The organism is Polynucleobacter sp. MWH-HuK1 (assembly GCF_018881815.1).
Classification (GTDB): domain Bacteria; phylum Pseudomonadota; class Gammaproteobacteria; order Burkholderiales; family Burkholderiaceae; genus Polynucleobacter.
The window spans coordinates 1,950,232-2,150,721 of sequence record NZ_JACVPP010000001.1 but is presented as its reverse complement, the minus strand read 5'-3'; the positions used below and the strand labels follow the sequence as shown (position 1 = coordinate 2,150,721).

Sequence of the window (200,490 nt, the reverse complement as noted above, 5' to 3'; positions counted from 1 at the left end):
CATTGAAAATCTCGAATTTATCGGTGCTGGTAACTTTATTGGTGTAGGCAACACCCTCAACAACACCATCACCTCAGGTGCAGGTAATGACACCTTGGATGGTGGCTCTGGTAACGACACTTTAATTGGAGGCGCTGGTAACGACACCTACATCATGACCTTAGGTGCTGGCGGCAGTGATCGCTTTATCGATTCAGTAGGCACTAGCACAGTCAAAGTCGATACAAGTGCACTCACAGGCAATAGCTATACCTTTACTGAACGTGGCACAGGTGCTGATACCAATATCTATACCCGCACTTATGCCGATGGCTTTGGTAAAACTTTATTGGATACCCAAACTTTAGTGGGTAACTTTGGCGCTGCTGGTACCCAAGTACAGCTTGGTATTAATAATTACACTACTAATGGTAATAACGGTAGCTTTGCAGGGTATGAGACCTATACCGTAGTAGCAGGCAATAGCGTGAGCGCTACTAGTGCCCAGTACACCCAAAATAATATGTTGGTTGGCAGTGCGGCTGGCGACTCACTCACTGGCGGCGCTGGCAATGATTGGCTAGAAGCCGGTTCTGGTTCAGATACCCTTTTCTCAAGCGGTGGCTATGACCGCCTTAATGGGGGCCTTGGTTCGGATACTGTTAACTATAGCGCATTTGATAATTTAAGCGCTGGCGTTAAAGGCATTATGGTCAAGGCGGTTGATTTAGTTAGTGCCGCCACCTTAAATGATTACATCGTCTTTAAGGGTCAAAACTACGATAACTTCTCTAGTGGTAATGTCACTAGCTTATTAGCAAGCCGTAGCGTTGATTACTTGCAATCCGTTGAAGTGATTGAGGGTACCGCCCAGTCTGACTTATTTATTGGCGGCACTTCAAGTGATTGGTTTGAAGGCCGTGGCGGCCTAGACACCTTCTTTGGCGGTAATAGCGCTGAACGTGGTACCGACTGGGTTGATTACAACAGCTCTGTCTTTACGATGGGCATTACCGCTAACTTGGGTGCTAGCACTGGAACGACCAATTTGACATTGGGCGGCATTAATCTAGGTTCACAAACGAACACTATCACTGGTATTGTCAACACCCAAATGGGTCCTGATACCTTGTACAACATCGAAGGTATTGTGGGTACTAAGTTTGCCGATACCTTAATCGGCTCTACTTCGGGTAACTTCTTGCGCGGAGGCTTAGGCGCCGATACTTTAATTGGTATTGGTAATGGTTTGCCAGGCCACTTAGTGGATCGCACAGTTGATTGGGCAGACTATCAAGATGCTACGACTAGCGTGATCGCGCGACTATCTACTGGAGTAGATGCCAACATCGCTTTAAACACCACTTATATTGGCGCAACCAATATAAGTGGTATGTCTTATGGTACTGCCTCTAACAGCGGTGGTAATGACATCCTCATTGGTATGCAAGGGGTCCGCGGTGGATCTGGTGCCGACACCCTCATTGGTGGTAGTGGTAATGATTGGTTCTCGGGCGGCCTTGGTAATGATATTTTGATTGGTGGTATTGATGGTAGCGATACCGCATCTTATAAGTGGGCTAGCGCTGGTGTCACCGTTAACCTGGGTGTAGGTGTATATACCTCATCGGTTGCTAACTATGGTAGCGGCTTAGATTTAAATGGTTGGAGCTGGGGTACATCTGCTGGCGCCGATGGTATAGATACCCTGATTGGTATCGATCGCTTAGTGGGCTCACGCTTTAACGACGTTCTAACAGGCAATGCTGGTGAGAACGTCTTAAGAGGTTTAGATGGCAACGATACTTTAGATGGCGGCCTTGGTAGCGACTGGGTTACTTACGGCGAAGCCATGATTACCAACAATGAGGTTACCGGTAGTCTGACTGGTGTGACGGTTGATCTGTCTATCAAAGATGCCAATGGCTATAGCAGCGTAACAGTAGCTGATGGTAATGAGTTGCTTGCTAACGCAGGTACTGACAAACTTAAAAATATTGAGAACATTACCGGCACTTTATATAACGACACCCTTATTGGTGATCTAGGCACTAATACCTTGCAAGGTAATGGTGGTAACGACACTTTAATGGGCGGCGCTGGCAGCGATACAGCAGACTTTAGATTGCACAGCTCTGGCATTACGGTTGTCTTAAACGACTCTGGTATTAATAACGATAACGTGCAAAACGGTAGCGCTACTGGTGTTGGTGGCAATGCCTCACTTTTTTCGATTGAGAACATCCGTGGCTCTGAGTATGACGATACGATTACGGGGAACTCTGGCGGCAACACGATTGACGGTGGTGCTGGTAGCGATAAATTAGATGGTGGTGCTGGTATTGATACCTTGTCTTATCGCTCTGCCTTAGGCGGTGTGAGTGTAGACCTGGGTGGTGGCACTACTTGGCAGACGGCTACTGGCGCAGCCGGTAGTGATACCGTCCGTGGCTTTGAGAACTTGATTGGTTCAAGCTTTAATGACACCTTAACTGCCTATAGTGGTGGCAGCTCGATTGATGCCGGAGCAGGTAATGACACGATCTATGGCGCAGCAGGTGATGACATCTTGCGCGGTGGTGCTGGCAACGATCTGATCAGCGGTGGTGCTGGTACGGATAGGGCCCTGTTTAGTGGTTTGTATACGAGTTATGGTTTTATCATTAACACTGCTGACACATCCGGTGCCCTTAAAGGCATTACTTTAACTGGTGCTGATGGTATTGATATCGTGCGCGATTCAGTTGAATACATTGCCTTTGATAACACTAGCGGTGTAGTGATGGACGTCAAACAGAGTATTCAATACGGCACAGCAATTTTTGTTAGTGATGGTATTGGTAATGTTGGTAGTTCCAGCCTCACCATCACTGGCTCCGCCACTAACGACATCCTCACAGGTTCTAGTGTGGCTAACCAAACCCTTTTGGGCTTAGCTGGTAATGATGTGCTTGATGGTGCAGGTGGTACTTTAGTTGGTACTGCTGGTGGCGATACTCTCATTGGTGGTTTGGGTAACGACACCTATGTTGTGTACTCTTATGCCGATAAAGTGATTGAAGCTGCATCAGCAGGTACCGATACTGTGCAGGCACGCGTGAGCTATATCTTGCCAAGCAATGTTGAGAACTTGTCGATGACTTACTTTAATCCAAGTCTCACTTATTTGGGTCTGGGTAATAACCTGGCAAACTCCTTAACAGGCGCTGCTGGTGCCGATAAGTTGTATGGCCGTGATGGTAACGACATCTTAAGTGGCTTATCAGGTGATGATTATCTGTCTGGCGGCAATGGCGATGACACCTTGTTTGGCGGCGATGGTGATGATGCACTCTATGGTAATGCTGGTACGGATATCTTGTCAGGCGGCCTTGGTAACGACATCTTAGATGCTGGTTCTGGTTCAAACGAAACCGTTGCTGGTGGTTTGGGTGATGATATTTATATCGTAAATAACGCCCTCTTTAATACCAACTCGAAGATGATCGAAAACCTCAATGAAGGTAACGATACAGTCATTACTTCCAATGCGTCCTTTATTTTGGCCGATAACATCGAGTCCTTAGCTTTTGTAGGCATCATTGGTGGTAATGGTACGGGTAATGCGCTCGCTAATACGATCGTGGGCAACACTGGCAGCAATACTTTAGATGGTGGCGCTGGTAATGACACCTTGTATGGTGATACCGCTAATACCAGCTTGTTCGATGGCATGGCTGGTGGTACTAATGACTACCTCATTGGTGGTGCTGGCGATGATGTATTGTGGGGTCAGTCTGGAGACGACACGCTCGATGGTGGCACCGGTAACGATACGATGCGCGGCGGTACCGGTAACGATACCTACTATGTCGACTCTACTAGCGACACGGTTTTAGACGCAAGCAATTTAGCTGCTGGCTCAAATGGTGGCCTCATTAATACGGGTGGTGTTGATTGGATCTTAGCCACGGCCACGGTCGATATGAGCAATACCGCACGCTATCAGTATGTAGAGCATGTCCGCTTACTCGATACGGCACCAGCCTTTACGATGAGCGGTGATGATTATTACAGCACAGGCTATTTAGGTGTTATCGGCACTGAAGTGAATAACATCTTGACTGGTAATCAGTACGATAACTGGTTAAGCGGTGTGGATGGTGATGACACTGTAAGTGGCGGCGCTGGTAATGATGTCATGACTGGCGGCAGAGGCAATGACACACTCGATGGCGGCATTGGTGATTTTGATATTGCACTGTATGGCACTAGTAGCATCCAAGAGACCATCGAAAAAAATGATGGTCGTTATGGTTATGACCTAGTGGCTACCCTCAATAATCACAATGCCGATGGCGTGAAGATTAATCTAGATGCTACTGACTTCCGTTTTGATGCCAATAATGTCATCAGAGCCAATAGTGCAACCGGTAGTGTCGCTGTACTCTCTGGGGTTGATCGCCTTGTCAATGCTGAAGGTGCAATCGGTACGAACTTTAACGATACGATCGTGGGTACAGCTGGTAATAACTGGTTATCCGGTGGCCGTGGTAACGATACCTTAGTGGGCGGCGGCGGTTTTGATGTGCTCGACTTAGGTGGTAATAGCGCTTATGGATTGACTGTCGATCTAGGTGCGATGGTGCTAGCCAATGGCGCTACGGTGAACTTAAACTGGGCTGCTTACCAAACTCAGGCTACTGCACTAGTGATTAATTTAGCTAATTTAAGTACCTATAACAATGCCTATTACACTGGGGCTTATCATAACTTGGCAACCTTTACTGCCAATGGCGGCAATGGTTTAGGTACCTTAACCGCTTGGGGTTTTGAAAGTATTGGCTTGTCAGACAATATCGATACCTTGTATGGCACTACCGGCAATGACACTGTTTATGGGCTAAATGGCAATGACATTATGTTTGGTGGTGACGGCAATGATCTGCTATTTGGTAATAGCCAAACTACTGGATTAGTGGCAGGTACCGATGCGCAAAACGATCACGATACGTTGTATGGCGGTTATGGCAACGACGTTCTTTATGCTGGCGCCAGCGCTAGTACACTTTTAGGTGAAGCGGGTAATGATAGCTTAATCGGTGCTTACGGTGCTGACACTTTACTCGGTGGCGATGGCGATGATTACATGAACGGCGCTCAAAACAATGACGTGCTTAATGGTGGTACCGGTAATGATCAGATCTATGGCGATCAAGGTAATGACATCCTGATCGGCGGCGGCGGTACTGATAAACTCTTTGGCGGTCTAGGTGACGATGAGTATCTGTTTACTGGTACAGAAACAATTAATGAGTTAGTCAATCAAGGTATCGATAAGGTATTAGTCACAACAACCGGTTACGCCCTGAGTGCGAATGTGGAATACGCGGCATTAGCCAATATGCCAGGCGCCACACCAAACCTCATGTCTTTACCTAGCTTTTTAACTGGTAATGAGCTCAATAACGTATTGCTAGGTAACACCGGTGATAACACCTTAAGTGGTGGTGCTGGTAATGACACCATTGCTGGCTATGGAGGCGATGACACGATTACTGGTGGCCTAGGTAACGATCTGTTTGCACTCACACTAGATCCAACCCATAGCATTGATCCTTCAGATCTCAACAGCTTTGGCGGCACGATCACCGACTTTAATCGTGCGGGTGAGAATGATCGCTTCCTCTTGAACTTCTTAGCAGGCGGCGATGGTGGCATCAATGGCAATCTAGGCTTCCACTACCAGCTCAACGTGGGTTATGGTGCTAGCTTTATTAATGGCTCAACCGTCAGCAGTAATCAAGTACCAGAAGCGATGATCACCTACGATCCAGGCTCAGGTTTATTGCAAATTGCGTTCCAGCATTACCAAGAAGGCGAAGGACAAAATCCCGGCTTTTGGACTTACGCAGGCGATAACGGCAATACCAATCTGTCGTTTATCGTCAATGGAGCTAATGATGCAACACCAGCAGTTAACATCAATGCAGCAAGCTTCTTGATTGATACAGACCTCGATCTAACGCATCCAATGCAAAGTGATACTGCTTACTGGGGTACGCATCAGGTGTGATGGTTACTTAAGGTGTCTTTGGGCACCTTAAGTAGTTCTCGTTAAGAAGATTTTTAATAATGCCGAGATACGAAAAACTCAATAAAAATAAAGATATTTAAGTATTCATGACAACAACCTATGGCTCCTCTAATGATTTGATTGTCATTAGCATTCCAGGAAATTATGCAATTGACGGAGGTGCGGGTAACGACACGATTGATTTAAGCGCGATTACTAGCTCTATTAATCTTAATTTAGAGTATGCCAATTATCCGTGGACGATAACTTTTGATGGATATCAAGTAGCCGTCCAAAATATAGAAAACGTTATTACAGGATCTGGTAATGATTGGTTGGCTGGTACATCGGGGGTAAATACATTAAGCGGCGGCGCTGGTAATGATGTGTTTGCGGCAGCAATTGGGTCTGATTCATTGCTTGGTGGCGATGGCGATGATAGCTTCTCTGGTTCAGCTACGCTTTCAGGGGTGCTCACTTCTCCGGCTAATGTTTACATTGATGGTGGTGCTGGTGTTGATTCGATTGACTACAGTAGTACTGGTACTAAGCTGCAAATCAACTTAGCCACTAACTCTGCCCGATATTTGAATGACGCATTAACTGTTGTTCAAACCGATACTTTGTTGAATATTGAAAACATCAAAGGTGGTTCTAATGTAGATACCATTATCGGTAATTCATTGGCAAATACCATCAGCGGTGGAAATGGTAACGACACTTTAACTGGTGGTCTTGGAAATGATACTTTCTACTACCAAACTTTTTACACTCCCAATATTGGTATTGATCGAATTACAGATTTTTCTAATGGCGATGCAATTGCTGTAGAGGCTACTAATCTTACGATTGTTAACAATCGCAATCAGTCTGCATTGTTGGCGGGAGAGGTATATGTAGTTAATGGAGCAACAACTAGCTCTATTTATATAGGGACTGATTCGTCCATTGGTTATGATATTCAAATAGATCTTGCAGGGTCTTTTACTAACTCTAGTTTTAAGACTCAAGGAAATCAAATACTATTCTCGGATCTCAATGGTGCCAACACTGCACCAACTTTTGCAGTTGGTAATGGCTTTAAATCCAGTGGACTGGTTGTCACCGGAAGGCTGCAAAGTGTAGTTCAAAGTGATGGAAAAATTATCGTCGTTGGCTCAATTAATGATAATTTTTATATCGGCCGATACACTGCTGAAGGATCACCTGATCTTACATTTAATGGCACCAGTGCAAAGATTATTGATTTTGGCGGCATTGACATTGCAAATGATGTTGTCTTGCAGGCAGATGGAAAAATTGTAGTAGCAGGTTCATCGGGAACTAACTTTGCAGTTGCAAGATTAAATACAAATGGCACCTTAGATACAACATTTAATACCGTCGGATACAAAACAATTGATTTTATTGGTACTGACTACGCTTATGGCGTTGCAATACAGCGCGATGGTGCAATTGACATAGTTGGTCGATCTCAGTCTAGTTTTGCAGTTGCAAGATTAACTAGTGCTGGCGCCCTTGATAATACATTTTCAACTGATGGATTACTGAAAACTGTAGTAAGTGGGTCTTATAACAATCAGGCTAATGCTATTGCCGTTCAGTCCGATGGAAAGTTGGTGGTTGCAGGAGTTGCATACTCCGATACAACAAGTTCTGATATTTTTGGAATTGTCCGATACAACGCTGATGGTACCTTAGATCCTTCTTTTTCCTCAGATGGGGTTGATACCCAAACCTTTGGCAATAAAATTTATGGCATATCGATACAAATCGATGGAAAAATCTTAGTTGCAGGCAGTACGAGTGGCTCTAGCGGCGCATCACTGGTTCGATATAACCCAGATGGCAGTTTAGATACAAGCTTTAATGGTAGCGGAAAGTTATCTCTACCATCAGGCTCTAAATTTAATTCATTTGGCGGCATGGAGCAGCAGCCAGATGGAAAGATTCTGATTGTAGGAAGCTCAACGAGTGGTCTTGAAACTGTTGACTTTACAGTTGCGCGAATTAACCCTAATGGCACTCTAGATACTTCATTTTCTGGCGATGGTTATGTAAGGCTAGATAATAGGAGTGGTACTGATGTAGCATACAGCGTTGTAACTCAACCCGATGGCAAAATTGTCATCGTTGGGACATCTCCAAACTCACAGCTTTCTTTTGCGAGATTAAATATTGATGGCAGTACAGATGTTACTTTTGGTTCGCCTGATTCATTAAGTTACGCGCCTACTTATGTTGAGGGCAATAACCCTCAATTTATAAGCCCACAACCACCAGCATCTAACCCCTATATCAGTATTTATGATGCTCAACTAAATGTAACAAGCTATAACGGCGCATCTATTTCGCTTACGCGACATGGGGCTAGTAACGCCGAAGACCATTTTTACTTTTATGACCGTGGTAGCTCGATTGATTTGGTTAGTGGAACGCGCATAGTTCTTGGCGGCACAACAGAGGTTGGCGTGGTCACCACAAGCGGCGCTGGCTCTGCAACAATTACTTTTAATGCAAACGCAGCAAACGATTTCGTTAATCAAGTATTACAGAGCTTGCAATACAGCAATACTAGCAATGCCCCTCCTGCTAGTGTACAGATTGATCTTGTATTTAATGATGGAAATACTGGTGCACAAGGTACCGGCGGTGCAATGAGCGCCACAGGTACTGTGAATATGAATATCACCCCTGTAAATGACAATCCAATTATTACCTCGGCTTCATCTTTTTCTGTAGAAGAAAATTCTACAAATACATCTTTTTATATAAACGCTATAGATCCTGACGGCGGAGCAATCAGTAGTTGGCAGGTATTAAATTTTGATGGCGGCGCGCTTCCATCGGCGTTTTCTTTTGATCCTGTAACCCATATTTTATCAGTTGTATCACCGCTAGATTATGAGGCGATACCAACATATCAGTTGCGCGTAGTAGTAGGTGACTCAACTGTGTTTGGTACCACTACTACCCAAACTTTAGCTGTTAACGTTGATAACGTAAATGATGCGCCAACATTTGGTGTTGGAGATGGAATCGTACCTTTTGTTGGGGAGCAAATCTCTGCCCAAGCTCTTGATATAGCGCTTGATGCTAGTGGAAAGATTATTATCGTTGGTAATGGGGGTCTATCTGGAGCTATGTATCCAGACATGTGGGGTGCTCGCTATAACCTTGATGGAACCCTGGATACTTCATTCTCTTCTGATGGTTGGTTAACAACCACAATTACTGCGTCGCCAACTAATTATCAAAATAGTGTTGCTTGGGGTGTTGCCGTAGATGCTTTTGGGAAAATTATTTTAGGCGGTAGTGCTTATAGATCTATTGATTCAACTGTATCTGATTTTGCTGTTGTTCGTTATAACGCTGATGGATCGCTGGATACAAGTTTTTCTTCTGATGGTTGGGCTACCACTGCAATAGGTAGCGGTAGAGACTATGCGTACGATCTTGCTATTCAGTCTGATGGAAAAATTGTTCTTGCTGGCGAGAGTTTTAATGGAACCACAAGTGATTTTGCGCTTGTACGGTTTAACTCAGACGGTAGTTTGGATAATTCATTTTCTTATGACGGAAAAGCTGGCAGTGATTTTGGCTCAAAACAGGAAATTGGCCAAGCCCTTGCTATTCAGTCTGATGGAAAAATATTGGTGGCTGGTTATGCCTATCAGCTTGGCGGAAATTCAGCCAATCAAATTGTCCGTTATAACGCAGATGGAAGTATTGACGCTACTTTTTCTGGCGATGGAATAAGTTCAGATTCAATTAATTCTGGTAGTGAATATTTTTATAGCGTTGCTATTCAGGCGGATGGCAAGATATTGGCAGGAGGGTCAAGTAATAACGACTACTCTTTGATTCGTTACAACAGTAATGGCTCTCTTGATACTAGCTTTTCAACCGATGGAAAGTTAACTACAGATATTGGGGGGTCTGATCAGGTTCGTAAAATTCTAGTTCAATCCGATGGAAAAATTATTGCTGTTGGTACAGCATATGGTTCCAGTAGAGCCATAGGGTTGGTTCGTTATAACGCAGATGGTTCATTAGATGGTTCATTTGGGTCAAATGGCATTGTCACTACTAGAGTTTCTAGTAGTGAATCAGGCATGGCAGCGGTTTTACAATCCGACGGAAAAATTCTGGTTACTGGGGGAGGCGTCACTGTTCGTTATAACACCAATGGCGTATTGGATTCTTCCTTTGATTCAAACAATATTCTCAATGGTAGACCGGTATACCATGAAAATTCTTTGCCTGTAGTTTTGGATGCTGATGTCAATATTTCTGATGATGACCTTAATCGACTTGGATATAACAACGCCACCTTAACAATTATTCGTCATAGCGGCGTAAATTCAGACGATTATTTCACTAGTAACTTTAATGCCGGACCTGGCAATTCAACATTAAGTCCATTTTCGCCAAATGCTCCGTTGGTAGTGGATGGCATTGTGATAGGCAATGTCGCAACAAATACCGGCATTTTGTCTTTGGTTTTCAATGCAAATGCTACTCAAGCGCTTGTTAATTCTGCACTTCATCAAATTACCTACAGTAATTTAAGTGACACACCTCCATCTAGTGTTCAATTAGATTGGACTTTTAGTGATGGCAATGGCGGTCTTCAGGGATCTGGTGGTGTCTTGTCTACCACTGGAAGTATGTTAGTAAGCATCGTTTCTGATGCCGAAGCATCGGGGGCACTATTGCTAAATGGTGTTTTTGAAGAGGGCGCCACAATTACCTCTGTTATCTCTGGTTTAACTGATCCAGACGGGTCCATTGCTCAATATGCATATACATGGCAGGAATATAGTGGTGGGCAATGGAATACTCTCTCTAGTGGTTCATCACAGCTTAATATTCCATCCGATCAGAGTTATGTTGGCAAGAATGTTCGACTAGTTGCTCAAACAACTGATGTTTATGGTGGAACGACTCAGTTCATCAGCGCTAATTACATAGTCGCAAACGTTAATGATTTACCTACTGGCGGAATTGCCATTCCTAGTACGCCATTTAAAGATTCAACAATTATGGCAACGGTTGATCCCATCGGCGATCAAGATGGATTGGGCTCGATTACTTATCAGTGGCAGGCGGGAACCTATCTTAACGGACAGGTTGACCCTATGGGTTGGATCAATATTTCTGGTGCTAACAGTACTTCCTATTTAGTAACATCTGGGGTTATAGGTCAGCCGCTAAGACTAATTGCTAGTTATACAGATGGATATGGGCATTTAGAGACAGTCCAGTCAAATATTTCAAACGCAGTTGTTTCCCAAAATATGATTATGGGTAGCGATCTGGGTGAGCTTTTGAGCGGAACGATTGCTCCAGATTATATTGATGCAAAAGATGGTAATGATACTGTTTATGGATTTTCCGGAAATGACATTCTGTTTGGTGGATTTGGCAATGATACCCTCGATGGTGGCGCTGATAATGACACTTTAGATGGTGGCGTTGGTAATGACACACTCTATGGTGGCTCTGGTAATGACACCTTAATCGGCGGAGCTGGTTTAGGTGTTGATGTACTTGATGGCGGCATTGGCAATGATAATCTTCAGCTAGGCTCTGATGGTGGCACCGCATTAGGCGGAGATGGTGATGACACTATTACTGGCAAAGGCTTATTGGATGGTGGCGCTGGTAATGACGTAATCCGTCAGCAAACTAGAGATGAAAGCTTAGCCCTCGCAAGTAATAATGTCATTCTTGGTGGTGATGGCAACGACCAAATTCAAGTAACAGAATTTTTTGCGACTGTAGATGCTGGTGCGGGCGATGACATCATCACTATCCATGAAAATAATGGAACTGCAGCAGACTCTACTGCTGGTTTTAATATTCAGGGCGGCACTGGATATGACCAGCTAGTGATTGATGGCTATGCTGGTGGCGCTTGGGGTAACTGGACTTTACCTGCAACTTTTGGTGGTGTTGAGCGAATTACCTTTAAAAATACACAAGCCCTCAATACGCAATTTGGCTTTGTTGTGGCGGACTCTAATATTGCCGCTGGCCAAACTTTAGTTATCGATACTTTAAATTGGGATATAAATTTAAGTCATTCAGATAGCGACTGGGTTGGACTTAAGATAGATGCATCTCGCGAGACCAATGGCTATCTCAATATCACAGGGACTACAAAAGCCGATTATTTAATAGGTGGTGCATTAGCAGATACTTTCCAGTCAGGCGATGGCAACGATACCCTAATTGGTGGTGCAGGCAATGACACGCTTGATGGCGGAGCTGGCGATGATACTTTAACTGGTGGTGCGGGCAATGACACCTTATATGGTGGTGATGGTACAGATACCGCTATTTATGCGGGCAACTCTTCTGCCTACACTTGGACTAGGTTAATTGATAGTGCAAACCAGAGTTATGTGTCTGTTATTAATAATCAGACGCAAGAACAAGATGTGCTCTATTCTATTCGGTATCTAAAGTTTGATAATCAGCAGGTGACCTTGCGTGAGGCGGGTGTAATGTTGCAGGGTACTAGTATTGCTGATTCTTTAGTTGGAACTGATGCTGGTGATGATGTTCTCTTTGGCAATGCCGGCAATGACACTTTATTTGGCTTGGCTGGAGATGATACCCTCGATGGTGGCGCTGATAATGACACTTTAGATGGTGGCGTTGGTAATGACACACTCTATGGTGGCTCTGGTAATGACACCTTAATCGGCGGAGCTGGTTTAGGTGTTGATGTACTTGATGGCGGCATTGGCAATGATAATCTTCAGCTAGGCTCTGATGGTGGCACCGCATTAGGCGGAGATGGTGATGACACTATTACTGGCAAAGGCTTATTGGATGGCGGCGCTGGTAATGACACGATTACGCAAACCTGGATTGACTCCAACTATAGAGATGCCACTACAAGCATCTTAGGCGGGGATGGCAATGACTCATTAAATATTTGGGAGTTCTTTGCAACTGTAGATGCTGGTGCGGGCGATGATGTCATCACAATGGTTGGTCATGGCACCGGTGTTTTTGGAGAGGCAAACCTCAATATTCAAGGTGGTTTAGGCTATGACCGATTAATTATTAATAATTTTGTCGGTGGCGGCTCCGGAAATGATTGGGTGCTACCTGCTACATTTGGCGGCATTGAGAGAGTTACTTTTGTTAATAGTACCGCATGGAATACCCAATTAGGTTTTGTATTGGCAGACTCTAATATTGCCACTAGCCAAACGTTAGTCATTGATGTAAGTGATTGGAATAATAGCTATGATTTTTCTAGCGGTCTTAAAGTTGATGCATCCCGCGAGACCAATGGCTACCTCAATATCTCTGGTACCGTATCCAAAGACTATTTAATAGGTGGTGCATTAGCAGATACTTTCCAGTCAGGCGATGGCAACGATACCCTAATTGGTGGTGCAGGCAATGACACGCTTGATGGCGGAGCTGGCGATGATACTTTAACTGGTGGTCTTGGCGATGATGTCTACTTTATAAATACCTCGAGTGACTATTTGATTGAAGGCGCTAACCAAGGTATTGATACAGTCTATTCAAGCGTTACTTATAGACTGCAAAGTAATTTTGAGAATCTAGTTGCCAATTCATCGACCGGTCTTGTTCTTGTCGGTAATTCGCTAACCAATATTATTACTGGCGGAGTAGGAAATGACATTTTAGACGGTGATCTGGGGATTGATGCTCTAATCGGTGGGGCGGGCAATGATACCTATTTTGTAGATAATTCTGCTGATGCCATATTCGAAAATAATGGCGAAGGTATTGATTTGGTTTTCTCTAATGTTTCTTATTCTTTAGGAAGCAATATAGAAAATTTAACAGCCAATAATGCTGCATTATCAGTTCGTTTGGTTGGTAATGAATTGAGCAATACGATTACTGGTGGTTCTGGAAACGATACTTTGGATGGTGGTATCGGTATTGACACTATGATTGGTGGTATGGGTAATGATACCTTCTACATTGATAATACTGACGATGTAGCAATAGAGAGCAGCTCTGCCGGTAACGATTTTGTTTATTCAAGTGTGTCATATAAATTAGGAGCTAATCTAGAGGGAATTACTGGTTATGGGAACGCTGATCTAAGTCTTGCGGGAAATCTTGGTAATAACATTATTACTGGCGCTGCTGGTAATGATACTCTGCGCGGTGATTTGGGCAACGATACCTTAGATGGTGGTGCGGGTGCCGACTTTGCCGTATTTGCTGGTACTCGCGATAACTATTCGATTGTCATTGGCCTTAATGATCTAACGCTTGTAGGGCCCGATGGCACTGATATTGTTAAGTCATCAATTGAAACAATTGCTTTTGACATGTCTCCACAGATTCAAATTGATGTGGGCTTGAGTATTTCAAGAAGGCAAATTATTACAACAATTTTAGGTGGTGATAGCGGTGGAACTATTTCTGGTACGTCAGGATCCGATGCTATCAGGGGTGGTATAGGTAGTGACTCGATTTTTGGGCTTGCTGGTGATGATGTGCTTTATGGCTCTGCTGGGGATGATTATCTATTTGGCGGTCTTGGTAATGACACCATGGATGGAGGCTCTGGCAATGACACCATTTATGCTGATGATGCTGGCGATGTTGTCTTGGGTGGTGGAGGTATCGATACTGTTATTACTACTAGCTTGGTTTATTCCCTCGGAGATTCTGCCCGTGTATCTGGCGTTGAAAACCTTACCTATGGTGGAGTGGCTAATGTTACTTTCACGGGCAGTGCTGATATCAATATTATTACTGCGGGTCAGGGTAACGACATACTGACCGCCGTTAGTGCAAATGGGCTTGATGGTGATACTCTTTTTGCTGGCGCTGGCGATGACACATTAATAGGTTCTGCTGGTAATGATGTTTTTCATGGCGGTGCCGGTACTGATGAAGTGGTGATTAATTCGCCAGTCGCCGATTTGGGATCTTGGAGTTATCAGTATTCTGTAGATGCCATTACTGTGGCCTCTTCTAGCGGTAGTGACATTATCTTTAATGATGTTGAATACATTAAATTTAGTGATGGAAAAATTCTTTCCGTACCAACTTCTCTTCTAAATAGTCAGGCTGTATTTGTACAGCAGGGTACTGACGCCCCTGAAACAATGAGGGGCACTACCGGAATCGATGTGATCGCTGGTAATGGCGGCAATGATGTTATTTATGGACTTGGTGGCAACGATACAATAGATGGTGGATCGGGTAACGATACGATAGATGGCGCTGATGGTAATGATTCTCTCGCTGGCGGACTTGGCAACGATACGATAGATGGTGGATCGGGTCTCAATAGTATTTTTGGCGGTGCAGGTGATGACGTTATTACGATTCACTCAAGCTCTGATCAGATTGATGGTGGCGATGGAATAGATGGTGTTCTTTTGGCAAGTGATTGGCCAACAGGATTGGCATCTTTAAATTACAGCCTTTATGGCGGCAATAATCAAAATATTGAAAACGTTACCTATCTTGGTGCTAGTGACTTCTTTATTACCGGAAATGCATTCAATAATATTTTAGTTGGTGGCTCCGGTAGTGACACTTTACGTGGTGGTGCGGGCAACGACACTTTAGATGGTAGTAGTGGAAGTGATTTTGCGGTCTTTTCAGGTGCGCGTAACGATTATCAAATTACGATTGGTTCTAGTGCGCTAACTTTAGTAGGCCCCGATGGAATAGATATCGTTCGATCTTCTGTTGAGACCATACTGTTTGATGGTTCGCCATTAACTCAAATCGATGTTGGTTTAAGCATTGCAAAGAACCAGGTTATTACAACAATTTTAGGTACATCTGACGGCGAAATGATTACCGGATCCTTGGGTTCTGATGCTATTCGGGCTGGTAATGGTGATGATACGGTAAGTGGGCTTGCTGGTGATGATGTTTTATATGGTGATGCAGGCAATGACACACTTATCGGAGGCAAAGGCTCAGACACCATTGATGGTGGATCTGGTGAAGACATAGTTTTCTATTTGGCACCTGGGTTAAATTCTAATCAGCAAGACCCTAATGTTGTTGGCGATAGTCTTAATGGAATTAATTTAACTACAGAAATTTCCTCGGGAAATCTAATTGTCACTGGTGGTGGCGTTACCGATCGTCTCTCTAATATAGAAATCATTGTTGCTACCAATGCAGCTGATAATTTAGATGGATCACAAAACGTTTCTGGCATTGGTCTAATTGGCTTGGGGGGTGATGATGTCATCAAAGGTGGTTCAGGTAGTGATGTATTGCAAGGTGGTACTGGTAATGACACTTTAATTGGTGGTACTGGCGCCGATACCATGCTAGGTGGACCTGGCAACGATATTTATTATGTTGATAATGTGGGAGATATCGTAAAAGAGAGTCCAACGCATGTAGATTACAGCAATGGTAATGCTCCTGTATTTGACCCAACTTGGTATGCCGCAGATCCAGGCTCATTGAGTTTAATCAGTGATCCATTGGATCCTAATGCAGGATTAAATTTACAGCTTATTGGTGGAGGAATTGATGCGATTCGAACCACCTTAAATAGTTATGCATTAAGTCCCATTTCTATTAATACGGCGACAGGGACGGTTGGAGAGGGCATTGAAAATCTCGAATTTATCGGTGCTGGTAACTTTATTGGTGTAGGCAACACCCTCAACAACACCATCACCTCAGGTGCAGGTAATGACACCTTGGATGGTGGCTCTGGTAACGACACTTTAATTGGAGGCGCTGGTAACGACACCTACATCATGACCTTAGGTGCTGGCGGCAGTGATCGCTTTATCGATTCAGTAGGCACTAGCACAGTCAAAGTCGATACAAGTGCACTCACAGGCAATAGCTATACCTTTACTGAACGTGGCACAGGTGCTGATACCAATATCTATACCCGCACTTATGCCGATGGCTTTGGTAAAACTTTATTGGATACCCAAACTTTAGTGGGTAACTTTGGCGCTGCTGGTACCCAAGTACAGCTTGGTATTAATAATTACACTACTAATGGTAATAACGGTAGCTTTGCAGGGTATGAGACCTATACCGTAGTAGCAGGCAATAGCGTGAGCGCTACTAGTGCCCAGTACACCCAAAATAATATGTTGGTTGGCAGTGCGGCTGGCGACTCACTCACTGGCGGCGCTGGCAATGATTGGCTAGAAGCCGGTTCTGGTTCAGATACCCTTTTCTCAAGCGGTGGCTATGACCGCCTTAATGGGGGCCTTGGTTCGGATACTGTTAACTATAGCGCATTTGATAATTTAAGCGCTGGCGTTAAAGGCATTATGGTCAAGGCGGTTGATTTAGTTAGTGCCGCCACCTTAAATGATTACATCGTCTTTAAGGGTCAAAACTACGATAACTTCTCTAGTGGTAATGTCACTAGCTTATTAGCAAGCCGTAGCGTTGATTACTTGCAATCCGTTGAAGTGATTGAGGGTACCGCCCAGTCTGACTTATTTATTGGCGGCACTTCAAGTGATTGGTTTGAAGGCCGTGGCGGCCTAGACACCTTCTTTGGCGGTAATAGCGCTGAACGTGGTACCGACTGGGTTGATTACAACAGCTCTGTCTTTACGATGGGCATTACCGCTAACTTGGGTGCTAGCACTGGAACGACCAATTTGACATTGGGCGGCATTAATCTAGGTTCACAAACGAACACTATCACTGGTATTGTCAACACCCAAATGGGTCCTGATACCTTGTACAACATCGAAGGTATTGTGGGTACTAAGTTTGCCGATACCTTAATCGGCTCTACTTCGGGTAACTTCTTGCGCGGAGGCTTAGGCGCCGATACTTTAATTGGTATTGGTAATGGTTTGCCAGGCCACTTAGTGGATCGCACAGTTGATTGGGCAGACTATCAAGATGCTACGACTAGCGTGATCGCGCGACTATCTACTGGAGTAGATGCCAACATCGCTTTAAACACCACTTATATTGGCGCAACCAATATAAGTGGTATGTCTTATGGTACTGCCTCTAACAGCGGTGGTAATGACATCCTCATTGGTATGCAAGGGGTCCGCGGTGGATCTGGTGCCGACACCCTCATTGGTGGTAGTGGTAATGATTGGTTCTCGGGCGGCCTTGGTAATGATATTTTGATTGGTGGTATTGATGGTAGCGATACCGCATCTTATAAGTGGGCTAGCGCTGGTGTCACCGTTAACCTGGGTGTAGGTGTATATACCTCATCGGTTGCTAACTATGGTAGCGGCTTAGATTTAAATGGTTGGAGCTGGGGTACATCTGCTGGCGCCGATGGTATAGATACCCTGATTGGTATCGATCGCTTAGTGGGCTCACGCTTTAACGACGTTCTAACAGGCAATGCTGGTGAGAACGTCTTAAGAGGTTTAGATGGCAACGATACTTTAGATGGCGGCCTTGGTAGCGACTGGGTTACTTACGGCGAAGCCATGATTACCAACAATGAGGTTACCGGTAGTCTGACTGGTGTGACGGTTGATCTGTCTATCAAAGATGCCAATGGCTATAGCAGCGTAACAGTAGCTGATGGTAATGAGTTGCTTGCTAACGCAGGTACTGACAAACTTAAAAATATTGAGAACATTACCGGCACTTTATATAACGACACCCTTATTGGTGATCTAGGCACTAATACCTTGCAAGGTAATGGTGGTAACGACACTTTAATGGGCGGCGCTGGCAGCGATACAGCAGACTTTAGATTGCACAGCTCTGGCATTACGGTTGTCTTAAACGACTCTGGTATTAATAACGATAACGTGCAAAACGGTAGCGCTACTGGTGTTGGTGGCAATGCCTCACTTTTTTCGATTGAGAACATCCGTGGCTCTGAGTATGACGATACGATTACGGGGAACTCTGGCGGCAACACGATTGACGGTGGTGCTGGTAGCGATAAATTAGATGGTGGTGCTGGTATTGATACCTTGTCTTATCGCTCTGCCTTAGGCGGTGTGAGTGTAGACCTGGGTGGTGGCACTACTTGGCAGACGGCTACTGGCGCAGCCGGTAGTGATACCGTCCGTGGCTTTGAGAACTTGATTGGTTCAAGCTTTAATGACACCTTAACTGCCTATAGTGGTGGCAGCTCGATTGATGCCGGAGCAGGTAATGACACGATCTATGGCGCAGCAGGTGATGACATCTTGCGCGGTGGTGCTGGCAACGATCTGATCAGCGGTGGTGCTGGTACGGATAGGGCCCTGTTTAGTGGTTTGTATACGAGTTATAACTACGTAGTAAATAGTGTTAGCTCCTCTGGAATGAATGCCGGTATTACGATTAGCGGCGCCGATGGTCTAGACATCATCTTGGCAGGAACCGAATTTATTCAGTTTGATGGATCTCCTAATACTGAAATCGATGTTGTCCAAAGTATTAAATATGGAACTATTGTTCTTACGCAGGGTAATCTTAATCAAGATTCCAGCCTCACCATCACTGGCTCCGCCACTAACGACATCCTCACAGGTTCTAGTGTGGCTAACCAAACCCTTTTGGGCTTAGCTGGTAATGATGTGCTTGATGGTGCAGGTGGTACTTTAGTTGGTACTGCTGGTGGCGATACTCTCATTGGTGGTTTGGGTAACGACACCTATGTTGTGTACTCTTATGCCGATAAAGTGATTGAAGCTGCATCAGCAGGTACCGATACTGTGCAGGCACGCGTGAGCTATATCTTGCCAAGCAATGTTGAGAACTTGTCGATGACTTACTTTAATCCAAGTCTCACTTATTTGGGTCTGGGTAATAACCTGGCAAACTCCTTAACAGGCGCTGCTGGTGCCGATAAGTTGTATGGCCGTGATGGTAACGACATCTTAAGTGGCTTATCAGGTGATGATTATCTGTCTGGCGGCAATGGCGATGACACCTTGTTTGGCGGCGATGGTGATGATGCACTCTATGGTAATGCTGGTACGGATATCTTGTCAGGCGGCCTTGGTAACGACATCTTAGATGCTGGTTCTGGTTCAAACGAAACCGTTGCTGGTGGTTTGGGTGATGATATTTATATCGTAAATAACGCCCTCTTTAATACCAACTCGAAGATGATCGAAAACCTCAATGAAGGTAACGATACAGTCATTACTTCCAATGCGTCCTTTATTTTGGCCGATAACATCGAGTCCTTAGCTTTTGTAGGCATCATTGGTGGTAATGGTACGGGTAATGCGCTCGCTAATACGATCGTGGGCAACACTGGCAGCAATACTTTAGATGGTGGCGCTGGTAATGACACCTTGTATGGTGATACCGCTAATACCAGCTTGTTCGATGGCATGGCTGGTGGTACTAATGACTACCTCATTGGTGGTGCTGGCGATGATGTATTGTGGGGTCAGTCTGGAGACGACACGCTCGATGGTGGCACCGGTAACGATACGATGCGCGGCGGTACCGGTAACGATACCTACTATGTCGACTCTACTAGCGACACGGTTTTAGACGCAAGCAATTTAGCTGCTGGCTCAAATGGTGGCCTCATTAATACGGGTGGTGTTGATTGGATCTTAGCCACGGCCACGGTCGATATGAGCAATACCGCACGCTATCAGTATGTAGAGCATGTCCGCTTACTCGATACGGCACCAGCCTTTACGATGAGCGGTGATGATTATTACAGCACAGGCTATTTAGGTGTTATCGGCACTGAAGTGAATAACATCTTGACTGGTAATCAGTACGATAACTGGTTAAGCGGTGTGGATGGTGATGACACTGTAAGTGGCGGCGCTGGTAATGATGTCATGACTGGCGGCAGAGGCAATGACACACTCGATGGCGGCATTGGTGATTTTGATATTGCACTGTATGGCACTAGTAGCATCCAAGAGACCATCGAAAAAAATGATGGTCGTTATGGTTATGACCTAGTGGCTACCCTCAATAATCACAATGCCGATGGCGTGAAGATTAATCTAGATGCTACTGACTTCCGTTTTGATGCCAATAATGTCATCAGAGCCAATAGTGCAACCGGTAGTGTCGCTGTACTCTCTGGGGTTGATCGCCTTGTCAATGCTGAAGGTGCAATCGGTACGAACTTTAACGATACGATCGTGGGTACAGCTGGTAATAACTGGTTATCCGGTGGCCGTGGTAACGATACCTTAGTGGGCGGCGGCGGTTTTGATGTGCTCGACTTAGGTGGTAATAGCGCTTATGGATTGACTGTCGATCTAGGTGCGATGGTGCTAGCCAATGGCGCTACGGTGAACTTAAACTGGGCTGCTTACCAAACTCAGGCTACTGCACTAGTGATTAATTTAGCTAATTTAAGTACCTATAACAATGCCTATTACACTGGGGCTTATCATAACTTGGCAACCTTTACTGCCAATGGCGGCAATGGTTTAGGTACCTTAACCGCTTGGGGTTTTGAAAGTATTGGCTTGTCAGACAATATCGATACCTTGTATGGCACTACCGGCAATGACACTGTTTATGGGCTAAATGGCAATGACATTATGTTTGGTGGTGACGGCAATGATCTGCTATTTGGTAATAGCCAAACTACTGGATTAGTGGCAGGTACCGATGCGCAAAACGATCACGATACGTTGTATGGCGGTTATGGCAACGACGTTCTTTATGCTGGCGCCAGCGCTAGTACACTTTTAGGTGAAGCGGGTAATGATAGCTTAATCGGTGCTTACGGTGCTGACACTTTACTCGGTGGCGATGGCGATGATTACATGAACGGCGCTCAAAACAATGACGTGCTTAATGGTGGTACCGGTAATGATCAGATCTATGGCGATCAAGGTAATGACATCCTGATCGGCGGCGGCGGTACTGATAAACTCTTTGGCGGTCTAGGTGACGATGAGTATCTGTTTACTGGTACAGAAACAATTAATGAGTTAGTCAATCAAGGTATCGATAAGGTATTAGTCACAACAACCGGTTACGCCCTGAGTGCGAATGTGGAATACGCGGCATTAGCCAATATGCCAGGCGCCACACCAAACCTCATGTCTTTACCTAGCTTTTTAACTGGTAATGAGCTCAATAACGTATTGCTAGGTAACACCGGTGATAACACCTTAAGTGGTGGTGCTGGTAATGACACCATTGCTGGCTATGGAGGCGATGACACGATTACTGGTGGCCTAGGTAACGATCTGTTTGCACTCACACTAGATCCAACCCATAGCATTGATCCTTCAGATCTCAACAGCTTTGGCGGCACGATCACCGACTTTAATCGTGCGGGTGAGAATGATCGCTTCCTCTTGAACTTCTTAGCAGGCGGCGATGGTGGCATCAATGGCAATCTAGGCTTCCACTACCAGCTCAACGTGGGTTATGGTGCTAGCTTTATTAATGGCTCAACCGTCAGCAGTAATCAAGTACCAGAAGCGATGATCACCTACGATCCAGGCTCAGGTTTATTGCAAATTGCGTTCCAGCATTACCAAGAAGGCGAAGGACAAAATCCCGGCTTTTGGACTTACGCAGGCGATAACGGCAATACCAATCTGTCGTTTATCGTCAATGGAGCTAATGATGCAACACCAGCAGTTAACATCAATGCAGCAAGCTTCTTGATTGATACAGACCTCGATCTAACGCATCCAATGCAAAGTGATACTGCTTACTGGGGTCCTAACCAGGGTCAGCAAGCGTAATGCCAACCTCTCTTAGTAAAGCTGAGAGAGGTTTATTAAGGTACTAAGCTTAAGAAGAGATACTCAAAGAAGATGATTAGGTGGACTATGCCCTGTAGCAAGGTAGTTCTACCGATTGCAAGCGTTAGGGCACCAATAAAGAATGACAAATACATCAGCGTCATATTGAGTTCGCTAATACCTAGGCTAAGTGGCAAATTAAAGATAATCGCAATCGCGGCAACAGTCGGAATGGTTAATCCAATACTTGCTAATGCTGAACCTAGAGCTAAATTTAGACTGCTTTGTAAGCGATTGGCTTTGGCAGCTCTTACGGCTGCAAAGCCTTCGGGCAGTAAAACTAATAATGCAATTGCAATACCAACAATAGTTTTTGGAGCGCCAGCTGCTGCAACACCTCTTTCAATAGCTGGGCTCAATAGTTCTGCAAGACCTACAACAGTAATCAGTGATAGGATTAATAAAACTGCACTAACAGCAGTCTTCAGATTGCTAGGTTTGATTGCATGCACATTGCTGTCGGTTGTTTTATCTTCTGTTTTCGGCAAGTAATAGTCGCGATGGCTCACCGTTTGAAAAAATATAAATGCAATATAGAGTGCAAATGAAGCAATGCCTGCAAAAGCTAGTTGGCTCTTTGTAAAGTCAGGACCAGGCGTGCTGATGGTTACTGTAGGCATTACCAAAATAAAAGTTGCCAAAGCAGTGAGTACTGCTAGTGCTGAATTTGTACCTTCATTGCGAAAAGTCATTTCATGATGGGTTAGGCCACCCATAAATATGCAGAGACCAATGACGCCGTTAATAACAATCATGACCGTTGCAAAGACGGCATCCCTTGCAATGAACTGCGATCCTTCATGACCCGTCAGCATCATCGAGATAATGAGTGACACTTCAATAATTGTCACGCTAATAGAGAGCACCAATGTGCCATAAGGTTCGCCAGTTTTGTGAGCAATTACCTCGGCATGATGAACTGCAGCAAGAACTGCGCTAATCAAGGTGATACTCATCAGGGCAATAAACCAAGTTTGGCTCAATAAGGCAGTCATAGATACAATCTAGAAAATAAGGTTAAGCTACAGGGAGAAGACGCCCCAAAAACTATTGATTACTGAGAGTTTAAAGCCATCCATGAAAGCCATTATCCTATTTGGACACGGAGCAAGAGATAGCCGTTGGCGCGAGCCTTTTGATCGCTTGGTAGGGTTGTGGCGTGAGCAACATTCCAGTACCCCTGTTGAACTCGCTTTTTTAGAAATGATGCAGCCTTCTCTGGAGGAGGCGGTCGCCGCTTTGGTTGCCCAAAACATCAATGAAATTATTGTGGTGCCAGTGTTCTTTGGACAGGGTGGTCATTTGCGGAATGATTTCCCCACGTTGCTAGAGTCCTGTCAAAAACAGTACACCGGGGTCAAATTAAGCGCTACGCCGGCTGTTGGCGAGGACTTGGCTGTTTTGCAAGCTATCGTTGATTTTGGCGCCAGAGCTCTCTAAGTTTTCACTGGTTTGACTTTTATTTCTTAAAGCTTCGCCAATCATGATGAGGGTTGGCGAACTACTATCAAACCAGGCATCTGCTTTGCCTGCTGCCAATTCTGCCAAAGTGCTAATCCATTGGCGCTCTTGTGGCGTGCTTACTGCTTCCAAGACATGAACAGGAGTGTCTGCACTGTGCTTGCTTAAGCCTTGAGAATTTTGCTTAATCAATTTCATCGCAATACGGGCAGCATCTTTACGACCCATGTAGTACACCAGGGTGTCTGCATTTGGATTGATTATTGGGGAAGTGGGGTTTGCTTCGAGCACATTCTCATTGCCTTGCGCAAGCGTTACAAAGGCAACGCTGCGTGATATTCCACGTAGCGTTAATGATTGCTGAATGCTGGCTGCACCTGCTAATGCTGCGGTAATGCCTGGAACAACAGAAACTTCTATACCTGCAGCTTTGAGAGTCTGAATTTCTTCATCGGTCCGTCCAAAGAGCATTGGATCTCCGCCTTTGAGGCGAACAATGATTTGATGCTTATGAGCAGCATCCACTAATCGTTTATTGATAAATTGCTGTGCAGAAGAAAGCTTGCCGCAACGTTTACCAACGGCCACCGTAATTGCTTGTGGGCAGAGTTTTAATATGGCTGGATCAACCAAGGCATCGTAGAACACGATATCTGCTCGCTCCAGTAACTTGGCACCGCGCACAGTAATGAGATCTACTGCACCAGGGCCGGCGCCTACTAAATACACTTTACCCAGTGTGTTGCTAGCGTGATTATTTAAAGCGGTAGTCATAGATTTTATTGTTTAAGCGCTTAAGGTTGCGCGCTTATCGCGCCAGCTATTTTGAGTAGTCACAGAGTACAAATTAAATTGCTTGAGCGCTACGTCTAATTTTTGGTCAGGACGTAATGCAAAACTATCAAAGCCTACGCGCGCACCCTGTAGTACTTGATCGATCAACACATCACCAATTGCACGAATCTCGCCTTGCCATGTAAAGCGACTACGCAGTAGAGCTGCAGTACTAAAGCTTCTGCCATCTCTAAAAATAGGAAAGTGCGCTGCTACTAAAGGCCAAATAGCTTTACCTGCTTCAATGACGTCCACATGCTTCAGGATGTCATCATCGCTTGCAAACCAAACCCCGATCTGACCATTTTTTGCTTTAGCAATGACATCTGCTTCAAGGTGATGTGTGATCCACCAGGTAAATGGCACAAGAACCTTATGGGCGCCATGCTCTATGTCAGGCAGACCACCTTCATCTTGGCTGCCACTCCAGATTTGCCACTCATTTTCGACTAGAGTGGGTTTACCACCTTTGGGAAAGTGCACAATTTCTTGATGGGAGGCGATATTTAATTGACTCATGCTGCGCCCCCTTCAGCTACCTTCTCAACCTTTTCTTTTTTCTTCGCATTTTTGTAGGCTGCTTCTTTGAATGGAGCAACACCTAAGCGACGATAGGTATCAATAAAAGATTCATGCTCGCTACGTTCTGCAACATACGTGTTGATGATATTCGTCATCACGTCGGGTATCTCGTCAGCATAGAAAGATGGGCCGATGACTTTACCAGTAGCGGCATCATTGCCTTGCTCGCCACCTAATGTGATTTGGTACCACTCTTCACCGTCTTTATCTACACCCAGTACGCCAATATTGCCTACGTGGTGGTGTCCACAAGAGTTAATACAGCCAGAAATATTAAGGCTGATGTCACCTAAGTCAAATAGGTAATCCAGATCATCAAAGCGTTCCTGAATAGCCTTAGCTATTGGGAGAGATTTGGCATTCGCAAGTGAGCAGAAGTCGCCACCAGGACAAGCGATGATGTCAGTGAGTAAGCCAACGTTGGGCAGAGCAACTTTTTGTTTCTTAGCTTCTTGCCAGAGCTCATATAACTTCCCTTGCTCGACATCAGCAAGCACTAAGTTTTGTTCGTGAGTCGCACGCAACTCACCAAAGCTATATTGATCAGCTAAATCAGCGATTGAATACATCTGCGCTGTGGTTGCATCACCAGGGGCAACTGTGCCATGTGGCTTTAGTGACAAAATTACACTTGCATAACCAGCTACTTGGTGCGGTTTGACGTTGCGTTCCAGCCATCGTGTAAAAGCAGTTTTATCAGCCTCGCTAGCTGTATTAATGACTTGCTGATTCGTTAATGCTGGCAATGTTTTGTATGCAGGTTTTGTGAAATGCTTGGCAACACGATCCCACTCGGCTTGAGTAAAATTGTCATCCCCATTTTTAATGTGACTCCATTCACCTTCTACCTGACGAGCAAACTCCTCTGGTCCTAAAGCCTTCACCAAAATCTTAATGCGAGCCTTGTAAAGGTTATCTCTTCTACCAAAGCGGTTATAAACGCGCAGCAACGCAGTAAGGTAGCTTGGCAGCACATTCCAAGGAAGACCTAGTTTGATGAGCGACCCTAAAATAGGGGTGCGTCCCATGCCACCACCAGCATAGATATCAGCAGTCAATTGACCGGCAGCATTATTCTTGAGTTCAATGCCCACATCATGACAAAGCAATACAGTGCGATCTTCTTTAGCACCATTTACTGCGAATTTAAATTTACGCGGTAAGTGTGCAAACTCAGGATGCAGAGTTGACCATTGACGTAGTAGTTCGCAGATGGGGCGAGTATCGACATATTCATCGCCAGCAACACCAGCGAAGGCATCACTTGTAATATTCCGAATGCAGTTACCCGAAGTTTGGATGGCATGCATTTCTACTTTGGCAAGCTCGGCCAAAATATCTGGAGTGTCTTCAAGAGTTACCCAGTTGTACTGAATATTTTGGCGTGTAGTGAAGTGACCATAACCACGGTCATACTTTTCAGAGATGAGCGCCAGAGTGCGAAGCTGTTTTGAACTAAATAGACCGTAAGGAATCGCAACACGCAACATATAAGCGTGACGTTGGTGGTACAGGCCGTTCTGCAAACGTAGAGGGCGAAACTCCTCTTCAGCTAGGCTGCCATCAAGACGTCTAGCAACTTGGTCGCGGAATTGGGCAACCCGTTGATCTACTAGGGTCTGGTCAATAGCATCGTATTTATACATAAGGAGGCTATTGTCATATTTGCTAGATATTTCCACAAATAATTAAAAATTGATTCTATATACCTATATCAATATATAAATACTCTAGGCCAGAATTGCCATAGATGCCCGCTGCAAGGATTCTTTTGGAGAAAAAAGTAATAAATATTCCATTTTACAGATTCTGTTATACAGAATATCATTGGGAATGATCCGCTCATTTTCTTGTGAACTTACGAAAGATTTATTTGAAAGTAGGGCTACGAGAAAGTTTGTGAATATAGAGAGGGTAGCGCGACGAAAGTTATTGCAATTGCATGCTGCTTGCTTAATAGATTTGAGGGTGCCTCCAGGCAACATGTTGGAAGCTTTAAGTGGAAATCGCAAAAGACGGCATAGTATTCGAATTAACGCTCAGTGGCGCATTTGTTTTGATTAGTGTGAAGACGGTGCTTACGATGTAGAAATTGTGGACTACCACTGAGGAGATGGTGATGACAAAATTACTTGATGAAATTCATCCTGGTGAAATACTGTTGGAAGACTTTATGAAGCCGATGGGCATTACTGCTCGCCAATTAGCTGCTGATATCGATGTTTCGCCCAGTCGAATTAGTGAGATTGTGAACGGTGCTCGTCCCATTACCGCCGATACTGCCTTGCGACTTGGTCTGTTCTTTTCAATGGAGCCTAGATTTTGGTTAAACCTGCAGGCCGATTACGATATGCGTGTTGCAAGAAGAACACTGCAGAAAGAAATAGAGCCAAGAATTCGGGTTTTTAAAATAGCCGCCTAGTTAGTAAATACGACAAACTAAAAAGCCCCGGAATATCGGGACTTTTGATTTAAATCTTTTGATCAATAAGTAGGCTATCTGCTTACAACCCGTTTTCGCGATAGTGCTTATAAAGGTTGGCAATCGAGGTAAACCCAAGAACGACGATCAGAACCGCAAATAGATATTCAATGGTGAGGTATGTATAAACGCCCAGTTGCACCAGGACTGCAGCAACAACGAAAGCAGCAATCGATCCAAATGCAACTAGCTTAAAGTTGGGTACGAAAGCGCCTAAGGTGATGGCGATAAAGACAATGTAGAGGTCTGAAACGAGCAGATCAGCTGTTACAAAGATGCTATTGGTAAGTTCGGGGTTGGTGATTTTTCCCAAAACAGCAATGACTAAGATGGAGGCCAAGATCGCAAAGTTGAGCTTTGCTTTGAGAAGAATGGTCTTAAATTGATCGCCCATGGTGTTATGAGGCGCTGCCGTTAAATACGAGGCTGATGCCAATCCACAAAATAATAAAAGCAATCAAAATAGTTGAACCAATTTTCTTGAGGAAATACTCTAGACTATCCATGTACGCCTCATCGCCTCTGCCGAAGTAATGATCAAAGCGCTTCCAATAAAGTCGACCCACGACTAGCGGAAGAAGCATCGCGACGATGCCTAAAATAACGGTTAAGGTGTTATCCATACTGAAACTTTCTTTGCTAACAATCTCAAAGGATTGGCTGTAAAGGCTAAAGAATACCCGTTTTTGTTTTTCGTCCAGCCCAGTGACACTTTGGGGCTCATCAATCGTCATTATTAAGGGCTAAAAGGCGTTTGTTGATAAAGTAGAGGCTACTTTTCAACTACTTCATTCGAAAGCACCCATATGACCGAACTATCAACCGACCAGATTCAGGAGCTCCGCACAAAAGTATTGGGTGCGGCTGCCAAAGTTCCAGGCGCCTTAATTGGTCTTGGAATTTTATTTATCGTTCTGGGCATGATCGGTATTGCAGGTCAAACCTTATTCTCATTTATCTCGGTTAATGTTTTAGGTATTTTCTTATTTGCAGGTGGATTACTTCAGGGTGCACATGCCCTAAAATCAAGGGGCTGGAAAAGTGTAGGTGTGCAATTGGTTTTGGCAGCTCTCTACATTGCCGCAGCTATTTTCACTTGGGCTTTCCCAATTCCTGCACTGGAAGCAATAACTTTGTGGCTGGCCGCAATCTTCTTTGTAACAGGTGCTTTGCGTTTGATCTCAGCATTCCAACACCGTCACTTCCGTGAATGGTTCTGGATGGTACTGTCATCAGCAATTTCCATCTTGATGGGCGTATTGATCATGAATGGCTACCCAGAATCTAGCCTCTGGCTTCCTGGTATGTTGATTGCGATCGAGTTATTGTTACAAGGTTGGTCATTGTTGTTTATGGGTCTAGCAGCACGCTCACTGATTAAATAACTCAGTAATTAGATTTGGAAAGTACAGCAAAGAGTCTTCATCATGGCAATGAAAAAAACCGATCTCTATAAGAATTTAGCTTTGAAAACGGCGCAGGGAATGAAAAACGCCACCAAGACTCCTAAGTTGGGCGCGGATGAGAGGGCAAAATCGAAAAAGGAATTAGCAAATGCCAATCCCTTGCTGGCATCTTTGATGGGTAAAACCAAATCTAAATAATAGTTGTAACTAATACTTGAAACAGACAGGACCACTTTTTCTTATTGATTTCCTCAAGGTCTTTGCGGCCCTGTTAATCATTCTGCATCACCTCTCAAGTTATGGGCAAATTGCAGAAGACGCCCGACGAGTTCTGCCAGGTCTAATGACTTGGCTATTTGAGTATGGGCGCTATGCAGTGCAGATCTTTTTGGTGATGGCTGGTTATTTGGCTTCTCAATCCTTGAGTCGTTATGCCAATCTCAAATTTAGCGCCAATAGTTTGCTCAAGTTGATTCTGAATCGCTATCTGCGTTTATTTGCGCCGTATGCTGTTGCACTAATTTTTACAATTGTGTGCGCATATATTGCACGCTTTTGGGTCAATGACGAATTCGTTGGTGAATCTGAAACGCTCTCGCAATTTCTGGCGCACCTCTTTTTTATTCAAGGCATCTTAGGCTTGGATTCTATTTCTGCCGGTGCTTGGTATGTGGCTATTGATTGGCAGCTGTATTCAGTATTGGCAGTCTTATTTATTTCTTTCCCGAGCTACCAGGCATTGATCTGGTTAATTAGCGTTCTAGCCGTTAGTTCTTTACTGTTCTTCAATCGCTCGGCTGACTATGAAGCCTATTTCATTTATTTCATTGGATCGTATGGTCTGGGGGTGCTAGCTTACTTAGCTAGCCGTTTTCAAGATATAAGTATTCAGCGTTTGGCAAAGTTCGCATTGATTTTGATTGGTTTAATTATTGCCGGCGCTTCATTTCAACAAGTTTGGCTCAGAAATTTCCTCGCTTGGTTTGTGGCCCTAGCCTTGTATTTATGGGGCGATATTCAATATCCGAAAGCCATTTCTCAGAAAGGTTTGGCAAAGCTTATTGCCTGGGGGAGTCAGCGCTCTTACTCAGCTTTCTTGATTCACTTTGCATTTATATTACTAGCAAATACGATCTATATTGCCTTTGACATGTATACCTATGAAAGTGGCGCATTGGCCATTGCTTTGATGCTCTTGGTTGTATCAACCAGTGTGATTGCTGCTAATTATGTTTATCGCTGGATAGAGGTTCCAGCACTCGCTTTAAAAATATAAGAGTAGGTTCTGGTAGAAAAAGTTGCTTTACAGTCGCTTCTCCAGGCGGTATTTACAAAATAATTTTTAAGTGTATAGTAATAGCACGACTCACCTTATAACCGCCCAGTGACCCTGAGCGCTTTTGAGGCAACAAGCCACCTTCGGGTGGCTTTGTCTTTTTTAGGATGGCAAAAATATCAAAACTATTGTCTATATTGATGGTTACAACCTCTACTATGGCCTATTGAGAAAATCAAAATTAAAGTGGCTGGATGTAGTGCAGCTATTTGAGGTGCATGTTTTAGATAAAAAAGTTGAGTTAGTTGAGGTGCGCTATTACACGGCTCCCGTTTTGGGAAGAATGTCAGATGACCCGGGATCCACTCAAAGGCAGCGTCAATATCTTCAAGCACTCAGAAATTTACATCCACAACGTTTGGTGATAATCGAGGGAAAAATTCAAGCATCCAAGCCTTATTTAAGATTGGCAAAATCAATCCCTGAGTTACCTGAATTACAGATAGTGCAAGTTCTCGACTTTAATGAAAAGAAAACGGATGTGAACTTGGCATCAGACTTGATTACTGGTGCTTGGACTGGCTCCTATGAACAAGCTGTCATTTGTAGCAATGATTCTGATCTAGAGGGCGCTTTAGCAGCTATTAAAAGCCATCATCCAGGGCTCAGAATAGGAATTGTTGCGCCAATCTCCGGAGAAAGTCATCGACATATTTCCGGCGACTTAACTCAATATGCGGATTGGCAAAAAGTCTTGAGCGTAGCTCACATTGCGCGATCTCAGCTGCCAGATAAAATTCTTAATTCAAAGCTACAAAAACCTGCTGCTTGGTACTAGCGCTCTTAAAGACCCATATCCTTAAGGACGCGGAAGATCTCGCGATAAGCCTTGGGCGGTTTGTTTTGTTCTTTTTCTTTGCGTGCATTCCGAATCAAGGTGCGCATATTCTGAATATCCATATCCGGATGTTGCTCAATCATTTTAGTGAATGCATCGTCATTCGCAATCAGTCTATCGCGATAGCTTTCTAGAAAATGTAATTTTGCAGTTTCTGCTTTGCTAATGCCTTGAATTGCATCTAAACGTTTTTGAATAGCGTCTAACTCATCTTCATCCAGAAAGCGCATCAGTTTGCCAAGATATTGCTTATGGCGACGAATCGCTTCAAAACTTTTAATCTTATTGGTTTCTGCAATAGCAGTCTTGATGGCCTCATCCAAAGGAATTGTTTTCAAAGCATCGCTACTGAGGGCTGCTAAAACCTCGGCCAGCTTCTGGCGCTCAGTCATTTGGCGCTTTAACTCTGACTTACTTGGTCCTTCATCGGCGTTAACCACCTTGGGAGTGCGATTCTTCTCATTAATATGCATATCGCTATTTTAGACGGGTATTGAGGTTGAACTAATCTTTGGATATTTTCTGTTTCAATAGTTTTAAATCACTGCTAGAAAATAACTGGCTTCTTCCAATGATGGATGATGGTTTCAATTTCCCCGCCTGAACATATCTTCGTAGGGTTGGAAGGGAGATTTCCAAAAATTCTGCTGCCTCTTCGGCAGAAAAGCTTGCATTTTTAAGATGTCCAAAGACTTGCTCATGCGTATAGTCGGTCTCTTGGAATGCTTTTATAGCAATTAAAGAGAAAAATTTAATCCGTTCTTTTGATGGCATTTTTTGTATTTGCACAAACAGATCCTCTGCAGTCATGTATTGAGACATATAGGCCTTACTTTCTGTATTGAAATGGCTAATTCATCATTGAAATCGAATGGACTTTTTTAATTGAGTATAAAAATTTTCATGGGGTCCGATTTGACAAAATTCAATCCAGGTAATTTCTATAGCTTCTGCAAAACAATCAAATTGATAAGCCATTAAGTATTCCTGGGTATTAAAGCGAAACTTGTAAACAAAAATTTCATTGAGATCGCCTAACTTTTGCTACCCAATCCTAGGGTTATCGCAAACTTCTGCAACCTTGGTTTCAATTGTTAACTGCAGCGGTTTTGAGGCCTTTTTAACAAATTGGGCAAAGGCTTTTTTATAGGTTGTTCTCATGATCTAATATTAGATCAAAAATGATTATATAACAAATCAACAAAAGTACTATTAAATACCCGATTTTTTGTATTGGTAAATAATGGAGCTGAGACAAATACACTTAAATCAAAGATGACTCAAACAAACACTTACGACTACATCATCATTGGGGCAGGCAGTGCAGGCTGTATGTTAGCTAAGCGCTTAACCGAAAACCCCAATAAGAAAGTCTTGCTGATTGAGGCTGGCAAGAACGACAACTACATTTGGATTCATATTCCAGTTGGTTATTTGTATTGCATTGATAACCCAAGAGCAGATTGGCGTTTCAAGACTGCTGCTGAAAATGGCTTAAACGGTAGATCTTTGTTATATCCCCGTGGTCGTGTTCTGGGGGGCTGCTCATCTATTAACGGCATGATCTATATGCGCGGGCAAGCAGGTGATTACGATTCTTGGGTGCAAGCAACAGGTGATGATTCTTGGTCTTGGGAAAATGCTCTGCGTCGCTACAAATCATTTGAGGATTACCACGGCCTTGCCAATCAATGGCATAGCAAAGGCGGTGAGTGGACAGTGTCCAAACAGCGCTTGCGTTGGCCCATCATGGATCGCTTTAAGGATGCCGCTGTACAGGCTGGTATTCCAGCTTCGGATGACTTCAATCGTGGCGATAACTTTGGCGTAGGCTACTTCGATGTGAGTCAACGCGCTGGTTGGCGCTTAAATACTTCAAAGGCATTCTTAAGAGATGCTGCTAAGCGTAGCAACCTCACGATCATTACCGAAGCATTAGTAAATAAACTGAAGATTGATCCCGCAACTAAAAATTGTTATGGTGTTGAGTACATCAAGAGTGGTCAAACTTGTGAGGCCTTATGTGCCATTGAGCAGGGCGGTGAAGTGCTGCTGAGTGGCGGCGCTATTGGCAGCGTGCAAATATTAGAGCGCTCAGGTATTGGATCTGCAGCACACCTTAATCAATTGGGTATCCCGGTTATCGCCGATCTTCCGGGTGTGGGTGAGAATCTGCAAGACCATTTGCAGCTTCGCATGGTTTACAAAGTAAGTGGCATTAAGACCCTTAATACCAAGGCTAATTCATTGCTTGGCAAACTGCTAATTGGCCTGGAGTATGTACTTAAGCGCTCTGGGCCAATGTCGATGGCGCCATCGCAGCTCGGTGCATTTGCATATAGCTCACCTGAGCAAAAGAGTGCGAATGTGGAATATCACGTTCAACCCTTGTCCTTAGAAAAGTTTGGTGAAGACTTGCATTCTTTCAATGCATTTACTGCAAGTGTTTGCAATCTGCGTCCCACTTCACGCGGTAGCGTGCACATTAATTCAATTGATCCAGAAGCGCCACCAGTGATTAGCCCTAATTACCTATCAACTGATGAAGATCGTAAGGTGGCAGCAGAATCTTTGCGCTTAACTCGCAAGATTGTTGAACAGTCCGCTCTGAAGCCATATGCCCCAGAAGAATATAAGCCCGGTATTCAGTATCAAACGGATGGGGAGTTGGTCAAGGCGGCAGGTGACATTGGCACTACGATCTTTCATCCAGTGGGAACGTGCAAGATGGGGCGCGCAGATGACCGGATGGCCGTACTTGACTCTCAACTACGTGTGCGAGGTATTCATCATCTGCGCGTAGTGGATGCTTCAGCGATGCCGACAATTACCTCGGGTAACACTGCTGCACCAACCATGATGATTGCAGAACGTGTAGCAGAATTACTTACGCGTGAATAATATTCCGCAAAAAAGCTACTCATTGCCAGTGAGCCATTTATTGTTGGCACTGGCTATTGTTGCGGTGTGGGGGACTAACTTTGTAGTGATTAAGTTATCCCTCAATTCTTTTCCACCTTTCTTATTTGCTGCACTTCGCTACACGTTTGCTTTTCTGCCTTTGGCGCTTTTCTTTCCTATACCCAAGGTCTCATGGATCAATCTCTGTATTTATGGAGTTGCAGTGGGAGTGGGGCAGTTCGGAATTCTGTACTTTGCGATTGATGGCCGTATCTCCCCTGGCCTAGCTTCCTTGGTTATTCAGACACAGGTTTTTTTCACCATTGGCTTTGCAATGTTCTTTGCCAAAGAGCGTTTGCACACCTATCAAGTCATGGCCCTTCTGGTAGCAGTGGTTGGTTTAGTGGTTATTGCACTGCACACTGATGCCAACACCACTTTCCTCGGGCTTGCCTTGGTCGTATTTGCCGGACTCTCTTGGGGGGTGGCTAATACGGTTAGCCGTAGGGCAGGCTCGATCAATATGCTGTCTTATGTAGTTTGGGCTAGTGGATTTGCTATTCCACCCTTATTTGCCATGTCCTATCTATTTGAGGGTGGTTGGAGTCACATGAGTAATTCATTGGTCTCAGCACCAGTTGGGGCTTGGACCGGTGTTTTATGGCAATCTTGGGCTAACACCTTGTTTGGCTATGCGGCTTGGGCATGGCTACTCTCTAAGCATCCTGCAGCGGTTGTAGCACCTGCACCCTTATTAGTGCCCATCTTTGGTATGGGGGCTGCTGCTTATTTCCTAGCGGAACCATTGCCCCCATGGAAGATAGAGGCAGCGGGGTTAGTGATCGCTGGCTTAATGGTGAATTTATTCTGGCCAAGCATTGAACTTAAACTCAAGCGGCATTTTTCTTAAGAGTTTCTTCCCCTGGAGGCTAATGTAAAACCCTAATAGATGCCCCTTTTTTTGCCATTGTATTAACAGTAAGATAATCGTTCGTTTGTGTTTTACCAATAAAAAAGTATTTTATTCATTAGCAATTTTTAGTCATGGAGACTTTATGAACATTCGTCGTCACATTTTTGCAGTAGCTGCTACTGCCATGTTTGCAACTGGCGCCTACGCTGCCGATATTAAGCTTGGTCTTTCTGGTCCATTTACTGGCGGCTCTGCCTCTATGGGTGTGAGTATGCGTGACGGTGTTCGTCTTGCCGTTAAAGAAATCAACGCTGCTGGTGGTATCAACGGCAACAAAATCGTTTTGGTTGAGCGCGACGATGAAGCAAAAAATGAGCGTGGCGTGCAAATCGCACAAGAGTTGATCAACAACGAAAAAGTAGTTGCTACTTTGGGTTACATCAATACTGGCGTTGCATTGGCTTCACAACGCTTCTATCAAGATGCGAAGATTCCAGTAATGAACAACGTTGCTACTGGTTCTATCTTAACTAAGCAATTCCCTAACGCACCAGAGAACTATATTTTCCGTAATGCTGCTCCTGACAATATTCAAGCTCCATTGATCGCTAAAGAGGCGGTTGAGAAGCGTGGCTTGAAGAAAGTTGCGATTTTGGCTGACTCCACAAACTACGGTCAGTTGGGTCGTGAAGACTTAGAGAAGGCATTGAAGGGTTATGGCGTTACTCCAGTAGCGGTTGAGAAATTCAACATTGGTGATGTTGATATGACTTCACAAATCTTGAAAGCTAAAAATGCTGGTGCGGAAGTAATTTTGACTTACGCAATTGGACCTGAGTTGGCGCAAATTGCTAACGGTATGGCGAAGTTGGGTTGGAAAAAACCAATGATCGGTTCATGGACATTGTCTATGGCAAGCTTTATTGATACTGCTGGTAAGAATGGTAACGGCGCAACAATGCCACAAACTTACATTCAGACTCCATCCACAACTCCTAAGCGTAAGGCTTTCCAAGAAGCATACTTAAAAGAGTTCAAACCAAAGAACAACAACATTGCATCTCCAGTTTCTGCGGCACAAGGATATGACTCTGTTTACCTCTTGGCAGCCGCTATCAAGCAAGCAAACAGCACAGAAGGACCAAAGATTGTTGCAGCATTGCAGGATCTAAAGACCCCTGTTGATGGTGTTGTTATTACTTACAACAAGCCATTCTCCGCAACTGATCACGACGCTATCAAGATGAAAGACGTAGTCATGGGTGTGGTTGAAAACGGCCGCGTTGAGTTCTTGAATGCTGAGGACGCAACCCCTAAGAAGAAGTAACTCAACTTAGCAAAGCAGGCAAAATAATTTTATTTTGCACTGCAGCAATTGTTAAAACAAAGCGCCGCCCAAAAAGCGGCGTTTTGCTTACAATGTCGGATTCGTTAATAAAACAGTTTTAAGTATCTTTTAGGCCAACAATAATGGACATGCTTGCACAAATCCTCTCAAGCGGTATCGCTGTGGGGATGATCTATGCGGTTATCGCTTTCGGTTTCCAGCTCACTTTTGCCACATCAGGCACTTTGAACTTCGGTCAAGGTGAAGCGCTGATGTTAGGTGCTCTCGTAGGTTTAACCTGTGTGGACACTTTTGGCATGAACTACTGGGTCATGATTCCAGTCGTTTGCTTATTCGGAATGATTCAAGGTAGCTTCGTTGAGTTAATCGGCGTGCGTCCTGCGATCAAAATTAAATCCGAGTTTGGTTGGATTATGTCCACTATCGCTCTCGGTATTATTTTCAAGAACGTGGCAGAAAACATTTGGGGTCGCGATGCATTGCCATTTCCAGCCCCGTTGCCAATGGAGCCAATGAGTTTCTTGGGCGCAAGTATTTTGCCAATGGAAATTTTAGTGGTTGTTGGCGCATTGGTCATGATGTTGTTAGTAGAATTTTTTAACCGTAAAACAATTTACGGCAAGGCGGTTGTGGCAACAGCAAACGACCGTGACGCTGCTGGCTTGATGGGTATTAACACCAGCGTTGTGATTACTTTCTCTTATGCGCTTTCTTCTTTGACTGCAGCATTTGCTGGTGTATTGATTGCACCATTGACGCTGACTGGCGCAACCATGGGCGGTGCATTGGGCTTGAAGGCATTCGCAGTGGCAATTATTGGCGGCTTATCTAGCGGCATGGGCATTATTGTGGGCGGTCTGATCTTGGGTATTGTCGAAACAGCTACCGGATTTTATGTCTCTACTGGTTATAAAGATGTTCCAGGTTTGATTTTGTTATTGCTTGTATTGGCATTCAAACCATCTGGTCTATTCGGTAAATCTGCAATTAAGAAAGTTTAATGATGAAGAAGTCTCTAATACCGCTATTAATTGCGATTGCGGCACTCATTTGTTTGCCGTTGTTTATTCATAACCCTTATTACATTCACTTAGTTGAAACCATTCTGATCTATACCATCTTGTTGTATGGCTTAGATATCGTGGTGGGTTATGTTGGTCAGGTTTCCTTGGGTCATGCAGCTCTGTTTGGTATCGGCTCATACACTGCTGGTGTTTTGTACTTCCATTTCGGTTGGACAATTTGGGGAACCTTACCCGCATCCATCATCGTGACCTCTATCTTCGGCGGGATCTTGGCATTGCCAGCTCTGAAGGTAATTGGACCGTATTTGGCGATGGTGACCTTGGCATTCGGAACCATTGCACAGATTCTCATTAATGAGATGACTTGGTTGACTGAAGGCCCATTGGGTATCAAGATTCCTAAGCCTGATTTAATGGGCGTGCCAATGACCAAGGCAGAGTACTTCTGGATGGTTGGCATTATCTTGATCATTTCAATGATTGTTGTAGACCGTTTTGTGAAGTCACAAATTGGCCGTGCTTTTGAAGCCTTGCGTGATAGTCCGATTGCCTGTGACTGTATGGGTGTATCTGTGTATCGCTTTAAGGTAATCGCATTTGTGATTAGCGCTGCTTTCGCAGGTTTGGCTGGTTGCTTGTATGCATACTCCGAGCAATACATTTCACCAAATACTTACAACAACGAACTTGCTGTTTTGTTCTTGCTCGGCATCATTATGGGTGGACGCAAGTCTCGCCTTGGTGCTTTGATTGGTGCAGCCATCATTGTGTTGTTGCCGAAACTCTTGGACGATATCAACTTGTTCCGTATCGTTGCCTCGGTCATTGCCCTTGTGGTAATGGTTGGCGCTGGTATGGCTCTGTCTAAGAAGACGACTACTTTGCGTCGCGTTGCAGTACCTATCGCGGGCGTAGTAGGCTTAGCAGCATTCTCATTCTGGCTCAACACAATTTCCGACTGGCGTTTGAGTATTTTCGGCTTCATGATTTTGTTGGTGGTGTACTACTTGCAAAACGGTATCGTTGGTTTTGCAAAGAGCTTCTATCAATCGATCGTTGGCAAAGCAAAAACCACACGTGGTGGTGATGCTGAAGTGGTTGATGACTCTATTAGCTTCATTAGTAACGTGTCCAGCGCAAACGCTGGCGCAGAGCTGTTGAAGGTTGACTCTGTATTGATGCAGTTCGGCGGCCTGAAAGCCCTGAATAATGTTGATTTGAGCATCAAGCGCGGCACTATTCATGGCTTGATCGGTCCTAACGGTTCCGGTAAGAGCACCATGATGAACGTGTTGACAGGTATTTATATACCTACAGCCGGTAACGTTTTGTACGCTGGCGAAAGCGTTGTTGGTAAGACATCTTCCGACATTGCCTTGTCTGGTATTGCACGTACCTTCCAAAACGTTCAGCTTTTTGGTGAAATGACTGCGATCCAAAACATTTTGGTTGGCTTGCATCACACCTTCAAGTCAAACATGGTCGAAATCGCTTTGAATCTGCCACGCTACAAGCGTGAAGAAGCTGAAGCCCATGCTCGTGCAATGGCGCTCCTCAAGTTCGTTGGTTTGGATGACTTGGCTAACGAAGAAGCGCGTAACTTGCCATATGGTAAACAGCGTTTGCTCGAGATTGCCCGTGCCTTGGCATTGGACCCTGAGTTACTCCTGTTGGATGAGCCAGCAGCAGGCTTGACAGCTCCTGACATTAAAGAACTCTTGCGCATTATTCGTAAGATCCGCGATAGCGGTATTACCTTCATCCTGATTGAGCATCACATGGATGTGGTGATGTCAGTTTGCGATACCGTTTCTGTATTGGACTTCGGTCAAAAGATTGCAGAAGGTAAACCAGCTGAAGTTCAGGCAGACGAGAAGGTGATTCATGCCTACTTGGGTACTTAAATCACTAGAACATATTAAATCGGTAAATACCATGTTATCTATTAAGAATCTTGAAGCAGGCTACGGCAAAGTCAAAGTCCTCCACGGCATCAATATTGATGTTCCAAAAGGACAGGTGATAACTTTGATTGGCTCAAACGGCGCCGGCAAAACAACAACTATGCGTGCCATCACTGGCATGATCAAACCAACGGCTGGTGAAGTCACTCTGGGCGGTGAAAAAATTGATGGTTACGACTCTCATAAAATCGCCCGCTTAGGTTTGGCTCATAGCCCTGAAGGTCGTCGTGTGTTTACGACGATGTCAGTTACCGACAATTTATTGTTGGGCGCATTTCCACGCTTTACTGGGAGCCGTCCAAAAGGCGACATCAAGAATGATTTGGAAAAGTCTCTCGAAATGTTCCCTCGCTTGAAAGAGCGTCGCAACCAATTGGCTGGAACCCTATCTGGTGGTGAGCAACAAATGTTAGCTATGGCTCGTGCAGTGATGCTCAATCCAGAGATTATTCTCTTGGATGAACCATCTATGGGTTTGGCACCAATTTTGGTTGAGGAAGTATTTAAGATCATCTCTAACTTGAAGTCGCAAGGCGTGACCATGTTGTTGGTTGAGCAGTTTGCTGCTGCAGCCTTGAATGTGGCTGACTACGGTTATGTGCTTGAGAATGGCAAGATCGCTACTCACGGACCCGCTGCTAAGCTCAAGGACGATCCTGCTGTGAAAGCAGCTTACTTGGGTGGTGCTGGTGGCCACTAAGTAGCTAGTTAGATACCCAAACTGCCTCCAATAAAAAAGCCCTTAGCAATAAGGGTTTTTTCTTTTTAGCTGGCTATTAGCTTTACTGCTTCCCATATCAGTAGGGCGCGATAGCCCATATAAATACCAACTAAGGTAAATCCGAAAAGAAAGAGTTTTGGAATCAATGCGCCTTCAGCTACCAATTCACTATTGAGAAGGCCAATCGCTACGGCAAAAAAGAAGAGCGCCCCTAGTCCGAGGATGATCCAATTTTCATTACTGCTGACTTGTTGGGTTTGGTTGCTATAGGCGAGAACTTGAAGAGCTTCACCTTTTTGGTATCCAGCTACTGTAATTTGATCGCCATCAGCAATCTGCATCGGTGATGAAAACTTGGCTTCAATTGGCTTATCACCCAAATTAAATTTAGAGATAAAAAAGCGCTTGTAGTAGACGGAGGAATGATCGTGAGTAGGTTTTTCTGGATTCACGTATTCGAGCAATTCATTATTGAGATTGCTGACGATCCCAGAGATGGAGCTAATTGAGCTAGATAGCAAGGAAATTGGTTTATTTATCGACATCAGTGGAACTCCCAGGAGACCGATTGCTAGTATATAAAGAAGAAATTTGAGAAGTTTTCTCATAAGGCGTTAATGCCCTTGATGGTAAGACTGATCGCAACACCAAAAGTAAGTATGGCAAAGATTTGTTGCAGCCTTGGGCCACTCAATTTTTTACCTAGCGCGCGACCAACCAGAAGGCCGCATAAAGCCCCCAATGAAAAAGGCGCCGCAAGTGATAAATCTAAATTTCCTGAGACGGCTGAAAAGACTACACCACCGCTAGAGATAATGGCGAGTACACCTAGTGAGGTAGCAACAATCGATTGCACTGGAAGGTCGGTATAGCGTTTCAAGGCCGGAACAATTACAAAGCCACCGCCAACACCCAGTAGTCCTGACAAGAAGCCCGCCCAACTTCCGGAGAGCATTAGGGATCTTGCGCAGGGGATATTCCAATTCAATTTTCCGACTTCTGGATTCAGTAGGCATGGGGGTGGCTTGCGATTTCTCTTGGGGAGTTGAAGAATTTCTCTTCTAGCTTGAAGTAGTAAGCGGGTTGAAACAAAAAACAATGTGCCACTAAAAAGAATGAGTAGTGGGGCATTAGGCACTCTTTGCGCCACCCAAAGACCTAGTGGCGAGAGGAGGAGTCCAAATATGGCCATAAAGCCCGCAGCCTTGTAGCGCAAAATTTTATTCTTCAATCCAAGTAGTGCGCCTACGCCTGCAGAGAGTGCAATAGCAGAAAGAGAGACAGGTGCTGCTTCAGCTACAGGTAGATGCAAAACAAAAACCAGCAGAGGCACAGATAAGATGCCGCCTCCTGCACCGGTAAGCCCCATTAATAAGCCAACGATAAGGCCTAAGGCGGGGCTGATGAAGATTGAGTAGTCCATTGCAATTAATTTTATATTAAGATAATATATAAATATATATATCAATTACTCTTTTTGAGGTGTAATTAGGATATTTTTAGGAAGCTCTGCTATGAACCCAAAACCAAGCGCTGACGTTAAGGCATTCTTTGACCCAGAAACCTGGACTTTTACCTATGTGGTCTATGCGGGTAAAAAAAGCCCTTGCGTAGTCATAGACTCCGTATTGAACTACGATCCAAAGTCAGGCAGAACCGCTACAAAGTCTGCTGATGAAGTCATTAGCTTTATTCAGGGTGAGCAATTGCAGCTCACTTGGATACTAGAAACCCATGCACATGCTGATCACCTAACTGCAGCACCATATATTCAGAGTAAATTAGGTGGCAAGATTGTGATTGGCAACCACATTGCTAATGTGCAAAACGTATTTAAGGGCGTCTTTAATCTCGACGAGCAATTTGCTATTGATGGATCCCAGTTCGACTACTTATTAAAAGATGGCGAGTCTTTGCAATTTGGCAATCTCTCTTTAAAGGCCTTATACGTGCCTGGACATACACCTGCTTGCATGGCTTATGAAATTGGGGATGCACTATTTGTTGGGGATACCCTCTTCATGCCAGATGTGGGTACAGCGCGTTGCGACTTTCCGGGTGGAAGTGCTCAGACTTTATATCGGTCTATTCAGAGGGTATTGGCTTACCCTGATGAGACAAAGTTATATATGTGTCATGACTATCCGCCTACTGATCGTCCTGAAGCTTATTGCACAACGGTCGGCGAGCAGAAAAAGTCCAATATCCACGTTCACAATGGAATAACTGAGGAACAATTTGTGCAAATGCGCACTAAGCGAGATGCGACTCTCGCTATGCCTACTTTGATATTGCCATCCATTCAGGTCAATATTCGAGCGGGCCATTTTCCAGGGCCGGAAGCTAATGGAAAGTCCTATTTAAAAATCCCTTTAAACGCTCTCTAATATGACTATTACTAAATCCGAGCTCAAGAAAATGCAGGCATCTGCTGCTGACGCCTGTAAGTTAATGAAAGTCTTGTCTAATAGTGACCGCATGATGCTCTTATGTGAAATCGGTCAAAGCGAAAAATGTGTTAGCGAGTTAGAGGCTGCTTTGGATCTACATCAGCCGACTCTATCACAGCAATTAACCGTGCTTCGCAAAGAAAGATTAGTAAAGACGCGTAGAGAGGGTAAGCAAATTTACTATTCTCTAGCTAGTGAAGTGGCTGTTGCGGTCATGAGTCTGCTCTATAAGCACTATTGCAAAAAGTAGATCTTTAACTGCGTTGATTGGCGCTGTGCAGTTTTTGAAATGCATGCAATAGAAAAATAGCAAAGAAAAGTAAGCCAGTCATCCAGTGGGCATCAACTGTGATGTCACGAATCTCTTCGGGGCCGTAGTACAGCAGGGCGCTAGTAATGAGAAGTACAGCTAAGAAGCTTAATTGACTAAAGCCGCTCCAGTGCTTCCTGTTGGATTTATAGCCCGCCTTGATGTGGAAGGGTAGTACAGAGCCAAGGGCTAGAGTTGCCAGCATGGCAGCGATACCATGGGCGGCCAGGATGTTATGTGTTCCTAGGATAGATCGTTGAATTTGTAATTGATGCCCTAGTAGATACATGAGACCCGTGATAGAGCACATCATCATCCCGATAATCACAAACTTTCTTTGCCAGTTCGGCATTTTCCCGAGGCGGCTCATGCGGCAATTCTCAGGGCTCGCGCTGAAAAGCGGGCAAAGCATGGATGGTTTTCATTGTTTGATAAGGCTAGAACTTTGGTGAGGGCGTCTGCATAGACGCACTCTTTAGCAAGCACTGAGAAAGAACCCAAAACCTCAGCATGCACTTCAGAAAGTTTCTTGGCCAAAGGGTTAATGATGTGACTCATCTGTTGATCTCTTTTTGCGAAGTAAAGACTACTTGTTGCAATGGCGCCATCTTTCAAGGAACCAATCTCAATCAGATTTTCAGGAAGCCCTGGATCGCGGATCTGAATTGGCAGTGCAGTTTTACCAAATACCCGTAGGTCACCACCAGCATTTACGGATCCCGATGTAATTCCCTCGGAGATTAAGACTCGTACTGCCATATCAACCGCAAAGCCCTTGGCAATTCCACCAAGATCTAAGCAGACCGGGCGACTTGATTTAATCAGGTCGGGAGCCAAAAACTGAATATCCTCAATACCGCCAAGATCATGGTTTGTGAACGTGATGTGTTGCGGCAATAAGTCTGCAGCAACAAGGCGATGACCAATACCGCAATTGAATAGGCCATCTGATGCTAAATAAACTTCTTTGGCAATCTTGATTACTTGGGCTGTCCACGGATGAATCTCAACAGCTTCTTTATGAGCAAGTTGATTGATGAGGCTGAGCTCAGTCTCAGGATGATGAAATCCCATGAGGTTTTGGACTTTTTGAATTGCATTAAAGGCATTTTCGATCGCCTCCAATCCATCTCCATTCTCTCGAATAGAGATTTCTACAAAGGTCCCCAGTAAAGGTTTGCAACGAATCATTTTGCTTTGATAGTTTGTATTTGGGTGCTTGGCGCAGAGATGTTCTTGAGAGCTAACTCATATAAAACGGCAATTCGCTTCACACCATCAGTGAGGTGCTTACAAGAGAGGGTGGCTCCCCCAATATTTTGAATGTCCTGATTGAGCTTAATAGGGTCATTCGCCGTCTTGCCAATAAATTGCTTGCGCCATTGCGCCTCCGCCACTTCATAGCCATAAGACTCTACATACTCCAGTATTTCAATACCGGAGATGCTGCCATTGGCATTAATGGCAATCGCATAAGTAATCATCTCGTGCTTGCCAACCACTTCATCAATGACTAGCCAACTGCCATCGGATGTTCTCCAGATGCGATCTCCTTGAAAGGGGTGGCGAATACTTGATGCCAGACGCATCCTTTCTTGCAGATCATCGGTAATGATCATGGGTGTTTTTGTGAGCACTTTATTAGGCAGAAGAATTTTCTGCGCCTGCTCTACAGAGGTATAAATTTTTGCATGGGCAATGAGAGGTGCGCCCATCATTGCTACACCAATTAAAGCCAGTGGGTTAAGTTTCCAAATCATAGGTTCATTTATGCGGTGAGTAATTCGTTTGCTTCGTTACAAAGCGCCAGGATTTCTGGGTTGATGCCTTGAAGAGTGGATAGTTTTTCAAACATCATTAGCGCTCTTTGTTTGGCTGTTTGACATTGTGTAGCTTGAAATTTGACCAAGTGAGTGAGTGCTGCAACTAATAGATTTTGGATTTCCATAAGTCCTTTCATTTAATTAAGGGGGAAGCCAACTTTGACAATGAATTCATTTACAGAGTGGCTATCCCAAACGCGTGCGTTTGAGCATTCCGCTTCACCGCCACCCATACAGGTGCCACCTGCAAGTTGATAGCGCCATGCACCTGTTACCCACCAATCTTTTGCTGCATAGTGCAGATTGGGACCAACAAATGTTGCTCTTTGTACTTGGTTGCGTAAATTCAACTCGGAATAGTCGTTATGAAAGCGTGCTTCAACTCCAGCTGACCATTTAGGGGCGAAGCGGTAGCTAGCGCCAACCAGGAAGTCCAACATCGATTCAGGTACATTGCCGTTTTCAATAAACTTTAGGCGTTCATTGGCGACTACGACGTTGCCTGCCAAAATTAATCGATCATCAATAAAGTTTGATTGGAGTAAAAGCCTTGCTTCTAATTCATCTTTATTTCTACCCCATGTAGGTTCAAGATAAAGGCCTACGCCGACAGGTGAAGTTACTGGATTGGTGATGCGATAAATTGCCTCAAGAGATCCGCCCTCAATACCACTTTTTTTATAGGCTGTAGCAGGGTCATGTGAAGAAGGTACGCCATAACCGCCCGTACAGGTTGGGGAATCGCCGCATGCCTCTGGATTGGTGTAATTTTGATTGGCGCTGGTGTAGTAGGAGTTGATATAGCCTGCTACTTGTAAATCATTGGTGAGGCCGTACTCTAATTCCGTTCTGGCGGTCCATGCATCGTATGTGCCCGATGCCTGTTGTTTATTCAGTTGCAGTCGCTGCTCAAACTCCAACTTTCCTTTGGGCTGTAAATCTAAGGTGTAAATCCACCCGAAAGCGCCCTCGCCAGCATGAGCAAAAGAAAAATGAAGGGTCGCAAGAAGAAAGATGCTGAAAGCAAGAAGTCTATTAATGGTCAATTTCATGGTTATTTGAGGTTGATAGTTAAAAATCTAAATGAGAACGGTTCTCAATATAACACTAAATGAGAATGATTCTCAAATAAATGAATGACCATAGCCTCAAAGATGGCGAACTCTATGAGCTCATTCTTGTTTGCTTGTAAGATTTCCATAGATGAATGCCGAATCCTTGGAAAAACTGGTTTTAATGAAGATGCCTTTTGGAAAGTACGCAGGGCGTGCTTTGGCAGACTTGCCAGGGAATTATTTGGCTTGGTTTGCGCGCGAAGGTTTTCCTAAGGGCGAGTTAGGCCAATTGCTAGAGTTAATGCACACCTTGGATCACAATGGTTTACGTGGACTGTTGGCGCCAATCCAGCGGACCCATGGCATTGCGGCTAAATCTAAATTACTTTGAGCGAATAATGAGGGTGACTCGATTGCGTTCGTAGCTTACCGTTGCGGACTCTGGTGGACTGCTTTGCATCAAAGTTACTTTGAGATTGGTTTGAGATTCAATTTGCGAGACGATTTGTTTTGCGAGACTTTCATTGCGGTCGTATTGAACTTGAATGCTCTCTACCTTACCCGCCTTGATGCTATCAATAATTCCATTGAGCTTGTTTGATGAGTACGCATCAAAAAATACTGGATACCAGCCACCAATGATTAGCCTCAGACCCTGTGTTTTCAATGGTTCTGGGGTTATGGCATCCGGCTTAACTGCATCATTAATTCCAGGCAATTGAAAATCAATCCCCGTTTTTTGTACTAACTCTTTATAACTGATTGGGGGAGTCATATTGGCTTCGTTGGTGTTTTCAATCCAATAAGCCCATGCAGTATTTTTGCTGGGGTCATAAACTAGCTTGAAGAGATGGCTCGGAATTGTCACGCGACTTTTACCAATGCTGCCGCTATTGCCGGTGGAGCCGGTAAAAACATAAATATCTCCAGCCGCTCTTTTAACGTAGGCTCGTGTAGGTTCCTCTACATTTTTCGCCCAGATGCCCTGATTATTTTGTCTTGCCTGCGGCATCATATTTGCCAATGAGAAAGATTGAGCCATCGAACGCTCGTTACTCATATCGCCCGCGGGCGCGTTGTGGCCGCGGTCATAGCCACTACTACGGTAATCTGAGAGTAAGGCTCGTTCAGAGAAGGGTAATCTGGCTTCTTCATAAAACTGATTATTTCTGCGCGGATGTGGCGTGGAAAATTGTTCCTTGTTGAGTTTCTCTACCGTGTAGATGGGTTTTTTATCCTGGGGGGAGTAATAAATCGCAAAGCTGTCGAAGCAGAGGTCACGTCCAACTTGGGGGCTGACTGGTATTTGTTGGCCAGGAAAAAGATCCCTGCAGTTCTCAAAGGCTGCAAAAGTATTTAGTGAGATCGAGAGTGCTACAAGGGCTAGCAGGCTGCGCAGAAACTTCATGGGTTCTAAGTGTAGGACTTCTGCGTAAGACGAGACCAACTTTTAACAAGAACTAGCCCCATGGTTAATAAGAAAACAGGGTATTGATGACGATTTTTCTGTTTTAAGTGGCCGCTTATCTCTGCATCAACCTAGGTTGAGAGGGTAATGCAGGAAGTCCCCTTGGCCTACTACCCGTAGAAATTTAGAGGCTTAAAAACACTAGATGTATGGTTTTTGAGCTTCCATTTTTTAGGAAAATCGCAAAAAAGTCAGGTTTTAGGTATTTTTTTATAGAGTGAAATTAGCGTCTCCTAACTTTTATAAGTTATTGATTTAATTAACTTATATATGGATATAAGGGTATATACGCGGAAACTCTCGGATTTATAGATCAATAAGTTATGGTTTATTACTTTTATATTCTTGACTTGATATAAGAATCTTCTTAGGATGAGCCATGTTTTTAAGATATTGCAATGCAACATTAAACGGCAGTTTAGTTTTTTGAGGTCTTGCAAACAATGAATGAGTAAATGTTTATCTAACAATTTGAGCGAAATCCAGAATCCGCAGCCAAGCATGTTGGTTGCTAAAGATCTGCTAGCGCATGCCATGGCTCCAGTCTATCGAGTCATTAATGGCTTACTCGTTGTGACTGTATTTATGGTGGTGGGTCTTTGGCTTTCAGGTAACGGCACTAATGCTGGCGCTTTCGACCTAGCGCGCATTCTGGTTCCGGATGAAGCCCGTCACATGGTTTGGAGCAATGGTTTTGAGATGCTCAACCAGCACAAGGACACCAGCGAGATTGCCGCTGCTCCAGCTTCAGATACTGAAATCGCAGAAGTAATCTATAGCAGATCCAAATTGCCAGCCACTAAAGGTTTGGCAAGCGCCAAGCAACAAACGGTTGCCTTGTTAATGCCTTCTGTAGCGCAAATGCAGGTGAAATCGATCTCTCATTTGTCTGATCGCATTCCAACCTCTAAGATTGATCCTCAAGCTTTAGATAGCAACCTCATGGGTTCCCTGCAGAACCAACGGGCAGTGGCGGATTTCTTTGAAAAGAAATACAACCTCGATCGCTCGAAGATTGAAGAGTATGTTTCTAACACCATCTTGATCGCTAAAGAAGTCAATATTGACCCAGTTCTTTTGTTGGCTGTGATTTCTGTGGAGTCCAACTTTAATCCAAATACTAAGAGTCACGCAGGCGCCGAAGGTTTGATGCAAGTGATGACTTCAGTGCATAAAGATAAGTATGCAATTTTTGGTGGCACCTCTGAGGCCGTTAAGCCTGAGGTCAACATCCGTGTTGGCGCTTATATCCTGAAGTATCTGATTGCTACAGCGGGTTCATTGCGCAATGGCTTGAAATACTACGTTGGCGCTGCCAATGCCGAGGATGATGGTGGTTACGCTGACAAGGTTATGGCGGAAAGAAACCGCCTCATTAGCTTGTGCCAGAACCGCTCAACAAATCGCTTAACCTTGAATGGTAAAGACATTCGTTCTTAAGATTTCAGAAGTTCAGAACTGCAAAAGATAAAAGCCACCCTCGGGTGGCTTTTGTTTTGCTGCCTACTAAGATCTCTTAGTTAATGCCGTGTAATTCCACATCAAATACTAGGGTCGCATTTGGAGGAATAACGCCGCCAGCACCGCGTGGTCCATAGCCCATTTCAGAAGGAATGATCAGGGTGCGTTTGCCACCAATTTTCATACCTACTACACCTTCATCCCAGCCCTTAATTACATGGCCAGCGCCCAATGGAAAGCTAAATAATTGACCGCGATCTAATGAGCTATCAAACTTTTGACCCTTGTGGTCAGCAGCCTTTTCGTCATATAGCCAGCCGGTGTAATGAACATCTACATGATTACCCACTACAGCTTCTTTTCCTTCACCAACAACAGTGTCGATTTTTTTGAGTTCACTCATGATGTTTTCCTATTTCACGCAAATTGACTGCCTAGTATATTCTGGGCTTTATAAATTCTGATGGAACGCTAACTTTAGTTAAAACGTATGACAAATTATTGGGCAAACTCCGCATATAAGACTCTGGTAATCAGTCCTGATCGCCAGTTGTTGGTTACAGACGACTTTTTGCGTACGTATATGGCCAGGCCTGAGCTCGCGCTAGTGCCAGAATCTTGCCCTGTTGAGCGGGCCTTACATCAGCGTCTGATAGATAACCCTCGGGCTGAAGTGGTTGAGGCGGATATTGCAGCTATGGCCGACGAGGACATTCAGGAGAATTATCGTGTCTGGTTGCGCTACCGGGCGCGCTTACTATCAGCCAGCTCTTTAGAGGCCTTTTATATGAGCCTCTTTAAAGGCGAGGGGGTAGATGTACCACCTCTATTTATATCTTTACTAGCTCAAATTTTTATCAGACATATTTTGGGCGATGAAGCTCATCCACTAGAGGTGCGTATGGGAGAGCTCTTTTTCAGAAATCAGAAAATTACTGTTATTGAAGATGGCATCGTGATGGGCGCTGATGAAGAAGTGGTCGCTCGCAATGCCCGGGCTGGGGATACGGGCAACATCATGGACTTGCTAAAGGGTAAGTCGATGACCATGAGATCGGCTGATCTAGATGTGCTCCACGAAGATAATGCCGATGAGTATTGGTCCCGTAATGAAGATTTCGATTTGGCAGTGCAACTCAATTTTGGGCACGAGCCTATTAATCGTTTTTGCCGTGTTTTAGAAAAATGGGTTAAGCACTTTTTGGGTGCCAGTGTTCGCATAACACCTATGCAGCAAATTAGTGATCCTAAATGGTCATGGCACGTGGGCTTGGATGCGGCTGCAACTGAAATTCTGAATAAGCTCTACAACAAAGAGTTGGTTGAGGCAGATGAGCTGCAAAAAGTCATTTGTTTATTCCGGCTGGACTTTATTGACGAGGCTGCGGTAGCAAAGGCTCAAGCAGGTAAGCCGGTCTATATGGCTATTGCCATGAATGATCAGCATCAACTCAAGTTAAAGCCGCAAAATCTACTGTTTAATTTGCCGCTGGCAAAAGCTTCCTAAGCTGTGGTCTGAAACTTTTTACGTTTCTGAGCCAGCCAGTAAAGCGCAAGACCAGTAATTACAACGGGAATCAACGATCCCCAATTCAGAATGCTCCACCCATGAGAAGTGACGAGGGCACCTGAGCCAAAAGAGGTGAAAGCCATGGTGCCAAAGACAAAGAAGTTAATTGCTGCCTGTGCTTTATCTCGTTCGTTAGGTTGGTAGGCGGTCATTGCCAAAGATGTGGCGCCGGTAAATAAAAAGTTCCAGCCGACACCCAGTAAAAATAATGCAATAAAGAATTGATGCAGGTCCGTTCCAGTAAGCGCAATGGCGATGCAGATGAAGTTCAGTAGCACTCCGACCCCCATGATCTTTAAAGTCCCAAATCTTTGAATGAGAGAGCCCGTAAAAAATCCAGGGGCAAACATGCCGATCACATGCCATTCCAAAACTAGAGCGGTATCCGAGAAAGGCAGACCGCATATCTGCATTGCCAATGGAGTGGCAGCCATCAGTAGGTTCATGACCCCATAACCTAAGGCGGCACCAATAATGGCAACCACAAATACGGGCTGACGAAGAATTACGCTTAAGGAGCGCCCATCAGAGAGTGAGTGTTGAGTTTTTAACTCTTGGGGAAAGTGAATGAACTGCATAACAAAAATACCAATGAAGCCTGCGATCGAGAGGGTGAGGTAGGCGCCCAGAAAAGCAGTATCAAAGAGGTCCCGTGTCCATGAGGCAAGATTGGGTCCGATGACGGCACCAAGAATGCCACCAGCAAGCACCCAGGAAACCGCCTTGTCGCGTTGCTTTAGATCTGTTAATTCTGCAGCAGCAAAGCGATAAAGCTGACCATTGGCACTGTAGTAACCAGCAATAAAAGTACCTATGACCAAAAGCCAAAAGTTTGTGGTCACAGCAGCGTAAGCGCATAAAAGAGCGGATAGCATGGCTACCAGTAAACCTAACTGAAAGGAAATCTTACGTCCAAAGTAGTTCTGGGATTTGGCTACGATGGAGGTGGAGAAGGCGCCCCCAACTACATAACCCATAACTGGTAGGGTGGCCATCCAACTTACCGGGGCCAGACTTAATCCTACTAGCCCATTAATGGCGATAAAAGTGACGTTATTGGTTAGAAATAGCCCCTGACAAATGATCAGCAGCACCAGGTTTCTATTGAGTAAGGGGTGTTTGCTGGTCATGGCTTGCAGTTTACGGTGAATTTGGCTTATTGGTTGGCTTGGTGGATTCCCTTAAATTGGCCTTTATCGACCATTTTCAGGGGCAAAACCATCATTTTTACCAAGTCCAATGATTTAAAATGGAAGACTCGCCTCATTGGCAATAAGTGCGCTAAAAGCGACTTGCAAAATGGGGATTTGAGCGCGACAGGGTAAAAACCTGACTCTGTAATTTTTTCAAAATTGAGGAAACATTCATGGCTTCAGAGAAATCAAAGATTATTTATACGCTGACAGATGAAGCGCCACTTTTGGCGACTTGCGCATTTCTGCCAATTATTCGTACTTTTACGGCACCTGCTGGCGTAGAGATTGTGAAGAGTGACATTTCTGTTGCTGCACGTATCTTGGCTGAATTTTCTGATTGCCTGACGCCTGAGCAACAAGTTCCTGATAACTTGGGCGCGCTCGGCAAAATGACTTTGTTGCCTGACACGAACATCATTAAGTTGCCAAACATCAGTGCTTCAGTTCCTCAGTTACTTGCAGCCATTAAAGAGTTGCAATCCAAGGGTTACAAGATCCCTAACTTCCCTGAGGATCCAAAAACAGATGAAGAGAAGGCTATCCGCACTCGCTATTCCAAATGCTTGGGTAGTTCTGTTAACCCGGTATTGCGCGAAGGTAACTCAGACCGCCGTGCGCCACCCGCTGTAAAGCGCTACGCACGTAAAAACCCTCATTCCATGGGTGAATGGAGTCAAGCATCACGCACACACGTATCTCATATGCATGGCGGTGACTTCTACTCTAGTGAGAAGTCTATGACTATGACTAAAGCTTGCGATGTGAGGATGGACTTGGTGACCAAGAGCGGCAAAACTATTGTCCTTAAGCCAAAAGTCTCTTTATTAGCTGGCGAAATTATCGACAGCATGTACATGAGCAAAAAAGCATTGTGTGAGTTCTACGAAAAAGAGATCGAAGACGCTTACAAGACCGGCATGATGTTGTCCTTGCACGTTAAGGCCACCATGATGAAGGTTTCACATCCGATCGTATTCGGTCACGCTGTGAAGATTTTCTACAAAGACGCCTTCGCTAAGCACGCTAAGTTGTTTGAAGAGTTGGGTGTGAATGCTAATAACGGTATGAGTAGCTTGTACGAGAAGATCAAAACTTTACCAGAGTCAAAGCGCGAAGAAATCATTCAAGATTTGCATGCTTGCCACGAACATCGTCCAGCATTAGCAATGGTTGACTCTGCCAAAGGGATTACTAACCTCCATTCCCCAAGCGATGTGATTGTGGATGCTTCTATGCCTGCCATGATTCGTGTTGGCGGCAAGATGTGGGGCGCGGATGGTCGTTTGCATGACACCAAAGCAGTTATCCCAGAAAGTACTTTCGCCCGTATCTATCAAGAAATGATTAATTTCTGTAAAACGCACGGTAACTTTGATCCAAAAACTATGGGTACTGTTCCAAACGTGGGTTTGATGGCTCAGCAAGCTGAGGAGTATGGTTCACACGACAAGACTTTTGAAATTCCAGAAGCTGGTGTAGCACGTATCGTTGCTGATGATGGTACTGTATTGCTCGAGCAAAATGTGGAAGAAGGCGATATCTGGCGTATGTGTCAGGTTAAAGATGCCCCAATTCGTGACTGGGTCAAATTGGCTGTTAATCGCGCACGTCTTTCTAATACGCCAGCAGTATTCTGGCTTGATGAGTACCGCCCACATGAAGCTGAGTTGATCAAGAAAGTGAATACTTACCTGAAGGACTATGACCTTACAGGCGTAGACATTCAGATCATGTCCCAGACTCGTGCAATGCGTTACACCTTAGAGCGCGTGATTCGCGGCAAGGACACCATTTCTGTAACAGGTAACATTTTGCGTGACTACCTCACTGACTTGTTCCCAATTATGGAATTGGGTACCAGCGCTAAGATGTTGTCTATCGTGCCTTTGATGGCTGGTGGCGGCTTGTTTGAAACTGGTGCAGGCGGTTCCGCTCCAAAGCATGTTCAGCAGTTGGTAGAGGAAAACCACTTACGTTGGGATTCACTTGGTGAGTTCTTGGCTTTAGCGGTATCTCTTGAGGATATCGGCGATAAGACAGGCAACAACAAAGTGAAAATCTTGGCACGTACTTTGGATGAAGCCACTGGCAAATTGTTGGACAACAACAAGTCACCTTCACCACGCACTGGTGAGTTAGATAACCGCGGTAGCCAGTTCTACTTGGCAATGTACTGGGCTGAAGCTTTGGCTGCTCAAACCGAAGACAAGGAATTGCAGGCTTTCTTTGCACCTTTGGCTAAGTCATTAATTGAGAATGAGCAGAAGATTGCAGACGAGCTTAAGGCCGTTCAGGGTAAGCCAGCGGATATTGGCGGCTATTATGTTGCGGATCCTGAGAAGTGCAAAGCTGTAATGCGTCCAAGCCCAACTTTCAATGCAGCCCTCAAGGCAGCAAGAAGTTAATAGGTAGAAGCGCTAAGTATCTATTTTTAAATATTAGTCTTAAAATTTAAAGGCAAACCTATGGGTTTGCCTTTTTATTTAGAAATTTTATTTACTCGTTTAAGTGATGCCAAAACCAAAAGACCTGGTTGAGTTGAGTTATCTGAGCGAAGCAGTCTCGGATATGTCTTTTCTTGGTTTAATGCGTTTATTAGAGTCGGCACGTGCTTTTAATCAGACAAATGGCATTACTGGAATTCTGCTGTACGACAACCAGCAGTTTGGTCAAATTATTGAAGGTGAGCGCGCGAACATTATGAAGGTATGGAAGCGCATTCAGGAAGACAAGCGCCATCATCGAATTGAGCTTTTAGAGATCCGTGAAATTTCAGAGCGTAGTTATCCAGACTGGTTGCTGCGCTTTTATGGTGGTGAAACACTCACTCGCGACTATCCAGCACTTGCTGAGATGGTCGGCGGCATGGATAAATACAGCCTTGCCTTAATGAATAAAATGCGCGCTAGTCTGGCTTAAGCAAGAATTACTTATCGGTAGCAAAATAGAAGCATTACATTCCCAAGGGGTGCAGCATGCGTTTTATCGATAAGACTATTCTTGCGAGTGACATTACTCCGCAAACTGTTTTTGAAAACCGCAGAAATCTCATTAAGACTGCGGCTGCTGGCGGTTTTGGTATCGCCTTGGTCCCTTGGTTTTCAAGGCAGGCACTTGCAGTATCCCCGGAGAAGCTGGCAGCAACGCTGAATCCAGCATTTGCCGACAAAGAAGGCCTCACTCCATATAAGTATGTCACTGGCTATAACAACTTTTATGAATTTGGCACTGACAAGGAAGATCCTGCAGCTCATGCTGGAAGTTTGCAAACTCGCCCTTGGACTATTTCCATAGAAGGATTGGTAAAAAAGCCTGTTACTTTAGATATTGATGCACTACTCAAGTTAGCGCCCATCGAGGAGCGTATTTATCGGATGCGCTGCGTCGAGGGTTGGTCGATGGTCATTCCTTGGAACGGCTACTCGCTTTCTAAGCTGATCAATAAGGTGGATCCCCTGGGGTCAGCCAAGTATGTCGAGTTTGTTTCATTGGCCGATCGCAAACAAATGCCAGGAGTTAAAAGCAACATTATTGATTGGCCCTATCGTGAAGGCTTGCGCATAGATGAAGCTATGAATCCCCTCACGCTACTCACCCTAGGTTTATATGGAGAGGTTCTACCTAAACAGAATGGCGCTCCGGTACGCATTGTGGTGCCCTGGAAGTATGGCTTTAAAAGCGCCAAGTCAATCGTAAAAATTCGTTTTACTGAAGAGATGCCTAAGACTAGCTGGAGTCAGTTTGATGCCAGAGAATACGGCTTCTACTCCAACGTCAATCCTCAATTAGATCACCCGCGCTGGAGTCAGGCAATGGAGCGTCGTATTGGTGATCCCAAAGGAATGTTTGCGCCTAAGATTAAAACCCAAATGTTTAATGGTTATGGTGATCAGGTGGCCAGCATGTATACCGGTATGGATCTGAAGAAGTACTATTAGTAATGAACAAAATTTATCTGGCATTATTTGGTGCTTATATATTCTTAGCCAGCTTCTCTGCTTATAGTCAAACGTCTGATGTAGCGGTTAAGACAATTCCCTCTCTGGATGTGCCGCGCTATTTAGGTACTTGGTATGAGATTGCTAAATACCCAAACTGGTTTCAGAAAAAGTGCGCGAGCAACACCAAAGCGGTTTATTCAGCTAGGAGTGACGGTACTCTTAAGGTCTTGAATAGTTGCAAAACTGCTGAAGGTGAAATTTCTGAGGCAGAGGGTACTGCGCGTCAAATCGGGACAAAAGACTCACCTAAATTAGAGGTACGTTTTGCTCCAGCCTGGCTTTCATTTATTCCATTAGTGTGGGGCGATTATTGGGTGATTGATCTAGACCCCCAGTATCAAGTGGCAGTAGTCAGTGATCCACGCCGTGAATACCTTTGGATTCTGTCGAGGACACCGCAATTGGATAAAAAAGTCTATGACGAAACATTGCAGCGCATACGGGATCAGCAGTTTGATGTCCGTAAGCTAGAGTTAACGGTTCAGGCTACCCCTTTAAAGAATTAAATTATGACGGCGCATTTATTGCCACCTGGCATTGAAGTTTTTGAAAGAGGGTGGCTCTCGGCAAATAATATTTTTCACTATGGCCAGGATGATGTCTCCTTGGTCGACTCAGGTTATTGCACCCACCAAAAAATGACTTTGGATTTGGTGAGTGGCGCGATTAAAAAATATGGCTTGAGTACATTGAATAAGTTGGTGAATACACATCTTCACTCAGATCACTGCGGTGGCAATGCAGCTTTGGCAGAAGCATTTCATTGCGAGGTGTATATTCCAGCGGCTGAAGAGGTGGCAGTTAAAAATTGGGATAGCACTTTATTAAGTTATGACAATTTGGGGCAAGAGTGCCCACAGTTTTCCCACCATCATGTTTTGGTTCCTGGCGAGGAAATTCAATTGGGAAGATATCTTTGGAAGATATTGGCTGCGCCAGGTCATGATCCCCATTCCATCATGCTGTATCAAGCCGATCATCGGATTTTGATTTCAGCTGATGCCCTATGGGAAGAGGGCTTCGGGGTGATCTTTCCTGAACTCTGGGGTGAAGCTGGGTTTGAGGAAGTAGCGCAAACTTTAGATCTGATTGAAACCTTGCCACTCGATTTGGTAATCCCGGGTCATGGTGCTCCGTTCTCAGATATTCCCAAGTCTCTGGCCACGGCACGATCAAGGTTAGATTATTTAGCATCCGACCCGGATCGTAACGCCCGTCATGGCGCTAAAGTCTTACTCAAATATCGTCTACTAGAGTGGCGTAGTCGCGAAATCCAACAAGTCAATGATTGGATTGCTAATACGCCAGCGCTGATCAGTGCAGCAAAACTACTCAATATGAGTATGGATGAATTTACTCAGTGGCTCCCCAAGTCTTTGGTTAAATCGGGCGCGGCAAGATTAGAAGGCGATACATTAGTGAATATTGCTTGATTCGGCATCTTAAAAAGTAAGTGCTATTTTTCCGTACGCCATCCAGTTATAGAGTTGGTAGGTTTGGACTACTTGTTTTGCACCACCAATAGCAAATAAAAGATTTTTATTGATTCGTTGAGTAAACATGGCATCAATCGGTATAAACCAGCCACCACCTGCTGCGTTGTAGACGGCCCCGTTTTCGTCCCAAAAACGAATTTGGGTGCTAGGCCCCAAGTTCAGACCTACTGTTGGATATAGCTCAAGCCGGCTTGCCAAGGGTGGCGGGTTCATACCAGAGGGCGCCTTTGCGTTAAAACCAATCATATAGCGCGCTAATGGAGAGATGTCTGACAAAAGTTGTTGTCCACTGCCAGCAGGTTTGAATGAAGTGCTTACTTGAGGACCTGCGAGCCATTGACCAGTGTTGCCAAGCGGCGCCAGTACTCGTGCGCCGATATTGCCAAGCCAACCAGCTTTGCCACCCCATATCGTCACCATGATGTTGTCCGCCGAATAACTCCCAGGTGATTGCTCTGGTAGTTGAGGGCCGTAAGCAGCTGTATAAGCAGTGTCAAGTCTTAGTGTACCATACCAATCGCCGATATTTAACGGATTGTAGTAACGTAGCTTCAAGGTGTCAGAGTAATTTTGCGAGCCGTCGTATTCATGGTAGCCCCAGAACTCTAAGGTGCGGTCTTGCGATCTCTCTTGAGATGTATTGACGAGACCCAGAATCGGTGTAGACGTTTGCTCGGCGGCACAAACTAAAACAGCAGAAGTGCAAAACAATAAAAAAGTCAGAACGCGCAGAAATTTCATGGGGGTCTGCTTAAATCCTAAGGCTTCCAGCGATAAAATTTAGGGAAGACGCGCATTACCACTGGGCCATTAAAGTCCCAGGATTTACAGGTACCCAAGTAGAGAGGTGGCTTTTCTCCAGTGGGGTCAAAAAATGCTCCTGGGATGGATTGGTAGGCTGCAGTGGCAAGGCTAGTGAGGAGTTCGCGTAAATGAGTGCAGCCCTTAATGCCACCAAGATGAGTATCTATCGTCTTGCGCCAACCTTTACCTATCTGAGCTCCAATGAGTGAATCCATTGGTGGAATGACAGCTGTGCACTCTGCGTGTGGATGACCATCCATCACTGCTTCAATATCTTGGATCACGAATTCTTTATCAAGTGTGACGCGTATCCACATATCATGAAATGCCTCGCCAGGCTGCCAGACTTTTGCGCTGGTTTGAAAGGGATTGGTTTTGAAATCCTTGAGATGTCCCTCAATATCCCATAAGCCATCCTCTCTTGCATATCCTTGGAAAGTAATTTCGCGGGTGTGTAATAAGGAGCGAGGTTTTGGGCTAGATAACATGGGAAATTACTTTAAGTGATGGCGTGAATGCCTAATGATAATGAATTAAAAAATGAACGACGGACTCAAGAAAGCTCTGCCCTGTAGTATCCTTTGCAGCATATGACAAAACCTATTTCTCTCGAAAAAATTCTCTTTAGCCAAGGTTTTGGTACTCGTCGCTACTGTAGTGATTTGGTGCATGCCGAACTCGTGAGAGTGAATGGCGTATTGGCTGAAGACCCAGAGGAAAGAATTTCTACCGAGAATCTTATTCTCAATGTAGAGGGTAAGGATTGGGAATATCACGAGAAAGCTTACCTAGCATTTAATAAGCCGGCAAATTATGAATGCTCGCATAAAACAACGCATCACCCCAGTGTTTATGGCTTGCTACCAGCACCTTTTGTTGAACGAGGCTTGCAGTGCGTAGGGCGCTTAGACTATGACACTACTGGCCTACTGTTAATCTCTGATGACGGTCAATTTATCCACAAGATGACTATTCCCAAGAAAAATATTGGAAAGGTGTATCAAATCACAACACCCGAGCCCATCACCCAGAAGCAAATCGAGCACTTATTGAATGGGGTTATTCTAGATGATGATCCAAAGCCTTGTTTTGCGACTGCATGTAAACAAATCTCTGAGCATGTTTTAGTAATGACGATTGTTGAGGGGCGCTATCACCAGGTAAAGCGCATGATGGCAGCAGTTGGTAATCATGTTTCCCAGTTGCATCGCACTGAAATCGGCGCCTACCAGATGCCTTCTGATCTGGCAGAGGGGGAATGGCGTTGGCTATACCCAGAAGACTTAAAACAACTTTCACAAAGTGTTGTTAATTGATAAAAAATGGGGGTTTATATTGATAGTTGACGGCTTGAATCTAGAAACGGAAATTCCCCTTTGGACCCTAGAGGGGCGTGGTAAGGTAATCGAGCGTCAGTTTACCTTTACAAACTTTAATCAAGCGTTTGAATTTATGACTCTGTGTGCTGAGTACGCAGAGAAAATTGATCATCACCCCGATTGGTCAAATTCCTGGAATAAAGTATCTGTATCACTGTCAACCCACTCTGCCGGCGCCTTAACTAAACTAGATATTCAGATGGCAAAAGCAATGGATACTTTTGCCTCTCAAGTAAGCTCTAAAAATTAGTGCTCGTCGCCTTCGTGTTCTTCCTCGTTCATGCTCATGAGGATGGTTGCTAACAAGCCATAGACTACTTCGGTGGAGATCATGCCATCTTCATCGAGATCATCAATTAAGTCATTTAGACGATCCTCAGTGGGCTCGTTGAGCAAGGTCATTGCACACTCACACCCATATTCAAAGTCTTCATCGTTCTGGGCTTGGTTTTCTTCGGTCATATTTATCCTTAATTGAACCCTCAGGATAGCAAATTACAGACTAAATCGATAGGTCTAAATAGTTCATCATTGTTTCGACTGTCATTGCTTTAGCTTAGCTTGGTTTAAAGTGCTATTTATGAAGTTATTAAAACCAGCCATTTTCATTTTCTGCTTGGTGCCGCTGGTCCGCCTGGTTTGGCTTGGTGTTGATGGCGATTTAGGCGCTAATCCCATTGAATTCATTACGCGCTCAACTGGTACCTGGGCGCTTGTATTTTTTTGTGCTACGTTAGCAATGACACCTTTGCGATTAATAACGGGCTGGACTGTTTGGATTAAATTGCGTCGAATGCTTGGCCTATTTTGTTTCTTTTATGCCTGTATTCACTTTTCCATCTGGTTTTGGTTGGATCAGAATTTAGATATTCAATCGATGTGGGGTGATGTCGTAAAGCGCCCTTTTATTACGATGGGTTTTCTGACATTGGTGCTACTGACTCCTTTAGCTATTACATCAAATCAGTGGTCGGTACGTCATCTAGGAAAGCGCTGGTCTGTATTGCACAAGCTGGTCTACATCGTTGCATTTACTGCAATAGCCCACTATTGGTGGCATAAGGCTGGTAAAAATGATTTAGATATTGTCTCAATCTACGGAGCAGTTCTTTTGGCATTGCTTGTTTGTCGCTTACCAACGGTAAAGAGCTTATTGCAAAGACTCAGAAATTAAGCGATTTACAAGCTTAGAACTCAGTTGTATAACGAATGGCAAGGCGCCGTGTTTCTACAAAGCCATTTTTGATTTCTGTATCACGTCCGTATTGCAGACTAATTCTTCCAAAAGGGTAGTAGGCTAACGCGCTCAATAAAAAACGTTGAGTATTGATGACATTATTTTGATAGGTATTGCCAATCGTCGTTGCGCCACCAGCTACATAAAAGTAAGCGGCACCTAGCGTATAAGTTTGATTGATTTTGTAAATTGGGCCTAACTGAGTGGTGGTTAAGGGTTTCTGGTTTAAGGAGATATTACTTGCGGATAAGCAGGCTGCAGCACATTGGCTATTACCTCCAAACCACATGGTATCGACAGCGACCATGCCATCTAAATTCCCAGTAATAGGTTGCTGATAGCCCATCTGAATATCAGACCGATAGCGGTTCTCACCTAAATTAAAAGCTTGTTGACTGTTGTAGCTGCCTGTTGGCGCTGATAGGTAGCCGGCTACGCCAAAGTATCTCCTTTTTTCTCTATCGGCATATGGCCAAATGGCCGTTGCAAAAGTGAGGTCACCAATGCCGGTGCTCGCAGGAGATGATGCTAGCGATCCAGCTGGCTTCATAGTGCCGTAAGGTAGTTGAAGATAGGAGATGGCAGGTAAGTTGGTAATGGAGTAGCTAGTGCTTAGACGAGCAATCGCTGTTTGAATGCCAATATCAGGGCTACCAAATGGTCTGCTAGAAACGGCTGAGCCATTTCTGTAATAGGTACCACCTTCTGCATTGACGTAACTGATCATCGCATGGTTTTTGCCTGGCAGTGGTGCAACAATGTCATTCGGTTGCAAATCAATTGCCAAACAAATGTATGCAGGCATTAATAAGATGCTTGCGATGCTGTGGTGCAAATTCATCGAAGCATTGTAATTAATATAAAAACAAGATGCATGCAGTTACCATACAATGGGCTTTATGAATACATGCGCCCTTAGGCTAGTACCTTGCCTGCTTTTGATGAGTATTTCGGCCTGTACTCAAGCGCCCCCTCTGCCACCTGGGTCCACAACGAACTCCCCCTATACCCCTCAGCAAATTAAAGAGTTCAATAGTCAGGCACTATCTCCGGTGGAGGGCCCGTTTGGTCCAGTGGATCCAAGGGTAGAAGATCTTAGCCTATCTAAAGAACGTGCTTTGGATGCAAAACTCTATAACCAGCCCAAGGGCGAAGAGGAGGCTGAGGCATTAGAGATGCAATCAGCTGATCCATTTCAGGCAACCAAACCCGTTTTAACTTTTTAAGCAAATATAAGCTCGGGAATTGATTCTAATTGAAGCAATGCTCGCGCCTCTTCTTGCGTGGCATTGAGCCACGCATTAAAAAATTCTGGTCGCAGTGGAACCACGGTACGTTTTTCATCTTCGGGCTTATGCATGCGTTTCATTACTGGATGATTGCTTGCTTCAATAGTGAGCATGGAGAATGAGACGATAAGCTCTCCAGTTTCTGGTTCTGTCCAGGTGTCCCAGATTGAAGCAATCGCCATCGGCTCTTGATTGGCTTGTTTAATAGTGGTGCGTACTGCTTTGCCAGATTCATAGCAAGGCTCATAAAAAGCATCTGCTAAAGCTAACGCGTAATGCCGCTTTATCCATGCGTTCTTATACGATGGTTTCTCAGCTACAGTCTCAGCCCTGGCGTTATATGTTTTTCTTCCAAAAGTTTCCTCTCTGGCCCAAGATGGCAATAGGCCAAAGCGAGCCATGCCAGCTGCAGTGCGTCCAGTGTTGTGACTTTTGAGGATGATCGGTCCTGGGTGAGTTGGAAACACATCGTGCGCAGGAGGCGCCGGCAAATCTAGGTCAAAGTGGGTTTTTACCCAATCTGTATTGACCGTAGTGAGGTATTGAACACACATGTTGCTATTTTACTGTGGCTTATTGAGATTGAGCTCATGCCAGCTGGTAGTATTGAGGCTAAATTTTAGAAAGATCTCCCGCTTATGAAACCTTTTTCCTCTGCATTTAATCCAATGGTGGTGCGCTTTATTGCTGCTGGCATCTTAGCTAGTGCTTTTGTTGGTAGCTCGTTTGCACAGCAGAGTGGTTTACCAATCAATGTTGCAGCCTCTGTTAATGGCGCCCTAATTACTAATGACATGGTTGAGCAAGGAATCAGGGCTGCTATTTCTCAGGGTCAAAAAGAATCACCTCAGTTACGTAGCGCAGTGATTGAGAAGTTTGTTGAAGTGTTGCTGCTTTCTCAGCAGGCAGAAAAAGATGGTTTGGCTAATTCAGAAAAGGCCAATACACAGTTAGCGATGATTCGCCAAAATTATTTAGCTGATCTTGAATTATCTACTTATATGGCTCAAAACCCAATTACAGATGCAGACCTGCAGGCTGAATACAACCGAGAGATTGCATCCTTAGGTTCTCAAGGGATGATTTCGGAATACAAAGTCAGTGACATTGCCGTGGCCACTGAAGCTGATGCTCAGGCTGCTTTGGCGCGTATCAAAAAGGGCGAGTCATTTGATAAGGTTGCTAAGAGTGTTTCCTTGGCTCCTAACAAGGTTCAAGGTGGAGCAGTGGGCTGGATTCAGCCTGGTCAGGTTGCCCCTCAGCTGGCATCTGTACTTATCACGCTTTCCAAAGGACAAGTCTCGCCTGCGCCAATCCAGATGCAGCAAGGTTGGTACTTGATCAAATTGGAAGATAAAAAGTCGAGCAAGCCGCCTTCATTTGAGCAAGCAAAGCCAGCTATTCGTGCTGGCATGACGCAAAGAAAGCAGTTTGAGTTTTTAAGTCAGCTCGCAAAAGATGCAAAGATTATTGTTCAGCAATAAGAATTTATGCTGAAGAAAAAAGGACCCCGCAGGGTCCTTTTTATTTGCGCTCCAAGGTAATGAAGCTAAAGGTGATGTCACCTTCGGATCCGGGGGTGCGCTCCACCTCTTTCCATGAAGATGGATTAGGGACTTCGAAGAAAGTGTCTCCACCTGCAATATCTAAATCAATTTCAGTGATGTAAAGACGATCGGCCTTATCAAATGCTTGGGTAAAGAGTTGTTCGCCACCAATAACAAAGACTCGGGGAAACTCAGCCAAGCTATTTAATGCCTCATCAAGCGATCCGACTAGTTCTCCACCGATTATTGGGTAGTTTGCATTGCGGCTCACCACGATATTGCGACGACCAGGAAGTGGGCGACCAATCGATTCCCAGGTCTTACGACCCATAATGACCGGGTGACCCATCGTGATACGTTTGAAGAATTGCAAATCAGCAGAGATCTTCCAGGGCATTTGATTATCGCGACCAATCACGTGATTACGTGAGCGAGCAACAATCATGGAGATGGCAGGTTGAGTCATATGCTTAATTCTTAAATAGCTACAGGAGCCTTAATATGGGGATGAGATTCGTAACCTACGATTTCAAAGTCTTCAAACTCGTAATCAAATATCGAATCAGGTTTGCGCAAAATATTGAGTTTTGGTAATGGAAAGAAATCTCTAGATAACTGAAGCTCTACCTGCTCTAAATGGTTGCTATATAGATGACAATCGCCACCCGTCCAAATAAAGTCACCCACTTCTAAGTTGCATTGTTGCGCCATCATATGAGTGAGTAAAGCATAGCTAGCAATATTGAATGGCACACCTAAGAAAATATCAGCACTGCGTTGGTAGAGTTGGCATGACAGCTTGCCATCGGCTACATAAAATTGAAAGAAGGCATGGCAGGGCGCCAAAGCCATGCGGGGAATATCAGCAACGTTCCATGCGGAAACAATAATGCGACGTGAGTCTGGATTCTTTTTGATGGTCTCCACCACTTCGGAGATTTGATCTATGTGCTGACCGTTTGGCGCAGGCCATGAGCGCCACTGATAACCATAGATCGGGCCTAGGTCACCATCGGGTGCCGCCCATTCATTCCAAATAGAAACGCCACGTTCCTTAAGCCAATTATTGTTTGTGCTTCCTTTGAGGAACCAGAGTAATTCATAAATAATGGATTTAAGATGTAGTTTTTTAGTGGTCACCATCGGAAAGCCATCTGCCAAATTAAAGCGCATTTGGTGTCCAAATACGGAGACTGTGCCAGTTCCGGTTCTGTCGGACTTTTGGACCCCCTTGGCGAGGACTTCTTTCATGAGATCGTGATATTGGCGCATATGTATCAGCTAAATGTAGTTATATGTAGACGAATTAGGGATAGCTTACTCGAATGTTGGCGACTTCACTCCTAGGGCTTTGTGAAGCTTGGGAGAGGTGGTTGTGTATTGGAGTGGAATCTGCTTTTCTGGGTTCAGATACTCTGCGGCAGCAAAGGCTGCTAGAGCGGCCTCATGAAACCCCGACAAAATGAGTTTTTTCTTGCCTGGATAGACATTGATGTCGCCAACCGCATAAATGCCCGGGATGCTGGTTTGGAATTTCTGGGTATCAACACAAATTTGTTTGCGATCGATATTGAGACCCCATTCGGCGATGGGCCCTAATTTGGGTGAGAGGCCAAAAAAGACTAAAAGATCATCGAGTGGAAGTTGCTTAGTCTCACCATCAATATTGGTAAAAGTGATTTCTGTAAGTCGATCGTCTTGTGCCTCATAAGCAGTCACTTGCCCGATCAGCAATTGCATTTGGTTGCTCGCACAAAGTTCACGCATTTTTGCAATAGATTTGGGAGCAGCCTTAAATTCATCACGGCGATGAATTAATGTCACGCTAGCAGCAATTTCAGAAAAATGAATTGCCCAATCTAGTGCGGCATCGCCACCTCCGCAAATCACAATTCTTTTATTCGCAAACTGCTCAGGGCTTTTAACGTGATAAAAAAGTTGTCTGCCAATAAAGCGATCTATGTCTTCTAGGTTCAGTGTACGAGGCTGGAAAGCGCCAACGCCCGCAGCAATAAATACAGTCTTGCTGAGAAAGTCTTTATCTTGTGAAGTGCTAATCAGAAAACGGCCATCATCCTTCTGCTCTAGCTTGCTTACCTCTTGGCCAAGATGAAATTGCGCATTGAATGGTTCAATTTGCTTGAGCAAATTATTTGTGAGTTCGCGTCCAGTACAAACTGGAATGGCGGGGATATCGTAGATAGGTTTATCTGGATAAAGCTCAATACATTGACCACCAACTTCTGGCAACGAATCAATCACATGAGCTTTGATTTCTAATAGGCCTAACTCAAAGACTTGGAAGAGGCCCACAGGACCGGCGCCAATGATGACAGCATCGGTTTGTGTGGGTGAGTTTGACACGAATGCTTTTGCTAGAAAATTACTTTACTAGCTGATCGAGTTTGTTCTTAACGTCTTTCCACTCTTCAGCATCTGGAAGAGCCGCTTTAGACTTGGTGATAGAGGTCCAAGAGGGGGAGAGTTCAGCATTGAGTTTGATGAATGCTTGTTGATCACCAGGCACGTCATCTTCGGCATAAATAGCGTTTACTGGGCACTCTGGGACACAAACTGCGCAATCGATGCACTCATCCGGATCGATCACTAAAAAATTGGGACCTTCACGAAAGCAATCAACTGGGCAAACATCAACACAGTCGGTGTATTTGCAGCGGATACAAGATTCAGTAACAACGTAAGTCATGGTGATTTTGTTTCAAGAGCCCCTAAAAGCAGGGTGCTGGGTTATAAAAGCTCAATTTTAGCTGAAATACCCTATTTTTCAGGCTAAAGGGTTAATTTACTTGAGGTAAAGTTCCCTTATGAATAATCAGTCCAATACGCAAGTAAACATGCAAAAACCCAAAATTTTGGTGGCAAGAGCCATTTTTCCCGAGGCTTTGGCCAAGCTGGAAGAGTCATTTGATGTGAGGTCCAACCAAGAGGATCGCATTTTTAGTCCAGAAGAGTTGCAAAAAGAACTCTCGGGCGTTGTAGGGGCTTTAGTAGCAGGTAGTGAAAGAATTGATGCAAATGCGTTAGCGTATGCCAAAGATTTGAAGATCGTAGCCAATATCTCAGTGGGGTACAACAATTTCGATGTGCCAGCGATTACTGCCGCAGGTGTAATGGCTACCAATACTCCAGATGTGTTGACAGATACAACTGCTGACTTTGGGTTTGCATTGTTGATGGCAACCTCAAGACGCATTACTGAATCAGAGCATTGGGTGCGTGCCGGTCTTTGGGATAAGTGGTCGATTGTGAATAACCCCCTTGGTATGGATTTGCATCACAGCACTGTCGGCATTATTGGCATGGGTCGTATTGGGCAAGGCATTGCTAAGCGCGCGTTAGGTTTTGGAATGAATGTGATTTATCACAATCGCAGCCATCTATCTGATGCCGATGAAAAAGCCTGCGGTGCTAAATATGTTTCCAAGGAAGAATTGCTGCGCACTGCAGATCATGTTGTCTTGGTATTGCCATATAGCGCTGAAAGTCACCATACAATTGGCGCCAAAGAAATCGCTCTCATGAAGTCGACTGCAACCCTTATAAACATTGCCCGCGGCGGTATTGTGGATGATGCAGCACTTGCTCAAGCCCTCAAAGAAAAACGTATTTTTGCAGCCGGTCTAGATGTCTTCGAAGGTGAGCCTAAAGTACATCCTGAGTTATTAAAACTCAGTAATGTGGTGTTGGCCCCGCACATTGCTAGTGCAACAGAAAAAACACGGAGAGCAATGGTAGATCTGGCAATAGATAACTTGCGCGCTGCGCTAGATGGTAAAAAACCACCCAGCTTGATTAATGCGGAAGTTTATAAATCTTAGTTAATTTAGATTAACCAAGAGGTAAAAAAATAAAGCCGAGTGAAAACTCAGCTTTATTGCTTGAAGAAGAACTTCAAATACAAGTTAATTTATTCAGCATCAATTTCTTCTGGTAGCTCGCGCATTGCTAATTCAATACCTCCGAACTTGCCAGCAACCCAGTTGTAGACTTTGCATGCGATCCACAGCAATCCAAAGCCTAATAAGGCATTGAGAATCAGCGCTGACAGCACAGTAAATCCAGGGATGGCGCCATCACGAATGAAGGCAACAAATAGTGCCAACAAAACGATTGGAACGGAGAAGCAGAGGTAAACCAAAACCAGGGTTTTGGCGGTATGCATTGGGTCGAGGAAGACCAGTTCTTTTTTGCTAAGTTTCATGATGACGCAATCTTAAAGCAGTCCATCAAAAAGCGCTATATCTACCCAGTCTCCAGCAGCCACATTTCCTTGTTCGTGACCTAGGATGACAAAGCAATTTGCTTCACTCATGGAGCGTAAGATTCCTGCACCTTGGCTACCAGTGAGTTTGACTGTTGGTTTGCCATCGGCACTGCGTCCCAAGATGGCGCGCTGGAATTCAGTGCGACCAGGCTTTTTCCGAATGGGGGCCTCGGCCATAGCCTGAGTCAATGGCGGCTGTGTTTGATTGGCGCCGTTGAGTTGCAAAAGGGCGGCACGAACAAACTGATAGAAGGTCACCATGACTGCCACTGGGTTGCCGGGCAAACCAAAGAATAGGGTTTTGCGAGCGGGTGATTTTCCAGCAACTGGCTTGAGAACGCCAAATGCCATTGGCCGCCCTGGACGCATGGCAATTTTCCAGAAGCCAACATCACCCAACTCTTGCATGATTTGTTTTGTGAAATCCGCTTCGCCAACAGAAACGCCGCCAGAAGAAATCAACACATCTGCTTTGTTGGCAGCCTCAATAAATGCTTGCTTCAAAGAGGTCGGGTCATCACGCACAATGCCGCAGTCAATGATTTCTAGATTTAATCGATTCAGTAAACCTGAGAGGCTATAGCGATTGCTGTCGTAAATACTGCCAGCATCCAATGCTTGGCCTAAAGATCGCAGCTCATCTCCGGAAGACAGAATGGCTACCTTCAATTTTCGTTTTACTTGGAGCGTTGCAATTCCCAGGGAAGCTGCGAGACCTAAATCGGATGGTCTTAGCAAGCGGCCTGCAGCAATAGCGGGTTTTCCTTGCTGTAGATCTTCACCGCGTAAGCGTCTGTTCTCACCCAGCTTTAATTGATCCTGTTTAAATTCAATGGTGAGCCCATCCTTTGCAGTGGTGAATTCTTGTGGAATTACTGTATCGCAACCCGCGGGCATCACTGCGCCTGTCATGATCTTGAGGCATTCTCCAGACCCAATCTTGCCATCATATGGCTTGCCTGCAAAGGCGGTGCCCACAATCCGCAATGAAATTGTTGGGTGAGTGGTATTTAGACATTTGCCGTCAAAAGCAAAGCCATCCATTGCTGAGTTATCTGCAGCGGGGACATCAATTGGCGAGAGTAGGTCGACCGCTAGGATACGGTCAATGGCTTTATCTAGGGCTACCATTTCAATATCAGCAGGATCATTAATGGCACTGGATTCTTTAATGAGGTCATCTACCAACGCAGCAATAGCTATGCGAGCATCATCAACATGCAGTGATGAAGTCAAAAGAATGGGATGATTTGGCGAGTGACTCATGCAGACACTTCTTCCAGTTTCTTGAGCTCTTCAGGGGTATTAACGTTGGCAAATACTTGAGGGTCATCAAAAATCACTGTACTACTATGTAACTCTTTAAACCAGCGATCAATTTTGAGATCCCCTTTTTGGAGAAATTGATCTAAAGAATCTTTTAAGTTGCTGCGCATTAAGCAAAAAACGGGTTGTGCCCAGACCTTACCATCCACCTCTTTGCTAGAGGCATAAACCAATTGAAAGTCACCACGTTCCATCTCGGCAGCCAATAGCTCAGCGAGATTGTTAGGGAGTAAGGGTGAGTCGCATGGTGAAGTCAGAAGGTAAGGCGTCTTACATGCCTTCATACCTACTGAGAATCCAGCCAGGGGCCCTGAAAAATCAGGCGTCTCATCCATGATGACTGCGTAGCCATAAGTCGCGTACTTTGTGATGCTACGGTTGGCATTAATCACAATGGTTTGTACCTGAGGCTTGAGCTTTGCAATGGCCGACTCGATTAGTGGTTTGCCATGAAATGGAATTAGACCTTTATCAATGCCACCCATGCGTTGTGCACGTCCGCCAGCAAGTATGAGCCCAGTGATATCTTTAGTTGAAATCATTAACCACCAATATAAGACATTTCAACCTTGCGATTGCCTGAAGCTAGCTTTGAGGTATTAGAACCTCTAATCTCAGAGTAGTGATCTTCACGGGCTGCCCAGGTATTCATCACAGCATTGGCAATTTCTAAATCAGATTTACCAGAGCGCAATAATGTTTTGAAATCAAAACCTTCATTAGCGAAGAGGCAGAGATACATTTGTCCATCAGTGGAGATGCGCGCTCTAGAGCATTCATGACAGAAGGTCTGCGTGACGCTGGAGATCACTCCGATTTCACCTGAGCCATCGATATAGCGCCAGCGTTGTGCAACCTCTCCAGAGTAGTTTGCCTCAACGGGTTCTAGGGGGAACACTTCATTAATTCTGGCAATGACTTCCTTAGAGGGGAGTACTTGCTCCATGTTCCAGCCATTAGAGCTGCCTACATCCATAAATTCAATAAAGCGCAGAATGACGCCGCTACCCTTGAAGTGTTTGGCCATCGCAACGATCTCATGATCATTGGTGCCTTTCTTCACCACCATATTGACTTTAATATTCTGAAAACCAACCTCTTGGGCTGCGGCAATTCCGTCGAGCACATCAGCCACTGGAAAATCGACGTCATTCATTTTCTTGAAGATGACGTCATCCAAACCATCAAGGCTGACAGTTAATCTGTGCAGGCCAGCTGCCTTTAATGCCGCTGCTTTTTTTCGCAAGATACTGCCGTTGGTAGTGAGAGTAAGGTCTAGCGGCTTGCCAGCAGATGTTGGAATTTTTGCCAGCATCTCGATGAGTACTTCTAAGTTTTTACGAAGCAAGGGCTCGCCACCGGTAAGCCGAATTTTTTCAACACCTAAGGTAGAAAAGATGGAAGTGAGTCTGGCGATTTCTTCGAAGCTCAGTAATTCTTTATGAGCAAGATACGGATAGTTTTGATCAAAGACTTCTTTCGGCATGCAATAGGTGCAGCGGAAATTACAACGATCAGTAACAGATATGCGTAGATCTCTTAAGGTGCGCCCACGAGTATCCTTGGTATGGCCATGAGGCGTCACAAGCTGCGCGCCAATAAATGGCGTCAGGCCTTTGCCTTCGTCAAGTCGTATAGGTATTACTTTTTCAACCATGTCTGCAATTATGGCTGTGAAACGGGGTTTCTGCCAAACTGCCAAATATACTTTTGGGATAAATGGCAGTCTGGAGAAAAAGCTTTAGATGGCTTAAACCGTTTTTTCTTGGCCGCCGGTTTCAACCAAAACCATTGGGCCGTCAGGAAGCTGGGCGGCAGGCTTAGGAGCTCTGCCTAAGTTATGTGCCACGGGTTCAGCCTGAATCTGATTTTGAGCTTCAGCGTGCTTGGATGCGTCTGTAGCAACCCAGATCATGCCGGCAGATTGCACAACACTATGCAAAGGAGTTTCCTCAAGTGCCTGGAAGGCAACCTTAGGAAGTTCTGGAGCAGGCTTGCTAATTACCTCTACTGCAGTGGCTACTACTACTGCAACAGGTGCTGCGGCTTGGGTGGCTGGAGCAGAGGCGGGCGCAGTGTTTTGTGCGGGGCGATTGGATTGACGTGGGCCGCGTGGTGCGCGCTCTTGTCTTTCTTGTTTCTCCGTAGCAGATTTTGCATTTCCAAAGCTATTAGCAAGGTTCTTAATCGGCATGCTTGCAGATGCGCCAGCCATTCCTACAGGAGGACCTGCCAAAGGACTTGCTGAAGCGGATGTTGCCGGTGTAGCAGCATCGTTGCCACCTTCAGTGCGTTCGCCACGTTCACGCTGTCCACGGCCACGACCACGACGATTGCGGCCACGACCACGACGCTCTTCACTATCTGCGCCTGTAGTGGCTTCGCTACCTGGAGCAACTTCTGTTGCAGGTGTTGCTACTGCAGCATTAGCTTGATTGCGATTACCTTCTTGACGTTCTGGCTTAGGACCATTTTGATTGCCCTGGTTACGGTTACCGTTACGGTTATTGCGGTTACGATTATTGTTAGTGCCTTCTGCTGGCGTACCTTCGGCTGCGTTTGCTGCTGGACGCTCAGTGCGCTCGCCGCGACGGTTGCGACCGCGATTGCGATCACCATTGCGACCCTGATTACGGCCACGATGATTGCTTGGGGCGGGTTTTTCTTCGACCGCTGGAGATGAGCCAAAGAGACTCTTAATAAATCCAAAGAAACCACCAGAGCTTTCCGTTTTTACTGTTTCAGCGCGAGCAGGGCGCGGTTGGCTAATTGGTGCTGGTTGTGTTGGTGTAATGCCTTTAACTGCAGCCTCAGGACGCACTTTGATATCAGCATCTTTCTTGCTAACGGTTGTGTCTGTCTCAAGCTCACGCGCAGCCTCTTCAGCCATGACATAACTTGCTTTTTGATCATCAAGACGTGGATCGTCATGACGCAAACGCTCTAACTTGTAATGTGGTGTTTCCAAATGCTTATTTGGAACCATTAAGACATTCACTTTGAAGCGAGTCTCAATCTTGATCACTTCAGCGCGTTTTTCATTCAGGAGGAATGCAGCCACTTCGACTGGTACCTGAGTATGAATCGCTGCTGTGTTCTCCTTCATCGCCTCTTCTTGGATGATGCGCAGAACCTGCAGTGCAGATGATTCAGTATCACGAATGTGGCCAGTGCCGTTACAACGCGGGCAGGTTACATGGCTTCCCTCAGACAACGCTGGACGCAAGCGCTGACGTGACATTTCCATCAAGCCAAACTTGGAGATCTTACCCATTTGAACGCGGGCGCGGTCATGACGTAGAGCATCGCGCAGGCGATTCTCAACATCCTTCTGAGCCTTGCTTGATTCCATATCGATGAAGTCAATGACGATTAAGCCACCCAAGTCACGTAAACGTGCTTGACGGGCAATTTCATCGGCAGCTTCTAAGTTGGTGCGGGTTGCAGTTTCTTCAATATCAGAGCCGCGAGTTGCACGTGCTGAGTTCACGTCCACTGAAACCAAAGCTTCAGTGTGGTCAATCACGATTGCGCCGCCTGATGGCAATGGCACAGTGCGTGAGTATGCAGTTTCAATTTGATGCTCAATTTGGAAACGTGAGAACAAAGGCACGTCATCTTGATAGCGCTTTACGCGTGGCAAATTGTCCGGCATTACAACAGACATAAATGCAGCAGCTTGTTCGTAGATATCATCGGTATCGATGAGGATCTCGCCGATATCTGGTTGGAAGTAATCGCGAATTGCGCGAATTACTAAGCTGGATTCGAGGTAAATCAATAGCGGCGCCGAGTTGCCTTTAGCCGCCTCATCAATCGCTTTCCACAATTGCAAGAGATAACTTAAGTCCCATTGCAATTCGGTAGCATCGCGACCAATACCTGCGGTACGGGCAATAATGCTCATGCCATCCGGCACCTCCAATTGAGACATGGCTTCACGGAGTTCTTGACGGTCTTCACCTTCAATACGGCGGGAAACGCCGCCCCCACGCGGGTTATTTGGCATTAAGACCAAATAACGACCTGCCAAGGAGATAAAGGAGGTGAGGGCGGCACCTTTTTGGCCGCGCTCTTCTTTTTCTACTTGAACAATGATTTCTTGACCTTCGCGCAGAGCATCCTTAATGGAAGCATTGCGGACGTCGATACCCTCTTTAAAGTAACTACGGGCTACTTCCTTGAATGGCAAGAAGCCATGACGTTCTTCACCGTAATTGACAAAGCAGGCCTCAAGGGAAGGTTCAATACGGGTAATGACACCTTTGTAAATATTGCCTTTACGTTGTTCACGGCCGGCAGCTTCGATATCGATATCAATGAGTTTTTGACCATCAACGATGGCAACTCGCAACTCTTCTTGTTGAGTTGCATTAAACAACATGCGTTTCATAACACTCTCCTATGGGGGAGGGTGACCTTGCGCGCTGCGTTAGGGGACAAGTTAAGAGCCACTTAGGTCTGAGCCTAAGGCGGCTTAAGAGTGTGGATCATGCAAATCTAAGCACTTTTGCCTAGTTCACCCAGTTAACGGTTGGTTAAATCGGTGCCACACTTGACGATCGCCGCAGAGACCTCCTTTAGGTCATCAATGCAGGCGCGCGCCTAAAAACTGTCATCTAATCGCGGGTCGCGGCATACGGCACACCAACCCTGCGCCTCATTGCAACGGGGGAGGGGCAACCCCGGGAGTCTTTTAAAGGGCGACTCCAAGCTCCACGATTCAAACCTGACTTCAGGTTGGGATCAAGCCAATAAATTGGATAGAGCGTTGATTATACGGCACAAGTTGCGTGACAATGGGGTATTGTTGAGTCCCTTGTTGTCCCTCACCGGGGTCACAAGAGAGATAAATCATGAAATCTGAACCTATTCCCAATCCTCTCAGGGTAAAAACGCCCGCTTCCGCAGCAGTCCACCTCCAGACAATTGGTCCGGAAGAGGCTGGCCAGCGCTTGGATAACTATTTGCTACGTTGGGCTAAAGGTGTACCAAAAAGCCACGTTTACCGAATTATTCGCTCTGGCGAGGTTCGGGTTAATAAAAAGCGGGCTGAACCAACAACCCGACTGATTGAGGGTGATGTGGTGCGCCTCCCCCCAGTTAGGATTGCCGAACCAGCTCAAATGGCCGCTGTTAATTCTGCTCAAACCAAGTCTCGGGCGCATGGCTATTCGGACAAAATGCCAATTCTGTTTGAAGACGAGGCACTCTTAATAGTGAACAAACCAGCCGGTTTGGCTGTGCATGGCGGTTCTGGTATTTCACTTGGTGCAATCGAAACCCTGCGGATCACACGTCCTGAACTCAAGTTTCTAGAATTGGTACATCGCTTAGACCGAGACACCTCAGGCGTTTTGCTTTTGGCTAAAAAGCGCAGCGCTTTAGTTGAGCTGCATCGCCAAATTCGCGAAGGTCAAACTGATAAGCGTTATTACTTGCTTGCACATGGTGAAATCATCCAGGGTGCCCAAACCATGCAGCTCAAATATCCGCTGCATAAATATCTACTCCCGAATGGTGAGCGCCGTGTGCGGGTTGATCCAGACGGCTTGCCAAGTCACACCGCTTTGCGAGTGACTAAAGCGCTCAAACGTGAAGGTGCTGCTATTACGCTTGCAGAGGCTCAACTCAAGACAGGGCGCACCCATCAGATACGTGTTCACTTGCAAAAATTAGGACACGCAATTTTGGGTGATGATAAGTATGGTTTTGAGGATTTGGATAAGGCAATTAAATCTAAACGCCTTTATCTGCATGCCCATGTAGCTGGATTTACACATCCACGTACTGGTGTAAAGATGCGTATTGAATCACCATTGCCCCCAGAATTTACCGCCATGATGAAAACCTTTGAGCAATAAAAATCAGAATGCCGCAAACAAGTAAAGCAAATCGACCTTATGATCTGATCGTTTGGGATTGGGATGGAACGATTATGGATTCCACACCAACCATCGTGCATTGCATTCAGCAAGCTTGTCGTGATTTAGGTTTTAAGGCGCCAGATGATACCCTGGCAAGTTCGGTGATTGGTTTAGGAATTCAGGACTCATTGAGAAGGGCGGTGCCCTGGATTGAGCCGGCCCATTTTCCAAAGTTAACCGAACGTTTTCGATATCACTACCTAGCAAAAGATCACGAACTCGATTTGTTTGTTGGTATTCGTGAGCTTTTAGAGGAATTGCATGCCCAGCAATATTTGTTGGGTGTTGCTACAGGCAAATCTCGTGTAGGTTTAGACCGCTCGCTCAAGCATCATCAAATTGGCCATCTCTTTCATGAGACCCGTACAGCTGATGAGTCATTCTCGAAGCCTCACCCAGGAATGTTGCTGGAACTGTCGGATGTAACTCAGGTGCCAACGCGCCGCATGCTCATGATTGGCGATACGACGCATGACTTGGATATGGCGGCCAATGCTGGTGTAGATGCTGTAGCGGTAACTTATGGCGCTCATCCCCCTGATACCTTGAAAGCCTCGCCATCATTGGTGCATGTTGACAATGTTGCGCAGCTTTCGCAATGGCTTAAAAATAACCTGCAACACTAAGGAAGTAAAAAGATGGAAAACAATCCAAATCCAAATTGGGAGCGTCAAGCTCTTGAGCATCTCTTGTTGGAGAATTTAAAAGAGACTCGTAAAGCGCGTCGGTGGAAGGCTGTCTTTAGAGTGCTGACTTTGTTAGTGATCGTGGGTGTCTTGTTAGCGATATTTGATTTTCATCTTCCAGGCAGGGGGATGGGAGTTGAAAAACATACTGCACTAGTAACTCTTGAAGGAGAAATCTCTTCGAGTTCAATGGCTAATGCAATGGATGTTAATTCATCGTTGTTAGCGGCGTTCGAGAACGAAGGCAGCGCAGGTGTTGTATTGCGTATCAATAGCCCTGGCGGATCGCCGGTACAGGCTGGAATGATTAATGATGAGATTCATCGCCTGCGCAAGCTTTATCCCAAAAAACCGTTTTATGTAGTTGTAGAAGATATCTGTGCTTCCGGTGGTTACTACGTTGCTGTGGCGGCTGATCAAATCTTGGTTGATAAAGCGAGCTTGGTTGGTTCCATTGGCGTGATCATGGAAGGCTTTGGTTTTACCGGCTTGATGGATAAATTAGGCGTGACTCGCCGCATGATTACTTCTGGCTCCAATAAAGGTATGCTGGATCCATTTAGTAAAGAGGATCCAAAGCAAGTAGAAATGGTCAGAACCATGATTGATGAGATTCATCAGCAATTTATTGCGGTAGTTAAACAAGGGCGAGGCGATCGCTTAAAGGAGGTCCCGGATTTATTTTCTGGACGTATCTGGAATGGCGAACAAGCCGTGAAGATCGGTCTGGCCGATGGTTACGGTACTGTCGATACCGTTGCGCGCGATATCTTTAAGGCGCCTGATATTTTGGACTACACCATGAAAGAGAATTTTGCCGAACGCGTGGCCAAACGCTTTGGTGCAGAAGCTGGAGCCGCTGCTGGTAAGGCCTTGGTTAAGGCGCCTGATTTGAAATAAAAAAGTAAAAAATAAGCAAAAACAAAGAAGCTTAAAAATACATTAAAGCTTTAAAGACTTAGGCCAATAGTAGAAATACTGTTGGCCTATTTTGTAATGAGGTGCATGCAGCTTCATTCGGATAACGCTTACCCCAGTCTGTCATTGAAAGAGTGGTAATCATTTCTGATGGAAGACTCAGGTCTACGCCGAGACACAACAAGCTTTGTGACGCCAGAGAATGAATGCATGCCATCAGCATCGCGGTATTGCGATAGGGTGTCTCAATCCAAATTTGCGTTTGCTGTAATTTACGGGATTCAATTTCTAGTTGTTTCAGTTTTGCTGTGCGCTCATGAGTGTTATGAGGCAAATACCCTTGAAATGCAAAGCGTTGGCCATTAAGTCCACTGGCCATTAGTCCTAGCAAAATTGAACTCGGACCAACCAATGGCTTTACTTTTGCGCCTAATTTATGGGCCGCTAGAACCAACTCTGCGCCTGGATCAGCTACGCCTGGTACTCCCGCTTCTGACATGAGGCCCATATCGTTTCCGGCGAGCAGGGGTTTTAGTAGGTCAGTAGGTTTTGCTGAATCACCATACTTCGCATTACGCGCTGCACCTCGCCATTCGCTCATCTGCATTTCTTGAATCATGCAGGCTAATGGAGAAACAGAATCAATTGCTTTTAATAGCGCGCGTGCTGTTTTGGCGTCTTCCACAATCCAATGTTTTAGCTTGGCTGATTGCGCAATCGTCTCTGGAGGAAGCACCCAAGGGAGTAGTTCGGTGCGACCGTCTTCGCCCAAAGTGTTTGGAACCAAATACAGAGTGCCAAGTTTGCTCATAAATAACTTCTTTTATTTTTCATTACTTAGTTTTTTTGATGGAATTGCAAAACCAGCATCGCGCAATAAGCCTGTTAATGCAATCAGAGGTAGACCAATGAGTGCAGTTGGATCATCGCTTTTAATGGATTCCAGCAGGCTAATGCCGAGACCTTCAGACTTTGCGCTACCAGCGCAATCATAGGGTTCTTCAGCGAGTAAGTAGTCCTCTAGGACCTTGTCTGGAAGTTTGCGAAAAGTGACTTCGGTAGGAACGCATAAAGTAGTTTGAGTGTCACCCTTCATTAGGCATAGAGCAGTTTGAAAAATGACTGTTTGACCGCGCATGAGTTGTAATTGCGCTAAAGCCCGTTCGAAATTACCAGGCTTGCCAATTGCTGCGCCACAAAGATCTGCAACTTGATCTGATCCAATTACCCAAGCATCAAGACGTTCTTGGGCAACTGCAGCTGCTTTTGCATGTGCCAGACGCATCGCTAAATCGAGAGTGCTTTCACCAGCGAGTGGTGTTTCATCTACCTTTGGTGAAATGACTTCAAAAGGAATCCGCAGGCGCTCTAAAAGTTCGCGGCGATATTTGGAAGTAGACCCCAGAATCAAGGGTGGGTTTTGGAAACTACTCATCGTGTTCTGTGCTTTCTAGGGCTGCTTCATTTAGACTGATGCTATGAATCGTAATCAAGTTTTACCTCAAGTCGAACTATCTTCTGAGCCTAGTGCCTTAAAGAGGGTGGATTTTTGTGCACAGCAATCCTATAAGGGCGCTGGGTTTTTAAGTATTTCAGATATGCCAAGAGTGGCTGAGGAGGCTTCAACCATCAGTCCGGGTGACGGGTTTGACTGGTCGGTTCTAACGCATTTTGAAGGCTCGCCCGTTGGTGAGCCGCATCAAATCCTCGAATTAGGTCTAAAAGGTCGTCTGCAGCTGGTCTGCCAGCGCTGTTTGCAGGATTGCGCGGTGGATCTTGAAGAAAAGCGCCGATTTGTGCTGGTAATGACCGACGCTGAGGCCGATGACTACCCGATTGAGGATGAAGAGCAAGAGCCTTTAGTTGTTAATCAGCATTTCAACCTCTTGGAAACCATTGAGGATGAGATTTTGCTGTCTTTGCCCCTGATTCCGAAGCATCCAGAAGACTTTTGTGAGCCTCATGCCTCTACTTTTGGGGATGAGGGTGATGAAGAGGCGTCAAATGAGCATGAAAATCCCTTTAACATATTGAAAAATATGAAGAAAAACTGAAAATAGTGGCTTTATTTCAGTTGTTGTTTTGAGTATGTTTTGTCAATGAATCAAGCATTTAGGTGCTTTTCCATGCTAGAATGTCGCCTTGCTTAGGAGTTCAATATGGCCGTTCAACAAAACAAAAAATCACCTTCCAAACGTGGCATGCATCGTGCGCACGACTTTTTGACCGCACCTGCTACGGCTGTTGAAGCCACAACTGGTGAGGCTCATTTGCGCCACCACATTTCACCTAACGGCTACTATCGTGGTCGTAAAGTTGTTAAAACTAAAAACGACTAATTTTTTAGTCTAAACAGATAGAAGCGGCTCCAGTAATAGCCGCTTTTTTCTTGGATAAATCACTTGCAGCAATCAATGAGTTTATGAGCGTTACTCTTGCTATTGATGCCATGGGCGGAGATCATGGAGTCGTCGTGACGGTTCCAGCTGCCTGCGATTTTTTAGAAAAACATGCAGATGTGAGGATTGCCTTAGTAGGCGATCCCGATTTAATCAAGCAAGTCTTGCATAAATCTCCTAAAGCTCCGATGGAGCGTATTCAAATTATTCCTGCTAGTGAAGTTGTCTTAATGGATGATCCTATTGAGGTTGCTTTGCGTCGTAAAAAAGATTCTTCAATGCGTGTTGCCATTGAGCAAGTTAAAGAGGGTGCTGCTGATGCAGTCATCTCTTCCGGTAATACGGGTGCGCTCATGGCGATTTCTCGCTACATCTTAAAAACCCTTGAGGGCGTTGATCGTCCCGCAATTGCTACCGCCATCCCCAATGAATTGGGTCGTGGCACGACTATGCTTGATTTAGGCGCGAATGCTGACTGCGAGCCAATGCACTTGGTTCAGTTCGCCCAAATGGCCAACGTGATGGTGCAGGTAGTCGATGGCAAACAACACCCTTCAATTGGCCTTCTCAATATTGGTGAAGAAGTGATTAAGGGTAATGAAGTGGTTAAGCAAACTAGTGAACTACTGCGTCAAACATCCTTAAACTTTTATGGCAACGTAGAAGGTAATGACATCTTTAAGGGCACCACTGATATTGTGGTGTGTGATGGGTTTGTAGGTAACGTTGTATTAAAAGCTAGCGAAGGCTTGGCAAAGATGATGAGTGGCATGATTCGCGAAGAATTTAATCGCTCATTGATGACTAAGATCATGGCTGTTTGCGCAATGGTTCCTTTGCTCAGAGTGCGTAAGCGCGTTGATCATCGTCGTTATAACGGCGCGGTATTGTTAGGGTTACGCGGCTGTGTCATTAAGAGCCATGGTTCTGCAGATAGTTATGCATTTGGCTTTGCCCTGGATCGTGCTTATGAAGCAGCAAAAAATCGCATGGTAGAACGTATTGCCGCAGCCTTTGTGGTGGAGACAAAAATATGAGTATTTTTGCAAGATTAGCTGGTACTGGAAGTTATCTTCCTGAACTGCGTCTAACCAATCAAGACTTGGTAGAACGTCTAGCCAAAAATGGTTTAGAGACCAGCGATGAGTGGATTAAGACTCGTAGCGGTATCTCTGCGCGTCACTTTGCTGCCGAGAATGAGCTCACCAGTGATCTAGCAGTAAAGGCTGCAGAAGCTGCACTTAGCAGTGCTGGCATCACCTCTGAAGATTTAGATCTTATTGTTTTGGCCACTTCTACTCCTGATCATCTGGGTGGATTTCCAAGTACCGCATGTGTAGTTCAAGATAAATTGGGTGCGCACACTTCTTGCGCAGCATTTGATGTGCAGGCGGTTTGTGCCGGCTTTACTTATGCGCTTGCAATCGCAGATGCTTTTATTCGCTCTGGTTCATACAAAAAAATTTTGGTGATTGGTGCTGAAACCTTCTCACGTATTCTGAATTTCCAAGATCGCGGCACTTGTGTCTTGTTTGGTGATGGCGCCGGAGCGGTTGTGCTTGAAGCTTCTAAAGAGGCCGGCATACTCTCTACGGCATTGCATGCTGACGGTAGTCAGCGCGATATTTTGTGTGTTCCTGGTCGCGCAGGTAACGGAGAGGTGCATGGATCACCGTTTATGACAATGGACGGTCAAGCAGTATTTAAGTTGGCTGTGAAAGTTTTAGAGCAAGTAGCTCACGAGGCGCTTACTAAAGCCAATCTCAAGCCTGAGCAAATTGACTGGCTAGTTCCACATCAAGCAAACATCCGCATCATGGAGGGTACTGCCAAGAAGATGGGCATGTCTATGGATAAAGTGATTGTGACTGTGCATGAGCACGGCAATACTTCTGCCGCATCGATTCCGTTAGCACTGGATTCTGGTGTGCGCTCCGGACAAATTAAGCGCGGCCAACATCTCTTGTTAGAAGGTGTTGGTGGTGGCTTTGCTTGGGGCGCGGTAGCCATCAAGTATTAAAAAATTCTCCTTCATTAATTTAATTATTTAGCGAACTCATCACATGACATTTGCATTCGTATTCCCCGGTCAAGGTTCTCAATCTGTTGGCATGCTCAACTCTATTGCACAGCGTTCAGAAGTGCGTGCAACATTACAAGAGGCATCTGATGCCTTGGGTGAGGATGTCGCAAAACTGATTGCTGAAGGTCCTGCTGAAGCATTGTCTTTAACAACCAATACTCAGCCTGTGATGCTGACTGCTGGCGTTGCCTTTTATCGCGCCTGGTTAGCTGCCGGCGGTGCCGTTCCCAAAGTTATGGCAGGACACAGTCTTGGCGAGTATTCTGCTCTGGTTGCGTCCGGAGTAATCTCATTTAAAGATGCCGTGCCTCTAGTACGTTTTCGTGCTGAAGCGATGCAAAGTGCCGTTCCAGTCGGAACTGGGGGTATGGCTGCTATTTTGGGTTTGGATGATGCGACCGTGATTAAAGTTTGCGCTGAGGCAAGCACTGCTTCTGGCGGTGTTGTTGAGGCGGTGAATTTCAATGCGCCCGGACAAGTAGTGATTGCTGGTGCAAGTGATGCCGTTGCCAAAGCGTGTGACTTACTAAAAGCAGCTGGCGCTAAGCGCGCCTTACCGTTGCCAGTATCCGCGCCCTTCCACTCATCTTTGTTGCAACCTGCATCTGAAAAGCTCCAAGGATACTTAGCAAATATCGAATTTAAGGCGCCAAGCATTCCTGTTATCAATAATGTGGATGTTGAAATCTTGAATGATCCTAGCGCAATCAAAGATGCTTTGGTGCGTCAAGCAGCTAAGCCTGTGCGTTGGCAAGAAACCATTCAGGCGATGGCTGGCCAAGGCATCACTCAAGTGGTGGAGTGCGGTCCTGGCAAGGTATTGGCTGGCTTAACTAAGCGTATTAATGATCAAGTTACTGGTGTACCAGTATTTGATGAAGCTAGTTTGGCTGAAGTGCTAGCAAGCCTTAAATAAAATCCAGATTTCAGAAATATATAAGACAGCGGAAGATAAATATGAATCTCGACTTAAGCGGACAAATTGCCTTAGTTACTGGTGCCTCACGCGGCATTGGTCAAGCAATTGCAGATGAGTTAGTAAAGTGCGGTGCCAAGGTAATCGGTACAGCTACTTCAGAAAGCGGTGCTCAAGCGATCGATGAACGTCTAAAAGCTTCTGGTGGCGCAGGTAAGGTGCTAAATGTCACTGCACCAAATGCTTGTGAAGAAATTATTGATTTGATTGTTAAAGAATATGGCGGTATCAATATCTTGGTAAACAATGCTGGCATTACGCGCGATAACTTGGCTATGCGCATGAAGTCCGATGAGTGGACCGATGTGATTGATACCAACTTAAGCTCAGTCTTCCGTCTTTCTCAAGCGGTGATGCGTCCGATGATGAAGGCTCGTGGAGGCCGCATCATTAACATCACTTCTATTGTTGGTCATATGGGAAATCCCGGCCAAGCAAACTACGCTGCTGCAAAAGCAGGCGTTTCTGGCATGACTCGTGCTCTAGCTCGCGAAATCGGTAGCCGTAACATCACTGTGAATTGCGTGGCCCCTGGATTTATTGATACTGATATGACCCGCGCTTTGAGCGAAGAGCAGCAAAATGCCCTAAAAGTGAACATTCCCTTGGCTAGATTGGGTAGCCCTGAGGATGTGGCTCAGGCAGTGGCATTTTTGGCCTCTCCGGCAGCTGGCTATATTACGGGTAACACCCTACACGTCAATGGCGGACTATATTTAGCCTAACGGCAAAGCAAGGATTTGGTCATTTTTAGGCGAATTTTCTGATTCGGTCCGCCAAACTGATAAAATCCATTTCATCGTTTTTTACAACCCCTGGGGAAATTAATGGACAACATCGAACAACGCGTTAAGAAAATCGTCGCTGAGCAATTGGGCGTCGCAGAAGGAGATATCAAGAATGAATCTTCTTTCGTGAACGACTTGGGCGCTGACTCTCTTGACACTGTTGAGCTGGTTATGGCTTTGGAAGATGAATTCGGTATCGAAATTCCTGATGAGGAAGCTGAAAAGATCACCACAGTTCAGCTCGCGATCGACTTCGCTAAATCTAAAGCTCAGGGTTAATTCCCTAGCCTAGGCATTACTGTGTCAGAATCAAACGGCCGACGCCGGGTAGTAGTCACCGGCCTTGGTCTTATCTCACCTGTTGGTAATTCAGTTGATGTAGCTTGGTCTAATTTGCTCGCGGGCAAATCAGGCATTGCTACTATCACCAAGTTTGACCACACTCCGCTTAGTGTTCATTTCGCTGGAGAGGTGAAAGATTTCAATGTCGAAGAATATGTTTCTGCCAAAGAGGCGCGCCATATGGATACCTTTATCCATTACGGTATTGCTGCTGGCACGCAAGCCATTCGCGACAGCGGTTTAGAGATCACAGAACAAAACGCCGAGCGCGTAGGCGTGATGGTTGGCTCCGGTATAGGTGGCCTGCCAATGATTGAGGAAACAGGCGCTGAGCTCTTGGCTCGTGGTCCTCGTCGTATTTCACCTTTCTTTGTTCCAGGCTCAATCATCAATATGATTTCTGGTCATCTTAGTATTTTGTTTGGTCTCAAAGGTCCAAACGTTGCTGCGGTGACTGCCTGTACAACTGGTTTGCATAGCATTGGTTTGGCCGCACGCTTAATTCAGTACGGCGATGCTGATGTCATGGTGGCTGGTGGTGCCGAATCTACTATTTCCGCTTTGGGTGTAGGTGGTTTTGCTTCCGCAAGAGCGCTTTCAACACGCAATGATGATCCTGCAACTGCATCACGCCCTTGGGATAAAGACCGCGATGGTTTTGTTCTTGGCGAAGGTGCTGGCGTTGTAGTGCTTGAAGAATACGAGCACGCAAAAGCACGTGGCGCAAAAATTTATTGTGAGCTACTCGGCTTCGGCATGAGTGGTGATGCTTATCATATGACCGCCCCAAATATGGATGGTCCACGTCGTTGCATGGTTAATGCAATGCGCGATGCCAAGCTTAATCCAGACCAAATTCAATACTTAAATGCCCACGGAACCTCTACACCGCTAGGTGATAAAAATGAAACTGAGGCTATTAAGGCTGCTTTGGGTGATCATGCCAAAAAGACATTAATTAATTCCACTAAGTCGATGACAGGCCACCTTTTGGGCGGCGCTGGCGGCTTGGAGTCTGTATTTACGATTCTGGCCCTCCATAATCAGAAGTCGCCGCCTACTATCAATATCTTTAATCAAGACCCTGAGTGTGATTTGGACTACTGCGCCAATACCGCTAGGGATATAAAGATAGACCATGCAGTCAAAAACAATTTTGGCTTTGGGGGTACTAACGGTACCTTGATTTTTGGCAAACTGACCTAATATCCTAAGTATCTCCATTGTTGGTCTTTACCAAGTAGGTCTATAGCATTATGAAAAAGTACTTAATTGCGCTCATGACTATCTTTAGTCTTGGGCAGTTTGCATTTATTCAGCCTGTCTCTGCACAAAATCCTCGGGTAACGATTCCTGATTTTGCTGATTTGGTTGAGCGTGCCAGTCCAGCGGTGGTGAATATTCGCACCACTGAAAAAGTGGCAGTTCAACAAGCTCAAGGAGGTATTCCTGGAATGCCTGAAGACCAAGCGGAATTCTTCCGCCGCTTCTTCGGAGTACCGATTCCTGGAATTCCGAACGGACCTAAACAAGCGCAACCAAATCCAGGCAAACCACAAGAGGCGGATCGTGGTGTAGGTTCTGGTTTCATTATTGAGTCCAATGGATTAATTTTGACAAACGCGCACGTGGTTGAGGGCGCTACAACTATCTACGTGACCTTGACTGATAAGCGCGAGTTCAAGGCAAAGTTACTCGGCATGGATAAGCGCACTGATGTTGCTGTTGTCAAAATTGATGCTCGCGATTTACCTAAGTTGCCTTTGGGTGACTCTTCTAGGGTGCGTGTAGGTGAGTGGGTTCTGGCGATTGGTTCCCCGTTTGGTCTTGAGAATACAGTCACTGCCGGGATTGTGTCTGCTAAGAGTCGTGATACTGGCGACTACTTGCCCTTCATCCAAACTGACGTGGCGGTTAACCCAGGTAACTCTGGCGGCCCTTTATTAAATACTGCTGGTCAGGTAATTGGTATCAACTCACAAATCTTTAGTCGCTCTGGTGGCTACATGGGAATTTCATTTGCTATTCCAATTGATGAGGCAATGCGTGTTGCCGATCAATTGCGTACCAATGGCAAGATGACGCGCGGTCGTATTGGTGTTGCGTTGGGTGAGATGACCAAAGATATTGCTGAGAGTTTGGGTTTGGGCAAGCCACGTGGTGCATACGTTCGTAACGTTGAGCCAGGTGGGCCAGCTGCTGCAGGTGGAATTGAAAGCGGTGATGTGATTCTGAGTTTCAACGGGCGTGATATTGCTAAATCAACTGACTTACCAAGAGTGGTGGGTGAAACTAAGCCGGGTACTTCAGTGCCAGTGCAAGTTTGGCGCAAGGGTGGCACTCGTGATTTAACGGTGACCGTAACTGATGCCGAATCGACTCAGGCGGCAAACAAGAAGTCGGATTCCCCGGCATCAAACGGCAATAGCGCGAATGCCCTTGGAGTTGCTGTAAGTGAGTTATCCGATAGCAAAAAGAAGGATTTGAATATCAAGGGCGGTGTTGAGGTCACCGGATTAGGAGAGGGTCCCTTGGCCAGAGCAGGAATTCGCCCTGGAGATGTCATTATTCGGGTTGCTGATGCCGATATTACTGGCGTTAAGCAGTTTGAGGTCCTAGTTAAGGGTTTGGATGCTAATAGGGCTGTCCCGGTCTTTATACGCCGTGCTGATAGCACTTTGGTAGTCCCTGTAAGACCCAAATAACCCTATTTTGGGCTTAGAAATGGGGATTGGCGCCTTTTGGGCGCCACCCATTACAATCACTTTAAGACGACTTTTTGCAGCGCATCATTGTGGTGCGTTCTGACAAGGCGTTTTTTGAATGACCTATTAAGACGCTATGGATTTAATCCGCAATTTTTCTATCATCGCCCATATCGATCACGGCAAATCGACGCTTGCTGATCGCATTATTCAACTGTGTGGCGGTCTTTCTGATCGCGAAATGGAAGCGCAGGTGCTCGACTCAATGGATATTGAGCGTGAGCGCGGCATCACGATTAAGGCGCAAACCGCTGCTTTAAATTACAAAGCTAAAGACGGCAAGATTTACAACATCAATCTGATTGATACCCCAGGCCACGTCGATTTCTCCTATGAGGTCAGCCGTTCTTTGTCTGCTTGTGAAGGCGCTTTATTGGTAGTTGATGCTAGCCAAGGCGTTGAAGCGCAAACAGTTGCTAACTGTTACATGGCTCTTGAGTTGGGCGTTGAGGTTGTTCCAGTTCTCAATAAGATTGACTTGCCGCAAGCTGATCCCGATCGCGCAAAAAAAGAAATTGAAGATGTCATTGGTATTGATGCATCAGAGGCGGTCACCTGTTCAGCTAAAACTGGTATGGGTGTTCAGGATGTGATCGAAGAAATGATTGCAAAGGTACCACCGCCTAAAGGTAATGCGGCAGATCCTTTGCAAGCATTGATTATTGATTCCTGGTTTGACAACTATGTTGGTGTTGTCATGCTCATACGTGTTGTTAACGGCACTTTAAAACCAAAAGAAAAAATTACCTTAATGGCGAATGGCTCAACCCACTTGGTTGAGCATGTAGGTGTGTTTAGTCCGAAGTCGGTAGATCGCCCAGAGCTATCTGCCGGTCAAGTAGGCTTTGTGATTGCAGGCATTAAAGAATTAAAAGCCGCTAAGGTTGGCGATACGGTGACGCATGCTGCAGGTCAGCAAGGTCGTGTTCCTGCTGCTGAGCCGCTGCCTGGTTTTAAAGAGGTGAAGCCTCAAGTATTTGCCGGACTCTACCCAGTAGAAGCGAGCGAATATGATCAGCTACGAGAGTCACTTGAGAAGCTTAAGTTAAACGACGCTTCTCTTTTGTATGAGCCAGAGGTTTCTCAGGCCTTAGGATTTGGATTCCGTTGCGGTTTCTTGGGCTTATTGCACATGGAGATTGTGCAAGAACGCCTAGAGCGTCAGTACGGCATGAATCTGATTACGACTGCTCCAACAGTGGTGTATCAAGTGCAGCAATCTGATGGCACGATCTTGATGGTAGATAACCCATCTAAGATGCCAGAGACTAGTAAGGTCGACACCATCATGGAGCCGATTGTTACTGTCAACTTGTATATGCCTCAGGAGTATGTGGGCTCAGTGATTACCTTGTGCGTAGGTAAGCGTGGTATTCAGACAGGTATGAATTATCTTGGTCGTCAGGTACAACTGACTTATGAATTACCAATGGCAGAGATCGTGTTGGATTTCTTTGACAGACTCAAATCCATCTCACGCGGCTACGCCTCGATGGATTATGAGTTTAAGGAATATCGCCCGGCAGATGTAGTGAAAGTCGACATCTTGATTAATGGCGATCGGGTAGATGCTTTATCTGTGATTGTTCACAGAAGTAATAGCCAACATCGTGGTCGTGAAGTTGTGGCAAAGATGCGTGGCATCATTCCTCGTCAAATGTTTGATGTGGCTATTCAAGCGGCGATTGGTAGCAATATTGTTGCTCGTGAAAACGTCAAAGCATTACGTAAGAACGTTCTGGCTAAGTGCTATGGCGGTGATATCTCCCGTAAGCGCAAGTTATTAGAGAAGCAAAAAGAGGGTAAGAAGCGTATGAAGCAGGTGGGTAATGTGGAGATTCCACAAGAAGCCTTCTTAGCTATTTTGCAGGTGGAAGATTAATGAACTTTGCTCTAGTCCTATTTATCCTGGTGATTATTTCTGGTATCGCCTGGGTTGCTGACAAATTGCACTTTGCCCCGCAAAGACGCTTGGCAGGTAACGACCGCATGCCTTTATGGCTTGAATACACTGCAGGCTTCTTCCCGGTTATATGTGCTGTATTTGTACTACGTTCTTTTATTGCTGAGCCGTTCAAGATTCCATCGGGCTCAATGATTCCGACTTTGCAAATTGGTGATTTCATTTTGGTAAATAAATTTACCTATGGAATTCGTCTGCCAGTGATCAATCAAAAAGTAGTCGACCTGGGCGCACCTAAGCGTGGTGATGTCGTGGTGTTTCGCTACCCCCGTGATGAGTCGGTGGATTACATTAAGCGTGTAGTAGCCTTGCCAGGCGATGAAATCACTTACGAAAATAAGCGCCTAACCATCAATGGCCAACCATTGCAATACAGCGGTGGCGAGTCTTATCTTGACCCAGAGAATATGCGCTATGCCAAACGATTCACTGAAACATTCCCTGCAGACTTGGGTGGCAATCGCCATGAGATTCTTAATGATCCAGATCGTCCATCTACGGTATTTCCAGCCGAGCGTTTTCCGGGTTCTGAATTCTGCCAATATCAACAGTTAGGTATGACTTGTAAAGTGCCAAACGGGCATTACTTCGCCATGGGTGATAACCGTGATAACAGTGCAGACTCTCGTTATTGGGGTTTTGTGCCAGATAAAAATATTGTGGGTAAAGCTTTCTTTGTTTGGCTTAATCTCGGCAATCTTGGCCGCATAGGCGGATTCGAGTAAATATCATGAATGCGCGCGCCGTTATCGAAACTGGACCGCTGCAAGAGCGCCTCGGCTACACCTTCAAGAAGCCTGAGTTACTGAACCAAGCGTTAACACATCGTAGTCATAGCAAGAAAAATAACGAGCGTTTGGAATTTCTGGGCGACTCTATTTTGAATTGCGTAGTGGCTGAAATGCTCTACGAGCGTTACTCAGATTTAGATGAGGGTGATTTGTCTCGTGTGCGTGCGAATTTGGTAAAGCAGCAAGCTTTATATGAAATCGCTCAAACCCTTTCTTTGTCAGATTACTTACGTTTAGGCGAGGGTGAGTTGAAGAGTGGTGGATTTCGTCGCCCCTCAATCTTGGCTGATACCTTAGAGGCAGTTACTGGCGCCATCTTTATGGATGGTGGATTTGAAGCGGCTAAGACAAGTTTGCGCAAGCTCTACTCCATCATCTTGGAGCACGTTGATCCAAAAACCTTGGGAAAAGACGATAAAACACTTTTGCAGGAATGTTTGCAGAGCTATCAGTTGCCTTTACCGGCATACAACGTTACCGGAACTACAGGCGCCGCGCACAATCAGCAATTTGAGGTGGAGTGTTTGATTCCTAGTCATAAGGTGGCAGTCAAAGGTGAGGGCGCTTCACGTCGCGCTGCTGAGCAGGCTGCAGCTAAATTGGCTTTAATAGCCATGCTGAAAGCATTGCCGCAAGAATCTCGTAAACCCAAGAAAACACGGTCAGCGAAAAAGAAGGCGGCAAAAAAAGAGGTGACTGAAGAGCAGTTCAATCTTAAGCTGAAGGGCTAATCGTGTTTAGATGCGGCACCATTGCAATTGTTGGGCGTCCTAATATGGGTAAATCAACTTTGCTCAATGCTTTAGTTGGTCAGAAGATCAGCATTACTTCGCGTAAGGCTCAAACTACTCGCCACCGTATTTTGGGAATCCAGAATCGAGAAGAGGCTCAGTTCATTTTTATTGATACGCCAGGTTTTCAGACGCGCTTGATGAATACCTTAAACAAAGCGCTTAATCGCACGGTAACGACTGCATTGCAGGATGTGAATGTGGCTTGCTTTGTGGTTGAGGCTGGTTACTTTGGCGAAGACGATAAAAAAGTTTTGAAGTTGCTCCCGGACGATTTGCCGGTGGTGCTAGTGCTCAATAAGCTGGACTTATTTAATAGCCGTTTTCAGGCCCCATCTGAGCGCGATCAAGCTTTACTGAATTTCATTAAAGATATGGCTCGCCCTTGGTGTGAATTGGGTGGTCACGAAGACCAAAAATGCGAGTTTGCTGAAATTGTTCCGATGAGCGCGAAGAGCCCGGGAGATATAGAAAGATTGCTGGATGTGCTTGAGGGTTATCTGCCTGAAGCGCCAGCCGTATACGATGGCGACACCATCACTGATCGCAGTGAGCGATTCTTGGCTGCTGAGATTTTGCGTGAAAAAGTATTCCGCTTTACTGGCGAGGAGTTGCCTTACACCAGCACGGTAGTAATCGATCAGTTCAAGATGGATGGCAAGATGCGCCGTATTGCTGCAACCATTTTGGTAGATCGCGATAGTCATAAAGCGATGATTATTGGTCAAAAAGGTGAACGTCTGAAAAAGATTTCTACTGATGCCCGTATCGATATGGAAAAGCTCTTTGATGGAAAAGTTTTTCTAGAGACTTGGGTGAAAGTTAAACGTGGCTGGGCTGATAATCGCGCCGAATTGCGGGCGCAAGGGCTGGAATAAATTCAATGGCCTCGATTCGTGTTGCTGACGAACCTGCTTTTGTATTGCACAGTATCCCCTATAAAGAGACGAGCTTAATTCTGGATGTATTTACACGGCAATATGGCCGCATGGCTTTAATTGCTAAAGGCGCTAAACGTCCGCACTCAACATTGAGACCTGTATTGCAGCGTTTTCAGCCACTTTTGGTTTCTTGGAGCGGTAAGTCTGAGCTGCGCACTTTAACAAAGTCTGAATGGGTAGGTGGCATGCCTTCTTTGGTGGGCGACGCCTTACTCTGTGGCTTCTATTTGAATGAACTTCTTGTGAAGTTTTTAGCGCGTGAAGATGATTACGAAAAGCTTTATGACCGCTATGCAGAAACGATTAACGCTTTATCCAATTTAGAGTTCGAATCCAAAGGCTTAGAAGAAATTCTACGTCCTTTTGAGTTATCGCTCTTGCAAGAGACTGGTTATGCTGCAGCATTAGATCGATGTGTTGAAACTAATGAAGAACCTTTGGCTCATGAACAATACGTTTATCAGCCCGAGCGTGGTGTTCGGCCCGTTCAGGTCGATGATCCAGGGCACTGGCCAGTTCTAACTGGAAAATCCCTATTGGCGATTGCTATCGGGGATTTTTCTGATCCAGAGACACTTTCAGAAAGTAAGCAGTTAATGCGTTTTTTACTGGGCTTGCATTTGCAGGATCAAGTTCTCACTACGCGTCAAATTTTGATTGATCTGAAGAAAATCTAGTAATCTACAGAGATGAGCAGCCACCCAAGCCTTGAACTAGGTATCAATATTGACCATGTCGCCACCTTGCGTAATGCACGAGGTACGGTCTATCCCGATCCATTAAGAGCGGCTGCTTTGGCTGAAGAAGCTGGCGCGGATCTCATTACCCTTCATTTACGTGAAGATCGTCGTCACATTAAAGATGCTGATTTACTGGCATTACGACCGCTCATTCAAACCCGCATGAATCTCGAATGCGCAGTAACCCCCGAGATGATTAACATCGCTTGCCAAGTAAAACCGCATGATGTCTGCTTAGTCCCAGAAAAGCGTGAAGAAGTGACAACTGAAGGCGGCTTGGATGTATTAGGTCATTTTGAAGCAGTAAAAGCAGCCACCAAGAAATTAATCGATGCCGGTATTCGGGTGTCATTATTTATTGACCCTGAAGAGAGGCAGATTCAGGCGGCTAAAGATGTGGGAGCGACCGTTATTGAGTTGCATACTGGTCGTTACGCTGATTTGTCAGGTGCAGACCAGGATAAAGAGTTGGAGCGTATTCGCAAAGCTGCGATCTTTGGAAAGAGTATCGGCATGAGAGTCAATGCGGGTCATGGCTTACACGAAGGCAATGTCAAACCAATAGCCGCTATTTCTGAATTATCTGAGCTCAATATTGGTCACGCTATTGTTGCTGAGGCCTTATTTAAAGGTTGGCAAAATGCAATCGTCGACATGAAGGCATTAATGGCTCAGGGTAGAGCGCTCGCTTAAGAATAATCAATACTACAAACTAAAAAATGATCATCGGTATTGGTACAGACATTCTGCAGATTAGGCGCTTACAAGCGGCTTACGATCGTACTAATGGCCGCTTAGCCGAAAAAATTTTGGGTCCAGATGAGATGCTGGTATTTCAGCATCGACTCGCCAGAAATCATAAGCGCGGAATTGCTTTTTTGGCTACGCGTTTTGCGGCTAAAGAAGCTTTTTCAAAAGCAATCGGGCTTGGCATGAGAATGCCGATGACTTGGCGCGCTCTGCAAACTTTGAATGAACCCAGTGGCAAACCGGTAACCAGCTATTTAGGTGCTTTGGCCCAATTTATGCAAGAAAAAAACTGGGAAGCTCATGTGACGGTGAGTGATGAACAAGATATGGCAATTGCGCATGTAATTGTCACTCAAAAATAAGAGGAAGAGATGAGTAAGTCAAAGATGGCCCCAGGCCCAATCACCATAGATGTAGTTGGCCTGGAATTAAATGCTGAAGATCGTCGACGCATTTTGCATCCACTGACTGGCGGCGTCATTTTGTTTGGCCGTAACTTTGCTAATCGACAGCAGCTCACAAAACTTACCGCCGCCATTAAAAAACTGCGTCCTGATGTATTGATTTCAATTGATCATGAGGGTGGCCGAGTTCAACGCGCTAGGACTGATGGGTTTACCCATCTACCTGCAATGCGTAAATTAGGTGAGCTGTGGAGTGCAAAAAGCAAGTCAAAGTATCCCGCAGAATCTGCTGCGATAGCTATGGCAGCAGCCACTGCCTGTGGCTATGTGTTGGCAGCTGAGTTGCGTGCCTGTGGAGTAGATTTCAGTTTTACTCCAGTTCTAGATTTAGATTTTGGTCGAAGTGGTGTGATCGGTGATCGGTCTTTTAGTCGTGACTCACAAATTGTTTTTGCTCTAGCGAAAAGTTTGAATGAAGGTTTGCGCCTTGCAGGGATGGCTAACTGCGGAAAACACTTCCCAGGCCATGGCTGGGCTGAAGCTGATTCACATGTGGCAATTCCAGTCGATGAGCGTAGCTTGAAAGAGATTTTGAATGATGATGCTAAGCCGTATGAGTGGCTTGATCTTAGCTTGGCTTCAGTAATGCCGGCGCATGTAATCTATCCTGAGGTAGACAAGAACCCTGCAGGTTTTTCTAAAGTCTGGCTCCACTCTATCTTGCGTCAAGAACTTGGATTTGAAGGCGTAATCTTTAGTGACGATCTATCTATGGAAGGTGCGAGTGTTGCCGGGTCGGTGGTCAAGGGTGCTGAAATGGCGCTTGAGGCAGGGTGTGATGCAGTGCTTATTTGCAACCGACCAGATCTTGCCGATCAATTACTCTCAAAGCTCAAAGTCTCCAAAGAAAAACAAGCAGAATCTGCAGTACGTTTAAACCGTCTCATGCCATTGGCGTCGGCGCCGACTTGGGGTGAATTGCAAAATGAGGCCCAGTACCAGCATGCAAAAGGCTTGCTTGCACAGTTAGGTTTGGTTGCTGAGTAAGTTAAATGAATTTTTAAAATGAAAAAGCCCGGCATGCCGGGCTTTTTACTGTCGTAGTTAGCTAATTATTAGTTAGCGCGGCTACGGTATTCACCTGTTCGAGTATCGATTTCAATCTTGTCACCAGTGTTGCAGAATAAAGGCACTTGTAATTCATAGCCAGTTGCCAACTTTGCGGTCTTTAGTACTTTACCGGAGCTGGTATCACCTTTAACTGCGGGTTCTGTGTAAACAATTTCGCGAACCAATGAGTTTGGCATTGCTACTGAAAGCGCTTTACCTTCGTAGAACACCACTTCACATGGCATACTTTCTTCGAGATAATTCAATGCGTCACCCATGAACTCAGCTTCAACTTCATATTGGTTGTAGTCACCATCCATAAATACATACATTGGATCAGCGAAATAAGAATAAGTGCACTCTTTCTTATCAAGAATCACAACATCAAACTTGTCATCGGCTTTGTATACGCCTTCGTTCGGCGCGCCAGTTAACAAGTTTTTGAATTTCATTTTCACAACAGAGGAGTTGCGGCCAGAGCGGCTGTATTCTGCTTTTAAAACGACCTGGGCATCAGTGCCGATCATTACTACGTTACCAACGCGGAGTTCTTGTGCTGTTTTCATCTTGCTATTCCTGGGGGCAGAGCTATTTTTCTGCGGTTTTTATCAAAAACAAGATTGTAACCGCCCGCAAGCCTTTATTGCTTGGGATTAAGCGACAAAGCGAATTAAACGTGCTGGCAAGCCGCCATCTGCTTGTTTTTCAAGTAAATGGGTGCGCCAGCGCTTGGCATGAGCGTTCCAAGTTCCTAGCTTGCCAAACCATTCACCGGGCATTGCCCAGGTCATTGCAGCAATAGTGGCAAGTCTTAATTCTTGACTTGCTTCCTCAAGATAAAGGTCCAGAAAGGCGGCTAATTTCACTTCATGGGCGCGATCCTCTTGTGGGTAGATATGCCAAATAAATGGTTTGCCTGCTAGCTGTGCTCGTACAAAAGAATCTTCCCCGCGGACAATATTGAAATCACATTGTGAAAGCACCCAATCGTATTCGTCCTGAGATACGAATGGCATGGCGAGTAGTTGTAAATTCTTTGGTAACGAGATGGGTTGTTCGCCATATAGATTGAGTTGCTCTGCATGACCATGAGCCAGCAAGATATCAATCTCTTGACCATGGCCACCTAAGTCTTCTAGCCATTTTTTGAGTGGTGCCCCTGGGTAACAAAAAACACTGATCCGTTTTGCTCTAGGTCGTAAGTTAGACCAGACAGTTTTGAGATTATTCGGAATGTTGTTATCGGTGAGCTGACCTTCTGCTGGAATAGGATCAAGCAATAGCCCGCCGACTTTCTCTTGAAACCCTGGAAAGAAAAAATACTTAGGAATGCCGTGAGACTGCGGCGATGCCTTGCCGTGGAACTCTGTTATCCAGGGTTCGGCACTAAGGTATTCCAGGTTAATGATGATGGGCTTGATGGAGGCTATAAACAGTCCGGCAAGATAGCGCTCGGGTAATTCGCAGCCAAATGCCTCAATCACCACATCGGGAGTTTGAACCGGGTGTCTCGCATTGTTATGACTCGCATCCCATGGCTGCATATCAATTTTTTGCTTTATGGCAGGATCTACACCCGAAGCGAGTAAATTAAGGATTGGCAGATCATCACAAAAAATACGCACCTCTTGCCCATGAATGCTTGCTAAGCTTCGGGCTAGACGCCAGCAAACACCGGCATCACCATAGTTATCGACGATTTGACAGAAAATATCCCAACGCATGAGCAATTCGCTTTTTGAAACCCTTCAGCAGGATGTTAAACGGCTACCCGGATTGCCGGGGGTATATCGCTTTTTTGATGAGGCGGGGCATATTCTGTATGTAGGCAAAGCTCGCAACCTTAAAAAGCGTGTCTCAAGTTATTTTCAGCGTACACAGTTGTCACCACGTATTGAGCTGATGGTGGGCAAAATTGCCCGCTACGAGACAACGGTAACACGGACGGAAACTGAAGCCCTCATTCTAGAGAACAATCTCATTAAAGAGTTGGCGCCCCCATTCAACATCTTGTTTCGGGATGATAAGTCCTATCCATATGTGATGCTGACGGGGCATCAGTTCCCAAGGTTAGCTTCATATCGCGGTAAAGTGGACAAACGCAATCATTACTTTGGGCCATTTCCCAATAGTTGGGCAGTGCGTAATAGCGTGCAGATTCTGCAGAAGGTATTTCGCTTGAGGACTTGTGAGGATTCAGTATTTAAGAATCGCAGTCGTCCTTGTCTATTGCATCAGATTCATCGATGCAGCGCTCCGTGCGTCGGCCGTCTCAGTGTGGAGCAATACGGACAAGATGTTGCTCAAGCAACCCGTTTTCTAGAGGGCGATCACAGCCGTGTTTTATCTGAGCTTGAAAAAGAAATGCATAAGCATAGCGAGGCGATGGAATTTGAAATGGCTGCTGTTTTGCGTGATCGTATTACAGATTTATCCAGTGTTTTACAGCAGCAATCTATGGATGCGGTGGCGGAGGGTGAAGGGGATGTAGACGTCATCGCTGTTGTGCAAATGGAAGGTATGGTTTGTGTGAATCTAGCCATGGTCCGTGGTGGCCGCCATTTGGGGGATAGGGCTTATTTTCCAAAGGGCCTGCGCACAACTTCAGGCGAGTTGCCATCTCCTGCAGAGATATTGGAAGCCTTTATTACGCAGCATTATTTAGAAGAAAATTCGAGCGAGACAACTAGCAATTTGATTCCGCCGGTATTGGTTCTAAACCACCCTCTCCAGTCAGCCGGTGATGATCTTGCTCAAGTGGATGAATCTCCACCCGAAGATTTACATGAGTTATTGAATGCGCAGGCGGGAAGAAAAATTACCTTCCTACATCAACCTCAAGGTCAAAGGCGCCATTGGCTTGCTATGGCTGAAGGCAATGCCAATATCGCATTAACAAAACGTTTAGTTGAAACGGGTGGGCAGCTAGCAAGAGCACGTGCCTTAGCGGATATTCTCAGCCTTGAATTGGAAAGCCTCGAGCAATTACGTATCGAGTGTTTTGATATTAGCCACACCTCAGGTGAAGCAACGCAAGCATCATGTGTTGTATATGCCAAGAATGCAATGCAGTCTAGTGAATACCGACGTTTCAATATCAATGACATTACGCCGGGCGATGATTACGCAGCAATGCGTCAAGTTCTGCAAAGACGCTATGCTAATTTTCAGGAGTTACCAGTAGAAAAAATTCCGCAAGTGGTTTTGATTGACGGCGGCAAGGGGCAGGTGGAGATGGCTCGCCAAGTCTTATCTGAATTTGGTATGGACGTAGGCTTAATTGTTGGCGTTGCTAAAGGTGAGGGACGCAAGGTCGGGCTTGAGACACTTATTTTTGCGGATGGACGTGAGTCTTTGGATTTGGGTATTGATAGTGCAGCACTGTTATTAGTGGCACAGATACGGGATGAAGCGCACCGCTTTGCTATTACTGGCATGCGCGCTAAACGCGCTAAGGCTAGAACGATTTCTCGTTTAGAGGAGATCGAGGGTATTGGTGCTAAGCGCCGTCAAAAGCTACTGGCTCGTTTTGGCGGTCTTAAAGGAGTTGCTAACGCCAGTATTGAGGAGATAGCCAGCGTAGAGGGTGTTTCTATGACATTGGCTGAACAAATATATCGCCAGCTTCACTAGGTGCGACGCTACTTGGTTTATGCTTAACGCATGCCTTTCAATTTACCCATTGCCCTGACCTGGTTGCGTGTTGCAGCAATCCCGCTGTTGGTTGCAATCTTTTTCCTCCCCAATTCTTGGCTCACCCCATTTGAAAAGAATTTAATAGCTGCAATTATCTTTATCTCTGCTGCTATTACGGATTGGTTGGATGGTTTTTTAGCACGTCGTTTAAAACAAGAATCTGCATTTGGTCAGTTTTTAGATCCTGTGGCAGATAAGTTAATTGTTGCTGCTGCACTATTGGTTTTGCTCAATATGGATCGCGTGCAAGTTTGGGTGGCTCTTATCATTATTGGCAGAGAAATCACAATTTCTGCGTTGAGAGAGTGGATGGCTTTGTTAGGCGCTGGAAAAAGTGTTGCAGTTCACATGGTTGGAAAGCTTAAAACGACCGCTCAACTCGTAGCCATTCCTTTTTTATTGCTCAACGACACCTTATTTGGTTGGCTCAATTGCGCGCAAGTGGGGACCTGGTTAATTTGGATTGCATCCTTTTTAACGCTTTGGTCGATGTTCTATTACATGAAAAAGGCTTTGCCGCAGCTGGTCGGAAAAGTCGACTAGGCGTTTAAAAGCCCAGCCAGTTAAGCTTTTCAAGTAGATTACATTCCCCCAATTTTTAGGTTTTACAAGGAATAATGCTTTCTTCGCGATTGTTTGTTAAACTATTGCCCTGTTATGCGGGAATAGCTCAGCTGGTAGAGCGATACCTTGCCAAGGTATAGGTCGGGAGTTCGAACCTCCTTTCCCGCTCCAAGTTCGATGGGAAGCCCTAAAAAGCTTCCCATTTTTGATTCAGGTGTTTGGCGCGTTGGCCGAGTGGTTAGGCAGGAGCCTGCAAAGCTTCGTACGGGGGTTCGATTCCCTCACGCGCCTCCAGTAATTTATCTTGACGAATTAGGTGCATCACCTAAAATACTTTTAACTATTGCAAGTAAAAAAGCATCAATCACCTTAATTAAATAAAACACACATGATCACAATTCAGACTCTTAAAGTTAGCGCTCTCGCACTATTTTTAGTTGCGCTCTTAGGTGCTTGTGCTAGCTCGGGCGACTCTCCTTCCGGCTCGCCGCAAGAGGTGCAAGAGGTTCAGACTCAACTTTTAGGAGATATGCCTTTGCCGCAGGGCGCGCGTCTTTCTGGTGGTGAATCCATCATTATTGGTCGTGGTGATCAGTGGGTTGGTAGGGCAGTAGTGAATGCGCTACAAGGTGCAACTGATGTTTACGCTTTCTTCCAGTCAGAATATCCAAAAAGTGGATGGACAACTGTTACTGCCGTAAAAGCAAAAACCAGTATTTTGGTTTTCACCAAAGGCGATAGAACCGCTACTGTTGAAATCGTTGATGGGTCTCTTGGCGGTCCTAAGTCAGTCATCATCGTGACCTCTTCACCGAAGAACGCTAACGTGGTTGCTCCAACACGTAAGTAACTACAGCAAGCATTCGATTGCTTAATCGATTGAAATAAAAAAGGCCTCTAACAGGAGGCCTTTTGCTTTAGGGGGTCAAACTTACAGTCCTTCAGCCCTAATCAAGCCAACGGCTTGACCTTCAACTGCAAAGTTCGGTTGACGATCATCTACCAAAATGTTTTTGAAGTCAGGATTTTCTGCTTGAAGTTCAATCACCATGCCATTAGCAGTTTTCTTTTGTTGCCAACGTTTTACTGTTACTTCATCATCAAGTCGAGCAACTACGATATCGCCATTGCGTACTTCAGTTGTTTTTCTAACGGCTAAATAATCACCATCCAAAATTCCAGCATCGCGCATGCTCATACCATTTACCTTTAATAAGTAATCGGCACCTTTGCTGAACAAGCTTGGATCAATCGGAACATGTTTCTCAATATGCTCAACAGCCATGATCGGTGAGCCAGCAGCAACTCGCCCAATTAATGGCAATGTAAGTTGTTGTAATGCACCTGATGGTAAAGAGAGCTGGCGATATTTATTGCTATTGTGTGTTTGATTAAATCGCTGTGGAATGCGAATGCCGCGTGAAGTACCTGGCGTTAATTCGATATAACCTTTTTTAGCCAGTGCACGAAGATGCTCTTCGGCTGCATTGGCAGAGGCGAATCCCAGTTGCGTAGCAATCTCTGCGCGAGTTGGCGGCAGACCGCTCTCATCGATGGCTTTGGCAATCAACTCCAAAATCTCATTCTGACGTGGAGTGAGCTTGGGGAGGGCAGTCAGCTCCTCCGAAAAATCGACTGTATTTATGTCCATACTGGGATTGTATACAGCTGTTTTTGATAGATCAAGCAATTTAGAGGGGATAATGGGGGTATGAGCACAATTGAAAATCTTTCAGAAAATTCACCCCATATCCTAGTTTTGGGTATGGGCGGCACGATCGCTGGTTTGGCGTCCAATCCTGCTGATAAGCCGCTGCAATATGATGCAGGGCAAGTCGAAGTAGCCTTCTTGCTGGATCATGTTCGATCAGCTATCCCTGAAGGCATTAGCCTAGTTTCAAAGCAAGTCGCCAACATCAACAGCCGTAATCTCACGGAGTCTTTATTGATCCATTTGGGCGAAGCTGTAAGAGAGGCTCTTGATAGCACCTTGGTTCAAGGCGTAGTGGTCACTCACGGAACTGACACGATTGAAGAAGCTGGCATCTTTTTGCAGATGACTTGTGGCAAATATGCACAAAATTTAGGCAAAAGAGTTATCCTGACTGGCGCTATGTTGCCGTCAAATGCCCCCAAGGCTGATGGCCCATCAAACCTTTTGGATGCAATTCGTTGGGCATCTACGCCTATAGATAACTGTCCTGGTGGTATTTACGCTGTTATGGATGGGAGGGGTTGCCTAGCCATGGATCTATCAAAAAGGCATGGCAGTGCCCTGAATGCACCCATCCAGGCTTCACCAAGTAGTTCGGTTGGACTTATTAATCCCTCTTGGCTTTCTGGTGTAAAGGCCGCTCAGGCGCTTTGGACTGAGGATTTGCCGATTCCTAGGGAGAATGAGTGGCCTTGGGTGGAGATATTGACCAGTCATGCAGGGGCGCGTTCGGAAACCATTACACATTGGCTGAACTCCAAGGTGAAGGGTTTAGTCCTTGCCGGTACGGGTATGGGTGGACTTCATGATGCTTGGCACGATTCCTTGGCGGCTGCATTAAAGCATGGTATTGCCCTGGTTAGAACCACCAGAACTGGGGCGGGGGAAACCTTGCCCAACTTGCCTGAAAAAGACTTGGCAGGATGTTTGGCCTCAGGTAGTCTCTCTGCACCTAGAGCCAGAATTGCTCTTCAGTTATCCCTAAATGCTGAGAAACAAGCCCAAGCAGCAGGTAAATCCCTGACTTGGCAGGATTTTTTTGCTAGAATAGCAGTCTTGCCTGTAATTCGGTAAGCGCTGAAAAGTGGCTGTAAAGGTGTTGTAAGCAGTACCTACAATTTGTTTTACTACCTTGTCACACTGGCGCTGAGTTCACAACCATCAGAACTTAGCAAGACGCCCAGGTGACTTTATCCTTAAGGAGTGTTTGATGCGTCATTATGAAATCGTCTTTATCGTCCATCCGGACCAAAGCGAGCAAGTGCCAGCGATGATCGATCGTTACAAAGCTACATTAGCAGCTGCGGGCGGCAAAATTCATCGCATGGAAGACTGGGGTCGTCGTCAGATGGCTTACATGATCGACAAGCTTGCCAAAGCCCATTACGTTTGCATGAACATTGAGTGCGACCAGAAAACTCTGGAAGAGCTCGAGCATGCGTTCAAATTTAACGATGCAGTTTTGCGTCACCTCATTATCAAAACTAAGAAAGCTGAAACAGAGCCTTCAATCATGATGAAAGAAGTGCAGCGTGAAGAAGCGCGTAAATCTGCCCAATCTGACGCTCCTGTAGCGGCAGCCTAAGTCGGAAATTTGAAGAGGAATACATAGACTAGAAAACGTATCAGAGAAGCGGAGCGGCGTTGAATCATTTCACCCTCACTGCGATCTTGGTATCTAAAGACGCAATTCGATTTACACCTGCAGGAATACCGGTGATGCATTGCCAGCTAGAGCATAGTGGCCAAGCAAACGAGGTAGGAGTAGCAAGGAAAATTGAGATGAACGTTGAAGCCATCACAATCGGTCCGATACAAAAGGATTTAGAGCGAATGGACTTAGGAGCCGAGGCAGTGTTTGAAGGATTCTTGGCACCCAAGACTCTACGTAATCAAAGACTTGTTTTCCATATTACCCATATTCAATTGAAAAATTAAAGAGGAAATCATCATGGCGTTTGGAAAGAAACCCGATTTCAAGAAGAAACCAGCTCAGAACCCATTGTTCAAGCGTAAGCGTTATTGTCGTTTCACTGTTGCTGGCGTAGAACAGATTGACTACAAAGATGTGGATATATTGAAGGACTTCATTGGCGAAAACGCCAAGATCACTCCTGCTCGTTTGACAGGCACAAAAGCGAAATACCAGCGTCAGTTAGATACTGCTATCAAGCGTGCTCGTTACTTGGCTTTATTGCCATTCTCTGATCAACATAAGAAATAATTGGGAGCCCTCAATGCAAATCATTCTTTTAGAAAAAGTAACAAACCTGGGCAACCTCGGTGACATCGTTCGCGTTAAAGACGGCTTCGCTCGTAACTTCTTAATCCCACAACGTAAAGCTCGTCGTGCAACTGAAGCAGCGATTGCTGACTTTGCAGTTCGTCGTGCTGAGTTGGAGAAATTGGCTGCTGAGAAATTGGCTGCTGCACAAGCTGTCGGTATCAAGCTCAAAGACATGGTTCTCGAAATCGGTCAAAAAGCGGGTGTTGATGGTCGTTTGTTTGGTTCTGTAACCAATCACGACATCGCTGATGCTTTGAAAGCTAAGGGATTCACAATTGAGAAGTCTTCAGTTCGTCTGCCTACTGGCCCATTGAAAATGGTTGGTGATCACCCTGTTGCGGTTGCTGTTCATACCGACGTAGTTGCAGATATCACTATTCGTGTAGTTGGTGAGCAAGCTTAAGTTTTAAATCTGTAAACTAGCCTCATGGCTGAATCCCGTTCACGTTCCGTTACGCCAAATCCCGGCATGATGGGTTCTGGGGATACAGTCGTGCAGGCCTTAAAAGTACCGCCACATTCAGTAGAAGCCGAGCAATCATTGCTCGGCGGTCTACTTATCGATAATTCCTCTTGGGATAATCTTGGCGGAGTATTAAACGATAAAGATTTCTATCGCCCGGAGCATGCCTTAATCTACAAGGTTATTGCACGCCTCATTAGCGACAATCATCCAGCTGACGTCATTACTGTTTACGATGCCGTTAAATCAGAGCAGGGTGGTGATCTAGTCAGTATTGACTATCTCAATTCATTAGCGCAAAACACACCAAGTGCAGCCAACATTAAAGGCTACGCTGATATTGTGCGTGATCGCAGTATTCTGCGCCGCTTGATTGAAGTTTCAGACAGCATTGTTAATTCAGCTTTTGTTCCAGAGGGGCGTACTGTTAGAACGCTTTTAGATGAAGCTGAATCACGCATTCTTCAGATTGGCGAAGAGGGTAGTCGCAAGGCGGATTACCTTGAGATTGAACCTCTTCTCAAAGCTGTTGTGGCACGTATCGATGAGCTATACAACCGCCAAGGCGGTAGCGACATTACCGGTATTGCAACTGGTTTCATAGATTTAGATAAGCAAACTAGCGGCCTGCAAAAAGGCGACCTGGTGATTATTGCTGGTAGGCCCTCAATGGGCAAAACAGCAATGGCGCTCAATATTGCTGAAAACGTTGCATTGGCCGAAGGTCTTCCTGTCGTGATCTTTTCAATGGAGATGTCGGGCGAACAATTGGCTGCTCGTTTATTGGGTTCAGTTGGACGCGTTGACCAAGGTCGCATGCGTACCGGCAAGTTGCAAGACGATGAGTGGCCACGCGTTACTGATGCAATCGCCCGCTTAAGTAACACCCAAATTTTGATTGATGAGACTGGTTCTTTATCCAGCCTTGAGTTGCGCGCACGTGCACGTCGTATCGCCAGAAATTTTGGTGGCACGCTAGGTTTGGTTGTAATTGATTACTTGCAGTTGATGAGTGGCTCTGGTTCTGAAAACCGTGCAACTGAGATTTCTGAGATCTCCCGATCACTCAAATCTCTCGCAAAAGAATTGCAGTGTCCTGTTGTTGCGCTCTCTCAGTTAAATCGTGGCCTTGAGCAGCGCCCTAACAAGCGTCCGATCATGTCTGATTTGCGTGAATCTGGTGCTATTGAGCAGGATGCCGACTTAATTATGTTTATCTATCGTGATGAGGTGTATCACCCTGATACCACTACTGATAAAGGCATTGCAGAAATTATTATTGGTAAACAGCGTAATGGCCCCATTGGAACTGTGCGCGTTAGTTGGCAGGGTCCATATACCAAGTTTGATAACTTGGCGATGGGATCAATCGGCTATTCGTCTGGTGGTTATGAGCCGTTCTAATTAAGAATGTGTAAATACAAAGAGATAAATAAAGAAGTAGCCAAAGAAAAAAATAAAGAAAAAGCCTCACAGTGTGAGGCTTTTTTATAGATCATATTGGATCGTAAAAGAATTCTTATTTACCGCCCATACATTTCTTAATGGAGGCATCTTTAGCTGCGCCATATAGTGGCTTGCCATCTTTGCTGACTGCTTTAGCTTCGCAATCATTTGGTTTTGCATCACTCATACATTTCTTAATGGAGGCATCTTTAGCTGCGCCATATAGTGGCTTGCCATCTTTGCTGACTGCTTTAGCTTCGCATGCTGCTTGATCTGCAAATGCATAAGCAGGAAGTGCAAAACTTAGTGCAATACTTAAAGCGACGATGATTCTTTTCATTTTTACTCTCCTGGATAGATGTCTCTGTTAACAGACCAATTGATTAAATACTTTAATCAATATTTAAGTTTTAGAAAACATAGGGAAAGCGCTACTAACTCTAACAGTTCTGGCTACTGGGGCACCATTCTGCGTGCTTCGGTAAACTTCGCCGCCCAATAGGGCGAGGTAATGTAGTCCAGGCGTACGGTGCCACCAGCGCTTGGCGCATGGACAAATCTGCCCTGGCCTACATAGATGCCTGCATGAGAATATTTTTCGCCAGTGGTGTTAAAGAACACTAGGTCACCTGGTGCTGGTGGTTGTCCGTCAATGCTTCGACCTTTGGTACTCATTAGCTGAATGGTGCGTGGGAGTTTAATACCCGCTGCTTTGTTATAGACGTAGACAATCAGTCCGCTGCAGTCAAAGCCCCCTTTGGGGGTGTTGCCACCATATCGATATGGAACGTCTACTAAGCCTACTGCGGCAATTGAGACATCTTCAGTGCCAACACTAGTATCTTGTTTAAATTGAGAAACCCTTGAGGATGGACTGGGTTTACCGCTGAATGTGCTGCATCCGCTTAGGATGAGTAAGCTACAAATAAAAATGCCGCACCCCAAGAGAGTGCGGCATGAGGAGGCTTGCTTAGAGCGCGTCAGCAGCATGGTCCGCAAGACGGGAGCGCTCACCGCGAGCTAAAGTCACATGACCACCGTGACGCCAGCCTTTGAAGCGATCAACTACATACGTTAAGCCAGAAGAACCCTCGGTTAAGTAAGGTGTGTCAATCTGAGCGATATTACCAAGGCAAACAATTTTGGTTCCAGGGCCCGCACGGGTAACTAAGGTCTTCATTTGTTTTGGGGTTAAGTTTTGTGCCTCATCAATGATCACAAATTTACTAACAAAAGTTCTGCCTCGCATAAAGTTCATGCTTTTTACTTTGATGCGTGAGCGAATTAATTCCTGGGTAGCAGCGCGCCCCCATTCGCCTGCGCCATCATCGTTGCGCTGTAAAACTTCAAGGTTATCGTCAAATGCGCCCATCCAAGGCTGCATCTTTTCTTCTTCGGTACCCGGGAGGAAGCCAATATCTTCGCCAACTGGTACGGTGGCACGAGTAATGATGATCTCGTTATAGCGCTTGCTATCTAAGACCTGCTCAAGACCGGCAGCCAAAGCCAGCAAGGTTTTACCCGTACCAGCTTGACCAAGTAGAGTTACAAAGTCTACATCCGGGTTCATCAGTAAGTTCATGGCAAAGTTTTGCTCCCGATTACGGGCCGTCACGCTCCAGACATTATTTTTTTGGTGAGAGAAGTCTCTTAATGTCTGCAGGAGGGCGGTCTTGCCATTAATTTCTTTTACTTGGGCATAAAAGGGTGTTGAGCCATCAGGATTTTCTTGATAAACAAATTGGTTTACCAACATGCTATTAACAGAAGGGCCGGTCACTCGGTAGAACATTGTTCCTGACTTGGAGTCTGCCCAGCTCTCCATATCTTTGCCATGCTTAGGCCAGAAATCTGCTGGCAATGTCATGACGCCGGCATACATCAAGTCACGATCTTCTAATACTTGATCATTGAAATAGTCTTCAGCAGGCAATCCAAGGGCACGCGCTTTAATGCGCATATTGATGTCTTTAGACACCAACACCACTTCTTGGCCCTTACGGGTTTTTTGTAGCTCACTTACTACGGCCAAAATAAGGTTATCACCTTTGCCCTCAGGCAAACCCTCTGGCAAAGCTTGGGTAGTTAATTTAGTTTGGAAAAAGAGACGCCCTGTTACATCTTGGTTTCCCAGTTTATTAAGTGGAATGCCTTCGTCCAAGGTGCCAGTAGTGCCAGCAATCAACTGGTCCAGAGATCTACTGACGGTACGGGCGTTGCGCGCTACCTCGGTCATCCCCTTCTTGTGGTTATCCAGCTCTTCTAGAGTAGTCATCGGTAAATACAGATCGTGCTCTGAGAAGCGGAATAGGGAGCTCGGATCATGCATTAATACGTTGGTATCCAAAACGAATAGGCTTGGAGGTCCTGTACGAATAACACGTTTTGGTTTTGCGGGCGTAGGCGCTTTAGTTTCGCTACGTATTGGGCTGCGATCTAATTTGATTTTCTCGAGGGCAACTTCTGCCTCAGTTAAGTCTTCTTCTACATCATTGGTCCAATCAACTGCTTCTACTACCACTGGTTTTGCTGGAGCAGGGCGCTTCTTTAAGTCGGGAGTGTCTTTGCGACTGAGCTTCACTTGATCAGCAATTTGAGTGGGGATTGGGGGAAGTGGCATGGACTCTCCTAAAAGAAAAAACCGCCAAGCGGAGTGCATTGACGGTTTATTACGAAACTAGTTGCAATGATGTCTAAAAAACGGCGGGGGTTACTCTCCAAACCTGTTTTGTAATATTCAGGTTTCTGATTCAAACGGATTGTCAGACTTTCCCGTCGTTTACGGTGCATATGAACCACTTTACCCCAAATTTTTGGGTTTGCAAGCACCTCAGAACAAATTGTTGTAAAAATTATTTTGTGGCTTGGGCCGCCTGTAATACCTCTGTCACATGACCCGGGACTTTAAGACCGCGCCACTCTTTAACCAGATTCCCTGAGGAATCAAATAAGAAGGTGCTGCGCTCTACGCCACGAACTTGTTTGCCATACATATTCTTCATTTTCATGACACCAAAGATCTGGCAAAGTTGTTCTTCCGTGTCGGCAACCAGTTCAAAAGGGAGTTGTAATTTGCTGCGGAAGTTGTCGTGTGACTTGAGGCTATCTCGGGAAACCCCTACCACCAGGGTATTGGCTTTGGTGAAAGCCTCAATGTTGTCTCTGAATTCGCCTGACTCAGCTGTGCAACCAGGAGTCATGTCTTTAGGGTAAAAGTAAAGAACTAGCTTTTTGCCTTTTGCAGACGCAGGTGAAAATGTTAATCCAGAGGTTGCTGGAATTGCGCACTGCGGCATAGGTTTACCGATAGCTACTGTCATGATGATCTTTCGTTGGTTGTCTCTAATGCTTATTGAATTATTAATTATTTTGAATGATTAATTCACCGCTACGATTAGGTATTTCACCCCATGTCAGCGGTAATACAGCTATTTTATCGAGTTGTTTGGTGGCTTCCCAGGATTTATGAAGCTCGCCCATAGTGACGAGATCATGACCTTGATTTAGCCATCCGGCCAATAGCTGCTCAAATGCGGGCAATAACTTTTGACCTTCAAGCTCAGCATGCAGGGTGAAGACCTGGTCATTGGGGTTGCTTTTAGTGATCTCCAAAAGCTTTTTAACTGCACCAAACTCATCGGCACCATCGATGCCAATCAGCTCATCAAAAGTGGGGAGCGTTGTTGGGTATTGAACATGTTTGGCTTTGCCAGAGGGTAGCTCAAGGCGATAGGGTGTGAGATTGGGTTTGGCTCTACCATCGGATGAGTAAGCAATCCCCCATTGATCGAGCTGTTCAAAAGCTACTGAATTCATTTGCCATCCAGCTGCACCATAAGTAACTGGCGCATGACCAAAAATCTCTACAAAACGATCCCAGCTTTTTTGCATCATGGACTTTGTCCATTGCGCATCTTGATTACGAACTGCGTCTTGCCAAGCAACGTGATCCCAGGTGTGAATGCCAGTCTCATGACCTGCCTGATCAATAGCGCGCATTTGTGCTGCGGCTTTTTTGCCAATATCTGGTCCCGGGATTAGAACGCCGTATAGCAATGTCTTAATGCCGTAGTGCTCAACAACGGAAGTGCGACTTACTTTTTTCAGAAAGCCTGGTCGGAAAACGCGCTTTAGAGCCCAGCCAGTGTGATCGGGGCCAAGGCTAAAGAGAAAGGTCGCCTTAAGTCCAAAACGCTCTAGCGTGCGAGCTAAATTAGGTACACCTTCTTTGGTGCCGCGTAAGGTATCAACATCAACCTTGAGAGCAATCTTAGCCATGAACCTTTGGGTTTGCTTTCTCTTATTCTTTATCTACCAAGGTGCGGGCTTTTTCTACATCCTCACGGTAGGCTTCAAAAATATTTTTGAGCGCATCGGACATCGTAGTCGTTGGCTTCCAACCTAGTTCGCTCATCGTGTTATCAATTGCAGGCACACGATTTTGAACGTCTTGATAGCCTTCGCCATAGTAAGCGCCAGAAGTAGTTTCCACAATCTTCACTTCATTAGCAGTCTTTGCATACTCAGGTATGCTGCGAGCAATTTCGAGCATCTGATTTGCTAGTTCACGAATTGAGTGATTATTTTTTGGATTGCCGATGTTGTAGATCTTGCCGTTAGCAACACCATCTTTGTTATCGATGATGCGCATTAAAGCATCGATACCATCGTCAACATAAGTAAAGGCACGCTTCTGGGCGCCACCATCTACAACGTTTATGGATTCACCGCGAACAATATGACCTAAGAACTGCGTCACTACGCGGGAAGAGCCTTCTTTTGGTGTGTAGATGCTATCGAGACCAGGGCCAATCCAGTTAAATGGGCGGAATAGTGTAAAGCGTAGACCCTCCATACCGTAGCCCCAAATCACGCGATCCATTAGCTGTTTAGAGCAAGCGTAGATCCAGCGTGGTTTGTTGATTGGACCGTAAATCATATTGGATTTAGCTGGATCGAATTCACTATCCTCGCACATTCCATAGACCTCAGATGTAGACGGAAACACCAAATGCTTTTTGTATTTCACGGCAGAGCGCACGATCGGAAGGTTTGCTTCGAAGTCGAGCTCAAACACTTTAAGTGGCTGCTGAACATAAGTAGCTGGTGTGGCAATCGCAACTAAAGGCAAGATAACATCGCACTTACGAATGTGATACTCAACCCATTCTTTATTGATGGTGATGTCACCCTCAAAGAAGTGCATACGCGGATGATTTACTAAGTCACCAAGGCGATCGTTTTGCATATCCATGCCATAGACATGCCAATCGGTTGTCTCAAGAATGCGCTTGGAAAGGTGGTGGCCAATAAAACCGTTAACACCAAGAATGAGTACTTTTTTCATCTTTACTGCCTCGTTTTAATCTAATTTATTTGCTTGCCGGAAACCATTCCAAGATCTCTACTGCCTGGCGGTCGCCGCAAATGCCGAATACCCGATTATCAACCACTTGGATGCCGCAAACCCCAAGATCGAGATTGGCTGGAAATGGCCCATTTAGGCTAGTACGGGCAACGATCATGGTCCTATTGGAATGGTCCGTGAAGGCTCCTGGATATGGTGGTGCTACCGCTCTGACAAGGTCATGGACCTGTTTGGCGGTCTGATTCCAATGAATTTGTCCATCTGCGGGCTTTCGTCCCCCAAAATAACTTCCTTTTTGGAGCTCATTAGGCTTACGGGGAATATTTCCTTGAATTAAGCTGGGTAATACCCGCTCAATGACAGTCACAGCAGCCTGACTGACTTTGCCAAAGACATCGGTAGCGGTTTCGTCTGGGCCAATGCTGACGGCTGCTTGCCCAACAATATCTCCTGCATCCGGCTTTGCTTCCATGACATGCAAGGTTGCACCGGTTTCAGTTTCGCCATGTAGGATAGCCCAATTCACGGGTGCACGCCCACGATATTTTGGTAGAAGTGAGCCATGCATATTAAGTGCAGCAATTTTTGCGCATCTTAATATTTGATCCGGAATCATGAAGCGATAGTAGAAGGAAAAAATGTAATCCGGTGCAAGCTCCCGAAACCTTGGAAAAAGGTTTGCTAATTCACTTGCATTTGGTGTGATGTACGGAATATTCTTCTCGGCACATAGTTTGGCCACACTTCCAAACCAAACATTTTCATTGGGGTCATCTTGATGAGTGACTACGAGATCAACTTGTATGCCAGCGTTGAGAAGTGCCTTCAGGCAATTAACACCTACATCGTGATAAGCAAAGACGACTGCGTGCAATTATTTTTTCTCTAAAACAGTTTGCACAACATAACGAGGACGTTTGCGAATTTGCTGATAGATGCGACCAATATATTCACCTAAAAGACCAAGCCCAAAGAGCATGACTCCAATCAGGAAGAAGGTTAGCGCGAAGAGGGTAAATACTCCCTCAACCTCAGCACCCAGAACGAAGCGGCGCACTAGTAGGTAGGCGAAAAGGATGCCAGCGGCAAGAGATAGGAGCATGCCGAGAATCGAAAAGATTTGCAGCGGCATGATTGAAAAGCCGGTAACCAAGTCAAAATTTAGGCGAATCAATTGATACAGGGTGTACTTAGATTCACCGGCAAATCGCTCCTCATGCTTAACTGAGATCTCAACTGGGTTGGCAGAGAATGTGTAAGCCAACGCTGGGATAAAAGTGTTGCTTTCATCACATTGGCGAACAAGGTCAACAATGCGACGGCTATAGCCACGCAACATACAGCCTTGATCAGTCATCGTGATACGTGTAATGTTTTCACGCAATCGATTCATAGCGCGTGAGGCGAATTTTCTAAAGAAGCTGTCTTGACGATCAGCGCGAATCGTGCCGACATAATCATGGCCTTTTAGCAGTTGCTCGGTAAGCGCATCAATTTCTTCCGGTGGATTTTGTAAGTCCGCATCCAAAGTAATGATGTATTCACCTTTAGCATACTCAAAGCCAGCCATGATCGCCATATGTTGACCAAAGTTACTATGAAACAAAACTGCACGAGTAACGTCGGGACGTAATTCCACCTGCTTGGAAAGAATGCCGGCGGAGCGATCTTTGCTGCCGTCGTTTACGAAAACGATTTCATAAGTAATCTTGCGTTTAGCGGCAAGCGTATCAAGTGCTGGGTAGAGGCGGTCAAAGAGAGCTTGGAGACCATCTTCCTCGTTATAAACGGGAATAACAATACTGAGTGTTGGGTTGGCAGCTAAATTGGCAGTCATTCAGCAATTTTGCCTGATTCTCAGGGCTTAACCCCAATAACGCTAGTTTTTGCGGTATTTATGCAAAATTCCGATCAATCCCTTGGCTATGCGGCCAATATCCTCATCAGCCATGGCGGGGAATAAAGGGAGCGTGAGGATGGATTTGCCAATTCGTTCTGCGATTGGTGTGTCAGAGGTTTTGTAACCTTGGTTTTTGTAAAGCGTAAAACCTGTAATGGCGGGGTAATGAACGCCAGTACCAATGCCCAAATCTTTCAACTCAGTCATGACTTGGGCGCGATCTGCATTTAACTGATCAAGCGGTAAAACTACTTGGAACATGTGCCAGTTGCTTTCAGTAAAGTTTTCAACTGGAAGTTCTAATTTCAAACTTTCCAATCCAGCAGATTTCAATTCAGAGCGAATGACATCAAAGTATTGGCGCGCCAAAGTAGCACGACGCGCTTGATATGCAGGCAGTTGTTTGAGTTGCTCGAGGCCAATGGCCGCGTTGACATCTGTCAAATTATCTTTGCCGCCCAACACATCGACGTCCATGCCGTCCATACCTTGGCGGGTTAATCCTTGTAGGCGGAATTTCTCAGCAAGCTTCGCTTCATCTGCGTTGTTGAGCACAAGGCAACCGCCTTCAATGGTGGTGAGATTCTTGTTAGCCTGAAAACTAAAACTGACTAAGTCACCAAAGCTACCAATCTTCTTGCCTTTCCATTGGGATCCAAAGGCCTGTGCAGCATCCTCAATGACGCGAAGACTGTGTTGCTTTGCCAATGCATAGAGCTGATCCATGTCAACGGGTAGGCCAGCCAAGTAGACCGGCATAATTGCTCGCGTCTTAGGTGTGATTGCGGCTGAAACTTTATTGAGATCAATATTGCGTGTGACTGGATCGATATCCACAAATACGGGTTTAGCACCTACGCTCAAAATGACATTCGATGTTGCCACCCAAGAGATTGGTGTGGTGATGACTTCGTCACCAGGGCCAATGTCTGCAACTTGCAAAGCAATCTTCATTGTTGCTGTGCCATTAGCAAAGCAGCGCACTGGGCGATCGTCAAAGTACTTGCTTAAAGTGGATTCAAACTCTGCCACCTTTGGGCCTGATGTCACCCAACCAGAACGCAATACTTCCGAAACCGCATCAATCGTTTCTTGATTAAAGCTGGGGCGCGTGAAGGGGATAAATGGTTGATTGGAGTCTGACATGATGTCTTATATTACTTGAATGCCTTATTGCGTTACGTTAGATGTATCTGGATGTTTCACAATGACTCTGCGTGAGTCTCGATCAACTTCTTGCATTGGAAAGTTCTGGGCCTGTAGTGCATCAAACTGCTCGGGAACCATGATCGCATAGGCGGTTTGGTCTTCTTTCCAGCGGGTGATAAATACATCCAAAGTCGGCATCCAAAGCTCAGGCTCCTGCTTGACGCCAAACTCTAGCTCGTCGGGAGATTCAACCATGATCATGGTTCTACCTAAATAGAAGGGCACGGTGTGATCTAAAAGGCGAACAGAATAGAAATTTATTTTTTCAGGAATGGACGCTTTTACTCGCTCTACGAGATCAATGCCAGAGACGGCGCGACCTAATGTCTCATGACCTGTTCCCGCAACAATTGCGCACAGAAAAAAACCGCAAGCAAAACTCACAATACTTTGAATACCATTGCGTTTACTTTGCCACGCAGCATAGGCGCTAAAAATAATTAGTGCGATTAGTGCAGCAATCACCCAATTGGTATATTGCGCATAGGCATTAATTTCATCAGGTCTTGCTTGTTTGCCAATAGCATCCAAGTAGAAAAACCCAATACATCCAAAAATAGAGAAGCCTATTGTTTGTAATTTCCAGGGTAATGCCATCGTTTTAGCGTGACCAAGTAAGCGATCTAATCGGTTGCCAATAATTAAAGCAAGCGCAGGAAATACAGGGATGATGTAGCCAGGTAATTTAGAGCGTGAGACGCTAAAGAACGCAAAAATAACCACAAACCAGCAGACCAATAACCAGCCAGGAGAAAACTCACGGCGGCGCTCATTCCAAGCCTGTGCGATTGCGCCAGGAATCTGTAGGAACCAAGGAAGCAGGCCAATCAGCAGTAGTGGCACAAAGTAATAAATGGGACCTGTTCTGCTATGAGCGTCTTGTGTGAAGCGTTGTAGATGTTCATGAATAAAGAAGAATTCTAAAAACTCAGGATTGCGCTGTGCCACCAAAATAAACCAAGGCGCAGTGATTGCTAAAAACAAAATAGTTCCGCTAAATAAACGAAGCCGAGTCCAAATCTTCCAATCCCAAGTACTCATGGAGTAAGCAATAAAAACCATCGCAGGAATTGCAGCGCCAATAACACCTTTGGATAAAGTTGCCAGTGCCATGAAAGCCCAGCATGCCCACATCCAATTCCTACAACTGTTTTTATTATGAGAAATTTGTGCTAACAATAGACTACAAAGTGCGGCGACTAAAAAAGCAGACAAGCCCATGTCGAGCGAATTGAAGTGACCGCTGATAACCCACATTGGACTTGAGGCTAATACAACAGCGGCTAACCACCCTGCTCGAGGGTTATAAATTCGAGCGCCGGTAAATCCAACTAAGAGAATGGTGAGAAATCCAGTAAGCGCAGTCCAAAGACGTGCTTGCCAATCACCAATACCAAATACTTGAAATGCTGCTGCAGTAGCCCACGCTTGTAATGGCGGTTTTTCGAAATACTTGTAGCCGTTGTATCTGGGTGTAACCCAATCACCTGTCACGAGCATTTCTCGAGCGATCTCTGCGTAGCGTCCCTCATCGGATGGAATGAGATGGCGGTAGTTCAAAGTGCCAAACCACAGTAAGCCATAAATGATGACCAATAACAAAATCTTGCCCGGATGCAGGGCTAAAGACTGCTGAATTTGGCCAAATTGCATTAATCGGGCTCCACAATCAGAGCTAGCAGGACCTGACGTCCTTCGCCCACTAGGATGTTGTATGTCCGGCAGGCGGCTTGAGAATCCATGATTTCAAAGCCAATTTTTGCGGAAATCAGAGCTTTAAGGAGTTCTGGCTTAGGAAAGCGTTGACGTTTGCCAGTCCCAATAAGGATTAATTCCGGTTCTAAATCAATGAGTTGCGAGAAATGATGGGCTTCTAAGTTGTCAAATGACTGGGCTGACCACTCTGAGATTGCGCCATCCGAGCTCAGAACAACAGCATGGGCGTAAGGGGTCTTATTGATCTCTACGTAACCATCGCCGTAGCCAGTGATCGTATTCGCTCCGGAATGGGGGTCAGATTGAAGCTTCAAGTGGACTCTCTGTCATAATTATGTGGATTATAGCTAGCTGTTTTTTCTCATATTTCAAGAACTTACCCTTAAATTTATTGTGAAACCGATCCGAAAGTCCCAAAAGCTCGATAACGTCTGTTATGACATACGTGGGCCGGTGCTCGAGCTTGCTCAGCGTATGGAGGAAGAGGGTCACAAAATCATCAAATTAAACATCGGAAACGTAGGGGTTTTCGGTTTTGATCCGCCTGAAGAGATTCAGTTGGACATGATTCGCAATTTAAGCAATGCCTCAGCCTATTCCGATTCCAAGGGAATCTTTTCGGCTCGCAAGGCGATCATGCAGTACTGCCAAGAAAAAGGTATTCAAGGTGTGACCTTGGATGATGTCTATACCGGCAATGGAGTTTCTGAACTCATCGTGCTGTCGATGAATGCACTCTTAAATGATGGGGACGAAGTACTGGTGCCAACACCAGATTATCCGCTGTGGACAGCTGCTGTGAGTTTGTCTAGCGGTACGCCTGTGCACTATCTTTGTGATGAATCCAAAGATTGGGCTCCAGACTTAAATGATCTGCGTAAAAAAATTACGCCACGTACTAAGGCGATTGTGGTGATTAATCCAAACAATCCTACTGGTGCAATTTATTCCAAAGAAGTTTTGCTTGAGTTAACAAATATTGCTCGCGAACACGGTTTGATTTTGTTTGCTGATGAGATCTACGACAAGATGTTGTATGACGGTGAGAAGCATATTTCTCTCGCATCTTTGTCGACTGATGTAGTTACCATTACCTTTAACGGTCTTTCTAAGAACTACCGTTCATGCGGCTACCGTGCTGGCTGGATGATTGTCTCGGGCGATAAAGAGATGGTGCGCGATTACATAGAAGGCTTAAATATGTTGGCCTCAATGCGCCTATGCGCAAACGTGCCAGGCCAGTATGCAATTCAAACCGCATTAGGTGGTTACCAAAGTATTAATGACTTGGTTGGCGACGGTGGCCGTCTTGCGAGGCAGCGTGATCTCGCCTGGAAACTGATTACCGATATTCCAGGTGTCACTTGCGTGAAGCCCAAGTCAGCTTTGTATTTATTTCCAAGGTTAGACCCAGAGGTTTATCCAATTGAAGATGATCAACAATTTGTTGCTGATCTTTTAAAAGAAGAAAAAGTATTGTTAGTGCAGGGCTCTGGTTTTAACTGGGGTAAACCTGATCACTTCCGCGTAGTTTTCTTGCCTCACGAAGATGTGCTGAAGGAAGCCATTGGCCGCTTTGCACGTTTTCTGGAGCGTTATCGTAATAAGCACAGCCGTAAGGCTTCTTCAACTGCAGCAAAGGCATCATGAAACCGATTCAAGTAGGTCTTTTAGGTATTGGCACTGTTGGTGGTGGCGTATTCACTGTTCTCGATCGCAACCAGGATGAAATTACTCGCCGCGCTGGTCGTGGTATCCGTATCAATACCGTTGCCGATCTCAATGTAGATCGAGCCAAAGAATTGGTTAAGGATCGCGCACAGGTTGTAAGTGATGCTCGTGCTGTGATTAACAATCCAGAGATCGACATCGTTGTTGAGCTTATTGGTGGTTATGGCATTGCCAAGGACTTGGTTCTGGAGGCGATCGCCGCTGGTAAGCATGTAGTGACTGCCAACAAGGCTTTGATTGCTGTTCACGGCAATGAAATTTTTAAGGCTGCGCATGATAAAGGCGTGATGGTTGCTTTTGAGGCGGCAGTAGCAGGCGGCATTCCAATTATTAAAGCTTTGCGTGAAGGCTTAACTGCTAACCGTATTGAGTGGATCGCTGGCATCATTAACGGCACAACCAATTTCATCTTGTCAGAGATGCGCGACAAAGGTTTAGATTTCCAGACTGTGCTTAAAGAAGCGCAACGCTTGGGTTACGCAGAAGCAGATCCAACTTTCGATATTGAAGGCGTGGACGCAGCGCATAAAGCGACCATTATGAGTGCGATTGCATTTGGTATTCCAATGCAGTTTGAAAAAGCGCACATTGAAGGCATCACTAAGTTAGATGCAATTGATATTAAATATGCTGAGCAATTAGGCTATCGCATTAAGTTGCTAGGTATTGCCAAAAAAACACCAACAGGTGTTGAGTTGCGCGTACATCCAACACTCATTCCATCTAAGCGTTTGATTGCAAACGTTGAAGGCGCCATGAATGCAGTACAAGTATTTGGTGATGCTGTTGGCACTACCTTGTATTACGGTAAAGGCGCGGGCTCTGAGCCAACTGCTTCTGCTGTGATTGCTGACTTGGTGGACATTACCCGCTTATTAAATGCTGATCCTGAGCATCGCGTTCCATACTTGGCTTTCCAGGCAGACGCTGTTCATGACACACCAGTGCTGCCAATTGGCGAGATCACTACTAGTTATTACCTGCGATTACGCGTGGCTGATCAAGCTGGCGTTTTGGCTGACATCACCAAAATTTTGGCTGCACATGGCGTTTCAATTGATGCGCTCTTGCAGAAAGAGGCTGACGAAGGTGAAAGCCAAACTGATTTAGTGGCTTTGACCCACGAAACCAAAGAAAAGAACATGCTTGCCGCAATTAAAGAGATTCAAGCTCTTAAAACTGTTGCCGGTGAAGTCGTGAAGATCCGTTTAGAAAATCTGTCTTAAGTAAAACTCAGCAAAATTCATGCGTTACCAATCAACTCGCGGCAATAGTCCGCAACAATCCTTCTTAGAAATTTTGTTGGGTGGATTGGCGCCTGATGGCGGCCTGTATTTGCCAACCGAGTACCCTCAGGTTACAGTGGCGCAACTTGATGCTTGGCGCGGTTTGTCGTACGCCGATCTTGCTTATGAAGTGTTGAGTCTTTACTGTGACGATATTCCTGAGGCTGATTTGCGCGCACTCTTGCGTAAAACTTATACCGAACAGGTGTACTGCAATGGACGTCCGCAGGACAACGCAAAAGACATTACCCCGATACATTGGTTGGGTGAAGAGCACGGCACACGCATTGGTCTGTTGAGTTTGTCAAATGGCCCAACATTGGCCTTTAAAGATATGGCGATGCAGTTGCTTGGTAACCTCTTTGAATATGCGTTAAAGAAAAAAGGTCAGCAGCTCAATATTTTGGGTGCTACTTCTGGCGATACTGGTAGTGCGGCTGAATATGCAATGCGCGGTAAAGAGGGTGTGAAAGTTTTCATGCTCTCGCCACGCGGCAAGATGAGCGCTTTTCAATCTGCGCAAATGTATTCACTGCAAGACCCAAATATATTTAACTTAGCAGTAGCTGGCGTCTTTGATGACTGCCAGGATATTGTTAAGGCAGTAAGTAATGATCACGCTTTCAAGGCGAAGAATCAGATTGGTACTGTGAACTCTATTAATTGGGGTCGCGTGGTTGCTCAAGTGGTCTATTACTTCCAGGGGTATCTCTTGGCAACTAAGTCAAGCTCTGAGAAGGTTTCCTTTACAGTGCCATCTGGCAACTTTGGCAATGTTTGTGCCGGTCATATTGCGCGCATGATGGGATTGCCAATCGAGCATCTGATTGTGGCAACCAATGAGAATGATGTACTTGACGAGTTCTTCCGCACAGGTGTCTATCGCGCGCGTAAGTCTGCTGAGACGCTTCATACATCGAGTCCATCCATGGATATCTCTAAGGCCAGTAATTTTGAGCGTTTTGTATTTGATTTCATGGGTCAAGATGGCAAAGCTACTGCAGCGATGTTCAAGCAAGTGGATGAAGCTGGTGGTTTTGATATTTCTAAAGATGCTGTTTTCAAAGACCTGGGTAAGTATGGCTTTCAATCGGGTCGCAGCACTCATGAGAACCGCTTAGAAACGATTCGCGACATTGATCAGCGCTATGGCGTCATGATCGATACACATACTGCTGATGGCGTGAAAGTGGCCCGTGAGCACCTACAGGCTGGTATTCCAATGATCGTGCTAGAGACAGCTCTACCGATTAAATTTGAAGAAACAATTGAGGTTGCTTTGGGTAGACCAGCTGAATGCCCGCCTGCATTTAAAGATATCAAATCTAAGCCACAGCGCGTAGAAAATATTGATGCCGATGTAAATCAAGTTAAAGCTTTCATTACAACGCATCTTGGTTAATCGACTTAACCCAAAACTTTAAGTATCAAGCAATTATCCTATGACAAAGCCACCAATGTTGACTGCGCAGGAGGCCTTAGACCATTTGCTATCAAATGCAGTAACAGTAAATGAGAGCGAAAAGGTAACTACACAAGCGGCATTAGGAAGAATTTTGGCCGTAGATGTAAAAAGTTTGGTAAATGTTCCGCCATTGGATAACACTTCAATGGATGGTTATGCAGTTCGCTCCGCAGATACGGCAATACCGGGACAAATATTGAGAATTGCTCAGCGTATTCCAGCTGGCTCTATCGGAACTCAATTAGAGCCTGGCACTGCTGCCAGAATTTTTACGGGTGCTCCCGTTCCCCCTGGTGCTGATGCAGTTGTAATGCAAGAGGATTGCACGATTGGGGATCAGTCTGATCAAGTTACTATTAATGTCGCTCCTACTCCGGGTCAATGGATTCGTCGTAGTGGCGAAGATTTAACAACTGGCAAGACCTGCTTGACTGCCGGCACATTTCTGCGTCCTCAAGAGCTGGGTGTTGCTGCTTCCGCTGGTTTAACCCACCTCAATGTAAAACGTCGAGTAAAGGTTGCCGCATTCTTTACAGGCGATGAGTTAGCGCTTCCGGGGGAGCCATTAAAACCTGGTGGTATCTACAACTCAAATCGGGATACCTTGTTAGCTTGCCTGAAGTCTTTGGGTTGTGATGCTACGGATTTAGGTATTGTTCCTGATCGCTTGGATGCAACGCGTGAAGCATTGCGAAAAGCCAGTAAAGATCATGACCTAATTATTACCTCTGGCGGTGTATCCGTTGGTGAAGAAGATCATATTAAACCTGCGGTAACTGCTGAAGGAAGATTGGATCTATGGCAGATTGCGATCAAACCAGGCAAGCCCCTAGCATTTGGTGCGGTTCGTAAGTCAAGCGAGGCCAAAGATGGTGAAGCTTGGTTTATTGGATTGCCTGGCAATCCAGTTTCCAGCTTTGTTACCTTCTTATTGTTTGTTCGCCCATTTATTTTGAAGCTCCAGGGGCGCGAAGCCAAGCTTCCTCAATCCTATCTAATACGTGCTGACTTTAATTGGCTAAAAGCCGATCGTCGTAATGAGTTCTTGCGCGTAAAGATTAATAGTCAAGGCGGCCTTGATCTTTACCCAAATCAAAGTTCTGGTGTACTCACTAGCGCCTCTTGGGGCGATGGCTTGGTTGATTGCCCACCAAATCAGCCAATAAAGGCTGGTGATTTAGTGAAATACATTCCCTTTGATGCGCTACTTGAATAATCGGTTTACGATTAGCTCATGAAACTCGAATTACGATTCTTCGCCTCATTGCGTGAGGCTCTTGGCGTCTCGCAAGAGAGTATTACCATTCCAGCAACGGTTAAAACGATAGCTGAACTCAGGGCGCATCTTATTGAGCGCGGTAACCCTTGGTCTGAGGTGTTGGCAGAGGGCAAGGTATTGCGCTGCGCCCTTAATCAACACATGGTTGATGCAAATACTGCCCTTCAAGATGGGGCTGAAGTCGCTTTCTTTCCTCCGGTAACCGGGGGCTAGCATGTCCAATTCATCTATTCGCATTCAGGAAAATGATTTCGACCTTAGCGCTGAAATTGCGGTGCTTAGAAAAGGAGATCCACGTGTTGGAGCAGTGGTGTCTTTTTTAGGAACGGTCCGGGATATGAATGACGGTAGCCAAGTAAAAGGCATGACCCTTGAGCATTACCCAGGGATGACTGAAAAAGCGCTTCAAGAAATTCTGGATCAAGCCAAAGCACGTTGGGATATCTATCAAACTCTAGTAGTTCATCGAGTGGGTCCGCTCTTGCCTGAGGATCAAATTGTTCTTGTTGCAGTCGCTAGCGCTCACAGAGGAGAGGCTTTTGCTGCCTGCGAGTTCATCATGGACTATCTAAAAACGGCAGCTCCATTTTGGAAAAAAGAAGACACGCCTGAGGGTGCTCGGTGGGTGGATGCTCGCATTACTGACGAGACTGCAATGGCTCGCTGGAAAAAAACCTAATTCATATTCGTTTTGGTAAGAGGGATTCAAGTGAAAAAACTAGTTACGTTGTTTTTGACTGTTATTACTTTCGGTGTATGTGCCGCAGAGAGGCCTGTTGTCAAGGTTGAAACTGGTAGTTTGCAGGGTGCGATTGAGTACAACATGCAGGTTTTTAAAAATATTCCCTACGCCGCTCCTCCGGTAGGTGATTTGAGATGGCGCCCTCCGCAACCGGCACCCTCGTGGAGTGGAACGAGGGACGCTAGCAAGTTTGGTGAATCTTGTCCGCAGCAGTACATTAAAAATTTAAGTGATGGCCTTGGTCTACCGGGTAGCGAAGACTGTCTAAAGCTTAACGTATATGGACCTGCCAAACCCGGCAAAAATTTACCAGTAATGGTTTGGATTCATGGCGGCGGTTTAATTGTTGACGGTGCTAGAGATCCACAGTTCACGCCAATCAATTTAATTAAAAACGGCGTCATCGTGGTGACCGTGGATTATCGTTTGGGTTCACTTGGCTTTTTTGCTACTAAAGAATTAATCGAAGAAGCTAAAGCTAAAGGTGAGTCGGTTGGTAACTACGGAACTATGGATCAAATCGCTTCTTTAAAGTGGGTTAAAAGGAATATTCAGGCATTTGGGGGTGATCCTAATAATGTGACGATCTTTGGTCAATCGGCTGGTGGTAGGAGTGTTACGTGGTTAATGGTTTCTGATGCTGCTAAAGGCTTGTTCCACAAGGCTATTGCCCAGAGTGCCCAGCAGAGTCCTTTGCGCGGCATGACTGAAAAGCGTTTTGGCTTAACTCCCGAAGTGGATATTGGAGCCAAATACATGTCTTCGCTTGGCGCAAAATCCTTGGCTGAATTACGTAAGTTGCCTGTTCAGAAGTTGGTTCTAGATGGCAGTGCTTATTACGCAGGTGAGTTTGGCGGCCCCTTTGTGGATGGACAAATTATTAAGGGCGATCCAATCCCATTATTTGCTGCCGGCAAACAAGCAAAAGTTCCTTTCATGATTGGAACGAACTCATTTGATAGTGACTTCATGCTCCCGGGCGAACCTTCTTTAGAAGTGTTTACAAAGAAGATTCATGAAGATCCTAAAATTGTTGAGAAGTTATATGCCGATGTAAAAGACAAATGTATTTTGAATTCTTTTGTGATTCAGGATTTGATGTATCGTGCCAGCACAAAGCTATTGGCAAATAGCATGAATGGTGTTGCACCAGGCTACGCCTATTACTACGATTATTTAACTCAAAACATCCGCGCATCTTTGCCGGGTGCGCCACATACTTACGAAATTCCCTATGTCTTTGGTAGCCTGGCCCTTGTGCCTCAGGCGCCAAAGCAAGCTTTAACAGGCGTGAACCAGTGCGCCCGAATCGAAAAAGATGTTGCAGAGTTTAAGAAGACGCATGCTTGGCCAAAGGATTGGTTTCCAATTGTGGATAAAAATAGCCCTCAGGATCAAGCGATGTCAGAGAGATTATCTTCAAGCTGGGCGGCATTTGCTAAAACTGGTAATCCAAATGTCAGTGGCCAAGCCAATTGGCCTATCTACAACCTAAATGCAGACATCATCAGAAACTTTTCGCCTGGCTCAGAGACTATTATGGGGTTGCTTAAAGATCGGGTTGCATATCAAGCGCTGCATTTAAGAGAAATTTATGCAATTGAGCGCGTGAAAGACGCCTTCTAAAGCTTAATAAAATAGCAAATCAACCACCCTCAAGGGTGGTTTTTGTTTTGATGGAGACATTTGTGTTTCTAAAGAATGCTAGCTTTTCAGAGCGGGGAAGTTGCTTCAATCTCATTTCCGCCTTAGAGGCTTCCGACCTGTCCGGATGTTCTTGTGTTGCTAAAAGGACAACTGGTCTGCGAGCTCTTGTGTAGCGAGTACCTTGCCCTGAATTATGGGCTTCTAGACGATGTTCTAGGCGGTTAGTAATGCCGGCATAGTAGGTGCCGTCTGAACATTCTAGAAGGTAAACAAGCCAGGTCAAAATAGGGCAAATTGGGATTAAAAAGGGCTTAAAAACCCTTGAAATTGGCGATATTGCCCTTATATTCTATAGATAGATATATGGAGTGCATAAATGAGAATAGATAAATTAACAACTAAGTTTCAAGAGGCCTTAAGCGAGGCTCAGAGTATCGCTTTAGCTAAAGACAATCAATATATTGAACCAGCCCATGTGCTGCTGGCAATGTTGCGTGATTCTGATGGTGGCGCAAAGAGCTTGCTAACAAGAGCTGGCGTCAATGTGGCCGGTCTCGAAAAAGGCGTAGAAAAGATTATTAGCAGCCTACCTGAAGTGCAGGGTACTAGCGGGGAGGTTCAGGTTGGCCGTGATCTCAGTAATTGGTTGAACCTATGTGAGAAGGAAGCTAACAAACGCAATGATCAATTCATTGCGGGCGAGCTGTTTTTATTAGTAGTAGCAGATGATAAAGGCGAGCTTGGCAAGGTTGCTCGCGAGAATGGTTTAAATCGTAAATCGTTAGAAGCGGCTATTGATTTAGTGCGCGGAGGAGAATCAGTGAATAGTGCAGATGCTGAAGGTCAACGTGAGGCCTTAAAGAAATACACCGTGGATTTAACCGAGCGTGCTCGCATGGGCAAGCTCGACCCAGTAATTGGTCGTGATGATGAGATTCGTCGCACCATTCAGATCTTGCAGCGTCGCGGCAAGAATAACCCTGTGCTGATTGGTGAGCCAGGCGTTGGTAAGACTGCGATCGTTGAAGGCTTAGCCCAGCGCATTGTGAATGGTGAAGTTCCTGAAACACTTAAGAACAAGCGTGTCTTGGTGTTAGATATGGCTTTGCTACTGGCTGGCGCCAAATATCGTGGTGAATTCGAAGAGCGTTTAAAGGCAGTACTCAGTGATGTTGCTAAGGACGAGGGTCAAACCATCATCTTTATTGATGAGATTCATACAATGGTTGGCGCTGGTAAGGGCGATGGCGCAATGGATGCTGGCAATATGCTTAAGCCTGCCTTGGCACGTGGCGAATTGCATTGTATCGGCGCTACAACTCTGGATGAGTACCGCAAGTACATTGAAAAAGATCCAGCACTTGAGCGTCGCTTTCAAAAAGTCATGGTTGAAGAGCCTAGTGTTGAAGCAACGATTGCTATCTTGCGTGGTTTGCAAGAGCGCTATGAGCTCCACCACGGCATTGAAATCACTGACCCAGCGATCGTGGCTGCTGCTGAGTTGTCGCACCGCTACATTACCGATCGTTTCTTACCAGATAAGGCAATCGACTTGATTGATGAGGCTGGTTCACGTATTCGGATGGAGATTGATTCCAAGCCTGAGGTTATGGATAAGCTCGAGCGTCGTCTCATTCAGCTCAAGATTGAGCGTGAAGCAGTTAAGAAGGAAAAAGATGAAGCTTCTCAAAAACGTTTAGGTCTCATTGAAGAGGAAATCAAGCGTCTTGGTGCTGAGTATGCCGATTTGGAGGAAATCTGGAAAGCAGAGAAGGGCGCTGTACTCGGCGCCGCTAATCTGAAGGAAGAGATTGAGAAAGTTAAGGCCGATATCGCCAAGTTGCAACGTGATGGTAAGTTAGAGCAGGTTGCTGAGTTGCAATACGCCAAGTTACCCGAGCTCGAAGCTAAGCTTAAATCTGCTGCGGCTGCAGAGGCGAAGGGTGATGCGGATGGCGCAGTAAAGAACAAGCTATTGCGCACTCAAGTGGGCGCAGAAGAAATTGCTGAAGTTGTTTCTCGTGCAACAGGCATTCCAGTGTCGAAAATGATGCAAGGTGAGCGCGACAAATTAATCAAAATGGAAGAGTTATTGCATAAGCGTGTGGTTGGCCAAGAGGAAGCTATTCGAGCTGTATCTGATGCAATCCGCCGCTCCCGTGCTGGCCTGGCAGAAGAGAATCGTCCTTATGGTTCATTCTTGTTCCTAGGACCTACCGGCGTTGGTAAGACGGAGCTTTGCAAGGCATTGGCTGGTTTCTTGTTTGATAGCGAAGACCACCTCATTCGTATTGATATGAGTGAGTTCATGGAGAAGCATAGTGTTGCGCGTTTAATTGGTGCGCCTCCGGGCTATGTTGGCTACGAAGAGGGTGGATATTTAACTGAGCAAGTTCGTCGCCATCCTTATAGCGTGATCTTGTTTGATGAGATCGAGAAAGCGCATCCAGATGTCTTTAACGTCTTATTGCAAGTGCTGGACGATGGCCGCTTAACTGATGGTCAAGGTCGTACAGTAGACTTTAAGAATACGGTGATTGTGATGACCAGTAATATTGGTTCGCATTTGATTCAATCAATGGCCGATAAGAAGCAATCTGAAATCAAAGAGGCGGTATTTGAAGAGTTGAAAAATCATTTCCGCCCTGAGTTCTTGAACCGTATCGATGAGATCGTTGTTTTCCACGGCTTAGATAAGGGTAACATCGCCAATATCGCGAAGATCTTGCTCAAAAACTTGTCGGATCGATTGGCAAGAGTGGATATGCAGCTTGAGGTTAGTGATGCAGCTCTTAATAAGATTGCAGAAGTAGGTTTTGATCCGATCTTTGGAGCAAGACCTCTGAAGCGGGCTATTCAGCAGCATATTGAGAACCCAGTATCCAAGATGATTTTGGAAGGTAAGTTTGGTCCCAAAGATGTAGTACCCGTAGATGTGGATAAAAAAGGCGACTTTAGCTTTACACGCCAAGTTCACTAAACTGTCTCCAGAGTGGCTCAGCGGGAACGTTCCCGTGCTAGTAAACTCGGTACATGACTGTAACGCTTAGCAGGCGTGCCAGTGATGTCCGGGTTATTAGTCTTATTAGCCTAGCTCACGGCAGCTCTCACTTCTTTCATTTAGTGCTTCCTCCCATGTTTCCATGGTTGAAGGATGCTTTTGCATTAAGTTATGCCGAGCTCGGTTTGCTTATGTCGGTTTTCTTTGTAGTGTCTTGCATTGCTCAAGCTGCCTCAGGATTTTTAGTGGACCGCATTGGAGCAAGACCTGTTTTATTTGGCGGCGTTGGCTTATTCGTTCTTGCGGCTTTAATTTATTCTCAGAGCAATGGCTATGCCATGCTGTTATTGGGAGCGGTGATAGCTGGATGCGGTAACGGTATTTTTCATCCAGTCGATTACACTTTAATCAATCACAAAGTATCTCCACCAAATCTTCCTTACGCTTACTCAATGCATGGCGTGACTGGTTATTTGGGTTGGGCGGCGGCACCTGCATTCATGGTGGCAATTGCGCAATTTGCAGATTGGCGTATCGCGTTTCTATCAGCAGCATTGCTGGAAGCCCTGATTCTATTAGTGCTCTGGCTCAATAAAAATCAATTGATTGATAACGTCAAGGAGCGCCATGAGAACAGTCATGCTAGTTCACAAGCCGCCAATCCTGCTGGCGTTCCAGAAAGTGCATTTGCTTTTTTAAGATTGCCAGCAGTGTGGCTATGCTGGGTTTTCTTTTTCTTTAGCATGGCATCAACTTCAAGCTTGCAATCATTTGCGCCAAGCGCGCTCTTTAGCATTTATGAAGTGCCTTTAACTGTGGGCGGTTACTACATTACTCTTTTAGCGCTGGGAAGTGCCGGAGGCGTTTTATTTGGTGGCTATCTAGCAGCAAAATTACAAGCGCCAGAAAAAATAGTCTCCATCTGTTTATCCATCACGGTAGTGTTGTGCTTACTTTTGTCTACTGGAGTCATGTCGACTCACCTAATACCAATGATTTTCTTTGTGTTGGGTTTTGGTTATGGGGTAGTGGCACCTTCTAGGGATTTATTGGTTAAAAAGGCCACGCCCCAAGGCGTTGCTGGACGCGTTTATGGAATCGTGTATTCAGGTATTGATCTTGGCGCAGCTGTTGGGCCATTCATTTTCGGTTTCTTCATGGATGCCGGCTTGCCCAAGGCGTTATTCCTTGGAATTGTGGTGTTCCAAATCATGATTATTCCAACCGTCTTTAAGGTCACAGCTGGCACCACCGCTAAAACTGCATAAATGCACACAATATTTTCATAATGTGAAATGTCATTACACTGCGTAAAATGCATTGCAGCATGCTCTTGGTAATTTCATTCCAATAGATGGATTTCTATTCCGCATTACAAAAAATGTAATGTAAGTTATTGAATTTAAATAACTAAATATTTTCATAAAAATGTCAGATTTCCCTTGCTTGCTTTCTTCATCTAGCTAAACTCTTATATAAGACATAAGACTTGAAGAGGTCTTAAGAGTCCTCAAATTTTGAAGTACTTGTTTAACTTAGGGAGAAAAACATGGCAGATCGCAAAGCAGAAATCGCAGCACTACAAAAAGACTGGGATACCAATCCACGCTGGAAAGGTATTACTCGTGGCTATACAGCTGAGGACGTAGTACGTCTTCGCGGCTCATTGAAGATTGAGCACACATTGGCTAAGCATGGTGCTGAGCGTCTTTGGGACTTGGTAAACAACGAAGCTTATGTGAACTGTTTAGGTGCTTTGACTGGTGGTCAAGCAATGCAACAAGTTAAAGCTGGTATCCAGGCTATTTACTTGTCAGGCTGGCAAGTTGCTGCTGACGGTAACTCTTATGCTGCAATGTATCCAGATCAATCTTTGTATCCAGTAGATTCAGTTCCTAAGATGGTTGAGCGCATTAACAACTCCTTCCAACGTGCTGATGAGATCCAAACTGCTAAAGGTATCAATCCAGGCGATCCTGGTTACATCGAATACTTTGCTCCAATCGTTGCTGATGCTGAAGCGGGTTTCGGTGGTGTATTGAATGCATTTGAATTAAGCAAAGCATTAATTAAGCAAGGTGCTGCTGGCGTTCACTTTGAAGACCAGTTGTCATCCGTTAAGAAGTGCGGTCACTTGGGTGGCAAGGTATTGTTGCCAACTACAGAATCTGTCCAAAAATTGATCTCTGCACGTTTAGCTGCTGACGTAATGGGTGTTCCAACTATCATCTTGGCTCGTACTGATGCTGAAGCTGCTGACTTGTTGACATCTGACTATGATGAAAACGACAAGCCGTTCTTGACTGGCGAGCGCACACCAGAAGGCTTCTACAAAACACGTAAGGGCTTGGATCAAGCGATCTCCCGTGGTTTGGCATACGCTGCCTATGCTGATATGGTTTGGTGTGAAACAGGCACCCCGGATCTTGAGTTTGCTCGTCAGTTTGCTGAAGCAATTCGTGCGAAGTTCCCAGGTAAGATGTTGGCTTACAACTGCTCACCATCTTTCAACTGGAAGAAGAACTTGGACGACGCAACCATTGCTAAGTTCCAGCGTGAGTTAGGCGCAATGGGTTACAAGTATCAGTTCATTACATTAGCTGGTATTCACTCAATGTGGTACAACATGTACGATTTGGCACAAGACTACTCCAAGCGTGGCATGACTGCTTATGTAGAAAAAGTACAAGAGCCAGAATTTGCTGCTCGTGATCGTGGTTACACATTCGTTTCACATCAGCAAGAAGTTGGCACTGGTTACTTCGATGACGTAACTACTGTTATCCAAGGTGGCAAGTCTTCTGTAACTGCATTGACTGGTTCTACTGAAGAAGAGCAGTTCCACTAAGAAATCCCTAAGTAGTGCGTTGTAAGCAGTAGCACACCAATACTGCCGCGGCATCTAAATTACCCCACAAGGGTGACTTAGATGCCGTTTTCGTTTACATTCTTTCCATGACTAATTGCGTACTCTGTAAAGACGAACTCAAGCCCGAAGAGGGGCAACTTATTTGGCGTGGAGATGACTGTCGTGTCATTCTTGTGAATGATCCTGATCTGCCTGGATTTTGTAGAGTCATTTGGAATCGGCATGTTGCTGAGATGACTGATCTTAGCTATGGTGAGCGCGATCACCTTATGAACTTAGTTTTTGCTGTGGAAGAGGCTGTGCGTCATGTGATGCACCCTGACAAGGTCAATATTGCTGCATTGGGTAATATGGTTCCCCATATTCATTGGCATGTCATTCCCAGGTTTAAAGATGATGCTTTCTTCCCTGGATCTGCCTGGTCTCAGAAGACTCAAGAAACGCAAGCTACTAAATTACATACCAGAAGAAAAAAGGCGCAAGAATTGCCAGCAGCTATTAAAGCTGCCATTGCCAATCTTTCTTAAGTTAGTTTTTTAAGTGCCTCTAGATATTTTTCTGGATTTAGTGGCTGTCCTTCGCGCTGGGATTCCCACATTACCTGTCCTAGGCATTCCATCATGACATGTTGTGCTTCATGCATAGAGCCTAATTTTTGCGATAACTTATCTGCGATCTCTTTGATTCCTGGGGGCTGATTAATTGAGATTTGCTCGCTGATAGAGAGATGCATGGATAAATGCAGGAATGGGTTGGTCTCACCACGTTCTGGGGTGTAATCTTGTCCCAGAGCGCCTTCAGGGTCAGCCAGAAGGTCGTGGTACTCGGGGTGCTCCACCATCCAATCGCCTGCAAGCGTTTCCATCGGATCAAGAATCTTATTCTCAGTCTTTTTCTTCCAGGTATCGCAGAAAAATCGACGCACTTCTTCACGAGTTGGATTAAATATCGCCACGTATTTTTCCTTTGCCAGTCTTTTGTTTAAAGCCGCATAGTGGCTCAACTATGCATTGCGCGCAGTCAGGGTTACGAGCTTTACAGGTGTATCTACCATGCAGAATAAGCCAATGGTGAGCATCTTGCAGATACTCCTTTGGTACACGTTTAAGCAGTTGCTCCTCAACTTTGACTACATCTTTACCAGGCGCAAGACCGGTGCGATTAGAAACTCTCAATATATGAGTATCGACAGCGATGGTGGGTTGTCCAAAGGCGGTATTTAGAATAACGTTCGCAGTTTTTCTGCCTACGCCAGGTAGTGATTCTAGCTCTTCACGAGTCTGCGGAACTTCGCCCCCATGTTTCTCTATGAGTAGTCGACAGGTCTCCTGAATATGTTTGCCCTTGGAGTTAAACAGTCCAATGTGCTGGATATAGGGCCTAACACCTTCCTCCCCCAGTTTTAGTATGGCTTGAGGGGTATTAGCAACTTTATAGAGTTTACGTGTGCCCTTGTTAACTGAGACATCCGTCGCTTGAGCGGACAGCAGTACCGCAATTAATAGCTCAAATGGCGAGTTATATTCCAGCTCAGTCTCTGGTTTGGGATTATTTGCTTTGAGTTGCTCAAAAAAAGCACGACGCTTTTCTAGATTCATCATTTCTTTTCTAGTGCGCGTGCAATAGCTGCGGCAATGATGGCACGTTTGCGTTCTTGTTCTTTTAATTCTTCTTCAGATTGAGGTGAGTCACTGTTAACGGACTGTAATTTAGCCGCCGCCTTTTTAGCGAGCCGATCATCATTATCTTTTTGCTCTCGCTCTAGGCGTGATTCGCGGTCGTGATAACGTTTGCGAGAAACATTTGCAAGCTCTTGAGTCCAAGCATCCCAACCGGTTTTATCTCCGGTGACATTAATCATGCTGATGCAGTCTACTGGGCATGGTGGAATGCAGAGGTCACAGCCGGTGCACCACTCGGTCAGAACAACGTGCATTTGCTTGGAGGCGCCAACGATCGCATCAACAGGACATGCCTGAATGCATAGTGTGCAGCCAATGCATTTCTGCGGATCGATAAACGCTACTGGACGGGGGCGCTCTACGCCGCATTCTGGATTAATAGTAGGGTGATGCTCAAAAGCGTCTTGTGGGTATATTGGTATTAGAACCTTGCTTAGTCGCCGAATGCCTTCGACGCCGCCGGGGGGGCAGCGGTTTGGTAAGGCTTCGCCACTGGCCATAGCTTCTGCATATCCGCGGCAATCTGGGTATCCGCACTTAGTGCATTGCGTTTGCGGAAGAATATCCTCAAGTTGATCAACGAGGCTATTAGCTTGGTTCATAGAAATTACATGTGTGAGTCTTCTTAAAATTAAAGGCTCCGAAGAGCCCTTAATTTATGCAGACTTGGTAGTCCGAGTAGCGGTTTTCTTCGTGTTCTGATGTTCACGAATAAACGTCTTAATCTTCGGATAAACCTTCTCGCGCCAACGACGTCCGGCAAAGATGCCGTAGTGTCCTGCACCAGCAACTTCGTAGTGGTCTTTATTCTCTTTAGGAATACCAGCACATAAAGCATGGGCTGAACGTGTTTGTCCGCTTCCTGAAATATCATCAAGCTCACCTTCAACAGTCAGAAGCGCAGTTTTTTTAATGTCTTGTGGTTTCACGAGCTCACCAGCAACTTCCCATGTGCCATTTGGCAATGCATAGTCTTGGAAAACAGTCTTGATAGTGTCTAAGTAGAACTTGGAGTCCAAATCCAATACGGCGTTGTACTCATCATAGAAGCGAATATGTGATTCAGCATCTTGCTCATCGCCGCGCACCAGGTTTTGGAAGTAATCCCAATGAGACTGCAAGTGGTTTTGCGGGTTCATAGCGATAAAGCCGGTGTGCTGCAAGAAGCCTGGGTAAACCTTGCGTCCAGCGCCTGGATAATTGGGCGGTACGTTATAAATCACATGACTCTCAAACCACTCATATGATTTCTGATCAGCCAAGTTGTTTACTGCAGTTGGTGATTTACGCGCATCAATTGGGCCGCCCATCATGATCATAGATGCTGGAGTTGCTTCACCAGCGGATGCCATCAAGGATATTGCGCCTAAAGTTGGAACCGTTGGTTGGCAAACGGAAATGACATGTAAATCTTTTGCACCAATGGTGCGAATGAATTCTTGTACGTAATGAACATAGTCATCAAGACCGAATTCACCATCTTCAAGGGGCACTAAGCGAGCATCAACCCAATCAGTGATGTAGACCTTATGATCTTGTAGGAGTGTGCGCACAGTATCACGTAGCAATGTGGAGTGGTGGCCTGATAGCGGTGCTACCACTAAAACTACAGGATCTTCCTTGAGTTTTTTGATGACTTCAACATCATCAGAGAAGCGCTTGAAGCGAACTAACTTGCAGAAAGGTTTTGCAAGGGTTGTGATCTCATGAATTGCAACTTCGCGACCATGAGCTTGTACCGAGCGAATCCCAAATTCTGGTTTTTTGTAATCCTTACCCAGTCGATAGAGAAGTTCGTAACTAGCCGCAAGACGCTCAGAGCCAGGCACTTTGGATACAGGGTTAGATGCATTAATAAAGGCCTCAGAGGCGGCACGCGCCCATGAGCTAACTGGTTGAAGTAGGGCTTTTTGAAATTCGTGTAACTGATATAGCATGGTGCCTCCGGTAATTCAGGATATCCGCTTGTTACGCTAAGACGCGGGCGATTGCTTTAGCCACTTTATCAATATTTTTAGTATTGAGGGCTGCCACACAAATGCGTCCAGTAGAGAGAGCGTAAATGCCATCTTCTTTCTGTAAGCGCTCAACTTGCTCAGCCGTTAAGCCTGAGTAAGAAAACATTCCTCGCTGCTTCTCGATAAAAGCAAAATCTTGCTTCACACCAGCAGCAGCGAGTTTTTCTACAAGACCATGACGCATCGCTTTAATGCGGTCACGCATTTCTGCCAACTCATCTTCCCAAAGCTTACGCAGTTCTGGCGAATTCAAAACGGCAGCAGCAATTGCAGCTCCGTGAGTTGGTGGATTGGAATAGTTAGTGCGAATCACGCGCTTCAATTGTGAAAGCACGCGAGTAGATTCATCTTTGCTTTGTGTCACGATAGACAATGCGCCAACACGCTCACCATAAAGTGAGAACGACTTGGAGAAAGAGCTCGATACAAAGAAAGACATGCCTGATTCAGCAAAGAGGCGAACCGCAACACCGTCTTGCTCAATCCCAGCCGCAAAGCCTTGGTAGGCCATATCCAAGAAGGGAATCAAACCTTTGTTTTTGCAGATATCGATTACTTGACGCCATTGCGCTTCAGTAATGTCTGCGCCAGTTGGGTTGTGGCAGCAAGCATGCAACAACACCGTGGTGTTCTTTGGGAATGACTCCAAAGATTTCACCATGCCGTCAAAATCAACACCACGTGTTTTACCATCGAAGTAGGTGTACTCAACTACTTCAAAGCCAGCTGATTCAAAAATGCCACGATGATTTTCCCAGGTAGGGTTGCTAATTGCGCAAGGTGCATTTAAGTTGAGGCGTTTAATAAAGTCTGCACCAACGCGTAATGCACCTGTGCCACCAAGACATTCGGCAGTGACAACGCGACCATCTTTAATTAATGCAGAGTCAGCACCAAACAATAAATTTTGTACTGCACTGTTGTATGGATTTGGTCCTTCGATAGGGATGTAGCTGCGTGGTGAGTGTTTTGCAACAATCGCCTCTTCAGCTTTAATCACTGCTTTCAAAAGCGGAACCTTGCCTTCGTCTGTGTAGTACACGCCAACGCCTAAGTTCACTTTGTCAGCGCGTTGGTCTGCAACGTAGGCTTCTGTGAGGCCAAAAATGGGATCTTTAGGGGCTAATTGAACTGAGGCAAACAGGGTCATTTGGGCTTGAAATTGAAGGTTATAAAGGTGGTTTTGTTCGTAATTGACGTTAAATTTAGTTTAATTGTCGGTTTTTGAGGCCAGAATCAACTATTTCCTAGGAAAAACGGCAAAATCATTGTTTGTACAAAATTCGCTGTGAAGAAATCTCACAGGTGAAATGATAGCCGAGATGCCCCCTAAGTTGCCTAAAATTGCACCAAATTCCGAAGTAAAGACGCTAATTAAAAGCCCGGCGGCAGATCCATTGGGCGAGGTCGGTCACGACCTTGATCCGGCGAAGTTTGTGACCTTTCCAGACTCCCCTTATCAGCTCTATCAGCCATTTGCACCTGCTGGTGACCAGCCTCAGGCTATTGATGCCCTGGTGGAGGGTGTAGAGGATGGATTGACCTTTCAGACGCTTTTGGGGGTAACTGGGTCCGGAAAGACCTTCACGATGGCCAATGTCATCGCCAGAACAGGTCGTCCAGCCATCATTTTTGCCCCAAATAAGACTCTGGCTGCCCAGCTCTACAGCGAATTTAGGGAGTTTTTCCCCAAAAACGCGGTTGAGTACTTTGTTAGCTATTACGACTACTACCAGCCGGAAGCCTACGTTCCTCAGCGTGACTTGTTCATTGAAAAAGATTCTTCAATCAATGAGCACATCGAGCAGATGCGTCTATCGGCAACTAAAAGTCTTTTAGAGCGTCGTGACGTCATCATCGTTGCCACCGTCTCTGCAATCTACGGCATCGGTAATCCTGGGGACTATCACAGTATGGTGATGACGTTGCGCCCTGGAGACAAGATGAGTCAGCGTGATATTTTGGCGCGCCTCATTGCCATGCAATATGACCGTAATGAATTAGATTTCAAGCGCGGTGTATTTCGAGTGCGTGGTGACACGATTGATATTTTTCCTGCAGAACATAATGAATTGGCAGTGCGCGTTGAGTTGTTTGATGATGTTATTGAAAGCTTGCAATTCTTCGATCCTCTCACTGGAAAAATTCGCCAGAAGATTCCACGCTTTACGGTTTATCCAAGTTCACACTACGTCACACCGCGCGATACAGTTTTGAAGGCCATCGAAACAATCAAAACTGAATTACGTACTCGCTTGGATGAGTTTGTTAAAGATGGAAAGTTAGTTGAAGCGCAACGCCTTGAGCAGCGGACCCGTTTTGATTTGGAAATGCTGAATGAATTGGGTTTTTGTAAGGGGATCGAGAACTACTCACGTCACCTCTCTGGCGCCGCTCCTGGCGAGGCTCCGCCTACGCTGGTGGACTACCTACCCAATGATGCGTTGATGTTCCTCGATGAGAGTCATGTCTTAATTGGGCAGCTCAACGCCATGTATAACGGCGATAAATCTCGTAAACATACCTTGGTGGAATTTGGTTTCCGTTTGCCTTCCGCAATGGATAACCGTCCGCTTAAATTTACTGAGTTTGAAACCAAGATGCGTCAAACGATTTTTGTATCTGCAACTCCTGCTGATTATGAGAATATGCATCAAGGTCAAGTTGTTGAACAGGTAGCAAGACCAACTGGATTGGTTGATCCGGAAATTGAAGTTTTACCAGCAAGTACACAGGTAGATGATTTGTTGGATCAAATTCATGCGCGCGTCAAAGAAGGTGAGCGCGTGTTGGTCACTGTACTGACTAAACGAATGGCAGAGCAATTAACTGACTACCTATCTGATAACGGCGTGAAGGTGAGATATGTGCACTCGGATATTGATACGGTAGAGCGTGTTGAAATTTTGCGCGACTTGCGTTTGGGCGTATTCGACGTGTTGGTTGGTATTAACTTATTGCGTGAAGGTTTGGATATTCCAGAGGTCTCATTAGTTGCTATTTTGGATGCTGATAAAGAGGGCTTCTTGCGTTCAGAGCGCAGCTTGATCCAGACAATTGGTCGAGCCGCTCGAAACGTCCGAGGCAAGGCGATCCTGTACGCCGATAAGATCACAGACTCCATGCGCAAAGCAATGGGGGAGACCGAAAGGCGCCGTACGAAGCAGATTGCCTTTAATAAGCTCAATGGAATAGAGCCCAAAGGGGTTCAAAAGCGCATTAAGGACATTATTGATGGGGTCTACGACGTTAAAGAGAAGCGCCAGGAGATGCAGATTGAGCAGGAGCGAGCTCGTTATGAGGATATGGGCGAGAAGGACCTGGCGGCCGAGATTAAGCGCCTAGAGAAGCAAATGAACGCTGAAGCTAAGAATTTGGAGTTTGAGAAGGCTGCCAGCACGCGAGATAGGCTCACCAAGGTTAAAGAAATGGCCTTTGGGGCCAGGTCTAGGGACTCAGTTTGAGATCTACCCTCTAATTCCTGGCTTGCAAGAGGGATTTTTGGGATAATTCCCGAGCAGATTGCTAGGGATTATGTTAAAGTTGAGTGGAATGGTCGGGTATTACCCGCCCGACTGTGAGCTGTCCATAACAATCCATTACCAAGGTGACATATGAGACTTACAACTAAAGGTCGTTTTGCAGTAACCGCAATGATTGATTTAGCTCTGCGTGAAACGCATGGCCCCGTAACTTTGGCCGGAATTAGCCAAAGACAAAAAATCTCCCTTTCCTACCTCGAGCAATTGTTCGGTAAATTGCGCCGTTTCAATATCGTGGAGAGTACTCGTGGCCCTGGCGGTGGTTATACCCTAGCGCGACCATCTTCTGAGGTGAGTGTTGCTGACATTATTGTTGCTGTTGATGAGCCTCTTGATGCTACTCAATGCGGCGGTAAAGGTAATTGCCATAGCGATGAAGAAAATCATGGTCGTTGCATGACTCATGATTTATGGAGCAATCTCAATGCCAAGATGGTTGAGTACCTCAGCTCAGTGAGCTTAAAAGATTTGGTTCAGCAACAAGAAGGCCGCGGCGTTGTGATTCAAGATATGCGCCAGAAGAAAATTAAAGTTGAAAGTGCGAAAGCTGATAAACCTGCTCCAGCGCTTGCAGCCAAAAAAGATGTTGCCCCTAAATTACCGCTAGTGAATTCCGTATTCAACTTGGCGCGACAAAGTTAATAACAGTATTACCTATAGATAAATAAATCATGAACGCACCAAAAGACCTTCCACAACAACCGGTTCCTATGTTTAGTCCTAAACACTTTCCCGTGTATATGGACTATTCAGCCACTACGCCGATTGATCCACTGGTGGTCGACAAAATGTTGCCTTACCTGCGCGAGCAATTTGGTAATGCTGCTTCACGCAGTCATGCTTATGGCTGGGCTGCGGAAGAGGCGGTTGAATGGGCGCGTTCAGAGGTTGCTCAATTGGTACATGCCGATCCAAGAGAAATTGTGTTCACTAGTGGCGCTACTGAAAGCATTAACTTGGCATTAAAAGGTGCAGCGCATTTTTACAAAGATCGCGGTAACCACATCATCACAGCAAAGACTGAGCACAAAGCGACTTTAGATACTTGTCGCGAATTAGAGCGCGAAGGTTTCGAGGTGACTTATTTGGATGTGTTGCCGAATGGTCTGATTGATTTCGCACAGCTCGAAGCGGCAATGAAGCCTGGCACAATTTTGGCTTCAGTAATGTACGTCAATAATGAAATCGGAGTGGTGCAAGATATTCCTGCGATTGGTGAATTGTGCCGTTCACGTGGTGTCGTTTTTCATGTGGATGCAGCGCAAGCAACCGGCAAAGTAGAAATTGATTTAGAAAAGACCAAAGTAGATTTAATGAGCTTTTCCGCTCATAAGACCTATGGCCCTAAAGGCATCGGCGCGTTGTTTGTTCGCCGCAAACCCCGTATTCGTATTGAGGCACAAATTCATGGTGGCGGTCATGAGCGCGGTATGCGTTCTGGAACCTTAGCTGTTCACCAAATCGTTGGCATGGGTGAGGCCTTTCGTATTGCTCGCATCGATATGGCTAAAGAAAACAAACGCATCCGTGCTTTGCGCGACCGTTTGTTGAATGGTTTGAAAGATATTGAAGAGGTTTATGTCAATGGCGACATGGACAATCGAGTCCCTCATAACCTCAACATCAGTTTTAACTATGTTGAGGGTGAGTCTATGTTGATGGCCCTGAAAGATTTAGCCATCTCATCTGGTTCGGCATGTACTTCGGCTTCTTTAGAACCTTCTTATGTATTAAGAGCCCTCGGTCGTAATGATGAATTGGCACATAGTTCGATTCGTTTTACCTTGGGCCGCTTTACTACTGAGGAAGAGGTAGACTTCACCATCAAGTTGGTGAAAGAAAAGATTGCCAAGTTGCGTGAGCTCTCTCCACTATGGGAAATGTATAAAGATGGAATCGATCTGAATACGATTCAATGGGCTGCACACTAAAAAAAGATAAAGAAATTAAAGAGGAAATACCATGGCATATAGCGAAAAGGTCATTGATCATTATGAAAATCCCCGTAACGTTGGCTCCTTTGAAAAAGGTGATGACAGCGTAGGTACTGGCATGGTTGGCGCACCTGCATGTGGTGATGTGATGAAGCTGCAGATTCGGGTAAATGATCAGGGTGTGATTGAGGATGCGAAGTTTAAGACATACGGCTGCGGCTCTGCGATTGCTTCATCTTCATTGGTAACTGAGTGGGTTAAAGGTAAGACATTGGATCAAGCGCTTGAAATCAAGAATTCATTAATCGCTGAAGAGTTGGCATTGCCTCCTGTGAAAATTCACTGCTCTATCTTGGCTGAGGATGCCATCAAGGCAGCAGTAGCAGATTACAAAGAAAAGCACCCAGCTAAATAAGTAGACATAACTATGGCAATTACCTTAACCGCCAAAGCAGCTGCACACGTTAACCGCAATTTAGAAAAGCGCGGTAAAGGTTGTGGCTTGCGCTTGGGCGTTCGTACAACGGGTTGTTCTGGCTTGGCGTATCAGCTTGAGTATGTTGATGAGCCTGCGGCGGAAGACCAGGTATTTGAGTCCAATGGTATTAAGGTATTTGTAGATCCAAAAAGTCTGGCTTATTTAGATGGTACAGAGTTAGATTTTGTACGTGAGGGTTTGAACGAAGGTTTTAAGTTTCAAAATCCAAACGTAAAAGATGAGTGTGGTTGTGGCGAATCCTTCCGCGTCTGACGATTACTTTCGCTTCTTTGGATTAAATCAGCAATTCAAAATTGATTTGCCTGCTCTAGATCAGGCATACCTGGCGATTCAGAAAGAAGTGCATCCCGATCGCCATGCTCGCGGCAGTGACTCTGAGCAGCGCCTTGCCATGCAATTGGCAACATTAGCCAATACTGCGTACCAAACACTTAAGAATCCTATCCAACGCGGCTTATATATTTGCCAGCTTCATGGGGTTGATGCTAAGTTGGAGACGAACACTGCGATGCCTGCCGCTTTTTTGATGAAGCAAATGGAGTGGCGTGAGAGTTTGGACGAGCAGGAAGAAGATTTGCCTGCCTTAGAGTCGCTTATGACCGAGGTAGAGCAATCTAAAGCTGAGACCCTTGCAGAAATTGCCCAGGCAATCGATGGTGCCAAGAATTATCAGCGTGCAGCAGAGCTACTTCGAGGCCTGCTCTTTATTGATAAATTTGCAGTTGAGCTTGATGACACTATTGCAGCCTTAATCTAGGCGCACGCAAGCTACACTCTATCTCCTATGGCCTTATTACAAATCTCAGAACCTGGTAAATCGCTAGCGCCACATCAGCGCCGCATTGCTGTTGGTATTGATTTGGGGACTACCAATTCTTTGGTCGCAATTGTGCGCGATGCTTTGCCAAAAGTATTGCCCGATGCACAAGGACGCGAATTACTTCCATCTGTAATTCGTTACCTACCCAACGGTAGAACTCAAGCTGGCTTTGAAGCGCTTGAGAGTGCTGTTCTTGATCCAAAGAACACGATTGTTTCAGTAAAACGTTTTATGGGCAGAGGTTTGCTTGATGTGGAGCATATTGAAAGTGCTCCATATGATTTTGTTGATCAGCCTGGAATGCTCAAGCTAAGAACAGTAGCTGGCGATAAAAGCCCTATTGAGGTCTCTGCAGAAATTTTGGCGCGCTTGCGTCAGCTAGCAGAAGACTCAGTGAGTGATGAAATCGTTGGCGCTGTTATTACGGTCCCTGCATACTTTGATGATGCACAGCGTCAGGCAACGAAAGACGCTGCCAAATTAGCTGGCATTGAAGTTCTCCGTTTATTAAATGAGCCAACTGCGGCGGCAATTGCCTATGGCTTAGATAATGCCTCGGAAGGGGTATACGCCGTCTACGATTTGGGTGGCGGCACCTTTGATATCTCCATACTGCGTATGAGTAGGGGTGTCTTCGAAGTACTTTCTACTGGTGGCGACTCAGCTCTTGGCGGCGATGACTTCGATCATCGCTTGTATTGCTGGGTCATTGAGCAAGCTAAGCTTCCGCCGCTATCAATATACGATCAACGTACACTCCTGCAAGCTTGTAAGCACGCGAAAGAGCAACTTAGCCACAATCCGTTGGCGCGCGTTCATGAGACGCTTGCTGATGGCACAGTAGTTAATGTTGGCATTAGCCAAGCTCAATTTTTTGAGATCACTCAGAATTTAGTTACCAAGACTTTGATGGCTTGTAAAAAAGCACTACGTGATGCTGGCCTCAAATCAGAAGACGTTAAAGGCGTGGTGATGGTGGGTGGCTCAACCCGCATGCCAAATGTGCAGCGTGCTGTCGGCGAACTGTTTGGTACGCAGCCATTAAATAATTTAAATCCTGATCAAGTTGTTGCATTGGGTGCGGCGATGCAGGCAGACCTGCTGGCTGGTAATCAAAGTAAAGATGATGAGTGGCTTTTACTAGACGTCATACCATTATCCCTTGGTATTGAAACTATGGGCGGCTTGGTAGAGAAGATTATTCCTCGCAATACACCGATCCCAGTTGCTAGGGCGCAAGACTTCACGACCTTTAAGGATGGCCAGACTGCTTTGGCGATTCAGGTGGTGCAGGGCGAGCGTGAGTTGGCGCAGGATTGTCGTTCTCTTGGTAGGTTCGAGTTACGCGGTATACCAGCGATGGCTGCGGGAGCTGCGCGCATACGCGTCACCTTCCAGGTAGATGCTGATGGCCTTCTATCAGTTAGTGCAACTGAGCAAGGCTCTGGTGTTAAGGCATCGATTGATATCAAACCCTCATATGGCTTAACGGATGCAGAGATTACGCGCATGCTGCAGGATGGTTTTGCCTCAGCTAAAGAGGATTTACTCTCAAGATCCTTGCGCGAAGAACAGGTAAATGCTCAACGTTTGCTTGATGCTGTTCAAACAGCTCTCGATAGTGATCGCAGCCTTCTTAATGCAGAAGAGCAAGCGCTTATTGATCATGAGATGGCGGCGTTACAAAAGATTTTGAATCAAGAAACTGATAGCGCTGTAGTTCGTAAAGCAGTAGATCACGCAGCTAAGGCAACAGATGATTTTGCGCAAAAACGGATGAATGCCAGCATTCAAAAAGCTCTCTCCGGCAAGAATGTTGCTGAAATTTAAACAAGTGGCTCCCAATAAAACATAAGCAGAACAGAATCATGACCCAAATCGTTGTCCTACCGCATAGTGAGTATTGCCCTGAGGGCGCAGTTGTTGAAGTTGCCCCGGGTACTTCGATTTGTGAGGCTTTATTAGAGAACGATATTCCAATTGAACATGCCTGTGATATGGTGTGTGCTTGCACTACTTGTCATGTAATCGTAAAGGAAGGTTTTCAAAGTCTCAATCCGCCTGATGAGAACGAGGAAGACATGCTTGATCGTGCTTGGGGTTTGAATCCTCAGTCTCGTTTGTCTTGCCAGGCTATTGTGGCAAAACAGGATCTTGTAATTGAAATTCCAAAATACTCAATTAATCACGCTAAAGAAAATCATTAAGATTTCATTATGAGATTGGTGAAATTTTCACTAACTCTATTTGCGTTAGCTTTTGCTTCAATTACTCCAGTACACGCAGATGAAAATTATCCTGGGGTAGTGACGGAGTTGCTGTAATGCGATTTACCATTTCACCGCAAACCGCCTTGCCGACTCATGAGCATCCTGCAATTAATGCCGCCTATGTAATAGATGGGGAGCTGACAGTCTTTCAAGAGGGTGGTATTCAGCGCAACTTTAAAAAGGGCGAAGTTGTGATCGAGATGGTTGAAAAATGGCATCACGGTATTAATCAAGGCTCTGTGCCAGTTGAGTTAGTGGTTTTCTATGCCACTACCAAGGATTTGCCATTAGCAATTAAGAAGCCTAAACTCTAAAAAATAGGGATTAATGCACCAGATTGATGCATTAATCCCTGTAATCATGCAATTGCCCTCGGGCGGAGATTTCCAGAGTATTAATATGAATTTGTAGTTCATTCTTTAGGTAGTACCTCCAAAAAATCTTTCAAGCCATCCTTCGGGGTGGCTTTTTCTTTGATGGTTTTTGTAATTATTGAGTTGGAATATTCCGCGCCTTAATCACTTTTTCCCAGTTTGCAGACTCGGTCTGTATTTTGGCATCAACATCTTTGCTCTTCATCATCATCGGTGTTAGACCGTTGGTGTCAAGGTTGGCAAGTAGAGAAGGTGCCTTAAAGGATTTCTCGGTTGCTACGTAAATCTTATCGATAATGGATTGTGGCGTTCCCATTGGAACCGCCAAAGCGAACCAGCCAGTATTTTCAAATCCAGGAATCGCAGCTTCTGAGACGGTAGGAACATTAGGTAACTGTTTTAATCGCTTGCTGCTAGTAACAGCTAGCGCTTTCACTTGACCTGCTTTAGCGAACCCACCGGTTGCAGGGAAGTTACCAGCCATGAAATCAATTTGCCCAGCTATCAGGTCATTCAAAGCAGGGTTCTCGCCTTTATAAGGTACGTGTGTTGCTTGAATTCCGGCTGCATAAATAAAGTTTTCATTGGCCATATGTATCTGGCTGCCGATACCTGCAGATCCAAAATTGAGTTCTTTGGTTTTAGCTAAAGCGATCAGTTCAGGAAGCGTATTGGCTGGAAGCTTTGGGTTTACTGCAATGACCATCGGCACTGTTGCTATGGTGGTGATGTAAGTTAAGTCTTTAGCATAGTTAATGGATGCCTTTTTATAGATAAAGGGATTCACAGTCATCATGCTGCCGGATGCTAGGAGAATGGTGTAGCCATCAGCTGGAGATTTAGCTACTAGTTCAGCCCCAATATTACCGCCTGCTCCCCCGCGATTTTCAACAATCACGTTTTGCCCAAGATTTTTGCTGAGTTCTTGGGAAAGGATCCTGCCTAAAATGTCTGCGCTTCCGCCTGCAGCAAATGGAACAATCATTTTGATGGGCTTATCGGGCCATGATTGTGCGGCTAGATTGGTAGAACCCAAAATGCCAAGCGCATAACAAAGCATGGCAACCCATTTTTTCTGCTTTATAAAAGTACTTTTAAAGAGTGACATACTGTTTTTCTCCGTTTGTTTAGTTATAGATATTTTTTGTTTGTAAAGGATGATGCTTTGAATTCGCTCGCCCAATTTTTTAGGGTGCTAGCGATATTGTTGGGATCTTCATCCCAGCTAAGGCGGTGTTGAAAGGCTGAGCGCAGTTCAGAACCAATGCCGCAGCCCCAAAGTTGAAGATGAGGTTGTTGCTCGCACCAAGCAATGGCTTGTAGAAGATGATTCTTCAGAAACTCCTCTCCATTTGCCTCGATGGTTGCCCGATCCATTGGGCAGCCATCAGAAAATAGAATCAACATATTATTGGTGTGTTGGCTGCCGCTACTATTTTGTAGGCGTTCAGCTGCCCAAATGAGAGCCTCACCATCAATACTCTCCGCATAAATTTCAGGACGTAATAGAGCGGCGATCCCTGCTCGAGATCTTCTCCAGTTTGTATCAAAGTCCTTAAAGATCCAGTGAGCTCGTTCATTGAGGCGCCCGGGATTTGGAGGCTGACCATTTTTACGCCATTCTTTAAACGGTCTTCCACCTTGCCATGAGCTGGTACTGTAACCAAGAACCTCTGTTTTGATGCCTACTTGCTCCAGTATTCTCACCAGGGAATCTACGCAGGCTGCAATTTTGACGCGCTGCTCTTTCATGGATCCAGAGCAATCGATCAGCAGTGTTGTTTTTGCATTTACCTTGCTGGTAGTTGCTAGCTGCTTATATAAAGCTGGCTGTAAGGGTGAGGTAACGCTGCGTATAAGATAGCGACGATCAAGTAAGCCTTCTGCCTCGGTGGTTTGCCATCGTTTTGGGAGTTGACTAGAGAAAATTTGCTGATAGATCCGAATAAGCTTGGCCCAAGGGATATTTTGTTTGGCAATTTCTTGATTAAGTTGGTCTTGGTAGGTGACTAATTGTGCGGACCGAATTTTTTTCTTAGCCTCGGATTCGCTGTCATAGCTTGAGTTATATACATGATATTTTTCGAGTGACTTTTTGAGCGTGAGACGCTGCTCACTAGAGTTGCTAGCAGGACTCTTAAAGTCTACTGCTACTTTTCCAGCATGAGGAGGCACCCATTCGATTTTGAGATGGGTGGCACTTTGATTTTTGCGTTTAGTGCGAATGCTGGGGTTATTGCGATACTCGTCCGCAATTAATCCAGAGGCTAAGCCAATTACTTCATGGACTACTTGTGCATACGCCTCCTGATCATTGCGACTTGCTTTTAGCTTTACCAACAGTGGCCCCATTTCTTGTGCTATGCCTGCCCTAGTAGCTTCAACAATATCTTGCATTAACTGTGGAATTGGTTGGCTATTGAGCTTCATCCATACAGTTGAAAAAATGGTGACTAACAGTAGACCAATACTGCCTTCAACGCCACCACTGGCAATAAATTGCTGCATCCAGGCAATAAATTGAGCCTGAGTATTCTTACGACATCCCCTCAGCTCTTCAGGACAGTTGCTTTCAACTCGGATCTGCTCCAAGACTTCAAATATTAAAGATTCGATCATGCCTTCTGGAGCGAGTGAAGTATGTAAGGCTGCATCCGAATGGCGTAGGCGTAATGCGATGCCATCTAATACACCGCGTGGGTAGGCCCACGATGCTTTTAGATTTTCTAGATTGAGGTGTGGAGCGATTGACTCTAATGGAGCTGCATTATGAAAGAGTTGCCAGTCTCTAATTTGTGCGCTTTTTTCCCTGGACAATGACCTAATCATTGCCCCATATTGTTGCTGTTGTTCGAAATCTAGATGGGTTTGGGTTTGCAAGGTAGGCGTAAATTCGCTTGGTTTATTTGTTATCTAAATCTAGTTCACTGGCGAAGCATCGTTGGTAATATTCTGCAACCAAGGTTTTTTCTTCTGATTCGCATTTATTTAAAAATGCCAGAGAAAACGCAATCTGTAAGTCTTTAAAGATGCGCCAGTTTTCACCCCAGGTAATCAGTGTTCTAGTCGACATTAATGTGGAAATATCACCCGCAGCAAAGCCACTTCTAGTAAGATTCGCAAGGCTAATCATTGCCTTTGCCTGCGTATCCGATAACTCCGGTACTTTAGCCATCAAAATCTTCTGCTCTTCCTGCGGCTCTAGATAGTTCAACGCTGCAACAATGTCCCAGCGATCCATTTGACCGTGATTCAGCAATTGCGTGCCTTGATATAAGCCATTCCAATTGCCAAGACCAACCGTATTGCTAGTAGCAAAGATTCGAAATGCAGAATTAGGATTGATCACTCTATTTTGATCAAGCAAGGTGAGGCGACCTTCTCGCTCCAACATTCTTTGAATGACAAACATTACATCTGGTTGGCCTGCATCGTACTCATCGAGGATGAGTGCAACAGGACGTTGCAAACTCCAGGGAATGAGCCCTTCTTGAAAGCGAGTAATTTGTTTGCCATCCACTAGGCTAATGACATCTTTGCCAATAAGATCCATGCGGGTAATTTGCCCATCTAGATTAATTCGCAAGCAAGGCCAATTTAATCTGGCAGCTACTTGCTCTATATGAGTCGATTTACCGGTGCCATGCATTCCTTGCAGCATGACTCTGCGATTGAAAGCAAAGCCCGCCAGAATTGCCAATGTGGCCTCTGGATTGAGTTGGTAGCTTGGATCAATTGCTGGCACAAGTTCGCTAGCTTGCTTGAATGCGGGGATATCAAAGTCCGCAAAGCCACGACATTCTGGGAAAGCGGTATGAAGCAAAACCCGTTTTTCAGGCTGTAAACCCATTAAATCAATAGAAGAGGTGCTTTCAGCCATTTCCTTGCCTTTAAAAGTCTTAATATGTTGTCAAATATATTCCAGATTGGGGTTTATATGCTTGACTTTGGTAAAAATACGCTATTATTATTCATATTGTAGAACAAAATGTTCCGTTTAATTGAATACCTAGGAGAGCTTTATGTCTAAGTCTGGCGCTAATTTACCTACCGGCCCACAAAAAATGACCCCTTCCGAAGCATTTGTGGAGACCATGGTCGCCAATAAGGTGAAGGATATCTTTGGAATCATGGGTTCAGCCTTTATGGATGCGATGGATATTTTTGCTCCAGCAGGTATTCGTTTGATTCCGGTTGTTCATGAGCAAGGTGCCGCACATATGGCCGATGGCTATGCGCGCGTTAGTGGAAATCATGGTGTAGTGATCGGACAAAATGGACCTGGCATTAGCAACTGTGTCACTGCAATTGCTGCTGCTTACTGGGCGCATAGTCCTGTTGTGATCATTACACCTGAAACAGGAACAATGGGCATGGGCTTGGGTGGTTTCCAAGAAGCCAATCAATTGCCAATGTTCGAAGAGTTCACAAAGTATCAAGGACACGTGAACAATCCTAAGCGTATGGCTGAATTTACTGGCCGCTGTTTTGATCGCGCTCTATCAGAGATGGGTCCAACTCAATTGAATATTCCACGTGATTATTTTTATGGCGAGATCGAAGTGGAAATTCCACAACCTAATCGCCTTGATCGCGGTCCTGGTGGCGAGAAGAGTTTGGATGAAGCGGCAGAACTCCTGGCTAACGCTAAGTTCCCAGTCATTATTTCTGGTGGTGGCGTTGTGATGGGTGATGCAGTAGAGGAGTGCAAGGCATTTGCTGAGCGCCTTGGTGCCCCAGTAGTTAATAGTTACTTACACAATGATTCATTCCCTGCTAGCCACCCATTATGGTGTGGCCCTCTAGGTTATCAAGGTTCTAAGGCTGCGATGAAGTTGATCGCCCAGGCTGACGTCGTGGTTGCATTAGGTTCACGTCTTGGACCATTCGGCACATTGCCACAGCATGGTATGGACTACTGGCCAAAAAATGCCAAGATCATTCAGATCGATGCAGACAATAAGATGCTCGGCTTGGTGAAGAAAATTTCCGTAGGTATTTGCGGTGATGCTAAAGCTGCTGCCGTTGCATTGACTAAGCGTTTAGAAGGCAAGAAATTAGCTTGTGATGCAACTAAAGCAGAGCGTGCCAAAATAATTGCTGCAGAAAAAGCAGCATGGGAAAAAGAGTTGGATGAGTGGACTCACGAAAAAGACCCATTCAGCTTGGATATGATTGAAGAGCAGAAAAAAGAAGTAACGCCAACAGGTGGTCATTACTTGCATCCCCGTCAAGTTCTTCGTGAGCTTGAGAAGGCTATGCCTGCTGACGTGATGGTATCTACCGATATCGGTAACATCAACTCAGTTGCCAATAGCTATCTCCGCTTTGAAAAGCCACGTAGTTTCTTTGCCCCAATGAGCTTTGGCAACTGCGGTTATGCGTTGCCAACAATTATTGGAGCTAAGGCTGCTGCACCCAATCGCCCTGCGATTGCCTACGCTGGAGATGGTGCTTGGGCAATGAGCATGGTGGAGATTTTGACTGCCGTTCGTCACGATATTCCTGTTACAGCAGTTGTCTTCCATAATCGTCAGTGGGGCGCCGAGAAAAAGAACCAAGTTGACTTTTATAACCGTCGCTTTGTGGCAGGCGAGCTTGAGAGCCCAAGCTTTGCCGGTATCGCAAAATCAATGGGTGCGGAAGGCATCGTGGTTGACCAGCTTGATCAAGTTGGGCCGGCCCTGAAGAAGGCTGTTGATATGCAGATGAAGGAAGGTAAGACCTGTGTAATCGAGATTATGTGTACTCGTGAGCTTGGTGATCCGTTCCGTCGCGATGCTTTATCCAAGCCAGTACGCTTCTTGGATAAATATAAAGATTACGTATAAATTAGATGATTGATTAAAAAGCCCGGTTAGTTCCGGGTTTTTTATTTTTTATCTCAACGGCGAGCATCTCCGAAATATCTGAGGCGCATTTTTGAAAAGCCATCATTGCATTTGTAACGAACTTATTTTTTCTCCAGCAAATAGCCGCGCTTCTTGTAAGCAAATCTCCTTTGATTTCTTTCGATTGCAACTTATCTTTTTTTCTTAAGGAGATGGGGCTTCCAAGGACAAGCATCTCTCCTGATTTGGCTATTTCTAAGAGATCACCCATGGTTGAAACTTCCATGCGAATATTAAGAGAAACCCCTTGCATGCGCGCTTGGGAATCTATTTTCTGACGCATTAAAAATTGTGTGTTTAGCGCGCCCAATTGATATTTTTCCAAGAATTTTAAGTTTAAATTGTGCGGCAATTTTTTAATCAAATCCGGGGTTCCGATGACAGAAAATTGCTCTGAAATAAGCTCTTGCCACTGTAAATCAGGCAGCTGGTAATCTTGAGGGAGTATGGCGATATCAATCTCGCCTTCCAGTAATTGTTCAACGGCTTTCTGAGCGGATAATTCCTTTAGATCAATATTAAGGCTTGGATTCTCGAGTATCAATTTCATGCATGTCGGTAATGCAATTGTTTTTGAGTATGTGCTTGTTGCTGCTACCTTCATTTTTCCAACAATATTCTTGTTTTCATATGGGCTTTGCAACAAAATTTCCTCTAGCTGCTCTAGAAGAGGATTAATTTTATGCAGTAGTTGGTTGCCAAATTTGGTCAAAATGAGTTGGCGCCCCTTTTTTTCAAATAAAGGAAGTGTGAGATGACTTGATAACTCTTTCATCTGTTGAGAGAGAGCTGATTGAGTAATGTGTAGGGTTCGCGAAGCTTTTACAAAATTGCCTGCCCGAGCTGTTGCAATGAAGCTGCGCAACAAGCGAAGATCAATTTGTTTTAAATTCATAAGAATCACTTATATATAAATTAAATTAATATAAATATACATTATGTATTAATTCATTTAATGTGTGCCTGTTAATACCTTTTTTAGACAGGGGTTCTTAATATGCAACGATCAATAATGCATGCTTGCAAATGCGTATTTATGTTCTTGGGGTTGTCGTTTGTGTGCGGAATTGGATTTGCAGACACCTACCCAAGCAAGTCTATCCGCTTAATTGTTCCCTTTCCTCCTGGGGGGCCGACTGATATTGTCGCTAGACCATTGGCAGCGCTATTGGGTGAGCGCCTCAAAGAGCAGGTGATTATTGAAAATAAAGGTGGCGCTGGGGGTTCAATTGGAGCTGATCTTGTAGCCAAGTCGCCGCCTGATGGTTATACCTTGTTCATGGGAACGGTGGGTACAAATGCGATAAATGGCAGTTTGTACAAACAGTTGCCATATGATATGACTCGAGATTTCACGCCAATTGCATTGGTGGCGACCGCGCCAGTGGTTATTGTCGTTAATTCAAGCGATAAAATTAAAACACTTGCTGAGTTGGTTTCGGAAGCTCGTTTAAAGCCCGACACTCTTGCCTATGGCACCGCAGGAAATGGAACGCCAGGACATTTAACCGGAGCCTTATTCGAATCAACTGCTCAAATTAAATTCAAGCATATCCCTTATAAGGGTAGCGCTCCAGCTGTAACTGATTTGATTGGGGGTCAAATTCCCTTAATGTTTGATCCTATTCAGTCAGTATTGCCCCATATTACTTCAGGTAAATTGCGTGCTTTAGCGGTTACAAGTAAGACGCGTTCACCCTTATTGCCTAATGTGCCAACGGTGGCTGAGCTTGGTTATCCACAATTTGAATCCACTGCTTGGTGGGCTTTATTTGCCCCAGCTAAATTGCCCGAGCCAATTACCAAAACACTAAGAATAGATACTGAAAAGGTGGCGCAATCAGCGGCTTTCAAGGAGCGTTTGGGTAACTTGGGAGTGCAGCCAAATACTGACTTTAAAGAAAGTTTAGCTAGCTTTCAAACAAGTGAAATCGCTAAGTGGGCTAGGGTAGTTCGTGACTCTGGCGCTACTGTTGATTAATAGTTAATAAGAGAAAAAATGAAACTTAACGCAGAAGAAAAGGCAATGCTTGCCGGAGAGTTTGGTCCAGTTAGACAAATTGCAATTCAACACCAAATTAAGGTTGGTGAATTTTTTGGAGCCGAAGACTTAGTTTCCGTATCTCAGGCGCATATCATGGCAGATACCGAGAGTCTGGGCGAAGCTGGTGTTGAATGGTTGGAGGGGCTGGCGAAAAATTCCGTGACAGATCGCATGGTTCGCATTCCAACCATTACCGACCCAAGAGGAACGGATTTCACAAAGGCAAAACAATTAGGTCAAACCGAAAAGATGCTCGACTTGGAGAAGCGGGCGATTGATGCATTTGTCAAAATGGGTGTATCAATGACGGATACCTGTATTAATTATCAAACGATTATGGCTCCAGTGTATGGCGAGCATTTGGCATTTGGTGATACGGGTGTGGTAATTTATTCAAACAGTGTTTGTGGGGCAAGATCTAATTTTGAGGGCGGCCCTTCTGCCTTGGCAGCGGGCCTTACCGGCAGAACACCGCGTTATGGCTATCACTTAGACCTTCATCGCAAGCCAACGCATCGCTTTAAAACTTCATGGACACCTCAAACATTAAATGAGTGGGGTGCATTGGGTGGATTGATTGGAAAGAAATCTGGTAATTATTGGTCGGTACCAGTGCTTGAGGGAATTGAGGGTCATCCAGGTTCTGATGCTATGAAGCATTTTGGAGCAGCCATGGCCAGCTTTGGTTCTACTGCTTTATTCCACGTATTAGGTATTACGCCAGAAGCTCTGCATGCGAGAGATCTGGAGTATTTACATCTCCCTGAAGTTCTTATTACCAAAGAGGAGGTAATGGGTTTACAGAGCTCATACCGAATTGCGGAGGAAATTGATGTTGTAGTATTTTCGGCCCCACAATTAAGCCTAATGGAAATGAAGAGCATTGCAGAGCTATGTAATGGGAAGAAATTTATTAAACCTTTGCTAGCTATGACAAGCCCACAAGTGAAGCCTGACTCTGATCGTATGGGCTATACAGAAATGATTGAGAGTGCTGGTGGAACAGTATTTTCTGGTATGTGCTTTTATCAATCGTATGCAAGGGAAATTGCCGAGACAAATGGATGGAAGGTATTGGCAACGAATAGCGCAAAGATTGTGAATATTTTAGGTGGCTATGGTTATACACCGATGTTGGCATCAATGGAAGATTGTGTACAAGCCGCTGTGACGGGGAGACTTAAGTGAGTGCAAAAATATACAAGGCTAAACATGCTCAGGGCGAGAGTATCGAGGGCGAATGCCTCAGTGCCTCTGATGGTTTTTCTGCTCGTTATGACTTAGATCGCCTTAAAGGCGTATTTTCTCGACCAGCACACAAGCTATTTGGCCAATCTTATAAAGATAAAATCTTAGTATTGGATGCTGCTAAAGGTGGTGTTGCGAGCGCTTGGATGTTATATGAGATGAAGTCTAGAAATCTTTGCCCATCAGCCATTATTTTTAACGCAGTCAATCCAATTTTGGCGCAAGGTGCAGCTCACGCAGGGATTCCCATGTTGAGTGGTTTTGATTGTGATATTACTCTGGCTATCGCTAGCGGAGCTAGACTTCGGATAGATACTAAGAACCAAACAGTTGAGGTGCTCTAGTTTTTAAAAAATGGAGTGGTATTCAGATAAGCTCGGCCGAATACGACCGGGCTTATTTTTTAATACTGTGCCGATCGTAATAAAGCAGATAGGCTCTTCGTCATCGGTGAGTTGAAATAACTTCCTAATGCGATCGCTTTGTAGTGCTCTACCACTCGATAATCCTGAGCCAAAACCAAAGGCATAAGCACTTAAGAGAATATTTTGAATGGCGCAGCCAAGAGATATTAATTTTTCTTGCTTGCTAATATCTTCATTGCTGTCTTTGTAGTTTACTGCCGCAAGTAATAGCAGCGGTCCGCGAGAAGCCTTATCAAGAGCTTCCTGCTGCTGCATTAAAGTAGCCTCTTGATCTCGATCTAATAGGCATTGACGAAAGACTTCTCCGAGTGCGGGACGACTACCTTCTCGAATCTCAATGAAACGCCATGGCATCATTCTGCCGTGGTCGGGGGCGGCATTAGCTGCCAAGAGAATGGTTTCTTTTTGAGTTTGACTGGGGCCTGGGTTGCCCAACCTTTTGGGTGATATATGAGTTCTGCCGTGGATAAGCTGTTCGGCGAATTGATCCATCGGCATCAGTGGTGCTTAAGAAACTCGTTGATAATACAAATTTTGTGGATGGTTGGCTTCTGCAAAAAACATCCATCTTTCAGCAAGCAAACCAACATAGTTGATTAGTAATGCCAATGTGATCACCAAGAAATTAGGTGAAGCAATTGCATAGGCCATGAATATCATGGGGATCACGTATGCGCAAAGCAAAATGATCTTGCGTAAATTAGCTATTACTTTATCTGTTTGATGGTGAAAGAATTCACGGGTATTAAAGCTTCCACCCATAAGCCCCATAGAGGTTTGGCGGATATTGTTACCCTTGATTCCGGTTGCGGAAGCAAGATTCGACTTTGGTTTTAGCTTGCGATTCCGAGTCCAAATCCAGAGCTTCAGGTTGAATGATAAAAATAACAGGAAGAAAGCAATGACGGAGAGCGGGGCATCAATCATCTGTACCGAGGTATCACCCCAAACCGCAATCAATAGTTCTAATAAAATCCAGCCTGAAGTCATCCCTAGTAGAATAAAGTTAGTTAGGGTGGAGGGATGCGACCATTCCTGAATGAAGCGAATGCACTGATAGATCTTTGCGGTGCATACCCAAAGAGCTATCGTAGTGAAGAGTAAGGCAAGCCATAGCCATTGCGGTACTTGGCTAAAGCGTGCATAAAGGTAAATGATTGCTGTCACAGCCATGACTGCTGGTAGAGCGATAACTTCTCTTGATAGCCAGGAGGTTCTCCACATCATGGCAGCGCGCCATGCTCTCTCTGGGTGACCTAGGTGAAAGAATGAGGCGACCAATCCTAAGGCTAGCAGTACAAAAGCAACCGGTAGGGCAAGGCTTGTAAGAAATGCGCTTGGAGTGGCTTGGCTATGCAAGTTTGCTAGCGCTATAAAAAATAATAGGCCTTGAGCCATTCCAGCTAAGGTGGTGAAGAAAATAATTGAAAATTGTGGGCGCATTATTTGTCATTCCTTGCTGCATCAATTGTTTCCATAATGGAGCGCGGTAAATAGTGATTGGCGGGTTGGGTTTCCCATTCAGGCATGAGTGCATAGCCTGAGCGTTCCTCTATGGCTTTGCTGGCGTCAGACTCTGGATCATGGACATCACCAAAGATACGCGCGCTAGTAGGGCAGGCAAGCACGCATGCTGGCTTTTTCTCGGCCTCTGGCAACGTCTCGCTATAGATACGATCTACGCAGAGCGTGCATTTGGTCATCACCTGACGTTCTTGATCAAGCTCACGTGCACCATAAGGGCAGGCCCAAGAGCAGTAACTGCACCCAATGCATTTATCGTAATCTACAAGTACGATCCCATCCTCTTTGCGTTTATAGCTTGCACCTGTAGGGCAAACTGGAACGCAGGGAGGGTCTTCGCAATGTAAGCAAGATTTTGGAAAGTGAACCGTTTGCGTATTCGGGAATACACCTGCTTCAAAGGTTTGCACTCTGTTAAAGAATGTGCCGCTTGGGTTGGCCCCATAAGCATTAAGATCGGTTAGCGGGCCAGCTGAGCCGGAGGTGTTCCACTCCTTGCAAGACGTAACGCACGCATGACAACCCACGCATACATTTAAGTCAATAACGAGAGCTAGTTGTTTATTTTTTTTGCTCATTTTGTCTCCCCCGATTTTTTGAGGGCCATTCCTGGCACTTCAAATGCTTTTACTTGTGGCCAAGTTTCTTTTGATTCATTTTCATCTGCAGGCGCCAATCGAACTCTGACGTCATACCAGCCAGCTTGCCCGGTAATCGGATCGGAATTACTAACGGTAAACCCGCCAAGCGGAAGCTCTTCCGAGATGAGGTGGTTTAACAAGAATCCTTTTTTAGATTCATCCGCATCGTTCGTTAAGCTCCAAGCGGATTCTGCTTTGCCAATGGCATTCCAGGTCCATACTGTTCCAGGGTCAACCGCCTCTGAGTGTCTGGCCATGCAGCGGACTTTGCCCCATTGAGATTCAATCCACATCCAGGCGCCATCAGCGATGCCGCTCTTGAGTGCGGTGGCTGTGTTGACATATAAATAGTTGTGGCTATGAATTTGTCTTAACCAAGCATTCTGTGAGTCCCAGGAGTGATACATTGCCATTGGACGCTGGGTAATTGCATTCAATGTAAATTTAGTGAGATCAGTTGCCTCATCTTCCAGCGGCGGGTACCAGAAAGGCAGCGGATCAAAGTATTTATAGATGCGTGCTTTGAGGTGCTCCGGAGGTTGTGCACCTGGGCGCTTTCCAGTAGATGCCAATCTAAAGCGTTGCAAGATGTCTGAGTAGATCGCAATCATGATTGGATCATTCTTCTGACGCAGAGCATTTTCTTTTGAGAAGTCTAAATAGCCCTTGTTCCAGTTGCGCATGTATTGATGTTCTGGAGGCATGTGGTATTGATGTACACAATTATTTTCAGCATATTTTTGCCACTGATTTGGATTGGGTTCGCCGCGCAAGGGTTTATCACCATCTTTACCACGCCATCCACTTAAGAATCCAATTCCTGAGTCAGGAGTGGTTTGGAAACGGGTAATAAAGTCGGGGTAATCTTTGAACTTACGTTCACCCTCTGGGGTAGTGAAGGCGGGGAACTTTAAGCGCGAAGCCAATTCAATCAAGACTTCCTGGAATGGTTTGCATTCACCTAAAGGCTCCAGGACGGGGATGCGTACGGAATCAACAGGCCCATCAAATTCTGAGATTGGTCTATCAAGCATGCTCATGACATCATGGCGCTCGAGATAGGTTGTATCAGGAAGTACTAAGTCTGCAAAGTCCACCATCTCTGACTGGAATGCATCACAAACCACTAAGAATGGAATTTTAAATTCGCCATCATCATTTTTGGCATTGAGATGTTCACGTACTTCCATGGTATTCATGGTGGAGTTCCATGACATATTAGCCATGAAGATCATGAGCGTATCAATTGAATAGGGGTCGCCCTTGACGGCGTTGGTAATGACGTTATGCATTAATCCGTGCGCAGCTAACGGATGCTCCCATGAATAAGCTTTGTCAATACGAAGCGGTTTGCCATCAGAATCTAGCGCCAAATCTTCTGGCTGTGTAGGCCATCCGAGTGGAGGCTTAGCTAGCGGAGTATTTGGCTTGATGTCATTTTCAGAAGAAGGAGGTTTTGCATTGGGCGGCACCTGTCTTGGATAAGGTGCTTTATGTCTAAAACCACCTGGACGATCAATGGTGCCCAATAACGACATGAGGACAGCTAGGCCACGCGTTGTCTGAAATCCGTTGGAGTGGGCAGATAAGCCGCGCATGGCATGGAATGCAACTGGCCTACCAGTTACAGAGTCATGTTTTTCACCCCAAGAGTCTGTCCAAGAAATCGGTAATTTAAATTCTTGACCGAATGCAGTGTCTGCCATTTCAAGAGCAAGCTTGCGAATACGTTCTGCTGGAATACTGGTGATAGCTGCAGCCCATTCTGGAGTAGTTTCACTAACTTGCCGTTTGAGAAGCTCGAATGAAGGAGCCACTTTCTTGCCTTGGTGCGGGCCTGGACCCATTACATATTCGCCGAGTAAGGCAGGCGATGTTCCTTGCGCAAAACAAGGTTTAGCGCTTTGAGATTTTTCATCCCAGATATATTTGTTGTGTGGCAAGTCAGTATTGATTGGGTCAGAGTCAGGGTCATACAGGAATAAACCTTCTTCCGGACCTGAATCCACGCATACCAATTGCGCTGAGTTGCTAAAGCGCTTTAAGAATGGGGCATCGTACTTTTCAAGGCGAATCAGCTCATGCATCAAGGCCATGAACAGTGCGCCATCTGTTCCTGGTTTAATCGGAATCCATTCATCAGCAATAGCAGAGTAGCCAGTTCTTACTGGGTTGATAGAGATGAAGCGCCCGCCAGCTCGTTTAAATTTGGACAAAGCAATCTTCATCGGATTGCTATGGTGATCTTCCGCTGTGCCAATCATGACAAACAATTTTGCTTGATCCAAATCTGGACCACCAAATTCCCAGAAGCTTCCGCCGATGGTATAGATCATGCCGGCAGCCATATTCACAGAGCAAAAGCCGCCATGCGCTGCATAGTTGGGCGTGCCAAACTGCCTTGCAAATAAGCCAGTCAAGGCTTGCATTTGGTCGCGACCAGTAAAAAGGGCAAATTTCTTTGGGTCAGTAGCGCGAATTTTCGCAAGACGCTCAGTCAAAATATCAAACGCTTTTTCCCAGCTAATGGGCTCAAACTCACCATTCCCTCTTTCGCTTCCTACTTTACGCAAAAGCGGCTGCGTGATGCGCGCAGGTGAGTTTTGCTTCATGATTCCCGAAGATCCTTTGGCGCAGATGACGCCTTGGTTTAAAGGGTGTTCAGGATTGCCGTCGATATAGACTAATTTGCCATCACGTAAATGTGCTCGAATGCCGCAACGACAGGCGCACATATAGCAGGTGGTTTTTTTGATCTCTGTCGCAGGTGCTTGCTTTTTAATTGGGTCATGCACTGGATCATTAGAAAATATTTTGAGCATAGTCTTCTCAATTATTGAGGGTTTTTGGCAAGCAGAATGGCCATCGCTGTAGATGCCACTCTAGAAAAAACAGAATCAGATCTGGAGGTCAGAGTGATTGGCACTTGTGCACCCAGAATGGTGCCCGCACATTCAGCACCCGCCATATAGACAAAGGACTTATAAAGAATATTGCCTACCTGTAAATCAGGCATCAGAAGTAGGTCAGGATCGCCTGCCACCTTTGAGTAAATCCCTTTTGTTCTGGCCGACTGTGCGGAAATCGCATTATCAAATCCAAAAGGGCCTTCAATAATCGTATCTGGAAAAATAGGGTGAGCAATGTGTTCATCAACAATCTCTTTTGCATCCGTTGTAGAGGACATTGCAGGGTTAATCACTTCAGTTGCAGCAATGATTGCCACTTTCACGTTGCTGATGCTTAACCTCTTTAGAGCATCTAAGCTATTGGCTAGGATTTCTCTTTTAAGTTGAGCATTTGGAGCAATATTCACAACAGCATCAGTAACGCCAAGCAGCTTATGGTATCGAGCAAGCTCAAATAAAAAGAGGTGACTGACGCGTTTATCTGTGCGCAATCCATCTCGATGCACAATCGGTCCCATGAGGTCTTCGGTGTGCAAGGATCCCTTCATCAAAACTGCTAGCTTGCCTTCTTTCACCATCTCAACTGCTTTCTTGGTTGCCAAGATGGGATCTTTAGGTGTATCGACAATCTGTATGCCATTTAGAGAAAGCTCTTCGATTGCCGCAAGCTCTTCAATTTCCTTTTTAGGGCCTATCAAAATCGGAGTGCATAACTGTCTTTTAATGAGATCGAAAACAGTTTCTAGTGCTGGTGCACTGAGGGGGTAGACCACCCCAAGAGGTAGATCGCTCTTTGCCTCCTCAATCATTTTTTCTAAGAGCGGATATTTCACGTTTAGATTTGTCCTGAGGTGACTTTGATGCTGTGCTAATTAGGAGAGAGTTTGAGAGATGCGCTCAGACGCTTCTTTTAGCTTAGGAATATGCTCCATCGCTTGATTTAGAGGAAGTCTTGCTGTTGCCGCATGAACGGCAATCGCTGCTACTACCTCGCCTAGCGAGTCTTTGACGGGTACTGCCACACAAGAAACTCCCAATACATATTCTTCGTTATCTACCGCATAGCCGGTACTCACAATTCTTTCCATTTCTGATTCCAATAAGTGACGATCAGTAATAGTTCTGTGAGTAAATTGCTGTAACGGAAGACTTTCTAAAATCTTGGTGCGCTCATCCACAGGTTTGTAAGCGAGAAGTAATTTTCCGCTGGCACTGCAATGCGGTGGCAGTACTGTGCCTGGTGGTAGGTGAAGGCGTAAAGCCCAGTCAGCTTCAACGCGATCCAAGTAAAACAGTTCGCCGCGTCTAAGGACGGCAAGATTGCAGGTTTCGCCTAGATCGGCGACTAGGCCGCGCAGGATGGTGTGGCGAATAGCAGATACACTATCGTGCGTCATTGTTGACATCGCTAGATGAGAAAGCCGCACGCCAGGGGCATACGTTCGTCCGCCTGGCTCCCTAGCTACTAAACCAGCTTCTTCAAAAATGGCTAAAGTTCTATGCAGGGATGCTTTTGGCATTCCGGTAATTTGCATGAGCTGGGCTAGGGAGGCGGGTTGCTGCAATGCTGCCAAAGCCTCCAGGATCACCACGCCCTTCAGCATGGAAGAGTTCTCGCTGGAACTGTCTCTTTTGGCGGCATCAGGCTGTTCTATGGTGTCTAATTCAAGCATGGGCGTTAAATCTCATGAAATGTGTCATTTTGTTCATTCTAATAGAACAAGGTTGTAAATTCTAGGGAAAATGTTAGTATTTTTACTTATACGAAACAACTTGTTCCGTTTAATAAGATCATTTATGCTTACTAAAACAGTAAATAAGGGCTAAGATAAGCTCAAAGGTAGCACTACTAAATAGGAGATTGATCATGCGTAGAAGCAATCTATTAGCCGCTGTACTGTCAACAATCCTCGCTTTTATGGGCTCTCTTGGTTGGGTGCAATTTGCTCAAGCACAGGCTTGGCCAAATAAGCCAATCAAATTTATAGTTCCTTATCCGCCGGGCGGTGGAACTGATGTGATTGCGCGTATTGTGCAAGAGCCATTAAGTCAAACTCTCGGTCAGCAGGTCATTATTGATAACCGTGGCGGTGCTGGCGGTTCGATTGGTACCGATATTGCCGCTAAGGCGCCATCAGATGGCTATACCGTTTTATTTACACTCTCTTCACACACTATCAATCCGGCAATTTATCCAAAGCTCGCTTTTGATACTGAAAAAGATTTTTTACCGGTCTCTTTAGTAGCTTCCTTGCCACAAATATTAGTAGCTAATCCAGATTTTCCAGCGAAGTCAGTGAAGGAAGTCATTGAGATGGCAAAAGCAAAACCAGACTCTATTGCATATGCTTCTGTAGGAAATGGATCGCCCGGTCATTTGGCTGGCGCCATGATGGCTGGATCTGCTGGTGTTTCAATGACCCATATCCCTTATCGTGGTGGCGGACCGGCTGTTACTGACGTTATGGCTGGTCAAGTACCGCTACTTTGGGTTTCAATTCCAGCTGCAGCTAACTATGTTAAGGCGGGAAAGCTGCGTGCTTTAGCAGTGTCTACCGTAAAACGCTCTCCAGTTTTCCCAGACGTTCCAACCATGGCTGAATTGGGTTTCAAGGATTACGAAGTAGATTCTTGGTATGCCATGTTTGTTCCAGCTAAAACCCCGCAGTCAATTATTGATACCTTGTACAAGGCAACAGTCAAGGTCCTTGCTGAGCCTGCAGTAAAAGAAAAATTATTGGGTCAAGGCGCAGAAGCAGTTGGAAGTACTCCTGCGCAGCTGGGGGCAATTGTTAAAAATGAATTAGCAAAATGGAAAAAAGTAACAAAAGATGCGGGTATTAAGGTTGAATAATCTAATCTCCGTAAAGACATACGCTAAATAAAAAAGATAAGAATATTAATGATGACGCCAGTAGAAGCAATTGTTGAACGTGGACGCGTAGCCCAGAAGACATATGAGGGTTACACACAAGCTCAGGTAAACTTAGTAGTTGAGGCGGTTGCCTGGGCGATTCTTGAGCCAAAGCGAAATCAAGAGTTGGCAGAGCTTGCTGTAAAAGATACTGGTTTAGGGGATGTGGCTGATAAGTTCAAAAAGAACTTTAGAAAAACTTTAGGTTTAGTGCGTGACCTAAGTTATGCCAAGACAGTTGGGGTTATTTCTGAAGATTTGAAGACGGGGTTGACTGAGTATGCTCGTCCGGTGGGTGTGGTCGCAGCGATTACGCCATCAACCAATCCTGGTGCAACCCCAATTAATAAGATCTTAAATTCTTTGAAGTGTCGCAACGCGGTTGTGGTGGCGCCATCACCCAAAGGCTACTCTACTTGCGCTCGTTTACTAGAGTTTGTGCATCAACAACTGGATATCGTTAAAGCGCCGAGAGATTTAGTGCAGATGTTGCCATTTCCGATTACCAAAGATTCCACCAATGAATTGATGCGCTTGGCTGACTTGGTTGTTGCAACTGGATCACAGGCAAATATTCGTGCTGCATATACCTGCGGCACACCTGCTTTTGGTGTTGGGGCTGGTAATGTTCTGGTCATTATTGATGAGTATGCTGATCTTGCTGGTGCGGCTAATAAAATACTGCAATCCAAAACATTTGATAACGCTACAAGTTGCTCTAGTGAGAATGGTGCAGTGATTTGCTCTCAGGTTTATGACAAGGCAATTGATGCACTTGAAGCTGCGGGTGGGTTGATGTTAGATGCTGCTGATAAGAAGCGACTGGAAGCTGTCATGTTTCAGAATGGAAAACTTACCTCTACATTGACTGCACAAAATCCTGCGGTGATTGCTGAGCGTGCGCAGTTGCAAAACCCAAAAGCAAAATCTGCCAAATTCTTTATGGTGGAAGAGCAGGGATATGGACCGTCGGTTCCTTTTTCCGGTGAAAAATTAAGCCCCGTCCTGACTGTGTGGAAGGCCGCAGATTTTGAAGCTGCCAAAGAATTAATTGCTAATGTTTACGCTTATCAGGGAGCTGGACATTCTGTTGGCTTGCATACGGCACAAAGTGGTGAGGCTTTAGAGTCTCGCGCCGCCGCGCTTGCACAGCAATTGCCTGTTGCCAGAATCATCGTTAACCAGGCTCATGCGATTGCTACTGGTGGTAGCTTTGAGAATGGCTTACCTTTTTCTTTGTCTATGGGTTGTGGAACGTGGGGCAAGAATAATTTTTCAGAGAACATGAACTATCGCCACTACCTCAATATTACAAGGGTGGTTAGACCCATTCCGGAGCATGTCCCTAAAGTTGAAGATTTGCTGAAAGAGTATTTCAGTCGCTATCCTCAGGCGTAATTTGATGATGACTGCTTCATGCAAGAGTTTGGGTGAGGTGCTTTCATATTGGGAGAAGGTTCAGCCTGAAAAACCTTTTCTATTTGCCCCTGAAATTAGCGCTGCCTTAACTTATGGGCAGCTCGCAAAGGAAGCACGTCATTTTGCAACCTGGTTAGAGCAAGAGAGTATTAGTGAAAAGGGCCATGTTGGTCTCTTTATGCAAAACGGTCGCCAAACCAGTACAGTTTTTTTGGCAACTATGGCCTGTGGGCGAGTGATTACCCCTTTAAATCTATTAGCGCCCACCGATCAACTTGCTTGGGTGTTAGATCACAGTGATATTGAGGTGCTGTTTTACTCTCCCGATAAGAAACAAGGATTATTTTTAGCTCTTGAGAAGACTAAAAGAAAATTCAAGGTCATTGAGCTTGATCCAGATGCTGCAGAGGGGTCCTTTATGCAATGCGGGTCTGGAACATTGCCATCGGTAGAGTCTACACAGCCAGCTCTTTTGATGTATACCTCCGGTACAACTGGAACGCCTAAGGGCGTCTTGCTTACTCATGCTAATTTATTACATGCTGCACGCTCTATGGCTGCATGGCACTCATTAACACAGTCAGATGTTGTGTTGAGCTCACTACCGATTTACCACATTAACGGCCAAGTCATTTCAACAATTACGCCATTTGTATCCGGTGGATCTGTAGTAGCTCCACATGCTTTTTCTGTTTCAAGTTGGTGGAGTTTGGCGATTCAGTATCGCTGCACTTGGATCAATATGGTGCCTACCATTATTGCGTATTTGATTAATGCTGCTAAGAGTGGCGGTGCATTACCGAGTCGCGAGGACTTGAAGTCGATTCGATTTGGTCGATCTGCCTCTGCTCCTCTGCCGCCCGAGCATCATCGTGAATTTGAAGTGCTCTTTGGAATTACTGTCATTGAGGGGATGGGCATGACAGAGTCGGCCTCAATGGTCTTCTGTAATCCCCATGATGAAAGCAGACGCTACGGTAGTCCTGGTCAACCGTGTGGTGTCGAGGCTAAGGTTATTGATCCCGATGGCAACCTTCTTGGTAACAATGCCGTGGGTGAAATTTGTCTTCGTGGTGGTAATGTGCTCAATGCTTATTACAAAGCAGAGGAAGAGACGGCTAAAGCCTTTGATAGCGAGGGGTGGTTAAAGACTGGCGATCTGGGTATGCGCGATGGTGACGGTTTTTATTTCATTACTGGGCGCCTCAAAGAGTTGATCATCAAGGGTGGGGAGAATATTGCTCCACGTGAAATCGATGAGGCAGTCTTGAAGCATCCCGCAGTATTGGATGCTGCTGCAGTAGGCATTCCTGATAGTAACTACGGTCAAGAAATCATGGTCTGCATTGTTCTCAAGCCAGACTCAAAATGTACTGAAGACGAAATGCGCGCATTTTGTGTAAAAGAATTGGGGAAATTTAGAACACCCAAAATTATTCTGTTCATGGAAGACCTACCGCGTGGACCGTCTGGCAAGGTGCAGCGCTTAAAGTTGTTGGATCTACATAAAGCCCACTAACTCTTTAAGTCTTTGCGATAAAGCGCTTGATCATTATTGAGCTAATGATTCCAGCAAGTATTGCCCACTCAAGTGGAATAGTGATGGTGCCAATGCCGGTAATCAGCATGGGAATCCATTCCTTTGCTCCCATGTGAAATTCATGACGAATCTGTTTTATATCAATTAAGTTCCAGGCCACTACCAGCAATAGCGATGCAATAACTACATAGGGGATATGTTTTGCCAGTGGCGAGACAAAGGCAAGCAAGATAAAAAGAAAAACTGCAGCGCAAATCGCTGAGAGAGGTGTTTTAGCTCCAGAGGCAAGGTTTACACCCGTCCGATTGAATGAGCCACTAGCAGGGTAGGCAGAGAAGAATGAGCCGCATATATTGGCCAATCCTTGTCCAATAAATTCTTGATTTGCATTGAAGTGATCTTTTGTTTTTAATGCAATCGCTCGAGCAATAGCCATTGCTTCGGTTGATGCCAGCAGCGTCATGATGAGAGCAGCGCTAAATAACTTTTGTAAAGTTTCACCACTTAAGTCTGGGCTAGAGATTGGCGGGAATGCCCCTGGTATTTCTTGAACTTTTTTGAAGGTAACCACGCCAGGCAGTAGTGATTCAATTAAAGCCGCTGCAATGCTTCCCAGTACAACGGCTAACAGCATGGCAGGTAAAAAGCGATTCAGCGGCTTCCAGAGTCGAATGGCGATTAAGGTGAAGAGTACTACCGCTGGGGCTGCCATTTGCCATTGATTATTTATGAGTGCAGATACTACAGCACTGATTGTTTCTGGAACACCCCTACCTCTTGGGATATTGATGCCAAGAAGAGTGCCCAGCTGACTATTGATAATCAGAATTGCTGCGCCAACAGTGAAGCCAACAATGACGGAGTGAGGAATCTGCTCCACCCATTTGCCTGCTTTAGCAAATCCTAGCGCAAGCTGCAGAACACCCACCAAAAAACTCAGCGTTAAAACATAGCCAACGTACTGACTAGATTCTGGGAGTGCCAGCGGAGAAATTAACGCCATCGTCGTTAGAGAAATGGCATTAGCTGGACCTGTAACCATTAAGCGACTTGAGCCAAATAGCGCTGCAATTAGACAGGGAATCATGGCTGCATATAGGCCATAGTGAGGCGGCATGCCCGCTAATAATGCAAAGGCAATACCCTGAGGCATAACAACAATGGCGCCAGTCAGGCCCGCAAAAATATCTGCGCGTATCGTTCCTGGCGTTCGATATTCAGGAAGCCACTTACTAAAAGGTAATTGCCGGCGCATTGAGTTTAAGTGCGGCCTAAGATCAAATCAGCAGCTCTTTCTGCAAGCATTACTGCAGGCCAATTGGTGTTGCCTGAGGGCAAGGTTGGCATCGCCGAGCAATCTACAACTCTGAGCCCTTGTACACCTCTTACTCTTAGCGAAGAATCTAGTACTGCCATCGGATTGCTATCTGGACCCATTTGGCAGGTGCCTGTTGGATGGAAAATCGTTGCGCCATTGTTGCGGCAAAACTCTAAAATTTCTTCATCCGATTGTGGATTATTTGGTTTAACTTCTCGAGTAATCAGAGAGCGAAGTGGTTCGGTTTGCGCAATTTTTCTAGCGTATTTAACGGCGGCAATACTAATCTCGCGGTCATAAGATGTCGACATGTAATTAGCAAACATCTTGGGAGGTACGAGTGGATCTGTTGATTGAATGCGTACGTGACCTCGTGATTCTGGTCTGAGTTGGCATACTGACATAGTGAATCCGGAGAAAGGGTGAACTTTGCCGCCAGCCATCTCTGCAGAGAGTGTTGCTAAGTGAAACTGGATATCAGGTGTTTTAGAGTCTTTCATTACGCGCGTGAAGAGACCCCCCTGATTAATGCCGATTGAAAGCGGTCCGCCGCGAAAGAGCAACCAATCTAAGCCCATCTTGAGTTGTCCAAACCAAGAGGAGAGTTGGTCATTAGTTGAGATGGGTTGATTTAATTCGTAGATAAGGCGGTGCTGTAAATGGTCTTGTAGATTTTCGCCAACTCCTGGTAAATCCTGCACCACAGGGATATTGAATTCTTGCAACAGTTTGGCTGGGCCAACCCCTGACAGTTGTAAAATTTGCGGACTCTGGATTGCGCCCGCACTCAGAATGACTTCTTTATTAGCGCGCACTATGCTTTTTTTACCGTTACGGAATATTTCAATACCTACGGCTTTTTTGTTCTCAAAAATCACCCTACAAGCCTGACTATCTGTCAGGATTTCTAGATTCTTCCGATGCTTGGCGGGCTTTAAATATGCAACAGCAGTACTGCAGCGAAAACCTTTGTGAGTGGTGAGCTGGTAGTAGCCAACCCCTTCTTGCGTTAAGTTATTGAAATCATCTGTCTCAGGCACCCCTAAAGCATTGGCGGTCTTTTTAAATGCTTCGACTAATGGATGTTTCTTTGGAATAGACGATGCCTTCAAAGGCCCCTTTTGTGAATGGAGTGGTTCACTTAAGCGATCATTTCCTTCTGCTTTTTTAAAGTAGGGCAGTACGTCATCCCAGCCCCAGCCAGGATTCCCGAGGTTGCACCATGTGTCATAGTCTTCTTTCTGTCCACGAATAAATATTAGGCCATTAATTGAGCTGGAGCCTCCTAGTGTCTTTCCTCTGGGCCAATAAATCTGTCGATTGTTTACACCTGGATCTGGCTCGGTCTGAAATTTCCAGTTCAGCTTTGGATCCCACATCGTCTTTGCATATCCAATAGGCAGATGAATCCAAGGAGAGCGGTCCTTTGGTCCTGCTTCAATCAGGCAAACAGAATTCTTGGGATCCTCTGAGAGGCGACTCGCCAAAACGCAACCAGATGAACCACCGCCTACAACGATGTAATCAAAAGATGTATTTGACATATTGATTAATGCTTTCTTAATCCCAAAATTTCACGAGCTTGCGCCGGAGTTGCCACCGTCCGGTTGTATTTGGGCGCCATCTCAGCAAGGCGTGCAACGAGCTCAGCATTGTCTTTCGCAGCTCGAGTTTTATCAAAGCGCGTATTGTCCTCAAGACCAGTTCTGACATGACCGCCTAATTCGAGAGTCCATTCATTGACTGGTAATTGATGGCGTGCAATACCAGCTGCAGTCCACGTCGCATCCGGCATCACTGCCCTTAATTCTGAGATGAGAAATTCTAGAATCGTGCGTCGTGCTGGCATGGCGTTAGGAATACCCATGACAAATTGCACATGTGCAGGTGCTTTGAGGAGGCCGCGTTCAATCAAATTTGCTGCGTTATAGAGCATCGCAAGGTCAAATATCTCGATTTCTGGCTTGATCTCGTACTTCAGCATCTCGCTTGCAAGACCATCCACAAATTCAGGGGGGTTTTCATAAATCCCTGTTGGGAAATTTACAGAGCCCGTTGCGAGTGAGGCCATGTCAGGTCGATGGAACAACATTCCACCGCGAGCAGCTTGATCGCGACCACGACCGCCAGTAGAAAACTGAATAATCATTCCTGGACAATGTTTCTGTATTCCCTCTTGAACGGCTGCATATAAATCGGGGTCTGAGCTAGGAGTTTCATCTGCATTACGTACATGTATATGCGCAAGGGATGCACCCGCTTCAAACGCTTTATGTGTTTCTTCAATCTGTTCGCTAGTAGTCACTGGCAATCCTGGACAATCTTTTTTGCGAGGTATTGCGCCTGTCATTGCTACTGTGATGATTACGGGAGTGGTCATATTGTTTCCAGGTAATTAATTACTGCTATCAGATAAGCTGCTTTGAATATCATTCGCTGCGCGCTTTAAAGGTTTGACATAAAAATCAATCGATTTTTCTTGCATACGCGGCGCCGGGCCATGAGCTGTAATCGTGGCGAAAGTTTTATATTTAGAGTTGATAACTGGCACGGCAATTCCAATAAACCCTTCTAGGAAAGCTGATTCATCAAGGGCGTAGCCGTCATTACGAATTTTTTCAAGCTCAACAAATAATTTGTTGTATGTGGTTATCGTTTTAGGCGTGTAGGTTTCAAATGGCTCATTGCCTAGCGAGCGTCGAACCTGCAACTCAGTCATGCCTGAAAGAAATAACTTTCCACTTGCAGTGCAGTGCAGGGGTACACGCATACCGAGATCTACGTGAAGGCGAATGGGTGCACTTGTTTCGACGCGATCGAGATACATCACTTTATTGCCATCTAAGATGTTGAAGTTACAGGTTTCACCAATTTCTTCAACAAGACGTTTCATTACTGCTACGCGTTGTGATCGAATCGAGTCCACAGAAAGAATATTCATTCCCATGATTCTGAGTTTTGCGCTTGGCTGAAAACGTCTGCCATTGGGATCACGCTCAATAAATCCCTGGGTTACTAGAGTATTTAACAATCTAAAGGCAGTGGGTTTGGCTAAACCGGTGCTTGTAGAAATAGCCTCAAGAGTGAGGGGAAATTCTGATTGGGCAATTGTCTCCAGAATGAGCAAAACCTTTTCCGCCATGCTGGATTTGGCAGATTCCTCCAATATTTCGGCTGGGGGGGTGATGCGGGAGAGCTTTTGTGGCATTTATTTAGAATTATTTTGGAAGATATTTGGGTTTTTAAGTGTTTACCCTTAAAGCATTTCATCTGATGATACTTTAAATTTCATTAGAGAAAATATTAACCAAAAATACGAGACAGTGCAAACAAAAAAGAAAATCGCCCCAAAAGCGAAAGTAAAGAACAAGCCTTCTAAAAAAGTTCCAGTTAAAAAGACTGGATCTGTGGTGAAGGTTCCGCCTGAATTCACGATGAAGCAGGTGAAGGAAATTGTTGCCCTCATTAAAGATGCGGGCACATTTACTACCTTCGGCTATAGGACTGAGGAATTTGAGATTGAGATTTCAGTAGGGCCGCAAATCGCTTCAGCGCCAAGCGCTTATGTTGCCCCGCAAGTAGTGGTGCCCACATCCGTAAGTGATGCTGCTCCCATTGCTGCGACACCATCATTAAGTCTTTCGCCATCAGAGCGAGTTATTACAAGCCCGATGATTGGAACTTTTTATCGCAGGCCAAGCCCAAGCTCAGCACCATTTGTTGAAGTGGGCGACAGCGTGACGCCAACCACAGATGTTTGTATTGTGGAAGTGATGAAATTATTGAATACCATTCCTGCTGAATGTAGCGGAAGGGTATCTCGTATTCTGGTTGAGGATGGGTCAACGATTGAGGTTGGACAACCACTCATGGTGATTGAGCTGACTTAATGGCATCTAAGAAACCATTCGAAATGATCGATGTCACTCTGCGCGATGCGCATCAGTGCCTTTGGTCTACCCGTATGACTACTCCTCATATGTATCCAGCACTAGCCGATATAGATCAAGCTGGCTATGGTTATATTAATATTTTAGGTGGCGCTGTATTTGATGTGATGGTGCGCTTCTTGCGTGAAGATCCATGGAAGCGTATGAGGTTTTTGAGTGAACAACTCAGCACTCCAACAGATGCATTAACACGCGGTCAAAGTATTTACACATTTGAGTTATTCCCGGACGATGTTGTGGAGCTCAATGTAGAGCTGTTGGCTCAGTCCGGCGTCAGAGTATTGACTGTTTATGATGCTCTGAACGATAACCGCAATATTGAATCTTCTGTAAAAGCGGGCAAGAAACATGGCATGCTAATTAATGCCATGTTGACTTACGCTCTAAGTCCTGTGCATGACGATGCTTACTTTATTGCTCGTACACGCGAGTTGGTAAAGTTAGGCGCTGACTTTATTTCAGTAAAAGATCCAACTGGCTTGCTTACCCCAGAGCGAGCTGCCACCCTTTTTCCTGCTGTAGTTTCTGCGGCGTCAGGCATTCCTATTAAATTACATTCGCATTGCCAATCTGGTTTAGCGCCGTTGGTATATGAGGAAGCCATCAAAGCTGGTTTTGCTTATGGCTATGTGGCAACGAATTGCTTAGCAAATGGCGCTTCCCTCCCGTCGGTATTAGATGTGTATGCCAGCGCTCAAAAACTCGGTCGAGCTCCTAAGATGAATCATTTGGCCTTGCAGAAGGTAGATGAATACTTTGATTGGATTTGCGCTCGCGATAATTTTGCTCGTGGAGAAAAGGCAATTTATGACCCAGCTCTATATGAGCATCAAATCCCCGGTGGAATGATTTCTAATCTACGCGCTCAATTAGCTACGATGGGTATCTCACACAGAGAGGCGGAGATTCTAGAGGAGACTGCTAGAGTTCGTGAAGATTTAGGGTATCCCATTTTAGTGAGCCCATTTGCCCAATACATTGTTACTCAAGCGGTCTTGAATGTGATGCAGGGCGAGCGCTATAAAACAATCCCGGATGAGATAAAGCTATATCTCAAGGGTCACTATGGAAGATTGGCGGGTAAGCCTAGTGCCAAAGTGATGAGTCGCGCAAATGTAGATTACGACGCCTCTCGTCGACCTGGCGAACTAATTGAGCCTGCACTACCTGGCTTAAGAAAAAAATGGGGCCGCTCCATTAGTAAGGAGCAGTTAAGTCTTCATGCCTTCTATCCAGAGCATCTTGCCATCGGATTGAGGGATGGAGCGCAAGAGGCATTGAAGCAGGGACCTGCTTTACAGCCCTTTACTGAGTTAGTGAAGTATTTAGTTATGAAAAAAGAATATAGAAAAATTAGAACCAAATTAGGTGGTATAGAGTTAAGCTTCAGCAGTTAGTTTTTTGGCCTTTGCTTTTTGTATTTGGTACAAGAAATTTTAAATTTAAGGAGATCGTAATGAAACAATTTAGCGCATCACGCCGTATCTTTTCAGTACTCGCTGTCGCCATGTTATCTGGCGCTCCAATGCTGTCAATGGCTCAAAACGCCACAAAGTTCAATGATTATGGGTGGCCAGAAGGGGCTGAGGAGAAAGTATCAGCTAAGTCTGTAGCCTGGCTTAAAGAAAAAGGCTGGTGGCCTGTACAAATTGCATTTCAGCCACCATGGTCTGGTCAAAACACAGTCAACTTGGTAATGGATAAAAAAGGTCTCCTATCTAAGCGTGGTATCGAAGCTAAATTACAAGCATTCCCATCAGGGCCCGCGATTAATGAAGTCATTATTTCTGGACGATTCCAGTTTGGTAATGGTGGAAATTTCCCATTTACCTCTTTAGTCGATAAAAACATTCCAGTGAAGACGATCGCGGTGATTAATACGAACTTGATGCACGCTGTTTTAGTGCCACTTGATTCTAAGATCAAATCCTTTAAAGACTTCAAAGGTTCTAATCCGCCAGCAACTATTGGTATCGTAACTGGTTCCTCAGCTGAGTTTTACATTCAAGCGGCAGCCAAGGCTAATGGTATTGAAATTGGAAAAGATATCATCTTGAAAAACATGCCTCCAGGCGAGCAAATGGCGATGCCAAAAGGTATTGATGCAGTAGTTCCTTGGGACCCAACCCCAACCATCATGTCCAAAGAGCGTAAGAACGCCAGAATTATTAGTGACAGCTATCCGTACAATATTTATGCCGGTACTTTCTATGTGCGTCAAGAAGTTATTGATAACGCACCGGACGTAGTACAAGCATTTACAGATGCTATTGCTGAGGCAACACTTTGGATTAGAAAGAATCCAGATGCTGCGGTTGATGTCATGCAAGAAGATCCAAACTTGAAGAACTATTCAAAAGAAATCTTGCGTCAACAAATTACTGCTTACAACTTGCTTTACAAGCCTAATTACATTTACCCAATTCCAGTTTTCTGGGGTCGTGCAAATGAGCCTATTTACACATGGCTTTATGAGAACAAGCGTATTCAGAATAAGTTAACTGGTATCGACTTTGCACGTGCGGTGGATACACGCTTTATGGATAAAACTTTCGAGAAGTTGGGTTGGGCAACAACTACAAGACCACCATTTTTACCAGCAAGCTGGTCTGCACCATTGGATAAAACACCGTACCCAACTTATATGAATCCATTAAATACGACCACACCACAGCCTTTCCCAGAAAAGGGTGATCTTGTGAGAGATTGGTCCTTCGACGGTAAGACTTATAAGAAATAAGAGCTATGCCAATAATTAACTTTTTCAAGCAATTTCGTCGTCTAGCTTTATTGATTATTTTGCTTGCCGCCTGGGAGTATGCCAGTCGGTTTATTCTGGATAAGACAGAATCTACCTTGTTGCCACCTCCTTCGGGGGTGGCACTAGGAGGTTTTGAATTAATGCAGTCTGGAGAAATCTGGAAGCATTTATTGGATAGCTTATCCAGAGAATTTGTGGCATTTTGTTATGCCTCTGTCGCTATTCCTTTGGGAATAGTGATGGGGTGTTTTAAATGGGTCAATGAGCAGGTAGATCCAATCGTAGAAATTTTGCGACCTATTCCGCCAATTGCCTGGATCCCGCTAAGTATTTTGTGGTTTGGGGTTGGTAACACTCAAAACCAATTCATTATTTTCTTGGGAATCTTTTTCCCAATCCTATTGAACACTATTGATGCTGTAAAAAATGTGGAGCCGAACCTAATTCGAGCGGCTCGCTGTTTGGGCGCTGGCTCTTGGGGTGTGATTACACGTGTCGTACTGCGTGCGGCTCTTCCTCAGATAGTGACCGGTATTCGTATTGGTTTGGGAGTAGGTTGGATGGCTTTGGTAGCGGCTGAATTGGTTGGCGCCAACTCTGGCCTTGGATTCTTAATTAATGACGCGCGTACCGTTTTGCGTACAGACTATATTTTGGTTGGTATGTTGGCTATTGGCGTAATTGGCTTATGCCTCGATAGACTTATTAGATACACGGCTCAGAAACTAATGCCTTGGTCAAGAGCGCTTAATGCTTAAACAGTTTGTTGATAACTAATCATTAAAATGAATAATTCAAAGCCAGCACTTAAAGTAGAGCACGTCAGAAAAATTTATCCGTCAATGCATGCTAAGGGCCAAGAAGTTTTGGCCATTGACGATATTTCGTTAGAGGTTCGTAAGAATGAGTTTTGCTCAATCTTGGGCCATAGTGGCTGCGGAAAGACAACACTTCTCAATTTGATTGCTGGATTTGAGACTCCAACTGCTGGTCACATTGAATGTGCTGGCAAAGTTGTGAACGGCCCTGGTGCAGATCGCTCAATGGTGTTTCAGGACTATGCGCTATTCCCATGGTTGACCGTATACGACAATATTGCTTTTGGATTAAAAATCAAAGGTATTAATGCTGGCGAGATTAAGCAGATCGTGACGCGCTTTGCTGCGCTAGTAGGTTTAAGTCAATTTACTAATCACTATCCTCATCAGCTTTCAGGCGGTATGCGTCAGCGAGTATCTATTGCGAGAGCCCTGGTTGTTGATCCCACTGTTCTCTTGATGGATGAGCCATTTGCTGCATTGGATGCACAAAATCGCGCCATGATGCAAGCTGAAATGATTCGAATTTTGAATGAGGAAAGCAAAACTGTTGTCTTGGTCACTCATAGCATTGAGGAGGCTATCAATCTTTCAGACGTCATCGTTGTGATGACACGTCGCCCCGGAAGAGTGAAAGAAGTTATACGGGTACCAGAGCCCCGCAGAATGGTTGAAGATACGCCCGCCTATCTAGAGATTCGCCGTCAGATTCGCGATCTCATCGCCGGTGAACATGATGTTAGCGAGGCCGTTTGATTTTTGAAAACCTAGCCGCAATTTGTTTATTAACATTTGCGGCATTTTTTGGTGGCTTCATTAGAAGGTTAAGCGGTTTCGGTGGGGCGCTCATTATGACGCCCGTTCTCATGTGGATATTTCCAATTCCATTTTTGATTCCGATTGTGATGTGCTCGGAAGTATTTGGAGGCATATTACTTTCTCGGCATTGGAAATTACATCAAGAGGATCAATCTCGCCTTTGGTTCATGTTATTTTTTTCCGCCATCTTTTTACCTTTAGGTATTTGGCTAGGTGGACTAATACAGCTCTCGGTGTTGAAAACCGCTACTAGCGCAGTTATTTTATTTTTTGCTAGCTACTTGCTTTTAAAGCCACATGTCCGGTTAACAGGTTCGAGTCTTTTGGATGGTATCGCAGGAGGTCTTTCGGGCTTGTTGTTGGGTTCTTGCGGGATAGGCGGGCCACCTGCCGCGTTGTATCTCAATTCCACCAATCAAGCATTCGATAGAACGCGGGCTCTGTTATCTCAATTTGTTTCTGGCATATCGATATTTGCAATTGTTGCGGCGAGTCTGATGGGTGGGGGAATTGATTGGCTTGCCTACCTTGCGGTGGCTATTCCAGCTTATTGGCTTGGAATGAGGGTTGCCAAAATGGTTTTAGAGGCCCATGCAGTATCGGATGGCGTTCTGAAAAGGCTTTGCCTGCTGTTGCTCATAGCAAATGCAGCTATCAATTTGCTGTTTTTATTTATATTGAAATAAGTATAAGCAAATGAAATATATATTCTTTTCAGATATATAAAAAAACTCTATTCTCTAGGTTCATTGGATGCATATGCCAGCTTAGATTAAAAGAAGGAGTTCAAAATGGGTTACACAACAGATAATAAACAAGAGGCTGTGGTTGAATCAGTTTTGCTAACTACAGAAAAAACATTTGTCGCCCCAACGGGTGCTGATCGCTCTGATTGCAGTCAAACCAGCGAAGTGGTTTACTTTCAAATAGAAGATTAATTTCTTTAAAAAATAGGCACTCTTTTTGGGTGTAGATCATGAAATAAAAAACCGCTACTGAGGCGGTTTTTTTTGTATCTACTTTTAAATCAAAACATCATGAGAAAGAGGTTTCAAATTCCTCGGCTTTAATGGCGTTCATTAAAAAGAGAATTTGTCTTTGAAAACTTTTTCTCTCGTCAACTTTGTCATGAGGCAAGCGGTCATGCTCGCGTAGCAAGCTAATAATGGCTGGGTTGTAATGCTCTCTGACCGGGGACATCTTGGCTCCTTGAAACCGTATTCGTTAGAAACACTGTAACAAGGGCCTTATATATTTACAAGTAATATATAGCGATAACTAAACTACTTTCGTGTATATAAATGCTGGCGCTTACTTTTCTACGAAGGCGCGCTCAAATACGTAGTCACCAAGTTGTCCAAGACTTGGGGAGACCTTAAAGCCCTTGGCATCTAGCATTTCAGCGGTTTCTTTCAGCATGGAGGGGCTGCCGCAAATCATGGCTCTATCTACTGCTGGATCTAATGGGGGAAGGCCAATATCCTTAAATAGCTGACCAGATTCAATGGCAGTGGTGAGGCGTCCAGTATGCTTAAAAGCTTCTCTGGTCACGGTTGGGTAGTAGATCAGTTTTTCGCGAATAATTTCGCCTATATATTCATCTTGAGTGAGTTCATTCTTGATGTAGTCGCCATAAGCCAGTTCGCTGACAAGGCGTACGCCATGGATGAGGACTACCTTCTCAAACTTCTCATAGGTGTCGGGGTCGCGAATAATGCTCATGAATGGCGCAAGACCAGTGCCTGTGCTGAAGAGGTAGAGATGTTTGCCTGGGTTTAAATCGTCAATGACCAATGTGCCAACGGATTTTTCGCTGACAAGAATGGGGTCTCCCACTTGTATCTTTTGTAAACGTGATGTGAGTGGCCCATCTTGAACCTTGATACTTAAAAATTCGAGGTGCTCTTCATAGTTTGGGCTAGCAACACTGTAAGCCCTCACCAAAGGTTTGCCTTCTACCTCGAGGCCAATCATCAGAAAATGACCGCTACGAAAGCGCAGGCCTTTATTGCGGGTGGTGGTAAAGCTAAAGAGGGTGTCGTTCCAGTGGTGAACGGTAAGAACGGTTTCAGTGTTGTAGGCTGCCATAAAAGCTTAATTTTAATTGTCTAAAACCCTAATTATCCTCAATCTTGAAGCGATTCAGGGGGTATCACAGCTTTAAAGACTAATTAACTTCTCATAAGTAATCTACTTTTGCTTATATGAGCCCTAGTTTGGGTCTTTAGGAGGGGCAACTCGCTATCATCTAGGGGCAAGCAGCGCCAATACCGGTCGACCCTTAATCACACTATATTTTCTTATGGCAATTCTGACTGTTAATGCAGGTTCTTCATCTCTCAAGTTTTCAATTTATCCGACTAAGCAAGGATCTGTGCTGCCATCCATCCTCTCGGGTAGTTTTGAGGGGCTAGAGCCGGGTGGAAAAACAGAACTTCGCTATGCCTATGAGGGGGTAGAGCATGCAGAGAATTTTGAGGATGTAGGCCAGGATCCGTTTATCGCGGCTTTGATGCACCTCAAAGAGCTATTGCTTGAAATTAAAGGATTGCCACCAATTAGAGCAGTCTCTCATCGTATTGTTCATGGAGGCTCAGAGTTTTTTAGACCGATTGTCTCTACTGATGCAATTCTAGAAAAATTATCCGCCATGAGTGCGTTGGCGCCATTGCATCAACCCCATAGCTTGGATGGTGTGAAAGCTTTTTCTCAAGTATTTCCTGGCATTCCTCAGGTGCTTTGTTTTGATACCGCCTTTCACAAAACCATGAGTCACCATGAAACTTCTTTGGCTTTGCCTAAAGAGATTACCGATCAAGGTGTGCGACGCTATGGTTTTCATGGTATTTCATATCAGTACATCATTGGCGAATTAAATGAGAACTCCAATAGAGCGAAAGATAAAGTGCTCATGGCTCATCTTGGTAATGGCGCTAGCTTATGTGCCGCAATTGATGGAAAAAGCGTTGCCACAACAATGGGCTTCTCCGCCCTAGATGGCCTAATGATGGGCACTCGCAGCGGCTCGTTAGATGCTGGTGTGTTGATGTATTTGGTGGAGCGAGGCTATACCCATGATCAGTTGCAAGATCTGCTCTATAGAAGGAGCGGTCTGCTTGGTGTGTCCACTATTTCAGCGGATATGCGCAAGTTGAGAAGTGATTCCAATCCTTTAGCTAAAGAGGCGATTGAGCTCTTTATCTACAAAATTATGCGCGAGGGTGGTGCCATGATTGCTTGCCTTGGCGGTCTTGATCTAATTTCATTTAGCGGCGGTATTGGCGAGCATGATCCTGTTTTAAGGTCGGCGGTATGCAAAAAATTTGCATGGCTTGGTATTGAGTTGGACGAAAAGTTGAACCAAGAAGCCACTCAAGGACTAACTTTAAAAATTAGCACTCCGCAAAGTCGTGTCGAGGTTTGGGTTGTTCCAACTGATGAAGGGGTAATGACTGCGCAAGAGGCTCTCAACTTGCTACGCTCTTAGTGCTAGGGCCAATCTCTTTGATAGCCAGAGGTAGAGTAGGTTAATAAAAAAGCGGGGTAATAACCCCGCTTTTTCTTTGGAGAAGAAATTACTCTTCTTCGCGACGCAAATGTGGGAACAGAATCACATCACGAATATTTGGCGCATCGGTCAAAAGCATGACTAAGCGATCAATGCCGATACCGCAACCGCCTGTTGGAGGCATACCGTACTCGAGGGCACGGATGAAGTCATGGTCAAAGTACATTGCCTCTTCATCGCCAGCCTCTTTTTGCTCTACTTGCTTGCGGAAGCGGTTGGCTTGATCTTCTGCATCATTTAGCTCAGAGAAGCCATTGGCGATTTCGCGACCAGTAATAAAGAGTTCGAAACGCTCAGTAATTCCTGGACGGGTGTCTGATTCTCTTGCAAGAGGACTCACTTCAATTGGGTAGTCGATGATGTAGGTTGGCTCCCAAAGATGTTCCTCAGCAACCAATTCAAATAGAGCGAGTTGAAGTGCGCCAATCCCAGCGTTCTTGAGGGTAGGGGCATCTGGGTTCTCACCACCTTTTTTCAATTCAGCACGAATGAAGTTTGCATCCTCCAATTGAGCTGCTTCATAGTTCTTGCCAGATTGGCCGCAGTACTTGAGGATTGCTTCAGTAATGGTTAGGCGCTGGAATGGCTTACTCAGATCAAGCTCACGACCTTGATGTGTTAATACTGCTGTGCCTTGCGCATCAATTGCGGCGGCACGAATTAATCCTTCGGTGAAGTCCATAAGCCAGCGGTAATCTGTATAGGCCGCATAGAATTCCATCATTGTGAATTCTGGATTGTGACGCGGGCTTACGCCTTCGTTACGGAAGTTGCGGTTAATTTCAAAGACACGCTCAAAACCGCCGACTACTAGACGCTTAAGGTAAAGCTCAGGAGCAATACGCAAGAACATTTGCATATCGAGAGCATTGTGGTGAGTAATGAACGGCTTAGCTGCTGCGCCACCTGGAATAGGGTGGAGCATCGGCGTTTCAACTTCCATGAAGTCGGCATCTAACATATGGCGACGCAATGAAGCGATCGCGTTACTGCGTGCTTTGAAAGTATTGCGGCTTTCAGGATTAACAATCAAGTCTACATAGCGTTGACGATATTTAGTCTCCAGGTCTGAGAGGCCATGGAACTTATCAGGTAATGGACGCAATGACTTGCTAAGAAGGCGTAAATTGCTGCACTCAACTGAGAGTTCGCCCTTATTAGTCTTAAAAAGATTACCTTCAGCAGAGATAAAGTCACCCATATCCCAATGCTTGAAGGCTCCATGAACATCAGCACCGCTGAGCTCATCATTGATATAGAACTGAATTTGCCCACTGCGATCTTGGATGGTTGCAAAGCTCGCTTTGCCCATCACACGCTTGAGAACCATACGTCCAGCAACCTTGACGTGAATCTTCTTCGCCGCCAATTCTTCTTTGGTAAGGCTGTCATAGTGGGCATGCAAGTCAGACGCCAAATGGGTGGGAACAAAGTCATTTGGGAATGCAACGCCACCAGCGCGGAGCTTGGCAAGCTTTTCACGGCGCTCGGCAATGATGTGATTTTCATCAACTGCTTCAGTGGCTGCGGCATTGTCTAAGTTGGTTTTATCGTTCATGTTTATCGCGGTGCAGTAATGGGTATATGGTTATTACACGCCTTGTTTCAGGCTGGCTTCAATGAAGGCATCGAGATCGCCATCCAATACTTTCTGGGTATTGGAAATCTCAACGTTAGTACGTAAATCTTTGATGCGGCTTTGATCCAAAACATAAGAGCGGATTTGATGACCCCAGCCTACATCGGTCTTAGTAGCTTCCAGCTTGTCTTGTTCAGCGCGACGCTTTTGCATCTCGTGCTCATAAAGGCGAGACTTCAGCATAGTCATGGCCTCGGCGCGGTTGCGGTGCTGACTTCGGTCATTCTGACACTGCACCACAATCCCAGTCGGAATATGGGTTAAGCGTACTGCTGAGTCTGTTTTATTGATGTGCTGACCACCTGCTCCAGAAGCGCGATAGGTATCTGTACGAATATCAGCAGGATTGACTTCAATCTCAATCGAGTCATCAATCTCTGGGTAGACATAGATAGAGGCAAATGATGTGTGGCGACCATTAGATGAATCGAATGGGGATTTGCGCACTAGGCGATGCACACCTGTTTCAGATCGTAGGTGACCATAAGCATATTCACCATCGACTTTGATGGTTGCGCTTTTAATGCCAGCAACATCACCATCAGATTCTTCAAGGATTTCAGTTTTGTAGCCTTTGCGTTCGCAATACTTGAGGTATTGTCGATAGAGCATACTAGCCCAGTCACAGGCTTCAGTACCACCAGCACCTGCTTGAATATCGATAAAGCAATTGCATGAATCCATCTCATTGTGGAACATGCGCCGGAATTCAAGGTCGCCAATAATCTTGCTATAGCTTTCAACATCTTTCTCAATAGCGGCGATCGTTTCAAAATCATTTTCCTCTTTAGCCATGTCAAATAGCTCGAGAGCGCTAGTAATGTTGGTATTGAGATCGGTAAGAGTGGCGACAACGCCATCGAGCAATTTCTTCTCTTTGCCCAGCGCTTGCGCTTTCTTTTGATCGTCCCAAATCGTGGGATCTTCTAGTATTGAATTAACTTCGGTAAGGCGACGTGACTTTACGTCGAAGTCAAAGATACCCCCGAAGAGCTTGCTCACGGGTGAGCAGATCGGACAAGGTATTCGAAATAATGTTTAGTTGTTCAGCTTCCATCCCCTAATTATAAGGGGGTTATTGCTGCAGCCCCTCAGGCGCCAGGGGTCTCATCATGGGCTTCAATCATCAGTTGAACGCGAGCTTGACCTTGATAGCGGTCAGTGACCAAGCGATAGGCTAGTCTGGCTTTGGCAGGCAGGCTTTGAGTGCGATTAAACCAAACTGCTGTCAATGGCTTGGAGCCAGCATCAAGCCCTAAGGGGCGAACCATTAGGCGTAGATGCTTTTCTTTCATAAGACTTTGTTGGGCAATCTCAAATTCCCCGTAGAAAACCGGTTGCGGAAAGCCTTGGCCCCAGATTTCTTCGGCCAGAAGGTCGCCAATTTCAGGGGTAAATTCAGAGGGTTCTAAACCACCATCATGTGCATGGCGGCGCTCGAGCAATTCATCTGTGAGAAGTTCTGATGCAACCTGCTGAAAGCAGGCATCAAATTTCTCAAAATCATCTTTACGAATGGTTAATCCTGCAGCCATTGCATGACCACCAAATTTGAGAATGAGTCCAGGTTCGCGTTTAGAAACTAAATCCAGCGCATCTCTCAAATGAAAACCTGTCAGTGAACGACCCGAACCACGCAACTCTTCTCCAGTATTGCCATCAGCAGGCGCAAACACAATTGCAGGACGATTAAAACGTTCTTTTAAACGTGAAGCAACAATGCCTACAACGCCTTGATGCCATTCTGGATTCCACAAGCAAATACTATTGCGCTCAGACATGGTTCCAGAAAGCCGATCTTCAGCTAGATGAGAGAGTGCAGTTCCTTGCATTCCCGATTCAATCACGCGACGTTCGCGATTGATCCGATCAAGTTCGTGCGCTAACGTCATTGCATCATCGGCATTATCTGTGAGAAGCAAGCGGATGCCTAAGGTCATATCCGCCAGACGACCAGCCGCATTGAGTCTGGGGCCGATGGCAAAGCCTAAGTCAAAGGTATTAGCTTTGCGTGGATCACGAGTAGCCGCCTGAAATAGCGCTTGCATGCCTGGCTGTGATATTCCTGCGCGAATACGTTTCAAGCCATTGGAAACTAAAACCCGATTGTTGCGATCGAGATGTGCAACGTCTGCGACTGTTCCTAAAGCGACCAGGTCTAAAAGGTTCTCTACCTTGGGTTGAGTTTCATTCGTAAATTTGCCACGCTTGCGAAGTTCAGCACGAAGGGCAACTAGTAAATAAAACATCACACCAACACCTGCGAGGGCTTTGCTTGGAAAGCTGCAGCCTGGTTGATTTGGATTAACGATTGCCAGTGCATTTGGTAAGTGATCTCCAGGCAGGTGATGATCAGTCACTATAACTTCCATACCAAGCTCTTTGGCACGATTCACACCGGCTTCACTCGCGATACCGTTATCAACAGTAATTAAATATTTTGGTTTGGGATTTTGTTGGGCAGCTAATTCCACCACTTCAGGGGTCAGTCCGTATCCCATCGTGAAGCGATTGGGTACCAGAAACTGAATTGGTGTCTCGGGACCGCCTAGCATGCGTAAGCCACGGAGACCAACAGCACAAGCAGTAGCACCATCGCAGTCATAATCAGCAACGATGAGCATCGACTCTTTTTTCTCGAGGATATCGGCTAGTAAGCTTGCTGTATTAATACAGTTCTTCAGCTCTACCGGTGAAATCAACTGCTTTAAATCCAGTGAGAGCTCTTCAGGAGACTGTAGACCGCGTGCTGCATAGAGTCTAGCTAGCAAAGGATGTAACCCACTCTGCGCCAACCAGGTTGCGGTACGCTCAGAAAATGGGCGTTGCGAAAATAGGCTCATATGAAACTCATGCGTTAATCATCATTGAGTAATTTCTTTCCAGGTAAGTGGTTCTGACTTTTTCCAGAAGGCCCAAGATTTCCTATGTAGATCTTTGACAGTAAGAATACGCTCGCGCACTTTTCCGTTTGGAAAGTCAATCAGAACAACTTCATCAAGTTTTTTATTAAGTAATGCCGCACTTAATTGGGGCCATGCTAGTTGGGGTTGTTCGAGCCAAGCAAAAGCGCCAGCTAGATTGTTCTCATGCAAAGTAATTTCGTATGGAAGACCTAAAAGCCTTGCTAGGCCTGGCAATAAAGGGTGTTGGCCAATGAGACGTTGGGATTCTTTTAATGATTCCGTTGGTTTTACATCATTCAGTTTGCCAATGCCGCTAATCCAGAGCGAGTTAATGCTGGGCATGCCACGTTGTTCCCGTTCTTCGTTTACTGGACCAATGTGCCAAAGCATCTGAATTTCATTTTGGAGTTTGCGCCAACGCTTGGCGATACCTTGTTCATGGGTATCGCGTGGCATCCACCAGTCAATATTGCGGCCATGTGCTTGATCAACGCTATAGCTAGCAAGACTAGAAAAAGCTCCTGCAGGAATAAACCAATAGTGTTGGTTTTGGAAAAGGATTGAACTCTGAAAATCTTCTTCTATAAATGGGAGCGCAGCATTGAGTAGTTGGGTGGATTCTTCTGTTGTCAGGTCAATCTGGTTTTGCCCCATCAAAATAAGATGATCTCGTGTGGCGTGTAGATGAACTGGTTGTAGGCATGCAATGACTTCGGTTGGATTGATCACTTGATCAGATTGCCCAAGCAGTAATACCGGGGCAATAGGTACTGCATCGCCGAGCAAAAAGCGCTCATGGGGCAGGCCTTGCCTTGGGCCGTCCCTGCTTACAGGGTCATCCAAGACGTCTTCCCCTGAAATTAACAGGGTAAAACGGCGCAGCTGGCCTGGGGCGATGGTGGAATTAGCAGTCATTACCCTGATTTTAGGTGGCATTTGAGTATTCCATCAGTTTGTCCGCGCGATTCACTAAACTGTGGCTATGTTAAGACTTCCTATTGAGCTAGAAATTGGCCTGCGCTATACCCGATCCAAGCGTCGCAAGACGGTGGGAAAGCGTGATGGCTTTCTATCCTTTATCTCTGGAATCTCTACCGCTGGCATTGCTTTAGGAGTTGCTTCACTGATCGTAGTTCTCTCTGTCATGAATGGCTTTCAGAAAGAAGTACGTGATCGTATGTTGTCAGTGCTATCCCATGTGGAAATTACTGCACCTGACGGCCTGGCAAACTGGGAGCCGCTGGCGCTTAAAGTGGCGGCCCAACCTCATGTAGTTGGTGTAGCGCCTATGGTTAGCTCTCAAGGACTTCTTAGTCGTGAGAGCATGATGCGCGGTGTAGCGATTCGTGGCATCTTGCCAAGCGAAGAAGGCAAAGTATCTGACTTACCAAAACAATTTGTTGCGGGCAGCATTGATGATTTAAGGCCAGGAAGTTTTGGTGTTGCCTTAGGCGCACAGCTGGCGGCAATTGTTGGTGCACACGTTGGTGATCGTATTAATTTAATTGTTCCTGAGAGTGATCTAACTCCAGCAGGTGCCATGCCTCGCATGCGCACACTTCAGGTGGTGGGTATTGTAGATAGTGGTCATTATGAATATGACAGCTCCTTAGCCATCATGCATTGGAAGGACGCCGCTGCCTTGTTGCGGCTTCGAGATCCATCTGGATTGCGTGTCAAATTGGATGATATGCAGCGTGCGCCAGAAGTTGCTAATGAATTAGCAGCTATCGTGCCTCAAGCTCTATGGGTGACTGACTGGTCAAGATCTAACCGAAATTGGTTTGCTGCAGTGCAGACTGAGAAAAAGATGATGTTCATCATTCTGACTTTGATTATTGCTGTTGCGGCATTTAATTTGGTGTCTACCTTGGTGATGACGGTAAACGAGAAGCAGGCTGACATTGCTATTCTGAGAACAATGGGTGCTAGCCCTGGGCTGATTCAGAGAATATTTTTAATTCAAGGTTTATCGATTGGATTATTGGGGTCTTTAGCCGGAGTTGGTTTGGGTTTGTTGATCGCACTCAATATTGATGTGATCGTTCCAGTGATTGAGGCAATCTTCCGCGTGCAATTTTTGCCACGTGAGGTGTATTTTATTAGTGAGCTACCTTCTGATGTCAGAGCCAGTGATGTACTAACAGTTGGCTTGATGGCTTTTGGCCTGTCTGTATTGGCAACTCTATATCCAAGCCGCAGAGCAGCTAAGGTTCAGCCGGCGGAGGCTTTACGTTATGAGTAATTTGGAGAACTTGGTACTCAAAGCCAGAGGCCTGGCTAAGACTTACGGTCAAGGACCTACTGCGGTTGAGGTTCTTAAAGCAATCGATTTGGATATCGCACCTTCAGAAAAAATTGCCATTGTTGGATCCTCAGGTTCTGGCAAGAGCACTTTGCTGCATCTTTTGGGTGGATTAGATAATCCAAGCTCAGGTACAGTAATTTTGGCGGGCTCTAATTTGAATAACTTGTCAGAAAAGAAATTGGATCAGCTGCGTAATCACAGTTTGGGCTTTATTTACCAATTCCATCACCTCTTAGATGAATTTAGTGCTGCTGAGAACGTTGCATTACCGCTGCGTATTCGTGGCTTCAGTAATGACGAGTCGATGGAGCGCGCTAGCAAGATGCTCAAAGCAGTTGGCTTGTCAGCTCGTGAGCTTCATACCCCAGGTGAGCTGTCGGGTGGAGAGCGTCAGCGTGTTGCCGTTGCTCGTGCCTTAGTTGGTAATCCTGCTTGTGTTCTGGCGGATGAGCCAACAGGCAATCTAGATACAGAGACGGCCGATGGCGTATTTGATTTGATGTTGGATATCGCACGTGATCAAGGCACTGCCTTTGTGATTGTGACGCATGATCCAATTCGCGCTAAACGTTGTGATCGTATTTTGCATTTAGAGCGTGGAGTATTAAAGCCATTCTCGGTGTGAGTAGATATCCTATGTGGATCGATACCCATTGCCATCTAGATGCTCCCGAGTTTGCGGACTCATTACTCGTAATTATTCGTGCGGCAAAAGAAAAAAATGTTAAAGCAATACTGCTGCCAGCTGTGAAGGCAGCCGACTGTACTCACGTAAAAGAATTGGCCCATCAATATAGCCAAGAAATCCCCGGCTTGGTTTACACCCTCGGAATACATCCCTTGTTTACCAATCATGCGCAAGACACTGATATCGAAACTTTGGATAAAAGAATCTCTGAATCTCTCGCTGATCCTCGTTTTGTGGGTATAGGCGAAATTGGTTTGGATTATTTTGTCGAGGATTTAGATCCTCATAAGCAGGAATTCTTTTTCAATGCGCAATTGGATTTAGCGCAGAAGTATCAATTACCTGTAATCCTGCATGTGCGTCGCTCGCAGGATGCCATCTTAAAAGCTTTGCGTCGTCGTAATATTAGCGGTGGTATTGCGCATGCTTTTAATGGCAGCTTCCAGCAGGCCGAACAATTTATTGGGCTTGGGTTTAAGTTGGGCTTTGGTGGTGCGGCTACCTATGAGCGTGCCCTACAAATTCGAAGACTCTTAAAAGAGTTGCCGCGGGATAGCATCGTGACTGAAACGGATTCTCCTGATATCCCGCCTGCATGGCTCAGAAAAGAAGGGATCGCCTTTAATCAACCCGCTTTTGTTGGGAGAATTGCAAAAGAATTGGCATCGATTCGGGGTATTGGTGATGCTGAGTTTGCTTCTGCGGTTTGGGGCAATGCGATGCAAGTATTACCGCGCTGGTCAGCTCTCTGCGCCGATCTACCTAATCTCAATCTAGCCTCTTAATTCATTGCGTTTGGCCATTACGGCGTTTATCGCCCCCCGGAAATTTTTGCTAATTTCAAAGGGTTAGTTTAAAGAGGCCCAAAAAATGATCATTTAAAGACTAACGGGCCCATAGCTCAGTTGGTTAGAGCAGAGGACTCATAAGAAAGAAGCCCTTGAGGTCTAGTAGTACAGACCTCAATGATTTCAAGAGGTTAGTGGTGAGTTGAGCGGTTTAAATTCACTACACACCGCTTACACACCGGAGCAAAAACCGAGGTGTGTAGTAAATAGCGGTTTTATGTGGTTTTGAAGTTGTAGTTTATAAAAGTTTCGGGCCTATAGCTCAGTTGGTTAGAGCAGAGGACTCATAGCGTAAGTTGTGCACCAGATGATGAAAGTCGCTGTGTGAATGGTGTCAAATTCGGTGAAAGCTAAGTCGTAAGATATGCCAACGCCGAGCCAAGCTTCAGTATGAAAGTGCTGTTGAAGGTGTAGAGACTAGACGGCACCCACCTAAGTGCGTAAAGCATATGGTGAAGGCATAGTCCAGGGAGTAATGAAAATTACACAAACCGGAATCCTTTGGTCCCAGGTTCAAGTCCTGGTGGGCCCACCAGAAATGAAAATACCAACCTTCGGGTTGGTATTTTTTTGAGCGTTACTTTAAGTAACGCTTATAGTGCCTAAATGCTAATAAAACTTTTAAACTATCTAATGTCGCAAAATTAATAAAAAAGATATAAAAATGGCACTCAAAAAATCAGAACTTTACTCATCCTTATGGGAATCTTGCAACGAGTTGCGCGGAGGGATGGACGCTAGTCAATACAAAGATTACGTGCTTGTCATGCTATTTATTAAGTATGTCAGCGATAAGTATGCTGGTAAATCATACGCCCCAATTACGATACCGTTTGGTGCAAGTTTTTCCGATATGGTTGAGCTTAAAGGAAAAAGCGATATTGGCGACCAAATTAATAAGAAAATTTTAGCCCCTCTATCGGAGGCTAACAATTTATCTGATATGCCGGATTTTAATGACCCTACAAAATTGGGGGATGGAAAAGAAAAGGTAGATCGACTTACTAATTTGATTGCAATTTTCGAAAATCCAGCATTAGATTTTTCGCAAAATCGGGCAGATGGCGATGATCTTCTGGGTGATGCATATGAATACTTGATGAGGCACTTCGCTACGGAAAGCGGTAAGAGTAAGGGACAGTTTTATACGCCAGCAGAAGTGAGTCGAGTTATGGCGCAAGTGTTAGATATCCGAAATGCGAAAACTTCAAGCGAAACGACTGTTTATGATCCAGCGTGTGGATCAGGCTCTCTTTTGCTAAAAGTAGGCGATGAAGCCCAAAATAGTGGGGGAGTGAAAGTCACGCTCTATGGTCAGGAAAAAGATAATACTACTGCTGGACTTTCGCGGATGAATATGATTTTGCATGACTATCCAACTGCTGAAATTAAGCAAGGTAACACTTTAGCTAATCCTTTGTTTTTGGATGGAGCGGAGTTAAAAACTTTTGATTATGTTGTTGCAAATCCACCATTTAGTGATAAACGTTGGAGCACAGGTTTCGTTCCAGAATCTGATCAATTTGGGAGATTTGATGGTTACGGTATTCCACCTAGCAAGCAAGGTGATTTTGCATATCTACTACATATTCTGCGCTCTATTAAATCAAATGGAAAAGGAGCTTGCATTCTGCCGCACGGGGTTCTATTTAGGGGTAATGCAGAGGCTGTCATTAGAAAAAATCTTATTCAACGGGGTCTTATAGAAGGCATTATTGGGTTGCCAGCTAATTTGTTTTATGGAACTGGAATACCCGCTTGCATCATTCTATTGAATAAAGCGGGAGCAAGTTCCCGCAAGGCAATTTTCATGATTAATGCATCTGAAGGATTTCGAAAGGATGGTCCAAAAAATCGCTTACGGGATCAAGATATTCATCGAATTGTTGATACTTATCATCGCATGGAAGATGTTTATGCTTATGCGCGAATGGTCCCCATATCAGAGATTAGTGATTCCAAAAATGACTTTAATTTAAATTTACCTCGTTATATCGAAAGTGGAAACCTTGAGGATATACAAAATGTAAGCGGCCATCTCTATGGCGGCATACCGGATGAAGATATTAGAGCCTTAAATCAATACTGGAATATTTTTCCAAATTTGCGTAATAGTCTATTTGAAGAGGTGAGACCTGGTTTCAGTAAATTACGTGTTCCAGTTGCGGAAATTAAGCCAACAATTTTTAATCATCCTGAATTTGTCAATTTCCATGACAAGATTATCGAATCTTTTGAACGGTGGAAAAATGAGAGCTGGGGGTTATTGGAGAATTTCGATAGAGGCTCAAATCCCAAGAAGTTAATCGAAGGACTTTCCGAAACATTATTGGATAGCTTTAAAAATATAAGTCTGTTTGATTGTTACTTTGTTTTCCAAAGCCTGATGGACTATTGGTCAAGCGAAATGCAGGATGATATTTATTTAATTGCTGCGGATGGATGGATTGCAAATACAAAACGAATAATTGAAGTTGATAAAAAAGGCAAGCAAAAGGATAAGGGCTGGTCTTGTGATTTAGTGCCCAAAGACCTAGTTATTAATCATTATTTTAAAAAAGAAAAAGAATTACTTGATGGTGCAATAGCTAAGTTAGAAGCCGTCGTAGATAGTATTAATGAATTAGAAGAAGAGTATGGTGATGAAGATGGCTATTTTGGATCATTTGAAAAAATATCAAAATCTGAAGTTGGTAATCGACTAAAAGAGATTGCTGGAGAAGATGATTCGGAGGAGGAGGTTAGTGTACTCAAACAATGGCTAGATCTTTTTGAAGAGGAATCGAAATGGAAAAAAAAGGTTAGGGAGTGTGATGTAGAACTTGATCTACTTTCTTATAAAAAATATGAAGAGCTCTCAGAATTAGATATAAAAAATTTAGTGATAAATGACAAGTGGATGTCTCATTTATTATCTGAAGTGCTTATAGAGTTAGATGGTTCATCTCAAAAGTTAACTAGTAGACTGCGTGATCTGTCAGAAAGATATGCGCAGCCTTTGCCTAATATTATTGTCGAGATCGAAAAGATATCGGAAAAAGTTAAGCAGCATTTGAATCGGATGAATGGTTGCTGATATGACTGCTGAATATAAAGAGGCGGATGTGGGGTCTATTCCAAACAATTGGACTGTCAGTAACCTTGAGGAGGTTTGTGAGCGCATCAAAGTAGGCCTTGCAACTTCTGTTACAAAATATTATAGAAAGAGTGGAGTTCCAATTATTAGGAATTTAAATATAAAAGATGGATTTTTTAATTCTGATGATCTTATATATTTAGATGAAACATTTGCGAAGGCAAATTCAGGAAAAGCCGCTAAAGCATTTGATGTTCTCACCGTCCATACCGGATCAAATTTAGGGCAAACATGTGTTTTGCCGGAGAAGTTTGATTGTTGTCAGACTTTTACTACGTTAATTACAACCCCAAATAAAAAAATTATTGACCCCGAGTATCTATGTTTGCATATGAGCTCAAAGCAAGGCCGAGACCAAATGGATAGGCTTAAGGCAGGGGGGGGGGAAGGGGAATCTGAATACTGGTGAGTTAAAAAAATACCGGATTCAATACCCATCCATAAATGAACAAAGGTTGATTTCATCATGCATAAAAGATGTTGATACATTAATTTTTGAGATTAATAAAGTCATATCAAAAAAACGCGACATTAAAAAAGCAATTACCTATCAGCTTCTTAAAGGTGACTTTCGTTTACCTGGATATACTAAAAAGTGGAATGCAAAGCCACTGAGTGAGCTCTTAGTTTATGAGCAACCAACCAGATATTTGGTTAAAAGCAAGGAGTACAGTAATGTGAATCAAGTTCCAGTTCTGACTGCTGGGAAGACTTTTATACTCGGATACACTAGTGAAGTGAATGGAATTTACGATAATTTTCCAGTTATTCTTTTTGATGACTTTACAACAGCTACTCAGTACGTAAATTTCCCATTCAAAGTTAAATCTTCAGCAATGAAGCTACTTAAGGGAAAAAATTCATCAGTAAATTTGAGATTTATTTATGAAGTTATGCAGTTAATTGAATTTGGTCTAACCGAGCATAAACGTTATTGGATATCTGAGTTTCAGCACATTCAAGTTCTTATCCCGGATGAGAATGAGCAGGCCGATATTATGGAAATAATTTTGGATATTGAAAGTGAAATATCCGCATATGAAGCTCAACTATCGAAAATAGTCATGCTTAGGCAGGGAATGTTGCAGGGCCTATTAAAAGGAAGGACGAGGTTGATATGAGTGCCATCGGACTTCCTGAGCGTGTTACGCAAAATCGTGTGATTGGACTATTTTGTGATGAATTAGGGTATAACTACCTTGGTGATAAGAGTGATCTTTACAACAGCAATATCGATGACGATATGCTTGCCGGCTATTTAACATCCGTTGGTTATTCGTCTATCCAAATAAGCCGCGCCTTACACCAACTCAAGTCTGAAGCCAATAATCCAAACCGTAGTCTATTTGATAACAATAAGTCTGTTTATAGTTTATTGCGCTACGGCGTAGATGTAAAAGTAGAGGTCGGCACCGTCTCGGATACAGTTAAGTTAATCGATTGGGCGAATCCAGAAAAAAATAACTTTGCAATTGCTGAAGAAGTTACATTGCGAGGTAATTTAGAGAGACGTCCAGACTTAGTGCTGTATGTAAATGGAATTGCATTGGGTGTTATTGAGCTAAAAAATAGTCGCACATCAATTGGCGATGGTATTCGACAATTGCTATCTAACCAACAAAAAGAATTTAACTCTTGGTTTTTTTCTACCGCTCAAATTGTATTTGCGGGTAACGATTCTGAAGGTTTGCGGTATGGTGCTATAGGCACAGAAGAAAAATTTTTTCTATCTTGGAAGGAGGATGAGTTAGATAACACTCGATTTAAGTTAGATAAGTATCTTCTTAAGATGTGCCGCAAAGATCGTTTTCTTGAACTTATTCATGATTTTGTGTTGTTCGAGAGTGGTATCAAAAAGCTTCCAAGACCTCATCAATATTTTGGAATCAAGGCTGCCCAGTCTAATATCAATGCATATAAAGGGGGTGTTATTTGGCACACTCAAGGCAGCGGTAAAAGTATTGTTATGGTTCTGCTGGCAAAGTGGGTGCTGGAGAACAAACCAAATGCTCGCATTTTAATTCTTACGGATCGCGATGAGTTAGATAAGCAGATTGAAGGGGTTTTTAAGGATTCTGGCGAAGAAATTTATCGTACTAGTAGCGGTCAAGATTTGATAAGTCAGCTGGGGCAAACTAGGCCTCGCCTCATTTGTTCGCTGGTACATAAATTTGGCAAGCAGGGCGTTGAGAATTTTGATGCATTTATAGAAGAGTTGAAAAATCAACCAAGTCCAGCCGTTGGGGAACTTTTTGTTTTTGTAGATGAGTGCCACCGAACTCAAAGTGGCAAGCTCAATAGAATCATGAAAGCTATGTTACCCGGAGCGGTATTCATTGGCTTTACTGGTACCCCTCTTTTGAAAGAGGATAAAGCCACTAGTCTTGAGGTATTCGGGAACTATATTCATACCTACAAATTTAATGAGGGCGTAGAAGATGGCGTAGTGCTTGACCTTGTATATGAAGCAAGGGATATAGAACAATCGCTTGGCTCTCAAGATAAAGTCGACGCATGGTTTGAGGCTAAAACAAAGGCATTAAATACCTGGCAAAAGGCTGCATTGCGTGAACAGTGGGGCACTATGCAAAAAGTGCTTAGTTCTCGCTCACGAATGGAGCGAGTTGTAGAAGATATTGTTTTCGATTTTGGAGTAAAGCCGCGCTTATCCAGTCAAAAGGGTAATGCTATATTGGTCGCAGCAAGCATATATGAGGCTTGCAAATATTATGAGTTATTCCAGAAAACAGTATTTAAGGGTCGATGCGCTGTAGTTACTTCTTATAACCCTCAGGCGCGAGATGTGACTCTAGAGGAGACGGGAGCTAATACCGAGACAGAGAAGCAATTTGTCTATAACACCTATCTTGATTTGTTGAAAGATATAGAGCCGAGCCCGAATAAATCAAAGACTGAAACTTATGAGGATGATGTAAAGAAGCGATTTAAAGATCAGCCTGCACATATGCGGTTGTTAATTGTGGTGGATAAGTTATTAACCGGATTTGACGCGCCACATTGCACATATCTATACATCGATAAATCCATGCAAGATCATGGTTTATTTCAAGCGATCTGTCGGACTAATCGTTTGGATGGCGAGGATAAGCCATTTGGTTATATTGTGGACTACAAGGATCTTTTCACTAAGGTACAAGGTGCAATTTCGGTTTATACCAAAGAGCTTGATCATGGCGATGCCGGTAGTGGAGATCCAGATATCTTATTAAAAGATAGGTTAAAGCAAGGCAGGGATAGGCTTGAGAAATCATTGGAAGCTCTTGCATTGCTATGCGAACCTGTGAAGCCGCCTAAGGGTGAGTTGGAGCATATTCATTATTTCTGCGGAAATACAGAAAATGATGATGACCTAAAGGTAACTGAGCCACAAAGAGTGGCACTATATAAATTAGTGGTAGCTTTAGTTCGAGCATATGCCAATATTGCTGACGATATGCAGCGGGCTGGATTTTCTGCTGTTGAAATAGAAAGAATTAAAAAAGATACAGATCGTTATTTAAAGCTCAGAGAAATTATCAGGCAGGCAAGTGGAGAGACAATCGATCTCAAAGCCTATGAGGCAGATATGCGTCATCTAATTGATACGTATATTGAAGCATCTGAGCCAAGGGAAATATCTGATTTTGGTGATATCGGTCTTCTCGATTTAATTGTTAAAAGCGGTATTGCTGATGCAATCAATAGTTTGCCGAAGGGGATAAAGAATAATCCACAAGCTATTTCGGAGACTATAGCTAATAATGTGCGCAGTAAAATTATTAAAGAGCATCTTAATGACCCTGCTTTCTATGACAGAATGTCGACGCTTTTGGTGGAGATACTTGATGATTTGAGATCTCAACAGATTGATTATGAGGAGTTCCTGAAGCGTATTGCAGATGTTGCCAAAAGAGTTCAACAAGGCAAGGCGGAGGATGTGCCCCTTGCTCTAAATACCCCAGGAAAACGTGCGCTATTTAACAATTTGAATAATGATGAGTCTTTGGCATTAAAGGTTGATGAAGCTGTGCGGCGTGTTAAGCCAGACTCGTTTAGGGGTAATTTAGCCAAAGAGCGGGTTATTAAGTCCGAGCTTTTTTCGATGCTTAAAAGCGAATCTGAGGTCGAGCGAATTTTTCAAATTATTGTTCATCAGCCTGAGTATTAATGAAATCGCAATTTGAAATTGACGGTATATTAATTGAGGTGATTCGTAAGTCAATTAAAAATATTCACCTAAGTGTTCATCCTCCCTATGGTCGTGTAACTATTTCAGCCCCAGTGCATCTAAAGCTGGATACAATTCGAGTTTTTGCAATTGCAAAGCTCTCTTGGATACGAGATCAACAAAAGAAGATATTAGGTCAAGAGAGGGAGGCACCGAGAGAATTTCTAAATAGGGAAAGTCATTTTGTTTGGGGTGAGCGATATCTAATGAAGATTATCGAAGTAGATAAATCCCCATCACTTGAAATAAAAAATAAGCAAATAGTATTTCGTGTGCGACCGGAATGGGGTCAGGCAGACAAACAAGCATTTCTCGATAGCTGGTATCGTGCGCTTATTAAAGAATCTGCGGTAGATTTATTACCGAAGTGGGAAAAGAAACTAGGCGTTGAGGTTGGCAAGCTCTTTGTGCAAAGAATGAAGACAAAGTGGGGTAGTTGTAACTCAAAGACAGCTTCAATTCGACTTAATTCTGATTTAGCCAAAAAGCCCAAGGAATGTCTTGAATATATTATTGTTCATGAGATGGCTCACATATTAGTGCCCACCCATAACAAGAAATTCATTGGGATAATGGATCAAAATATGCCTAAATGGAGATCTCACCAGCAGTTATTGAATAGTTTGCCAGTAAAACATGAGAATTGGGAGTATTGAGTATCGCTTAAAGTATTGCCTGTAATTTTTAAAGGTTAAAAATGAGACCATTTACATTAGAAGTATTCGTTCCCTCTGGCGACCCTGATGGTGTACTAGTGGCGTCTATGAATAACTGGCTTGGAAAAGCTACGATATTTCCTCGTGGATTGATTGGTGAAGTAAAGGGTAGAAAAGAATTCCAGCAGCCCGGCGTTTATATGCTAATTGGCAGCGGAAGAATTTATATTGGTGAAGGTGATCCAGTGGGTCCTCGTCTTGAGTCTCACGTTCGCCAAAAAGACTTTTGGAAAAAAGCGATTTTCTTTAATTCTGAGGCAGGCCGTTTGAATAAGGCACATGTTCAACATTTGGAATCTCGCTTAATTCAGATAGCTAAAGAAGCAGGTAAAGCAGCTTTGGAAAATGGCAATATGCCAATCGCTCCCGCCTTGTCTGAGTCTGAATATGCGTTCGCCGAAAACTTTCTCAATGATATTCTTTTGATTCTTCCGTTACTAGGATTCCACCAGTTAGCATTAGGTGATGAGGATGATGTTGTTGCCCAGGAGGATGATCAGTCTGACGTATCTGATAGCTCAGAGGGTAAAAAAGCGGCGTTGTATTCATCCTTGCCAAAAGGCATGCAGTTCAAGATGGATTACCGAAATTTGGACTCCACCTTAGAAATAGTCGATGGTGGTGTTATGGTTAAAAAAGGTAGCCAGGTAATGGAGCCTGTATTCCCAACATTTGAGCAGCAAAGCCCTGCTTACGCTGGTCAACGGCGCCAATTAGTTGAATCGGGAATTATTAAAACCCTCGATCAAAAGGCCTTCTTTGCGGAAGATCAATTCTTTTCATCGGGATCTGCTGCGGCTGCAGTGGTGCGCGGTAGAACTTCAAATGCAAATAGATGGGTTTCTCAGGATGGGGTAAGTCTTGGAGATTTAATTAGGAAAGCCCGCGGTAGAGCATGAATTTATTCTGAGCGTTACTTAAAGTAACGCTCGCCCACAAACTCCCCATACTCTTCCATAAATATCCATGAGTTAGTCACTTATTCTTTTGGCTAAATTGACCTTGGTAATTCATCCAATCAGGTTGCTCTAGCTGGGGCTCAGAAGCTACAGTATGTGTATGGCAATTAAAAAAGAAAGTACACATCAACTCATACACCGTAACCTAACCCTGTACCAACGTGAACATAGTGCTGTATGGCAATGTCGCTATAAGGTGGATAACAAGTGGATTAGGGCTACAACTAAAGAAACTCAACTTGACCTAGCAATTAATAAAGCTAAAGAGCTATTAGTAGAAGCGGAGATTCGTAAACGCTCTGGTATTCCAGTGGTTACCAAACGATTTAAAGATATTGCCATGTTGGCAATAGATCGGATGGAGCGGGATTTACGTGGTGGCTTAGGTAAGGTTATCTACAACGACTACATCCGTATTATTAAAGAGCGCTTTATTCCAAGCTTGGGGCAAAGGCTTATTACTAATATTGATTACGACGCACTACAGCAGTACTACGATGACCGAGAAGCTACATACGGTACCGCTTTATCAAATAGCAATCGTAAAACCCAAAATGCCGCATTTAACAGGGTCTTTGATGAAGCCATTGTTAGAGGTTACTTAACAGAGAGTAATCGTCCTAAATTAGATGGCAAAACTAAAGAGAGTGTTCGCCGCCCAGCATTTGAACTGCACGAGATTCGTGCACTACTTAAGAACTTAGGTCCTTATATTCAATCAGCTAGAACTAAGGATGCTCGTGAACGTAGAGAGATCCTACGAGACTATGTAGAAATGCTGATTGATACTGGCGCAAGGCCAGGTATTGAATTATTGGATATGAAATGGAAACAAATTCGTTTCATGATGAACCCTATTAGTACAGTGACAGACCAAATAGACGAAGAGGGTGAAGTTATTGAAGTACACAGTCTTAACCGTAGCTGCGAAATGACAGTTAAAGGTAAAACTGGGCAAAGACAGATTATTGGACGCTTACCTAGTATTAGAGTGCTAGAGCGTATTGCTATGCGTAACTATGGCGTGAAGAGCTCTATTAAAGATCCATTAGCTGAGCTGATTAAGCCTACAAATGACGATTACATCTTTAGAACTAAAGAGGGTAGAGACTTAAGTGATGTCCTGAATCATATGTTCGATACCTTCTTAGCAGACCATGGTTTATTAATAGATCCTAAGACTAATCAAAAGCGAGTGTTTTATAGCCTCAGGCATACCTACGCTACCTTATCGCTCACTCATGACCAAGTGCCGATTCATACGCTGGCTAAGCAGATGGGTACTAGCGTACTCATGATTGAAAAGCACTATAGCCACTTACAAGTTATACAAGCTATTGAGCAGTTACGCGGAACTAATACCCGCAAGCTTATTGAATCTGGTAGCAAGGTAAGCGATGATTATCAGAGCAAGCGAAACTTAAAAAAAAGTTCGAATGAAGTACAGATTTAGTAAGCGTTACTTAAAGTAACGCTCAAAACATCCTCACTAAGAATAGTTTATTACCAGCCCTTAACCGAAGGAGCTTGAGGCACCTGTCTTGGGGTATTAATTGTGGTATTAGGTTGAGGTTGAATTGGAGCGGTGACAGTACCTTCATAGCGCCCGGCCGGACTGTAAAAATTTGTTTGCCCATTATCAGTCTGAAATGATTGGGTATTTTGTCCTTGCGAGTTATAAATATTAGTTACGCCACTTGGCGACGTTTGCATGTAGCCTTTATATTCACCATTGGGCCCATATATAGCTTGAGCAAAAGATAGGCTGCAAGTTAAGCTTAGGCTCAATAAGAGCGCTAGTTTCATATTTGTGGGCATCATTTCATTCAAAAGTACGTATTTAGAAGCATTAAAGAATACTTCTTTAATTTAGCACTTTTGAGACCATTGAGGTGGTTATCAGAATAAAATTAACAAGGTATGACTAAGATAGTTTCTCTTATTCTCTGTGCTTTATGCGCCATTGCCAATGCGGCTTCTTTACCAGAGGCTGTAGATCTTTTCCAGTCCAAACAATACGACAAGGCTCTGCCAATCTTTCAGGAATACGCCAATAAAGGGATCCTAAAGGCTCAAAGTTATTTGGCAAGAATGTATGTGAATGGACTTGGAACTAAGCAAAATTATGATGAAGCATTATTTTGGGCCTCTAAGGCTGCAGCTAAAAATGATTCCGTAAGTCAGGGGGTATTGGGGTACTTGTACCTCAATGGGTATGGTGGCCTAGTTAAAGATAATGTTAAGGCAATGACTTATTACCGCAAAGCTGCCGATCAGGATAGCCCCATCGCGATAGATCGTTATTCACAAATAGTTTTGCAGCGACATACAAAAAAGGGGCTTGATGAGATTGAGGCTGCATTAATAAGAGATAAATCCATGTCTAGCTCATTGGTTCTCATGAAGCTGTATGGGAATGGAAAGTACAAGCCATCTAATTTACAAAAGTCCATTCCTTTTGCTTTGGAGTCCATTAGACGTGGAGCCTCATCCCCCATTTGGTACATCATTGATAACTCTAAGTTCTTGCAGCTTACGGATGTATTGAATGCAGCTTGGTTAAAAGCTTTATATGACCTTAAGAATCCAGAGCTTGTAGATTTTCCAAACTACCAGAGCGATTTAAAGGCTGCGATTGAGTCCTTAAAGCCTGAAGAGATTCAGGAAGTTGAAAGGATCAAATTACCTGAGTTAATTTCAAAAACAGAAAAGTTTCTTAAAGAGCGTCAGAAAAAATATGGATCGATTGAGGCTGTAGATTTCGTTGATGAGGGCTGGGTACAGTTTGTTGGTGAGCGTGGTGTAGTTAATGAACCCTTGGCGCAGTTACTTATGGAGGAAGGTCTAAAAAAGGCTATTGCCATGAGGAATCAGGACTTAATTAATCATGCTCGTAATAATTTAGGGGTTTTATTTGGAGCTGCAGTTAACTCTAATGTTCGCAATAAGAGATTAGCCCAGGTACATATTATTGATGGCGCTGATAGTGAATATGGTCCCGACAATCTTATTTGGTATGCATACGAAGGCAAGATCGACTTGCCCGAAGATCAGTTCAAGGCACTACTTAAAAGATATAAGGATTTAGATAAAAAAGATCATATCTTGGAAGCATTAGGACCGTTGCCACCAAACTTAAAAAACAAGCCTTTTCAGATTATTCAATATTTAACTAAAAAATATGAAGAAAGCCCGAATGATCAAATAGCTGAGCAAATTGCAGATATGTATGAGGATAACTACACAGATTCTGCTCATCTGATGGAAGCGAAGAAGTGGTATGAGATTCGAGAAAAATTACAGGGTGAAGATGCTGATTCAAGATTGCATCGAATGAATAAAATTCTTGCTGGTAATTATGTCAAGGACATGCCAGATATGCGTAACTCAATTGATGAGTTATTTGAGCTTAGAACATCTTCACCACCCAACCTCATTGCTTTGACTCCTTCAACTATTAAAGAAGATAAAGTATCCACGGGTAGTCGCAAGCCCGCACTTTATGCATTGGTTATTGGGAACTCTCAATATCAATCTGGACGATTGGGTAATGCGCTCAATGATGCAAGTCTCATGGCTACAAAATTAAGGAGCTTTGGATTTAATGTCACATATGCTCCCGATTTAAATAGAAAATCATTTATGAGTGCCTTAATGAATTTTTCTGAGAAGGCCAGGGATGCAGATGTAACTGTTTTCTATTATTCTGGCCACGGCATGCAGCTTGGGGGCGTTAATTACCTTTTACCTACGGATATGGACTTTAGAAGCAAAGAAGATATTGTTGCAATAGATGGGGTTAGTCTCAATGACATCATTCGTAGAAACCTTCCCGGAAAGAGCAAAATTATTTTCTTAGATGCTTGCAGAACAAAGCCATTTAAATCTTCAGCAGCCACATTTGCCAATCATGGTTTGGCGCCGATGAACGTCCCAAGAGGCACCTTGATATCCTTTGCAACAAAGGATGGTGGTGTAGCATTTGACGGACCTGAGGGCAAAAATAGCCCATATACAGGGGCCTTAGCAACTCTAATTGGCGAAAAGGAAGATATTGCCATTCTTTTGCGTAATGTTCGAGACGATGTACTAAAGGCTACGCAAGGTAAGCAAGAGCCTTGGGAGTATGGCTCCTTGAGCGGAGGAAAATTAGTGCTCTCTAATATTTCTAGTCAATAAATGCGTGAGCGCTCATCCTGTGGGTCTTCTTCAGGAAGTGGATCGTAAATGGCAAATACACATCCAGCTATTGTGGTGACGGACTGTAAGACTGATGGCCACTCTCTGAGCATAAAGTTAAAAACAGCTAAGGCACCAGCAACTGCAATCCAAACGAAAGCCGCAGCATACCCAACAAATTTTTTATTTTTTGGAGCAAATGCCATTGCAACATAGACGGCGCAAAATCCAGCAATTCCTGGATTGAGAAAAAATTCAAAAAAATTCTCAGACCATCCCCCGGGATTAGATAGAAAAAGTAATATTTTTGCTGCTAATTTTCCAAGAATGTTAACCAGAAGAATGGTAAGAAGACTTGCAAATGGTAGAAGAATCCACCTTAGCCATTTAGGTAATTTATAAATTAAATTCATGACTTACTTACTGAAATAAAAATCACCAACAAGACTACTGTTGTACCAAGGAATTTGTCTGCCTCCAGTATCATCCGAAACCTTTTGTGAAGTCTCTTTTAGGATGTCTTCAATTTTTTTATTGGGTACTTTGGCTTTAGATAAGAGGGCTGCTGTGTATGGACTATTTCTACCATTTCCATCGCTAGCAACCTGTCCAGGTGCAGCAGAAAAGGCAATAATAGCTCCACTTGGCGCCGCCATTTGAGTTAAACCATCTGCAGCTGACCTATATTGTGAGAAGACTGGATTATTTCTGCATGCATCAAGAATAAAGATTGAAGTTTTTTGATTTGTTTTAGACATTTTATTTAGGATATTGCTGATGTCATAGCCTTGTCTAGGAATGTCTTGCTCATTCTTAAGTTGAGCATCTACGGGTATAAGATAATTTGAGCCTTTAAACTCAATACCATGGCCAGAGTAATAGATTAGCCCTACATCATAAGCTGGTAAGTTATCTTCAAAGTTTTTGATTGAAGATCTTAGTTGAAAAATATCCGCATTTTTTACTTCCATGACTTTGAAGCCTGCGCTTTTTAAAAATGCTGTCATGTCATCCGCATCATTAACAGGATTTTTAAGAGGTCTGGATGCGTAGCTTGAGTTTCCAATTACTAATGCAATTCTTTTTTGTGCAGTATCGGTATTGGCCATCATTGGCTGACTTGGATTCGTCTGGCCCACTGCTAACCCCATTTCTTGGAGCTCGGCCTCATAAAATTCTGGAAAAGTGCTTGGAATTTTTACCCACCCTTGAGCCAGACTTTCACAGTTACTAATAATGGGTTTGCGATCAAGGTACAGAATCTGACGTTCTGCTGGGAATTGAGGAAGCTCAATTTTTGCGTTTTGTGTAGCTTCATTCTTAATGTTTCTAAGGGTGCCCCTTTTAAATGTATCGGGGGACTGTTTGTACTGATCTACTTCACTCTGAATCTTTTTGCAAACTTCACCTCGAATTGTCGAGCTTATGAGTAGTTGTTCACTTTGCTCTTTTGTTGGCTTGATAGCATTCCAATAAAAGGCACCAACTGCAATTCCTACTACTACGGCAGTTGAAAGGAGGATGATTGGGCCTTTCTCAGACATTCAAATTCCATTGATAAGATATTATTAGTAAGAATAACTGTAATTAATTTTATATTCCAACCCTGACTTTTTACAGCCCGAGTCGTCTTTATGTTGAGTCAATTAGAAAAAGAAGCAATTTTTCATAAATTTGTGAATGGCAGCGCTATTGAAAAGATTGATGCTATCCAAAGAATTTATGAGGAATTTCAACCGGTTATGTATAAAAAATTGCGTTATCAGCATCAAGATCTCTCTGTGGGTGAGGCTCAAGATATTGTGCAAGACGCATTTCTTAAACTGGCGTCTACCACTTCACGGCCTAAATCGGCTGAGTCTTTAGTCTCTTGGGTGATGACTATTACTGAAAATACGGCAATAGATCTCTTTAAGAGGGCGTATAAGAAATATGAAATTCCATTGCCAGAGGAGGCAGATTTTTCTGACGATGACCCTCCTATATCGCCCAGTAATTCTTTGGCTGCTGAATTTGATGTCCAGGATTGCGTATCAAAGGGATTGATTGTTTTTTCTAAAAAATTTCCACAGAATGCAGCTGCTATCTCGATGTCTCTCGACAATATGGCAATCGTTGAGATTGCTGAAGTTATTTCTAGGACTGAGGCTGCAACTAAGCAATATATATATGAGAGCAAAAAGAAGTTGGCTCCATATATTGAACATTGCTTAGAGAAATAAAGAGGGCTTCCGCATGACTACAAATAATCAAAATCCTCAAGACAATTTATTTTCAAAAGAGCAAGAAGAGATAATTAAGCGCTCAATTGAGAAGTTTGAGAAAAATCTCGGAATCACTAAAGAGACCCCAGAGTACCTTAAGCAGTCATTTGGGCGAAAATTAGCAGCTTTATCTCAGCCCAAAAAATCATTCGCAGTTAGGTGGAAAGGATTCGCGGCGTCAATGGTGGCGGCGTTTTCAGTGGGTATTTTAATTAGCCGCTTTATTATGATGCCGGCAACGGTCACAACTAGGGGGGTGGGAGATGAAAATGTTATGAGCCAGACCTCGTCCGCTCAAGAAAACATTTATTTGCAAGTTCCAAATCCAAAAGAGTTTGTTTTCGAAGTTATCTCGGCAGCATTAGATGCAGATATGGAAGTTGAGGCTACACAAGCGGGCGGTAAATATGGACTCTATATCAAGCGATTCAAAGCAAACGCTAAGGATCAGGAGAAGGTTAAGTCGCTGTTGGGCTTAAAGCCAGAGGCTGTGGGAACAGTTAATGCCACCATTGGACGGAGTAAAAAGTAGTTTTTTAGGAGTTAACCCCCTATAAAAGGCCCTTTTAGGGCCTTTTCTCATTTCTGGGCCCTATTTTCATATTTTTTTGATTGGGGCCCCTGACTTTCCCCAAATCCACTCGTCTTGTAGTTAAGAGCGAAGAAATTGGCGAGAAACAAAAGCAAATCCCTTCGTTTGTTCATTAACCCGGAGGATTTATGAAAACCAAACATGCAGAAGTAAGAGCGCAGCAAAGAGGCATTAATTATGGAGTGGAGCGGTTATTACAGACTTATGGCGAAGTTCGACCAGCCCCACACGGTTGCGTAATGAGATTTTTTAGCAAGAAGTCTATTAAAGAAATGGAAGCGGAGTTCGGTCATTTCTTCATCGCAAAAAATCATGAGAACTTGAGAAGTTACTTAATTGAGTCCCGTGAAGATCGCGCGATCGTGACTGTTGGAAAGCTTTATCAAAACCAACGCCTGACTAAATCAAAAGTTAATCGTCTTTATCACTAAGGAGTAGTCATGGAGATGATACGAATGAATGGCCCAAAACAAGTCAAATTTATCTATCAGGTTCTTAAAGAAGGAGTAGGTAGTCGATATAGGGATTTCGAGCTTCTTGAATATGCAAGTGCGTTACAAGAATTATTTAATGAAGAGCATGAAGACGGATATGACTACAGGCCTTCATTTGATGAGCAGAATACAAAAGATGCATTCAGCCTAATGAGTTCGGATGACGGTGAATTGATGTACGAAGAAAGGGATCTGCTCAATTCAGTCTATGAATTTGAATCAGATGAGTTTATTACCAATAAGCCCTGGAAGAAATATTTTGGAGGGAGTTATGAGTGCTAATCGATATGGAGTGACTTTGGCATTGAAGGAGCATTTGGCGGCTGGCAACCCAATTACGAGATTAGAGGCAATTATCTATTTTGGAGTTCCATCTTTAACGTCAAATATTTCAAAAATGCGCCAAGAGGGTTGGATGGTGAAGTCGCGAAAAGTCAGTTATGTGAGGGTACTTTTGAGAATTAATAAGGTTGCAGTTGTAAAGCCACCAGCAAATTTACCGATTAATGAAATTGAAATGACGGAGTACTGGTTAGAAAAATGAAACGATTCTTTGACAAACAACAACGCTCAATCCTTGCTTGGGTTTCTGGGGGAAGCTGTGCG

The 200,490-nt window shown here is 44.9% G+C and carries 189 protein-coding genes, 2 tRNA genes and 2 pseudogenes (1 of these 193 only partly in view); 115 read left to right on the top strand and 78 right to left on the bottom strand.

What is annotated here, in order from left to right:
• The coding region (locus ICE93_RS11455) for a calcium-binding protein (protein ID WP_304609452.1) at nt 1-6,034 on the top strand (6,034 nt) is incomplete at its 5' end.
• A gap of 107 nt (nt 6,035-6,141) precedes the next feature.
• On the top strand, nt 6,142-22,674 hold the full coding sequence (locus ICE93_RS11450; protein WP_255554660.1) for a cadherin domain-containing protein: 16,533 nt from the start codon (nt 6,142-6,144) through the stop codon (nt 22,672-22,674).
• A gap of 35 nt (nt 22,675-22,709) precedes the next feature.
• On the opposite strand, the gene ICE93_RS10980 is transcribed toward ICE93_RS11450, so the two are convergent.
• On the bottom strand, nt 22,710-23,729 hold the full coding sequence (locus ICE93_RS10980) for a calcium:proton antiporter (RefSeq protein ID WP_216188155.1): 1,020 nt from the start codon (nt 23,727-23,729) through the stop codon (nt 22,710-22,712).
• An 82-nt stretch (nt 23,730-23,811) separates the two neighbouring features.
• Between ICE93_RS10980 and ICE93_RS10975 the strand changes: the two genes are divergently transcribed.
• A complete protein-coding gene (locus ICE93_RS10975; protein WP_216188153.1) occupies nt 23,812-24,174 on the top strand; it encodes a sirohydrochlorin chelatase in 363 nt (120 codons plus the stop codon).
• On the opposite strand, the gene cobA is transcribed toward ICE93_RS10975, so the two are convergent.
• The 3 genes from cobA to ICE93_RS10960 are packed head-to-tail and all read right to left on the bottom strand — an operon-like array spanning nt 24,097 to nt 27,257.
• The gene (gene cobA, locus ICE93_RS10970; RefSeq protein WP_216188414.1) at nt 24,097-24,933 is read right to left on the bottom strand and encodes a uroporphyrinogen-III C-methyltransferase; all 837 of its coding nucleotides are present in this window, start codon (nt 24,931-24,933) and stop codon (nt 24,097-24,099) included. The genes ICE93_RS10975 and cobA overlap by 78 nt on opposite strands.
• Before the next feature lie 48 nt (nt 24,934-24,981).
• The gene (locus ICE93_RS10965) at nt 24,982-25,548 is read right to left on the bottom strand and encodes a DUF934 domain-containing protein (protein ID WP_216188151.1); all 567 of its coding nucleotides are present in this window, start codon (nt 25,546-25,548) and stop codon (nt 24,982-24,984) included.
• The gene (locus tag ICE93_RS10960) at nt 25,545-27,257 is read right to left on the bottom strand and encodes a nitrite/sulfite reductase (protein WP_216188149.1); all 1,713 of its coding nucleotides are present in this window, start codon (nt 27,255-27,257) and stop codon (nt 25,545-25,547) included. Before ICE93_RS10960 ends, ICE93_RS10965 begins: the two co-directional genes overlap by 4 nt.
• Nucleotides 27,258-27,444: 187 nt before the next feature.
• Between ICE93_RS10960 and ICE93_RS10955 the strand changes: the two genes are divergently transcribed.
• Nucleotides 27,445-27,675 carry a type II toxin-antitoxin system RelE/ParE family toxin gene (locus ICE93_RS10955; protein ID WP_216188147.1) on the top strand — a complete coding sequence of 77 codons (231 nt, stop codon included), beginning with the start codon at nt 27,445-27,447 and terminating at the stop codon, nt 27,673-27,675.
• 55 nt (nt 27,676-27,730) lie between these two features.
• On the top strand, nt 27,731-28,033 hold the full coding sequence (locus ICE93_RS10950) for a HigA family addiction module antitoxin (protein ID WP_216188145.1): 303 nt from the start codon (nt 27,731-27,733) through the stop codon (nt 28,031-28,033).
• Nucleotides 28,034-28,115: 82 nt separating this feature from the next.
• Here the strand turns inward: ICE93_RS10950 and ICE93_RS10945 are convergent, their stop codons facing one another.
• Together ICE93_RS10945 and ICE93_RS10940 are read right to left on the bottom strand one after the other, a co-directional pair.
• A complete protein-coding gene (locus ICE93_RS10945) occupies nt 28,116-28,487 on the bottom strand; it encodes a hypothetical protein (protein WP_216188143.1) in 372 nt (123 codons plus the stop codon).
• Between the two features lie 4 nt (nt 28,488-28,491).
• Nucleotides 28,492-28,827 (bottom strand): hypothetical protein, encoded by a 336-nt coding sequence (locus ICE93_RS10940; protein WP_216188141.1) that lies wholly within the window; start codon nt 28,825-28,827, stop codon nt 28,492-28,494.
• A 72-nt stretch (nt 28,828-28,899) separates the two neighbouring features.
• Here ICE93_RS10940 and ICE93_RS10935 point away from each other — a divergent pair, with 72 nt between their 5' ends.
• The 4 genes from ICE93_RS10935 (at nt 28,900) to ICE93_RS10920 (ending at nt 31,613) form a co-directional block, all read left to right on the top strand.
• Nucleotides 28,900-29,478, top strand: a complete 579-nt coding sequence (locus tag ICE93_RS10935; protein ID WP_216188139.1) for an HdeD family acid-resistance protein — start codon at nt 28,900-28,902, stop codon at nt 29,476-29,478.
• A gap of 42 nt (nt 29,479-29,520) precedes the next feature.
• On the top strand, nt 29,521-29,697 hold the full coding sequence (locus ICE93_RS10930) for a hypothetical protein (protein WP_216188137.1): 177 nt from the start codon (nt 29,521-29,523) through the stop codon (nt 29,695-29,697).
• Nucleotides 29,698-29,713: 16 nt separating this feature from the next.
• On the top strand, nt 29,714-30,775 hold the full coding sequence (locus ICE93_RS10925; RefSeq protein WP_216188135.1) for an acyltransferase: 1,062 nt from the start codon (nt 29,714-29,716) through the stop codon (nt 30,773-30,775).
• Between the two features lie 178 nt (nt 30,776-30,953).
• Complete coding sequence (locus ICE93_RS10920) at nt 30,954-31,613, top strand: NYN domain-containing protein (protein WP_216188413.1); 660 nt, start codon at nt 30,954-30,956, stop codon at nt 31,611-31,613.
• Nucleotides 31,614-31,618: 5 nt separating this feature from the next.
• Here ICE93_RS10920 and yjgA read toward each other — a convergent pair whose 3' ends face one another.
• The 3 genes and pseudogenes from yjgA to ICE93_RS11445 all read right to left on the bottom strand — a co-directional run.
• Nucleotides 31,619-32,146, bottom strand: coding sequence for a ribosome biogenesis factor YjgA (gene yjgA, locus ICE93_RS10915; protein WP_216188133.1), 528 nt, complete (start codon nt 32,144-32,146; stop codon nt 31,619-31,621).
• A gap of 31 nt (nt 32,147-32,177) precedes the next feature.
• Nucleotides 32,178-32,495, bottom strand: coding sequence for a helix-turn-helix domain-containing protein (locus ICE93_RS10910; RefSeq protein ID WP_255554654.1), 318 nt, complete (start codon nt 32,493-32,495; stop codon nt 32,178-32,180).
• 36 nt (nt 32,496-32,531) lie between these two features.
• Nucleotides 32,532-32,705: pseudogene (locus ICE93_RS11445) on the bottom strand (type II toxin-antitoxin system RelE/ParE family toxin); the annotation flags it as partial.
• A 243-nt stretch (nt 32,706-32,948) separates the two neighbouring features.
• Here ICE93_RS11445 and ICE93_RS10900 point away from each other — a divergent pair.
• The 6 genes from ICE93_RS10900 to ICE93_RS10875 all read left to right on the top strand — a co-directional run bounded on the left by ICE93_RS10900 (nt 32,949) and on the right by ICE93_RS10875 (nt 40,524).
• Nucleotides 32,949-34,574 (top strand): GMC family oxidoreductase, encoded by a 1,626-nt coding sequence (locus tag ICE93_RS10900; RefSeq protein ID WP_216188131.1) that lies wholly within the window; start codon nt 32,949-32,951, stop codon nt 34,572-34,574.
• 22 nt (nt 34,575-34,596) lie between these two features.
• Nucleotides 34,597-35,484: an EamA family transporter gene (locus tag ICE93_RS10895; protein ID WP_216188410.1), complete on the top strand. Its 888-nt coding sequence runs from the start codon at nt 34,597-34,599 to the stop codon at nt 35,482-35,484.
• 145 nt (nt 35,485-35,629) lie between these two features.
• Complete coding sequence (locus ICE93_RS10890; RefSeq protein ID WP_216188128.1) at nt 35,630-36,814, top strand: ABC transporter substrate-binding protein; 1,185 nt, start codon at nt 35,630-35,632, stop codon at nt 36,812-36,814.
• Nucleotides 36,815-36,957: 143 nt separating this feature from the next.
• Nucleotides 36,958-37,836: a branched-chain amino acid ABC transporter permease gene (locus tag ICE93_RS10885; protein WP_216188126.1), complete on the top strand. Its 879-nt coding sequence runs from the start codon at nt 36,958-36,960 to the stop codon at nt 37,834-37,836.
• Nucleotides 37,836-39,764, top strand: coding sequence for an ATP-binding cassette domain-containing protein (locus ICE93_RS10880; RefSeq protein ID WP_216188123.1), 1,929 nt, complete (start codon nt 37,836-37,838; stop codon nt 39,762-39,764). Before ICE93_RS10885 ends, ICE93_RS10880 begins: the two co-directional genes overlap by 1 nt.
• Nucleotides 39,765-39,795: 31 nt before the next feature.
• A complete protein-coding gene (locus tag ICE93_RS10875) occupies nt 39,796-40,524 on the top strand; it encodes an ABC transporter ATP-binding protein (protein WP_215348454.1) in 729 nt (242 codons plus the stop codon).
• Nucleotides 40,525-40,589: 65 nt separating this feature from the next.
• On the opposite strand, the gene ICE93_RS10870 is transcribed toward ICE93_RS10875, so the two are convergent.
• Both ICE93_RS10870 and ICE93_RS10865 read right to left on the bottom strand, forming a co-directional pair.
• A complete protein-coding gene (locus ICE93_RS10870) occupies nt 40,590-41,090 on the bottom strand; it encodes a hypothetical protein (protein ID WP_216188121.1) in 501 nt (166 codons plus the stop codon).
• 59 nt (nt 41,091-41,149) lie between these two features.
• The gene (locus ICE93_RS10865; RefSeq protein WP_216188119.1) at nt 41,150-41,968 is read right to left on the bottom strand and encodes a sulfite exporter TauE/SafE family protein; all 819 of its coding nucleotides are present in this window, start codon (nt 41,966-41,968) and stop codon (nt 41,150-41,152) included.
• Between the two features lie 91 nt (nt 41,969-42,059).
• Here ICE93_RS10865 and ICE93_RS10860 point away from each other — a divergent pair, with 91 nt between their 5' ends.
• Nucleotides 42,060-42,932, top strand: a complete 873-nt coding sequence (locus tag ICE93_RS10860; protein WP_216188117.1) for an MBL fold metallo-hydrolase — start codon at nt 42,060-42,062, stop codon at nt 42,930-42,932.
• 1 nt (nt 42,933) lies between these two features.
• A complete protein-coding gene (locus ICE93_RS10855) occupies nt 42,934-43,245 on the top strand; it encodes a metalloregulator ArsR/SmtB family transcription factor (protein ID WP_216188115.1) in 312 nt (103 codons plus the stop codon).
• Nucleotides 43,246-43,249: 4 nt separating this feature from the next.
• On the opposite strand, the gene ICE93_RS10850 is transcribed toward ICE93_RS10855, so the two are convergent.
• Genes ICE93_RS10850 through ICE93_RS10830 form a run of 5 tightly spaced genes read right to left on the bottom strand, consistent with a single transcriptional unit; the run spans nt 43,250 to nt 46,180 of the window.
• Nucleotides 43,250-43,675, bottom strand: a complete 426-nt coding sequence (locus ICE93_RS10850; RefSeq protein WP_216188114.1) for a hypothetical protein — start codon at nt 43,673-43,675, stop codon at nt 43,250-43,252.
• A complete protein-coding gene (locus ICE93_RS10845; RefSeq protein WP_216188112.1) occupies nt 43,672-44,496 on the bottom strand; it encodes an FAD:protein FMN transferase in 825 nt (274 codons plus the stop codon). The genes ICE93_RS10850 and ICE93_RS10845 overlap by 4 nt, the downstream gene beginning before the upstream one ends.
• Nucleotides 44,493-45,065, bottom strand: a complete 573-nt coding sequence (locus tag ICE93_RS10840) for an FMN-binding protein (RefSeq protein ID WP_216188110.1) — start codon at nt 45,063-45,065, stop codon at nt 44,493-44,495. Before ICE93_RS10840 ends, ICE93_RS10845 begins: the two co-directional genes overlap by 4 nt.
• A gap of 8 nt (nt 45,066-45,073) precedes the next feature.
• Nucleotides 45,074-45,253: a hypothetical protein gene (locus tag ICE93_RS10835; RefSeq protein ID WP_216188107.1), complete on the bottom strand. Its 180-nt coding sequence runs from the start codon at nt 45,251-45,253 to the stop codon at nt 45,074-45,076.
• 12 nt (nt 45,254-45,265) lie between these two features.
• Nucleotides 45,266-46,180, bottom strand: coding sequence for a DUF6662 family protein (locus tag ICE93_RS10830; protein WP_216188105.1), 915 nt, complete (start codon nt 46,178-46,180; stop codon nt 45,266-45,268).
• Nucleotides 46,181-46,331: 151 nt separating this feature from the next.
• Between ICE93_RS10830 and ICE93_RS10825 the strand changes: the two genes are divergently transcribed.
• Nucleotides 46,332-46,574 (top strand): DUF3820 family protein, encoded by a 243-nt coding sequence (locus ICE93_RS10825; protein ID WP_216188103.1) that lies wholly within the window; start codon nt 46,332-46,334, stop codon nt 46,572-46,574.
• On the opposite strand, the gene ICE93_RS10820 is transcribed toward ICE93_RS10825, so the two are convergent.
• Nucleotides 46,566-47,591, bottom strand: coding sequence for a DNA/RNA non-specific endonuclease (locus ICE93_RS10820; protein WP_216188101.1), 1,026 nt, complete (start codon nt 47,589-47,591; stop codon nt 46,566-46,568). The genes ICE93_RS10825 and ICE93_RS10820 overlap by 9 nt on opposite strands.
• A 507-nt stretch (nt 47,592-48,098) precedes the next feature.
• Between ICE93_RS10820 and ICE93_RS10815 the strand changes: the two genes are divergently transcribed.
• On the top strand, nt 48,099-49,091 hold the full coding sequence (locus ICE93_RS10815) for a transglycosylase SLT domain-containing protein (RefSeq protein ID WP_216188099.1): 993 nt from the start codon (nt 48,099-48,101) through the stop codon (nt 49,089-49,091).
• 76 nt (nt 49,092-49,167) lie between these two features.
• Here the strand turns inward: ICE93_RS10815 and ICE93_RS10810 are convergent, their stop codons facing one another.
• Complete coding sequence (locus tag ICE93_RS10810; RefSeq protein WP_216188097.1) at nt 49,168-49,515, bottom strand: FKBP-type peptidyl-prolyl cis-trans isomerase; 348 nt, start codon at nt 49,513-49,515, stop codon at nt 49,168-49,170.
• Between the two features lie 87 nt (nt 49,516-49,602).
• On the opposite strand from ICE93_RS10810, the gene ICE93_RS10805 reads away from it, so the two are divergent.
• Nucleotides 49,603-50,619, top strand: a complete 1,017-nt coding sequence (locus ICE93_RS10805; protein WP_216188095.1) for a DUF6352 family protein — start codon at nt 49,603-49,605, stop codon at nt 50,617-50,619.
• Here the strand turns inward: ICE93_RS10805 and ICE93_RS10800 are convergent.
• A complete protein-coding gene (locus ICE93_RS10800; RefSeq protein ID WP_216188093.1) occupies nt 50,616-51,812 on the bottom strand; it encodes an MFS transporter in 1,197 nt (398 codons plus the stop codon). The genes ICE93_RS10805 and ICE93_RS10800 overlap by 4 nt on opposite strands.
• Nucleotides 51,813-52,048: 236 nt before the next feature.
• Here ICE93_RS10800 and ICE93_RS10795 point away from each other — a divergent pair, with 236 nt between their 5' ends.
• From ICE93_RS10795 to ICE93_RS10775, 5 genes are all read left to right on the top strand, one after another.
• Nucleotides 52,049-54,283, top strand: coding sequence for an NADP-dependent isocitrate dehydrogenase (locus ICE93_RS10795; RefSeq protein ID WP_216188091.1), 2,235 nt, complete (start codon nt 52,049-52,051; stop codon nt 54,281-54,283).
• A gap of 106 nt (nt 54,284-54,389) precedes the next feature.
• The gene (locus tag ICE93_RS10790) at nt 54,390-54,797 is read left to right on the top strand and encodes a BLUF domain-containing protein (protein WP_216188089.1); all 408 of its coding nucleotides are present in this window, start codon (nt 54,390-54,392) and stop codon (nt 54,795-54,797) included.
• 56 nt (nt 54,798-54,853) lie between these two features.
• Nucleotides 54,854-55,816: a protein-methionine-sulfoxide reductase catalytic subunit MsrP gene (gene msrP / locus ICE93_RS10785; protein ID WP_216188087.1), complete on the top strand. Its 963-nt coding sequence runs from the start codon at nt 54,854-54,856 to the stop codon at nt 55,814-55,816.
• Between the two features lie 2 nt (nt 55,817-55,818).
• Complete coding sequence (locus tag ICE93_RS10780; protein WP_216188085.1) at nt 55,819-56,385, top strand: lipocalin family protein; 567 nt, start codon at nt 55,819-55,821, stop codon at nt 56,383-56,385.
• Nucleotides 56,386-56,388: 3 nt separating this feature from the next.
• Nucleotides 56,389-57,312: an MBL fold metallo-hydrolase gene (locus ICE93_RS10775; protein WP_216188083.1), complete on the top strand. Its 924-nt coding sequence runs from the start codon at nt 56,389-56,391 to the stop codon at nt 57,310-57,312.
• A gap of 9 nt (nt 57,313-57,321) precedes the next feature.
• Here ICE93_RS10775 and ICE93_RS10770 read toward each other — a convergent pair whose 3' ends face one another.
• Both ICE93_RS10770 and ICE93_RS10765 read right to left on the bottom strand, forming a co-directional pair.
• Nucleotides 57,322-58,116: a hypothetical protein gene (locus tag ICE93_RS10770; RefSeq protein WP_255554644.1), complete on the bottom strand. Its 795-nt coding sequence runs from the start codon at nt 58,114-58,116 to the stop codon at nt 57,322-57,324.
• A 17-nt stretch (nt 58,117-58,133) separates the two neighbouring features.
• Complete coding sequence (locus tag ICE93_RS10765; RefSeq protein ID WP_216188081.1) at nt 58,134-58,667, bottom strand: DUF2889 domain-containing protein; 534 nt, start codon at nt 58,665-58,667, stop codon at nt 58,134-58,136.
• 102 nt (nt 58,668-58,769) lie between these two features.
• On the opposite strand from ICE93_RS10765, the gene ICE93_RS10760 reads away from it, so the two are divergent.
• Both ICE93_RS10760 and ICE93_RS10755 read left to right on the top strand, forming a co-directional pair.
• Nucleotides 58,770-59,495 carry a pseudouridine synthase gene (locus tag ICE93_RS10760; protein WP_216188079.1) on the top strand — a complete coding sequence of 242 codons (726 nt, stop codon included), beginning with the start codon at nt 58,770-58,772 and terminating at the stop codon, nt 59,493-59,495.
• Between the two features lie 19 nt (nt 59,496-59,514).
• Nucleotides 59,515-59,808, top strand: a complete 294-nt coding sequence (locus tag ICE93_RS10755; protein WP_216188077.1) for a 4a-hydroxytetrahydrobiopterin dehydratase — start codon at nt 59,515-59,517, stop codon at nt 59,806-59,808.
• Here the strand turns inward: ICE93_RS10755 and ICE93_RS10750 are convergent.
• Nucleotides 59,805-60,020, bottom strand: a complete 216-nt coding sequence (locus ICE93_RS10750) for a hypothetical protein (RefSeq protein ID WP_216188075.1) — start codon at nt 60,018-60,020, stop codon at nt 59,805-59,807. The genes ICE93_RS10755 and ICE93_RS10750 overlap by 4 nt on opposite strands.
• A gap of 118 nt (nt 60,021-60,138) precedes the next feature.
• Here ICE93_RS10750 and msrQ point away from each other — a divergent pair, with 118 nt between their 5' ends.
• The gene (gene msrQ / locus ICE93_RS10745) at nt 60,139-60,732 is read left to right on the top strand and encodes a protein-methionine-sulfoxide reductase heme-binding subunit MsrQ (protein ID WP_216188073.1); all 594 of its coding nucleotides are present in this window, start codon (nt 60,139-60,141) and stop codon (nt 60,730-60,732) included.
• Nucleotides 60,733-60,745: 13 nt separating this feature from the next.
• Here msrQ and ICE93_RS10740 read toward each other — a convergent pair whose 3' ends face one another.
• The gene (locus tag ICE93_RS10740; protein WP_216188071.1) at nt 60,746-61,636 is read right to left on the bottom strand and encodes a transporter; all 891 of its coding nucleotides are present in this window, start codon (nt 61,634-61,636) and stop codon (nt 60,746-60,748) included.
• Between the two features lie 100 nt (nt 61,637-61,736).
• On the opposite strand from ICE93_RS10740, the gene ICE93_RS10735 reads away from it, so the two are divergent.
• A complete protein-coding gene (locus ICE93_RS10735) occupies nt 61,737-62,021 on the top strand; it encodes a hypothetical protein (RefSeq protein WP_216188069.1) in 285 nt (94 codons plus the stop codon).
• Here the strand turns inward: ICE93_RS10735 and ICE93_RS10730 are convergent.
• The gene (locus ICE93_RS10730; protein WP_216188067.1) at nt 62,018-62,638 is read right to left on the bottom strand and encodes an SOS response-associated peptidase; all 621 of its coding nucleotides are present in this window, start codon (nt 62,636-62,638) and stop codon (nt 62,018-62,020) included. The two genes, ICE93_RS10735 and ICE93_RS10730, sit on opposite strands and share 4 nt — an antisense overlap.
• Nucleotides 62,639-62,722: 84 nt before the next feature.
• Between ICE93_RS10730 and ICE93_RS10725 the strand changes: the two genes are divergently transcribed.
• Nucleotides 62,723-63,568 (top strand): peptidylprolyl isomerase, encoded by an 846-nt coding sequence (locus ICE93_RS10725; protein ID WP_255554641.1) that lies wholly within the window; start codon nt 62,723-62,725, stop codon nt 63,566-63,568.
• Between the two features lie 40 nt (nt 63,569-63,608).
• On the opposite strand, the gene ICE93_RS10720 is transcribed toward ICE93_RS10725, so the two are convergent.
• From ICE93_RS10720 to fdxA, 4 genes are read right to left on the bottom strand one after another with little or no spacing between them, the layout of a single operon-like run.
• Nucleotides 63,609-64,097 carry a dihydrofolate reductase gene (locus tag ICE93_RS10720; protein ID WP_216188066.1) on the bottom strand — a complete coding sequence of 163 codons (489 nt, stop codon included), beginning with the start codon at nt 64,095-64,097 and terminating at the stop codon, nt 63,609-63,611.
• Nucleotides 64,098-64,108: 11 nt separating this feature from the next.
• On the bottom strand, nt 64,109-64,903 hold the full coding sequence (locus tag ICE93_RS10715) for a thymidylate synthase (RefSeq protein ID WP_068322059.1): 795 nt from the start codon (nt 64,901-64,903) through the stop codon (nt 64,109-64,111).
• Nucleotides 64,904-64,948: 45 nt separating this feature from the next.
• Nucleotides 64,949-65,995: an FAD-dependent oxidoreductase gene (locus tag ICE93_RS10710; RefSeq protein ID WP_216188065.1), complete on the bottom strand. Its 1,047-nt coding sequence runs from the start codon at nt 65,993-65,995 to the stop codon at nt 64,949-64,951.
• 19 nt (nt 65,996-66,014) lie between these two features.
• Nucleotides 66,015-66,338 carry a ferredoxin FdxA gene (fdxA, locus tag ICE93_RS10705; RefSeq protein ID WP_068322070.1) on the bottom strand — a complete coding sequence of 108 codons (324 nt, stop codon included), beginning with the start codon at nt 66,336-66,338 and terminating at the stop codon, nt 66,015-66,017.
• Nucleotides 66,339-66,486: 148 nt separating this feature from the next.
• Here fdxA and ICE93_RS10700 point away from each other — a divergent pair, with 148 nt between their 5' ends.
• The gene (locus ICE93_RS10700; protein ID WP_216188404.1) at nt 66,487-67,470 is read left to right on the top strand and encodes a D-glycerate dehydrogenase; all 984 of its coding nucleotides are present in this window, start codon (nt 66,487-66,489) and stop codon (nt 67,468-67,470) included.
• Between the two features lie 89 nt (nt 67,471-67,559).
• Here the strand turns inward: ICE93_RS10700 and ICE93_RS10695 are convergent, their stop codons facing one another.
• The 5 genes from ICE93_RS10695 to ICE93_RS10675 all read right to left on the bottom strand — a co-directional run bounded on the left by ICE93_RS10695 (nt 67,560) and on the right by ICE93_RS10675 (nt 73,635).
• Nucleotides 67,560-67,853, bottom strand: coding sequence for a hypothetical protein (locus ICE93_RS10695; RefSeq protein WP_215348514.1), 294 nt, complete (start codon nt 67,851-67,853; stop codon nt 67,560-67,562).
• Nucleotides 67,854-67,865: 12 nt separating this feature from the next.
• Nucleotides 67,866-69,182 (bottom strand): gephyrin-like molybdotransferase Glp, encoded by a 1,317-nt coding sequence (glp, locus tag ICE93_RS10690; RefSeq protein WP_216188064.1) that lies wholly within the window; start codon nt 69,180-69,182, stop codon nt 67,866-67,868.
• On the bottom strand, nt 69,179-69,784 hold the full coding sequence (mobA, locus tag ICE93_RS10685; RefSeq protein WP_216188063.1) for a molybdenum cofactor guanylyltransferase MobA: 606 nt from the start codon (nt 69,782-69,784) through the stop codon (nt 69,179-69,181). The genes glp (ICE93_RS10690) and mobA overlap by 4 nt, the downstream gene beginning before the upstream one ends.
• Nucleotides 69,784-70,899 carry a GTP 3',8-cyclase MoaA gene (moaA, locus tag ICE93_RS10680; protein ID WP_216188062.1) on the bottom strand — a complete coding sequence of 372 codons (1,116 nt, stop codon included), beginning with the start codon at nt 70,897-70,899 and terminating at the stop codon, nt 69,784-69,786. The genes mobA and moaA overlap by 1 nt, the downstream gene beginning before the upstream one ends.
• A gap of 93 nt (nt 70,900-70,992) precedes the next feature.
• Nucleotides 70,993-73,635 carry an Rne/Rng family ribonuclease gene (locus ICE93_RS10675; RefSeq protein ID WP_216188061.1) on the bottom strand — a complete coding sequence of 881 codons (2,643 nt, stop codon included), beginning with the start codon at nt 73,633-73,635 and terminating at the stop codon, nt 70,993-70,995.
• 463 nt (nt 73,636-74,098) lie between these two features.
• On the opposite strand from ICE93_RS10675, the gene ICE93_RS10670 reads away from it, so the two are divergent.
• The 3 genes from ICE93_RS10670 to ICE93_RS10660 are packed head-to-tail and all read left to right on the top strand — an operon-like array spanning nt 74,099 to nt 76,755.
• Nucleotides 74,099-75,106 (top strand): RluA family pseudouridine synthase, encoded by a 1,008-nt coding sequence (locus ICE93_RS10670; RefSeq protein WP_216188060.1) that lies wholly within the window; start codon nt 74,099-74,101, stop codon nt 75,104-75,106.
• An 8-nt stretch (nt 75,107-75,114) separates the two neighbouring features.
• Nucleotides 75,115-75,795, top strand: coding sequence for an HAD-IA family hydrolase (locus tag ICE93_RS10665; RefSeq protein ID WP_216188059.1), 681 nt, complete (start codon nt 75,115-75,117; stop codon nt 75,793-75,795).
• Nucleotides 75,796-75,807: 12 nt separating this feature from the next.
• A complete protein-coding gene (locus tag ICE93_RS10660) occupies nt 75,808-76,755 on the top strand; it encodes a S49 family peptidase (protein ID WP_216188057.1) in 948 nt (315 codons plus the stop codon).
• Between the two features lie 58 nt (nt 76,756-76,813).
• On the opposite strand, the gene ICE93_RS10655 is transcribed toward ICE93_RS10660, so the two are convergent.
• Both ICE93_RS10655 and ICE93_RS10650 read right to left on the bottom strand, forming a co-directional pair.
• Nucleotides 76,814-77,584, bottom strand: a complete 771-nt coding sequence (locus ICE93_RS10655) for an SAM-dependent methyltransferase (RefSeq protein WP_216188054.1) — start codon at nt 77,582-77,584, stop codon at nt 76,814-76,816.
• A 12-nt stretch (nt 77,585-77,596) separates the two neighbouring features.
• Nucleotides 77,597-78,208 carry a Maf family nucleotide pyrophosphatase gene (locus ICE93_RS10650; RefSeq protein WP_216188051.1) on the bottom strand — a complete coding sequence of 204 codons (612 nt, stop codon included), beginning with the start codon at nt 78,206-78,208 and terminating at the stop codon, nt 77,597-77,599.
• Between the two features lie 43 nt (nt 78,209-78,251).
• Here ICE93_RS10650 and ICE93_RS10645 point away from each other — a divergent pair, with 43 nt between their 5' ends.
• From ICE93_RS10645 to nagZ, 17 genes are all read left to right on the top strand, one after another.
• Entirely contained in the window at nt 78,252-78,827 is a 576-nt protein-coding gene (locus ICE93_RS10645) for a YceD family protein (RefSeq protein ID WP_216188048.1), read from the top strand.
• 105 nt (nt 78,828-78,932) lie between these two features.
• Nucleotides 78,933-79,112 carry a 50S ribosomal protein L32 gene (rpmF, locus tag ICE93_RS10640; protein ID WP_011902241.1) on the top strand — a complete coding sequence of 60 codons (180 nt, stop codon included), beginning with the start codon at nt 78,933-78,935 and terminating at the stop codon, nt 79,110-79,112.
• A gap of 83 nt (nt 79,113-79,195) precedes the next feature.
• Nucleotides 79,196-80,209, top strand: coding sequence for a phosphate acyltransferase PlsX (plsX, locus tag ICE93_RS10635; RefSeq protein WP_216188045.1), 1,014 nt, complete (start codon nt 79,196-79,198; stop codon nt 80,207-80,209).
• Nucleotides 80,206-81,192: a beta-ketoacyl-ACP synthase III gene (locus tag ICE93_RS10630; protein WP_216861320.1), complete on the top strand. Its 987-nt coding sequence runs from the start codon at nt 80,206-80,208 to the stop codon at nt 81,190-81,192. Before plsX ends, ICE93_RS10630 begins: the two co-directional genes overlap by 4 nt.
• Before the next feature lie 43 nt (nt 81,193-81,235).
• Complete coding sequence (gene fabD / locus ICE93_RS10625; RefSeq protein ID WP_216188042.1) at nt 81,236-82,171, top strand: ACP S-malonyltransferase; 936 nt, start codon at nt 81,236-81,238, stop codon at nt 82,169-82,171.
• Between the two features lie 41 nt (nt 82,172-82,212).
• On the top strand, nt 82,213-82,956 hold the full coding sequence (gene fabG, locus ICE93_RS10620; protein ID WP_216188039.1) for a 3-oxoacyl-ACP reductase FabG: 744 nt from the start codon (nt 82,213-82,215) through the stop codon (nt 82,954-82,956).
• Nucleotides 82,957-83,058: 102 nt separating this feature from the next.
• Complete coding sequence (acpP, locus tag ICE93_RS10615; protein WP_028819177.1) at nt 83,059-83,298, top strand: acyl carrier protein; 240 nt, start codon at nt 83,059-83,061, stop codon at nt 83,296-83,298.
• Nucleotides 83,299-83,319: 21 nt separating this feature from the next.
• Nucleotides 83,320-84,567: a beta-ketoacyl-ACP synthase II gene (gene fabF / locus ICE93_RS10610; RefSeq protein ID WP_216188036.1), complete on the top strand. Its 1,248-nt coding sequence runs from the start codon at nt 83,320-83,322 to the stop codon at nt 84,565-84,567.
• A gap of 50 nt (nt 84,568-84,617) precedes the next feature.
• A complete protein-coding gene (locus ICE93_RS10605) occupies nt 84,618-86,066 on the top strand; it encodes a DegQ family serine endoprotease (RefSeq protein ID WP_255554636.1) in 1,449 nt (482 codons plus the stop codon).
• 136 nt (nt 86,067-86,202) lie between these two features.
• Nucleotides 86,203-88,008 (top strand): translation elongation factor 4, encoded by a 1,806-nt coding sequence (gene lepA, locus ICE93_RS10600; protein WP_216188033.1) that lies wholly within the window; start codon nt 86,203-86,205, stop codon nt 88,006-88,008.
• Entirely contained in the window at nt 88,008-88,814 is an 807-nt protein-coding gene (lepB, locus tag ICE93_RS10595) for a signal peptidase I (RefSeq protein ID WP_216188030.1), read from the top strand. The genes lepA and lepB overlap by 1 nt, the downstream gene beginning before the upstream one ends.
• Before the next feature lie 5 nt (nt 88,815-88,819).
• Nucleotides 88,820-89,611: a ribonuclease III gene (gene rnc / locus ICE93_RS10590; RefSeq protein ID WP_216188027.1), complete on the top strand. Its 792-nt coding sequence runs from the start codon at nt 88,820-88,822 to the stop codon at nt 89,609-89,611.
• Nucleotides 89,612-89,655: 44 nt separating this feature from the next.
• Nucleotides 89,656-90,549, top strand: a complete 894-nt coding sequence (gene era, locus ICE93_RS10585; RefSeq protein WP_216861319.1) for a GTPase Era — start codon at nt 89,656-89,658, stop codon at nt 90,547-90,549.
• A 5-nt stretch (nt 90,550-90,554) separates the two neighbouring features.
• Nucleotides 90,555-91,289, top strand: a complete 735-nt coding sequence (gene recO, locus ICE93_RS10580; protein WP_216188021.1) for a DNA repair protein RecO — start codon at nt 90,555-90,557, stop codon at nt 91,287-91,289.
• A gap of 12 nt (nt 91,290-91,301) precedes the next feature.
• On the top strand, nt 91,302-92,045 hold the full coding sequence (pdxJ, locus tag ICE93_RS10575) for a pyridoxine 5'-phosphate synthase (RefSeq protein WP_216188018.1): 744 nt from the start codon (nt 91,302-91,304) through the stop codon (nt 92,043-92,045).
• Nucleotides 92,046-92,071: 26 nt separating this feature from the next.
• Nucleotides 92,072-92,464 (top strand): holo-ACP synthase, encoded by a 393-nt coding sequence (acpS, locus tag ICE93_RS10570; protein ID WP_216188015.1) that lies wholly within the window; start codon nt 92,072-92,074, stop codon nt 92,462-92,464.
• Nucleotides 92,465-92,473: 9 nt separating this feature from the next.
• Nucleotides 92,474-93,553: a beta-N-acetylhexosaminidase gene (nagZ, locus tag ICE93_RS10565; protein WP_216188012.1), complete on the top strand. Its 1,080-nt coding sequence runs from the start codon at nt 92,474-92,476 to the stop codon at nt 93,551-93,553.
• 68 nt (nt 93,554-93,621) lie between these two features.
• Here the strand turns inward: nagZ and efp are convergent, their stop codons facing one another.
• Nucleotides 93,622-94,182: an elongation factor P gene (efp, locus tag ICE93_RS10560; protein WP_216188009.1), complete on the bottom strand. Its 561-nt coding sequence runs from the start codon at nt 94,180-94,182 to the stop codon at nt 93,622-93,624.
• 87 nt (nt 94,183-94,269) lie between these two features.
• Entirely contained in the window at nt 94,270-95,340 is a 1,071-nt protein-coding gene (earP, locus tag ICE93_RS10555; RefSeq protein ID WP_216188007.1) for an elongation factor P maturation arginine rhamnosyltransferase EarP, read from the bottom strand.
• Between earP and uvrC the strand changes: the two genes are divergently transcribed.
• From uvrC to ICE93_RS10530, 5 genes are all read left to right on the top strand, one after another.
• Nucleotides 95,339-97,249: an excinuclease ABC subunit UvrC gene (gene uvrC / locus ICE93_RS10550; RefSeq protein ID WP_216188004.1), complete on the top strand. Its 1,911-nt coding sequence runs from the start codon at nt 95,339-95,341 to the stop codon at nt 97,247-97,249. The two genes, earP and uvrC, sit on opposite strands and share 2 nt — an antisense overlap.
• Before the next feature lie 30 nt (nt 97,250-97,279).
• Nucleotides 97,280-97,855 carry a CDP-diacylglycerol--glycerol-3-phosphate 3-phosphatidyltransferase gene (gene pgsA / locus ICE93_RS10545; protein ID WP_216188000.1) on the top strand — a complete coding sequence of 192 codons (576 nt, stop codon included), beginning with the start codon at nt 97,280-97,282 and terminating at the stop codon, nt 97,853-97,855.
• Nucleotides 97,856-97,971: 116 nt separating this feature from the next.
• A tRNA-Gly gene (locus ICE93_RS10540) sits at nt 97,972-98,047 on the top strand.
• Nucleotides 98,048-98,096: 49 nt separating this feature from the next.
• Nucleotides 98,097-98,170: transfer RNA gene (locus ICE93_RS10535), tRNA-Cys, on the top strand.
• Nucleotides 98,171-98,264: 94 nt separating this feature from the next.
• Nucleotides 98,265-98,726, top strand: coding sequence for a hypothetical protein (locus ICE93_RS10530; protein ID WP_216187998.1), 462 nt, complete (start codon nt 98,265-98,267; stop codon nt 98,724-98,726).
• A gap of 81 nt (nt 98,727-98,807) precedes the next feature.
• On the opposite strand, the gene lexA is transcribed toward ICE93_RS10530, so the two are convergent.
• Entirely contained in the window at nt 98,808-99,527 is a 720-nt protein-coding gene (gene lexA, locus ICE93_RS10525; RefSeq protein WP_216187996.1) for a transcriptional repressor LexA, read from the bottom strand.
• 60 nt (nt 99,528-99,587) lie between these two features.
• On the opposite strand from lexA, the gene ICE93_RS10520 reads away from it, so the two are divergent.
• The 6 genes from ICE93_RS10520 (at nt 99,588) to dnaB (ending at nt 103,744) form a co-directional block, all read left to right on the top strand.
• Nucleotides 99,588-100,664 (top strand): asparaginase, encoded by a 1,077-nt coding sequence (locus ICE93_RS10520; RefSeq protein WP_216187994.1) that lies wholly within the window; start codon nt 99,588-99,590, stop codon nt 100,662-100,664.
• Nucleotides 100,665-100,800: 136 nt separating this feature from the next.
• Entirely contained in the window at nt 100,801-101,175 is a 375-nt protein-coding gene (rpsF, locus tag ICE93_RS10515; protein ID WP_068322189.1) for a 30S ribosomal protein S6, read from the top strand.
• A gap of 59 nt (nt 101,176-101,234) precedes the next feature.
• Nucleotides 101,235-101,528, top strand: coding sequence for a primosomal replication protein N (priB, locus tag ICE93_RS10510; protein WP_216187992.1), 294 nt, complete (start codon nt 101,235-101,237; stop codon nt 101,526-101,528).
• Between the two features lie 13 nt (nt 101,529-101,541).
• Nucleotides 101,542-101,814 carry a 30S ribosomal protein S18 gene (gene rpsR, locus ICE93_RS10505; protein WP_216187989.1) on the top strand — a complete coding sequence of 91 codons (273 nt, stop codon included), beginning with the start codon at nt 101,542-101,544 and terminating at the stop codon, nt 101,812-101,814.
• A 13-nt stretch (nt 101,815-101,827) separates the two neighbouring features.
• Complete coding sequence (gene rplI / locus ICE93_RS10500; protein ID WP_216187985.1) at nt 101,828-102,280, top strand: 50S ribosomal protein L9; 453 nt, start codon at nt 101,828-101,830, stop codon at nt 102,278-102,280.
• A 66-nt stretch (nt 102,281-102,346) separates the two neighbouring features.
• Nucleotides 102,347-103,744 (top strand): replicative DNA helicase, encoded by a 1,398-nt coding sequence (dnaB, locus tag ICE93_RS10495; protein ID WP_216188399.1) that lies wholly within the window; start codon nt 102,347-102,349, stop codon nt 103,742-103,744.
• Between the two features lie 115 nt (nt 103,745-103,859).
• Here dnaB and ICE93_RS10490 read toward each other — a convergent pair whose 3' ends face one another.
• The 11 genes from ICE93_RS10490 to ICE93_RS10440 form a co-directional block, all read right to left on the bottom strand.
• A complete protein-coding gene (locus tag ICE93_RS10490; RefSeq protein ID WP_216187983.1) occupies nt 103,860-104,126 on the bottom strand; it encodes a hypothetical protein in 267 nt (88 codons plus the stop codon).
• Nucleotides 104,127-104,239: 113 nt separating this feature from the next.
• Nucleotides 104,240-104,800 carry a C40 family peptidase gene (locus tag ICE93_RS10485; RefSeq protein WP_370624614.1) on the bottom strand — a complete coding sequence of 187 codons (561 nt, stop codon included), beginning with the start codon at nt 104,798-104,800 and terminating at the stop codon, nt 104,240-104,242.
• Nucleotides 104,757-106,406 carry a PhoH family protein gene (locus ICE93_RS10480; protein WP_216187980.1) on the bottom strand — a complete coding sequence of 550 codons (1,650 nt, stop codon included), beginning with the start codon at nt 106,404-106,406 and terminating at the stop codon, nt 104,757-104,759. Before ICE93_RS10480 ends, ICE93_RS10485 begins: the two co-directional genes overlap by 44 nt.
• A 232-nt stretch (nt 106,407-106,638) precedes the next feature.
• Complete coding sequence (locus ICE93_RS10475; protein ID WP_216187977.1) at nt 106,639-107,106, bottom strand: peroxiredoxin; 468 nt, start codon at nt 107,104-107,106, stop codon at nt 106,639-106,641.
• A 40-nt stretch (nt 107,107-107,146) separates the two neighbouring features.
• Nucleotides 107,147-108,064 carry a polysaccharide deacetylase family protein gene (locus ICE93_RS10470; RefSeq protein WP_216187974.1) on the bottom strand — a complete coding sequence of 306 codons (918 nt, stop codon included), beginning with the start codon at nt 108,062-108,064 and terminating at the stop codon, nt 107,147-107,149.
• A gap of 22 nt (nt 108,065-108,086) precedes the next feature.
• Nucleotides 108,087-109,133, bottom strand: coding sequence for a bifunctional UDP-4-keto-pentose/UDP-xylose synthase (locus ICE93_RS10465; RefSeq protein ID WP_216187971.1), 1,047 nt, complete (start codon nt 109,131-109,133; stop codon nt 108,087-108,089).
• A gap of 25 nt (nt 109,134-109,158) precedes the next feature.
• On the bottom strand, nt 109,159-110,028 hold the full coding sequence (locus ICE93_RS10460; RefSeq protein WP_216187969.1) for a formyltransferase: 870 nt from the start codon (nt 110,026-110,028) through the stop codon (nt 109,159-109,161).
• Nucleotides 110,029-110,991 (bottom strand): glycosyltransferase, encoded by a 963-nt coding sequence (locus tag ICE93_RS10455; RefSeq protein ID WP_216187967.1) that lies wholly within the window; start codon nt 110,989-110,991, stop codon nt 110,029-110,031.
• A gap of 42 nt (nt 110,992-111,033) precedes the next feature.
• Nucleotides 111,034-112,200, bottom strand: coding sequence for a DegT/DnrJ/EryC1/StrS aminotransferase family protein (locus ICE93_RS10450; protein WP_216187965.1), 1,167 nt, complete (start codon nt 112,198-112,200; stop codon nt 111,034-111,036).
• Nucleotides 112,201-112,224: 24 nt separating this feature from the next.
• Nucleotides 112,225-113,916 (bottom strand): glycosyltransferase family 39 protein, encoded by a 1,692-nt coding sequence (locus ICE93_RS10445; RefSeq protein WP_216187963.1) that lies wholly within the window; start codon nt 113,914-113,916, stop codon nt 112,225-112,227.
• Nucleotides 113,916-114,293 carry an Mth938-like domain-containing protein gene (locus tag ICE93_RS10440; protein ID WP_216187961.1) on the bottom strand — a complete coding sequence of 126 codons (378 nt, stop codon included), beginning with the start codon at nt 114,291-114,293 and terminating at the stop codon, nt 113,916-113,918. The genes ICE93_RS10445 and ICE93_RS10440 overlap by 1 nt, the downstream gene beginning before the upstream one ends.
• Nucleotides 114,294-114,372: 79 nt before the next feature.
• On the opposite strand from ICE93_RS10440, the gene ICE93_RS10435 reads away from it, so the two are divergent.
• From ICE93_RS10435 to ICE93_RS10405, 7 genes are read left to right on the top strand one after another with little or no spacing between them, the layout of a single operon-like run.
• Nucleotides 114,373-115,629 carry an aminotransferase class I/II-fold pyridoxal phosphate-dependent enzyme gene (locus ICE93_RS10435; RefSeq protein WP_216187959.1) on the top strand — a complete coding sequence of 419 codons (1,257 nt, stop codon included), beginning with the start codon at nt 114,373-114,375 and terminating at the stop codon, nt 115,627-115,629.
• Entirely contained in the window at nt 115,626-116,936 is a 1,311-nt protein-coding gene (locus ICE93_RS10430; protein WP_216187956.1) for a homoserine dehydrogenase, read from the top strand. Before ICE93_RS10435 ends, ICE93_RS10430 begins: the two co-directional genes overlap by 4 nt.
• A 19-nt stretch (nt 116,937-116,955) precedes the next feature.
• Entirely contained in the window at nt 116,956-118,398 is a 1,443-nt protein-coding gene (gene thrC, locus ICE93_RS10425; protein WP_216187954.1) for a threonine synthase, read from the top strand.
• A gap of 55 nt (nt 118,399-118,453) precedes the next feature.
• Nucleotides 118,454-119,677 (top strand): gephyrin-like molybdotransferase Glp, encoded by a 1,224-nt coding sequence (gene glp / locus ICE93_RS10420; protein WP_216188395.1) that lies wholly within the window; start codon nt 118,454-118,456, stop codon nt 119,675-119,677.
• Between the two features lie 18 nt (nt 119,678-119,695).
• Complete coding sequence (moaD, locus tag ICE93_RS10415; protein ID WP_216187953.1) at nt 119,696-119,953, top strand: molybdopterin converting factor subunit 1; 258 nt, start codon at nt 119,696-119,698, stop codon at nt 119,951-119,953.
• 1 nt (nt 119,954) lies between these two features.
• Nucleotides 119,955-120,419: a molybdopterin synthase catalytic subunit MoaE gene (gene moaE / locus ICE93_RS10410; protein ID WP_216187952.1), complete on the top strand. Its 465-nt coding sequence runs from the start codon at nt 119,955-119,957 to the stop codon at nt 120,417-120,419.
• 30 nt (nt 120,420-120,449) lie between these two features.
• Nucleotides 120,450-122,108 carry a carboxylesterase family protein gene (locus tag ICE93_RS10405; protein ID WP_216187951.1) on the top strand — a complete coding sequence of 553 codons (1,659 nt, stop codon included), beginning with the start codon at nt 120,450-120,452 and terminating at the stop codon, nt 122,106-122,108.
• A gap of 19 nt (nt 122,109-122,127) precedes the next feature.
• Here ICE93_RS10405 and ICE93_RS10400 read toward each other — a convergent pair whose 3' ends face one another.
• Nucleotides 122,128-122,412, bottom strand: coding sequence for a GIY-YIG nuclease family protein (locus ICE93_RS10400; protein WP_216187950.1), 285 nt, complete (start codon nt 122,410-122,412; stop codon nt 122,128-122,130).
• 93 nt (nt 122,413-122,505) lie between these two features.
• On the opposite strand from ICE93_RS10400, the gene clpB reads away from it, so the two are divergent.
• From clpB to ICE93_RS10380, 4 genes are all read left to right on the top strand, one after another.
• A complete protein-coding gene (clpB, locus tag ICE93_RS10395; protein ID WP_216187949.1) occupies nt 122,506-125,109 on the top strand; it encodes an ATP-dependent chaperone ClpB in 2,604 nt (867 codons plus the stop codon).
• Nucleotides 125,110-125,162: 53 nt separating this feature from the next.
• A complete protein-coding gene (locus tag ICE93_RS10390; protein ID WP_216187948.1) occupies nt 125,163-126,398 on the top strand; it encodes an MFS transporter in 1,236 nt (411 codons plus the stop codon).
• Between the two features lie 281 nt (nt 126,399-126,679).
• Nucleotides 126,680-127,978 carry an isocitrate lyase gene (gene aceA, locus ICE93_RS10385; RefSeq protein ID WP_216187945.1) on the top strand — a complete coding sequence of 433 codons (1,299 nt, stop codon included), beginning with the start codon at nt 126,680-126,682 and terminating at the stop codon, nt 127,976-127,978.
• Nucleotides 127,979-128,085: 107 nt separating this feature from the next.
• Nucleotides 128,086-128,526 (top strand): HIT family protein, encoded by a 441-nt coding sequence (locus ICE93_RS10380; protein WP_216187943.1) that lies wholly within the window; start codon nt 128,086-128,088, stop codon nt 128,524-128,526.
• Here ICE93_RS10380 and ICE93_RS10375 read toward each other — a convergent pair.
• From ICE93_RS10375 to ICE93_RS10355, 5 genes are read right to left on the bottom strand one after another with little or no spacing between them, the layout of a single operon-like run.
• Complete coding sequence (locus ICE93_RS10375; RefSeq protein WP_216188393.1) at nt 128,523-128,948, bottom strand: DUF1841 family protein; 426 nt, start codon at nt 128,946-128,948, stop codon at nt 128,523-128,525. The two genes, ICE93_RS10380 and ICE93_RS10375, sit on opposite strands and share 4 nt — an antisense overlap.
• Nucleotides 128,941-129,597 carry an endonuclease III gene (gene nth / locus ICE93_RS10370; protein WP_216188391.1) on the bottom strand — a complete coding sequence of 219 codons (657 nt, stop codon included), beginning with the start codon at nt 129,595-129,597 and terminating at the stop codon, nt 128,941-128,943. The genes ICE93_RS10375 and nth overlap by 8 nt, the downstream gene beginning before the upstream one ends.
• A complete protein-coding gene (rsxB, locus tag ICE93_RS10365) occupies nt 129,597-130,283 on the bottom strand; it encodes an electron transport complex subunit RsxB (protein ID WP_216187941.1) in 687 nt (228 codons plus the stop codon). The genes nth and rsxB overlap by 1 nt, the downstream gene beginning before the upstream one ends.
• A 54-nt stretch (nt 130,284-130,337) precedes the next feature.
• Entirely contained in the window at nt 130,338-131,618 is a 1,281-nt protein-coding gene (locus tag ICE93_RS10360; RefSeq protein WP_216187938.1) for a polyhydroxyalkanoate depolymerase, read from the bottom strand.
• A 31-nt stretch (nt 131,619-131,649) separates the two neighbouring features.
• On the bottom strand, nt 131,650-132,849 hold the full coding sequence (locus ICE93_RS10355) for an amino acid aminotransferase (RefSeq protein WP_216187935.1): 1,200 nt from the start codon (nt 132,847-132,849) through the stop codon (nt 131,650-131,652).
• Nucleotides 132,850-133,009: 160 nt separating this feature from the next.
• Here ICE93_RS10355 and uvrB point away from each other — a divergent pair, with 160 nt between their 5' ends.
• From uvrB to ICE93_RS10310, 9 genes are all read left to right on the top strand, one after another.
• The gene (gene uvrB / locus ICE93_RS10350; RefSeq protein ID WP_255554630.1) at nt 133,010-135,163 is read left to right on the top strand and encodes an excinuclease ABC subunit UvrB; all 2,154 of its coding nucleotides are present in this window, start codon (nt 133,010-133,012) and stop codon (nt 135,161-135,163) included.
• Between the two features lie 150 nt (nt 135,164-135,313).
• Nucleotides 135,314-135,883 (top strand): Fe-S cluster assembly transcription factor, encoded by a 570-nt coding sequence (locus ICE93_RS10345; RefSeq protein WP_216187932.1) that lies wholly within the window; start codon nt 135,314-135,316, stop codon nt 135,881-135,883.
• Nucleotides 135,884-135,912: 29 nt separating this feature from the next.
• Entirely contained in the window at nt 135,913-137,172 is a 1,260-nt protein-coding gene (locus tag ICE93_RS10340) for an IscS subfamily cysteine desulfurase (RefSeq protein ID WP_370624613.1), read from the top strand.
• Between the two features lie 31 nt (nt 137,173-137,203).
• Entirely contained in the window at nt 137,204-137,590 is a 387-nt protein-coding gene (gene iscU / locus ICE93_RS10335; protein WP_068322308.1) for a Fe-S cluster assembly scaffold IscU, read from the top strand.
• A 12-nt stretch (nt 137,591-137,602) separates the two neighbouring features.
• Entirely contained in the window at nt 137,603-137,926 is a 324-nt protein-coding gene (gene iscA / locus ICE93_RS10330; RefSeq protein ID WP_216187929.1) for an iron-sulfur cluster assembly protein IscA, read from the top strand.
• A complete protein-coding gene (gene hscB / locus ICE93_RS10325; RefSeq protein WP_370624612.1) occupies nt 137,904-138,431 on the top strand; it encodes a Fe-S protein assembly co-chaperone HscB in 528 nt (175 codons plus the stop codon). Before iscA ends, hscB begins: the two co-directional genes overlap by 23 nt.
• Nucleotides 138,432-138,458: 27 nt before the next feature.
• The gene (gene hscA / locus ICE93_RS10320; protein ID WP_216187923.1) at nt 138,459-140,324 is read left to right on the top strand and encodes a Fe-S protein assembly chaperone HscA; all 1,866 of its coding nucleotides are present in this window, start codon (nt 138,459-138,461) and stop codon (nt 140,322-140,324) included.
• A gap of 38 nt (nt 140,325-140,362) precedes the next feature.
• Nucleotides 140,363-140,701, top strand: a complete 339-nt coding sequence (fdx, locus tag ICE93_RS10315; RefSeq protein ID WP_215348652.1) for an ISC system 2Fe-2S type ferredoxin — start codon at nt 140,363-140,365, stop codon at nt 140,699-140,701.
• Nucleotides 140,702-140,817: 116 nt separating this feature from the next.
• Nucleotides 140,818-141,078, top strand: coding sequence for a cupin domain-containing protein (locus ICE93_RS10310; RefSeq protein WP_216187920.1), 261 nt, complete (start codon nt 140,818-140,820; stop codon nt 141,076-141,078).
• Between the two features lie 175 nt (nt 141,079-141,253).
• Here the strand turns inward: ICE93_RS10310 and ICE93_RS10305 are convergent, their stop codons facing one another.
• The 3 genes from ICE93_RS10305 to ICE93_RS10295 all read right to left on the bottom strand — a co-directional run bounded on the left by ICE93_RS10305 (nt 141,254) and on the right by ICE93_RS10295 (nt 145,018).
• Nucleotides 141,254-142,246, bottom strand: a complete 993-nt coding sequence (locus tag ICE93_RS10305) for a tripartite tricarboxylate transporter substrate binding protein (protein ID WP_216187917.1) — start codon at nt 142,244-142,246, stop codon at nt 141,254-141,256.
• 23 nt (nt 142,247-142,269) lie between these two features.
• Nucleotides 142,270-143,967: a hypothetical protein gene (locus ICE93_RS10300; protein ID WP_216187914.1), complete on the bottom strand. Its 1,698-nt coding sequence runs from the start codon at nt 143,965-143,967 to the stop codon at nt 142,270-142,272.
• Between the two features lie 73 nt (nt 143,968-144,040).
• Nucleotides 144,041-145,018, bottom strand: a complete 978-nt coding sequence (locus ICE93_RS10295) for an AAA family ATPase (protein WP_255554629.1) — start codon at nt 145,016-145,018, stop codon at nt 144,041-144,043.
• A 142-nt stretch (nt 145,019-145,160) separates the two neighbouring features.
• Between ICE93_RS10295 and xsc the strand changes: the two genes are divergently transcribed.
• A complete protein-coding gene (gene xsc / locus ICE93_RS10290) occupies nt 145,161-146,969 on the top strand; it encodes a sulfoacetaldehyde acetyltransferase (protein WP_216187911.1) in 1,809 nt (602 codons plus the stop codon).
• A gap of 13 nt (nt 146,970-146,982) precedes the next feature.
• On the opposite strand, the gene ICE93_RS10285 is transcribed toward xsc, so the two are convergent.
• Nucleotides 146,983-147,924: a LysR substrate-binding domain-containing protein gene (locus tag ICE93_RS10285; RefSeq protein ID WP_216187908.1), complete on the bottom strand. Its 942-nt coding sequence runs from the start codon at nt 147,922-147,924 to the stop codon at nt 146,983-146,985.
• 102 nt (nt 147,925-148,026) lie between these two features.
• Here ICE93_RS10285 and ICE93_RS10280 point away from each other — a divergent pair, with 102 nt between their 5' ends.
• The 3 genes from ICE93_RS10280 to ICE93_RS10270 are packed head-to-tail and all read left to right on the top strand — an operon-like array spanning nt 148,027 to nt 150,665.
• The gene (locus ICE93_RS10280) at nt 148,027-149,010 is read left to right on the top strand and encodes a tripartite tricarboxylate transporter substrate binding protein (RefSeq protein ID WP_255554628.1); all 984 of its coding nucleotides are present in this window, start codon (nt 148,027-148,029) and stop codon (nt 149,008-149,010) included.
• Between the two features lie 18 nt (nt 149,011-149,028).
• On the top strand, nt 149,029-150,261 hold the full coding sequence (locus ICE93_RS10275; protein WP_216187905.1) for an aconitase X catalytic domain-containing protein: 1,233 nt from the start codon (nt 149,029-149,031) through the stop codon (nt 150,259-150,261).
• Complete coding sequence (locus ICE93_RS10270; RefSeq protein WP_216187902.1) at nt 150,258-150,665, top strand: aconitase X swivel domain-containing protein; 408 nt, start codon at nt 150,258-150,260, stop codon at nt 150,663-150,665. Before ICE93_RS10275 ends, ICE93_RS10270 begins: the two co-directional genes overlap by 4 nt.
• 3 nt (nt 150,666-150,668) lie before the next feature.
• Here the strand turns inward: ICE93_RS10270 and ICE93_RS10265 are convergent, their stop codons facing one another.
• From ICE93_RS10265 to ICE93_RS10240, 6 genes are read right to left on the bottom strand one after another with little or no spacing between them, the layout of a single operon-like run.
• A complete protein-coding gene (locus ICE93_RS10265; RefSeq protein WP_216187900.1) occupies nt 150,669-151,238 on the bottom strand; it encodes a nitroreductase family protein in 570 nt (189 codons plus the stop codon).
• 15 nt (nt 151,239-151,253) lie between these two features.
• Nucleotides 151,254-152,189: a DmsC/YnfH family molybdoenzyme membrane anchor subunit gene (locus tag ICE93_RS10260; protein ID WP_216187897.1), complete on the bottom strand. Its 936-nt coding sequence runs from the start codon at nt 152,187-152,189 to the stop codon at nt 151,254-151,256.
• Entirely contained in the window at nt 152,189-152,848 is a 660-nt protein-coding gene (locus ICE93_RS10255; RefSeq protein ID WP_216187894.1) for a 4Fe-4S dicluster domain-containing protein, read from the bottom strand. The genes ICE93_RS10260 and ICE93_RS10255 overlap by 1 nt, the downstream gene beginning before the upstream one ends.
• Nucleotides 152,845-155,733 (bottom strand): molybdopterin oxidoreductase family protein, encoded by a 2,889-nt coding sequence (locus tag ICE93_RS10250; RefSeq protein WP_216187893.1) that lies wholly within the window; start codon nt 155,731-155,733, stop codon nt 152,845-152,847. Before ICE93_RS10250 ends, ICE93_RS10255 begins: the two co-directional genes overlap by 4 nt.
• Before the next feature lie 11 nt (nt 155,734-155,744).
• Nucleotides 155,745-156,653, bottom strand: coding sequence for a bifunctional enoyl-CoA hydratase/phosphate acetyltransferase (locus tag ICE93_RS10245; protein ID WP_370624611.1), 909 nt, complete (start codon nt 156,651-156,653; stop codon nt 155,745-155,747).
• Nucleotides 156,654-156,692: 39 nt separating this feature from the next.
• On the bottom strand, nt 156,693-157,493 hold the full coding sequence (locus ICE93_RS10240; protein ID WP_255554627.1) for an IclR family transcriptional regulator: 801 nt from the start codon (nt 157,491-157,493) through the stop codon (nt 156,693-156,695).
• Nucleotides 157,494-157,687: 194 nt separating this feature from the next.
• Between ICE93_RS10240 and ICE93_RS10235 the strand changes: the two genes are divergently transcribed.
• Genes ICE93_RS10235 through ICE93_RS10225 form a run of 3 tightly spaced genes read left to right on the top strand, consistent with a single transcriptional unit; the run spans nt 157,688 to nt 161,672 of the window.
• Entirely contained in the window at nt 157,688-158,674 is a 987-nt protein-coding gene (locus tag ICE93_RS10235) for a tripartite tricarboxylate transporter substrate binding protein (protein WP_216187891.1), read from the top strand.
• A gap of 48 nt (nt 158,675-158,722) precedes the next feature.
• Complete coding sequence (locus ICE93_RS10230) at nt 158,723-160,132, top strand: aldehyde dehydrogenase family protein (protein WP_216187889.1); 1,410 nt, start codon at nt 158,723-158,725, stop codon at nt 160,130-160,132.
• Nucleotides 160,133-160,136: 4 nt separating this feature from the next.
• Complete coding sequence (locus ICE93_RS10225) at nt 160,137-161,672, top strand: class I adenylate-forming enzyme family protein (protein ID WP_216187888.1); 1,536 nt, start codon at nt 160,137-160,139, stop codon at nt 161,670-161,672.
• A gap of 4 nt (nt 161,673-161,676) precedes the next feature.
• Here the strand turns inward: ICE93_RS10225 and ICE93_RS10220 are convergent, their stop codons facing one another.
• From ICE93_RS10220 to ICE93_RS10205, 4 genes are read right to left on the bottom strand one after another with little or no spacing between them, the layout of a single operon-like run.
• On the bottom strand, nt 161,677-162,948 hold the full coding sequence (locus ICE93_RS10220; protein WP_216187887.1) for a SulP family inorganic anion transporter: 1,272 nt from the start codon (nt 162,946-162,948) through the stop codon (nt 161,677-161,679).
• A 5-nt stretch (nt 162,949-162,953) separates the two neighbouring features.
• Entirely contained in the window at nt 162,954-164,555 is a 1,602-nt protein-coding gene (locus tag ICE93_RS10215; protein WP_216187886.1) for a GMC family oxidoreductase, read from the bottom strand.
• Between the two features lie 5 nt (nt 164,556-164,560).
• Nucleotides 164,561-165,391: a 3-keto-5-aminohexanoate cleavage protein gene (locus tag ICE93_RS10210; RefSeq protein ID WP_216187885.1), complete on the bottom strand. Its 831-nt coding sequence runs from the start codon at nt 165,389-165,391 to the stop codon at nt 164,561-164,563.
• A 15-nt stretch (nt 165,392-165,406) separates the two neighbouring features.
• Nucleotides 165,407-166,219 (bottom strand): IclR family transcriptional regulator, encoded by an 813-nt coding sequence (locus ICE93_RS10205; RefSeq protein WP_216187883.1) that lies wholly within the window; start codon nt 166,217-166,219, stop codon nt 165,407-165,409.
• 115 nt (nt 166,220-166,334) lie between these two features.
• On the opposite strand from ICE93_RS10205, the gene accB reads away from it, so the two are divergent.
• The 7 genes from accB (at nt 166,335) to ICE93_RS10170 (ending at nt 172,297) form a co-directional block, all read left to right on the top strand.
• Nucleotides 166,335-166,901 carry an acetyl-CoA carboxylase biotin carboxyl carrier protein gene (accB, locus tag ICE93_RS10200; protein WP_216187881.1) on the top strand — a complete coding sequence of 189 codons (567 nt, stop codon included), beginning with the start codon at nt 166,335-166,337 and terminating at the stop codon, nt 166,899-166,901.
• A complete protein-coding gene (locus ICE93_RS10195) occupies nt 166,901-168,358 on the top strand; it encodes a pyruvate carboxylase subunit B (RefSeq protein ID WP_216187879.1) in 1,458 nt (485 codons plus the stop codon). The genes accB and ICE93_RS10195 overlap by 1 nt, the downstream gene beginning before the upstream one ends.
• A 59-nt stretch (nt 168,359-168,417) precedes the next feature.
• Nucleotides 168,418-169,701, top strand: coding sequence for an ABC transporter substrate-binding protein (locus ICE93_RS10190; protein WP_216187876.1), 1,284 nt, complete (start codon nt 168,418-168,420; stop codon nt 169,699-169,701).
• Nucleotides 169,702-169,706: 5 nt separating this feature from the next.
• Nucleotides 169,707-170,480 carry an ABC transporter permease gene (locus tag ICE93_RS10185; protein WP_216187873.1) on the top strand — a complete coding sequence of 258 codons (774 nt, stop codon included), beginning with the start codon at nt 169,707-169,709 and terminating at the stop codon, nt 170,478-170,480.
• Nucleotides 170,481-170,507: 27 nt separating this feature from the next.
• Nucleotides 170,508-171,296: an ABC transporter ATP-binding protein gene (locus ICE93_RS10180; RefSeq protein WP_255554626.1), complete on the top strand. Its 789-nt coding sequence runs from the start codon at nt 170,508-170,510 to the stop codon at nt 171,294-171,296.
• Complete coding sequence (locus ICE93_RS10175; protein ID WP_216187870.1) at nt 171,293-172,045, top strand: sulfite exporter TauE/SafE family protein; 753 nt, start codon at nt 171,293-171,295, stop codon at nt 172,043-172,045. The genes ICE93_RS10180 and ICE93_RS10175 overlap by 4 nt, the downstream gene beginning before the upstream one ends.
• Before the next feature lie 105 nt (nt 172,046-172,150).
• Nucleotides 172,151-172,297 (top strand): hypothetical protein, encoded by a 147-nt coding sequence (locus tag ICE93_RS10170; RefSeq protein ID WP_216187868.1) that lies wholly within the window; start codon nt 172,151-172,153, stop codon nt 172,295-172,297.
• A 97-nt stretch (nt 172,298-172,394) separates the two neighbouring features.
• Here the strand turns inward: ICE93_RS10170 and ICE93_RS10165 are convergent, their stop codons facing one another.
• Nucleotides 172,395-172,559 (bottom strand): hypothetical protein, encoded by a 165-nt coding sequence (locus tag ICE93_RS10165; RefSeq protein WP_216187866.1) that lies wholly within the window; start codon nt 172,557-172,559, stop codon nt 172,395-172,397.
• A 111-nt stretch (nt 172,560-172,670) separates the two neighbouring features.
• Complete coding sequence (locus ICE93_RS10160; protein WP_216180507.1) at nt 172,671-173,447, bottom strand: ferredoxin--NADP reductase; 777 nt, start codon at nt 173,445-173,447, stop codon at nt 172,671-172,673.
• A 214-nt stretch (nt 173,448-173,661) separates the two neighbouring features.
• On the opposite strand from ICE93_RS10160, the gene ICE93_RS10155 reads away from it, so the two are divergent.
• Nucleotides 173,662-174,846 carry an acetate/propionate family kinase gene (locus ICE93_RS10155; RefSeq protein ID WP_216187864.1) on the top strand — a complete coding sequence of 395 codons (1,185 nt, stop codon included), beginning with the start codon at nt 173,662-173,664 and terminating at the stop codon, nt 174,844-174,846.
• 88 nt (nt 174,847-174,934) lie between these two features.
• On the opposite strand, the gene lysS is transcribed toward ICE93_RS10155, so the two are convergent.
• The 4 genes from lysS to ICE93_RS10135 all read right to left on the bottom strand — a co-directional run bounded on the left by lysS (nt 174,935) and on the right by ICE93_RS10135 (nt 180,387).
• Entirely contained in the window at nt 174,935-176,485 is a 1,551-nt protein-coding gene (gene lysS / locus ICE93_RS10150; RefSeq protein ID WP_216187863.1) for a lysine--tRNA ligase, read from the bottom strand.
• A 33-nt stretch (nt 176,486-176,518) separates the two neighbouring features.
• Nucleotides 176,519-177,623 (bottom strand): peptide chain release factor 2 gene (gene prfB / locus ICE93_RS10145; RefSeq protein ID WP_216187862.1). Its coding sequence is split into 2 segments (ribosomal slippage): nt 176,519-177,541 and nt 177,543-177,623, totalling 1,104 coding nucleotides; the frame shifts between segments, so codons are not numbered across the junction.
• Nucleotides 177,624-177,657: 34 nt separating this feature from the next.
• Complete coding sequence (gene recJ, locus ICE93_RS10140) at nt 177,658-179,409, bottom strand: single-stranded-DNA-specific exonuclease RecJ (protein WP_216187861.1); 1,752 nt, start codon at nt 179,407-179,409, stop codon at nt 177,658-177,660.
• A 21-nt stretch (nt 179,410-179,430) separates the two neighbouring features.
• Complete coding sequence (locus ICE93_RS10135; protein WP_255554624.1) at nt 179,431-180,387, bottom strand: hypothetical protein; 957 nt, start codon at nt 180,385-180,387, stop codon at nt 179,431-179,433.
• Between the two features lie 67 nt (nt 180,388-180,454).
• Here ICE93_RS10135 and ICE93_RS10130 point away from each other — a divergent pair, with 67 nt between their 5' ends.
• The 11 genes and pseudogenes from ICE93_RS10130 to ICE93_RS10085 all read left to right on the top strand — a co-directional run bounded on the left by ICE93_RS10130 (nt 180,455) and on the right by ICE93_RS10085 (nt 193,808).
• Nucleotides 180,455-181,717: a lipoprotein-releasing ABC transporter permease subunit gene (locus ICE93_RS10130; protein ID WP_216187858.1), complete on the top strand. Its 1,263-nt coding sequence runs from the start codon at nt 180,455-180,457 to the stop codon at nt 181,715-181,717.
• On the top strand, nt 181,710-182,405 hold the full coding sequence (locus ICE93_RS10125) for an ABC transporter ATP-binding protein (protein ID WP_216187856.1): 696 nt from the start codon (nt 181,710-181,712) through the stop codon (nt 182,403-182,405). Before ICE93_RS10130 ends, ICE93_RS10125 begins: the two co-directional genes overlap by 8 nt.
• An 11-nt stretch (nt 182,406-182,416) precedes the next feature.
• Nucleotides 182,417-183,253, top strand: a complete 837-nt coding sequence (locus ICE93_RS10120) for a TatD family hydrolase (protein ID WP_216188382.1) — start codon at nt 182,417-182,419, stop codon at nt 183,251-183,253.
• A gap of 727 nt (nt 183,254-183,980) precedes the next feature.
• Nucleotides 183,981-186,392: a class I SAM-dependent DNA methyltransferase gene (locus tag ICE93_RS10115; RefSeq protein ID WP_216187853.1), complete on the top strand. Its 2,412-nt coding sequence runs from the start codon at nt 183,981-183,983 to the stop codon at nt 186,390-186,392.
• Nucleotides 186,382-186,861, top strand: a complete 480-nt coding sequence (locus tag ICE93_RS10110; protein ID WP_216187851.1) for a restriction endonuclease subunit S — start codon at nt 186,382-186,384, stop codon at nt 186,859-186,861. The genes ICE93_RS10115 and ICE93_RS10110 overlap by 11 nt, the downstream gene beginning before the upstream one ends.
• A pseudogene (locus ICE93_RS11510) lies at nt 186,848-186,907 on the top strand (hypothetical protein); the annotation flags it as partial. The gene ICE93_RS10110 and the pseudogene ICE93_RS11510, both read left to right, overlap by 14 nt.
• Nucleotides 186,908-187,573 (top strand): hypothetical protein, encoded by a 666-nt coding sequence (locus ICE93_RS10105; RefSeq protein ID WP_255554622.1) that lies wholly within the window; start codon nt 186,908-186,910, stop codon nt 187,571-187,573.
• Nucleotides 187,570-190,620: a type I restriction endonuclease subunit R gene (locus tag ICE93_RS10100; protein ID WP_216187849.1), complete on the top strand. Its 3,051-nt coding sequence runs from the start codon at nt 187,570-187,572 to the stop codon at nt 190,618-190,620. The genes ICE93_RS10105 and ICE93_RS10100 overlap by 4 nt, the downstream gene beginning before the upstream one ends.
• Nucleotides 190,620-191,336: a M48 family metallopeptidase gene (locus tag ICE93_RS10095; protein WP_216187847.1), complete on the top strand. Its 717-nt coding sequence runs from the start codon at nt 190,620-190,622 to the stop codon at nt 191,334-191,336. Before ICE93_RS10100 ends, ICE93_RS10095 begins: the two co-directional genes overlap by 1 nt.
• 41 nt (nt 191,337-191,377) lie before the next feature.
• On the top strand, nt 191,378-192,295 hold the full coding sequence (locus ICE93_RS10090; protein ID WP_216187846.1) for a GIY-YIG nuclease family protein: 918 nt from the start codon (nt 191,378-191,380) through the stop codon (nt 192,293-192,295).
• Nucleotides 192,296-192,455: 160 nt separating this feature from the next.
• The gene (locus tag ICE93_RS10085) at nt 192,456-193,808 is read left to right on the top strand and encodes a hypothetical protein (RefSeq protein ID WP_216187845.1); all 1,353 of its coding nucleotides are present in this window, start codon (nt 192,456-192,458) and stop codon (nt 193,806-193,808) included.
• Between the two features lie 50 nt (nt 193,809-193,858).
• On the opposite strand, the gene ICE93_RS10080 is transcribed toward ICE93_RS10085, so the two are convergent.
• Nucleotides 193,859-194,068, bottom strand: coding sequence for a hypothetical protein (locus ICE93_RS10080; protein WP_216187844.1), 210 nt, complete (start codon nt 194,066-194,068; stop codon nt 193,859-193,861).
• Nucleotides 194,069-194,275: 207 nt separating this feature from the next.
• On the opposite strand from ICE93_RS10080, the gene ICE93_RS10075 reads away from it, so the two are divergent.
• Entirely contained in the window at nt 194,276-196,534 is a 2,259-nt protein-coding gene (locus ICE93_RS10075) for a caspase family protein (RefSeq protein WP_216187843.1), read from the top strand.
• Here the strand turns inward: ICE93_RS10075 and ICE93_RS10070 are convergent.
• Nucleotides 196,528-196,947, bottom strand: a complete 420-nt coding sequence (locus ICE93_RS10070; RefSeq protein WP_216187842.1) for a hypothetical protein — start codon at nt 196,945-196,947, stop codon at nt 196,528-196,530. The two genes, ICE93_RS10075 and ICE93_RS10070, sit on opposite strands and share 7 nt — an antisense overlap.
• Nucleotides 196,948-196,950: 3 nt before the next feature.
• Nucleotides 196,951-198,078, bottom strand: coding sequence for a caspase family protein (locus ICE93_RS10065; RefSeq protein WP_216187840.1), 1,128 nt, complete (start codon nt 198,076-198,078; stop codon nt 196,951-196,953).
• Between the two features lie 90 nt (nt 198,079-198,168).
• On the opposite strand from ICE93_RS10065, the gene ICE93_RS10060 reads away from it, so the two are divergent.
• From ICE93_RS10060 to ICE93_RS11505, 6 genes are all read left to right on the top strand, one after another.
• A complete protein-coding gene (locus ICE93_RS10060; RefSeq protein WP_216187838.1) occupies nt 198,169-198,756 on the top strand; it encodes an RNA polymerase sigma factor in 588 nt (195 codons plus the stop codon).
• 13 nt (nt 198,757-198,769) lie between these two features.
• Nucleotides 198,770-199,330: a hypothetical protein gene (locus ICE93_RS10055; protein ID WP_216187837.1), complete on the top strand. Its 561-nt coding sequence runs from the start codon at nt 198,770-198,772 to the stop codon at nt 199,328-199,330.
• A 188-nt stretch (nt 199,331-199,518) separates the two neighbouring features.
• Nucleotides 199,519-199,821 carry a hypothetical protein gene (locus ICE93_RS10050; protein WP_216187835.1) on the top strand — a complete coding sequence of 101 codons (303 nt, stop codon included), beginning with the start codon at nt 199,519-199,521 and terminating at the stop codon, nt 199,819-199,821.
• 9 nt (nt 199,822-199,830) lie between these two features.
• The gene (locus tag ICE93_RS10045) at nt 199,831-200,166 is read left to right on the top strand and encodes a hypothetical protein (protein WP_216187834.1); all 336 of its coding nucleotides are present in this window, start codon (nt 199,831-199,833) and stop codon (nt 200,164-200,166) included.
• Nucleotides 200,156-200,428: a helix-turn-helix domain-containing protein gene (locus ICE93_RS10040; protein WP_216187833.1), complete on the top strand. Its 273-nt coding sequence runs from the start codon at nt 200,156-200,158 to the stop codon at nt 200,426-200,428. Before ICE93_RS10045 ends, ICE93_RS10040 begins: the two co-directional genes overlap by 11 nt.
• Nucleotides 200,425-200,490, top strand: the beginning of a protein-coding gene (locus ICE93_RS11505) for an HNH endonuclease (RefSeq protein ID WP_216187832.1). Its footprint extends 132 nt past the window's final position; only the first 66 of its 198 coding nucleotides appear in the window; its start codon is at nt 200,425-200,427; its stop codon lies off the right edge, out of view. The genes ICE93_RS10040 and ICE93_RS11505 overlap by 4 nt, the downstream gene beginning before the upstream one ends.

What these genes read in the sequence shown, in the direction of transcription:
- ICE93_RS10870 (WP_216188121.1), bottom strand. Translation starts at nt 41,090, where the DNA reads ATGTCGATAAATAAACCAATTTCCTTGCTATCTAGCTCAATTAGCTCC.
- ICE93_RS10835 (WP_216188107.1), bottom strand. Translation starts at nt 45,253, where the DNA reads ATGGAAATCCAAAATCTATTAGTTGCAGCACTCACTCACTTGGTCAAA.
- ICE93_RS10455 (WP_216187967.1), bottom strand. Translation starts at nt 110,991, where the DNA reads ATGACTGCCAATTTAGCTGCCAACCCAACACTCAGTATTGTTATTCCC.
- ICE93_RS10815 (WP_216188099.1), top strand. Translation starts at nt 48,099, where the DNA reads ATGAGTAAATGTTTATCTAACAATTTGAGCGAAATCCAGAATCCGCAG.
- rpsR (WP_216187989.1), top strand. Translation starts at nt 101,542, where the DNA reads ATGGCGTTTGGAAAGAAACCCGATTTCAAGAAGAAACCAGCTCAGAAC.
- ICE93_RS10265 (WP_216187900.1), bottom strand. Translation starts at nt 151,238, where the DNA reads ATGGATCAATTCGCCGAACAGCTTATCCACGGCAGAACTCATATATCA.
- ICE93_RS10780 (WP_216188085.1), top strand. Translation starts at nt 55,819, where the DNA reads ATGAACAAAATTTATCTGGCATTATTTGGTGCTTATATATTCTTAGCC.
- ICE93_RS10860 (WP_216188117.1), top strand. Translation starts at nt 42,060, where the DNA reads ATGAACCCAAAACCAAGCGCTGACGTTAAGGCATTCTTTGACCCAGAA.
- acpS (WP_216188015.1), top strand. Translation starts at nt 92,072, where the DNA reads ATGATCATCGGTATTGGTACAGACATTCTGCAGATTAGGCGCTTACAA.
- ICE93_RS10225 (WP_216187888.1), top strand. Translation starts at nt 160,137, where the DNA reads ATGATGACTGCTTCATGCAAGAGTTTGGGTGAGGTGCTTTCATATTGG.
- ICE93_RS10760 (WP_216188079.1), top strand. Translation starts at nt 58,770, where the DNA reads ATGACAAAACCTATTTCTCTCGAAAAAATTCTCTTTAGCCAAGGTTTT.
- ICE93_RS10605 (WP_255554636.1), top strand. Translation starts at nt 84,618, where the DNA reads ATGAAAAAGTACTTAATTGCGCTCATGACTATCTTTAGTCTTGGGCAG.
- ICE93_RS10120 (WP_216188382.1), top strand. Translation starts at nt 182,417, where the DNA reads ATGTGGATCGATACCCATTGCCATCTAGATGCTCCCGAGTTTGCGGAC.
- ICE93_RS10845 (WP_216188112.1), bottom strand. Translation starts at nt 44,496, where the DNA reads ATGATTCGTTGCAAACCTTTACTGGGGACCTTTGTAGAAATCTCTATT.
- ICE93_RS10390 (WP_216187948.1), top strand. Translation starts at nt 125,163, where the DNA reads ATGACTGTAACGCTTAGCAGGCGTGCCAGTGATGTCCGGGTTATTAGT.
- uvrC (WP_216188004.1), top strand. Translation starts at nt 95,339, where the DNA reads ATGAGCAATTCGCTTTTTGAAACCCTTCAGCAGGATGTTAAACGGCTA.
- ICE93_RS10475 (WP_216187977.1), bottom strand. Translation starts at nt 107,106, where the DNA reads ATGACAGTAGCTATCGGTAAACCTATGCCGCAGTGCGCAATTCCAGCA.
- ICE93_RS10950 (WP_216188145.1), top strand. Translation starts at nt 27,731, where the DNA reads ATGACAAAATTACTTGATGAAATTCATCCTGGTGAAATACTGTTGGAA.
- ICE93_RS10170 (WP_216187868.1), top strand. Translation starts at nt 172,151, where the DNA reads ATGGGTTACACAACAGATAATAAACAAGAGGCTGTGGTTGAATCAGTT.
- thrC (WP_216187954.1), top strand. Translation starts at nt 116,956, where the DNA reads ATGCGTTACCAATCAACTCGCGGCAATAGTCCGCAACAATCCTTCTTA.
- ICE93_RS10930 (WP_216188137.1), top strand. Translation starts at nt 29,521, where the DNA reads ATGGCAATGAAAAAAACCGATCTCTATAAGAATTTAGCTTTGAAAACG.
- ICE93_RS10125 (WP_216187856.1), top strand. Translation starts at nt 181,710, where the DNA reads ATGAGTAATTTGGAGAACTTGGTACTCAAAGCCAGAGGCCTGGCTAAG.
- ICE93_RS10480 (WP_216187980.1), bottom strand. Translation starts at nt 106,406, where the DNA reads ATGCCACTTCCCCCAATCCCCACTCAAATTGCTGATCAAGTGAAGCTC.
- ICE93_RS10695 (WP_215348514.1), bottom strand. Translation starts at nt 67,853, where the DNA reads ATGAAACTTAGCAAAAAAGAACTGGTCTTCCTCGACCCAATGCATACC.
- ICE93_RS10650 (WP_216188051.1), bottom strand. Translation starts at nt 78,208, where the DNA reads ATGAGTAGTTTCCAAAACCCACCCTTGATTCTGGGGTCTACTTCCAAA.
- ICE93_RS10490 (WP_216187983.1), bottom strand. Translation starts at nt 104,126, where the DNA reads ATGAAAAGAATCATCGTCGCTTTAAGTATTGCACTAAGTTTTGCACTT.
- acpP (WP_028819177.1), top strand. Translation starts at nt 83,059, where the DNA reads ATGGACAACATCGAACAACGCGTTAAGAAAATCGTCGCTGAGCAATTG.
- ICE93_RS10445 (WP_216187963.1), bottom strand. Translation starts at nt 113,916, where the DNA reads ATGCAATTTGGCCAAATTCAGCAGTCTTTAGCCCTGCATCCGGGCAAG.
- ICE93_RS10730 (WP_216188067.1), bottom strand. Translation starts at nt 62,638, where the DNA reads ATGTGTGTTCAATACCTCACTACGGTCAATACAGATTGGGTAAAAACC.
- ICE93_RS10795 (WP_216188091.1), top strand. Translation starts at nt 52,049, where the DNA reads ATGGCTTCAGAGAAATCAAAGATTATTTATACGCTGACAGATGAAGCG.
- ICE93_RS10040 (WP_216187833.1), top strand. Translation starts at nt 200,156, where the DNA reads ATGAGTGCTAATCGATATGGAGTGACTTTGGCATTGAAGGAGCATTTG.
- ICE93_RS10220 (WP_216187887.1), bottom strand. Translation starts at nt 162,948, where the DNA reads ATGCGCCGGCAATTACCTTTTAGTAAGTGGCTTCCTGAATATCGAACG.
- ICE93_RS10215 (WP_216187886.1), bottom strand. Translation starts at nt 164,555, where the DNA reads ATGTCAAATACATCTTTTGATTACATCGTTGTAGGCGGTGGTTCATCT.
- ICE93_RS10080 (WP_216187844.1), bottom strand. Translation starts at nt 194,068, where the DNA reads ATGCAAACGTCGCCAAGTGGCGTAACTAATATTTATAACTCGCAAGGA.
- ICE93_RS10945 (WP_216188143.1), bottom strand. Translation starts at nt 28,487, where the DNA reads ATGGGCGATCAATTTAAGACCATTCTTCTCAAAGCAAAGCTCAACTTT.
- ICE93_RS10130 (WP_216187858.1), top strand. Translation starts at nt 180,455, where the DNA reads ATGTTAAGACTTCCTATTGAGCTAGAAATTGGCCTGCGCTATACCCGA.
- ICE93_RS10305 (WP_216187917.1), bottom strand. Translation starts at nt 142,246, where the DNA reads ATGTCACTCTTTAAAAGTACTTTTATAAAGCAGAAAAAATGGGTTGCC.
- ICE93_RS10980 (WP_216188155.1), bottom strand. Translation starts at nt 23,729, where the DNA reads ATGACTGCCTTATTGAGCCAAACTTGGTTTATTGCCCTGATGAGTATC.
- ICE93_RS10045 (WP_216187834.1), top strand. Translation starts at nt 199,831, where the DNA reads ATGGAGATGATACGAATGAATGGCCCAAAACAAGTCAAATTTATCTAT.
- ICE93_RS10665 (WP_216188059.1), top strand. Translation starts at nt 75,115, where the DNA reads ATGCCGCAAACAAGTAAAGCAAATCGACCTTATGATCTGATCGTTTGG.
- earP (WP_216188007.1), bottom strand. Translation starts at nt 95,340, where the DNA reads ATGCGTTGGGATATTTTCTGTCAAATCGTCGATAACTATGGTGATGCC.
- ICE93_RS10110 (WP_216187851.1), top strand. Translation starts at nt 186,382, where the DNA reads ATGGTTGCTGATATGACTGCTGAATATAAAGAGGCGGATGTGGGGTCT.
- ICE93_RS10235 (WP_216187891.1), top strand. Translation starts at nt 157,688, where the DNA reads ATGCGTAGAAGCAATCTATTAGCCGCTGTACTGTCAACAATCCTCGCT.
- ICE93_RS10250 (WP_216187893.1), bottom strand. Translation starts at nt 155,733, where the DNA reads ATGCTCAAAATATTTTCTAATGATCCAGTGCATGACCCAATTAAAAAG.
- ICE93_RS10060 (WP_216187838.1), top strand. Translation starts at nt 198,169, where the DNA reads ATGTTGAGTCAATTAGAAAAAGAAGCAATTTTTCATAAATTTGTGAAT.
- ICE93_RS10880 (WP_216188123.1), top strand. Translation starts at nt 37,836, where the DNA reads ATGATGAAGAAGTCTCTAATACCGCTATTAATTGCGATTGCGGCACTC.
- ICE93_RS10450 (WP_216187965.1), bottom strand. Translation starts at nt 112,200, where the DNA reads ATGTCAGACTCCAATCAACCATTTATCCCCTTCACGCGCCCCAGCTTT.
- ICE93_RS10850 (WP_216188114.1), bottom strand. Translation starts at nt 43,675, where the DNA reads ATGAGCCGCCTCGGGAAAATGCCGAACTGGCAAAGAAAGTTTGTGATT.
- ICE93_RS10345 (WP_216187932.1), top strand. Translation starts at nt 135,314, where the DNA reads ATGAGACTTACAACTAAAGGTCGTTTTGCAGTAACCGCAATGATTGAT.
- nagZ (WP_216188012.1), top strand. Translation starts at nt 92,474, where the DNA reads ATGAGTAAGTCAAAGATGGCCCCAGGCCCAATCACCATAGATGTAGTT.
- uvrB (WP_255554630.1), top strand. Translation starts at nt 133,010, where the DNA reads ATGATAGCCGAGATGCCCCCTAAGTTGCCTAAAATTGCACCAAATTCC.
- ICE93_RS10830 (WP_216188105.1), bottom strand. Translation starts at nt 46,180, where the DNA reads ATGAAATTGACCATTAATAGACTTCTTGCTTTCAGCATCTTTCTTCTT.
- clpB (WP_216187949.1), top strand. Translation starts at nt 122,506, where the DNA reads ATGAGAATAGATAAATTAACAACTAAGTTTCAAGAGGCCTTAAGCGAG.
- efp (WP_216188009.1), bottom strand. Translation starts at nt 94,182, where the DNA reads ATGAAAACAGCACAAGAACTCCGCGTTGGTAACGTAGTAATGATCGGC.
- mobA (WP_216188063.1), bottom strand. Translation starts at nt 69,784, where the DNA reads ATGATTTCAACTAAAGATATCACTGGGCTCATACTTGCTGGCGGACGT.
- lepB (WP_216188030.1), top strand. Translation starts at nt 88,008, where the DNA reads ATGAACTTTGCTCTAGTCCTATTTATCCTGGTGATTATTTCTGGTATC.
- lepA (WP_216188033.1), top strand. Translation starts at nt 86,203, where the DNA reads ATGGATTTAATCCGCAATTTTTCTATCATCGCCCATATCGATCACGGC.
- recJ (WP_216187861.1), bottom strand. Translation starts at nt 179,409, where the DNA reads ATGAGCCTATTTTCGCAACGCCCATTTTCTGAGCGTACCGCAACCTGG.
- lysS (WP_216187863.1), bottom strand. Translation starts at nt 176,485, where the DNA reads ATGAACGATAAAACCAACTTAGACAATGCCGCAGCCACTGAAGCAGTT.
- ICE93_RS10185 (WP_216187873.1), top strand. Translation starts at nt 169,707, where the DNA reads ATGCCAATAATTAACTTTTTCAAGCAATTTCGTCGTCTAGCTTTATTG.
- ICE93_RS10885 (WP_216188126.1), top strand. Translation starts at nt 36,958, where the DNA reads ATGGACATGCTTGCACAAATCCTCTCAAGCGGTATCGCTGTGGGGATG.
- ICE93_RS10275 (WP_216187905.1), top strand. Translation starts at nt 149,029, where the DNA reads ATGAAACTTAACGCAGAAGAAAAGGCAATGCTTGCCGGAGAGTTTGGT.
- ICE93_RS10975 (WP_216188153.1), top strand. Translation starts at nt 23,812, where the DNA reads ATGAAAGCCATTATCCTATTTGGACACGGAGCAAGAGATAGCCGTTGG.
- ICE93_RS10280 (WP_255554628.1), top strand. Translation starts at nt 148,027, where the DNA reads ATGCAACGATCAATAATGCATGCTTGCAAATGCGTATTTATGTTCTTG.
- ICE93_RS10865 (WP_216188119.1), bottom strand. Translation starts at nt 41,968, where the DNA reads ATGGACTACTCAATCTTCATCAGCCCCGCCTTAGGCCTTATCGTTGGC.
- ICE93_RS10360 (WP_216187938.1), bottom strand. Translation starts at nt 131,618, where the DNA reads ATGCTATATCAGTTACACGAATTTCAAAAAGCCCTACTTCAACCAGTT.
- rpmF (WP_011902241.1), top strand. Translation starts at nt 78,933, where the DNA reads ATGGCCGTTCAACAAAACAAAAAATCACCTTCCAAACGTGGCATGCAT.
- ICE93_RS10810 (WP_216188097.1), bottom strand. Translation starts at nt 49,515, where the DNA reads ATGAGTGAACTCAAAAAAATCGACACTGTTGTTGGTGAAGGAAAAGAA.
- ICE93_RS10300 (WP_216187914.1), bottom strand. Translation starts at nt 143,967, where the DNA reads ATGATTAGGTCATTGTCCAGGGAAAAAAGCGCACAAATTAGAGACTGG.
- ICE93_RS10770 (WP_255554644.1), bottom strand. Translation starts at nt 58,116, where the DNA reads ATGAAATTTCTGCGCGTTCTGACTTTTTTATTGTTTTGCACTTCTGCT.
- ICE93_RS10070 (WP_216187842.1), bottom strand. Translation starts at nt 196,947, where the DNA reads ATGAATTTAATTTATAAATTACCTAAATGGCTAAGGTGGATTCTTCTA.
- recO (WP_216188021.1), top strand. Translation starts at nt 90,555, where the DNA reads ATGGCCTCGATTCGTGTTGCTGACGAACCTGCTTTTGTATTGCACAGT.
- ICE93_RS10645 (WP_216188048.1), top strand. Translation starts at nt 78,252, where the DNA reads ATGAATCGTAATCAAGTTTTACCTCAAGTCGAACTATCTTCTGAGCCT.
- aceA (WP_216187945.1), top strand. Translation starts at nt 126,680, where the DNA reads ATGGCAGATCGCAAAGCAGAAATCGCAGCACTACAAAAAGACTGGGAT.
- ICE93_RS10855 (WP_216188115.1), top strand. Translation starts at nt 42,934, where the DNA reads ATGACTATTACTAAATCCGAGCTCAAGAAAATGCAGGCATCTGCTGCT.
- ICE93_RS11450 (WP_255554660.1), top strand. Translation starts at nt 6,142, where the DNA reads ATGACAACAACCTATGGCTCCTCTAATGATTTGATTGTCATTAGCATT.
- ICE93_RS10160 (WP_216180507.1), bottom strand. Translation starts at nt 173,447, where the DNA reads ATGGCAGCCTACAACACTGAAACCGTTCTTACCGTTCACCACTGGAAC.
- ICE93_RS10310 (WP_216187920.1), top strand. Translation starts at nt 140,818, where the DNA reads ATGCGATTTACCATTTCACCGCAAACCGCCTTGCCGACTCATGAGCAT.
- glp (WP_216188395.1), top strand. Translation starts at nt 118,454, where the DNA reads ATGTTGACTGCGCAGGAGGCCTTAGACCATTTGCTATCAAATGCAGTA.
- xsc (WP_216187911.1), top strand. Translation starts at nt 145,161, where the DNA reads ATGTCTAAGTCTGGCGCTAATTTACCTACCGGCCCACAAAAAATGACC.
- moaD (WP_216187953.1), top strand. Translation starts at nt 119,696, where the DNA reads ATGAAACTCGAATTACGATTCTTCGCCTCATTGCGTGAGGCTCTTGGC.
- ICE93_RS10090 (WP_216187846.1), top strand. Translation starts at nt 191,378, where the DNA reads ATGAGACCATTTACATTAGAAGTATTCGTTCCCTCTGGCGACCCTGAT.
- hscA (WP_216187923.1), top strand. Translation starts at nt 138,459, where the DNA reads ATGGCCTTATTACAAATCTCAGAACCTGGTAAATCGCTAGCGCCACAT.
- ICE93_RS10095 (WP_216187847.1), top strand. Translation starts at nt 190,620, where the DNA reads ATGAAATCGCAATTTGAAATTGACGGTATATTAATTGAGGTGATTCGT.
- ICE93_RS10630 (WP_216861320.1), top strand. Translation starts at nt 80,206, where the DNA reads ATGAGTATTTTTGCAAGATTAGCTGGTACTGGAAGTTATCTTCCTGAA.
- ICE93_RS10715 (WP_068322059.1), bottom strand. Translation starts at nt 64,903, where the DNA reads ATGCGCCAATATCACGATCTCATGAAAGAAGTCCTCGCCAAGGGGGTC.
- glp (WP_216188064.1), bottom strand. Translation starts at nt 69,182, where the DNA reads ATGAGTCACTCGCCAAATCATCCCATTCTTTTGACTTCATCACTGCAT.
- rnc (WP_216188027.1), top strand. Translation starts at nt 88,820, where the DNA reads ATGAATGCGCGCGCCGTTATCGAAACTGGACCGCTGCAAGAGCGCCTC.
- ICE93_RS10115 (WP_216187853.1), top strand. Translation starts at nt 183,981, where the DNA reads ATGGCACTCAAAAAATCAGAACTTTACTCATCCTTATGGGAATCTTGC.
- nth (WP_216188391.1), bottom strand. Translation starts at nt 129,597, where the DNA reads ATGAATCTAGAAAAGCGTCGTGCTTTTTTTGAGCAACTCAAAGCAAAT.
- ICE93_RS10800 (WP_216188093.1), bottom strand. Translation starts at nt 51,812, where the DNA reads ATGACCAGCAAACACCCCTTACTCAATAGAAACCTGGTGCTGCTGATC.
- iscA (WP_216187929.1), top strand. Translation starts at nt 137,603, where the DNA reads ATGGCAATTACCTTAACCGCCAAAGCAGCTGCACACGTTAACCGCAAT.
- ICE93_RS10940 (WP_216188141.1), bottom strand. Translation starts at nt 28,827, where the DNA reads ATGACGATTGATGAGCCCCAAAGTGTCACTGGGCTGGACGAAAAACAA.
- rsxB (WP_216187941.1), bottom strand. Translation starts at nt 130,283, where the DNA reads ATGAACCAAGCTAATAGCCTCGTTGATCAACTTGAGGATATTCTTCCG.
- pdxJ (WP_216188018.1), top strand. Translation starts at nt 91,302, where the DNA reads ATGAGCAGCCACCCAAGCCTTGAACTAGGTATCAATATTGACCATGTC.
- ICE93_RS10355 (WP_216187935.1), bottom strand. Translation starts at nt 132,849, where the DNA reads ATGACCCTGTTTGCCTCAGTTCAATTAGCCCCTAAAGATCCCATTTTT.
- ICE93_RS10725 (WP_255554641.1), top strand. Translation starts at nt 62,723, where the DNA reads ATGAAACCTTTTTCCTCTGCATTTAATCCAATGGTGGTGCGCTTTATT.
- ICE93_RS10065 (WP_216187840.1), bottom strand. Translation starts at nt 198,078, where the DNA reads ATGTCTGAGAAAGGCCCAATCATCCTCCTTTCAACTGCCGTAGTAGTA.
- pgsA (WP_216188000.1), top strand. Translation starts at nt 97,280, where the DNA reads ATGCCTTTCAATTTACCCATTGCCCTGACCTGGTTGCGTGTTGCAGCA.
- ICE93_RS10165 (WP_216187866.1), bottom strand. Translation starts at nt 172,559, where the DNA reads ATGTCCCCGGTCAGAGAGCATTACAACCCAGCCATTATTAGCTTGCTA.
- ICE93_RS10190 (WP_216187876.1), top strand. Translation starts at nt 168,418, where the DNA reads ATGAAACAATTTAGCGCATCACGCCGTATCTTTTCAGTACTCGCTGTC.
- yjgA (WP_216188133.1), bottom strand. Translation starts at nt 32,146, where the DNA reads ATGCATATTAATGAGAAGAATCGCACTCCCAAGGTGGTTAACGCCGAT.
- fabD (WP_216188042.1), top strand. Translation starts at nt 81,236, where the DNA reads ATGACATTTGCATTCGTATTCCCCGGTCAAGGTTCTCAATCTGTTGGC.
- ICE93_RS10900 (WP_216188131.1), top strand. Translation starts at nt 32,949, where the DNA reads ATGACTCAAACAAACACTTACGACTACATCATCATTGGGGCAGGCAGT.
- ICE93_RS10530 (WP_216187998.1), top strand. Translation starts at nt 98,265, where the DNA reads ATGATCACAATTCAGACTCTTAAAGTTAGCGCTCTCGCACTATTTTTA.
- ICE93_RS10720 (WP_216188066.1), bottom strand. Translation starts at nt 64,097, where the DNA reads ATGACTCAACCTGCCATCTCCATGATTGTTGCTCGCTCACGTAATCAC.
- era (WP_216861319.1), top strand. Translation starts at nt 89,656, where the DNA reads ATGGGTAAATCAACTTTGCTCAATGCTTTAGTTGGTCAGAAGATCAGC.
- ICE93_RS10890 (WP_216188128.1), top strand. Translation starts at nt 35,630, where the DNA reads ATGAACATTCGTCGTCACATTTTTGCAGTAGCTGCTACTGCCATGTTT.
- iscU (WP_068322308.1), top strand. Translation starts at nt 137,204, where the DNA reads ATGGCATATAGCGAAAAGGTCATTGATCATTATGAAAATCCCCGTAAC.
- ICE93_RS10740 (WP_216188071.1), bottom strand. Translation starts at nt 61,636, where the DNA reads ATGAATTTGCACCACAGCATCGCAAGCATCTTATTAATGCCTGCATAC.
- ICE93_RS10430 (WP_216187956.1), top strand. Translation starts at nt 115,626, where the DNA reads ATGAAACCGATTCAAGTAGGTCTTTTAGGTATTGGCACTGTTGGTGGT.
- ICE93_RS10255 (WP_216187894.1), bottom strand. Translation starts at nt 152,848, where the DNA reads ATGAGCAAAAAAAATAAACAACTAGCTCTCGTTATTGACTTAAATGTA.
- ICE93_RS10775 (WP_216188083.1), top strand. Translation starts at nt 56,389, where the DNA reads ATGACGGCGCATTTATTGCCACCTGGCATTGAAGTTTTTGAAAGAGGG.
- ICE93_RS10085 (WP_216187845.1), top strand. Translation starts at nt 192,456, where the DNA reads ATGGCAATTAAAAAAGAAAGTACACATCAACTCATACACCGTAACCTA.
- ICE93_RS10840 (WP_216188110.1), bottom strand. Translation starts at nt 45,065, where the DNA reads ATGATTTGGAAACTTAACCCACTGGCTTTAATTGGTGTAGCAATGATG.
- msrP (WP_216188087.1), top strand. Translation starts at nt 54,854, where the DNA reads ATGCGTTTTATCGATAAGACTATTCTTGCGAGTGACATTACTCCGCAA.
- ICE93_RS10660 (WP_216188057.1), top strand. Translation starts at nt 75,808, where the DNA reads ATGGAAAACAATCCAAATCCAAATTGGGAGCGTCAAGCTCTTGAGCAT.
- ICE93_RS10875 (WP_215348454.1), top strand. Translation starts at nt 39,796, where the DNA reads ATGTTATCTATTAAGAATCTTGAAGCAGGCTACGGCAAAGTCAAAGTC.
- ICE93_RS10340 (WP_370624613.1), top strand. Translation starts at nt 135,913, where the DNA reads ATGAACGCACCAAAAGACCTTCCACAACAACCGGTTCCTATGTTTAGT.
- ICE93_RS10960 (WP_216188149.1), bottom strand. Translation starts at nt 27,257, where the DNA reads ATGTATAAATACGATGCTATTGACCAGACCCTAGTAGATCAACGGGTT.
- ICE93_RS10230 (WP_216187889.1), top strand. Translation starts at nt 158,723, where the DNA reads ATGATGACGCCAGTAGAAGCAATTGTTGAACGTGGACGCGTAGCCCAG.
- ICE93_RS10820 (WP_216188101.1), bottom strand. Translation starts at nt 47,591, where the DNA reads ATGAAGTTTCTGCGCAGCCTGCTAGCCCTTGTAGCACTCTCGATCTCA.
- ICE93_RS10655 (WP_216188054.1), bottom strand. Translation starts at nt 77,584, where the DNA reads ATGAGCAAACTTGGCACTCTGTATTTGGTTCCAAACACTTTGGGCGAA.
- ICE93_RS10470 (WP_216187974.1), bottom strand. Translation starts at nt 108,064, where the DNA reads ATGGCTAAGATTGCTCTCAAGGTTGATGTTGATACCTTACGCGGCACC.
- fdxA (WP_068322070.1), bottom strand. Translation starts at nt 66,338, where the DNA reads ATGACTTACGTTGTTACTGAATCTTGTATCCGCTGCAAATACACCGAC.
- ICE93_RS10935 (WP_216188139.1), top strand. Translation starts at nt 28,900, where the DNA reads ATGACCGAACTATCAACCGACCAGATTCAGGAGCTCCGCACAAAAGTA.
- ICE93_RS10075 (WP_216187843.1), top strand. Translation starts at nt 194,276, where the DNA reads ATGACTAAGATAGTTTCTCTTATTCTCTGTGCTTTATGCGCCATTGCC.
- ICE93_RS10100 (WP_216187849.1), top strand. Translation starts at nt 187,570, where the DNA reads ATGAGTGCCATCGGACTTCCTGAGCGTGTTACGCAAAATCGTGTGATT.
- ICE93_RS10735 (WP_216188069.1), top strand. Translation starts at nt 61,737, where the DNA reads ATGAGTATTTCGGCCTGTACTCAAGCGCCCCCTCTGCCACCTGGGTCC.
- ICE93_RS10295 (WP_255554629.1), bottom strand. Translation starts at nt 145,018, where the DNA reads ATGGCTGAAAGCACCTCTTCTATTGATTTAATGGGTTTACAGCCTGAA.
- ICE93_RS10285 (WP_216187908.1), bottom strand. Translation starts at nt 147,924, where the DNA reads ATGAATTTAAAACAAATTGATCTTCGCTTGTTGCGCAGCTTCATTGCA.
- ICE93_RS10155 (WP_216187864.1), top strand. Translation starts at nt 173,662, where the DNA reads ATGGCAATTCTGACTGTTAATGCAGGTTCTTCATCTCTCAAGTTTTCA.
- ICE93_RS10135 (WP_255554624.1), bottom strand. Translation starts at nt 180,387, where the DNA reads ATGACTGCTAATTCCACCATCGCCCCAGGCCAGCTGCGCCGTTTTACC.
- ICE93_RS10205 (WP_216187883.1), bottom strand. Translation starts at nt 166,219, where the DNA reads ATGCCACAAAAGCTCTCCCGCATCACCCCCCCAGCCGAAATATTGGAG.
- moaE (WP_216187952.1), top strand. Translation starts at nt 119,955, where the DNA reads ATGTCCAATTCATCTATTCGCATTCAGGAAAATGATTTCGACCTTAGC.
- ICE93_RS10050 (WP_216187835.1), top strand. Translation starts at nt 199,519, where the DNA reads ATGAAAACCAAACATGCAGAAGTAAGAGCGCAGCAAAGAGGCATTAAT.
- fdx (WP_215348652.1), top strand. Translation starts at nt 140,363, where the DNA reads ATGACCCAAATCGTTGTCCTACCGCATAGTGAGTATTGCCCTGAGGGC.
- ICE93_RS10965 (WP_216188151.1), bottom strand. Translation starts at nt 25,548, where the DNA reads ATGAGTCAATTAAATATCGCCTCCCATCAAGAAATTGTGCACTTTCCC.
- plsX (WP_216188045.1), top strand. Translation starts at nt 79,196, where the DNA reads ATGAGCGTTACTCTTGCTATTGATGCCATGGGCGGAGATCATGGAGTC.
- ICE93_RS10210 (WP_216187885.1), bottom strand. Translation starts at nt 165,391, where the DNA reads ATGACCACTCCCGTAATCATCACAGTAGCAATGACAGGCGCAATACCT.
- rpsF (WP_068322189.1), top strand. Translation starts at nt 100,801, where the DNA reads ATGCGTCATTATGAAATCGTCTTTATCGTCCATCCGGACCAAAGCGAG.
- ICE93_RS10805 (WP_216188095.1), top strand. Translation starts at nt 49,603, where the DNA reads ATGACAAATTATTGGGCAAACTCCGCATATAAGACTCTGGTAATCAGT.
- ICE93_RS10910 (WP_255554654.1), bottom strand. Translation starts at nt 32,495, where the DNA reads ATGTCTCAATACATGACTGCAGAGGATCTGTTTGTGCAAATACAAAAA.
- moaA (WP_216188062.1), bottom strand. Translation starts at nt 70,899, where the DNA reads ATGGTTGAAAAAGTAATACCTATACGACTTGACGAAGGCAAAGGCCTG.
- msrQ (WP_216188073.1), top strand. Translation starts at nt 60,139, where the DNA reads ATGAAGTTATTAAAACCAGCCATTTTCATTTTCTGCTTGGTGCCGCTG.
- ICE93_RS10750 (WP_216188075.1), bottom strand. Translation starts at nt 60,020, where the DNA reads ATGACCGAAGAAAACCAAGCCCAGAACGATGAAGACTTTGAATATGGG.
- ICE93_RS10955 (WP_216188147.1), top strand. Translation starts at nt 27,445, where the DNA reads ATGATCCGCTCATTTTCTTGTGAACTTACGAAAGATTTATTTGAAAGT.
- ICE93_RS10240 (WP_255554627.1), bottom strand. Translation starts at nt 157,493, where the DNA reads ATGCTTGAATTAGACACCATAGAACAGCCTGATGCCGCCAAAAGAGAC.
- fabG (WP_216188039.1), top strand. Translation starts at nt 82,213, where the DNA reads ATGAATCTCGACTTAAGCGGACAAATTGCCTTAGTTACTGGTGCCTCA.
- ICE93_RS10520 (WP_216187994.1), top strand. Translation starts at nt 99,588, where the DNA reads ATGAGCACAATTGAAAATCTTTCAGAAAATTCACCCCATATCCTAGTT.
- ICE93_RS10260 (WP_216187897.1), bottom strand. Translation starts at nt 152,189, where the DNA reads ATGCGCCCACAATTTTCAATTATTTTCTTCACCACCTTAGCTGGAATG.
- ICE93_RS10055 (WP_216187837.1), top strand. Translation starts at nt 198,770, where the DNA reads ATGACTACAAATAATCAAAATCCTCAAGACAATTTATTTTCAAAAGAG.
- ICE93_RS10765 (WP_216188081.1), bottom strand. Translation starts at nt 58,667, where the DNA reads ATGTTATCTAGCCCAAAACCTCGCTCCTTATTACACACCCGCGAAATT.
- ICE93_RS10700 (WP_216188404.1), top strand. Translation starts at nt 66,487, where the DNA reads ATGCAAAAACCCAAAATTTTGGTGGCAAGAGCCATTTTTCCCGAGGCT.
- lexA (WP_216187996.1), bottom strand. Translation starts at nt 99,527, where the DNA reads ATGGACATAAATACAGTCGATTTTTCGGAGGAGCTGACTGCCCTCCCC.
- dnaB (WP_216188399.1), top strand. Translation starts at nt 102,347, where the DNA reads ATGATGGGTTCTGGGGATACAGTCGTGCAGGCCTTAAAAGTACCGCCA.
- rplI (WP_216187985.1), top strand. Translation starts at nt 101,828, where the DNA reads ATGCAAATCATTCTTTTAGAAAAAGTAACAAACCTGGGCAACCTCGGT.
- ICE93_RS10675 (WP_216188061.1), bottom strand. Translation starts at nt 73,635, where the DNA reads ATGAAACGCATGTTGTTTAATGCAACTCAACAAGAAGAGTTGCGAGTT.
- ICE93_RS10465 (WP_216187971.1), bottom strand. Translation starts at nt 109,133, where the DNA reads ATGAAAAAAGTACTCATTCTTGGTGTTAACGGTTTTATTGGCCACCAC.
- ICE93_RS10790 (WP_216188089.1), top strand. Translation starts at nt 54,390, where the DNA reads ATGCCAAAACCAAAAGACCTGGTTGAGTTGAGTTATCTGAGCGAAGCA.
- ICE93_RS10180 (WP_255554626.1), top strand. Translation starts at nt 170,508, where the DNA reads ATGAATAATTCAAAGCCAGCACTTAAAGTAGAGCACGTCAGAAAAATT.
- ICE93_RS10670 (WP_216188060.1), top strand. Translation starts at nt 74,099, where the DNA reads ATGAAATCTGAACCTATTCCCAATCCTCTCAGGGTAAAAACGCCCGCT.
- ICE93_RS10825 (WP_216188103.1), top strand. Translation starts at nt 46,332, where the DNA reads ATGAATGCCGAATCCTTGGAAAAACTGGTTTTAATGAAGATGCCTTTT.
- ICE93_RS10380 (WP_216187943.1), top strand. Translation starts at nt 128,086, where the DNA reads ATGACTAATTGCGTACTCTGTAAAGACGAACTCAAGCCCGAAGAGGGG.
- ICE93_RS10195 (WP_216187879.1), top strand. Translation starts at nt 166,901, where the DNA reads ATGGCATCTAAGAAACCATTCGAAATGATCGATGTCACTCTGCGCGAT.